Annotated in this window: 208 protein-coding genes and 3 pseudogenes (2 of these 211 cut by a window edge); 117 read left to right on the forward strand and 94 right to left on the reverse strand. The window is 62.1% G+C overall.

The window, feature by feature from the left end:
- From QCE49_RS20665 to QCE49_RS20705, 9 genes are all read left to right on the forward strand, one after another.
- On the forward strand, window positions 1-2506 hold the 3' portion of the coding sequence (locus QCE49_RS20665; protein WP_250458677.1) for a non-ribosomal peptide synthetase. Its footprint begins 2456 nt before the window's first position; the window shows 2506 of its 4962 coding nt (coding positions 2457-4962); its start codon lies off the left edge, out of view; the stop codon is at window positions 2504-2506.
- A 13-nt stretch (window positions 2507-2519) separates the two neighbouring features.
- A complete protein-coding gene (locus tag QCE49_RS20670; RefSeq protein WP_250458679.1) occupies window positions 2520-3866 on the forward strand; it encodes a lysine N(6)-hydroxylase/L-ornithine N(5)-oxygenase family protein in 1347 nt (448 codons plus the stop codon).
- 38 nt (window positions 3867-3904) lie between these two features.
- Window positions 3905-4765, forward strand: coding sequence for a N(5)-hydroxyornithine transformylase PvdF (locus QCE49_RS20675; protein ID WP_250458680.1), 861 nt, complete (start codon window positions 3905-3907; stop codon window positions 4763-4765).
- 774 nt (window positions 4766-5539) lie between these two features.
- The gene (locus QCE49_RS20680; RefSeq protein WP_250437167.1) at window positions 5540-6487 is read left to right on the forward strand and encodes a GNAT family N-acetyltransferase; all 948 of its coding nucleotides are present in this window, start codon (window positions 5540-5542) and stop codon (window positions 6485-6487) included.
- A 91-nt stretch (window positions 6488-6578) separates the two neighbouring features.
- Window positions 6579-7718 (forward strand): iron-containing alcohol dehydrogenase, encoded by a 1140-nt coding sequence (locus tag QCE49_RS20685; RefSeq protein ID WP_250457170.1) that lies wholly within the window; start codon window positions 6579-6581, stop codon window positions 7716-7718.
- A 112-nt stretch (window positions 7719-7830) separates the two neighbouring features.
- The gene (locus QCE49_RS20690) at window positions 7831-8037 is read left to right on the forward strand and encodes a hypothetical protein (protein ID WP_250457171.1); all 207 of its coding nucleotides are present in this window, start codon (window positions 7831-7833) and stop codon (window positions 8035-8037) included.
- A 132-nt stretch (window positions 8038-8169) separates the two neighbouring features.
- A complete protein-coding gene (locus QCE49_RS20695; RefSeq protein ID WP_250440861.1) occupies window positions 8170-9081 on the forward strand; it encodes an urea transporter in 912 nt (303 codons plus the stop codon).
- Entirely contained in the window at window positions 9059-9835 is a 777-nt protein-coding gene (locus QCE49_RS20700) for a class II aldolase/adducin family protein (RefSeq protein WP_250457172.1), read from the forward strand. Before QCE49_RS20695 ends, QCE49_RS20700 begins: the two co-directional genes overlap by 23 nt.
- 27 nt (window positions 9836-9862) lie before the next feature.
- Window positions 9863-10048 carry a 4-oxalocrotonate tautomerase gene (locus QCE49_RS20705; RefSeq protein ID WP_008347661.1) on the forward strand — a complete coding sequence of 62 codons (186 nt, stop codon included), beginning with the start codon at window positions 9863-9865 and terminating at the stop codon, window positions 10046-10048.
- A gap of 42 nt (window positions 10049-10090) precedes the next feature.
- On the opposite strand, the gene QCE49_RS20710 is transcribed toward QCE49_RS20705, so the two are convergent.
- The 5 genes from QCE49_RS20710 to QCE49_RS20730 all read right to left on the reverse strand — a co-directional run bounded on the left by QCE49_RS20710 (window position 10091) and on the right by QCE49_RS20730 (window position 18211).
- Window positions 10091-12268, reverse strand: coding sequence for a malate synthase G (locus tag QCE49_RS20710; protein ID WP_250457173.1), 2178 nt, complete (start codon window positions 12266-12268; stop codon window positions 10091-10093).
- Window positions 12269-12518: 250 nt separating this feature from the next.
- On the reverse strand, window positions 12519-14750 hold the full coding sequence (locus tag QCE49_RS20715; RefSeq protein WP_250457174.1) for a xanthine dehydrogenase family protein molybdopterin-binding subunit: 2232 nt from the start codon (window positions 14748-14750) through the stop codon (window positions 12519-12521).
- 10 nt (window positions 14751-14760) lie between these two features.
- Complete coding sequence (locus tag QCE49_RS20720) at window positions 14761-15768, reverse strand: xanthine dehydrogenase family protein subunit M (protein ID WP_284508340.1); 1008 nt, start codon at window positions 15766-15768, stop codon at window positions 14761-14763.
- Between the two features lie 10 nt (window positions 15769-15778).
- The gene (locus QCE49_RS20725) at window positions 15779-16237 is read right to left on the reverse strand and encodes a (2Fe-2S)-binding protein (RefSeq protein WP_008347667.1); all 459 of its coding nucleotides are present in this window, start codon (window positions 16235-16237) and stop codon (window positions 15779-15781) included.
- Window positions 16238-16894: 657 nt separating this feature from the next.
- Window positions 16895-18211, reverse strand: coding sequence for an MFS transporter (locus QCE49_RS20730; protein WP_008347670.1), 1317 nt, complete (start codon window positions 18209-18211; stop codon window positions 16895-16897).
- 180 nt (window positions 18212-18391) lie between these two features.
- On the opposite strand from QCE49_RS20730, the gene QCE49_RS20735 reads away from it, so the two are divergent.
- From QCE49_RS20735 to QCE49_RS20745, 3 genes are all read left to right on the forward strand, one after another.
- A complete protein-coding gene (locus QCE49_RS20735) occupies window positions 18392-19288 on the forward strand; it encodes a LysR substrate-binding domain-containing protein (protein ID WP_250457175.1) in 897 nt (298 codons plus the stop codon).
- Between the two features lie 95 nt (window positions 19289-19383).
- Window positions 19384-20577, forward strand: coding sequence for a M20 aminoacylase family protein (locus QCE49_RS20740; protein WP_250457176.1), 1194 nt, complete (start codon window positions 19384-19386; stop codon window positions 20575-20577).
- Window positions 20578-20586: 9 nt separating this feature from the next.
- Window positions 20587-21654, forward strand: a complete 1068-nt coding sequence (locus tag QCE49_RS20745) for a M14 family metallopeptidase (RefSeq protein WP_008347675.1) — start codon at window positions 20587-20589, stop codon at window positions 21652-21654.
- On the opposite strand, the gene QCE49_RS20750 is transcribed toward QCE49_RS20745, so the two are convergent.
- Window positions 21651-22523, reverse strand: a complete 873-nt coding sequence (locus tag QCE49_RS20750; protein WP_250457177.1) for an endonuclease/exonuclease/phosphatase family protein — start codon at window positions 22521-22523, stop codon at window positions 21651-21653. The two genes, QCE49_RS20745 and QCE49_RS20750, sit on opposite strands and share 4 nt — an antisense overlap.
- 173 nt (window positions 22524-22696) lie before the next feature.
- Between QCE49_RS20750 and QCE49_RS20755 the strand changes: the two genes are divergently transcribed.
- Window positions 22697-23182 (forward strand): DUF4019 domain-containing protein, encoded by a 486-nt coding sequence (locus QCE49_RS20755; protein WP_175980585.1) that lies wholly within the window; start codon window positions 22697-22699, stop codon window positions 23180-23182.
- A 7-nt stretch (window positions 23183-23189) separates the two neighbouring features.
- On the opposite strand, the gene QCE49_RS20760 is transcribed toward QCE49_RS20755, so the two are convergent.
- On the reverse strand, window positions 23190-23495 hold the full coding sequence (locus QCE49_RS20760) for a high-potential iron-sulfur protein (protein WP_250457178.1): 306 nt from the start codon (window positions 23493-23495) through the stop codon (window positions 23190-23192).
- A 384-nt stretch (window positions 23496-23879) separates the two neighbouring features.
- Between QCE49_RS20760 and QCE49_RS20765 the strand changes: the two genes are divergently transcribed.
- On the forward strand, window positions 23880-24023 hold the full coding sequence (locus QCE49_RS20765; protein ID WP_250457179.1) for a type II toxin-antitoxin system ParD family antitoxin: 144 nt from the start codon (window positions 23880-23882) through the stop codon (window positions 24021-24023).
- Entirely contained in the window at window positions 24020-24319 is a 300-nt protein-coding gene (locus QCE49_RS20770) for a type II toxin-antitoxin system RelE/ParE family toxin (RefSeq protein WP_250457180.1), read from the forward strand. The genes QCE49_RS20765 and QCE49_RS20770 overlap by 4 nt, the downstream gene beginning before the upstream one ends.
- Window positions 24320-24401: 82 nt before the next feature.
- Here QCE49_RS20770 and QCE49_RS20775 read toward each other — a convergent pair whose 3' ends face one another.
- Window positions 24402-24539 (reverse strand): hypothetical protein, encoded by a 138-nt coding sequence (locus QCE49_RS20775; protein WP_008347687.1) that lies wholly within the window; start codon window positions 24537-24539, stop codon window positions 24402-24404.
- 21 nt (window positions 24540-24560) lie between these two features.
- The gene (locus tag QCE49_RS20780) at window positions 24561-25958 is read right to left on the reverse strand and encodes an OFA family MFS transporter (RefSeq protein ID WP_250457181.1); all 1398 of its coding nucleotides are present in this window, start codon (window positions 25956-25958) and stop codon (window positions 24561-24563) included.
- 552 nt (window positions 25959-26510) lie between these two features.
- On the opposite strand from QCE49_RS20780, the gene adh reads away from it, so the two are divergent.
- The gene (adh, locus tag QCE49_RS20785; RefSeq protein ID WP_250457182.1) at window positions 26511-28031 is read left to right on the forward strand and encodes an aldehyde dehydrogenase; all 1521 of its coding nucleotides are present in this window, start codon (window positions 26511-26513) and stop codon (window positions 28029-28031) included.
- A gap of 56 nt (window positions 28032-28087) precedes the next feature.
- On the forward strand, window positions 28088-28477 hold the full coding sequence (locus QCE49_RS20790; protein WP_033536247.1) for a DUF779 domain-containing protein: 390 nt from the start codon (window positions 28088-28090) through the stop codon (window positions 28475-28477).
- A gap of 3 nt (window positions 28478-28480) precedes the next feature.
- Here QCE49_RS20790 and QCE49_RS20795 read toward each other — a convergent pair whose 3' ends face one another.
- The 5 genes from QCE49_RS20795 to QCE49_RS20815 all read right to left on the reverse strand — a co-directional run bounded on the left by QCE49_RS20795 (window position 28481) and on the right by QCE49_RS20815 (window position 33152).
- Window positions 28481-29260: an enoyl-CoA hydratase gene (locus tag QCE49_RS20795; RefSeq protein WP_008347695.1), complete on the reverse strand. Its 780-nt coding sequence runs from the start codon at window positions 29258-29260 to the stop codon at window positions 28481-28483.
- 14 nt (window positions 29261-29274) lie between these two features.
- Window positions 29275-30918 (reverse strand): acyl-CoA synthetase, encoded by a 1644-nt coding sequence (locus QCE49_RS20800; protein WP_250482008.1) that lies wholly within the window; start codon window positions 30916-30918, stop codon window positions 29275-29277.
- A gap of 120 nt (window positions 30919-31038) precedes the next feature.
- Window positions 31039-31674, reverse strand: coding sequence for a glutathione S-transferase family protein (locus QCE49_RS20805; protein ID WP_175980593.1), 636 nt, complete (start codon window positions 31672-31674; stop codon window positions 31039-31041).
- A gap of 15 nt (window positions 31675-31689) precedes the next feature.
- The gene (locus tag QCE49_RS20810; RefSeq protein WP_008347701.1) at window positions 31690-32316 is read right to left on the reverse strand and encodes a glutathione S-transferase family protein; all 627 of its coding nucleotides are present in this window, start codon (window positions 32314-32316) and stop codon (window positions 31690-31692) included.
- Window positions 32317-32375: 59 nt separating this feature from the next.
- Entirely contained in the window at window positions 32376-33152 is a 777-nt protein-coding gene (locus tag QCE49_RS20815; protein ID WP_250457183.1) for an NAD(P)H-dependent oxidoreductase, read from the reverse strand.
- 92 nt (window positions 33153-33244) lie between these two features.
- On the opposite strand from QCE49_RS20815, the gene QCE49_RS20820 reads away from it, so the two are divergent.
- From QCE49_RS20820 to QCE49_RS20845, 6 genes are all read left to right on the forward strand, one after another.
- The gene (locus QCE49_RS20820; RefSeq protein WP_250457184.1) at window positions 33245-34141 is read left to right on the forward strand and encodes a LysR family transcriptional regulator; all 897 of its coding nucleotides are present in this window, start codon (window positions 33245-33247) and stop codon (window positions 34139-34141) included.
- A gap of 196 nt (window positions 34142-34337) precedes the next feature.
- Window positions 34338-35576: an ABC transporter substrate-binding protein gene (locus QCE49_RS20825; RefSeq protein WP_409017358.1), complete on the forward strand. Its 1239-nt coding sequence runs from the start codon at window positions 34338-34340 to the stop codon at window positions 35574-35576.
- A 113-nt stretch (window positions 35577-35689) separates the two neighbouring features.
- On the forward strand, window positions 35690-36565 hold the full coding sequence (locus tag QCE49_RS20830) for a branched-chain amino acid ABC transporter permease (RefSeq protein ID WP_008347709.1): 876 nt from the start codon (window positions 35690-35692) through the stop codon (window positions 36563-36565).
- A 2-nt stretch (window positions 36566-36567) separates the two neighbouring features.
- On the forward strand, window positions 36568-37494 hold the full coding sequence (locus QCE49_RS20835; RefSeq protein WP_250437188.1) for a branched-chain amino acid ABC transporter permease: 927 nt from the start codon (window positions 36568-36570) through the stop codon (window positions 37492-37494).
- Window positions 37491-39005, forward strand: a complete 1515-nt coding sequence (locus QCE49_RS20840) for an ATP-binding cassette domain-containing protein (RefSeq protein WP_250457186.1) — start codon at window positions 37491-37493, stop codon at window positions 39003-39005. Before QCE49_RS20835 ends, QCE49_RS20840 begins: the two co-directional genes overlap by 4 nt.
- Window positions 39006-39212: 207 nt before the next feature.
- Window positions 39213-40349, forward strand: a complete 1137-nt coding sequence (locus QCE49_RS20845) for a porin (protein ID WP_250457187.1) — start codon at window positions 39213-39215, stop codon at window positions 40347-40349.
- 7 nt (window positions 40350-40356) lie between these two features.
- On the opposite strand, the gene QCE49_RS20850 is transcribed toward QCE49_RS20845, so the two are convergent.
- Window positions 40357-41385 carry an aldose epimerase family protein gene (locus tag QCE49_RS20850; protein ID WP_250457188.1) on the reverse strand — a complete coding sequence of 343 codons (1029 nt, stop codon included), beginning with the start codon at window positions 41383-41385 and terminating at the stop codon, window positions 40357-40359.
- A gap of 13 nt (window positions 41386-41398) precedes the next feature.
- Window positions 41399-42073, reverse strand: coding sequence for an HAD family hydrolase (locus QCE49_RS20855; RefSeq protein ID WP_008347718.1), 675 nt, complete (start codon window positions 42071-42073; stop codon window positions 41399-41401).
- A 176-nt stretch (window positions 42074-42249) separates the two neighbouring features.
- Between QCE49_RS20855 and QCE49_RS20860 the strand changes: the two genes are divergently transcribed.
- On the forward strand, window positions 42250-43368 hold the full coding sequence (locus QCE49_RS20860; RefSeq protein ID WP_008347720.1) for a 3-deoxy-7-phosphoheptulonate synthase: 1119 nt from the start codon (window positions 42250-42252) through the stop codon (window positions 43366-43368).
- A gap of 105 nt (window positions 43369-43473) precedes the next feature.
- Here the strand turns inward: QCE49_RS20860 and QCE49_RS20865 are convergent, their stop codons facing one another.
- Window positions 43474-48345 (reverse strand): response regulator, encoded by a 4872-nt coding sequence (locus QCE49_RS20865; protein ID WP_250457189.1) that lies wholly within the window; start codon window positions 48343-48345, stop codon window positions 43474-43476.
- Between the two features lie 294 nt (window positions 48346-48639).
- On the opposite strand from QCE49_RS20865, the gene QCE49_RS20870 reads away from it, so the two are divergent.
- Complete coding sequence (locus tag QCE49_RS20870; protein WP_008347724.1) at window positions 48640-48894, forward strand: DUF6723 family protein; 255 nt, start codon at window positions 48640-48642, stop codon at window positions 48892-48894.
- Window positions 48895-49172: 278 nt separating this feature from the next.
- A complete protein-coding gene (locus QCE49_RS20875) occupies window positions 49173-50594 on the forward strand; it encodes an MFS transporter (protein ID WP_008347726.1) in 1422 nt (473 codons plus the stop codon).
- 111 nt (window positions 50595-50705) lie between these two features.
- Here the strand turns inward: QCE49_RS20875 and QCE49_RS20880 are convergent, their stop codons facing one another.
- The 5 genes from QCE49_RS20880 to QCE49_RS20900 form a co-directional block, all read right to left on the reverse strand.
- On the reverse strand, window positions 50706-51659 hold the full coding sequence (locus tag QCE49_RS20880; protein ID WP_250457190.1) for an ABC transporter permease: 954 nt from the start codon (window positions 51657-51659) through the stop codon (window positions 50706-50708).
- Window positions 51660-51667: 8 nt separating this feature from the next.
- On the reverse strand, window positions 51668-52648 hold the full coding sequence (locus tag QCE49_RS20885) for an ABC transporter permease (RefSeq protein WP_008347730.1): 981 nt from the start codon (window positions 52646-52648) through the stop codon (window positions 51668-51670).
- A complete protein-coding gene (locus QCE49_RS20890; protein ID WP_250457191.1) occupies window positions 52638-54200 on the reverse strand; it encodes a sugar ABC transporter ATP-binding protein in 1563 nt (520 codons plus the stop codon). Before QCE49_RS20890 ends, QCE49_RS20885 begins: the two co-directional genes overlap by 11 nt.
- A gap of 71 nt (window positions 54201-54271) precedes the next feature.
- Entirely contained in the window at window positions 54272-55288 is a 1017-nt protein-coding gene (locus tag QCE49_RS20895; protein ID WP_008347733.1) for an ABC transporter substrate-binding protein, read from the reverse strand.
- 138 nt (window positions 55289-55426) lie between these two features.
- Window positions 55427-56515: a LacI family DNA-binding transcriptional regulator gene (locus QCE49_RS20900; RefSeq protein WP_008347735.1), complete on the reverse strand. Its 1089-nt coding sequence runs from the start codon at window positions 56513-56515 to the stop codon at window positions 55427-55429.
- A 211-nt stretch (window positions 56516-56726) separates the two neighbouring features.
- On the opposite strand from QCE49_RS20900, the gene QCE49_RS20905 reads away from it, so the two are divergent.
- Both QCE49_RS20905 and QCE49_RS20910 read left to right on the forward strand, forming a co-directional pair.
- Window positions 56727-57527, forward strand: coding sequence for a phytanoyl-CoA dioxygenase family protein (locus QCE49_RS20905; RefSeq protein WP_008347737.1), 801 nt, complete (start codon window positions 56727-56729; stop codon window positions 57525-57527).
- Window positions 57524-58456, forward strand: coding sequence for an aldose 1-epimerase (locus QCE49_RS20910; protein WP_250457192.1), 933 nt, complete (start codon window positions 57524-57526; stop codon window positions 58454-58456). Before QCE49_RS20905 ends, QCE49_RS20910 begins: the two co-directional genes overlap by 4 nt.
- A 10-nt stretch (window positions 58457-58466) precedes the next feature.
- Here the strand turns inward: QCE49_RS20910 and QCE49_RS20915 are convergent, their stop codons facing one another.
- From QCE49_RS20915 to QCE49_RS20925, 3 genes are all read right to left on the reverse strand, one after another.
- On the reverse strand, window positions 58467-58766 hold the full coding sequence (locus QCE49_RS20915; RefSeq protein WP_250457193.1) for a hypothetical protein: 300 nt from the start codon (window positions 58764-58766) through the stop codon (window positions 58467-58469).
- A 308-nt stretch (window positions 58767-59074) separates the two neighbouring features.
- Window positions 59075-59389 (reverse strand): hypothetical protein, encoded by a 315-nt coding sequence (locus QCE49_RS20920; protein WP_250457194.1) that lies wholly within the window; start codon window positions 59387-59389, stop codon window positions 59075-59077.
- Between the two features lie 107 nt (window positions 59390-59496).
- The gene (locus QCE49_RS20925; RefSeq protein ID WP_008347744.1) at window positions 59497-59718 is read right to left on the reverse strand and encodes a hypothetical protein; all 222 of its coding nucleotides are present in this window, start codon (window positions 59716-59718) and stop codon (window positions 59497-59499) included.
- Between the two features lie 113 nt (window positions 59719-59831).
- Between QCE49_RS20925 and QCE49_RS20930 the strand changes: the two genes are divergently transcribed.
- Window positions 59832-61043: a putative DNA modification/repair radical SAM protein gene (locus tag QCE49_RS20930; protein ID WP_250457195.1), complete on the forward strand. Its 1212-nt coding sequence runs from the start codon at window positions 59832-59834 to the stop codon at window positions 61041-61043.
- Window positions 61043-62464, forward strand: coding sequence for a UdgX family uracil-DNA binding protein (locus QCE49_RS20935; RefSeq protein WP_250457196.1), 1422 nt, complete (start codon window positions 61043-61045; stop codon window positions 62462-62464). Before QCE49_RS20930 ends, QCE49_RS20935 begins: the two co-directional genes overlap by 1 nt.
- Before the next feature lie 5 nt (window positions 62465-62469).
- Here the strand turns inward: QCE49_RS20935 and QCE49_RS20940 are convergent, their stop codons facing one another.
- Entirely contained in the window at window positions 62470-63258 is a 789-nt protein-coding gene (locus tag QCE49_RS20940) for an SDR family NAD(P)-dependent oxidoreductase (protein ID WP_008347750.1), read from the reverse strand.
- Window positions 63259-63516: 258 nt separating this feature from the next.
- Between QCE49_RS20940 and QCE49_RS20945 the strand changes: the two genes are divergently transcribed.
- The 3 genes from QCE49_RS20945 (at window position 63517) to QCE49_RS20955 (ending at window position 67822) form a co-directional block, all read left to right on the forward strand.
- Window positions 63517-64296 carry a DUF4410 domain-containing protein gene (locus QCE49_RS20945; protein WP_250436391.1) on the forward strand — a complete coding sequence of 260 codons (780 nt, stop codon included), beginning with the start codon at window positions 63517-63519 and terminating at the stop codon, window positions 64294-64296.
- A 78-nt stretch (window positions 64297-64374) separates the two neighbouring features.
- The gene (cls, locus tag QCE49_RS20950; RefSeq protein ID WP_175980618.1) at window positions 64375-65646 is read left to right on the forward strand and encodes a cardiolipin synthase; all 1272 of its coding nucleotides are present in this window, start codon (window positions 64375-64377) and stop codon (window positions 65644-65646) included.
- Between the two features lie 106 nt (window positions 65647-65752).
- Window positions 65753-67822 carry a bifunctional diguanylate cyclase/phosphodiesterase gene (locus tag QCE49_RS20955; RefSeq protein ID WP_008347756.1) on the forward strand — a complete coding sequence of 690 codons (2070 nt, stop codon included), beginning with the start codon at window positions 65753-65755 and terminating at the stop codon, window positions 67820-67822.
- Between the two features lie 83 nt (window positions 67823-67905).
- Here the strand turns inward: QCE49_RS20955 and QCE49_RS20960 are convergent, their stop codons facing one another.
- Window positions 67906-69396 (reverse strand): DHA2 family efflux MFS transporter permease subunit, encoded by a 1491-nt coding sequence (locus QCE49_RS20960; RefSeq protein ID WP_250482009.1) that lies wholly within the window; start codon window positions 69394-69396, stop codon window positions 67906-67908.
- Window positions 69397-69592: 196 nt separating this feature from the next.
- Here QCE49_RS20960 and QCE49_RS20965 point away from each other — a divergent pair, with 196 nt between their 5' ends.
- Together QCE49_RS20965 and QCE49_RS20970 are read left to right on the forward strand one after the other, a co-directional pair.
- On the forward strand, window positions 69593-70036 hold the full coding sequence (locus QCE49_RS20965; RefSeq protein ID WP_175980620.1) for a MarR family winged helix-turn-helix transcriptional regulator: 444 nt from the start codon (window positions 69593-69595) through the stop codon (window positions 70034-70036).
- Between the two features lie 87 nt (window positions 70037-70123).
- The gene (locus QCE49_RS20970; protein WP_008347763.1) at window positions 70124-70411 is read left to right on the forward strand and encodes a DUF4148 domain-containing protein; all 288 of its coding nucleotides are present in this window, start codon (window positions 70124-70126) and stop codon (window positions 70409-70411) included.
- 45 nt (window positions 70412-70456) lie between these two features.
- Here QCE49_RS20970 and QCE49_RS20975 read toward each other — a convergent pair whose 3' ends face one another.
- The gene (locus QCE49_RS20975; protein WP_008347765.1) at window positions 70457-70639 is read right to left on the reverse strand and encodes a hypothetical protein; all 183 of its coding nucleotides are present in this window, start codon (window positions 70637-70639) and stop codon (window positions 70457-70459) included.
- Between QCE49_RS20975 and QCE49_RS20980 the strand changes: the two genes are divergently transcribed.
- On the forward strand, window positions 70638-72545 hold the full coding sequence (locus QCE49_RS20980) for a M60 family metallopeptidase (RefSeq protein ID WP_250457198.1): 1908 nt from the start codon (window positions 70638-70640) through the stop codon (window positions 72543-72545). The genes QCE49_RS20975 and QCE49_RS20980 overlap by 2 nt on opposite strands.
- 77 nt (window positions 72546-72622) lie before the next feature.
- Here the strand turns inward: QCE49_RS20980 and QCE49_RS20985 are convergent, their stop codons facing one another.
- Window positions 72623-73492 carry an EAL domain-containing protein gene (locus QCE49_RS20985; RefSeq protein WP_250457199.1) on the reverse strand — a complete coding sequence of 290 codons (870 nt, stop codon included), beginning with the start codon at window positions 73490-73492 and terminating at the stop codon, window positions 72623-72625.
- A gap of 454 nt (window positions 73493-73946) precedes the next feature.
- Entirely contained in the window at window positions 73947-75068 is a 1122-nt protein-coding gene (locus QCE49_RS20990) for an ABC transporter ATP-binding protein (protein WP_250457200.1), read from the reverse strand.
- Window positions 75069-75258: 190 nt separating this feature from the next.
- Between QCE49_RS20990 and QCE49_RS20995 the strand changes: the two genes are divergently transcribed.
- The 6 genes from QCE49_RS20995 to QCE49_RS21020 are packed head-to-tail and all read left to right on the forward strand — an operon-like array spanning window position 75259 to window position 81334.
- Window positions 75259-76629: a sugar ABC transporter substrate-binding protein gene (locus tag QCE49_RS20995; RefSeq protein WP_008347772.1), complete on the forward strand. Its 1371-nt coding sequence runs from the start codon at window positions 75259-75261 to the stop codon at window positions 76627-76629.
- Between the two features lie 28 nt (window positions 76630-76657).
- Entirely contained in the window at window positions 76658-77587 is a 930-nt protein-coding gene (locus tag QCE49_RS21000) for a carbohydrate ABC transporter permease (protein WP_235366216.1), read from the forward strand.
- 11 nt (window positions 77588-77598) lie between these two features.
- Window positions 77599-78450 (forward strand): carbohydrate ABC transporter permease, encoded by an 852-nt coding sequence (locus QCE49_RS21005; protein WP_008347776.1) that lies wholly within the window; start codon window positions 77599-77601, stop codon window positions 78448-78450.
- 34 nt (window positions 78451-78484) lie between these two features.
- Complete coding sequence (locus tag QCE49_RS21010) at window positions 78485-79465, forward strand: sugar-binding transcriptional regulator (protein ID WP_250457201.1); 981 nt, start codon at window positions 78485-78487, stop codon at window positions 79463-79465.
- Window positions 79466-79475: 10 nt separating this feature from the next.
- Window positions 79476-80222 carry an SDR family oxidoreductase gene (locus QCE49_RS21015; RefSeq protein ID WP_008347780.1) on the forward strand — a complete coding sequence of 249 codons (747 nt, stop codon included), beginning with the start codon at window positions 79476-79478 and terminating at the stop codon, window positions 80220-80222.
- Between the two features lie 41 nt (window positions 80223-80263).
- Window positions 80264-81334 carry an alcohol dehydrogenase catalytic domain-containing protein gene (locus QCE49_RS21020; protein WP_175980628.1) on the forward strand — a complete coding sequence of 357 codons (1071 nt, stop codon included), beginning with the start codon at window positions 80264-80266 and terminating at the stop codon, window positions 81332-81334.
- Between the two features lie 120 nt (window positions 81335-81454).
- On the opposite strand, the gene QCE49_RS21025 is transcribed toward QCE49_RS21020, so the two are convergent.
- Window positions 81455-82579 carry a VIT1/CCC1 transporter family protein gene (locus tag QCE49_RS21025; RefSeq protein ID WP_008347784.1) on the reverse strand — a complete coding sequence of 375 codons (1125 nt, stop codon included), beginning with the start codon at window positions 82577-82579 and terminating at the stop codon, window positions 81455-81457.
- Between the two features lie 766 nt (window positions 82580-83345).
- Between QCE49_RS21025 and QCE49_RS21030 the strand changes: the two genes are divergently transcribed.
- The 3 genes from QCE49_RS21030 to QCE49_RS21040 are packed head-to-tail and all read left to right on the forward strand — an operon-like array spanning window position 83346 to window position 87307.
- Window positions 83346-83801 (forward strand): (2Fe-2S)-binding protein, encoded by a 456-nt coding sequence (locus QCE49_RS21030; protein WP_250440885.1) that lies wholly within the window; start codon window positions 83346-83348, stop codon window positions 83799-83801.
- 1 nt (window position 83802) lies between these two features.
- Window positions 83803-86037: a xanthine dehydrogenase family protein molybdopterin-binding subunit gene (locus QCE49_RS21035; RefSeq protein ID WP_250457202.1), complete on the forward strand. Its 2235-nt coding sequence runs from the start codon at window positions 83803-83805 to the stop codon at window positions 86035-86037.
- 10 nt (window positions 86038-86047) lie between these two features.
- Window positions 86048-87307 carry a cytochrome c gene (locus QCE49_RS21040; protein WP_008347792.1) on the forward strand — a complete coding sequence of 420 codons (1260 nt, stop codon included), beginning with the start codon at window positions 86048-86050 and terminating at the stop codon, window positions 87305-87307.
- A 9-nt stretch (window positions 87308-87316) separates the two neighbouring features.
- On the opposite strand, the gene QCE49_RS21045 is transcribed toward QCE49_RS21040, so the two are convergent.
- Window positions 87317-87586: a DUF1488 family protein gene (locus QCE49_RS21045; RefSeq protein ID WP_008347794.1), complete on the reverse strand. Its 270-nt coding sequence runs from the start codon at window positions 87584-87586 to the stop codon at window positions 87317-87319.
- 459 nt (window positions 87587-88045) lie between these two features.
- On the opposite strand from QCE49_RS21045, the gene QCE49_RS21050 reads away from it, so the two are divergent.
- Both QCE49_RS21050 and QCE49_RS21055 read left to right on the forward strand, forming a co-directional pair.
- Window positions 88046-88486 carry a DUF3331 domain-containing protein gene (locus QCE49_RS21050; RefSeq protein ID WP_008347795.1) on the forward strand — a complete coding sequence of 147 codons (441 nt, stop codon included), beginning with the start codon at window positions 88046-88048 and terminating at the stop codon, window positions 88484-88486.
- Window positions 88487-88782: 296 nt separating this feature from the next.
- Window positions 88783-89184, forward strand: coding sequence for an H-NS family nucleoid-associated regulatory protein (locus QCE49_RS21055; RefSeq protein WP_008347797.1), 402 nt, complete (start codon window positions 88783-88785; stop codon window positions 89182-89184).
- A 14-nt stretch (window positions 89185-89198) separates the two neighbouring features.
- Here the strand turns inward: QCE49_RS21055 and QCE49_RS21060 are convergent, their stop codons facing one another.
- From QCE49_RS21060 to QCE49_RS21085, 6 genes and pseudogenes are all read right to left on the reverse strand, one after another.
- On the reverse strand, window positions 89199-90671 hold the full coding sequence (locus QCE49_RS21060; protein ID WP_250457203.1) for an amidase: 1473 nt from the start codon (window positions 90669-90671) through the stop codon (window positions 89199-89201).
- Window positions 90672-90697: 26 nt separating this feature from the next.
- The gene (locus QCE49_RS21065) at window positions 90698-91633 is read right to left on the reverse strand and encodes an LLM class oxidoreductase (RefSeq protein ID WP_250457204.1); all 936 of its coding nucleotides are present in this window, start codon (window positions 91631-91633) and stop codon (window positions 90698-90700) included.
- A gap of 127 nt (window positions 91634-91760) precedes the next feature.
- On the reverse strand, window positions 91761-93242 hold the full coding sequence (gene mctP / locus QCE49_RS21070; protein WP_250436404.1) for a monocarboxylate uptake permease MctP: 1482 nt from the start codon (window positions 93240-93242) through the stop codon (window positions 91761-91763).
- Window positions 93239-93439, reverse strand: coding sequence for a DUF3311 domain-containing protein (locus QCE49_RS21075; protein ID WP_309806401.1), 201 nt, complete (start codon window positions 93437-93439; stop codon window positions 93239-93241). Before QCE49_RS21075 ends, mctP begins: the two co-directional genes overlap by 4 nt.
- 270 nt (window positions 93440-93709) lie before the next feature.
- Window positions 93710-94438, reverse strand: a pseudogene (gene mnmD, locus QCE49_RS21080) (tRNA (5-methylaminomethyl-2-thiouridine)(34)-methyltransferase MnmD); the annotation flags it as partial.
- Between the two features lie 3 nt (window positions 94439-94441).
- A complete protein-coding gene (locus QCE49_RS21085; RefSeq protein WP_250457206.1) occupies window positions 94442-95149 on the reverse strand; it encodes a YceH family protein in 708 nt (235 codons plus the stop codon).
- Window positions 95150-95579: 430 nt separating this feature from the next.
- Here QCE49_RS21085 and QCE49_RS21090 point away from each other — a divergent pair, with 430 nt between their 5' ends.
- Window positions 95580-97052, forward strand: a complete 1473-nt coding sequence (locus QCE49_RS21090; protein WP_008347805.1) for a circularly permuted type 2 ATP-grasp protein — start codon at window positions 95580-95582, stop codon at window positions 97050-97052.
- A gap of 60 nt (window positions 97053-97112) precedes the next feature.
- A complete protein-coding gene (locus tag QCE49_RS21095; protein ID WP_250436408.1) occupies window positions 97113-98108 on the forward strand; it encodes an alpha-E domain-containing protein in 996 nt (331 codons plus the stop codon).
- 10 nt (window positions 98109-98118) lie between these two features.
- Here QCE49_RS21095 and QCE49_RS21100 read toward each other — a convergent pair whose 3' ends face one another.
- Window positions 98119-99189, reverse strand: coding sequence for a putative zinc-binding metallopeptidase (locus QCE49_RS21100; protein WP_175980648.1), 1071 nt, complete (start codon window positions 99187-99189; stop codon window positions 98119-98121).
- Window positions 99190-99354: 165 nt separating this feature from the next.
- Here QCE49_RS21100 and QCE49_RS21105 point away from each other — a divergent pair, with 165 nt between their 5' ends.
- The 4 genes from QCE49_RS21105 to QCE49_RS21120 all read left to right on the forward strand — a co-directional run bounded on the left by QCE49_RS21105 (window position 99355) and on the right by QCE49_RS21120 (window position 107437).
- Window positions 99355-102789, forward strand: coding sequence for a transglutaminase family protein (locus QCE49_RS21105; protein ID WP_250457207.1), 3435 nt, complete (start codon window positions 99355-99357; stop codon window positions 102787-102789).
- Window positions 102790-102826: 37 nt separating this feature from the next.
- Window positions 102827-105451: a circularly permuted type 2 ATP-grasp protein gene (locus QCE49_RS21110; RefSeq protein ID WP_175980652.1), complete on the forward strand. Its 2625-nt coding sequence runs from the start codon at window positions 102827-102829 to the stop codon at window positions 105449-105451.
- Window positions 105448-106344, forward strand: coding sequence for a transglutaminase family protein (locus tag QCE49_RS21115; protein ID WP_008347810.1), 897 nt, complete (start codon window positions 105448-105450; stop codon window positions 106342-106344). The genes QCE49_RS21110 and QCE49_RS21115 overlap by 4 nt, the downstream gene beginning before the upstream one ends.
- A 115-nt stretch (window positions 106345-106459) precedes the next feature.
- Window positions 106460-107437, forward strand: coding sequence for an aldo/keto reductase (locus QCE49_RS21120; protein ID WP_250457208.1), 978 nt, complete (start codon window positions 106460-106462; stop codon window positions 107435-107437).
- Between the two features lie 6 nt (window positions 107438-107443).
- Here the strand turns inward: QCE49_RS21120 and QCE49_RS21125 are convergent, their stop codons facing one another.
- The 3 genes from QCE49_RS21125 to QCE49_RS21135 form a co-directional block, all read right to left on the reverse strand.
- On the reverse strand, window positions 107444-109000 hold the full coding sequence (locus QCE49_RS21125; RefSeq protein ID WP_250457209.1) for a phospholipase D family protein: 1557 nt from the start codon (window positions 108998-109000) through the stop codon (window positions 107444-107446).
- A 27-nt stretch (window positions 109001-109027) separates the two neighbouring features.
- Window positions 109028-110368 (reverse strand): TAXI family TRAP transporter solute-binding subunit, encoded by a 1341-nt coding sequence (locus QCE49_RS21130; RefSeq protein WP_409017370.1) that lies wholly within the window; start codon window positions 110366-110368, stop codon window positions 109028-109030.
- A 171-nt stretch (window positions 110369-110539) separates the two neighbouring features.
- A complete protein-coding gene (locus QCE49_RS21135; RefSeq protein WP_309806408.1) occupies window positions 110540-111520 on the reverse strand; it encodes a hypothetical protein in 981 nt (326 codons plus the stop codon).
- 334 nt (window positions 111521-111854) lie between these two features.
- On the opposite strand from QCE49_RS21135, the gene QCE49_RS21140 reads away from it, so the two are divergent.
- Window positions 111855-112808, forward strand: coding sequence for a D-2-hydroxyacid dehydrogenase family protein (locus QCE49_RS21140; protein WP_175980662.1), 954 nt, complete (start codon window positions 111855-111857; stop codon window positions 112806-112808).
- 1 nt (window position 112809) lies between these two features.
- On the opposite strand, the gene QCE49_RS21145 is transcribed toward QCE49_RS21140, so the two are convergent.
- Both QCE49_RS21145 and QCE49_RS21150 read right to left on the reverse strand, forming a co-directional pair.
- Window positions 112810-113364 carry a TetR family transcriptional regulator gene (locus QCE49_RS21145; RefSeq protein WP_250457215.1) on the reverse strand — a complete coding sequence of 185 codons (555 nt, stop codon included), beginning with the start codon at window positions 113362-113364 and terminating at the stop codon, window positions 112810-112812.
- Window positions 113365-113427: 63 nt separating this feature from the next.
- On the reverse strand, window positions 113428-113853 hold the full coding sequence (locus tag QCE49_RS21150; RefSeq protein WP_008347819.1) for a hypothetical protein: 426 nt from the start codon (window positions 113851-113853) through the stop codon (window positions 113428-113430).
- A gap of 145 nt (window positions 113854-113998) precedes the next feature.
- Between QCE49_RS21150 and QCE49_RS21155 the strand changes: the two genes are divergently transcribed.
- Window positions 113999-115108, forward strand: a complete 1110-nt coding sequence (locus tag QCE49_RS21155) for a peptidyl-alpha-hydroxyglycine alpha-amidating lyase family protein (protein ID WP_284508347.1) — start codon at window positions 113999-114001, stop codon at window positions 115106-115108.
- A gap of 5 nt (window positions 115109-115113) precedes the next feature.
- On the opposite strand, the gene QCE49_RS21160 is transcribed toward QCE49_RS21155, so the two are convergent.
- Window positions 115114-117084 (reverse strand): MFS transporter, encoded by a 1971-nt coding sequence (locus QCE49_RS21160; protein ID WP_008347821.1) that lies wholly within the window; start codon window positions 117082-117084, stop codon window positions 115114-115116.
- A gap of 193 nt (window positions 117085-117277) precedes the next feature.
- Window positions 117278-118201 (reverse strand): DNA-3-methyladenine glycosylase, encoded by a 924-nt coding sequence (locus tag QCE49_RS21165; protein ID WP_250457218.1) that lies wholly within the window; start codon window positions 118199-118201, stop codon window positions 117278-117280.
- A 160-nt stretch (window positions 118202-118361) separates the two neighbouring features.
- Between QCE49_RS21165 and QCE49_RS21170 the strand changes: the two genes are divergently transcribed.
- Window positions 118362-118529, forward strand: coding sequence for a hypothetical protein (locus QCE49_RS21170; RefSeq protein ID WP_250457220.1), 168 nt, complete (start codon window positions 118362-118364; stop codon window positions 118527-118529).
- Between the two features lie 12 nt (window positions 118530-118541).
- Here QCE49_RS21170 and QCE49_RS21175 read toward each other — a convergent pair whose 3' ends face one another.
- Window positions 118542-118904, reverse strand: coding sequence for a hypothetical protein (locus QCE49_RS21175; protein ID WP_250457222.1), 363 nt, complete (start codon window positions 118902-118904; stop codon window positions 118542-118544).
- A gap of 78 nt (window positions 118905-118982) precedes the next feature.
- Window positions 118983-119738: a GntR family transcriptional regulator gene (locus QCE49_RS21180; protein WP_250457224.1), complete on the reverse strand. Its 756-nt coding sequence runs from the start codon at window positions 119736-119738 to the stop codon at window positions 118983-118985.
- 165 nt (window positions 119739-119903) lie between these two features.
- Between QCE49_RS21180 and QCE49_RS21185 the strand changes: the two genes are divergently transcribed.
- The 7 genes from QCE49_RS21185 (at window position 119904) to QCE49_RS21215 (ending at window position 129878) form a co-directional block, all read left to right on the forward strand.
- Window positions 119904-121124, forward strand: coding sequence for an alanine--glyoxylate aminotransferase family protein (locus QCE49_RS21185; RefSeq protein ID WP_008347825.1), 1221 nt, complete (start codon window positions 119904-119906; stop codon window positions 121122-121124).
- The gene (locus tag QCE49_RS21190) at window positions 121121-121885 is read left to right on the forward strand and encodes a 2-keto-4-pentenoate hydratase (protein ID WP_250457225.1); all 765 of its coding nucleotides are present in this window, start codon (window positions 121121-121123) and stop codon (window positions 121883-121885) included. Before QCE49_RS21185 ends, QCE49_RS21190 begins: the two co-directional genes overlap by 4 nt.
- A 54-nt stretch (window positions 121886-121939) precedes the next feature.
- Window positions 121940-124978, forward strand: a complete 3039-nt coding sequence (locus QCE49_RS21195; RefSeq protein ID WP_250457226.1) for an FAD-binding and (Fe-S)-binding domain-containing protein — start codon at window positions 121940-121942, stop codon at window positions 124976-124978.
- Window positions 124979-125231: 253 nt separating this feature from the next.
- Complete coding sequence (locus QCE49_RS21200) at window positions 125232-126521, forward strand: MFS transporter (protein ID WP_008347831.1); 1290 nt, start codon at window positions 125232-125234, stop codon at window positions 126519-126521.
- A 65-nt stretch (window positions 126522-126586) separates the two neighbouring features.
- On the forward strand, window positions 126587-127396 hold the full coding sequence (locus QCE49_RS21205; RefSeq protein WP_284504127.1) for an enoyl-CoA hydratase/isomerase family protein: 810 nt from the start codon (window positions 126587-126589) through the stop codon (window positions 127394-127396).
- Between the two features lies 1 nt (window position 127397).
- A complete protein-coding gene (locus QCE49_RS21210; RefSeq protein ID WP_250457227.1) occupies window positions 127398-128636 on the forward strand; it encodes a CaiB/BaiF CoA-transferase family protein in 1239 nt (412 codons plus the stop codon).
- A 93-nt stretch (window positions 128637-128729) separates the two neighbouring features.
- Window positions 128730-129878, forward strand: a complete 1149-nt coding sequence (locus tag QCE49_RS21215; RefSeq protein WP_250457228.1) for a DSD1 family PLP-dependent enzyme — start codon at window positions 128730-128732, stop codon at window positions 129876-129878.
- Here the strand turns inward: QCE49_RS21215 and QCE49_RS21220 are convergent.
- The 6 genes from QCE49_RS21220 to QCE49_RS21245 all read right to left on the reverse strand — a co-directional run bounded on the left by QCE49_RS21220 (window position 129875) and on the right by QCE49_RS21245 (window position 136992).
- On the reverse strand, window positions 129875-130924 hold the full coding sequence (locus tag QCE49_RS21220) for an aromatic acid exporter family protein (RefSeq protein ID WP_250436432.1): 1050 nt from the start codon (window positions 130922-130924) through the stop codon (window positions 129875-129877). The genes QCE49_RS21215 and QCE49_RS21220 overlap by 4 nt on opposite strands.
- A gap of 245 nt (window positions 130925-131169) precedes the next feature.
- On the reverse strand, window positions 131170-132366 hold the full coding sequence (locus QCE49_RS21225) for a c-type cytochrome (RefSeq protein ID WP_250457229.1): 1197 nt from the start codon (window positions 132364-132366) through the stop codon (window positions 131170-131172).
- Between the two features lie 74 nt (window positions 132367-132440).
- Entirely contained in the window at window positions 132441-134180 is a 1740-nt protein-coding gene (locus tag QCE49_RS21230) for a methanol/ethanol family PQQ-dependent dehydrogenase (RefSeq protein ID WP_250457230.1), read from the reverse strand.
- 240 nt (window positions 134181-134420) lie between these two features.
- Entirely contained in the window at window positions 134421-134702 is a 282-nt protein-coding gene (pqqD, locus tag QCE49_RS21235; protein WP_008347844.1) for a pyrroloquinoline quinone biosynthesis peptide chaperone PqqD, read from the reverse strand.
- 66 nt (window positions 134703-134768) lie between these two features.
- Window positions 134769-134843: a pyrroloquinoline quinone precursor peptide PqqA gene (gene pqqA / locus QCE49_RS21240; protein WP_008347847.1), complete on the reverse strand. Its 75-nt coding sequence runs from the start codon at window positions 134841-134843 to the stop codon at window positions 134769-134771.
- Between the two features lie 205 nt (window positions 134844-135048).
- Window positions 135049-136992 carry a sigma-54-dependent Fis family transcriptional regulator gene (locus tag QCE49_RS21245; protein ID WP_250457231.1) on the reverse strand — a complete coding sequence of 648 codons (1944 nt, stop codon included), beginning with the start codon at window positions 136990-136992 and terminating at the stop codon, window positions 135049-135051.
- A gap of 352 nt (window positions 136993-137344) precedes the next feature.
- Here QCE49_RS21245 and QCE49_RS21250 point away from each other — a divergent pair, with 352 nt between their 5' ends.
- Window positions 137345-137539, forward strand: a complete 195-nt coding sequence (locus tag QCE49_RS21250) for a hypothetical protein (protein WP_008347853.1) — start codon at window positions 137345-137347, stop codon at window positions 137537-137539.
- Between the two features lie 148 nt (window positions 137540-137687).
- Here the strand turns inward: QCE49_RS21250 and QCE49_RS21255 are convergent, their stop codons facing one another.
- The 3 genes from QCE49_RS21255 to QCE49_RS21265 form a co-directional block, all read right to left on the reverse strand.
- On the reverse strand, window positions 137688-138332 hold the full coding sequence (locus tag QCE49_RS21255) for a LysE family translocator (RefSeq protein WP_250436438.1): 645 nt from the start codon (window positions 138330-138332) through the stop codon (window positions 137688-137690).
- A 96-nt stretch (window positions 138333-138428) separates the two neighbouring features.
- Window positions 138429-139952: a diguanylate cyclase gene (locus QCE49_RS21260; RefSeq protein WP_250482012.1), complete on the reverse strand. Its 1524-nt coding sequence runs from the start codon at window positions 139950-139952 to the stop codon at window positions 138429-138431.
- Window positions 139953-140207: 255 nt separating this feature from the next.
- On the reverse strand, window positions 140208-141044 hold the full coding sequence (locus QCE49_RS21265; RefSeq protein ID WP_008347857.1) for a FadR/GntR family transcriptional regulator: 837 nt from the start codon (window positions 141042-141044) through the stop codon (window positions 140208-140210).
- A 213-nt stretch (window positions 141045-141257) separates the two neighbouring features.
- Between QCE49_RS21265 and QCE49_RS21270 the strand changes: the two genes are divergently transcribed.
- The 7 genes from QCE49_RS21270 to QCE49_RS21300 all read left to right on the forward strand — a co-directional run bounded on the left by QCE49_RS21270 (window position 141258) and on the right by QCE49_RS21300 (window position 148666).
- Window positions 141258-142466 (forward strand): ABC transporter substrate-binding protein, encoded by a 1209-nt coding sequence (locus QCE49_RS21270; RefSeq protein ID WP_175980697.1) that lies wholly within the window; start codon window positions 141258-141260, stop codon window positions 142464-142466.
- A gap of 84 nt (window positions 142467-142550) precedes the next feature.
- Window positions 142551-143411 carry a branched-chain amino acid ABC transporter permease gene (locus QCE49_RS21275; protein ID WP_250457235.1) on the forward strand — a complete coding sequence of 287 codons (861 nt, stop codon included), beginning with the start codon at window positions 142551-142553 and terminating at the stop codon, window positions 143409-143411.
- A 23-nt stretch (window positions 143412-143434) separates the two neighbouring features.
- A complete protein-coding gene (locus tag QCE49_RS21280; protein WP_250457309.1) occupies window positions 143435-144430 on the forward strand; it encodes a branched-chain amino acid ABC transporter permease in 996 nt (331 codons plus the stop codon).
- Window positions 144427-145194 carry an ABC transporter ATP-binding protein gene (locus QCE49_RS21285; protein WP_008347861.1) on the forward strand — a complete coding sequence of 256 codons (768 nt, stop codon included), beginning with the start codon at window positions 144427-144429 and terminating at the stop codon, window positions 145192-145194. The genes QCE49_RS21280 and QCE49_RS21285 overlap by 4 nt, the downstream gene beginning before the upstream one ends.
- Window positions 145191-145892, forward strand: a complete 702-nt coding sequence (locus tag QCE49_RS21290; RefSeq protein WP_175980699.1) for an ABC transporter ATP-binding protein — start codon at window positions 145191-145193, stop codon at window positions 145890-145892. Before QCE49_RS21285 ends, QCE49_RS21290 begins: the two co-directional genes overlap by 4 nt.
- Window positions 145893-145928: 36 nt before the next feature.
- Entirely contained in the window at window positions 145929-147188 is a 1260-nt protein-coding gene (locus QCE49_RS21295; protein ID WP_250457236.1) for a Zn-dependent hydrolase, read from the forward strand.
- The gene (locus QCE49_RS21300) at window positions 147185-148666 is read left to right on the forward strand and encodes a M81 family metallopeptidase (protein WP_250457238.1); all 1482 of its coding nucleotides are present in this window, start codon (window positions 147185-147187) and stop codon (window positions 148664-148666) included. The genes QCE49_RS21295 and QCE49_RS21300 overlap by 4 nt, the downstream gene beginning before the upstream one ends.
- A gap of 24 nt (window positions 148667-148690) precedes the next feature.
- Here the strand turns inward: QCE49_RS21300 and QCE49_RS21305 are convergent, their stop codons facing one another.
- Together QCE49_RS21305 and QCE49_RS21310 are read right to left on the reverse strand one after the other, a co-directional pair.
- Window positions 148691-149512 (reverse strand): hypothetical protein, encoded by an 822-nt coding sequence (locus tag QCE49_RS21305; RefSeq protein ID WP_250457240.1) that lies wholly within the window; start codon window positions 149510-149512, stop codon window positions 148691-148693.
- 94 nt (window positions 149513-149606) lie between these two features.
- Window positions 149607-151073 carry a mannitol dehydrogenase family protein gene (locus QCE49_RS21310; RefSeq protein ID WP_250457242.1) on the reverse strand — a complete coding sequence of 489 codons (1467 nt, stop codon included), beginning with the start codon at window positions 151071-151073 and terminating at the stop codon, window positions 149607-149609.
- Between the two features lie 121 nt (window positions 151074-151194).
- Here QCE49_RS21310 and manD point away from each other — a divergent pair, with 121 nt between their 5' ends.
- The 12 genes and pseudogenes from manD to QCE49_RS21370 all read left to right on the forward strand — a co-directional run bounded on the left by manD (window position 151195) and on the right by QCE49_RS21370 (window position 164002).
- Entirely contained in the window at window positions 151195-152403 is a 1209-nt protein-coding gene (manD, locus tag QCE49_RS21315; RefSeq protein ID WP_250440914.1) for a D-mannonate dehydratase ManD, read from the forward strand.
- A gap of 47 nt (window positions 152404-152450) precedes the next feature.
- The gene (locus QCE49_RS21320; RefSeq protein ID WP_250457246.1) at window positions 152451-153821 is read left to right on the forward strand and encodes an MFS transporter; all 1371 of its coding nucleotides are present in this window, start codon (window positions 152451-152453) and stop codon (window positions 153819-153821) included.
- A 55-nt stretch (window positions 153822-153876) separates the two neighbouring features.
- Window positions 153877-154914: an L-idonate 5-dehydrogenase gene (locus QCE49_RS21325; RefSeq protein ID WP_008347875.1), complete on the forward strand. Its 1038-nt coding sequence runs from the start codon at window positions 153877-153879 to the stop codon at window positions 154912-154914.
- 91 nt (window positions 154915-155005) lie between these two features.
- Window positions 155006-156303, forward strand: a pseudogene (locus QCE49_RS21330) (MFS transporter).
- 65 nt (window positions 156304-156368) lie between these two features.
- Window positions 156369-157175, forward strand: a complete 807-nt coding sequence (locus QCE49_RS21335; protein ID WP_008347879.1) for a GntR family transcriptional regulator — start codon at window positions 156369-156371, stop codon at window positions 157173-157175.
- Window positions 157176-157307: 132 nt separating this feature from the next.
- Window positions 157308-158462: an efflux RND transporter periplasmic adaptor subunit gene (locus QCE49_RS21340; RefSeq protein ID WP_239294906.1), complete on the forward strand. Its 1155-nt coding sequence runs from the start codon at window positions 157308-157310 to the stop codon at window positions 158460-158462.
- Between the two features lies 1 nt (window position 158463).
- Complete coding sequence (locus QCE49_RS21345) at window positions 158464-159156, forward strand: ABC transporter ATP-binding protein (RefSeq protein WP_008347883.1); 693 nt, start codon at window positions 158464-158466, stop codon at window positions 159154-159156.
- Window positions 159157-159162: 6 nt separating this feature from the next.
- The gene (locus QCE49_RS21350) at window positions 159163-160317 is read left to right on the forward strand and encodes an ABC transporter permease (protein WP_250457249.1); all 1155 of its coding nucleotides are present in this window, start codon (window positions 159163-159165) and stop codon (window positions 160315-160317) included.
- 9 nt (window positions 160318-160326) lie between these two features.
- Window positions 160327-161493, forward strand: a complete 1167-nt coding sequence (locus QCE49_RS21355) for an ABC transporter permease (RefSeq protein ID WP_250457251.1) — start codon at window positions 160327-160329, stop codon at window positions 161491-161493.
- Window positions 161494-161596: 103 nt separating this feature from the next.
- A complete protein-coding gene (locus tag QCE49_RS21360) occupies window positions 161597-161989 on the forward strand; it encodes a tautomerase family protein (RefSeq protein ID WP_008347888.1) in 393 nt (130 codons plus the stop codon).
- A 29-nt stretch (window positions 161990-162018) separates the two neighbouring features.
- Window positions 162019-162390, forward strand: coding sequence for a GFA family protein (locus QCE49_RS21365; RefSeq protein ID WP_008347889.1), 372 nt, complete (start codon window positions 162019-162021; stop codon window positions 162388-162390).
- 142 nt (window positions 162391-162532) lie between these two features.
- Complete coding sequence (locus tag QCE49_RS21370; protein WP_250457253.1) at window positions 162533-164002, forward strand: alkaline phosphatase family protein; 1470 nt, start codon at window positions 162533-162535, stop codon at window positions 164000-164002.
- Between the two features lie 16 nt (window positions 164003-164018).
- Here QCE49_RS21370 and QCE49_RS21375 read toward each other — a convergent pair whose 3' ends face one another.
- Entirely contained in the window at window positions 164019-164537 is a 519-nt protein-coding gene (locus tag QCE49_RS21375; RefSeq protein WP_175980725.1) for a GNAT family N-acetyltransferase, read from the reverse strand.
- Between the two features lie 245 nt (window positions 164538-164782).
- On the opposite strand from QCE49_RS21375, the gene QCE49_RS21380 reads away from it, so the two are divergent.
- From QCE49_RS21380 to QCE49_RS21400, 5 genes are all read left to right on the forward strand, one after another.
- Window positions 164783-165868, forward strand: coding sequence for a linear amide C-N hydrolase (locus QCE49_RS21380; protein ID WP_008347896.1), 1086 nt, complete (start codon window positions 164783-164785; stop codon window positions 165866-165868).
- 107 nt (window positions 165869-165975) lie between these two features.
- Window positions 165976-166662, forward strand: a complete 687-nt coding sequence (locus QCE49_RS21385) for a DUF3348 domain-containing protein (protein ID WP_250457255.1) — start codon at window positions 165976-165978, stop codon at window positions 166660-166662.
- A gap of 10 nt (window positions 166663-166672) precedes the next feature.
- Window positions 166673-168919 (forward strand): DUF802 domain-containing protein, encoded by a 2247-nt coding sequence (locus QCE49_RS21390; RefSeq protein WP_250436470.1) that lies wholly within the window; start codon window positions 166673-166675, stop codon window positions 168917-168919.
- Window positions 168916-169563, forward strand: coding sequence for an OmpA family protein (locus tag QCE49_RS21395; protein ID WP_008347904.1), 648 nt, complete (start codon window positions 168916-168918; stop codon window positions 169561-169563). Before QCE49_RS21390 ends, QCE49_RS21395 begins: the two co-directional genes overlap by 4 nt.
- On the forward strand, window positions 169556-170137 hold the full coding sequence (locus QCE49_RS21400; RefSeq protein WP_250436471.1) for a DUF2894 domain-containing protein: 582 nt from the start codon (window positions 169556-169558) through the stop codon (window positions 170135-170137). Before QCE49_RS21395 ends, QCE49_RS21400 begins: the two co-directional genes overlap by 8 nt.
- 42 nt (window positions 170138-170179) lie before the next feature.
- On the opposite strand, the gene QCE49_RS21405 is transcribed toward QCE49_RS21400, so the two are convergent.
- From QCE49_RS21405 to QCE49_RS21440, 8 genes are all read right to left on the reverse strand, one after another.
- On the reverse strand, window positions 170180-171163 hold the full coding sequence (locus QCE49_RS21405) for a transketolase family protein (RefSeq protein WP_250436472.1): 984 nt from the start codon (window positions 171161-171163) through the stop codon (window positions 170180-170182).
- Window positions 171160-172002 carry a transketolase gene (locus QCE49_RS21410; protein WP_008347910.1) on the reverse strand — a complete coding sequence of 281 codons (843 nt, stop codon included), beginning with the start codon at window positions 172000-172002 and terminating at the stop codon, window positions 171160-171162. Before QCE49_RS21410 ends, QCE49_RS21405 begins: the two co-directional genes overlap by 4 nt.
- A 24-nt stretch (window positions 172003-172026) precedes the next feature.
- Window positions 172027-173355, reverse strand: coding sequence for an MFS transporter (locus QCE49_RS21415; protein ID WP_175980735.1), 1329 nt, complete (start codon window positions 173353-173355; stop codon window positions 172027-172029).
- Window positions 173356-173410: 55 nt separating this feature from the next.
- Entirely contained in the window at window positions 173411-174160 is a 750-nt protein-coding gene (locus QCE49_RS21420) for an SDR family NAD(P)-dependent oxidoreductase (protein ID WP_008347913.1), read from the reverse strand.
- Window positions 174161-174253: 93 nt separating this feature from the next.
- Window positions 174254-175147 carry a LysR substrate-binding domain-containing protein gene (locus QCE49_RS21425; RefSeq protein ID WP_008347915.1) on the reverse strand — a complete coding sequence of 298 codons (894 nt, stop codon included), beginning with the start codon at window positions 175145-175147 and terminating at the stop codon, window positions 174254-174256.
- A 6-nt stretch (window positions 175148-175153) separates the two neighbouring features.
- Entirely contained in the window at window positions 175154-175741 is a 588-nt protein-coding gene (locus QCE49_RS21430) for a peroxidase-related enzyme (RefSeq protein ID WP_008347918.1), read from the reverse strand.
- A gap of 48 nt (window positions 175742-175789) precedes the next feature.
- A complete protein-coding gene (locus tag QCE49_RS21435; protein ID WP_250457257.1) occupies window positions 175790-178399 on the reverse strand; it encodes a PAS domain-containing protein in 2610 nt (869 codons plus the stop codon).
- A gap of 230 nt (window positions 178400-178629) precedes the next feature.
- The gene (locus QCE49_RS21440) at window positions 178630-178965 is read right to left on the reverse strand and encodes a hypothetical protein (RefSeq protein WP_250440926.1); all 336 of its coding nucleotides are present in this window, start codon (window positions 178963-178965) and stop codon (window positions 178630-178632) included.
- 28 nt (window positions 178966-178993) lie between these two features.
- On the opposite strand from QCE49_RS21440, the gene QCE49_RS21445 reads away from it, so the two are divergent.
- Window positions 178994-180100, forward strand: a complete 1107-nt coding sequence (locus QCE49_RS21445) for an aldose epimerase family protein (RefSeq protein WP_250457260.1) — start codon at window positions 178994-178996, stop codon at window positions 180098-180100.
- Window positions 180101-180305: 205 nt separating this feature from the next.
- On the opposite strand, the gene QCE49_RS21450 is transcribed toward QCE49_RS21445, so the two are convergent.
- The gene (locus QCE49_RS21450; protein ID WP_008347927.1) at window positions 180306-180602 is read right to left on the reverse strand and encodes a hypothetical protein; all 297 of its coding nucleotides are present in this window, start codon (window positions 180600-180602) and stop codon (window positions 180306-180308) included.
- 272 nt (window positions 180603-180874) lie between these two features.
- Between QCE49_RS21450 and QCE49_RS21455 the strand changes: the two genes are divergently transcribed.
- Window positions 180875-181927: a helix-turn-helix transcriptional regulator gene (locus QCE49_RS21455; RefSeq protein ID WP_250457261.1), complete on the forward strand. Its 1053-nt coding sequence runs from the start codon at window positions 180875-180877 to the stop codon at window positions 181925-181927.
- Here the strand turns inward: QCE49_RS21455 and QCE49_RS21460 are convergent.
- Window positions 181878-183167: an MFS transporter gene (locus QCE49_RS21460; protein WP_250457262.1), complete on the reverse strand. Its 1290-nt coding sequence runs from the start codon at window positions 183165-183167 to the stop codon at window positions 181878-181880. The two genes, QCE49_RS21455 and QCE49_RS21460, sit on opposite strands and share 50 nt — an antisense overlap.
- 145 nt (window positions 183168-183312) lie before the next feature.
- On the opposite strand from QCE49_RS21460, the gene QCE49_RS21465 reads away from it, so the two are divergent.
- The 6 genes from QCE49_RS21465 to QCE49_RS21490 all read left to right on the forward strand — a co-directional run bounded on the left by QCE49_RS21465 (window position 183313) and on the right by QCE49_RS21490 (window position 187183).
- Complete coding sequence (locus QCE49_RS21465; protein ID WP_250436480.1) at window positions 183313-184194, forward strand: RNA polymerase sigma-70 factor; 882 nt, start codon at window positions 183313-183315, stop codon at window positions 184192-184194.
- Window positions 184195-184311: 117 nt separating this feature from the next.
- Window positions 184312-184791 (forward strand): carboxymuconolactone decarboxylase family protein, encoded by a 480-nt coding sequence (locus tag QCE49_RS21470; RefSeq protein WP_175980753.1) that lies wholly within the window; start codon window positions 184312-184314, stop codon window positions 184789-184791.
- A gap of 38 nt (window positions 184792-184829) precedes the next feature.
- Complete coding sequence (locus QCE49_RS21475) at window positions 184830-185237, forward strand: cupin domain-containing protein (protein WP_008347938.1); 408 nt, start codon at window positions 184830-184832, stop codon at window positions 185235-185237.
- Window positions 185238-185313: 76 nt separating this feature from the next.
- On the forward strand, window positions 185314-186327 hold the full coding sequence (locus QCE49_RS21480; RefSeq protein ID WP_250457263.1) for a LysR family transcriptional regulator: 1014 nt from the start codon (window positions 185314-185316) through the stop codon (window positions 186325-186327).
- Window positions 186328-186436: 109 nt separating this feature from the next.
- A complete protein-coding gene (locus tag QCE49_RS21485) occupies window positions 186437-186610 on the forward strand; it encodes an NAD-dependent epimerase/dehydratase family protein (protein WP_250436482.1) in 174 nt (57 codons plus the stop codon).
- A 39-nt stretch (window positions 186611-186649) separates the two neighbouring features.
- Window positions 186650-187183: an Ohr family peroxiredoxin gene (locus QCE49_RS21490; protein ID WP_250457311.1), complete on the forward strand. Its 534-nt coding sequence runs from the start codon at window positions 186650-186652 to the stop codon at window positions 187181-187183.
- Here the strand turns inward: QCE49_RS21490 and QCE49_RS21495 are convergent.
- From QCE49_RS21495 to QCE49_RS21510, 4 genes are all read right to left on the reverse strand, one after another.
- Entirely contained in the window at window positions 187165-188529 is a 1365-nt protein-coding gene (locus tag QCE49_RS21495; RefSeq protein ID WP_250457265.1) for an aromatic acid/H+ symport family MFS transporter, read from the reverse strand. The genes QCE49_RS21490 and QCE49_RS21495 overlap by 19 nt on opposite strands.
- A gap of 71 nt (window positions 188530-188600) precedes the next feature.
- Complete coding sequence (locus QCE49_RS21500) at window positions 188601-188936, reverse strand: NIPSNAP family protein (RefSeq protein WP_250457266.1); 336 nt, start codon at window positions 188934-188936, stop codon at window positions 188601-188603.
- Window positions 188933-190678, reverse strand: a complete 1746-nt coding sequence (locus QCE49_RS21505) for an FAD-dependent oxidoreductase (protein ID WP_250457267.1) — start codon at window positions 190676-190678, stop codon at window positions 188933-188935. The genes QCE49_RS21500 and QCE49_RS21505 overlap by 4 nt, the downstream gene beginning before the upstream one ends.
- Window positions 190679-190738: 60 nt before the next feature.
- The gene (locus tag QCE49_RS21510; protein ID WP_250436487.1) at window positions 190739-191578 is read right to left on the reverse strand and encodes an SDR family NAD(P)-dependent oxidoreductase; all 840 of its coding nucleotides are present in this window, start codon (window positions 191576-191578) and stop codon (window positions 190739-190741) included.
- A 136-nt stretch (window positions 191579-191714) separates the two neighbouring features.
- Between QCE49_RS21510 and QCE49_RS21515 the strand changes: the two genes are divergently transcribed.
- Together QCE49_RS21515 and treA are read left to right on the forward strand one after the other, a co-directional pair.
- Window positions 191715-192608: a helix-turn-helix domain-containing protein gene (locus tag QCE49_RS21515; RefSeq protein WP_250457268.1), complete on the forward strand. Its 894-nt coding sequence runs from the start codon at window positions 191715-191717 to the stop codon at window positions 192606-192608.
- A 133-nt stretch (window positions 192609-192741) separates the two neighbouring features.
- A complete protein-coding gene (gene treA / locus QCE49_RS21520) occupies window positions 192742-194391 on the forward strand; it encodes an alpha,alpha-trehalase TreA (RefSeq protein ID WP_250457269.1) in 1650 nt (549 codons plus the stop codon).
- A gap of 60 nt (window positions 194392-194451) precedes the next feature.
- Here treA and QCE49_RS21525 read toward each other — a convergent pair whose 3' ends face one another.
- Window positions 194452-194688, reverse strand: a complete 237-nt coding sequence (locus tag QCE49_RS21525) for a 4-oxalocrotonate tautomerase family protein (RefSeq protein ID WP_008347957.1) — start codon at window positions 194686-194688, stop codon at window positions 194452-194454.
- 69 nt (window positions 194689-194757) lie between these two features.
- Window positions 194758-195468, reverse strand: coding sequence for an SDR family NAD(P)-dependent oxidoreductase (locus QCE49_RS21530; protein WP_175980772.1), 711 nt, complete (start codon window positions 195466-195468; stop codon window positions 194758-194760).
- 186 nt (window positions 195469-195654) lie between these two features.
- Between QCE49_RS21530 and QCE49_RS21535 the strand changes: the two genes are divergently transcribed.
- Window positions 195655-196377, forward strand: a complete 723-nt coding sequence (locus QCE49_RS21535) for a haloacid dehalogenase type II (protein WP_250457270.1) — start codon at window positions 195655-195657, stop codon at window positions 196375-196377.
- Between the two features lie 33 nt (window positions 196378-196410).
- Here QCE49_RS21535 and QCE49_RS21540 read toward each other — a convergent pair whose 3' ends face one another.
- On the reverse strand, window positions 196411-196704 hold the full coding sequence (locus QCE49_RS21540) for a DUF1330 domain-containing protein (RefSeq protein ID WP_008347963.1): 294 nt from the start codon (window positions 196702-196704) through the stop codon (window positions 196411-196413).
- Window positions 196705-196932: 228 nt separating this feature from the next.
- Here QCE49_RS21540 and QCE49_RS21545 point away from each other — a divergent pair, with 228 nt between their 5' ends.
- Window positions 196933-197232: a DUF4148 domain-containing protein gene (locus QCE49_RS21545; protein ID WP_250457273.1), complete on the forward strand. Its 300-nt coding sequence runs from the start codon at window positions 196933-196935 to the stop codon at window positions 197230-197232.
- A 48-nt stretch (window positions 197233-197280) separates the two neighbouring features.
- On the opposite strand, the gene QCE49_RS21550 is transcribed toward QCE49_RS21545, so the two are convergent.
- From QCE49_RS21550 to QCE49_RS21560, 3 genes are all read right to left on the reverse strand, one after another.
- Window positions 197281-198162 (reverse strand): oxaloacetate decarboxylase, encoded by an 882-nt coding sequence (locus QCE49_RS21550; protein WP_250457275.1) that lies wholly within the window; start codon window positions 198160-198162, stop codon window positions 197281-197283.
- A 97-nt stretch (window positions 198163-198259) separates the two neighbouring features.
- Window positions 198260-199129 (reverse strand): amidohydrolase, encoded by an 870-nt coding sequence (locus QCE49_RS21555; RefSeq protein WP_250457277.1) that lies wholly within the window; start codon window positions 199127-199129, stop codon window positions 198260-198262.
- A 7-nt stretch (window positions 199130-199136) separates the two neighbouring features.
- Window positions 199137-200420: an MFS transporter gene (locus tag QCE49_RS21560; RefSeq protein WP_250457278.1), complete on the reverse strand. Its 1284-nt coding sequence runs from the start codon at window positions 200418-200420 to the stop codon at window positions 199137-199139.
- Window positions 200421-200546: 126 nt separating this feature from the next.
- Between QCE49_RS21560 and QCE49_RS21565 the strand changes: the two genes are divergently transcribed.
- The 4 genes from QCE49_RS21565 (at window position 200547) to QCE49_RS21580 (ending at window position 204690) form a co-directional block, all read left to right on the forward strand.
- Window positions 200547-201428 (forward strand): LysR family transcriptional regulator, encoded by an 882-nt coding sequence (locus tag QCE49_RS21565; protein WP_008347970.1) that lies wholly within the window; start codon window positions 200547-200549, stop codon window positions 201426-201428.
- A gap of 29 nt (window positions 201429-201457) precedes the next feature.
- Complete coding sequence (locus QCE49_RS21570; RefSeq protein WP_250457279.1) at window positions 201458-202630, forward strand: alpha/beta hydrolase; 1173 nt, start codon at window positions 201458-201460, stop codon at window positions 202628-202630.
- Between the two features lie 144 nt (window positions 202631-202774).
- Window positions 202775-203971, forward strand: a complete 1197-nt coding sequence (locus QCE49_RS21575) for an acyltransferase (RefSeq protein ID WP_250457280.1) — start codon at window positions 202775-202777, stop codon at window positions 203969-203971.
- A 14-nt stretch (window positions 203972-203985) separates the two neighbouring features.
- Window positions 203986-204690: a class I SAM-dependent methyltransferase gene (locus tag QCE49_RS21580; RefSeq protein WP_008347973.1), complete on the forward strand. Its 705-nt coding sequence runs from the start codon at window positions 203986-203988 to the stop codon at window positions 204688-204690.
- Here the strand turns inward: QCE49_RS21580 and QCE49_RS21585 are convergent.
- Together QCE49_RS21585 and QCE49_RS21590 are read right to left on the reverse strand one after the other, a co-directional pair.
- Window positions 204675-205982: an MATE family efflux transporter gene (locus QCE49_RS21585; protein ID WP_239294912.1), complete on the reverse strand. Its 1308-nt coding sequence runs from the start codon at window positions 205980-205982 to the stop codon at window positions 204675-204677. The genes QCE49_RS21580 and QCE49_RS21585 overlap by 16 nt on opposite strands.
- A 357-nt stretch (window positions 205983-206339) precedes the next feature.
- Complete coding sequence (locus QCE49_RS21590; protein ID WP_008347976.1) at window positions 206340-207713, reverse strand: sigma-54 dependent transcriptional regulator; 1374 nt, start codon at window positions 207711-207713, stop codon at window positions 206340-206342.
- A 407-nt stretch (window positions 207714-208120) separates the two neighbouring features.
- On the opposite strand from QCE49_RS21590, the gene QCE49_RS21595 reads away from it, so the two are divergent.
- On the forward strand, window positions 208121-209032 hold the full coding sequence (locus QCE49_RS21595) for a response regulator (RefSeq protein WP_284508342.1): 912 nt from the start codon (window positions 208121-208123) through the stop codon (window positions 209030-209032).
- Window positions 209033-209053: 21 nt separating this feature from the next.
- On the opposite strand, the gene QCE49_RS21600 is transcribed toward QCE49_RS21595, so the two are convergent.
- Entirely contained in the window at window positions 209054-213001 is a 3948-nt protein-coding gene (locus QCE49_RS21600) for a response regulator (RefSeq protein ID WP_250457284.1), read from the reverse strand.
- A 474-nt stretch (window positions 213002-213475) separates the two neighbouring features.
- Between QCE49_RS21600 and QCE49_RS21605 the strand changes: the two genes are divergently transcribed.
- Both QCE49_RS21605 and QCE49_RS21610 read left to right on the forward strand, forming a co-directional pair.
- On the forward strand, window positions 213476-213649 hold the full coding sequence (locus QCE49_RS21605) for a DUF3563 family protein (RefSeq protein ID WP_235366224.1): 174 nt from the start codon (window positions 213476-213478) through the stop codon (window positions 213647-213649).
- 25 nt (window positions 213650-213674) lie between these two features.
- The gene (locus QCE49_RS21610) at window positions 213675-214499 is read left to right on the forward strand and encodes an alpha/beta fold hydrolase (protein ID WP_081851823.1); all 825 of its coding nucleotides are present in this window, start codon (window positions 213675-213677) and stop codon (window positions 214497-214499) included.
- Here QCE49_RS21610 and QCE49_RS21615 read toward each other — a convergent pair whose 3' ends face one another.
- Entirely contained in the window at window positions 214500-215147 is a 648-nt protein-coding gene (locus tag QCE49_RS21615) for a VC0807 family protein (protein WP_008347981.1), read from the reverse strand.
- 148 nt (window positions 215148-215295) lie between these two features.
- Window positions 215296-215607 (reverse strand): hypothetical protein, encoded by a 312-nt coding sequence (locus QCE49_RS21620; protein WP_008347982.1) that lies wholly within the window; start codon window positions 215605-215607, stop codon window positions 215296-215298.
- Between the two features lie 222 nt (window positions 215608-215829).
- Here QCE49_RS21620 and QCE49_RS21625 point away from each other — a divergent pair, with 222 nt between their 5' ends.
- The gene (locus QCE49_RS21625) at window positions 215830-216051 is read left to right on the forward strand and encodes a YdcH family protein (RefSeq protein ID WP_008347983.1); all 222 of its coding nucleotides are present in this window, start codon (window positions 215830-215832) and stop codon (window positions 216049-216051) included.
- A 52-nt stretch (window positions 216052-216103) separates the two neighbouring features.
- Complete coding sequence (gene ppk2, locus QCE49_RS21630) at window positions 216104-217195, forward strand: polyphosphate kinase 2 (protein WP_250457285.1); 1092 nt, start codon at window positions 216104-216106, stop codon at window positions 217193-217195.
- On the opposite strand, the gene QCE49_RS21635 is transcribed toward ppk2, so the two are convergent.
- On the reverse strand, window positions 217192-218082 hold the full coding sequence (locus tag QCE49_RS21635; RefSeq protein ID WP_008347985.1) for a LysR substrate-binding domain-containing protein: 891 nt from the start codon (window positions 218080-218082) through the stop codon (window positions 217192-217194). The two genes, ppk2 and QCE49_RS21635, sit on opposite strands and share 4 nt — an antisense overlap.
- Window positions 218083-218164: 82 nt before the next feature.
- Here QCE49_RS21635 and QCE49_RS21640 point away from each other — a divergent pair, with 82 nt between their 5' ends.
- The gene (locus QCE49_RS21640) at window positions 218165-218932 is read left to right on the forward strand and encodes a sulfite exporter TauE/SafE family protein (protein WP_008347988.1); all 768 of its coding nucleotides are present in this window, start codon (window positions 218165-218167) and stop codon (window positions 218930-218932) included.
- A gap of 223 nt (window positions 218933-219155) precedes the next feature.
- On the opposite strand, the gene QCE49_RS21645 is transcribed toward QCE49_RS21640, so the two are convergent.
- On the reverse strand, window positions 219156-219506 hold the full coding sequence (locus QCE49_RS21645) for a hypothetical protein (protein WP_235366225.1): 351 nt from the start codon (window positions 219504-219506) through the stop codon (window positions 219156-219158).
- 30 nt (window positions 219507-219536) lie between these two features.
- On the opposite strand from QCE49_RS21645, the gene QCE49_RS21650 reads away from it, so the two are divergent.
- Window positions 219537-219806, forward strand: coding sequence for a hypothetical protein (locus QCE49_RS21650; protein ID WP_235366226.1), 270 nt, complete (start codon window positions 219537-219539; stop codon window positions 219804-219806).
- Window positions 219807-219875: 69 nt separating this feature from the next.
- On the opposite strand, the gene QCE49_RS21655 is transcribed toward QCE49_RS21650, so the two are convergent.
- The gene (locus QCE49_RS21655; RefSeq protein WP_008347993.1) at window positions 219876-220079 is read right to left on the reverse strand and encodes a cold-shock protein; all 204 of its coding nucleotides are present in this window, start codon (window positions 220077-220079) and stop codon (window positions 219876-219878) included.
- A gap of 242 nt (window positions 220080-220321) precedes the next feature.
- Between QCE49_RS21655 and QCE49_RS21660 the strand changes: the two genes are divergently transcribed.
- Complete coding sequence (locus QCE49_RS21660; protein ID WP_250457289.1) at window positions 220322-221110, forward strand: aldolase; 789 nt, start codon at window positions 220322-220324, stop codon at window positions 221108-221110.
- 109 nt (window positions 221111-221219) lie between these two features.
- Here QCE49_RS21660 and QCE49_RS21670 read toward each other — a convergent pair.
- Window positions 221220-221804: pseudogene (locus tag QCE49_RS21670) on the reverse strand (DUF1349 domain-containing protein).
- A gap of 171 nt (window positions 221805-221975) precedes the next feature.
- On the opposite strand from QCE49_RS21670, the gene QCE49_RS21675 reads away from it, so the two are divergent.
- The gene (locus QCE49_RS21675; protein WP_008347998.1) at window positions 221976-223388 is read left to right on the forward strand and encodes an HdeD family acid-resistance protein; all 1413 of its coding nucleotides are present in this window, start codon (window positions 221976-221978) and stop codon (window positions 223386-223388) included.
- Between the two features lie 17 nt (window positions 223389-223405).
- Here QCE49_RS21675 and QCE49_RS21680 read toward each other — a convergent pair whose 3' ends face one another.
- Window positions 223406-223663: a hypothetical protein gene (locus QCE49_RS21680; protein WP_033536198.1), complete on the reverse strand. Its 258-nt coding sequence runs from the start codon at window positions 223661-223663 to the stop codon at window positions 223406-223408.
- Window positions 223664-223701: 38 nt separating this feature from the next.
- On the reverse strand, window positions 223702-223923 hold the full coding sequence (locus tag QCE49_RS21685) for a hypothetical protein (protein ID WP_250482016.1): 222 nt from the start codon (window positions 223921-223923) through the stop codon (window positions 223702-223704).
- A gap of 87 nt (window positions 223924-224010) precedes the next feature.
- Between QCE49_RS21685 and QCE49_RS21690 the strand changes: the two genes are divergently transcribed.
- Complete coding sequence (locus QCE49_RS21690; protein WP_250482017.1) at window positions 224011-224517, forward strand: hypothetical protein; 507 nt, start codon at window positions 224011-224013, stop codon at window positions 224515-224517.
- A gap of 13 nt (window positions 224518-224530) precedes the next feature.
- Here QCE49_RS21690 and QCE49_RS21695 read toward each other — a convergent pair whose 3' ends face one another.
- Window positions 224531-225613: a glycosyltransferase family 2 protein gene (locus QCE49_RS21695; protein ID WP_250482018.1), complete on the reverse strand. Its 1083-nt coding sequence runs from the start codon at window positions 225611-225613 to the stop codon at window positions 224531-224533.
- 318 nt (window positions 225614-225931) lie between these two features.
- Here QCE49_RS21695 and QCE49_RS21700 point away from each other — a divergent pair, with 318 nt between their 5' ends.
- A complete protein-coding gene (locus QCE49_RS21700) occupies window positions 225932-226219 on the forward strand; it encodes a hypothetical protein (RefSeq protein WP_250457295.1) in 288 nt (95 codons plus the stop codon).
- Between the two features lie 65 nt (window positions 226220-226284).
- On the opposite strand, the gene QCE49_RS21705 is transcribed toward QCE49_RS21700, so the two are convergent.
- On the reverse strand, window positions 226285-227337 hold the full coding sequence (locus QCE49_RS21705; protein ID WP_008348007.1) for a LacI family DNA-binding transcriptional regulator: 1053 nt from the start codon (window positions 227335-227337) through the stop codon (window positions 226285-226287).
- A gap of 146 nt (window positions 227338-227483) precedes the next feature.
- Here QCE49_RS21705 and QCE49_RS21710 point away from each other — a divergent pair, with 146 nt between their 5' ends.
- Together QCE49_RS21710 and QCE49_RS21715 are read left to right on the forward strand one after the other, a co-directional pair.
- Complete coding sequence (locus QCE49_RS21710; protein WP_175980807.1) at window positions 227484-228563, forward strand: fatty acid desaturase family protein; 1080 nt, start codon at window positions 227484-227486, stop codon at window positions 228561-228563.
- 17 nt (window positions 228564-228580) lie between these two features.
- On the forward strand, window positions 228581-228889 hold the full coding sequence (locus QCE49_RS21715) for a non-heme iron oxygenase ferredoxin subunit (RefSeq protein ID WP_250457312.1): 309 nt from the start codon (window positions 228581-228583) through the stop codon (window positions 228887-228889).
- 83 nt (window positions 228890-228972) lie between these two features.
- Here QCE49_RS21715 and QCE49_RS21720 read toward each other — a convergent pair whose 3' ends face one another.
- On the reverse strand, window positions 228973-230686 hold the 3' portion of the coding sequence (locus QCE49_RS21720; RefSeq protein WP_175980809.1) for a methyl-accepting chemotaxis protein. It continues 242 nt past the right edge of the window; the window shows 1714 of its 1956 coding nt (coding positions 243-1956); the start codon falls outside the window, past its right edge; its stop codon occupies window positions 228973-228975.

Raw genomic sequence — 230686 nt, forward strand, 5'->3', positions numbered from 1 at the left:
CAATCCCGGCGACGATCCCGCGAAGCTCGCGGATTGCGCCTATCTTCCGATCGGCACGCTTGTCGGCGCGCGCACCGCGCATGTGCTCGATGAGCGCTTGAATCCGCTGCCCGTCGGCGTGATCGGCGAACTGTATCTCGGCGGCGAAGGCGTGGGCGTCGCGCGCGGCTATCTCGATCGTCCTGCATTGACTGCCGAGCGCTTCGTGCCCGATCCGTATGGCGAGCCGGGCGCGCGTCTGTATCGCACCGGCGATCTCGTGCGGCGTCGCGCCGATGGCGTGTTCGATTTCGTCGGCCGCGTCGATCATCAGGTGAAGCTGCGCGGCTTGCGTATCGAACTCGGCGAGATCGAAGCGCAACTCGCCGCACACGACGATGTGCGCGAAGCGTGCGCGGTCGTGCGTGGCAAGGGCGCGCACGCCGCGCTCGTTGCCTATGTCGAATTGAAAGCCGATGCACGCGAACGCGCCGCGCTGGGCCGCGCCGCCGATGCCGCCGAACTCGATGCGCATCTGCGCCGCACGCTGCCCGATTACATGGTGCCGGCGCATATTGTCGTGCTCGATGCGTTGCCGCGCAACGCAAACAGCAAGGTCGATCGTGCGGTGCTTCCCGAACCGCCGAAGAAGGAGCGCATCCACGAAGCGCCCGCTGCGGGCACGGAAGCCGCGCTCGCCAAGATCTGGCGCGACGTGCTCGATGTCGAACGCGTGGGCCGCGGCGATCACTTCTTCGAACTGGGCGGGCATTCGCTCGCGGCCGTGCGTGTGGTGACGCGCATCGCCGAAATGCTCGGGCGCGATGTGCCCGTGCGCGCATTGTTCGAAACGCCGGTGTTGTCGCAGTACGCAAAACGCGTGTTGCAGGCGGGGCTGTGCGAGGGCGCATCCGATGCAGGCCAAAGCGTATTCGAGGCCGACGAACACGGCGTGTGGCCGCTTTCCGCGGCGCAACTCGGCCTCTGGTTCTTATGGCGCGCGCAGCCGAAAAGCGCCGCATACAACATTCCGGTCGCGTTGCGGCTGCACGGATCGCTCGATTCCGATGCGTTGCGCGAAGCGCTTGCGCAAGCTGCCGCGCGTCATCCGGCGTTGCGCACACGACTGGTCGAACGCGATGGCGCGTTGCCGGGTCAGCGCATCGTGCCGATGTGGCGCTTCGAGTTGCCTGTGATCGATGTTGCCGGCAGCATCGACGAAGCGAAGCGCATCACCGATGAAGACGCGCTCACGCCGTTCGATCTCGCCAGTGCGAAGCAACTCTGGCGCGCGCGTCTCGTGCGTCTCGCCGACGACGATCATGTGCTCTCGCTCGTCGTGCATCACATCGTCTCCGATGGCACTTCGATCGATCTCTGGCTCGACGATATCCGCGCAACGTATGTCGCTTTGCGCAAGGGCGCATCGGTTGCAAAGCGCGCATCGAATGCGCTGGTGTTGCCTTCATCGGCGACGGGCGCGCGGCTCGCGTACTGGCGCGATGCGCTGAAGGATCTGACGGCGATTGCATTGCCCGCGCCGTCAGCGGGCCGTATCGAGAATCCGCAATGGCTCGCGAGCCGCATCGGATTCGATCTCGATGATGCGCTCATCGAACGCGCCCGCGCGCTCGCCGTGGAATGCCATGCCACGCTGCCGATGCTGCTGCACGCCGCACTCAACGCGGCGTTGCATCGCGTGACCGGCGTGCGCGATCAGCCGGTCGGCGTGCTCGCATCGACACGCGAATCGACGGGCGACAGCGCGCGCGATGCACTCGGACTCTTCATCAACGCAGTCGTCGTGCGCACCCGCATGACGCATGACGATACGCCCGCGACTTTGCTCGCGACCGTGCGCGATGCGGCGCTCGCCGCCTACGCACACGCCGACGTGCCGTTCGCCGATGTCGTGTCCGCGTTGAACGCGCAGCGTTCCGGCGCGGGCAATCCGCTATTCCAGGTGATGTTCAACTATCTGCGCCCCGCTGCGATGGCGACGCGCGACTGGGCCGGCCTCGCGATCGAAGGTTTCGACGATGTGCGTCATCGCGTCGTGTTCGACCTCGAACTGGACGTGACGGAGTATCCGGATGGCCGCGTGAGTTGCGCGTTCTCTTATGCGAACGAGCGCGTGGATGGGGCGTTCGTCGAAACGCTCGTTACTCGTTTTCTCGCGACTGTAGAGCTGTTTGCGCACGCGCCGCATGATGTATTCGACTCATGCGACGCCGCGTTCGAAAAGGCTGAAGCACTCGCGGCATCGATGGCATCGGATGAAGAGACCGATGAAGCGCGAGCGCTCGCGAGCCTATGGAGCGAGCTCTTCGACGGCCAGACGCCCGCGCTGCACGACGATCTCTTCGCGGCGGGCGCGACGTCGTTTGCGGTCGTGCGCTTCGTCGATGCGGCGCGCAAAGCGGGCTTCGACATCGTTATTCATGACGTTTTCGCCACGCCGCATTTCGCCGGCCTCGGCGCGACGCTCGCACGCCGCGTCTCGCTTGCATCGATCAATGACATCTGAGAGACACAGGGAAATGAAAAAAGAAACCGTATTCGATCTGATCGGCGTGGGCTTTGGGCCGTCGAATCTGTCGCTTGCCGTGCGTCTTGCCGAAGAGCGCGGCGCGTCGAACATGACGCATTGCTATATCGAACGGCAAGCGGAATTCGGCTGGCATCGCGACATGCTGCTCGACGATTGCCGTATGCAGATTTCCTTCCTGAAGGATCTCGTCACGCAGCGCGATCCGACGAGCCGCTTCACGTTCATCAACTATCTGTTCGAGCGCGGACGTCTGAACGAATTCGTGAACCTGAAGAACTTCTATCCGACGCGCGTCGAGTTTCACGATTATCTGAGCTGGGTCGCGCAAGCCTTCGATGATCGCGTGCATTACGGGCAGAGCGTGACGGCGATCGAACCCGTGCTCGAAGCGAATGGCGATGTGAGCGCGCTGCGCGTCGTATCGCAGGAAGCGGATGGGCGCGAGTGGCGTCGCGTGACGAAGGCATTGTCGGTCGGCGTCGGCGGCGCGGCGCGCGTGCCTGAGCCGTTCGCATCGCTCGGGCCGCATAACGTGATTCATTCGTCGGCGTATCTGAGTTCGATCGAGCGCGTCGCGGGCGATGGTCGCAACGGCAAGAAGCGCATCGCGATCATCGGTGCGGGGCAGAGCGCGGCCGAAGTTTTCGCCGATGTCACGCGGCGTTTTCCGCATGTCGATGCGACGCTCGTGATTCGCGCGAGCGCGCTCAAGCCCGCCGACGATACGCCCTTCGTCAACGAGATCTTCAGTCCGGAGTTCACCGATATCGTCTTTGCGCAATCGGAAGATGGGCGGCGCTCGCTGATCGAGCGTTTCCGCGATACGAATTACGCGGTCGTCGATCGTCCGTTGATCGAGCAGATCTACGAAATGCTCTATTTGCAGAAGGTTTCCGATGAAGCGCGACATCGTTTGCTGGCGAATACGCTCATCGAAAATGCGGCGCGTTGCGCGAATGGCGAGATCGAGTTGACGATGCGCGACGTGCTGACAGGTCACGCGCGCGCCGAGCGCTTCGATGCGCTCGTGCTCGCGACGGGTTATCGGCGCGACACGCATCTCGCGCTGCTCGACGGCCTTGCGCCGCATCTGGGCGACGCGCTCGCGCAGCGCAATGTCGGCCGCGATTATCGGCTTGTCACGCCTTCGAACTTCAGGCCGCGCATCTATTTGCAAGGCTGCTGCGAAGACAGCCACGGTCTTTCCGACACCTTGCTTTCGGTGTTGGCCGTGCGCTCGGACGAGATCGCGGCATCGCTTGCCGATGCCGGACAGGACCACGCCGTGAAGCAAGCGGCGGAGACGAGCGGCAGCCGCATGGCCGTCGCGCTTTGACGACTATTACTGGCGATGTTTGAAACGAGCGGCAATCAATGACGAAGCTAAAACTGGTCTACATCATGTCCTTGCGCAACGCGGCGGCGGATCGCGCGGGACAGCATATCGAATACAAGGGCGGCACGCGGTATATGAAGTCGCCGCTGGAGTATCTCGTCGAGCAACTCAATGGATCGCCGTTGGGCGATCTCTATTCGCTCGAAGGCGTGATCTACGACGATGACGAAGGCTCGCCGCGGGATCGCGAAAAACTGGCTGGATATGGTTTTCGTTATGCGCCGGGAGGGCAGTGGATTCATCCGCCGGGGCTCGCGGTGCGGGGCGTGCCGGTGACGAGTCTTCTTCATGCGATTCCTTCTTCTTATCGGCGGTTGGCTTTGGATGCGGTGAGCGAGCGGGCGGCGCAGAAGAGCGCGTTCGAGAAGCGTTTGCTGGAGAAGCTGCGTGCGCTCGATGCGGACTTCGTCGTGCTCGACGGGCTGCTCGTGATTCTCGATGAACTCGTTCGGCCCGGTGCGGAATTTTGCCGGCGTATTGCGAATATTCATCCTGGGATTACGCGGCTTGGTTCGCCGTTTGAACGGCGGGGGGCTTATGCGACGCTCGATGCCTTGCATGGGGCGCGTGGCGAACGCGTAGTCGATTGGAACGCGATGCGCGTTGAACCGGCGCCGGTGATCGACCGGACAGGCGCTTCGTTTCATTACGTCGATAACGGGATCGATTCTGGTGAAGTCATCTTTGATGTGCTTGGCACTAGCATCGATCCTTTAGATTCCATTCTCGAACTGCGCTGGAATAATTTTCAGCGGAGTCTGTTTCCTGCTTTGGACGGCGGGCTGCTTGCCATGGCCGGGGTGTTGGCGCCGGATCCCGATTACGTGTCGGTTTGTTAGCGTTGCCCCTTTGCGGGGCGGCACCTGCTTTCTTTGCTGTAGTCGCCGGATCCCGTATTCGCGTCGGTCTATTAGCGTTGCCCCTGTGCGGGGCGGCACTCACTTTCTTTGCTGCTGCAAAGAAAGTAAGCAAAGAAAGCAGCTTTTCAAGCCCGCGGTCACACGCAATTTGGGTAGTTCTCTCGTCCTCGATGGCACTCGCCTAAAGAGTGCCCTCAAAGGACCAATCGGGCTTGGCTCGCGCACGGTCCGCCGCCCGAAAACGCTGAGGACACTGGTTCAGCACGAAAGAGCTTCGGCACAGCGCTACGCGCTGCCGCCAGGTATGCAAGGGAAACCAACGGGCGGCGAAGGCGGCGAGATCGAGGCGTTAGTAGGGAAGCACACGCGGTCCCGATTGACCGGTCGGCCGCGAAGCGGGCTGGAGCTATTTGGTGCTGAACCAGTTTGTTGTGTGGTGCGATGAGACGGACCGTGCGCGAGCCAAGCCCGGTTGGGCCTATGAGGGCACTCGTTAGGCAGCCCACGAACGACGAGAGGACTACCCAAAATGCGTGTGACCGCGGGCGTATCAGTAGCTGCTTTCTTTGCTTACTTTGTTTGCAGCAGCAAAGAAAGTGAGTGCCGCCCCGCACAGGGGCAGTGCTAATAGACCGACACGATTACAGGATTCCACGAAAGCACAAGCGAAGCCAGAAGCGAAACCAGAAGCGAAGCCAGAAGCGAAACCAGAAGCGAAAGCCGAATACTTGAAGCAAATCCGGAGACTCACCGATGAACATACGTTTCGATCCCGAAGTAGCGGCGACTGTCGAACAATCGCCTGACCGCACGCTGACAGCGTGTCACACCGACGCGTTACTGACGGCCCTATGCGAAATCTACTGCAACGACCCTGAGCGCCGCACGGCAACGATCGCACTTCCACACGTTTCCAACGAAGCCCACCGCACAAGAACCTTCATCGCGCAAGCGCGAAACGAGAACCTGATCGACATCGCACAGCAGCACGAAGATCACCTTCTCCTGACGACATCACGCAAAACGTTCTGGCAAATCGCGCGCCCATGGCTCAAGGCGCCCGCATCGAGCGACACGCTGCTGCGCTATACGCAAACCAACGGCGTCACACATCCGCAAAGACCAACGAACGCCGAAGGCACGATCTACGAACGTCACTTCCCGCAGATCGACATGACCTTCAGCCTGCGCACAGCTGACCCCGACGCCGATTCCGAAGTCTTCAGCGAATGGATGAATCTCGATCGCGTCGCATACTTCTGGGATCAGCGCGGCACGCGCGCCGAACACGCCGCTTATCTCGCGGAACGCCGCGAAGATCCGCACATGCATCCGATGATCGGCTATTTCGACGACAAGCCCTTCGGCTACTTCGAGTTCTATTGGGCGAAAGAAGATCGCCTGGGCCCGTTCTATGATGCAGGCGACTTCGATCGCGGACTGCATCTGCTTATCGGCGATGCGCAGTTCCAGAGCGCAGGCAAGCTCAAGGCATGGTGGAGCGGCGTGCTGCACTACATGTTCATCGACGATCCGCGCACCGAACGCCTCGTTGGCGAACCGCGCGTCGATCATGTGCGGCATATCGCTTACATGCATCGCATGGGCTTTTATACGCTGAAGGAATTCGACTTTCCGCACAAGCGCGCCGCGCTCACCGTGATGGAACGCGAAAAGTTCTTCGACGATTTTCGCTTTTGACCGGCGTCGAGGGAAAGTTGTACCGGTAACAGCGCGCTCTTATACTGACGTCACCGCGCTGCCTCCGACCATAACCTTCCCTCAGACACCCATGCCCCTCATCAACTACATCACGCAGATTCAATTCGATTTCGGCGCGGTGCGCCTGCTTGCGGGCGAGTGCGAACGCATCGGCATTCATCGTCCGCTGATCGTGACCGATGCCGGCATCCGCGCGGCCGGCCTGCTCGACAAGGTGCTCGACGCGCTCGGTTCATCGTCGGCCGTGCCCGTGTTCGATTCGACGCCGCCCAATCCGAACGAAGCCGCCGTGCGCGAAGCCGTCGCGATGTACAAGGAGAATCAATGCGACGGCGTGATCGCGGCGGGCGGCGGTTCATCGATCGATCTCGCGAAGGGCGTGGCCGTGTGCGCGACGCACGACGGTCCGCTACAAGGCTTCGCGGTCATCGAAGGCGGCCTCGCGCGCATCACGGCGAAGACAGCGCCCGTCATCGCCATTCCGACGACCGCGGGCACCGGCAGCGAAGTGGGCCGCGGCGCGATCCTGATTCTCGACGATGGCCGCAAGGTCGGCGTGATCTCGCCGCACGTCGTGCCGAAGGTCGCGATCTGCGATCCGGAACTGACGCTCGGCCTGCCGCCGATGCTTACCGCCGCGACCGGCATGGATGCCATCGCGCATTGCCTCGAAACGTTCATGGCGCCCGCGTTCAACGCACCCGCCGATGGCATCGCGCTCGACGGATTGTGGCGCGCGTGGCGGCACATCGAGCGCGCGACGCGGCACGGCTCCGATCGCACCGCGCGCTGGAACATGATGAGCGCATCGATGCAGGGCGCGCTCGCGTTCCAGAAGGGCCTCGGTTGCGTGCATAGCCTGAGCCACTCGCTCGGCGGCATCAATCCGAAGCTGCATCACGGCACGCTCAACGCAATCTTTTTGCCGGCGGTGATCGCGTTCAACAGCAGCGCGCCGACGATGCGCGAAGAAGGCAAGCTCGACCGCATCGCGCAGGCAATGGGCCTGAAGTCCGGCGATGAGGTCGGCGGTGCGCTGCGCTCGATGACCGCGACGCTCGGCCTGCCACGCGGCCTCGCTGAACTCGGCGTGACGCGCGAGATGTTTCCGCGCATCATCGCGGGCGCGCTCAAGGATCACAGTCATAAGACGAATCCGCGCGAGGCGTCCACCGCGGATTACGAGGCGATGCTCGAAACGTCGATGTGAAAAGGGCCGGAGCGCAACCGCATTAACCGCGTGTGATTTGCGGCATTGCAACAGCGAGATAGGGGAAAACCCTTAAGTCTGTTACAATGTCGCAAAGTTTGAGGAACAAATCATGCGCCGCCGCTACGAAGTGCTCGAAAGAATCGCTTTCGCCTTGCTTACGCTTTCCGCTGTCATGGACGCCAGCTACATCACCTGGGAAAAACATCCGAATTTCCGCGAAAACGTCACGGAGATCGTGAAGATCAGCGCCGATCTGTCTTTGGCGAACCCGGGTGTCGGCGATTCGACGCCGCTTGTCCCGATGGCGTTCAACTAAGTTTCGGTTTTACCCGGCGCGACACTCGTCGCGCCTTCTGCGTCAAGCCACATACAGGTTATTTGGCCCGCCGCCGCACGGCGCGCGCCGGCTGCTTTATGCTGGCGGCTTTCCATGCCGTCGCCGTCCAGCATGTCCACCGCTCTCCAATCGAACGCCGCCTTCGGCGATCAACTCCGCAGCTTCGCTCGCGCGATGGGACAGATCGTCCTTCAGCGCAACGCCGCGACCGGCGCGCTGCTGTTCCTCGCGGTGCTGAGCGCGAGTCCGCGCCTCGCGTGCGGGCTTCTGATCGGCACGCTGACGGGCAATGTCATCAGCGTGATCGTCGAAAACGACGACGCACCCGCGTTCCGCGACGATCTCTACGGTTTCAACGGCGCGCTCGCGGCGCTCGCCGCATTCACGTTTCTCGACGATGCATCGCGCGCCGCGGCCGTCGCGATCGTCGCGGCGATGTTCGCCACTTTCCTCGCCAACGTGCTTTCGCGCGTGCTCTCGCGCTACCGGTTGCCGATCTTCTCCAGCCCCGCCATCATCGTGACGTGGTGCTGGCTGCCGCTTTTGAGCGAGCGCGGCGACACGGGCGCGATTCCCCAAGTCGCCGCCGGTTTCATTCCAATGCTTCAGGCCGCGTTCGCGGGTCTCGCGCCGATCACCTTCGCGACCGGCGCGCTCGCCGGCGCGCTGATCGCGGCGGGATTGTTCGCGTCGCGGCCCGCGCAGGCGGGCTGGGCGCTCGCGGGCAGTGCGCTCGGCGCCATGTTGCACGCACTCGGCGGTGCAAGCGATGCCGTCGTGCTCTCGGGCGCGTGCGGCTTCAATGCGGCGCTTGCGGCGCTCGCGGCCGCGAAGCTCGGCACGCGTTATGCGCTCGTCGCGATCGTCGCGGCGGTGCTGATCGAGCGCGTGATCGATTGCATCGGCATCGCTGCGTTGACCGCGCCGTTCGTGCTTGCGTCCTGGGCGGTGATTCTGCTCGAGCGGCGTCTGTCCGGATCATCCAAACAAGGAGACTCGCATGTCGTTCACCCACACGCCTGAGCGCAGGATCGCGGAAAGCGGGCCGCGATCGGCAGCCGAACAGGCCACGCGCGTCGATCTCGCGGCAGCGTATCGGCTGGTCGCGCTCAACGGCTGGGACGATATCGTCTACACGCACATTTCCGCGAGCGTGCCGGGCGAGCCGGGGCGCTTTCTCATCAATCCGTTCGGGCTTTCGTTCGATGAAGTCACGGCGAGCAATCTCGTGAAGATCGATATCGACGGCAACGTGATCGGCGAGAGCGCGCATCCGGTGAACGCGACGGGCTTCGCGCTGCACGGCGCCGTCCATGCCGCGCGGGAGGACGCCGTGTGCGTGATGCATCTTCACGTGCGCGAGGCGATCGCGGTATCGACGCAACCGCACGGCCTGCTGCCCGCATCGCAACACGCGATGCGCTTTCATGGGCATCTCGCGTATCACGATTACGAAGGGCTCGCGTTCTCGCCGGCGGAAGGCGAGCGGCTCGTAAAAAGTCTCGGCGCGCATCGTGCGATGTTGCTGCGCAATCATGGACCGCTCACGCTCGGGCGCACGATCGCCGAGGCTTATGTGCTGATGGATATGCTCGTCAAGGCATGCGATATTCAGCTTCGCGCGCTTGCGGGCGTGGGCAAGATGATCGTGCCGACGCCGGAAGTCGTCACGCGCACCGCGGCGCAACTGCATGACGAAGACGCCGTCGAAGGCGCGCTCGAATGGCCGGCGCTATTGCGCAAGCTCGATCGCATCGACGCGTCGTATCGCGACTAACACCGCTTTCAAAAGGAGATCAACGCAATGCCGACATTCAACATTCAACTGTTCGAAGGCCGCACGGTGGAAGAGAAGCGCAAGTTCGTCGAAGCGATCACGCGCACGACGTGCGAAACGCTCGGCTGCGAGCCGGGCTCGGTGGACATCATTCTGACGGACGTGAAACGCGAGAACTGGGCGACCGCGGGCAAACTCTGGTCGGAGCAGTGAAAGACAGCGCGCGCACGCCGATTCGTGCGCGCGCTTTGAGCGTTACATCGATTCCTTCGCGGCGAGACGGAACTTGTGCAGCAGCGGTTCCGTATAGCCGCTCGGTTGCGTGCGTCCTTCGAAGACGAGCGCGCACGCGGCCTTGAATGCGAACGAACTGTCGAACGCGGGCGACATCGGGCGATAGTACGGATCGGCTTCATTCTGCTTGTCGACGACGGCGGCCATGCGTTCGAGCGTCGCGCGAACCTGCTCTTCCGTGACGATGCCGTGACGCAGCCAGTTCGCGATATGCTGGCTCGAAATGCGCAGCGTCGCGCGGTCTTCCATCAGGCCGACATCGTGAATGTCCGGCACCTTCGAGCAACCGACGCCCTGATCGACCCAGCGCACCACATAACCCAGTATGCCCTGTGCGTTGTTTTCGATTTCGTTCCTGATGTCGTCTTCCGACCATGACGGCTTGTCGACGACAGGAATCGTCAGCAAGCCATCGAGCAACTCGTTCTTCTGACTTTCGTAGTCGATGCTTTCGAGTTCCTGCTGAACCTGTTGCACGTCGACCATGTGATAGTGCAGCGCGTGCAGCGTGGCCGCGGTGGGCGAGGGCACCCATGCGGTGTTGGCGCCTGCCTTCGGATGCGCGATCTTCTGTTCGAGCATCGCGTGCATCAGATCGGGCATCGCCCACATGCCCTTGCCGATCTGCGCGCGACCGCGCAAGCCGGTGTTCAGGCCGACGAGCACATTGCTGCGTTCGTACGCGGCAATCCACTTAGAGGACTTCATGTCGCCCTTGCGCATCATCGGGCCGGCTTCCATCGACGAATGCATTTCGTCGCCGGTGCGGTCGAGGAAGCCCGTATTGATGAATGCGACGCGCGCGCCCGCCGCCGCGATACACGCCTTGAGGTTCACGCTCGTGCGTCGCTCCTCGTCCATGATGCCCATCTTGATCGTGTGACGCGGCAGGCCGAGCAGGTCTTCGACGCGCGTGAAGAGCTCGTCCGCGAACGCCACTTCGGCGGGGCCGTGCATCTTCGGCTTCACGATATAGATCGACCCCGTGCGCGAGTTCATCTTGTTCTTGAGATCGTGCATCGAGCCGAGCACGGTCATCACCGCATCGAGGATGCCTTCGGGAATCTCGTTGCCATCTCGGTCGAGCACCGCGGGATTCGTCATCAGATGGCCGACGTTGCGCACGAACAGCAGCGAACGTCCGTGCAGCTTGACGGTTCCGCCGTTCGGCGCGGCGTACTCGCGGTCCGGGTTCATCGCGCGCGTGAAGGTCTTGCCGTTCTTCGTGACCTGCTCGGCGAGATTGCCTTGCATCAGGCCGAGCCAGTTGCGATAGAGCTGCGTCTTGTCGGCGGCATCGACGGCCGCGACCGAATCTTCGCAATCGATGATCGTGCTCACGGCCGCTTCCATCAGCACGTCCTTCACGTGCGCCGCATCGGTCTTGCCGATGAAGTTGTCCGCGTCGATCTGAATCTCGAAGTGCAGGTCGTTGTGCTTGAGCAGAATCGCGGACGGCTCTTTCGCGTCGCCCTGAAAGCCCGCGAACTGCTCGGCGTTCGCAAGGCCGGTCTTGCCGCCGTCCTTCAGCGTGACGACGAGCTTGCCTTGCTCGACGCTGTATTTGGTCGCGTCGGCGTGCGAGCCGTGATCGAGCGGGGCGTTGTCGTCGAGGAACGCGCGCGCATAGGCGATCACTTTCGCGCCGCGCTTCGGATTGAACTGCGCCGTGCGCTCGGCGCCGTCGTTTTCGTCGATGGCATCGGTGCCGTAGAGCGCATCGTAGAGGCTGCCCCAACGCGCGTTGGCCGCGTTGAGCGCATAGCGCAGATTCGAGAGCGGCACGACGAGTTGCGGGCCGGCCTGCTCGGCGATTTCGCGATCGACATTGGCGGTGCTGGCCTTCACATGCGCGGGCGCGGGCACGATATAGCCGATCTCTTCGAGAAACTTGCGATAGGCGCGTAGATCGCGCACGGGGCCGGGGTTGCTGCGATGCCAGTTGTCGAGCTCGGTCTGGAGGCGGTCGCGTTCGGCGAGCAGTGCGCGGTTCTTCGGCGCGAGATCGTGAACGATGGCATCGAATCCCTTCCAGAAGGACGCGCTATCGACGCCCGTGCCGGGGATGGCTTCTTCGTCGACGAACTTCGCGAGATTCGCGTCGACCTGCAGGCCGTGTTGTTTGATCATGTCGTTCATGGGCACTCCGGCTGAGATGGCTGCTACACAGGGGTTTGGGGAATGGGCTGGTGCCTATGGTAGCGCGTCTTGGGGGAGGGGCGAAGCGTGGGGGAGGTGCAATGCGCGTGCCTGGACGGGCCGCCCGTTTAGCGTCCCGTGAGGGCGGGGTAGCCGTCGACGGATAGCGTTCTCAGTGCATCGGCCCGGCCTCCGCGCAAACAAACCGCGCGAAAAACCGGGCCGCTCGAACAGCGCGACGAGACCGACGCTACGCCTTCAACAAATCCTCGATCATCACCGGCAGCTTTCGCACACGCACGCCCGTCGCGTGATACACGGCACCCGTAATCGCCGCCGCGATGCCCGCCAGCCCGATCTCCGCGATGCCGCGCGCGCCCAGTTCGTTGAAGACCGTATCGGGATAATCGAGAAACGTGACGTCCATCTTCGGCGTATCCGCATTGGTCGCGACGACGTAATCCGCGAGGCTGCTGTTCACCGGCGCGCCGCTTCGCTCGTCGTATACCGTGTGCTCGAAAAGCGCCATGCCGACGCCCATCACGACCGCGCCTTCGATCTGATTACGCCCCGCGCGCGGATTCAGGATCTTGCCCGCATCGATCACGGTCACGACGCGGCTCACGCGCAGGCGCGCGGTCGCCGGCTCCCACGTCACCTCGGCGAAATGCGCGCCATACGAATGGATCGACCAGTCCTTCTTGAGCGGATCGTCGAAGCCGCCTTTCGCGCTGCCGCTGCCCGATGCCGCATGCAGTTTCGCCGCGTCGAGAATGCGCGCGAACGGCACGCCGCTTTCCGGCGCTTCGTTCTTGCGATGCACATGTCCGTTGCTCATCGCAAGCTCGTCGGCCTTCGCGCCCGCGAATGGCGATCCCTCGATCTTCGCGGCGCGCGCCAGCAGCGTCTTGATCGCCTCGCGCACCGCATCCGATACCGCCGGAATCACCGATGCCGTCGCCGCCGATCCGCCCGAAACAGGACCGAGCGGCAGCGCCGTATCGCCGAGGCCGACTTCGATCTTGTCGAGCGCGATGCCCGTATGTTCCGCGACGATCTGCGCGAGGATCGTGTACGTGCCCGTGCCGATATCCTGCGTGCCGCACGCGACGCGCGCGGTGCCGTCCGCACGAAGATCGACCGTCGCGTCCGCCGAGAAGCGCAGCCCCGGCCAACTGCACGCGCCCACGCCCCAGCCGAGCGTGAGGCCGTCGCGCTTCATCGAGCCTACGTCCGGCGTGCGCTTCGACCAGCCGAATTGCTCCGCACCGGTCTTCAGGCATTCGACGAAATGCCGCGACGAAAACGGCAAGCCGCTGCTTTCATCCACTTCGGGCTCGTTGCGCAGGCGCAGTTCGACCGGATCCATCTTCAACGCAATGGCCAGCTCGTCCATCGCCGATTCGAGCGCGAAGAGGCCGGGCACCGCGCCGGGTCCGCGCATCGACGTCGGCGAGCCGACATTGCGTTTCACCGTGCCGCCCGTCACGCGCAGATTGGGCGTGCTGTACATCGAAGGCGTCGCTTCGCCGCAATCTTCCGTGTAATCGTCGGCGATGGCCGCGTGATTCACGAAGTCATGCCGTAGCGACACGAGCTTGCCGTCCTGCGTCGCGGCGAGCCGCACGCGCTGCTGCGTGGTCGGCCTGTGCCCGACGTTCTGGAACATCATCTTGCGCGAGAGCACGAGCTTGACCGGGCGCTCCAGTTGGCGCGTCGCGGCCGCGGCGAGCAGCGAATGCGGCCACATCCACAGCTTGCCGCCGAAGCCCGAGCCGAGATAGCGCGAAATCACGCGCACTTTCTCTTTCGGCAGGCCCATCATCTGCATTAGCGTGCCCTGATGATTCGCGACCGCCTGGCTCGTTTCGTAGAACGTGTAGCTCTCGCCGTTCCAGTGCGCGATGGTCGCGTGCAGCTCGATCGGATTATGCGTTTCGACGGGCGTCACGTACGTTTCATCGATCTTCACGGGCGCATCGTCGAACGCCTTGTCGGGATCGCCGCGTTCGCTGTGTGTATCGAGCTTGTCGCCGGCATCGAGCTTTGCGCTTACATCGTGCGGCGTCTTGTCGTAACTGACCTTGACCGCGGCAGCCGCGGCGCTTGCCGCTTCGAACGTCTCCGCAACGACGAGCGCGACATACTGCCCGTAATAGCGAATGATGTCGTCTTCGAAAGGCGGACGGTTTTCATCGACGTAGCCGGTATCGATCGAGTTGCCGGCGATGCGATAGAAGCGGCCGATATTGCCGCGATGAAGAATCAGCTTCACGCCGGGCATCGCTTGCGCGGCGGCGAATTCGAGCGACGTGATCCTGCCGCTCGCGATGGTGCTGCCGACCGGCACGGCATGGAGCATGCCGGGCAGATCGACGTCGGTCGTATAGGTCGCGCGGCCGCAAACCTTCAGCGGTCCGTCGATGCGCGACTGAGGCCGTCCGATGAATGCGGACGGTTTGATATCGGGCGCCGTGGACATGTCGCGATCCTCAGGAAGTTTGCGTGGTAACGAGCTTGAGCGTATGAACGATGCAGCGCTTGGACAACTCGACCTTGAAGCCGTTCTCGCTTTGCGGCTTCGCATCGGCGAGCGCAGCATCGGCAGCGCGTTTGAACGTGGCTTCATCGGGCGTCGCGTTCATCAGCTCCTTCTCCGCTTCGCGCGAGCGCCACGGCTTCGTGCCGACGCCGCCGAGCGCGACGCGCGCATGCTCGATGCGCCCGTCCTTCACGCCGATCACGACACCCGCCGACGCCAGCGCGAACTCGTACGATGCGCGATCGCGCAGCTTCAGATAAGCCGAGCGCGCGCCGTCGACCGGCGGCGGCAACGTGACATGCGTGACGAGATCGCCGGCATCGAGCACGTTCTCGCGATCGGGCGTCGTGCCCGGCAACAGGAAGAACTCGTCGATGGGGATCGCGCGCTTGCCGCCCGTGCCTTCGACGTGGATCGTCGCTTCGAGCACCTGCAACGCGACGCACATGTCCGACGGATTGCTCGCGATGCACGATTCGCTCGTGCCCATGATCGCCATCATGCGATTGAAGCCCTGAATCGCGGAGCAGCCGCTGCCGGGCTCGCGCTTGTTGCACGGCGAGGTCGTATCGCGGAAGTACACGCAACGCGTGCGCTGCAGGATGTTGCCGCCCGTCGTCGCCATGTTGCGCAACTGCACCGACGCGCCCGCGAGCACCGCTTGCGACAGCACCGCATAACGATCGCGGATCAGCGGATGATGCGCGAGATCGGAGTTGCGCGAAGTCGCGCCGATACGCACGCCGCCGTCCTTCGTTTCCTCGATCTTGTCGAGCGGCAAACGGCTGATATCGACGACGCGCATCGGCCGCTCGACGTTGAGCTTCATGAGATCGAGCAGCGTCGTGCCGCCCGCGAGAAAGCGCACTTCGGCGCCTTGCTGCGCGGTATGCGCGAGCGCGCCCGCATTGATCGCGTCGCGCATGTCGCGCGCGCGAGAGAGCTGGAACATATCCATGTCGCTCTCCTTATTTCGACGACGGCTTGTTCGCGCGCACCGACTGGATCGCGCTGACGATGTTCTGATACGCGCCGCAGCGGCACAGGTTGCCGCTCATCGCTTCGCGCACGTCGTCGTCGCTCGGGCCGATCGGTTCATCGAGCAGCGCGACCGCCGACATCAACTGGCCGGCCGTGCAGTAGCCGCACTGATAGCCGTCGCATTCGACGAACGCGGCCTGCAACGGATGCAGTGCCTCGATTTCGCCGATGCCTTCGATGGTCGTGACGGTGTCGCCCTCGCACGCGGCGGCGAAGCACAGACACGAGTTCACGCGGCGTCCGTTCACATGAACGGTGCATGCGCCGCATTGGCCGTGATCGCAGCCTTTCTTCGTGCCGGTCAAATGAAGATGCTCGCGCAATGCATCTAAAAGCGTGGTGCGGGGGTCGAGGGAAAGCGTTTCGCTGCGGCCGTTGACGGTCATGGTGAAGCTGACGGTCGAGTCGCCTGCGGGTGCGGCTTGAAGCGTCTTGTTCGGTGTATCGGCGTGCGTGGTTTTCGATTGGGGGATGGGACGTTGTGGCATCGGGCAATCTCCTGGAATTGCGCAGCAAGCTGCTGCACGAATGCGGCGATGAAGCGGCGGAACATGAGAGAGGCGAAGATGCGGCGAAGCGTGTCGCGCGCCGGTGGCGCGGAGGAACGGCGGCGAAAAGGGTCTGCGCGGCGGCGCAGGACTTTCGTGCGCCGGCAATGCGGCGAAAGACGACACTCAGCCAGTATAGGCATCCGCCGCGAAACTTTCTCGATCGAAAGCCCGCGCGGGCCGCGAGATTCTGAAGGGGCACGAAGCATGCCCGCAGCCGATGAAAGCCTTCAGTGCGAAATCAGGCCGCGCGCGAAAACGGAAAGGATGGACACGCCGACCGTCGTGAAGAGAACGAGCACGACGAGGATCACGATCATGCGGAGAATCATCTGCATCGCGTCGCTCCAAAAAAAATGGCCGCTTGCGCGGCCGGAAGGAGGGTGGGTCGGTCAGACTTCAGATTAAGCGCGCTTCCTTAAATCAGACTTAAGCGTGCGGGACTTCCATGCGGGCCGTCCATTCTCCTTCCTTTGGGAACGGGATGCAGCGAACTTACCGCAGCGCCTCGCTGTATCGGTCGCGCAGCGGGAAGATCGTCACGAGCGCGACCGCGCTGCCGAAGATCACGTAGTAGCAGATCGACAGCGGATCGCCCGTGGTCATCGTGAGCCATTGCACGATCGCGGGCGCGAAGCCGCCGAAGATCATCACCGCGACGTTGTAGCTCACCGAGATGCCGGTCGAACGCACGCTCGAAGGAAGCAACTCGGAGATGAACGCGGGATAGCAGCCCTGAAAGATGCCGAGATAAGTCATCAAAAGCGCCTGACACACGATCAGCATCGGCAGGCTCGGATGCGCGGTGAGCACGGCGAAGATCGGATATGCGGTGACGAGCGACAGCGTGAGCGCGGTCGCCATCAGCTTCTTGCGGCCGATACGGTCCGAGAGCCGGCCGAATATCGGACAGCATACGAGATAGACGAGCGCGCCGATCGTCGAGCTGATGAGGCCGTCGGTGAGCGCCATGTGCAGCACGCGCGTAGCGTGCGTCGGCAGATACAGCAGGAAGATGTACGTGCCGATGGTGCCGAACACCGTCAGGCCGAAGCCAGCGAGCACGGACATCCAGTGTTTCGTGGCGGTATCGCGGATCGGGCGTGTGCTCAGTTCGTTCTTTTGCGCCTTCTCGACGAAGACCGGCGATTCATCGAGCTTCGAGCGCAGATACAGGCCGACGGGCACGATCAGAAGACCGATCACGAACGGAATGCGCCAGCCCCAGCTATTCAGATGTTCGGGACTCAGCGTGCGCGTGAGCACGGCGCCGAAAAACGAGCCGGCGAGACTCGCGGCGGCCTGCGCGACCATCTGGAAGCTGCCGAAATAACCGCGCTTGTTGGCGGGCGCGTATTCGACGAGAAACGCCGTCGCGCAGCCGACTTCGCCGCCTGCGGAGAAGCCCTGAATCAGGCGGCCGAGCAGCATCAGCAAGGGCGCGGCGATGCCGATTGCCGCATATGTCGGCGCGAACGCGATGATCGCGATGCCGACCGCCATCAGCGAAATCGTGAGCGTGAGCGCTGATTTGCGTCCGACGCGATCCGCGACCGCGCCCAAGACGATGCCGCCGAGCGGACGCGTCAGAAAGCCGACGCCGAAAGTCGCCCAAGTCGCGAGTAGCGAAATAGTGGGATTCGTTGCGGGAAAGTACAGCTTGGCGATGATGACGGCGAAGAAGCCGTAAACCATGAAGTCGAACCATTCGAGCGCGTTGCCGATGGTCGATACGACGATCGCTCGTCGGCCGGAAAGATTCGATGCGGCGTTTTGTTCGGCCGCGTGCGCTGCAGGTAGTACGGTGCTCATCGAATGTACTCCATGAGGTTTTCTCGTTGACGACATCCGCTTCTCGGATGACTCGCTTCGAACGGAGCGAGCCGCTGCAACACGCAAACATTACGCCGAGTTGAAATAAGAAAATATAGAATTTCTGAACTGACACACAAGCAAACCTGATCGAACGATCCGGGATAACCCTCACGCACGATGAGCAATATCCGCTTTTTGCGCACGTTTATCGCTGTCGCGCGTTACGGTTCTTTCGCCGCCGCCGCGGAAAAAGTCGCGCTCACGCAGGCCGCCGTCAGCATGCAGATGCAGTCGCTCGAAGACGATCTGAAGCGGCCGCTGTTCGATCGCGTCGGGCGCACGAACCGGCTGACGAGCATCGGCAAGCAGGTGTTGCCGCAAGCGGAGCGCATCGTCGCCCTGTACGACAGCATGCGTCTCACCGGTCTCGATGATGAAATCGCCGGATCGGTTTCCATCGGCGCGGTCGATTCGGCGATGGGCGCGCTCGCATCCGTCGTCACCGAATTGAAAGGTCGGTATCCACGGCTCGATGTGCGGCTCTTCACCGGCAAGGCGCTCGCGCTCGCGCCGCAAGTCGAGGCGGGCGAGATCGATGCGGCGGTGATCGTCGAGATGGCGGGCAAGACGCCGGCGAGCCTCAACTGGACGCCGCTCTATTCGGAACCGCTCGTCGCGATCGGTTCGCCGGGCGCCGTGGCCGCGAATGCCGCCGAGATGCTGGCGAGCCGTCCGTTTCTGCGCTTCGATCGCGCGCAGCGCACCGGCGCGCTGATCGATCGCGCGTTGAAGCACAATCGCCTCGCGGTGAACGAGTTCCTCGAACTCAATTCCCTCGAAGTGATCGTCGAGCTCGTGCGGCAGGATGCGGGCGTCTCGGTCGTGCCGTTGCTCGAATACGGCTCCTGGGCGAGCGATCCCGCATTGCGCGTGATATCGCTTGCGAAGAACACGCCGCGCCGTGTCGTCGGCATGCTGGAGCGCAAGATCCACGATCGTCACGCGGTGATGAGCATCGTGCAGGAACGCATACGGATGCGTTCGCACGGCGCGATCGAGCCGAGTGAAAGCTAAAGCTTTCCTTAAGTCACGGACAAGGAATATCAGCTTTCCCTGTGAATTGCGGCCATCGACAATGCTTCGGTCACTCAACAACGCAAGAGGAAAGCATGTCGATCATTCCCGAGATCGCGCAGTCGCGCGACGAGATTCAGGCCATTCGCCGCGATATCCACGCGCATCCCGAACTCTGCTATGAAGAAGCGCGCACGGCGGAGCTCGTCGCTCGGAAGCTCGAAAGGTGGGATATCGAAGTGACGTGCGGACTCGGCAAGACGGGCGTCGTCGGCGTGTTGAGGAAAGGCGCGAGCAAACGTGCGATCGGCCTGCGCGCCGACATGGACGCGTTGCCCATTCCCGAGCTGAACACGTTCGCGCACGCATCGCGCCACGAGAACAAGATGCATGCGTGCGGTCACGACGGACACACCGCGATGCTGCTCGGCGCGGCGCAATATCTCGCGAAGCATCGCGACTTCGACGGCACCGTCGTCTTCATCTTTCAGCCTGCCGAAGAAGGCGGCGGCGGCGCGAAAGCGATGATCGAAGATGGCTTGTTCGAGCGCTTTCCGGTCGATGCCGTGTTCGCGCTGCACAACTGGCCGGGCATGCCGGCGGGCGGATTCGGTGCGCGCGTCGGCGCGACGCAGGCATCGAGCAACGAGTTCGAGATTCGTATCGAAGGCGTGGGCGCGCATGCGGCGATTCCGCACGATGGCGTCGATCCCGTGTTCACCGCGCTGCAGATCGGCACGGGCCTGCAGAGCATCGTGACGCGCAACAAGCGGCCGATCGACGCCGCCGTGCTCTCGATCACGCGCATGCAGGCAGGCCACGCGGTCAACGCGATCCCGACGACCGCGACGCTCGCGGGGACCGTTCGCACGTTTTCCGTCGACGTGCTCGATCTCATCGAGACGCGCATGAAGGAGATCGTCGCGGCGACGGCGGCCGCGTATCGCTGCAAGGCCGAAGTCAGTTTCGTACGCAACTATCCGCCGACGGTGAACACGCAAGCGGAAACGGACTTCGCACTCGGCGTGATGCGCGATGTCGCCGGCGCGGACAAAGTGAACACGAACGTCGATCCGACGATGGGCGCGGAGGACTTCTCGTACATGCTGATGGAGCGTCCCGGTTGCTATGCGTATATCGGCAATGGACTGGGCGCGCATCGCGATCACGGTCACGGAATCGGACCCTGCATGCTGCATAACAGCAGCTACGATTTCAACGACGATGTACTCACGCTAGGCTCGACGTATTGGGTGCGGCTCGTCGAGAAGTTTCTCGCACGCGTCTGAGGAGGCGACATGTTTTCATCGACGTATCGCGAAGCGCGCCAGAGATTTCTCGATACCGCCGCCGCGCGAAAACTCGCTGTCGATACGCGCGTGCTCGAAGGCTTCGATGGTCTGGAAGGCGAGACGCTCGCAACCGATGTCGTTCGCATCGGTCCCAAAGATGCAAAGCGCCTGCTCGTGCTCACGTCCGGCACGCACGGCGTCGAAGGCTTTTGCGGCTCGGGCGCGCAGATCGCGTTGATGCGCGACGAAGTATTGCCGGCGTTGATGGACAAGCTCGACGTCGCAATGCTGCTCGTTCATGCGATCAATCCGTATGGCTTTTCCTATCTGAGCCGCACGACGGAGGGCAATGTCGATCTGAATCGCAACAGCGTGAATTTCGATGCGCCGTTGCCGCAGAATCCCGGCTACGCGGAACTGCACGACTTGCTGATTCCCACGAGCTGGCCGCCCGACGAAGCGAATATCGCGGCGATTCGCGCGTATATCGGCAGGCATGGACAATGGGCTTATCAGCAAGCGGTCACAACCGGTCAGTACACGCATGCGCAAGGCATGTTCTATGGCGGCGCGGAAACGGCGTGGAGCACGCGCACCATGCGCAATCTGCTCGCGGAATACGGCGAGACGTGCACGGCGATCGGCTGGATCGATTTTCATACGGGACTCGGGCCGAGCGGCTTCGGCGCGAAGATATGCGTCGGCGATGTCGCGCGTGCGCGGCGCTGGTGGGGCGCGGACGTGACGAGTCCGTCGGATGGCACGTCGATCGCGGCCGATGTAGCCGGTCCGTTGCTCGATACGTTGCGGCAGACGTGCGCCCATGCGGCGATCGCATCGATCGCGATCGAGTACGGAACGGTGCCGCTCACCGACATGCTCGACATGCTGCGCGCGGACGTCTGGGTGCGTCATCATCCCGATGCGCCCGACGCATTGAAAGCCGGCATTCGCCGCCAGATTCGCGCGGCCTTCTACATCGACGACGATATCTGGCGCGGCATGATCGCGGGTCAGGCGCGCGCTGCCGTGTTGCAGGCGCTATACGGGTTGTCGCGCGAAGAGGGCGCTTAATGCAGTTCGAGCCACATCGGCTGATGATCCGATGAACGGCTCGACTGATCCGCTTCGCATCCGGCGATGCGCGCCTTCAGGTCTTCGCTCACGAAGATGAAGTCGCATGCGAACGGGCCATCGGGCCACTGGTCGCGATCGTACAGGCCGACGGTGGCCGCGCGCGGCTCGTTCGGATGCGCGCAAGTCCATGCATCGACGAACGCGGGCGCATCGGCAATCGGTTCGAGCATCGCGCGATACGCCGATCCATCGAACGCGCTGTTGAAGTCGCCGCAGACGATGGCGGACACGGGCCGCGCGGTATCGGCGAACGGGCTCGCCTGACTCTCGGCCTTCGCGGGCTGACGCTCGTGCGCGCACGCTTCGGCGTGAAGCTCGCGCAGACGCGCGACTTGTGCGAGACGTTGCTTCTCCGAATAGAACTCGAGATGCGTGCTGACGATGCGCAACGGTCCGACGTCGGTCTCGATGACGGCTTCGAGCGCGACGCGAAGCATCGACGGCTTCGCGGGATCGGCAGGCCACGGCAGCGAATGGCGCAACACCTGGCGCACCGGCAGACGGCTCACGATCGCGTTGCCGAACTGACGGCGCGCGATGCCCGCACCGACTGGCGGAAGATCGGAGCCGATTCCGTCGATGACCGTCGCGCCGGGAATCAGCGCTTCGAGCTCGGCGAACTGGTCGGCACCGGGGCCGCCTTTGAGTCCGCCGGCCTGCTCGCTTTCGTGAAAGCCGCGCGTCACTTCCTGCAGACAGAGGACGTCGAAGTCGTGCAGGGCTTTCGCCTCGGCGACGATGCGCGTGAGATCGACGCGGCCATCCACGCCGCGTCCCCATTGGATGTTCCAGTCGACGAGTCGCATGGTGAACCTCGACGGTAGCGTCGGATGTTGACGTTCGCTATTCCGGCAGCAAGGCGTGTGCTTGCCCGGCAACGGACGCCGGAACTGCCAAATTCTGAAAATAAGTATTTCTTACCGTAGGCAGCGTGGGCGGCGATACAATCGGCGCCAAAGAACCTCACGTCGTCCGAATCATGAAAGCAAGCATCCGTTTTTCGCTGGCTGCGTTCCTGCTGATATCGAGCAGCATTGCGTGCCACGCTCAGGAAACTCAATCTTCGACGACTCGTTCGCTCACGAAGGAGCAGCAGGCCGCGCTCGACAAACAGGATCAGGACATCGCGCAGGTTGCGTCGCAGATCATCGCGTTGATCGATCAAAACCGGGCGGGCGACGTGTGGGACCAAGCCTCGCCCATCGCAAAGCAGATCATTTCCCGCGACGACTTCATGAAGAAGGTCGCGCGCGACCGTTCGCCGCTCGGCGCGCCGGGACTGCGCATGCCGATGGGCGTCAAGCACTACCGTTATGACGGCACGGGCAACATGCCCGCGGGCGCGTACATCAACATTCTCTTCGACACTCAGTTCGGCCAGGCGAGTCAGTCGTCGCGAGAAATGGTGACCTTCATTCTCGACTCGGACAAGGTCTGGCGTTTCGTCGGCTATTCGGTGCGCTGAAGCCGCGTCACATGTTCGTCCACGACGCGCACCATCCTTTGCCGGCTACCAGCTTGTCGCCGAAGAGCGTGCAACCGCCCCAGGCATCGCTCGCTTTGCCCTGATACAGCGAGCAGTTCGCGCAGGTTTGATCGGCCGCGAAGTTCGGGTACTTCGCTTTGTCCACTTTCGCGGCGTTCTCCTTATAGCCGACGGCGACCGCCGCCGGATCGGATTCGCTTAAGTGCGGCGCATCGGCGCGTGCTCGCGAGAGCCATAGCGCCGTGCCCGCGCCGATGCTGACAACCATGAAGTTGCGGCGGGACGTGTTCATTGTCGTGGACCGGTTGTTCGTATGTGGGATGTCGTCGCGCGCTCTCGGGCGCTAGTCGAACGATACGCCCACGTTGGCGAATCGAACGAGCGGTCGGTTTCCTCGGTCATCGCGCCGCCAACGTCGTTCATTGCATCGCGCTAAACCTTTGCGGGCGCGTGCCGTAAATCAGGCCAGAACGTAGTTGCAATCGTGTGGATCACCCCTGCGGCGCCCCGGCCGCGGATCAATTCGAAGGAGAACAACCGTGAGTGAACTCGACTGGATGATGGCCGGCGTTTATATGGCAGCGCTTGTGTGCGGCACGCTTTTCATGAGCGTCCTCGCGCGCCGCAGCTTGAACAAGGTGGAGGATCGCGGGCACTGAGCATTCCGGAAGCATCGGTGCACGACGTCCCCGTCGCTGGCGAACAGGAAGCGAAGCTCGATGCGTTGCGCTCGGCGCTCGAAGCCGGCGAGCACTCCGGCCCCGCTAAGCCGCTGGATTTCGATGCCTTCATCGCTCGCAAGCGCAAGTCCGCTCGGTGAGGCAGTGCGTATTCACGCCTGCCGCCGTCCAGGATCTGGACGGCATCTGGGACTACACGTTCGAGAAGTGGGGGCCGGCTCAGGCGGAGCGCTATCTGCGCATGATTCAGGACACAGTCACCGGACTCGGTAAGGGCAGACAACGCAGCCTGTCCGCAGAACACGTCCGGCCCGGTTATCGCAAGGCGCTCGTCGGAATGCACGTGCTTTTCTTCAAGGAGGCCGCGGACACGATCCAGATCGTGCGCGTTCTCCATCAGATGGATTTGCCCGCTCGTCTCGACGAAGCCGAATAGCATTGACGTCAAGAAACAAAACGCGCGCCGTGAGCCGATTCAAACATCGGCCATCCGGCGCGCGTGGACTTCACCTACAGAATTACTGGAACAGCTTGACGGCCTGCGAGAGCGTATTGGTCACGCCCCATGCGAGCGGAATCAGCACGTAGGCCCAGAACACCAGGAGCAACCCCTTGTTCGACGGATGCACTTGCTGAGTTTCGATGCGGTCATTCATCGCGGATCTCCTCGTTGATTCCTAGATTGCGGTCTGCGCCGACGTGTTCATGTGATGCTTCTCATGCACGCGCGAGACGAGCAGATTGCAGACGAAGCCGATCACCAGCAGCGCCGCCATGATATGCAGCGTCATCGTGTACGCCTCTGCGCCCACGACGCCGTGCGAAACCTGGAACGCGCGCACGTAGTTGACGAGCACCGGACCCGCGACGCCCGCCGCCGCCCACGCGGTGAGAAGCCGGCCGTGAATGCCGCCGACGAAAGCCGTGCCGAACATGTCGGCGAGATACGCGGGAATCGTCGCGAAGCCGCCGCCGTACATCGAAAGGATGATGCCGTACGCCAACACGAAAAGCGCGATATTGCCGGAGCCCGCGAATTGCGGCACAAGGAAATACAGCACCGCGCCGAGCGTGAAGAACACGAAGTACGTATTCTTGCGGCCGATCCAGTCCGACGCCGACGCCCACGCGAATCGCCCGCCCATGTTGAAGAGCGACAGCAGCCCGACGAAGCCCGCCGCCGCGCCCGCCGTGATCGACGCCTTGAAGCTTTCCTGAATCATCACCGACGCCTGGCCGAGCACGCCGATGCCGGCCGTCACGTTCAGGAACAGCACGAGCCACAACAGATAGAACTGCGGCGTCTTCAGCGCCTGATCGATATGCACGTGGTTCTTCGTGATCATCTTGTTGGACGTCGCGGGCGGCGTCCAGCCAGCCGGCTTCCAGTCCGCCGGCGGGATGCGGATCGCGAGCGCGCCGATCGTCATCGAGGTGAAATAGAGCACGCCGAGCACGAGGAACGTCTCGGCAACGCCCGAGCTCGTCGCGCTCTTGAAGTGGTTCATCAGCGCGACGGAGCCGGGCGCCGCGATCATCGCGCCGCCGCCGAAGCCCATGATCGCCATGCCGGTCGCCATGCCGCGACGGTCCGGAAACCAGCGTATCAGCGTCGAAACCGGCGACACATAGCCGAGCCCGAGCCCGATGCCGCCGATCACGCCATAGCCGAGATACAGCAGCCAGATCTGATGCAGATAGACGCCGAGCGCCGAGACGAGAAAGCCGCCGCCGAAGCAGCAGGCCGCGGTGAACATCGTGCGGCGCGGGCCGACTTTTTCCAGCCACTTGCCCGCGAATGCCGCCGACAAGCCCAGAAACACGATCGCGAGCGAGAAAATCCAGCCGAGCGTGGTCAGCGACCAGTCATCCGGCGCGGACTTCGTGATACCGATAACCTTCGTGAGCGGCGCATTGAACACCGAGAACGCATATGCCTGCCCGATGCACAGATGAACAGCCAGCGCGGCGGGCGGCACCATCCAGCGCGAGAATCCGGGCCGGGCGATGGTCGCCTCCTTGGAAAAGAAATTTGTCGGGCCGTGGGCGGCCCCTTGATTGATTGTGCTGTTCATTGTGGTCTCCGTGGCGCGTCATGCATGCACGTGCGCGCACATCGTTTACTTTGACGTGCCGTCCGGGGTCGCCGGACAGCAGCCCGCCGTGGTCATGCGCTCGGCGATACGGTCCGCATCGCGCGCTCGCAAGGCCATTTCGCGCCGCTCACATGCGATGGAACCACATATAGATGCGACGCTTTGCCACGGTTGGGCATGACCATAGACAACTGCGATGCCCTTTGCAATATGAACACTCGTGCCATAAGCGTTTGCCCGCAGCGTGTCTGTGGTTTGCGCCACGCTCCGCGCGCATTGCGGAGGCGATGACGTCCGCCGATGCCGCTGTACCGCATCGCTACAGAGCGGGGCAGGTGTTCTGAATGTGAACAGGTCCCATCGCCCTCGTACAAACCCTGACGATGTGCCGCGAAACCGCATGACGATGCGGCTCGCGCGGGCGTCGCATCGTGCCGCGCGCGATGGCATGGAACTCGCAAACAGAAGCGACCGGCGCCGGACATCGGCAGTGCCGGCCCGTTCACGTCGACATGCGAGGAGCACATAGAAATGAATCACGCGGAGATGCAGTTCCTGAGCACCGAATATCCGTACAAGAAGCAGTACGGCAACTTCATCGGTGGCAAGTGGGTGCCGCCGACGGGCGGTGAGTATTTCGACAATATTTCGCCGATCACCGGCGAGCCGTTCACGTCGATTCCGCGTTCGCGCGAAGCCGACATCGAAGCCGCGCTCGACGCAGCGCACGCAGCGAAGACGTCGTGGGGCAGAACCTCCGTCACCGATCGCGCGAATCTGCTGCTGAAGCTCGCCGATCGCATGGAGCAGAACCTGTCGCGTCTCGCGCTGGCCGAATCGATCGATAACGGCAAGCCGCTGCGCGAGACGATGGCCGCCGACATTCCGCTCGCGATCGATCACTTCCGCTATTTCGCGAGCGCCGCGCGTTCGCAGGAAGGCGGCATTTCGGAGATCGATCACGATACGGTCGCGTATCACTTCCACGAGCCGCTTGGCGTCGTCGGGCAAATCATTCCGTGGAATTTCCCGATCCTGATGGCCGTATGGAAGCTCGCGCCCGCGCTCGCGGCCGGCAACTGCGTCGTGCTGAAGCCGGCCGAGCAGACGCCCGCGTCGATTCTCGTGCTGCTCGAAATCATCGAAGACCTCTTGCCGCCGGGCGTGCTCAATGTCGTCAACGGCTTCGGTCTGGAAGCGGGCAAGCCCCTCGCATCGAACAAGCGCATCGCGAAGATCGCTTTCACCGGCGAGACCACGACGGGCCGACTCATCATGCAGTACGCGAGCCAGAACCTCATTCCGGTGACGCTGGAACTGGGCGGCAAGAGCCCGAACATCTTCTTCGAAGACGTGCTCAACGCCGACGACAGCTTCTTCGACAAGGCGCTCGAAGGCTTCACGATGTTCGCGCTGAATCAGGGCGAAGTGTGTACGTGCCCGTCGCGCGCGCTCGTGCAGGAATCGATTTACGAGCGCTTCATGGAACGTGCGCTCAAGCGCGTCGCGGCGATCGCGCAGGGCCATCCGCTCGATACGAAGACGATGATCGGCGCGCAGGCTTCGCAGGAGCAACTGGAGAAGATCCTGTCGTACATCGATCTCGGCAAGCAGGAAGGCGCGCAGTGCCTCTCCGGCGGCGAGCGCAACACCTTCGACGGCGAACTGAAGAACGGCTATTACGTCAAGCCGACGGTCTTCAAAGGCCACAACAAGATGCGTATCTTCCAGGAGGAAATCTTCGGGCCGGTGCTTTCGGTGACGACGTTCAAGACCGAGGAAGAAGCGCTCGAGATCGCGAACGACACGCTGTACGGTCTCGGCGCGGGCGTGTGGACGCGCGACGGCACGCGGGCGTATCGCTTCGGCCGCGCGATTCAGGCGGGACGCGTGTGGACCAACTGTTATCACGCGTATCCGGCGCACGCGGCGTTCGGCGGTTACAAGCAATCGGGCATCGGCCGTGAGAATCACAAGATGATGCTCGACCACTATCAGCAGACGAAGAACATGCTCGTCAGCTATAGCGACAAGCCGCTCGGCTTCTTCTAAAGCGTGTGAGGCCGCCGCTGCTTCCCGCGGCGGCCGATCAAACCGACGGGGACATCATGAGCGAACAGGAAGTGCAGCGCGTGACCGCGACGCCCGCCGCCATCGACTTGATCGAAAGGCTCAAGGCCGAGCATGGCGAGGTGCTGTTTCATCAATCCGGCGGATGCTGCGACGGCAGCGCGCCGATGTGCTTTCCAGTCAGCGAATTCATGGTCGGCGGCTCGGACGTGAAGCTCGGCGCGATCGGCGGCGTGCCGTTCTACATGACCGAATCGCAGTACGAGTACTGGCAGCATACGCAGCTCATCATCGATGCCGTGCCGGGCAATGGCGGCATGTTTTCGCTGGAACGCCCGAGCGGTTTGCGCTTTCTTACGCGCTCGCGTCTGTATAGCGACGAAGAGAACGCGTGGCTCGACAGGCATCCGGTCGAGCACGTGAGCTGAGCGTCATTTCCAGCGCGGCGCGCGCTTTTCGATGAAGGCTTGCGTGCCTTCGAGCGTGGCGTCGTGCATCATGTTGCAGGCCATCGTTTCCGATGCGAGCGCGTATGCCGCTTCGATGCCGGTTTCGAGTTGCCGATAGAACAAGCCCTTGCCCGCCGCGACCGCTTCGCGCGGCTTGGCGGCGATGGTCGCAGCGAGCGTGCGCACGGTATCGTCGAGTTCGCCAGGCGATGCGACGCGATTCACGAGGCCGCGTTCGCGCGCGGTGGCCGCATCGATGAACTCGCCGGTGACGAGCATTTCGAACGCGGCCTTGCGCGATACGTTGCGAGACAGCGCCACGCTCGGCGTCGCGCAAAAGAGCCCGAGATTCACGCCCGATACCGCGAAACGCGCTTCGCTCGATGCGACCGCGAGATCGCACATCGCGACGAGCTGACAACCCGCCGCCGTCGCGATGCCTTGCACGCGCGCGATAACGGGCTGCGGCATGCGCTGGATCGTCAGCATGATGCGCGAGCAGTGCGCGAAAAGCTCGCGATAGTAATCGAGCGCGGGCTCCGCACGCATCTCTTTGAGATCGTGCCCGGCGCAAAACGCGCGGCCTTCTCCTGCGAGCACGACCACGCGCGCATCTGATTCGGCGATGTCCTTCAATGCGCGTTCGAGCGCTTCGAGCATCGATTCAGATAAGGCATTGAACGCATCGGGCCGATTCAGCGTGAGCCTGACGGCACCCTTGATGTCATACGCATCGCGTTCGATCAGAACGAGTTCGCTCATTGTCGTGGTCTCCATCAGACGTCGATCGCGGTGACGGACCCCGCGCGCTTGCGCAACTCGAACTTCTGGATCTTTCCCGTCGATGTCTTCGGCAGTTCGCAGAACTCGATCGCGCGCGGCACCTTGAAGCCGGCGAGATGCTTCTTGCAATGCGCGATCAACTCTTCCGCGCTCGCGTGCGCGCCGCTTTTCAATTCGACGAAAGCGCAGGGCGTCTCGCCCCAGCGCGTATCGGGCTTCGCGACGACCGCGACGGCAAGCACCGCCGGATGCCGGTACAGCACGTCCTCCACTTCGATGCTCGATATGTTCTCGCCGCCCGAGATGATGATGTCCTTGCTGCGATCCTTGATGCGTACATAGCCGTCCGGATACGCGACGGCGAGATCGCCGGTATGGAACCAGCCGCCGCGAAACGCTTCTTCGGTCGCGGCCGCGTTCTTCAGATAACCCTTCATCGCGATGTTGCCGCGGAACATGATCTCGCCGATGGTCTCGCCATCGGAAGGCACGAGTTCCATCGATATCGGATCGCGCACCGTGACCGCATCCTGCAAGTGATAGCGCACGCCTTGCCGCGCATTCATTCGCGCGCGCTCGCCGATATGGAGCGCGCTCCATGCGGCCTGCTGCGGGCAGACCGTGGCCGGGCCATAAACTTCCGTGAGCCCGTACACATGCGTCAGTTCGAAGCCCATGCGCTCCATGCCTTCGATCATCGCGGCGGGCGGCGCGGCGCCCGCGACCATCGCATGGACTTTCTGATCGAAGCCGGTCTTCATGTCGTCGGGCGCGTTGACGAGCAGGTTCTGCACGATCGGCGCGCCGCAATAATGCGTGACGCGCTCGCTGCGAATCAGATCGAAGATGGTCTTCGCATCGACGCGGCGCAGGCACACGTTCACGCCCGCGCGCGCGGCGACGGTCCACGGAAAGCACCAGCCGTTGCAATGGAACATGGGCAGCGTCCACAAGTACACGGCATGCTTCGGCATGTCCCATTCGAGGATATTGCTCACCGCATTCGTATACGCGCCGCGATGGTGATACACGACGCCCTTCGGATTGCCTGTCGTGCCCGACGTGTAATTCAGACAGATTGCGTTCCACTCGTCGGATGGCGGCGACCATTCGTATGCGGGATCGCCGCTCGTGAGCAGCGCTTCGTATTCGATTTCGCCGATGCGCTCGCCCGCGCCCGCGTACTGCGGATCGTCGACATCGATGACCAGCACGTCCTGCGGCACGTCTTTCAGCGCGCGGCGCATCACGTCCGAGAACTCGCGATCGACGAGCACCGCCTTCGCTTCGCCGTGCGTGAGCATGAACGCGAGCGTGGCGGCGTCGAGCCGCGTGTTGAGCGTGTTGAGCACGGCGCCCGTCATCGGCACGCCGAAGTGCGCTTCGACCATTTCGGGCGTGTTCGGCAGCATCGCGGCGACGGTATCGCCGAGGCCGATGCCGCGTGCCGCCAGCGCCGATGCGAGCCGCCGCGTGCGCGCGTAGGTGTCGGCCCAGTTGCGCCGGACATCGCCGTGCACGATAGCGGGAAGCGTCGGATATACGGACGCCGCGCGCTCGATGAACATGAGTGGCGTCAGCGCCGCGTAGTTGGCGGCAGTTTTGGGAAGGCCATCGTCGTACATGCTGGCGGTCATGATTGTCTCCTCGGGCGCGAATCTATCGGATGGCGTCAGTGTCGCTCACGTTTCTTAGAAGATCGTTATCACGCGCGCAACTTACGTTAGCCTGACGCTCCGACTCATGGTTTGCCCTGATCAGCCGAGATCGTCGAGCTTGACTTCGAAGCCCCGCTTCACGCCCGGGCGCGCGAAAAGCGCCTCGTACCAGCGCTTGACGTTAGGGTAATCATCGAGCGAAACCTGATGACGTTCATGCCGCCACGCCCAGCCGAGAATCGCGAAATCGGCGACGGACATATCGCCCGCGACGCATTCCACTTGCGCGAGGCGCTTGTCGAGCACGCCGTACAGGCGGCGCGTTTCGTCGGAATAGCGCTTCAAACCATAACGCCGGTCGCTTTCCGCTTCGACCATGCGGAAGTGATGCACCTGTCCTGGCATCGGGCCGAAGCCGCCCATCTGCCACATCAGCCATTCGAGCACGGGCACGCGATCGCGCAAACTCGCGGGCAGAAACTTGCCCGTCTTCTCGCCGAGATAGAGCAGGATCGCGCCGGACTCGAACACGCTGATCGGCTGGCCGTCGGGTCCGTCCGGATCGACGATCGCCGGAATGCGATTGTTCGGGCTGATGCGCAGAAACTCAGGCGTATGCTGCTCGCCCTTCGTGATGTTCACCGTTTTCACAGTGTACGGCAGTTGCATTTCCTCCAGCGCGACGCTGATCTTGCGTCCGTTGGGCGTGTTCCATGTATGCAGTTCGATGGTCATGGCAATCCGTCCCGTTCAGGTCAACGCAGGCGAGACGTGACGCGCGAAGCCCGGACGCTGCGTGATGCCCACATACCAGCGTTCGAGTTCGGGAAGCGCGGGGCGAACCAGCTCCGCGATGCCGAACCAGCGGCGCGCATACGCGGCAACGACGAGATCGGCGAGCGTGAACGTGTTGCCTTCGAGATAGTCGCGGCCCTTCAGATGCGCATCGATAACGCGCCAGAGCTTTTCCACCTCGCTCGCGGCGGCAGCGAGTTGCTGCGCATCGCGATCCGCGGCACTCGTGCGGATATAGCCCCAGAAAACCGGACGTTCGGCGGGTTGCAGGGTCGAAAGCGTCCAGTCGAGCCAGCGGTCCGCGCTCGCGCGCACTTTCGGCTCGGCGGGATAGAGCGTGCTGGCACCGCCGTATTGCATCGCGAGATAGCGAATGACCGAGTTCGACTCCCACAGCACGAAGTCGCCGTCGACGAGCGTGGGCACGCGGCCCATCGGGTTCATCGCGAGATAGTCGGGCTCGTTGTTGCGCCCGAATTGCAGGCCCGCGTCGATGCGCTCGTACGCGAGCCCCAGTTCATCGCAGCACCACAGCACTTTCTGCACATTGACCGAGTTGGCCCGGCCCCAGATCGTCAGCATTCGATGTCTTCCTCCGTACTTGTCGAAGGATCCATCTTAGCTGTGTTTCGCGTTTTGCCTCAGTCGATGTGCGCCGCGAAACCGGTCTTTCCGGCTGCGAGTTCGTCGCGCAGCGTGAGCTGAGGAATCGCGTAGTCGCCGTGATTCTGCTTGCGGAATGCAATGGGCGCATCGTCCCAGAGACCGTCGAGACGCCGGCCGAGCGCATCGTATGTGGCTTGCAGGCGCGCTTCATCCATGCGATGCGTTTCATAGAGAACGAACGGCGGCAGCACATCGAAGCCTGGATAAAAAAGCATGCCGTGCTGGATGTGAAAGAGAATATCGTCGATGGGTCCGTTGATGCCGCGCGGACTGTAATGCGATTCCCAACCGCCCGTCGTGACGACGATCATCGCGCGCTTGCCCGCCATCAGACCTTCGCCGTAGCGGTCGCCCCAATGCGTGTCCGAATGCTCGCCGACGCCGTAGCCGAAGCCGTACGCATAGACGCGCTCGACCCAGCCCTTCATGATCGCGGGCATCGAGAACCACCACATCGGAAATTGCAGGATCAGCGCGTCGGCCCAGCGCAGCTTGTCCTGCTCCAGCTCGATGTCGCGGCTTTGCAGGCCGTTTTCGAACGCGTGCTTCGAATCGAGGCTCGCGTGAAACGGCGTATCGGCCTTGCGGTCGCGCACGTCGTTCGCATCGAGCGGCGCCTTCCAGTTCATTGCATACAGGTCGGAGACTTGCACGCTATGGCCGTTCGCGCGCAAACGCTCTACGGTGAAATCATTGATGGCGCCGTTCAGCGAGCGGCGTTCCGGATGGGCATACACGATCAGCACATTCATGAGGCTTTCTCCACTTCGTTTCTGGAATGGAGACCAGCTTAAGAGCCTCTCGGGTATATTGGAAATGAATATCTGAAATTGCAGGAATTGCCATGACTAATACCTTGAGAAGGCTCGATCTGAACTTGCTTCTCACGCTCGACGTTTTGCTTGCCGAACAGAACGTCACGCGTGCAGCCGAGCGCCTTCATTTTTCGCAACCTTCCGTGAGCGTGCATCTGTCGAAGCTGCGCGACATCTTCGGCGATCCTCTGCTGTTGCCCGGCCCGCGTGGCATGCGCCCGACAGCGCGAGCGGAAAGTCTGCGGGAGCCGTTGCGCGAAGCGCTGGCATCGCTCGAACGCGCGGTGTCGCCGGAAGCCGCGTTCGATCCCGCCATCGCCGACAACACATGGCGCATCGCCGCCACTGACTACAGCGAATCGACCGTGCTGCTGCCTGCGTTGAGCGGCTTGCGCGCCGCCGCGCCGCACACGCGGATCGCCGTGCTGGAGATGTTGCCGCCGCGTCTTGCGAAGCAGGCGGAGAACGGCGAGATCGATCTCGCGTTTCACATCACATCGCCCGAGATGGCCAATTTTCATCAGCAAGCGCTCTTCACGGAAAGCTATGTGCTCGTGGGACGCAAGGATCATCCGCGATTGAAGCGGCGTCCGACGTTCGCGCAGTTCTGCGCACTGGAGCATGTGATCGTGTCGCCCGATGGCGGCGGATTCTTCGGCCCGACGGATGACACGCTCGCAACGTTCGGCATGAAGCGGCACGTCGCGCTGTCGGTGCCGCACTTCCTCTTCGTGCGCTCCGTGCTCGCGACGACCGATCTGGTTTCGATGCAACCGGCGAGGCTCGCGAAGCGCTGGCCGGAGTTGCGCATCGTCGCGCCGCCCGTCGACGTGCCCGGCTACGAGATGTCGATGTACTGGCATGAACGCGTGCATCGCGATCCTGCGCATCGATGGCTGCGTGAGTTCATCGCGCAAGCTGTTTGAAAGAATGACGCTGCATTGATGATCTTTTCGCATGATCGTCTTTATCGTTATTACTGATTCAGTGCTCGAAAGGCGAGTGCTACTGTTTGTCGGCAAATCCTTAATTGCTGCATGTGTCATGTGTCTGGCTGGCGTCGCTCCACGATCGAATACACAGAGGAGACTGATGATGTCAAAGCGCAAGACGTGGCGGGGAATGAGTACCGTCATTGCAACGGGTACGGCGATGGCGGCCTTGAGTCTCACGGTCACGGCGCACGCGGCAGGGGAGCCGATCAGGATCGGCGTCATCAGCGAAGAGTCCGCGGTGGCGGGCGCTTCGATCAGCAAGGCCGCGCAACTCGCAGCGGAGGAGATCAACGCGAAGGGCGGTGTCGATGGCCGGCAAATCCAGATCATCGCGTATGACGATCACTCGTCGGCATCGGACGGCGTGCGTGCCTTTCAGCGCGCCGCGAGTCAGGACAAGGTAGTCGCGATCATCGGCAGCTACATCAGCGAAGTCGCGCTCGCGATGGAGCCATGGTCCGCGCGCCTGAAGATGCCTTTCATCACGCCGGGCGCGGCGAGCAACGAAATCTCGAAGCGCGTGCATGACGACTACGATCACTACAAGTACACCTTCCACGGCTGGATGACGTCTGCGTTCATCGCGCAATCGATCTGCGATTTCTCGCATGACGTGCTTGTCGTCGAGTTCAAGATGAAGACGACCGTCGTGATGAGCGAGGACGCCGCGTGGACCAAGCCGCTCGACGAGCGCTACCTCGAGTGCCTGCCGAAAGCGGGCCTCAAGGTGCTGGATCACATCCGCTTCAATCCGGACACGTCGGACTTCACGCCGATCTTCAACCAGATCGAAGCGAAGCATCCGGACACGATCACGACGGGCATCAGCCATGTCGGCGTGCAGCCGACCGTCCAGTGGCACGATCAGCAAGTGCCGATTCCGATGTCGGGGCAAAGCTCGCAAGCGACGACCACGAGCTTCTGGAAGGACACCAACGGCGCGACCGAAGGTGTGATCACCGCATCGGCGGCGGCGCCGGGCGTCGCGTTGACGCCGAAGACCGTGCCCTTCGTCGAGTCGTATCAGAAGCACTTTGCCGGCGTATCGCCCGCGTATGACGGCTTCACGAGCTATGACCTCGTGTACATCATCGCGGATGCGATTCATCGCAATCAAGGCTCGACCGATCCCGACAAGATGGTCGATGCGCTCGAAAAGACCGACTATGTCGGCACCATCGGACGCTGGCAGTTCTACGGCAAGAACGATCAGTTCACGCACGCGTTGAAGTACGGCGAAGGCTATATCACCGGCATCAACCTGCAATGGCAGAACGGCAAGCAAGTGGCGATATGGCCGAAGTCGGTGGCGAACGCAAAGGTCAAGTTTCCGGCCTTCGTGAAGGTGCAGGCAGCCGCGAACTAAGCGCGTTTGCGTCGTCGCGACGCGCGTGCGCTGCCGATAGCGCGCGCCTTGCGGCGCATGTTGCGGGGACCGGTTCCACGTTGGCATCGACATGGAAGACATAAAGGGCCGCTATGTTGCCACTGCAAATACTCATCGATGGCTTCGCGATCAGCTCGCTCTACGCGCTCGGCGCGATCGGCTTCACGCTGATATTCGGCGTATCCGGCGTGCTCAATCTCGCGCATGGCGGCGTGATGCTGGTATCCGCGCTGCTCGGCTGGGCGCTCGCGGGCGAAGCCGGATTGGGCACCTATCTCGGCACGCCGCTCGGCGTGGTCTGCGGGATGATTGCCGCATACGTCACCTATTTCATGGTGGTGCGGCCCATTCAACGCTCGACTGCGATCCCGCGTGAAGAGAAAGAGATCTTCGTGCTCACGGGCACGCTGCTCTGGGGCATCATGATCCAGCAGGGCATGGCGTATCTCTTCTCCGATAACCCCATCACGATGCGTCCGCTGATTCCCGGCGTCGCGAGCGTCGCGGGCGTGCGCGTGCCCTATAACGAGATTATGATCGCGGTCGTGTGCTGGGTCGTGATCGGATTGCTGTGGCTCTTCGTGAATCGCACGAAGGCGGGCAAGGCGCTGCTCGCGGCGTCGATGAATCCGCGCGGTCTCACGCTGCTCGGCTTCGAGTTGTCGAATATCTATCTGCTCGCGTGGACCATCTACGGTGTGCTCGCGGGCATCGCGGGCGTGCTGCTCGCATCGTTCCTTGGCGTGAGCACGAACAACACCGGACAGCTCACGGCGAGCGCGTTTTCCATCGTCGTGCTCGGCGGCCTGGGCAGCGTGTCGGGCTCGTTGATGGCCGCGTATGTCGTGGGTTATCTGGAGACCGTCACGGCGTACCTCATCTCGCCGACGCTGCGGCCATTGCCCGCGCTGCTGCTGCTCGTGCTCGTCGTATATGTGCGGCCGCAAGGCTTTCTCGGACGGCGCTAATCATGAAAGACATCGTTCGTTCGCGCTTGATCTGGTCCGCGGTCCTGCTCGCGATCGTCGCCGCGACGCTGCCGTGGTGGCTCACCGGGTATATCCTCGGCGTGCTGACGGTCGCGTATTACTTCGGCGTCTTCGCGATGTCGTGGGACTTGCTCTTCGGCTTCGCGGGCGAAGTCAATTTCGGACCGACGTTCCTGATCGGGCTCGGAGCGTATTCCGCCGCGATACTGAACGCGCACGCCGCCGCGCCGATACCGGTATGCGTGATGGCCGGCGGCCTCGTCGCGCTCGTCGGCGGCCTGCTGCTCGCCGTGCCCGCATTGCGATTGCGCGGACCGTACTTCGGTCTCGTCACGCTCGTCGCGGTGTTGCTGCTGCAGAACGCGATCGTGATCTTCGCGGGCGTCACCGGCGGCGAGATCGGCATGATGGTGCCCGACGTGATGTCCGTCGATGCGAGCCACAACTACTGGATCGCGCTCGCGTTCCTCATCGTCTGCGCGATCATTCTGTTCGGCCTGTCGCGCTCGGCCATCGGTCTCATTCTGCAGGCGAGCGGGCAGGATACCGTCGGCGCGCAGGCGCTCGGCTTCAACGTCGTGAAGCACAAGCTCGCGGCGTTCTGCATCAGCGCGGTGTTCTCAGGCGTCGCGGGCGCGATGCTCGTGTTCTATCAGGGCACGGCGTCGGTGAGCACGGTGGTCGATATCGGCATCGGCGTGCAGATCATCATCGCGGCTGTGCTCGGCGGCCGGCGCACGATACTCGGCGCGGTGCTCGGCTCGATCTTTCTCATCGTCGCGGGCGAATTCCTGCGTCCGCTCGGGCAGATCAATACGTTCGTGGTCGCGGCTGTCGCGCTCGCGGTCATCCTGTTCTTTCCCGATGGATTGCTCGGCAACATCCTGCGTGTGAGGGAGCGCGAATGAGCGATACACCTTTGCTTTCGGTGCGCGGCCTCACGAAGCGCTTCGGCGGTCTCGTCGCGGTGAAGGACATCGGCTTCGATATCGAGCCCGGCGAGATACTCGGCCTCATCGGTCCGAACGGTTCCGGCAAGTCGACAGTGATGAAGCTCATCATGGGCATCGAGCGGTCCAACGCGGGATCGATCAAGGTCGATGGCGTCGAGATGGCCGGATGGCTGCCGCATCGAATCGCGCGCGCGGGCGTGGGCATCGTGTTCCAGCATTCGCGGCCGCTGCATCGGCAGACAGTGCTCGAACACATCAAGCTCGCGCTATTGCCGGATTCGCTCGTGAAGCTCGCCGCCGATCCGCATGTGAATCGCCGCGCACGCGAGATCGCGGAGCGCGTCGGACTCGGCAAGGTGATGCATCGTCATCCGGCGACGCTGCCCTTCGCCGATCTGCGTCGCATGGAGATGGCGAAGGCGATCGCACGCGATCCGCGTGTCGTGCTCGTCGACGAGCCTTTCGCGGGTCTCACCGCTGCCGAATCGGAAGCGTTCTCCGAACTGATTCGCGGCTTTCGCGCGGAAGGGCGCGCGGTGCTGCTCGTCGATCACAACGTGAAGAGTCTCGCGGCGCTCGCGGATCGCGTGCTTGCGATGTATCTCGGCGAGTACGTCGCGGAAGGCACCGCCGAAGAAGTGATGCAGAACGAGACCGTGCGGCGCGTCTATCTCGGCGGCAAGATCGAGGCACGCGAGCGTGGCGCGGAAGTCGTGAGCAACAAGCCGTCGATTCTTCAGGTCGAGAGCGTCGGCGTGTTGTACGGCAAGGCGCGCGCGCTCGATAGCGTGGACATGCATGTGCGCGAAGGCGAATTCGTGTCGGTCGTCGGATTGAACGGCGCGGGCAAGACGACGCTCTTCAATGCGATTTCCGGACTCGTGGCGTATCACGGAACCATTCGCTACGGCTCGCGCGATTTGAAAGGCATGAGCGGCGCGGCGATCGCGCGTGGCGGCATCGTGCAGTGCCCGGAGACGCGCGAGCTGTTCGGCGACATGACCGTGCGCGAGAATCTCGATCTCGGCGGCTATCATCTTTCCGACAAGATGCGCGCCGATCAGCTCAAGTGGCTCTTCGAACTCTTTCCGATACTCGAATCGCGTCAGGCGCAGACCGCGCGCACGTTATCGGGCGGCGAGCAGCAGATGCTCGCGATCGCACGCGCGCTGATGATGCAGCCGAAGCTCCTCATCCTCGATGAGCCGACGCTCGGCCTCGCGCCGGTGATTCTCGAGCAACTGTCGAAGGCGATGGAACGGCTGCAGAAGACCACGCCGATCACCGTGCTGCTGGGCGAGCAGAACGTGACGTTCGCGTTGCCCCATGCGGACCGCGTGTATGTGCTCGAACATGCGCGCATCGTGTGGGAGGGCAGTCCGTCGCGCTTTGAGAAGGAGATGGGACGAGGCTTTCTCGAAGCGGTGCGGTCGGAGGCAGCGCAAATTGCGCAGGCGAAAGTTTGAAGCGTAGCGCGCGCAACTAAACACGCGCGCCTTGTTGCCTAAAACGCCACACGTATTGCACCGAATGGGCATCGCGTCATTTGATGTGTTAAAAAACCGCGAGCTTTCGATGCGTCGCGCCAAGCTGCTTTAGCCAAGACAGTTATCTGAAAGGCGAGGCGTCGAAGCCATGAAAAACGGCTAACGAATACGCGCTCCCAATACATCATGAAGACATTCACATCGCGTGCCATCGCGGGCATCGGCGCGTCGGTCGTCGCGCTCGCGTGTCAATCCGCATTCGCGCAAAGCTCGGTCACGCTGTACGGCGTCGCCGATGTCAGCGTGCGTTACCTCACGAACGCCAACGCCAACAACGACGGCAAGCTGTTCATGACGAACGGCGCCATTACCAATAGCCGCATCGGCTTCAAAGGCGTCGAAGATCTCGGCGGCGGCCTGAAAGCGATCTTCCAGCTGGAAAGCGGCGTGGAACTGGAAAACGGCCAATACGCCGACAGCGCTCGCGCATTCAATCGCGCGGCTTTCGTCGGCCTGTCGAATCCATATGGCACGCTGACGCTCGGCCGTCAGAAGACGCCGCTCTTCGACATGCTCGGTGACGTCTACGATCCGCTCACGGTCGGCAATTACTTCGAGAACGCATGGTTGCCGGTTGCGTTGGGCGCGGGTCTCTATGCGGATAACGCCGTCAAGTACAACGGCACGTTCGCGGGCCTCACGATCGGCGCGATGTACTCGTTCGGCACGAACTATACGTCGACGGGCGCGGGCGGCTTCTCGGGCCAGGTTCCGGGTCATATGGGCGCGGGCAACATGTACGGCTTCACGGCGTCGTATGCGATGGGCCCGCTGTCCATCGGCGGCGGCTATCAGCAGAACAGCGACAACGCCGCGAACAAGCAGAAGATCTGGAACGCGAACGCGGTCTATGCGATCGGCGCGGCGAAGCTCTATGTCGGCTATCTGCATTCGACCGATGACACCGGCTTCGTCGACAGCATCCTGCAACAGCGTGGCCTCGTATCGGGCACGGATATTTTGAAAGGCTCGGGCCGTCGCGACGATGGCCCGTTCGCGGGCGTCACCTATCAGGTCACGCCGGCGCTGTTGCTCACGGGCGCGTTCTACTACGACCACATGAAGAACGCGGCCATCGGCGGCGGCGCGACGGGCAGCGGCAATCGCTATACGGGTGTCGCCCTGGCGGAGTACGCGCTGTCGAAGCGCACGGAAGTCTACGGCACCGTGGACTTCAACAAGGTGACGGGCGCGGCGGATGTCGAACTGCCGGGCCGCTCGAATCAGACCGGCGTGTCGATCGGCTTGCGCAACATCTTCTGATGACGCTTCAGCGCACGCGCAATGTATAGCGCGTGCGCTGACGATACACGTCGCCGGGCCGCAAGACAGCGCGCTCGCTGTCTTGCATGTTGATCTCGTTGGGAAAGCCGCCCGCTTCCAGGCACAGTCCCGCCTGCTTGCGATAACGCGAACCGCCGCGCGCGGGCACATCTTCCAGATAATTCCCCGAGTAGAACTGCAAGCCGCGCGCATCGGTCGACACGCTCAGTTCGCGTCCGCTCGATGGATCGAACAGCACAGCGACCGTGCGCGGTTCGTTCGCTTGGTCGCTCAACACGTAGCAATGATCGAAGCCGCCCGCGATCGCGAGTTGCGGATGAACCGCATCGAGACGCGTACCGATCGATGCAGGCGCGCGCAAATCAAACGCGCTGTCCCCGACGCTTTCGCGCGCGATTGGAATCGAGGTCGCATCGATTGCGAAGTACGTATCCGATGCAATCGATATCTCGTGGTCGCGAATGCTCGCGCCGTCGTTCAAATTGAAGTACGCGTGATTGGTCAGGTTGATGGGCGTCGGCACATCGGTGCGAGCTTCGTAATCGATCGATAACGTGCCGTCGTCATCGAGCGCATAGCGCACGGTCACATCCACATTGCCGGGAAAGCCAGAAGCGCCCGCAGGCGATTGCAGCGTCATGACGAGCGCGCCGTTCGCCGCCTGCACACGCCACATCTGCCGATGAAAACCCGCCGAGCCGCCATGCAGAAGATTCGCGCCTTCGTTGCGCTCCGCCTGATGCGCGATGCCATCGAGCACGAAGCGCGCATCGCGGATGCGATTCGCCCAGCGCCCGATGATCGCGCCCATGAACGCGCTGCCGTTGCGGTAATCGTCGGGCATGTCGTGACCGAGCAGGACATTGGCGAGATGTCCATCGCGATCGGGCGCGAGCCATGAAACGAGCGTCGCGCCGAGGTCGCTGATATCGACAGACATGCCCGATGCATTGCGCAACGTGTAGAGATTCGCGTCGCCCCAGGGGCGAACGTCGATGGAAGAAGAGGTCGTCATGCGCGAGATCATCTCATGGCCGCGCCGCGACTTCATCGAGATGCAGCAGTAAGTCCGCTGGATCTTCATACACGCGCAACGCGCCGGAGCGCTCGAGTTCATCGCTGCCATAACCGCCCGATAGCAAGCCGACGCCGAGCGAGCGGCAACGGCGCGCGGCCAGCATGTCCCAGATGCTGTCGCCGACGACGACCGTATGCTCGATCGGCACGTTCAGACGCTCGGCGGCGGCGAGGAACAGATCCGGATCGGGCTTTGCGTACTTCACCATGTCGCGCGTAACGACCACTTGCTTCGACGGATCGACGCCCAATGCTTCGAGATTGACCTGCGCGGTTTCCATGCGCCCGCTCGTCGCGATGGCCCAGCGCGTGCCGGCGTTCGTCAACGCTTGCAGCAATTCGCGCGCGCCGGGCAGCGGACACACCTGCGCGCGCAGCCGCTTGTACGCCTCCGCATGCAACTGACGCAGCCGCTCGACGCGATCCGCGCTGATCTCGCCGTGCGTCTCGCGCAGTAACTGATTGGTGAAGAGTCCGCCGCTCATGCCGATCTTGCGGTGAATGCGCCACACCGACAACTCGATGCCCTCGGCGTCGAGCGCTTCTTTCCACGCGAGCACATGTTGATAGACGCTGTCGACGAGTGTGCCGTCGAGGTCGAATAGAAATGATGTTTCGATGCGCATGGTCTGCTCCCTTTGATCGAGTTCGGGCGTGTCGTATCGCTTCATCATACGCACGATCGGGCGAACAGGCTGTTCCAGGTGCGATAATGGATGTTTGCGCCGCGAGCCGGTTATATCGCGGAATCGCCGCATGAAGTCCCTGAATTTTGCATCACTTACGCATCACGGAGCCTATCTTGACCCGCATCGACAATCCCTCCCGCGATCAGGAGGCAGGCGTGGCCGACTCCACGCAAGACACGACCCGCATCGACGATACGCGCATCGGCGCGGTGCGTCCGCTGATCTCGCCCGCGTTGCTGCTCGATGAACTGCCGGTCACGCCCGGCGTGCAGACGCTCGTCGAGGAAAGCCGCGCGGCCATTGCGAATATTCTGCATGGCCGCGATGACAGGCTCGTCGTCGTCATCGGTCCGTGTTCCATCCACGATCACGATCAGGCGATGGAATACGCAGAGCGTCTGAAGAAAGTGGCGTACGAACTGCGTAACGATCTCTTCATCGTGATGCGCGTGTACTTCGAAAAGCCGCGCACGACGGTAGGCTGGAAGGGCTATATCAACGATCCGCGTCTCGATGGCAGCTTCCGCATCAACGAAGGACTGCGCCGCGCGCGCGAACTGCTTCTCGACATCAGCGGCCTCGGTCTGCCTACCGCCACCGAGTTCCTCGATCTGCTCAGCCCGCAATACATCGCCGATCTCATCGCGTGGGGCGCGATCGGCGCGCGCACGACGGAGAGCCAGAGTCATCGTCAGCTTGCGTCGGGGCTTTCTTGTCCAATCGGCTTCAAGAACGGCACCGATGGCGGCGTGCAGGTTGCCGCCGACGCAATCGTCGCGGCGCGCGCGAGCCACGCGTTCATGGGCATGACGAAGATGGGCATGGCGGCGATCTTCGAGACGCGCGGAAACGACGACTGCCACGTCATTCTGCGCGGCGGCAAGAAGGGGCCGAACTACGACGCCGAAAGCGTCGCGGCGGCGTGCGGCGCGCTCTCCAAGCTCGGCCAGCGCGAACAGGTGATGATCGATTGCTCGCACGCCAACTCGAACAAGTCGCATCTGCGTCAGGTCGATGTCGCGCAGGACATCGCGCGGCAACTGGAGGCGGGCGAACGGCGCATTACCGGCGTGATGATCGAGAGTCATCTGGAAGAGGGCCGTCAGGATCAGAAGCCGGGCGTGCCGCTCAAGCACGGCGTATCGATCACCGATGCATGCCTTGGCTGGACGCAAAGCGAACCTGTGCTCGAACTGCTCGCTCAAGCAGTGAGAAAACGCCGCGCGGGGTGATGACAAAAAACGTGGGCGCGGCAAGGGAAGCGTTTCCGTTCGCCGCGTTCACGGCGACGACGGGCGATGCATCGGAGTTCGATGATCGCGTGATGTGACAAGCCCCTACCGCGCCACCGCCGCATTCAGCGCATTGAGCAACGCCAGCGGATCGAATGGCTTCTTCAACTGAATCGACTTCGGCAATGCGCGACGCTCGTCCTCGCTGAGCGCGAGGTCGTAGCCCGTCACGAACACGACGCCCAGTCCCGGCGTTTTGCGGCACGCCGCGATAGCCAGTTCCACGCCGGACTGCCCGGCAAGATCCACATCCGTCAGCAGCAATTCGAAGCGATGCTCGCGCATGAGCGCCAGCGCTTCATCGACGCTGCCCGCTTCCGTCAGATCCAGCCCGAAGGTGCGCAGCAATTCGGCGGTGCTATCGCGCACGAGTTCGTTGTCTTCGACGAACAGCACGCGCATTCGCGAGAGCGCATCGTTTTGCGCGACGCTCGGCACGCTGACATCGGCGCTGGCAGGCGCGCCCGCCGATGCCCTCATGCGTTGTCCCAGAACCTGCCGCACTTTGCGCGCCAAAGCCTCATGCGTATAAGGCTTGCTCAGCAGATCGATGCCTTCGTCGAGCCGCCCCGCATGCACGATCGCGTTGTCCGTATAGCCCGACGTGAACAGCACCGCGATACCCGGCACGCGTTCACGCGCCTTGCGCGCCATTTCGTTGCTGCGCAGCGGGCCGGGCATCACGACATCGGTGAAGAGCAGATCGACGGGCACGCCGCTTTCGACGATCGCCAGCGCGCTCTGCGCGTCCTTTGCCCGCAATACGCGATAGCCCAGATCCGCGAGCATCTCGACGACGGTCGCGCGCACTTCCTCATCGTCCTCGACGACGAGAATGGTCTCGCTGCCGCCCTTGGCCGGACCGGCATCGATGGTCGTTTCGATATCCTCTTCCTCGCGCGCGCGCGGCAGATAGATACGCACCGTCGTACCGTGCCCTTGCTCGCTGTACACCTTCACGTGGCCGCCGGACTGCTTGACGAAGCCGTACACCATCGAAAGGCCGAGGCCCGTGCCTTGTCCTTCGCGCTTGGTCGTGAAGAACGGTTCGAACGCGCGTTCCTGCACTTCGGGCGACATGCCCGAACCGGTGTCGGTCACGGCGACCATCACGTACTGGCCGGGCGCGACGTCGGCGTTGCGCATCGCGTAGGTTTCGTCGAGCGATGCATTGCCGGCTTCGATCGTGAGCTTGCCGTGACCGTTCATCGCGTCGCGTGCGTTGATCGCGAGATTGAGCAGCGCGTTCTCGACCTGGAATGGATCGACGAGCGTATTCCACAATCCGCCCGACACGATGGTTTCGATCTCGATGCCATCGCCGAGCGCACGGCGGAACATGTCGTCGAGGCCGCGCACGAAGCGGCCCAGATTCACGACCTTCGGCGCGAGCGGCTGGCGTCGGCCGAACGCGAGCAATTGCGACGCGAGATTCGCGCCGCGCGCGACGCCCGCGAGCGCGCTTCGCACGCGCTGCTCGGGCTTGTCCTGTCCGGCGACGTCTTTCGCGAGCAATTGCAGATTGCCGCCGATCACCTGCAGCAGATTGTTGAAGTCGTGCGCGACGCCGCCCGTCAGCTTGCCGATGGCTTCCATCTTTTGCGCCATGCGCAGCGCTTCTTCGGCGTGGCGCAGCGCGTCGGCGGTTTCGCGGTCGGATGTGACGTCGCGGCCCACGCCATGAATGCGCCGCGTGGCCGGATCGAGCGATACGGTCCACGCGATCCAGCGCCAGCCGCCGTCCGAACGGTTCATCCGGCATTCGTAGCGCACCGGCAAGCCGTTCGCGCGCAGCTTGCCGAGTTCCTCGGCGGCGGCGGGCGCGTCGTCGGGATGAAGGAGGTCCATCACCGTGTGCGAATGCAGGCGCTGCGAGTCGAAGCCGAGCACCGTCGTCCATGAAGGACTCACGCGCAGCAGCGCGCCCTCGAAGCTCGCGACGAAGAACAGATCTTCGCTCAACTCCCACAAACGATCGCGATCCGCGACGGCATCCGCGACGCGGCGCTCCAGCGTTTCGTTCAGATCGCGCAGCGCGTCCTGCGCCTTCGTGCGCTGGGCGATCTCGTCCTGCGCGGCCTGAAAGAGCCGTGCATTGTCGATGGCGATCGCCGCTTGCGACGCGATGCCCGTCAGGATGCGCTCCGAGCGCTCCGTGAAGACGCCCGGCTCGGGATGCCCGAAGAACAGCCCGCCGAGCACTTCGCCCGTGCGCGAGAGGACCGGCGCGGCGAGATAGCTGCACACGGCGAGATGGCCCTTCGGCATGCCGTGATGCGGCGCGTTGTGTCCATAGCGCGGATCTTTCGTGATGTCGTCCGAGCGCACGATGCCTTCGCCCGCGAACGTCGGACCGAATACGGCCGTGTTGCGCGGCATCGGAAATTTGGCGAACGTATCCTTCGGCACGCCCGACAGGGTGTAGAGCGTGTAGCTGCCGCCCTTGTCGTCGAGCACGTTGTAGAAGAACGAGCCGAAGGCGGCGCCGGTCAGCTCCGTCGCGGCATCGACGACGACCTGCACCGCGCGGCTCAGATCGAGTTCGCCCGCGACCGCCGTGCCGACGCGATTGAGAATCTCCAGCGTGCGCGATTCGTCGCGCAGCTTCTGTTCGGTCGCGCGACGCAGCCGCGCGAGCCGCAGATTGCTCGCCACGCGCGCGAGCAGTTCGCGTGCGGAAAAGGGCTTGGTCAGATAGTCGTCCGCGCCCGCTTCGAGGCCGTCGACGCGCGCTTCCTCGCCCGCGCGCGCCGAGAGCAGCACGACAGGCGTTTCGCGCAGCGCTTCGTCTTCGCGCAGCGCGCGCACGAGCGCGAAGCCGTCGAGGCGCGGCATCATCACGTCGGAGACGATGACTTCCGGTCGCACGTCGCGCGCGATCGCGAGCGCGGCTTCGCCGTCGGCGGCGACGTTCACGTCGTGGCCCGCCGCGATCAGCATGCGGCGCATGTAGTCGCGCAGATCGGCGTTGTCGTCGACGATCAGCACGCGGCCCGGCAACGCATTGGCGAGCGCCGGGTCGTCGGCCGCGTCCGCGCCGAGCGGCGCGTCTTCCTCGCTTTCGACGACCGGCGGCTCTCCGTCCGGCATCCAGCGCATGGCGGCATCGACATACGAGCGCGCGCGGATGCTCGCTTCGGCATGGGGCGCGGCTTGCGCATCGAACGCCGATTCGCGCGACGAGGGCAGCGTGACGGTGAAGCACGCGCCTTCGCCGAGCGTGCTTTGCACGCGGATCATGCCGCCGTGCAGCTTGACGAGCTCGTGCACCATCGCAAGGCCGATGCCGCTGCCTTCCACCGAGCGGCCCGCCGCGCCCGTCACGCGATGGAAGCGCTCGAACACGCGCGTGAGCTCGTCTTCGGGAATGCCGATGCCGGTATCGCGCACGCTCATTTCGATGCTGCGATCGGCGTTCGCGTGCAGCGAGATGCGGATGGCGCCATCGAACGTGAACTTGAACGCGTTCGACAGCAGGTTCATCACGATCTTTTCCCACATGTCGCGGTCGATGTCCGCGATCACCGGCGCCTGCGCGATATCGATCTCGAGGCGCAGGCCGGCCGTTTCGATCGCCGAGCGAAACAGCGACGCGAGCTCGGCGGTGAATACGGCGATATCGGTCGGCTGACGATGCATCTCGATGCGCCCGGCCTCGATGCGCGAGAAATCCAGCAGCGCGTTGACGAGCTTCAGGAGCCGCAGGCCATTGCGATGCATGATCTCGACGAGCCGCAAATCCTCGCGGCCTACGCGTCCGGGACTGGCCAGCAGTTCTTCGAGCGGGCCGAGCATCAGCGTGAGCGGTGTCCTGAACTCGTGGCTGATGTTGGAGAAGAACGTGGTTTTCGCGCGGTCGATTTCGGAGAGCGCTTCGGCGCGGCGGCGCTCTTCCTCGTACGCGTGCGCATAGCCGATCGCCGCGCCGATCTGGCCCGCGACCAGATTCATGAACGCGCGATAGGCGTCGTCGAAAAGCCGGTAGGGGTTCAACGCCGCGATCAGCATGCCCGCGCGGCCCGTCTCGCCCGAAGGCGCGATGGGCACGAGCACCGTGCTCGAAGGCGCGACGTTCCACGCGCCGGTCGGCAACGGCGCATCGACGAGGCGTTCGAGGTTCGTCACCACGCGCGCCTGGCCGTCGCGCAGCACGCTTTGAAACGGCCACAGCTCCGCGTGCGACGCATGCAGCGTTGCGGGCGCGGCCGCATGGCCCGGCGCGATGCCGCACGCTCCGGCGAGCGTCGCCATGTCGCCGCCCGGCTCGGCGATGTAGAGCAGCGCGAAGGGCATGTCGCGCGATGCGCCTTCGAGCGCGTTCATCGACAGTTCGCATGCCTCGCGCCACGAGCGCGCATCCGCCGCCGATGCGGCCAGCTCGCGCAGCACGTTAAGTTGACGTTCGCCGAGGACGCGCTGCGTGTCGTCGCTGTTCGCGCAGATGATGCCGCCCGCGCCGCCGCGGTCATCGGGAATCGGGCTATAGGAGAACGTGTAATACGTTTCCTCGGGAAAGCCGTTGCGCTCCATGATGAGGAGCTTCTGTTCGACGAATGTCCCTTCGATGCCCGCGAGCGCCGTGTCGAGCAGCGGGCCGATATCGTTCCAGATTTCGCGCCAAACGACCGAGGTCGGCTGGCCGAGCGCATGCGGATGCTTGCCGCCGATGATCGACTTGTACGCGTCGTTGTAGAAGAAAAGCAGGTCCGACCCCCAGCCGACCCAGATCGGCTGGCGCGACGTCAGCATGATGCGGATGGCCGTCTTGAGACTTTGCGGCCAGTTTTCGGGCGAGCCGAGCGCGGTCTGCGTCCAGTCGAAACCGCGGATGAGCGCGCCCATTTCGCCGCCGCCCAGGAGGAAGCTCGGGTCGAGCCCGTTCATCCTCGTATCCGCGATCAGGTTTTCGGCTTTCATCGACGCTTGATCTCCTCGCCCGGCCTCTCGATGGGGCGATGCAGGTTTGTCGGGGACGCTGCCCGTCGTAGGGTTCGAATCGTTCATGTGCGCTTCCGGACGCGGGTGCGAACGATACCGGATTCTCGCACGGAAAACCCATTTTCTTGCAATGGCCGCACGCGCGTCAGCCCCGTCCTGCAAGGCGTTCGGGACAGTGCGGCACGGGATTTGCTGGACGTGTCGCTCAAATCGATAACGTGCGCGTGACCGTCAGGCGCCAGCATCACATCAAGCGAAACCATGTCCAGACCGATGCCTAAAGCCCCCTCGACATCAGGCGCAGGCGCGCACGAAGACTTCGATATCTACGCGTCGTATGTGGTGAATGCGACGGGCCTGCACATCGGCACGTTGAAGGTCGTGAGAAAGCGCGACAAGCGCGTGCTCTATCCGTTCGATGGCTGCGAGACCATCGGCCCGTTCGAATCGAGCGAGGACGCGCGGCGGGCGGCCGAAGCGCTCGGCCACCGCATCGTCGCCGCGGATCTCGCCAATCCCGAGCCATGATCCGCGCTCGCGCATTGTCCTATGACATGCGCTTTCGACGCAGGCGGAACGTCTCATCCCCGTGAGCGCGTCGAGGCTGCGAGCCGCGCGGTAAGAAGCCCCGGCGATTCCATAGATGATCGGCAAGAATGGCCCGCGCGCTCGGGAAAACCCCAGCGCCGTCATCGTCCTAGGACATGCCAGGCAAGCGGCATGCGTCTGTATCTTGATCTCAAGGCGGTGCATGGCGCGCGAACTCGAGCGCAGCACCGGGTCCATGACGCATCCGGAAGACGACTATGAGTGACGTGCAACCATCCACGAGGCAGGGTCAACACGCGGCGCCCGATGAGACGCCCTCGCGCGCGCCGATTCGACGCGCCATGGCCGCCTCGGCAATAGGCAATGCGACCGAGTGGTTCGACTACGGCATCTACAGCTACGGCCTGACCTACATTTCGGCCGCGCTCTTTCCCGGCAGTACCGCGCAAGCCACGCTCTTCGCCCTCGCCACGTTCGCGATTTCGTTTCTCGTGCGTCCGCTCGGCGGCCTCTTCTGGGGACCGCTCGGCGATCGTCTCGGCCGCAAGCATGTGCTCGCGCTGACCATCATCATCATGTCGATGGCGACGCTGCTCGTCGGCTTGCTGCCTTCATATGGAAGCATCGGCATATGGGCGCCCGTGGCGCTCGTCGCGTTGCGCATGATCCAGGGCTTCTCGACGGGCGGCGAGTATGGTGGCGCGGCCACGTTCATGGCCGAATACGCGCCCGATCACAAGCGCGGCTTTTGCGGCAGCTTTCTCGAATTCGGCACGCTCGCGGGCTTTTCGCTCGGCGCGTTCCTGATGCTCGGCTGCTCGGTGCTGCTCGGCAACGACGCGATGCACGCGTGGGGATGGCGCCTGCCGTTTCTCGTCGCGGCGCCGCTCGGTCTCATCGGACTGTATCTGCGCTCGAAGATGGAGGACACGCCGGTGTTTCGCGAATGCGCCGAAGCGGCGGAGCGAGAGCATCAGACGGGTGTGTCGTTGGGCGAACTGTTCGCGAGCTACTGGAAGCCGCTCTTGCAGCTCGGCGGGCTCGTCGTGGCGCTCAACGTCGTGAACTACGTGCTGCTCGCCTATATGCCGACGTTCATGAAGAAGGAGCTCGGCATGAGCGACAACCTCTCGCTGCTGCTGCCGCTCATCGGCATGCTGTCGATGATGGTGCTGCTGCCGTTCGCGGGCGCGCTGTCGGATCGTATCGGACGCAAGAAGGTGTGGTGGCTTTCGCTCGTCGGCATCTTCGTCGCGGCCGTGCCGATGTTCTCGCTGATGACCCATGGCATTGCCGGCGCGCTGATCGGGCTTGCGGTGCTGGGGCTGCTGTATGTGCCGCAACTCGCGAGCATCTCCGCGATGTTTCCCGCGATGTTCCCGACGCAGGCGCGTTATGCGGGGATGGCGATCGCCTATAACGTGTCGACGTCGATCTTCGGCGGCACCGCGCCGATGGTCACCGATTGGCTGATCGGACGCACAGGCAGCACGCTGGTGCCGGCGTATTACATGATGGGGGCTTGTGCGGTTGGCGCGGTTGCGTTGGTGTTCGTTACCGAGACGGTCGGGTGTTCGCTGCGCGGGCGGGGGATTCCTGGGGCCGGGACTGGTGCTGGTGCCGGGACGCAGCGGGACGATATGGCGCATGACGTGTTGCCCGAGCATCGGCATGCTTGATGTTTTTTTCGCCGGATCCCGTTTTTGCGTTGGACTATTAGCACAGGGGCAACGCTAATAAACCGAAAGCAAAACGGGATCCGGCGAAATCCACCGTAGAGAAAGCAAACCTCAGTGCGCCACTTTCACCCTATTGTTCCCACTCAAAACCCGCGCCTGCAGCAAGATCACGAGCAGTAGAAACGCACCGCGAATCACCGACTGCCAGTAGGCGGAAAGCGAAATGAACCCGAGCCCGTTCTCGAAGTTGAGCAGATTGAACACGAGCCCGAGCAACGCGACGCCCGCGACGGTCATCGCGATGGACCCATCGCCGCCGGTCAGCCGCGTGCCACCGAGGACGACCGCGGAAATCGCGAACAACTCCCATCCGACGCCTTCATTCGGCTGTCCCGCGCCGAACTGCGCGGCCAGAATCGCACCGGCGATGCCCGCAAGCAAGCCGCTCAGCGCATACACCATGACCAGCGTGCGGTCCACGTTCAGGCCCATCAGCCGCGACGCTTCCTCACTTCCGCCGATGGCGAGCGCATGCCGCCCGAAGCGCGAACTGCGCAGCGCGATCCATCCGGCAAACGCGGTCAGCGCCGACACGATGCCCGGTATCGGCAAGCCGAACAGATCGCCCTGACCGAATGCGGCGAAGTTCGAATCCGATGAAATGCCGACCGCGTCGTTATGCCCGAGCAGCAACGCAAGCCCATGCGCGCCGAGACTCGTCGCGAGCGTGACGATGAACGGCAGGATCCGCATATGCGTGATGACGAGCCCGTTGAGCACGCCCACCGCGAGTCCCGCGAGCGAGCCGGCAAGCACCGCGGCCAGCCCGCCATGCGGGCTCGCCAGCGCCGACACCACGCTCGCGAGCGCGGCCACCGCGCCGACGGACAGATCGATGCCGCCCGTGATGATGACGAACGCCATGCCGATCGAGATCAGCAGGAACATCGAGTTGTATCGCCAGAACGACGTGATGTTGTACGCGTCCGCGAAATGTTCGTAACGCATGACGCCGAGCACGAGCAGCGCCGCGAGCGCGATGAGAATCGGCAAGTTCCTTTTCATGTCGACGTTCAACCTCGCTTGCGTTGCACGTACACCGCGACGATGATGATCGCGGCCTTCAGCACCAGCGCGGCGGCATCCGGAATGCCGTGCGCGAGCAGCGTATAACGCAGCAACTGGATGATGAGCGCGCCGATCAGCGTGCCCGTGATATACGCCTTGCCGCCCGTCAACGCGGTGCCGCCGACCGCGACCGCCGCGATCGCATCGAGCTCCACGCCGAGACCGACGACATTCGCATCCGACGACGAATTCACCGAGATCGAAATCAGCCCGGCTAGCCCGGCGAGCGCCGCGCATACGGTGTACGCGATCATCTTCACGCGCGCGGTCGGAATGCCCGAGAGATACGCGGCGTCCTCATTGCCGCCCGTCACGAGCAGGAACTTGCCGAACAGCGTCTTGCGCACGATCCACGTAAAGAGTGCGACGAGCACGAGCATCAGGAGAATCTGGAACGGCACGCCCGCGATCTTGCCGAGCGCGATCCATTGAAACGCGGGATTCGTGAACGCCTGAAGGCTCCCATCGGTGACGACTTGCGCGATGCCGCGGCCCGCGATGAAGAGCACGAGCGTCGCGACGATCGGCTGCACGTTCAGTCGCGTCACGAGAAAGCCGTTGAAGACGCCGCATAACGCGGCGGCGACGATCGGCAGCGTGAACGCAAGCACGATGCCGAGCGGCCCGTCGATGTTCATGAAGAGCATCGGCGCGAGCGCACCGGCTATCGCCATCGACGCGCCCACGGACAGGTCGATGCCGCCCGTCGCGACGACGAGCGTCATGCCGATGCCGACGATCACGATCGTCACCACTTGCGTGAGATTCACGTTGAACGTCTGCAGCGAAACGAAGTGCTGCGTGAAGATCAGATTGAAGACGATCATCGCGAGCAGCACGGCGACTTCGCGCTGAATCGCCACGCCACGCTTCTTCTTTGCCGATGCCTGCACGATCGGCGCGGCCCGTTGCGTATCATCGATCATGTTTCGCTTCCTCTACCGCCTCGGCGAGCGTCGACTCCGCGCCCCCGCCATACGCGATCGCATCCATGATCGACGCCTCGTTCATCTGCGCGCCGTCTAGTTGCGCGACCGTTTCGCCGTCGCGGATCACGACTGCGCGATCCGCCACTGCCGTGAGTTCTTCCAGTTCCGATGCGGACAGCAGCACCGCCATGCCGGCATCGCGCAATTCGCGCACGATCTTCGCGACGTCGGCTTTCGCGCCCACGTCGATGCCGCGCGTGGGCTCGTCGAGCAGCAAGAGGCGAGGGTGCGTCGCGAGCCAGCGCGCGAGCAGCACCTTCTGCTGATTGCCGCCGGAAAGTTCGCGTATCGGCTGATCGGGCGAGCGTAGCTTGATGCCGAGCGATTCGATGAAGCCATCGACGATCTCGCGCTGCTTCGCGACATCGACGACGCCGCGTTTCGTCAGCGCAGGCAGGCAGACGAGCGTGAGGTTGTCGCGCACGGAAAGCTCCGGCACGATGCCTTCGGCCTTGCGATCTTCCGTCAGATACGCGACGCCGCGCGCGATCGCATCTTTCGGCGATTTGAACGATGCTGGCTCGCCGTTTATATCGAGCGTTCCTTTCGCCGGGCGATCCGCGCCGAAGAGCAGGCGCATCGTTTCCGTGCGGCCCGAGCCGAGCAGGCCCGCGAGGCCGACCGCTTCGCCCGCGTGAACATCGAGCGATACGTCCGTGACCTTCGCGCCCGCCGCGAGCCCTTGCGCCGCGAGCGCGACCGGACCGCGCTTCGCGAGATTCGCTTCCTTCACCGCGCTGTCTTCATGCACGACGGCGGCGAGCGTGCGGCCGAGCATCGTCGTGACGAGCTTCAGCTTGTCCATTTCCTGCATCGTGTTTTCGGCGACGGTCTGGCCGTCGCGCATCACGGTGACGCGATCGCACAGCGCATAGAGTTCATCGAGCCGATGCGAGACGAAGATGACCGCGCGCCCGTCGTCGCGCAAGCGGCGCACGACGGTGAAGAGCAGCTCGACTTCGCGCTCGTCGAGCGAGGACGTCGATTCATCCATGATGACCATCTTCGCATCCGACGACACCGCGCGCGCGAGCGCGACCATCTGCTGAATCGCGGTGGAATAGTCGCGCACGGGCTTCTTTACATCGATACGCAATCCGAATGATTCGAGCAATTCGCTCGCACGCCGTTGCACGGTGTTCCAGTCGATGAGACCGAAACGGCGCGGCTCGCGCCCGAGAAAGATGTTTTCCGCGACGGAGCGGAAAGGCACGAGATTGATCTCCTGATAGATCGTGCTGATGCCCGCTTCGCGCGCTTCCTTCGGCGTGCGGAAATCGACTTCGCGGCCATCGAAGCGAATCGTGCCCGCGCTCTTGCGATACGCACCCGTGAGAATCTTGATGAGCGTGGACTTGCCCGCGCCGTTCTGGCCGATGAGCGCGTGCACTTCGCCTGCTGCGACGGTCAGGCGCGCGCGCTTCAACGCAGCGACGCCGCCGAACGCGATATCGATGTCCTGCATGTCGAGAAGGGGAGTCTGAGCCATGCGTGATATCCGTCGAAATGAAAAAGCGAGCGCCTCCGATCAGACGCCCGCAAGTCACACACACACTTCGCTCAGTACCCGTACTGCATGCTTGCGTCGACGTTGCTCTTGTCGTAGAAGCGATCCGAGACCTTCACCCACGGCGGCACCGTTTCGCCCTTCGCGTACTTCTGCGCGACGTCGCATGCGAGCGGTCCGAAGAACGGGCTGGATTGCACGCTCGCGCCGAGCTCGCCCGCCTTGATCGCTTCGAGGCCGCCCTTGGTGCCGTCGATCGTCACGAGAACGATATCCTTGCCCGGCTGCTTGCCCGCCGCCTTGATCGCCGCGATCGCGCCGAGCGCCATTTCGTCGTTGTGCGCGTAGACCGCGGTCACGTCGGGATGCGCCTGCAAGAGCGTCTCCATCACCTGACGGCCCTTGTCGCGCGCGAAGTCGCCGCTTTGCGACGCAACGATCTTCATGCCGGGATTCTTCGCGATGACATCGTCGAAGCCTTTCTTGCGATCGTTCGCGGCGGACGCGCCCGTCGAGCCTTCCAGCTCGATGATGGTCGCCTTGCCGTTGGTCGCCTTCACGAGCCAGTCGGCGGCGCGCTGACCCTGATCGATGAAGTCCGAGCCGATGAACGTGATGTAGTCCTTGCCCGCCTTCGCCATCGACTGATCGATGTTGCGGTCGACCAGAATCACGGGAATGCCCGCTTTCTTCGCCTGCATCACGACCGGCACGAGCGGCTTTTCCTCGCGCGGCGGGAAGACGAGCAGATCGACGTGCTGCGCGATCATGCTCTGGATGTCCGAGACCTGCTTCGCCGCGGAACTGTTGGCGTCGGTCATGACCATCTGCCAGCCGCATTTCGCCGCGATGTCCTTGAAGCTCTTCGTCTCCGCGAGACGCCACGGATTATTGCTCTCGGTCTGCGCAAAGCCGACCTTCAACGGCTTCTTGTTCGGGATCTTCGGCAGGCCGTCGTCGGCGGCGTGGGCGGCGGTGAAGCCGGCCGCGAGCGTGAGTGCGGTCAGGGCGGTCAGTGCGGCAGCGAGCGGGCGCAGGCCCAGGCGCGATTTCTTATCTAATGACAGCATGTCTTCCTCCATTGAATGGTTAGGCTTTTTCTAATGACGCCGATGCTTGGTGTTGCCCGGTCTGCCTGCTGCGAGAGTCAAACTGCGTACCGCGTTCCGTGCGAATGCGGCGATTGCTTCAGCGCATTTCATTAACGATCAATCGCTAATATTATTAATGGCCAACTGTTTCGCCTCGGTGTTTTCCGCGACGGAGCCGCGCTCGATCAGCGGTCCGTCCAGCTTCACGGTGCGACGCCGAACGGGTGCGCCCGCGGCCCGGTTCTCTTCTTCCTGCAGCAGCGTCTCGACTGCCCAGCGCCCTAGCTCATAGTTCGGCAGCACGACGGTCGAAAGCGGCGGATGCGTATGCCGCGCGATTTCCTGATCGTCGTAGCCGAGCACGGATACATCGTCGGGCACGCGCAGTCCGAGCTGCTTCAACGCCTCGATCGCGCCGAGCGCCATCAGGTCGTTCGCGCAAAAGATCGCGGTCGGCGGATTCGGCTCGCGCATTAGCGAGAGCGTCTGTTCGAAGCCGGTGTCGGGACTCCAGTCCCCTTCGCGCACCAGTTCCGGCGCGAACGGCAGATCGGCTGTGGCGAGCGCGGTCCGATAGCCCTTCAGACGATCGCGCGCCGCGTCCTGCCACGGCTCGCCGTTGATATAGCCAATGCGCTTGTGCCCCGCGGCCAGCAGATGATCCGTCGCGGTGTGCCCGCCCGCCACTTCCGCCGGCACCACCGAAGACACGCTCGCATCGCTCGTGTAGCAGTTGAGCAGCACGGTCGGCACCTTGGCGAGCACGGCCGGCAGCGTGACGCGGCGGGTATAGACCGTCGCGTAGATCACGCCGAGCACGTTCGGATTGCCGAGCGTCGCGTCGAGCACGCGCGCCTCGATCTCCGCATTGCCGTGCGTCGAATAGACGGCGAGCATGCGCCCGTTGGCGAAGGCCGCGTCCCGCGCGCCGTCGATGCTCACGACCGGATGCGGGCTCGTCGAAATCTCGTCGGCGAGATAGACGATCAGATTGCGCTCGCGCTGGCTATCGAGCGCGGCGACCGGTTCGCGCTGCGTCATGCGATAGCCGAGATCTTGCGCGGCGCGCAGCACCTTGTCGCGCGTGGTGTCGGAGAACTTCGCGCCGCTTGCGTTGTTCAGCACGAGCGAGACCGTCGATTGCGAGACTCCGGTGAGCTTCGCGATGTCGGTCATCGTCGGGCGGCGTTGCGTAGATTTTTTCATTGTGCGTGCCGCGCCGGGCGGCTGAACTCTGCGCGAAACCTGTCTCGCGGGCCGGAGAAACTTGCCACTAATATTAGTGATGAACGACGCGGAAAGCACGTTTTTATTGGTCATTTCTGCTCAGGGTTTTCACTGGTTATTACTAATAATATTGACGAGCGGATTACACGCATGCGATTCTGTTTTCGCACTCGCAACGAGGAGAAAGTGCATGGGCAAGTACGACGAGAGCGCGCGAGACGCGCTCGCCGAAGCGTTCGAACGAGACGGCTTCGTGCTGCTGCGCGATCATTTCCCGCGCGCGACGATCGACGCATGGCGCGATGCGTTCGCGCCGCTTCTGCAACCGCACGTCGATGCAGCGCGCGAGGCGTCGGCGAGCGGCAATCGCGGACCGGGCCGCTATTACGTCACGCTGCCGTTCGAAGGCGAGTTCGCGGACCCGTCGGTCTTTTGCGATGAAGACATCGTCGGGATCGTCGAACGCGTGGCCGGGCGCGATCCGGTGATGTGCCAGCTCGCCACCGACACCCCGGTGCTCGGCTCCGAGTTCCAGGACTGGCATCGCGATACGCCGCCGCTCTTCGACGATGCGCCGGAAACGCCTTCGTTTCAGCTCGCGGTGAATTTCCCGCTCGTCGATGTCGATGACCGCAACGGTCCGCTCGAAACGACGCGTGGCACGCATCGCATGTCGCGCGATGAGGCGCTGGCCGGTCTCGAAGCAGGGCGCTTCCCCGCCGAGCGCGTGCCGATGAAAGTCGGCGACGTGATGATTCGCGATGTGCGCGGCCTGCATCGCGGTACGCCGAATCTCATCGGCGAGCCGCGTCCGATGGTCGTGATCGGCTACAGCCGCGCGTGGTATTTCCGGCCCGAGGTGCATATCGACGTGCCGCGCGACGTCTTCGCCGCGTTGCCTCCGCGCGCGCGGCGGCTGCTGCGCTTCAATCCTCAGGTGGAAACGACGGCGCGCACCTTCGACGAAAGCTATCGGCAGTTTGCATATTGAGCGCCGCGCCGTCCGATCCCCTCGTCGAACTGCGTCATGGCGCGCGGCGCGTGCTGCTTGCGCCGCACGTGGGCGGATCGATCGCGGCCTTCGACGAAACGCGCGACGGACGTACGATCGACTGGTTGCGTCCCGCGACGCCCGCCGCGCTGGCCGCACGCGATCCGCTCGGCATGGCGAGCTTTCCGCTCCTGCCGTACTGCAATCGCATCCGCGATGCGCGCTTCGTGTTCGACGGTGCGCTCATCGATCTTTCCGGCGACGGCAACGCCTTTGCGCACGCGCTGCACGGCAACGCGTGGCGCTTGCCGTGGCGTGTCGGCGATGTGTCGGACGCCCGCGCGCGTCTGCATTTTTTGCACGAACCCTCGCGCGATGCCGCGCGTCACTGGCCGTTCGCATACGAGGCGACGCAGGACATCGCGCTCGATGACCACACGCTAAGCGTGACGCTCTCCGCGCGCAACCTGTCCGAGCGGCCGATGCCGTTCGGCATGGGACATCACCCGTACTATCCGCGCACGCGCAATACGCGCGTTCACGCACGCGTCGCGTCGATGTGGCACAGCACGCCCGATCTGCTGCCCACGCATGCGGGCGCGCATCCGTGCGTCGATGCGATGGCGTCGCAAGAAGGCATGTCCGCCGATGCCTTCGATCTCGACAACAACTTCGCCGGTTGGTCGCGCACGGCGACGATCGCGTGGCCCGACGAACGCCGCGCGGTCACGCTCAGCGCGCAAGCGCCGTTCGATGCCCTCGTGGTGTATGCACCGAAGTCGCATCCCGATTTGCTCTGCGTTGAACCGGTGAGCAACGTGGCGGACTGGGTCAATCTCGATGTCGACCGCGCCGCGAAGGGCGGCGCGGTGCTGGAACCGGGCGAGTCGGTCAGCGCGACATTCGCCTGGACGACTCACACGGAATAAGGCGTCGCGCCTACTGACCGAAGAAAACGTTGCAGTTCGCCGGGCTGCAGTCGCTATCGCGATGTCCGCTCGCGGAGGCGGGCTTCATGCCGCCGTACGCGGAGTCGCCGCCGGAGGCTTGTTGCGGCGTCGCGGCGGTTTGCGTCTGAGATTCATCGGGCATGGCCTGCGACATGTACATCGGGCGCATCGTCTGGACGAGTTGCTGCGCATCGGCGGGCATGCCTTGCGCGTGCGCGACACCGATTCCTGACACGACCGTGCATGCTGCCATCATCGCGAGAAATTTCGGGTTGATCTTTGCCTTCATGTTCCAGCTCCTTGAAACGAATGCACAAGCAGCCGGGAACGCGAGTCTCGGACTCCTTGCCGCTTTGCCGATGGACGGATGAATGGATCGAGCGCGGGCTCGCTTCGTCCGACGCGACAAATGACGACGCACCGGGCGCGACGAATGGCGCTCGGGGATTACCTTACGGCGATGGGAAGGCGCGAGAAATCCCTATCTGGCAGGGATACCTTGGTGGGGATAGGCGTGCGGGTTTAAAGAAGAAGCACGAAAAACGCGCCCGGACTTGCGAAAGTCCGGGCGCGCCGAAATGCGGAAACTCAATACGTTTATTCCGACTTGCCGGAGGTGCCGCTCGACATGTTCGATCCCGAGCTGCCCTTCTTGTGCATCTTGCTGCTGCCCTTGGACGAATCCATCGTGTTCGAGCCCGATGCGCCCGACGTCGAGCCGGTTACACCGTTGCTGTTCGGCGTGCCCATTCCGGTGCCGCCCTGACCGGCCCCGTTGCCGCCCGCGGTGCCGCCACCCGCGCCTGCGCCACCCGCGCCGCCGGCACCGCCGCCCGCGCCTTGCGCGAATGCCGCGCCCGACAAGCCCAGAATCATGGCCGACACAATCAAACTTCTCTTGGCGTTCTTCATGGTTTCCTCCCGTTGATCAACGATCTCGATGCGCGCCGCCTTGCGCAAAGCTGCGGCGTCGCAGATTACATTGCGCAATCACCGTGCCGCGGGAAGAAATCGAATTGTCATGCAGTCGCCTCGTCACACCACTCGATGGCCCACGCCCGCGCGCAATGGACGGCATCCGACTCGCTCGCGAACGCATCCAGCTCGCCGGATTCGAATACTTCCGCATGCGCGGTGCGCTCGTCCGCCGGACGCGTGATGCGTGCGTGCGCGTAGTAGCTGCCGTCTTCGTCGTGATGGGCGGTGCAGTCGATGTGAAACGTCTTGTAGTCGAATCGCATGAAAGGCTCCGAAAGAGATTGCGAGGGCAGGCGCGAAGCGTGCGATGCCGTGATTACCTTTGACTCCGCGCCTCTCGTGAGGTACTGTATAAACATACAGTACCATAATCAAGATGGATCTCTCCGAAAAGCTCGAAATTCTCGCCGACGCCGCCAAATACGACGCGTCGTGTGCGAGCGGCGGCGCGCCCAAACGCGAGTCGCGCGGCATCGATGGCCTCGGCGCGAGCACCGGCTCCGGCATCTGCCACAGCTTCACGCCCGACGGGCGCTGCGTCTCGCTGCTCAAGATTTTGCTGACGAACTTTTGTCTGTACGACTGCCGGTACTGCATCAATCGCCGGTCCAGTAACGTGCCGCGTGCGCGCTTCACGCCGGAAGAAGTTGTTACGCTCACGCTGGATTTCTACCGTCGCAATTACATCGACGGGTTGTTTCTCAGTTCCGGAGTGATTCGTTCGTCGAACTACACGATGGAGCAGCTCGTCCTCGTCGCGAAATTGCTGCGTGAGAAGCACGGATTTCGCGGCTACATCCATCTGAAGACGATTCCCGATGCCGATCCCGAACTCATCGCGCAAGCGGGACGCTATGCCGACCGTCTGAGCGTGAACATCGAATTGCCGACGGAAATCAGCCTCGAGCGGCTCGCGCCGGAAAAGAGCGGCCGCACGATCAAGCTGGCGATGGGCAACATCCGCGTCTCGCGCGAGGAATCGGAAGCGGAGCCGCGCGCGCCGAAGTTCGCGCCGGCGGGGCAGAGCACGCAGATGATCGTCGGCGCCGATGAAACCGACGACCGCACGATCCTCGGCACCGCCGAAACGCTGTACGGCTCTTATCAGCTAAAGCGCGTGTATTACTCGGCGTTCAGCCCGATTCCTGACAGCCCCTCGGGCGTGCCGTCGAAAGCGCCGCCGCTCTTGCGCGAGCATCGGCTGTATCAGGCGGATTTTCTGATGCGCGGCTACGGTTTCGCCGCCGCCGAACTGCTCGGCGATGCCGGCAATCTTCCGCTCGATGTCGATCCGAAACTCGCGTGGGCGCTTGCTCATCGCGAGCGCTTTCCCGTCGATCTGAACGCCGCGCCCGCGCGCATGATCGCGCGCGTGCCGGGCATCGGCATGCGCAACGCGAAGCGCATCGTGGAGTTGCGGCGCGAGCGGCGCGTGCGCTATCACGATCTCGTGCGGCTGCGCTGCGGCATGGACAAGGTGAAGCCGTTCGTCGTCACGGCGGATTACCGGCCGCCGCTCGACGAAGCGCCTTCGGACAGTCTGCGGCGCGCGCTCGCGACCGGCCCGGTGCAGCTCTCGCTGATCTGATGCACGTCATCGCCATCGACGACGAATTCGACGGCTGGCGCGTCGCCGCGCTCGATGCGCTCGCGCAAAAGCTCCCGCCCGAATCGATCGACTGGCGTACGGCTCAGGCGGAGCCGGCGTTGTTCAACGAGTCGGCGCGATCGGCGAAAGCGGCGAAGGCAGCGGATGCGCCGCCTATCCGCGTGTCGCGCGAACTCGCATCGCTGCTGAAAGACGCCGCGCATTTTCGCGACGCGCGCCGCTGGAGCATTTTATATCGCGTGCTGTGGCGCTGGGCGCAGGGCGACCGCTCGGTGGCATCGCCCGCCGATGAAGACGGCGCGCGCCTCTACAAGATGGCGAAGGCGGTGCGCCGCGCGCAGCACGACATGATCGCGTATGTGCGCTTCCGGCAGCGCGACGCGTCGCTCGGCGCGCCGGAATTCGTCGCGTGGTACGAGCCGGATCACGACGTGCTCGCGTGGGGCGCGGAGCATTTCGCCGCGCGCATGGGACGCTCGACGTGGCTCATCGCAACGCCCGACGGCGCCGCGATGTTCGACGGCGAGCGCCTGCAACTGGAGCGCGGCCGCGCGCTGGCGTCGGATCATGCGGCGGTCTTGCCGGATGCCGCCGAAGCGCTCTGGATGACCTACTACCGCAGCATCTTCAATCCGGCGCGACTGAACGAATCCGCGCTCGAACAGCATATGCCGGTACGTTTCTGGAAAGGGCTGCCGGAAGGCGCACTGATCCCGAAGCTCGTCAGCGATGCGCGCGGCGGCGCGCGACGCGTCGCGCAGGCGCAAAACGTCGGCGCGCTCGGCGGCAAGGCGGTTCAGGTCGATGCGCTCGCAGCGCAGCCGGAGCGGGACGCGCCCACATCGCTCGATACTTGCCGCCGCTGCGATCTGTGGCGCAACGCGACGCAGGCAGTGCACGGCGCCGGTCCGTCCGATGCGCGCATCATGCTGCTCGGCGAACAGCCCGGCGATCAGGAGGATCTGAAGGGCGAGCCGTTCGTCGGACCGGCCGGGCAGCTGCTTCAGGACGCGATGCAGCGTGCCGGCGTCGTGCGCGAGCACGTCTATCTGACCAATGCGGTGAAGCACTTCAAATGGGAGCCGCGCGGCAAGCGCCGTCTGCACAAGACGCCCGCGCAGCAGGAGGTCGAAGCCTGTTCGTACTGGCTCGAACAGGAACTGCACGACGTCGGCGCGAAGGTGATCGTCACGCTCGGCGCGACCGCGTTGGCCGCGCTTTTCGGACGGCGCGCGACGCTTTCGGCGCATGTCGGGCGCGTCGTGCCGTATCGGGACAAGCTGGTCGTCGCGACGTATCACCCGTCCTACGCGCTGCGCCAGAACGACGAAGCCGCGCGCGAAAAAACCGTCGCGGCTATCGTTGCGGCGCTGGAGCTGGCGTCGTCGTTGAAGGCCTAGCGCGCTCAGAACGCCGCGCGCACGACGCCGCCATCCGCGCGCAACGCCGCGCCGTTCGTCGCCGATGAAAGCTCCGAGCACACGTACGCCACCATGCTGCCGATTTCCTCGGGCGTGATGAAGCGCTTGAGAATCGACGTGGGCCGCGCTTCTTCGAAGAACTGCTTCTCGAATTCGCCGAAGCTCTTGCCGCCCGACAGTTTCTCGACGAACTCGGTGACGCCTTCGGAACTCGTCGGCCCCGGCAGCACCGAATTGACGGTCACGCCGGTGCCCGCGCAGGTTTCCGCGAGGCCGCGCGCGAGCGAAATCTGCGCCGATTTGGTCACGCCGTAATGAATCATCTCGACGGGAATCTGAATGCCGCTCTCGCTGCTGATGAACACGACGCGGCCCCAGTTCTTCTCCTTCATCTTCGGCAGATACGCGCGCGACAGGCGCACGCCCGACATCACGTTGGTGTTGAAAAAGCGCAGCCATTCGTCGTCGGGAATCTCTTCGAACGGCTTCGGATCGAAGATGCCCATGTTGTTCACGAGAATATCGACGTGCGGAAAGCGCTTCACGAGCGCGTCGACCTGCGCTGCGTCGGAGACGTCGCCGGCGAAGCCTTCGCCCTGCGCGTTGGGCACGAGTTCGCGCAGTTTCGCCAGCGCCGCATCGACAGACGCCTGCGAACGGCCGTTGATGATCACGCGCGCGCCTTCACGCGCGAGCGCCACGGCAATGGCATGTCCGATGCCCTTCGTCGATCCGGATACCAGCGCGAGCTTGTTGCCGATCTTGAGATCCATATCTGCTCCTTCGATTGGGTTGGCGGAATGCGCCGGCGATTTCGCCACGACGCGTTCCGGGATGTTAGCCATAAGCGCAGTACGTTGCTGAAGCCGCGTCCGGCAAGCGTTCGCCGCCCGTGAAACCCCGCGACATAAATGCTCGATGGCTTCCGCCGCGGTCATCGTCCATAGTTGCGTCCAGCGTGAAACGAAGCAGATGCAGCAGCGAGAACCGAGCCGTGTCACGCATCCACGAATCCACACAGGAGGTGCAACATGTCCAGCTCGATCAACTTGTTCAAGAAAGTGCGCGGCGCGGCGCTCGCCGGTTTCGTCGTCGGCACGGCGCTGCTTGCGGGATGCGCGAGCAATCCGGCGCAGGCATCGAATCAGTACGGGCAGTACGTGCAGACCGTCGCGGCTGCGCCCGCCGTGCGCCCCGACACGATCTACGTCTACGCATTCGCCAGCGACGCGAACGACGTCAAGCTCGACAATCACGGCCTGATTTCGAAGCTCGGCTCGGCGATGTCCGGCGATTCGCAAGCGCGGAAGCAGACGCAAGACGCCATCGCGGCGCGCGAGGAAGTCGCGAACGAAATCGTCGCCAAACTGCAATCGATGGGTCTGCCCGCGATCCGCGCCGACGTGCCGCCGCCGCAAGATCGGAGCGTGCTCGTCGTCGAAGGAAGCATCAATACGATCGATGCGGGCAATCGCCGCCGCCGCATGGTGATCGGCCTCGGCGCGGGCGAAAGCAAGGTCGGCGCGACGGTGCAACTCGTCCTCAAGCCCGCGAACGGCGTGCCGCAACTGCTCGAACAATTCGACGCGAAAGCCGACAGCGGCCACGCGCCGGGCGTCGCGGAAATGGCGGGCGTCGGCGCGGCGGCGGGGCACGTCGCGACATCGCTCGCGGTGTCGGGCGGGCTGCACGCGGTGTCGGAGACGAAGCACGCGGATGTGTCGTCCGATGAAAAGCGCCTCGGCGACACCATCGCCAAGCAGATCGCCAAGCTCGGCCAGGAGCAGGGCTGGATGCCGGCGAAGAGCTAAGGGAAGCGGCGGCCGTTGCGCGGTCCGGAACGTGCTTGCACTAGAATCCGGACGAATGTTCGCTTCGCGAGGCCGCGCATGCCGACGATTGCCCTGATTGTCCTGACCGTTGTCGTGACGCTCGTCGTCGTGCTGGTGATCGCGAATCTGACGAGCGGCGAAAAGAAGATCGAGCACAGGATCGAACGGCTGTACGCGAGCGACGACCCGCAGTTTCTCCGTTCGATGGGCTTGCTGCTCGGTCCGCCCGTGGTCGGCGGCAACCGCTTCGAGGTGCTCGTGAACGGCGACGAGATTTTCCCGTCGATGCTCGAAGGCATTCGCGCGGCGCGAGAGACGATCACCTTCGAAACCTTCATCTACTGGTCGGGCGCGATCGGCGAGCAAATCGCGCAGGCGCTCTCCGACAAGGCTCGCGCGGGCGTATCGGTGCATGTGCTGCTCGACTGGGTCGGCACGTCGAAGATGGACAAGCGCTATCTGCGCATGCTGCGCGACGCGGGCGCGGAAGTGATCCAGTATCACAAGCCGCACTGGACCGGGCTCGGCCGCATGAACGACCGCACGCACCGCAAGCTGCTCGTAATCGACGGGCGCATCGGCTTCACGGGCGGCGTCGGCATTGCCGAGGAATGGACCGGACACGCGCAGGACGAGAAGCACTGGCGCGACACGCATTTTCGCGTCGAAGGCCCGGCCGTCGGGCAGATGCAGGCCGTGTTCATGGACAACTGGATCAAGACGACGGGCAACGTGCTGCACGGCCCGCGCTATTTTCCTGACATCGACGATGCGGGCGGCGGCTTCGCGCACATGTTCAGCAGCTCGCCGTCCGGCGGCAGCGACGACATGCAGCTGATGTACCTCATGGCGATCACCGCGGCGACGCGTTCCATCCACTTGTCGAGCGCGTACTTCGTGCCGGACAAGCTGACGATCAACGCGATCGTCGAGGCGGCGCGGCGCGGCGTGCGGGTTCGCATCATCACGCCGGGCAAGCGCATCGACACGCATACGGTGCGCGAGGCATCGCGCGCGTGCTGGGGCGACCTGCTCGCGGCGGGCGTCGAAATGTTCGAATATCAGCCGACGATGTTCCACTGCAAGCTGATCGTCGTCGATGAGTATCTGGTGTCGGTCGGCTCGACGAATTTCGACAGCCGCTCCTTCAAGCTGAACGACGAAGCCAATCTGAACATCTACGACCGCGACTTCGCGCGCCAGCAAACGGCGATTTTCGATGACGACGTCGCCCGCGCGAAACGCATCACGTTCGAAGACTGGCGCCGCCGTTCGCTCACCGAGAAGCTGCTGGAGCGCGTGGCCGCGCTGCTCGATCCGCAGCTTTGACTTTCGCGCATTCCGTGTTGCGAATATTTCTCATCTTGGCCTAAAGATCGCCTGACGAAAGCCGATAAGACGCTCACGCAAACGGGTCTCTCGGTCTACGGCAATCATGCACGGCACCTATAACTTTTGGCTGGTCGCGGCATCGCTCGTAGTCGCCACGCTCGCTTCCTTTACTGCGCTCGATATCTCGGGCCGCATCGCATCGCTTGCGCAGTCGCGCACGCGGCACGTCTGGCTCGCGGGCGGTGCGGCGTCGATGGGCATCGGCATCTGGTCGATGCATTTCATCGGCGTACTCGCGTTCGAATTGCCTATCCCGCTCGGCTATGACCTGAAGATCACCGCCGGGTCGCTCGGCATCGCGGTGCTCGTGTCGTTCTTCGCGCTGCTCGTCATTACGAGCAGGCGTCTGACGATGAAGCGCCTCGTCGCGAGCAGTCTCTTGATGGGCGCGGGCATCGCGGCGATGCACTACACGGGCGATGCCGCGATGCGGATGCAGCCCGCGATCACGTACGATCCGCTGCTGTTCGCGGCGTCGATCGTGATTGCGGTGGTCGCATCGGGGGCGGCGTTGTGGATCGCCCATACGCTCTCGGATGCGAACCAGACGAACGTGCTCGCCAAGCGACTCGGGTCGGCGCTGGTGATGGGCCTCGCGATCACCGGCATGCACTACACGGGCAACGCGGCGGCGGAGTTTCTGCCGGGCTCGATCTGCGGCGCGGCCAACGACATCGACTCGCGCTGGCTCGCGACGACTGTCGTGCTATTCACGCTGACCATTCTGATTATCACGCTCGTGCTGTCGCGCTTCGATGCGCGCACGGCGCTGCTTGCAGGTTCGGTGTCGCGGCTGAACGGGCAGATCGTACGCATGGCGACCTTCGATACGCTGACGGACCTGCCGAACCGCCGCACGATGAACGAGCGCATCGATCGCGCGATTCGAAACGCGCGGCACAGCGACAGCCGTTTCGCGATTCTCTTCATGGACCTGGATGGCTTCAAGACGATCAACGACTCGTTGGGCCATACGGTCGGCGACGAAGTGCTGAAGGCATTCGCGCGACGTCTGCAGGAATGCGTGCGCGGCGGCGACACGGTGGCGCGTCTGGGCGGCGACGAGTTCGTCGTGATGCTCGAACACCTGCACGCGCCGACGGATGCCGAGAAAATGGCCGAACGCATCCTCGATACGATGAAAAAGGGACTCGTCGTCGGGAGTCATCCGTTGCAGGTGATGCCGAGCATCGGCATTGCGCTCTTTTCGCAGGATGGCGACAGCGTCGAATCGCTGCTCAAGCACGCGGACGTCGCGATGTACGAAGCGAAGCGCGGCGGGCGCAGCACGTATCGCTTCTTCGAGGCGAGCATGAACGAGGCGGCGGTGCGGACGCTGCAGATTCAGCAGGCGTTGCACGAGGCGCTGAATGGCGGCCATTTCTATCTTCTGTTTCAGCCGAAGTTCCGAGGCAAAAGCGGCGAGCTGGCGGGCGCGGAAGCGTTGATCCGGCTGGATCATCCGGAGATCGGCACGTTGACGCCGCTCGAGTTCATCCCGATCGCGGAGCGTTCCGGACAGATCGTGCAGATCGGATACTGGGTCGTGCGCGAAACGTGCCGGCACATGTCGCGTTGGCGCGCGGAAGGGCGTCCGCCGGTGAAGGTGGCGATCAACCTGTCGCCGCGGCAGATGCACGAGGCGGATCTTGTCGCGAACATCATGACGATCGTGCGCGAGGAAGGCGTCGAGAGCGAGCAGATCATGTTCGAGATCACCGAGTCGGTGGCGATGCAGGACGCGCCGCGCACCATCGAGATGATTCGCGCGTTTCAGGAGAATGGTTTCGAGATCGCAATCGACGATTTCGGCACCGGATATTCGAGCCTCGCGTATTTGCAGCGGTTTCGCGCGAAGCAGTTGAAGATCGATCGGTTCTTTACGAACGGGCTGGATGAGAACGGGCAGGAGGGGCGCGCGATCGTATCGGCGATTATTGCGCTCGCGCATTCGCTCGATATGGATGTCGTGGCGGAAGGCGTCGAGACCGGGTCGCAGCTCGATCGCTTGCAGGACATGATGTGCGATGAGATGCAGGGGTTCTTGCTGGCGATGCCTTTGTCGGCGGATGCGTTTGGGGGGATGCTGGAGAAGGCTGCTGTCGGTGTTTGATTTTTGGTCGTGGAATCCTGTGAAATCAGGATTTCACGAAACGAGCCCAAAGGAAAGCCACACAAAAGACGCAAACACGAACCTCAATCCATCGCCGCATGCGCCACCGACTCCTCCGCCGCGGCCTTCTTCGCCGGCCGGATCAGCAGCAGCAACGGCACCACCAACAACGTCGCGACAAACATCAGCTTGAAGTCGTTGAGATAAGCAATCATCGAAGCCTGCTGCGTGATCGTTTGATTGAGCATCGCCATGTCCGTCATCGAGCCGCCGGACAGCATCGGCTGCATCGCCGGATTGAACGGCGTCACCTGCGCGGCGAGGTCCGCGTGGGCGACCTGCGTGTTGCGCGTCATCAGCGTCTGCACGATCGAAATACCGATACTGCTGCCGATATTGCGCATCAGGCTGTAAGTCGCGGTGCCATCCGCGCGCAACTCGGGCGTGAGCGTCGAAAACGTCAGCGCCGACAGCGGCACGAACACGAGTCCCAGCCCGAAGCCCTGAATCACGCCCGGCCAAACGATATCCGATGCCGACAGCACGATCGTGTAATGCATCATCTGCCAGAGCGCGAACGCCGAAATCAGAAATCCCGACAGCAGCAGGACACGCGCATCGATGTGCTTCAGCAGGCGTCCGGCGACGAGCATCGCGATCATCGTGCCCGCGCCGCTCGGCGCCGTGACGAGGCCTGTCGTCGCGACCGGATAGTTCATCAGGTTCTGCAACATCGGCGGCAACAGCGCGCGCGTCGCGTACATCACCGCGCCGATCACGAAGATGAAGCACGTTCCGGTCGCGAAGTTGCGGTCCTTCAGCAACTGATATTTGAAGAACGAGCGCGACCCGGCCGTCGCCGTATGCGCGATGAAGAACACGAAACTCAGCGCCGCGAGAATCGCCTCGATGCGGATTTCCACCGATCCGAACCAGTCGAGTTGTTCGCCGCGATCGAGCATCGCCTGGAACGCGCCGATCGCAAGGCCGAGCGTCGCGAAGCCGAACGCGTCGAACTTCACCGCGCGGCGCGCGATCTGCGCGGGCAGAAACGTCACTACGCCGAAGAGCGCGAACGCACCGATCGGCACGTTGATGAAAAAGACCCAGCGCCAGTTGTAGCTGTCCGTGAGCCAGCCACCGAGCGTCGGACCGAGAATCGGACCGACCATCACTCCCATGCCCCAGACGGCCATCGCCTGGCCCTGTTTCTCGCGCGGATTGATGTCGAGCAGGATCGATTGCGACAGCGGCACGAGCGACGCCCCGAACACGCCCTGCAACAGCCGCGACGCGACGATCTGCGTGAGCGTCTCCGACAGCCCGCAAAACGCCGACGCGACGGTGAAACCCGCAATCGAAATACACAGCAGCTTCTTCACGCTCAACTGGTCCGAGAGCCAGCCAGTGAGCGGCGTAGCGATCGCGGCGGCGACGATATACGAGGTCAGCACCCAGGTGATTTCGTCCTGCGACGCCGACAGCGTGCCCTGCATATGCGGCAGCGCGACGTTCGCGATGGTGCTGTCGAGCGTCTGGATCAGCGTGGCGAGCATGATCGAGACAGTCAGCATGCCGCGGTTCAATGGCGCTGCGGCGCGTTCCGTGGGGACTTCGAGGGACATGGACGTGGCCGCAAGGCGGCGGCTTTTGTAAGTACGATGATGATAAGCAGGCTTATTATAGAACGGCCGCGATCTCGCGCAATGCGGTCAATTACCGGGTGTACACGAGATGCGCGCATCGAAAGGCGTTACATATAATCGCGCGATGGAAACCCAACTCGACAAACGCTTCGGCTTTCTGGTCGCGGACGTGGACCGCCTGTGCGGCAACCGCTTCGACGTGCTGGCGAAGTCATCGCTCAATCTGACGCGCGCGCAATGCCGCGTGCTCGCGTATCTCTCGCATTACGGCGAGGTCAATCAGGCGCGGCTCGCCGGGCTGTTGGAAGTCGCGCCGATTTCCGCCGGCCGTCTGCTCGATCGCATGGAAGAGGGCGGCTGGATCGAGCGCCGCCCGAATCCCGACGATCGTCGCGAGCGTCAGGTTCGCATGACCGCGAAGGCGGAGAAGGCGCTCGACCGCGCGCGGCGCGTCGGCGACGAGATCGCAGCAGAAGCGCTCGCGGGCTTCAGCCGGCAGGAAAGCGAGCAATTGATCGCGCTTCTGCAACGCGTGCGCGGCAATCTGAGCCGTATCGTCGATCGGTGATTCATCCGCGCTTGGATCGCCGATTGCTTCAGCGTTGTCCGCAAGCGTCGTTGTCCAGCGCCGCCATCCATCCGGAGAAGATCGATCATGAACAAACGCACCGCACCGTTGGCCGTCCTCGCGCTGTCCGTCGCCGCTTTCGTCTCGATGCCCATCGCGCAGGCGCAAGACACGGCCGCATCCACGCCGAAGCAGATCAAGAAAGCCCAGCGAAAGGAAGCGCGCGCGAAGAAGAACGCCGAGCTGAAGCAACTCGAGCAGAACGGCTACAACCCCGCTGGCGAGCAGACCAACTATCCGCAGAATCTGCAAAACGCGCAGTCGAAGATCAATGCGCAGAAGGCGGGCAAGCCGGCGCCGGCATCGACGCCGTAATCGGACGCTTGTTCCGGGACGACGCGGAAAACGCCATCCGCTTCATTAAGGCAGTCGATACGACGAGATCGCGTTGATCGCAAAGCGCGCGACGCATGATGCGGCAATCGCGTGATGTCCGGGCTCGACGCCGACGGCGGGATACGGCAGTATCTCGGCATCAGGCGCAAGTTCCAGATATGCGACGAAGAGCCGGAATACGGCCGATGTATCGGGGAGGCCACGCATGCGATGGCGGTCATGGCTGTTGATCTTCGCCCTGTGCGACGCACACGCGGCATCGCGCTACTACGCGCCCGTGACGTTTTATCCGCACGACGCGGTGCGGGTATCGCGTTTCGCATCGAAGACCGGGGCGATGCAGGTGCCTTACGGCGCAGCCGCGAAAGTCGAGGAAGGCGACTTCTATATCGTTTCGAATGCAACTTTCAAGGCGCTGACCGCGCAAGTGCAACGCGATGGCACGATCGCGCTCGTGCAGTCCGAGTGGACGCCCGAACGCGCCGCGAGCCAGATCTGGACCATCGACAAGGAAGGCAGCGGCTTTCGTCTTTACTCGAAGCTATATGGACGTTACGTGACGCTCGGCGCGCGTGTCGAGCTCGAAGCGCCATCGGGCGATGCGCGGCAGAACTGGAGCATCGAAGCCGATGCGAACGTCGTGACCATCGCGGCCACCGGCACGAAGACGGGACTCGTCGTCGGGCATCATGCGTTGCGCGACGGTGCGTCCGTCGAAGTCAATGCGCAGGCCGGACAGTGGCGTCTGTACAAGACCGGAAGCGATGGCGGCGATCATGCGTATCGCACGCTCGATGCTTCGGCGCGCTCGACTTACGACAACATCGGCAGGCGCTATCACTTGAGCGCGTATGCACCCGATGCGATCGAGGCCGAACGGCTCGGCGGTTTTCGCTGGACTGACTATCATCCGTCGGGGCTGTATGTGTCGAAGGGCGAAACCGTCGTGATCGATGTGAACGGTCTCGCCGACGATGGTCCCGATGGCCTCATCGTCATGGTCGGCAACAAGAACGGCTTCTATCGGCGGCAAGCCGCGGGCGATCCGCAAACGATCCTCGCGACCGAAGGACGCAACGCGTTCGTCGCATCGCGCGATGGCTTGCTCTACTTCGAATACATCGACAGCGGATACAACGAGAGGCCACGTACGTCGATCGATGTCATCGTGCGCGAAGGCGGCAAGCCGGTGCCGTTCTATGTCGAAGGTGCGACGACGCCCGCCGAATGGCGCGCGATGCTGCAGCGTCATGCGGATGCGCCGCTCGTCGAGATGGTCGGCAAGCGCACGATGTTCACCGTCGCGCGCGCCATGTACGACAAGTCGGGCGCAGCGGATCCGGCCGCATTGCTCGATTATGTCGAGCGCATCATGGGCTATCACGACGAACTGTCCGGACTCGATGGCACGGAAGCACTCGATGCGCCGTCGCCGTTGCGCGTGCATTTCGTGCAGGACGCGATTTCGACCCACGCCGAGTTGCAGAACACGTATCTCTACGCGACGTACTACATGATCGGCCTGCCGCTCAATAGCGCGGCCGAGACCTTGCTCAAGCCCGCGAAAGCCGACGAATGGGGCGTATGGCACGAGATGGGACACATGTATCAGCAATGGGACTGGACATGGCCGGGCGTGACGGAGACGACGGTGAACGTCTATTCGCTGCATGCGCTGGAACGCCTCGGCACGCCGATGCCTTCGCCGCTGCTGCAAGTCGTCGACGCGCGCGGCAAGAAGAATCGCATCGATCTCGCGGCGCAGTATTTCGCGCAGCCGTCACGCAATTTTCTCGACGATGCGTCGTTTCCGATGCCATCGGAAGCGCTCTGGATCAGGCTCGTCATGTACGAGCAGTTGCGCCGCGCACTCGGCAACGGCTTCTATGCGCGGCTGCACAAGCTGTATCGGCGGCATCCGCTGACGGAGGATGAAGGCGGCGACCAGAACGAAGTGCAACGCTTCGTGCTGCGTGCGTGCATGGCGGCCAATCTCGATCTGACGGATTTCTTCGAGCGATGGGGACTGCCGGTCGATGCTGGCACGCGTGCGGCGATTGCCGGGCTGAAGCTGAGCGCGCCGAAGACCGATTTGACGCGCACGCGGATTTAAGGCAAAAAAACGCCGACGCATGCACGCGTCGGCGAAGTCCTGGCTTTTACGAGGGCTGCCAGAAACGCTTCAGTTCCTCATGCTGCATCCGCGAGCCGAATGGTCTGCTGTTCTTTGCGCCGCGTCCCCGGCCGGCCGATGAGCGCGCCCGGCACATTACCGATGCCGAACGCGGGTCGCGCGAGAAAGAAACCCTGCGCGAGCACGTGCGGCCACTGCGCAATCCATTGCGCCTGCGCGGCCGTTTCCACACCTTCGACGACGATCGCCACCTTCAGCCGCGTAAGAAGCGTCAGCACCGACGAAAAGACCAGACACGCGTTCGGGCAGCGCGGCGCTCCGGCGAGCAGTTCCTTCGCGATCTTGACGGTGCCGAAGTCGATCGGTCCGAGCGCGGCGAGGCATGAATAGCCGGTGCCGAAATCGTCCATCGCGACGCTCACGCCCTTGTTCTTGAGACGCCGCACGACCTTGCGCATCGCCGGCATGCGCGCGAGATCTTCGCTTTCCAGCAGTTCGAGTTCGATGCAATCGGGCGTGATGTCGTGCGCGCGGCAAATCGATTCCATCCGCTCGGCGAAGCCCGGCAACGCCGCGACCGATGGCGGGACATTCACGGCGACCGAATAGTGTGCGCCGCCACTTTCGCGCCACTCGCCAATCTCGGACGCGACCGCGTCCAGCACGAACCATGTCAGTTCGCGCATGATGTCGGCGTCCTTGAACGCCTCGCTGAATGCGCCTGGCAGCAATACGCCGTATTCCGGATGACGCCAGCGAATGAGCGCTTCCATTTGCGCGAGTTCGCCGCCGTGGACTCGGTAGATTCCCTGATAGGCGATGCAGAATTCTCCGGCCTTGAGGCCTTCGAGTATGCGATGCCTGAATGCATGATCTGACTCCGGCGCGGCTTTCGCGACAGGCGAGCCGTGTGTCGTTCTTTTCATGCTCTAGCCATCCCTCCCAGTTGGTCGTGGAAGCGGTTGCACGAGTCGTGCCAGAAACTATGATCGCGCGTCGTCCAATCCAAGTAAATTCGGTGAGCCCCTTGGAGACAACGTTTGCCTCCTTAAGGGGAGCGTTTGCGCTTGCGTGTGGACGCATCGTTCAGCCATCCCGAGTCACGTAACGCAACCGTAACGCGTGATGGTCTGTGTGGGCTGGCGCACATAACGCAAGCACATATTGCGCTGCATCGGCATGGCGTTTTGCAGTTTTGTATATAGCGATTCCGGAACATTTGTAATCCCGACTAGTGTCGGCGCCGGAAAATGATCGCTGCGAACGGCGGGCGCGCACCAAAATTGGGACACGCGGCGCTTCCGCACAGGCGACCGCCGGTCGATGAGCATGGGTATGCCGCTGTCTTCGCTTACGACAGTCTTTCCGCGACTTCGACCGTCAGGCGGTCGCGGTTTCGGCGACAGGGCGCATGCGTTCCAGCGCGCTGCCATCCTCGCGGAACAGATGCACATGGCGAATGCTGAAGCCCGCGTTCAGGCGCTGTCCTTCGACGGCCGTCGATTCGCCCGAGCCTTTCACCTGAATCACGAGTTCGTTCGGCAAACGGACATGCAGCAGCGTCTCGCCGCCGAGATGCTCGATCACCATGACTTCGCCTGCAAGGCCGCTGTCGATATCGCCGCCGCCCGATTCGACGAAATGCTCGGGCCGGATGCCAAGCGTAAGCGTCTCGCCCGCGTGCACGGACGAAGCCGCGAACGGCAGCGTCAACGACTCGCCGCCCGGCAATTCGATGGTGACGCCCATAGCATCCACGCGCATCACGCGCACATCCATGAAGTTCATTTTCGGCGAGCCGATGAAACCCGCGACGAAGCGATTGTGCGGCGTGCGATACAGCTCCAGCGGCGAGCCGATCTGTTCGACGCGTCCATGATTCAGCACGACGATGCGATCGGCCATCGTCATCGCTTCGGTCTGATCGTGGGTGACGTAGATCATCGTCGCATTGAGCTGCTTGTGCAGCTTGATGAGTTCGAGGCGCATCTGCACGCGCAATGCGGCGTCGAGATTGGAGAGCGGCTCGTCGAAGAGAAAGACTTTCGGCTCGCGTACGATGGACCGGCCGATCGCCACGCGCTGACGCTGCCCGCCCGACAGCGCGCGCGGACGCCGTTCGAGCAACTGGCCGATCTGCAAGATCTCGGCCGCGCGATGCACGCGTTCCTTGATCTGCGCTTCGGGCAACTTGAGCATGCGCAAACCGAACGCGATGTTCTCGTACACCGACATGTGCGGATAAAGCGCATACGACTGAAACACCATCGCGACGCCGCGTTGCGAAGGCTCGAGTTCGGTGACGTCCTCGCCGCCAATCAGTACTTGCCCTGAGTCGCAGCGTTCGAGTCCGGCGATGGTGCGAAGCAAGGTCGACTTTCCGCATCCCGAAGGACCGACGAAAACCATGAACTCGCGATCGGTCACTTCTATGTCGACGCCCTTCAGCACGTCGACGCCAGCGAATGCCTTGCGGATCTGCTGCAAATGAACTGCGCTCATGCGTTGTCTCCCGTTTGCTGCTGCGGCAGCGCAGCATCCGATGCGTCGTCGAATTTGTTCTTGACAAGCTGTTCGCGCCAAAATATACAATTGTAAAACCGAAATTACAAGTGAAACGACGCGCACCGGGGATCACGAACGAACGCACCAGAGAAGCCGTATCCGCTCGAAAAATACCAAGGAGACAGGCATGAAGAAGCGCTTCATTCCGGCCATGCAAGCCGGTCCGATCAAACACGCCGCGGCAGTCGCGCTCCTCACGGCGAGCGCGGCGTTCGCAACATCGAACGCGCAGGCCTGGACTCTGAAGGAAGCGGCGCAGCCGTATTCGGGCACCACGATCAAGGCCATCTTTCTCGATCGTCCCGGCTACAAGGCCGCGCAGCAACTCATTCCGCAGTTCGAAAAGGAAACGGGCATCAAGGTGCGCTGGGAAGTGATTCCCTATGAGAATACGCGCGAAAAGGAAGTGCTCAACTTCGTCGGCGGCGGCGACCAGGACATCGTGCTCGTGGACGTCGTGTGGATCGGCGAATTCGCGAGCAACAAGTGGCTCGTGCCGATCAAGAAGTTCACCGACGATCCGAAGCTCGCGGATCCGAATCTCAACCTGAAGGGCTTCTTTCCGATCCTGCTCGATTCGTTCGGCTCCTGGGACAAGGTCACCTACGGCCTGCCGTTCGATAACTACTCGGGCCTGATGTTCTACAACAAGTGCATGTTGAAGGACGCGGGCTTCGACGAGCCGCCGAAGACCTGGGACGACTTGCTCAACACCTACGCGCCGAAGCTCACGAAGGGCGACAAGTTCGCGTTCGCGCTGCAATCGCGGCGAGGCGAAACGCAGTCGGCCGATAGCTTCATGCGCGTGCTGTGGCCGAACGGCGGGTCGCTTCTCGATGCGAAGTTCAAGTCGAATCTGATGTCGCCGCAATCGCAGGCGGGCCTCGAATATCGGCAGAAGCTGATGAAGTACATGCCGCCGGGCATCGTCGACTTCGATCACGCCGAAGCGGTCAACGCGCTTGCGCAAGGACAGGTCGCGATGATTACCGAATGGTCCGCGTTCTATCCGACGCTCACCGATCCGAGCAAGTCGAAGATCGGCAACTGTCTCGCGATCACGACCGAACCGAAGGGACCGGCCGGACTTAAGCCCGCGCTCGGCGGCTTCTCGCTTGCAGTGAACGCGAAGTCGAATGCGAAGAAGCAGGCCGCGTCGTGGCTCTTCATTCAATGGATCACGTCCGAAGCCATGGCGAAGCCTTATCTCGAAGCGGGCGGCGTGCCGGCGCGCATGGCGATCTATGAGGACAAGGCCGTGCAGGACAAGTATCCGTTCGTGAAGCCGATGGTCGAATCGTGGCAGGGCGGCGTGCCGGATTATCGTCCGCGCTTCCCGGAGTGGCCGGCGATTTCAGAAGTTATCGGCGAATGGGGCAGCAAGATGATGCTCGGCCAGGTGACGGTGAAGGAGGGCGCGCAGACCATCGGTCAGAAGACCGAGGACATCCTGAAGAAAGCGGGCTATTACGACGGCAAGAAGCCTTTGCTGAAGTAATTCTGTTCACGGGACCGGAGGCGATCGAATGGCATCACCTGTAATGCATGCGCGCGGACCGCGCAAGCCCGCGCGCTACTTCGGCGTCCTGCCGCGTTCGCCCGCCTTCTGGTTCCTGATACCCGCGATCGCGGCGCTCGCGATCATCGGCATCTATCCGCTGCTGCTTGCGCTCTATAACTCGTTTCATCAATACAAGCTCGCGGACCTGGCCTCGGGCACGCCGTTCGTCGGCGTCGATAACTACATCGCGACGCTGACCGATCCGACCTTCTGGGAAGCGCTCGGACGCACGGCATTGTTCCTGTGCGTGACCTTGCCGATCGAAGTCGCGCTCGGGCTCTTTGCAGCGCTGCTGTTGCATCGCACGGAGCTGCCGTGGATGCGGGCGGCGGCGCGCGTGAGTCTCGTCATTCCGATGGCGACGACGTATGCGGTGGTCGGGCTCATCGGCCGCCTGATATTCAATCGGCAGTTCGGCGTGGCGAACTATCTGACGGGTCTCATCGGCATTCCGCCGCAGGACTGGCTTGCGGACCCGACGCTCGCGTTCGTCTCCGTGATGATCATGGATATCTGGCAATGGACGCCCTTCTGCGCGCTGATCCTGCTTGCCGGGCTTTCGATGGTGCCGAAGGAAGCCGAAGAAGCAGCGCGCCTCGAAACGCCGAAGTGGAGCATGATTTTGTGGCACCTGCAGCGTCCGTATCTTCTTCCGGGTCTCACTGCGATTCTTATTCTTCGTTCCGCCGATATGCTGAAGATGTTCGACGCCGTCTTCACGATGACGCGCGGCGGGCCCGGCGCCGCGACGGAATTCATCAGCGTCTATATCCAGCGCGTCGGCTTTCGTCTCTTCGATCAGGGCATGGCTTCCGCACAGGCGATCATCCTGCTCATTCTGACGATCGTGCTGTCGCGTCTCTATATTCGCTTCGTGTATCGGGAGGCCGCGTGAGTTCGATAGGCATGCAAGGCACGCAACGCGCAAAGCGCGCACGCGCGGCAAGAAAACGCGCTACTGTATGGCACTTTCTGGGCCTCGTCGTAGTGTTCATGTCGTCGGTGTTTCCGTTCTACTGGATGGTCACGACGAGCCTCAAGAGTCAGGCCGATGCGCTCGCATACCCGCCGAAATGGCTGTTCTCGCCGACGTTTCATCACTACTCGGCGGCACTGTTCGAACATGACGTCGCGAGTAGTCTGCTGAACTCGCTCATCATCGCGAGCAGCACGACCGTCCTCGCTATCCTGCTTGGCACGCCAGCCGCTTATGCGCTCGCGCGCTACGAATTTCGCGGCAAGGAAGACCTCTGGTTCTGGTTCATCTCGAACCGCATGGTGAGCCCCGTCGTGCTCGCGGTGCCGTTCTTTCTGATCGCGACGAAGCTCGATCTCGTCGATACGCATATCGTGCTGATCCTGCTGTATCTGACGTTCTCGCTGCCCATCGTCGTATGGATCTGCACGGACCAGTTCCGCAACATTCCCGTCGAGCTCGACGAAGCCGCGCGTCTCGATGGCGCATCGCCGTGGCGCGTGTTCTGGCGCATCAATCTGCCGCTCGCGATGCCGGGCATCGTCGTATCGGCGATCTTCGCGTTCATCTTCTCGTGGAACGATCTGCTCTATGCGCTCGTGCTCACGCGCAGCGACGCGATTACCTCGCCGGTTGCGGCGACGAGCTACATGAGCGGTTATGAATTGCCCTGGGGCGAGATCATGGCGACGGGCACGCTGATCGTGCTGCCCATGGTCGTGTTCGCGCTGGCCGTGTCCGGGCGATTGGTGCAAGGGCTCACGATGGGCGCGGTGAAATAAAATCGCGCGGCCTTTCATTGAACAACAGGACAACATGAGCAAGAGCGCACCGCCCATCGCCATCGCGGAAGCGGACGATTCCATCGATTCGGAAGGAGAACTGCAGGCGCGCGTCGCGTGGCATTACTACGTCGGCAATCTGACGCAGCAGGAAATCGCGCAGCGGATCGGAAGCAATCGCGTGCGCGTGAACCGGCTGCTTGCGGCGAGCCGCGAGTCCGGCCTCGTGCAGATCACGATCAATAGCAAGATCGTGCCATGCGTCGCGCTGGAAGAAGCGCTCGCGAAACGCTTCGGCCTCGAATGCGCGGTGGTCGTGCCGAGCGGCGCGAACAACGAGGCGAACAATGCGGCGCTCGGCATCGGCGCGGCGTCGTACTTCGCGAGGCAGATAGTTGCAGGGCAAACTATCGGCCTCGGCTGGGGCCGCACGATCCGCGCCGTGTTGCGCGCGCTGCCGCAGCGCACGTACGGCGCGGTGTCGGCGGTGTCGCTGCAGGGCGGGCTGTCGCATTGCCCGAGTATCAATACGTTCGATATCGTGTCGGACTTCGCGAACATCTGCCGCGCCGACAGTTATCTGTTCGCCGCGCCGATCTACGTGAGCAGCCAGAAAGCGCGCGACGTGATCCTGCAGGAAGAAACCGTGCGCGAGACCTATGAACTCGCGCGCAGTGCCGATCTCGCCTTGCTGACGTGCGGCGATCTGACGGAATCGCTCGTCGTGACATACGGCATCGACAATCCGGAGCAATTGCGCACGTTGCAGAAGGCGGGCGCGGTCGGCGACATGCTCGGCCACTTCATGGATGAAGACGGGGAGCTGATCGATCATCCGTTGAATCGACGCACCGTTGCGATCACGCTGGACGACCTGCGCAAGATCAAACGCGTGATTCTCGTGAGCGGCGGCAAGAAGAAATTTCATGTCACGCGCGCGGCATTGCGCGGGCGTTATCCATCCGTGCTCGTGACCGACGAGGACACCGCAAGACGCCTGTGCGACGAGCCCTGAAGACGACACCATGACGACCATCGACAGAAATCGCGAATTCGCGGGCAAGACCGTGCTCGTCACGGGGGCGGGCAAGGGCATCGGTCATGCAACGGTTCATCTGCTGATCGAGCGTGGCGCGCGTGTCATTGCATTGAGCCGCAGCGCAGCCGATCTCGATCTGCTGAAGAAGGAGACGGGTTGCGAGATCATTGCCGCCGATCTCGCCGATGCCGACGCCGCACGCGAAGCGGCGCGCGCCGTTCAGCCCGTCGATCTCCTCGTGAACAACGCGGGCATCGCGGTGTTGGAGCCGTTTCTCGATACGACCGTCGAAGCCTTCGATCTGACGATGAACGTCAACGTGCGCGCAGCGATGATCGTCGCGCAAGAGTGCGCGAAGAACATGATCGCGCGTGGCGCGGGCGGTTCGATCGTGAACGTATCGAGCCTGTCGGCGAATGTGGGCTTCGCGCTGCACGCGTCGTATTGCGCATCGAAAGGCGGACTCGACGCGATGACGCGCGTCATGGCGAACGAGCTCGGCCCGCACGGCATACGCGTGAACGCGGTGCTCCCGACCGTCACGATGACCCCGATGGGTGAAAGAGCGTGGAGCGATCCCGCCAAATCCGAACCGATGCTTGCGCGCATTCCGATGAACCGCTTCGTGGAGCCGGTGGAAGTCGCGCGCACGATTGCCTATCTGCTTTCCGACGATTCGAGCATGGTCAGCGGCGTGAGCCTGTTGGTCGATGGCGGATTTCAGGCGCGCTGAGATTAGCTTCGCGATTCAATCAACGACACCGGAGACTTGTAATGGCCGATTCACAGATGACCGCGATCGTATGCCGCGCGCCGAAAGACTATCGCGTCGAACGCGTGCAACGCCCGAGCGCGGCGAGAAACGAACTCGTGATCCGCATTGCGGCATGCGGCATTTGCGCGAGCGATTGCAAATGCTGGTCGGGCGCGAAGATGTTCTGGGGCGGCCCGAATCCGTGGGTCAAGGCGCCGGTCATTCCGGGACACGAGTTCTTCGGTTATGTCGAAGAACTGGGCGAGGGCGCGGAAGAACATTTTGGCGTGAAGAAGGGCGATCGCGTGATTGCCGAGCAAATCGTGCCTTGTGCGAAATGCCGCTATTGCAAGTCGGGCGAGTACTGGATGTGCGAAGTGCATAACATCTTCGGCTTCCAGCGCGAAGTCGCCGATGGCGGCATGGCCGAATACATGCGCTTTCCGCCGACGGCGATCGTGCATAAGATTCCGGACGGCATTTCACTGGAAGATGCGGCGATCATCGAGCCGCTTGCGTGCGCGATCCATACGGTAAATCGCGGCGATATCCAGTTGAGCGATGTCGTTGTGATCGCGGGCGCGGGGCCACTCGGTCTGATGATGACGCAAGTCGCGCATCTGAAGACGCCGAAGAAGCTCGTCGTGATCGATCTCGTCGAAGAGCGGCTCGCGTTGGCGCGCGAGTACGGCGCGGACATCACGATCAACCCGAAGACCGACGATGCGCTCGAAACGATTCGCTCGATCACCGATCGCTATGGCTGCGACGTATATATCGAAACGACCGGCGTTCCTGCGGGCGTTACGCAAGGACTGGAGCTGATTCGCAAGCTCGGCCGCTTCGTCGAGTTCTCCGTGTTCGGCGCGGATACAACCGTCGACTGGTCGATCATCGGGGATCGCAAGGAGCTCGACGTGCGCGGCGCGCATCTCGGACCGTATTGCTATCCGATCGCGATCGATCTGCTCGCGCGCGGACTCGTCACGTCGAAGGGCATCGTCACGCATGGCTTCACGCTCGACGAGTGGGACGAAGCCATCAGGATCGCGAATTCGCTCGATTCGATCAAGGTGCTGCTCAAGCCGTAACGACTGCCGGCGTGCGCGTCGCGATTCCGATGCATGCGTTCGCGCCGGAGACGTTCGGGTCGTTCAGGATCTGATGATGTGAAAACCATGCGCCATGCGTTGCATTGCATGGCGCATCGTTCACGAAAGCGACACGCCCAGCAACTTGCCGATTCCATATGTGCAAGCGGCCGCGATCATTCCGATCAACGCTTGTCGCACGGCGGAAAACAGCGCGCCGCGTCCATTGAACAGCGACGTGAACACGCCGATGCCCGCAAGCCCGAGTCCGCTCAAAACGATGCATTGCACGATGCCTTCCGTACCGCTTGCCCAAAGAAAGGCGATGGCCGGAATGATCGCGCCCACGGCGAACAACGTGAACGATGCGAGCGCGGCCGTCCAGGGATTGCCGCCCAACTCGCGCGGATCGAGGCCGAGTTCTTCGCGCGTCAGCGTGTCGAGCGCCTTGTCCTTGTCGCGCATGATTTGCGCGGCGACGCGTTTCGCTTCGGCTGCATCGATGCCCTTTGCCTGATAGATGAGCGCGAGCTCATGCCGCTCCGCGTCGGGCATATGATCGAGCTCGTCCTTCTCCCGCGCGATTTGCGTGCGCGCGAGTTCGCGCGCATTCGTGACAGAGAGCCATTCGCCGAGCGCCATCGATGCCGCGCCCGCGATGAGTCCCGCGAACGCCGTGAGCAGGACCGTTTTGCTATCGCTGCCTGCACCCGCGACGCCCATGATGAGGCAAAAGTTCGACACGAGGCCATCGTTCGCGCCGAGCACTGCGGCACGTAAATCGTTGCCCGATGCGACGCCGCGATGCCACGACTCGGCCGCTGCGATCGCACCGCCTTTACTCAGCCCTTTGCTGCGACTCGCGACTTCCTGCACGATATCCGCGTGATGCCGCTCTTCCGCCGACATCTGCGCGGCATCGGGTTGGCCGGCATATTTATCGCGATCGGCCATTTCGTTTGCGGCGACCGAGCGCAACACGAAGTCCGGTCCGAACGCGCGTGCGAGCGTACGCATGATCCGCGTTTTTGCGCTGATGCGATGCGTTCGAACGGACACGCCATTCGCGCGCAATTTCGCGGCCCATATGTCCGCATGACGGCGCTCCGCTTCGGCCAGCTCGGCATAGACGCGCCGCTTGTCGTCCTGCTTTTCCGCTCGTGCGAGCGTGTCGTAGAGCGCGGCGCTGTCGAGTTCGTCCGCGAGATTGGAGGTAAAGCGCTTGAGTTCTGTCTGGGACGCCATGACGTCACCTTTATCGTTCGTCTCGTTGATTCAAGAGTAAAGACGAACGACATGTCGCGTTGCTAATAGCCCTACGATGCGCGCTGAGTGAGAATTGAATCGCGTCTCATCGTCGTCATTGTTTAGATGGGGCTTGATTGAATCTCGAATGGAGCGACGTGCGAATCTTTCTCGCGACTGCGCGAAGCGGTACGTTCGGCGCGGCAGCGAGGAGCGTGTTTCGCCTAAAGCGAAGATCGTTTTCGGCAGCAACAATCGCGATGCGCAGGCAACGATGTGCGCATCGGGTGCCGGCTATGCGGTATTGCCGTGTCCGTCAGGCGATGCCGATGCGCGCCTCAAGCGCCTCGATGTTGGTGTAGCGCCAGCCGGAAGAGACGTATGGTTGGTTATCACCGCGATCTCAGGCGAGTCGCGCGCTTGCGAGCTTTATTGAACGAAACGATGCCGACGCTAGGCGAAGGTATCAATCGGTATCAATCGATTAGCGATGCAACTAACTGTCCTTTGCGCTTATCCACTTCGAATCCGAGCCCAGGCCAGCAAAAGAATCAAATAAGCGAGCAGTCGGAGTTTTAGGCAATCAAAGAACTACTTCAAGGCCGCGCACCAAATCGATGCGTATTAGCGAAGCTATCCGCAGGCGCTACACGATCCAAGCTCGATTTTTAAAGCGGCGCTACAATCCCGATGCCTAAAACCGACTGGCGCCCCACACAGTCGGCTATGCGATATCCGCTGAAACCACTCAAAAGCCGGAGCGCTCATGACCACGCTTTCCATTAACGGCCAGAACCATTCGGTCGATGCGCCACCCGACATGCCGCTTCTCTGGGTATTGCGCGACATCGTAGGACTCACAGGAACCAAATTCGGCTGCGGCATTGCGCAATGCGGTGCGTGTACCGTTCATCTCGATGGCGTCGCGGTTCGTTCATGCGTTTTACCGATTGCCGCCGTTGGCGATCGCAAGGTGACGACGATCGAAGGCATCGGCGAAACACCCGCCGGCAAGAAAGTGCAAGCGGCCTGGCGTTCGCTCGATGTCGTGCAATGCGGGTACTGTCAGTCTGGACAAGTCATGTCCGCCGCGGCATTGCTCGCGACAGTCCCCGATCCCAACGACTCCGATATCGATGCCGCGATGGCGGGCAACATCTGCCGCTGCGGCACTTATCACCGCATTCGCGCCGCCATCAAGCAGGCCGCAAAGGAGGCGTGACATGTCGCAAGGATTGATCGAGGCGGGGCGTCATGCGGCTCGCGCGGGATTGTCGCGCCGCACGTTTCTGAAGTTCGGCGTGACCGCCGGCGTCGCTGCAAGCGGCGGATTGCTGATCGGCTTCAGCTTGCCGGCCGCGAGCCAGGATCAGGGCAAAGGCAAGTCGGTTATCGGAGGCGATGGCGTCGAGTCCGCGCAAGAAGGCGTATTCGCACCGAATGCGTTCGTGCAGATCGACAAGAGCGGCAAGGTCGTGCTCATCATGCCGAAGGTCGAAATGGGACAAGGCGTCTATACCGCGTTGCCCATGTTGATAGCCGAGGAGCTCGAAGTGCCGCTCGATAGCGTCACGATCGATCATGCGCCGCCGAACGAAAAACTTTTCACGGACCCGCTGTTGGGCGGTCAATTGACAGGCGGTTCGACGTCCGTGCGCTATGCGTGGGAGCCGTTACGCAAAGCGGGCGCGGCCGCACGCATGATGCTCGTCGCGGCGGCGGCGCAGGAATGGAAATGCGATCCATCGTCTTGCCAGGCGCAAGGCGGCAAGGTTATGCATGCATCGGGAGAACGTAGCGCGAGTTATGGCGAGCTCGCCGAAGCGGCCGCGAAATTGCCCGTTCCGCAAGACATCAAATTAAAGGATCCGAATAACTTCAAGATCGTCGGCACGCCGGCGAAAAGGCTCGATTCGCCAGAGAAGGTCGATGGCACTGCAATGTTCGGTCTCGATGTGCGCTTACCCGACATGGTGTATGCAGCGATCGTGAATTGCCCCGTGTTCGGCGGAACGCTCGCATCCGTCGACGACAGCAATGCGAAGAAGATTCCCGGCGTGCGTCAGATCGTAAAGTTCGACAATGGCGTCGCGGTGATCGGCGATCATACGTGGGCCGCCAAACGCGGCGCGGCTGCCTTGCAGATTCAATGGAACGAAGGCGCGAGCGCCAACGTATCGACGAAGCAGATCGTCGACGACATGGCCAATGCATCGCAGCGCACGGGCGCGGTGGCGCGTAAGGAAGGCAATGTCGACAATGCGTTTGCCAATGCGAAGACGCGCGTCGATGCGGTGTACGTTCAGCCGTTTCTCGCCCATGCGACGATGGAGCCGATCAACTGCACGGTGCACGTGCGCCCGGATGGTTGCGATATCTGGCTTGGCACGCAAGTGCCCACGCGTATCCGCGATGCCGGAATGAAAGCGACTGGCTTGCCTGCGGAAAAGATTCATGTGCATAACCATTTGCTCGGCGGCGGCTTCGGCAGGCGGCTCGAATTCGACATGGCCACGCAGGCGCTCAAGATCGGCAAGGCGCTCGGCGTTCCGGTCAAAGTAACGTGGTCGCGCGAGGAAGACATTCAGCACGACATGTATCGGCCGTGCTATTACGACAAGTTATCTGCGGGACTCGATGCCAACGGCAAGCCGGTTGCATGGACGCATCGCATCGTCGGGTCGTCTGTGCTCGCGCGGTTTGCGCCGCCGGCAGTAAAGGATGGGGTCGATCCCGATGCCGTCGAAGTGGCATCCGATCTTCCGTACGACTTGCCCAATCAGCTCGTCGACTATGTGCGGCTCGAACCGCATGACGTGCCCACCGCATTCTGGCGCGGCGTGGGACCGACGCGTGGCACGTTCGTCGTGGAAAGCTTTATCGACGAATTGGCCGTGCAGGCGAAAGTCGACCCCGTCAAGTATCGGCGAGATCTGCTTGGCAAGTCGCCGCGCGCACGCAACGTGCTCGATGTCGCGACGCAGGCGGCGGGCTGGGGACAGCAATCCGTGCCGCAGGGACAAGGGCGCGGCGTTTCGGTGATGCACGCATTCGGCAGTTTCTTCGCCATCGTCGCGGATGTCGCTGTCGACAAAGACGGCGAGGTGAAGGCGAATCGCATCGTGTGCGCCGTCGATTGCGGCATGGTCGTCAATCCCAATACGGTCGAAGCGCAAGTGCAAGGCGGCATCATATTCGGCATTACCGCCGCGCTCTATAGCGAAATCACGATCAAGGACGGACGCGTCGAACAAAGCAATTTCACCGACTATCGAATGCTGCGCATTCACGAAACGCCGCCGGTGGAGGTGCATATCGTCAAAAGCACGGAAGCTCCTGGCGGCATCGGCGAACCAGGCACAGCGGCGCTTGCGCCGGCTATCACGAATGCGATCCATGCCGCAACGGGCAAGCGATTGAGGCGCTTGCCCGTAGGCGATCAATTGCGTAGCGCGTGAGGAGCCCGTCATGAAAAACGCATTCAAGCCTCTCTTTGCGATGCTGTTTGCATTGGCGTCCTCGGCTCATGCAGCCGACGACGCACTCGTCACGCGTGGCGCCTATCTCGCGCGAGCAGGCGATTGCGTCGCTTGTCACTCGACTCAAAAAGGCAAGCCGCTCGCAGGCGGTTTGCCGATGATGACGCCGTTGGGCGCGATCTATACGACCAATATCACGCCCGATCCGGACACGGGAATCGGCCGCTACACGGAAGAGGACTTCGCGCGCGCCTTGCGCGAAGGCGTTGCGAAGGATGGGCATAACCTTTATCCGGCGATGCCTTACCCTTCTTATGCAAAGATAAACGACGAGGACATGCATGCGCTTTACGCGTATTTCATGCATGGCGTCACACCCGTCAAGCAGGCCAATCGTGAGCCGGACATGAAATGGCCGCTCAATATGCGCTGGCCGCTTAAGCTATGGAACGCGGTCTTTCTGGAAAAGGGCGTTTATCAGAACAAATCCGGAAAGGATGTCGCGTGGAATCGTGGCGCTTATCTCATTCAGGGACTCGGACATTGCGGCTCATGCCACACGCCGCGGGGCATCGCATTTCAGGAAAAAGGACTCGACGAAAGCAATAGCGCCTATTTGACGGGCGGCTTGCTCGATAACTGGTTCGCTTCCAACCTGACGGGCGAGCACAATACCGGCCTCGGGCGCTGGTCGGAGCAGGACATTGCCAGCTTTCTCAAGACGGGCGCGAACGCGCACGCGTCTGCATTCGGCTCGATGACGAGCGTCGTCAACAACAGCACGCAGATGTTGAGTGACGACGATCTTGCCGCGATGGCGCGCTATTTGAAGTCGTTGCCCGCGTCGGGGGGCAATGGCGGACCGCGCTATTCATATGATCCCAAAGCGACGAAAGTGTCCTTGTCGCGTCCGGCCGCATCGGATTCGGGAGCGCGGGTCTATACCGCCTATTGCTTGCATTGTCATGGTGCGGACGGCCGTGGCTTCGCACCCATGCTTGCGCCGCTCGCGGGCAATCCAAACGTTCTGGAAAAGGATGCATCGTCGCTGATCAACGTGACGCTGAACGGCACCGGCGATCTGGTTATCGGCGGCGTGCCCGCGCCTTACCCGATGCCGCGCTATGCACCCGTGCTGAACGATCAGCAGATCGCGGACGTACTCACTTTCATCCGGGGCGCGTGGAACAACGGCACGCCGGCTGTGCAGGCATCGGACGTGACGAAGATGCGCAAGGCGACGCAGTGACTGTATGGGTCAGGAAGAAAAATCGATGACATCCAGGTGAATCGAACTGGATGGATGCGCGAGGAATTTGCGATGCACACGTGCACTGATGCGCTCATAACCATCGCTCAGGGCTTTTAGCAAGCGCTCGTCGCTTGCTCCTGTCGGTGCCCAAAAGCACTGTTCCAACGCCTTGCGCGTGATGTTGCATTGAATGGCCTGCTCGCGAGAGAACGCGACGAAGCTGACGGAGGCGCGGTCCGCCGAAATAGTGGCATGGATCAGGAGCTTGCTCGTCATGGTTCGACAGGAGAGATACGTTTCGCTGAATTTTATTGTGTCAGAATTTGGTGAACTCGCGAATCCTCGAATGAGCGCGAAACGTGCGCAAACGGCCAGAAGCAGGCGTTTTTCGCTTCAAGGCGGTTCCAATGCGGGGACAAACTTCATATGAATGAATCGAACGTTCGTATTCGGCGTTCACCGACGTTAAAGATTTGCGGAGTAGTCTGAGGTGCAACCTGCGGGATTCAACGCCGCGCGAGGTCCCATACCGGCAACACTGGCGCGGTTGTCCATGAATGTCCATGAAAAATGAAAAGAAAAGCATGCTCAGGTGTACTACTCTAGGAACGATCATCCGAAGCGGCGCGGCACACCGCATCAGCAAGCGGGTCGTGCGGCGCATTCCCGGAACTTCACCGGCAACGTCTACGCGGCTTCTGTTGCGGCGGGCGTTGTCGCCAGCAGGAGCGGAACATGAAGCATCCATCGTTGATGGATCCCTGGAGCCGTACCCTGGCAATGCTCGACAGCCTTCCGAACCGCCCTTCGGAAGCGAACGAGAAGCTCTCACTGATGACACGACCGCTCGTACGGAATGTCCAAGGCAAGACCGCATGCATCGGATCCACCGACGGGCATTGCGTCAATATTCGCGTGCTGGAGCGCTTGAGCGAATCGACGCTCTCGCTATCCTGGCACGATCCCACGTCGTTCAATTACTCGGAGCAGGTTTGGGCCCTTTGCACTGCCCGCAAGCGCGGAACGTGCGCCTTGAGCGGTCAGGCGATCAGGCGCGGACAGCCTGTTTATAGGCCGAGGCGTGTCGGCAGTTCGGTCCCGCTCAATAGCGGCGCAATGATTCTGGCGCTTGCGCTCACTCCGGCTGAACAGGAAGCGAGCCTCGTTTCCGAGTGATCGGCTTTCGTCCGCGAGACGCGTGCGCGAAGCACGCGTCTGTGGCCATGCGCGAACTGCCTTGATGATCCAAAGGGATGCGTTATCGCGTATCGTCTGATGAGCGGACGATGACCAAGCTCGTTCAAGTTCAGGTGTATCTGCGAGCGCGCTAACGACATCTGCGTTTTTCTTGCAAGAGCGCTTGGCTTGGGCGTTATCCATATAAGATCTGCAAAGGATGGCAATCGTGCGTCGCGCGGACGCATTACATTGCTCATTCCATTCGCCGCTTGCAGAAATCTATGGGAGGAGTTATGGCCACATTGGCACAGTTGGAAAGCCAGATTCAGAAATTGCAGCGTCGCGCGGATGTATTGCGGGAAAGAAAGTCGATCGAGGTCATCGCCAAAATTCGGGCAATGATGGACGAGTTCGGCTTGACCATTGCCGATCTCGCCAAGGCCGGTTCAGGCACGCGAAAAACACGCGGCCGTCCTGCGGGTTCTGGTCAATCGGCCATTTCCAGAAAAGGAGCGACCAAGTCCAAGTTGCCGCCGAAATATCGCGACCCGGAATCGGGCGCCACCTGGAGCGGACATGCTCGTCCGCCCGCTTGGATCAAGGATGCGCCTGACCGCAGCGTGTATCTGATCAATGGTGCTGCCAGCAAGAACGGCGCGCGCAAAAGAAAGAGTGCACGGAACGCCGCTGCCTAAAGGTAAGGGAAGGCTTAGGCGAGCAAGGGACTGCGCACGCGGGAAAAACCGCTTGCCCGATCATAAGCAAGCCCGATCTGCAATACGCCAAGATCGCCTTGCGTCGGTCCAATGATTTGCAATCCGGCCGGCAAGCCGCCGGCACCCAATCCGGCTGGCGCGCTTAGCGCGGGCAGCGATGCCATCGTCGCCGGAACGACGGTCTCCATCCAGCGATGATAGGTATCCATCTCGCGGCCGTCGATAACATGCGGCCAGTCCAAGTCCGCATCAAACGGAAAGACCTGCGCCGAAGGCAACACGAGATAGTCAAAACGATCGAATAGCGCATTGATTGCCTGATACCAGGCCGTCCGATCGCGAATTGCACGGGACGCATCTTCTCCCGAAAACTTCAGACCTCGTTCAATCTCCCATACCGCTTCCGGTTTGAGCAACTTTCTCTTGGCGGCGTCGCGATAAAGCGGCGCATTGGTGCCGGAGAAGGTAAGGCTGCGCAAATCGATCCAGGCTTTCCATAGACAGTCGAGATCAAAGTCGATATCGGCAGCCTCCACGATGCAGCCCGCCGTTTCGAAGTGACGCAGCGCCGATAAATACGTCTCCATCAAACCCGCTTCCATCGGCAGATGTCCGTTCAGGTCGCCGAGCCAGCCAATACGCGTGCCGCGCACATCGCGCTCGAGCGCGTTCGCGAAGTCGGCGGGCTTGTCGTTTCTGCGTGAAAGAGGCGCGCGGACGTCGAAGCCGGCCTGTACCGACAACAATAGCCCCAGATCGGGAATGGTTCGCGCGATCGGCCCGGCGACGCTGAATTGCTGGAAGAAGACGTCGTCGCTTGGCGCATACGGCACGCATCCTGGCGTCGTGCGAAAGCCGAAGACGTTATTGAATGCAGCGGGCGTGCGCAGTGAGCCCATCATGTCGGTGCCGTCCGCGAAGGGCAGCATGTGCAACGCGACGGAAACCGCCGCGCCGCCGCTGCTTCCGCCCCCCGAACGCGATTGGTCGAAGGCGTTGCGCGTGGTCCCGTACACCGGGTTATAGGTATGTCCGCCCAAGCCGAATTCCGGCGAATTAGTGCGGCCAATGAATATCGCGCCCGCGTTGCGCATGCGCTCGAAGATGACGGCATCCATCTTCGAAAGTTCGCCTGCATAGAGAGGAGAGCCTTTCGTCGTGACCATTCCCGCGACGGGAAGGATATCTTTGGGCGCTTGTGGAAAGCCATGCAGAGGTCCAAGGCTCTCTCCGCGGGATAGCTGTGCATCGCGCTCGGCGGCGAGAGAGCGTAGTGCATCGCGATCTTGCATCGCAACGATCGCATTCACGACAGGATTGAAGCGATCGATTTGCGCTAGATAGGCGTTCATCACTTCGACGCACGAGACGTCGCGCGCATGAATTGCTCGAGTCAGCGCGATAGCTTCGAGCGAAACAATATCCTTATCGGGCGTTGAGACGGACTTTGCGTCGAGTGCGGTCATGGCTATGTCGTGAATGGCAGACGGATTCAGCAATGAAACTCGGGAAGAACATGTGCGGCGACTTCTTCGATGATATCGCGCGCGGCTCGTCGTTCCGATGTGATGTTGAGCGTCACATGATGCGTTCCGTTCTCGCGCATCTCGCGCAAGAGCGCAACGAGCGCGCGACGTCCCGTGCGATAGCCGAGCGATATGTCGACAGCGGGTTCGTTCGCATCTTCGCTGAGATCGAGCCGCATTGCGACGCCGAATGCACGAAAAGCGCCGGACGTCGCGCGATCGACCGCAGCACGCCACATGCTATATCGCCCGCGCTGAGCTTGCGGCTCGCGATGATAAGTCATCCAGCCAAGCGAATGACGCGCAATCCAGTCGACGCTCTGACCGCCCGAACCGACGGCGAGCATTGGAATGGAAGTGTTATGGCGAGGCAAAAGATAGAAGTCGGGCGCGCCTCCAGGTGCATGATCGGGGATCACGCGAGAGGGCACGGTGACGGCAGCGGCGAGCGTTTCCCAATGTTGCCTGTACAGATCGCGCCGTGTATCCGGATCGCGGCCGAACGCGGCGTATTCCGGTGGACGATCGCCTGAACCGACGCCCAGTATGAAGCGTTGCCGAGACAGGGCGTCGACGGAGATTGCGCCTTTGGCGACATGAAGGGGATGTCTGAGCGTCAACACGATTGCGCCGCTGATGAGCGCAATGCGTTCCGTGTTCGATGCCAGCGCGCCGAGCAGCACCCAAGGGTCGAGATGTCCGACCGGATCGGGATACTCGATACTATTGAGCGGCACGTCGCGGACCCAGAGCGCACGAAAGCCGAGCCGGTCGGCCAGTCGCGCCAGCGATAGCTGTTCGCTGTAGTCGACGACGCTCTCGTTATCGCGCGTGATCGGCAGCGTGATGCCGATAGAGAGCTTGTCTTGCGCGAAAACCGAGTTCGCGATCGAAGACGACATTGGAGTGTTTTCGCTAGCGTTCATGACACGCGTTGCGTCGAGAAAGGGTCCGACGCTGATGGTATCACTGCCTTGATAAACGATGCCCGGCGCGATAAAGCACCAGGCATCGTTGAAACGCGAGTCTTTAAGCAGCGGGCACTACGCTGCGCCGAGTGACGATCGATACGACATACGTGACGATGACATTCACGACGAGTGCAATCAGGCCGATATAGACCGGCCACGAAGCATCACCGAGATGGACGACATAAACCGGCTTGAGGCCTTGCGAGATCGCGAGACCGGTGCCCAGCACGATACCGAACAGCCAACCCAGAAATAGGCCGGGCGTGGTCAATCGGCGCGTATAGAGCGTGAACACGATGGCCGGGAATATCTGCAGAATCCATACGCCGCCGAGCAACTGCAGGTCGATCGCATACTGTGTCGGCAGGAACACGATGAATAGCAACGCGCCGAATTTCACGACGAGCGATACGAGCTTCGCCGTCGATGCTTCAGCCGTGGATGACATGTCAGGCGATACGAGTGGACGCCACAAGTTACGGGTGAACAGATTCGCTGCGCCGATCGACATGATCGCCGCCGGCACGAGTGCGCTGATCGCGATAGCCGCAGCCGCGAAGCCCACGAACCACGAGGGAAACAGCGTGCCGAACAACGCCGGCACGACATCCGATGCCGACTTCACATGCACGCCCGCCGCGATCGCCATATAGCCCAGCAGCGCGATCAAGCCCAGAAGCAGCGTATAGGCTGGCAGGAAGATGGCGTTCTTGCGCACCGTCATCGCGGATGAAGACGAGAGCACCGCCGTCATCGTATGTGGATACATGAATGCGGCGAGCGCGGAGCCGAGCGCGAGCGATGCATAAGCCGTGAATTGTCCCGGCTTGAGAATGATGCCCGTCGGGCCACCTTTCGCCTTGAAGTATTGATCGGCCGAATCGAATACATGCGCGTAACCGCCCAGCTTCAAAGGAATCAGCCATACCGCCGCGATCACGACGATATAGATCATGATGTCCTTCACGAAGGCGATCATCGCGGGGGCGCGCAGGCCGCTCGTATAGGTATAAAGCGCAAGAATCACGAATGCGATGATGAGCGGCAGTTCGCCCGTCACGCCGAGGCCCTTGATGACAACTTGCATGCCGACGAGCTGAAGCGCGATATAGGGCATCGTTGCGACGATGCCCGTGATCGCCACCGCAGCAGGAAACCATTTGCCGCCGTATTCGCCCTGCACGTAATCTGCGCCCGTGATGTGATTTTTCGCATGGGCGATCTTCCACAGCTTGGGCATCACCGCAAACACGAACGGATAGACGATGATCGTATAGGGCAGTGCAAAGAAGCCATACGCGCCGACCGAATACACAAGTGCCGGGACGGCAATCACGGTATAGGCCGTATAGAAATCGCCGCCGACGAGAAACCATGAAATCAATACGCCGAACTGGCGGCCGCCGAGGCCCCATTCGTGAAGCTGTGTGAGATCGCCTCGCTTCCAGCGCGCGGCGAAGAAGCCGACGACGGTCACGAGCACGAAGAACGCGATGAAGATGGTCATCGCGACCGGATCGACTGGCGTGAGATCGTTCATTTCAGGCCCCTGTGCACGATGTAAAGCAGGAGCGAAGTGAGCGGCACCCACAAGAACTGATACCAATAGAAAAACGGAAAGCCCGCGAAGGAAGGCCGTGTGTCGTTATAGAACGGCAGCCAAAGCAGTGCGACGTAGGGTATCAAAAGCGCAACCCCAAGCCATGGGCCACGGGGCGCATCGTTATCGGATTCCAAAGCTATTCTCCTCGTGAATCGGCGCTGATAAGAACTTGCCGGCGCGCGGCCTCCGCGAATGTTCTGCCGATGCGAGTGAGCGCCGCGCCGCGAACGGCTGCGCATTATCCAACTAATTCACTTTTATTGCCGGATGCCTAAGAGACGGAAAGGGCTTGTGCCAATCGATGCTTACGCAAGGCTTTCCGCGTCCGCCGAATTCGACGAATCGCCGATAGCTTTGGTCATTTCATGCCTTCAAAAACGCGCGATACATGCTTACGAAGTTATGACGCGCGGAGAACTCGCTCGCATGCCGGCGAGCATCGCGCGCTTGCCGCCGAAGCCTGCAAGCTTGCGATATTCGAATCCGCTTTCGATGAGTGCGCGTTTGACAATGCCCGCGCTGGTGAACGTGGCGAAGGTTGCGTCGTCTTTTGCCATGCGCGCCAGCGAAGCGAATACGGCGGGCGTCCACATGTCCGGATTCTTGGCTGGCGCAAAGCCGTCGAGATAGATGGCGTCCGCTGCAACGCCATGATCGGCCAGGCGTGGCAAGAAGTCGGCGGCGTCGCCATAGCCAAGCGTCAACCTGACCGCGCCGGCAACGAACGTTCGCCGATGCACGCCGCCTTCGAGCAGAGGCCATGCGCGAATGAGCGCGTCGGCCAGTGGCGCGATAGCGGCATCGTCGATGATCGCCGCGTGCGCCGCGCGTAGATCGTCTGCGCGGAATGGATGCTTTTCTATCGACACGTATTCGAGCGTCGGCGGCCGATGTGCATCGTCGAGCCACGCGGCCCACGTCGCAAGGAAATTGATGCCCATGCCGAAGCCGGTCTCGAGCACCGTGAAGCCATGCTTGCCGCGCCAGCGCGCGGGCAAGTCATTGCCATCGAGAAAGACATGGCGCGCCTGAGCCAGCGCGCCCGCCGCGCTGTGATAGATGTCGTCGTGACGCGGCGAATACGGGGTTCCGTCACGGAACACGAGCGATGCCGGAATCAGCGGCGCTTCCATCGTTCAGGCATCGGGCGACGATTGATCGAGCGTGATGCCCAGTTCGCTTGCCATTTGCTGAACCATTGCGCGCAATTGCGTGACTTCATGAGCAAGGCGCTTTTGCTCGGACTTCAACGCTTCGAATTCGGAAAGGGAATAAGATTCGCCGCCTTGAGTTTCGCGCGAAGGCATATCGCTCAAGCTTACTTCGCCGCAAAGCAGATGCATCCAGCGGCTTTCGCGCTCGCCCGGTGTGCGCGGCAGCTTCACAACACGCGGCGGATCATTCGCGGCGAGTTCATCCAGAAAGCTCTCGACCGATGATATATCCGCGAACGAATGCAGCCGCGCACTGTTCGCGCGCAACTCCGCCGCGGTTTGCGGGCCCCGCAGGAATAGCGTGGCAAGTAGCGCGACTGACTGACTCGGCACGCCGAGCACGCGGTTCACGTTATGTTCGAAGCGCGGCACACGGCTGCTGCTGCCTTCGATGACGAGACTCAGGCGTTTAAGGCCATCGATCGTCGTCAGCACTTCGTCCTCGCTTACGCTCATCACCGGGGCGCGCGCGGTCTTCTGATTGCATCCCGCGGTTAGGGAATTCAACGAAAGAGGATAGGTGTCAGGCACGGTATGCTGTTTCTCGACGAGCACGCCGAGCACGCGGGCTTCAAGCGGCGTGAGTTCGCGCAGTGCGGGACGGGGTGTGGCTTCAGAGGGCGTGTTCATAAGCCTGATTGACGTGCAGTAAGACGCCTATCATACCGGCGCCGCAGGAAGCTTCTGTCATTCACGCACCTCGATGCAGCATGAAGTTCATCCAGCGCACGTGCATTGTCCGGCAGCGATGCGCTGTTTTGGTGCAAAAGATCGCGACGGCGTATTCGTAGCGTGCTTTATATAAGGAGGCGAACCGCTTTAATCATTGGCATCGAAGTTGCTTTTTCTGCATCGGCACTGGGCTGCCCGCGCAATCGATGCTTCACACAGCAATGGTGTGACGGATAAGTGAGCATCGCGCTTCGAGGTCGCCTATCGACGTAGCATGCGGTCGGGTACGTCGCGTCTTTCGGGCTCTTCAAGCGTTTGCGAGTGCAACCAGGAATACGAGCAAAGGGGAATCTACGCCCCGGCATGCACTTCATTTGGAAGACCGGCTATGACGCAAGCATTCTTCAACGAGATGTTCGAGCGCAGCGATCTCGAGGCGCGCGGGTTGCCGGCGGTGGCATTTCGCGGCGTGGGTGATCCACGCACGCATTACCGCGATTTCATGGCCTGGCTTTCCGCTCAAAGCGAGCAGCAGATCGATCTCAAACGCGCCGAAGCGGATCTCAACTTCAGGCGTGTCGGCATAACCTTCGCGGTCTACGGAACGAGCGATCTGCCCGGCATCATTCCGGAGCGCACGATTCCATTCGATGTCATTCCGCGCATCTTCCCCGCCGATGAATGGCGCGCGTTGGAGCGCGGCCTGCGGCAGCGCGTGAACGCGCTCAACCGCTTCATCCACGATATCTATCATCAGCAGGACATCATTCGCGCGGGCATCATTCCCGAGGCGCAGATACTCGGCAACGCTCAATATCGTCCCGAGATGCGTGGCGTCGATGTTGCGCGCGATATTTACGCGCACATCGCGGGCATCGATATCGTGCGAGCCGGGCAGGGTGAGTTTTATGTGCTCGAAGATAACTTGCGCGTGCCATCGGGCGTTTCGTACATGCTCGAGAACCGCAAGATGATGATGCGGCTATTTCCCGATCTATTCGCGCGCAATCGCGTGGCGCCGGTGGCGCACTATCCGGACTTGCTGCTCGATACCTTGCGCGCGGCCGCGCCCGCGGCAGTCGAAAATCCGACCATCGTCGTGATGACACCGGGGATGTATAACTCGGCTTATTTCGAGCACGCGTTTCTGGCGCAGCAGATGGGTGTCGAACTCGTCGAAGGGCAGGATCTCTTTGTCGAGAACGATTATCTGTATATGCGTACGACACAAGGGCCGCAGCGCGTCGACGTGATCTATCGCCGCATCGACGATGACTTTCTCGACCCGCTCGTGTTCCGGCCGGATTCCGCGCTCGGCGTGCCGGGTCTGATCGGTGCATACCGCGCGGGTAACGTCTCGTTATGCAACGCGGTGGGGACGGGCATCGCGGACGATAAATCGATCTATCCGTATGTGCCGGACATGGTGCGCTTTTATCTCGGCGAAGAGCCGATTCTCAACAATGTGCCGACGTGGATGTGCCGCAAGCCGGATGATCTGAAGTATGTGCTCGACCATCTTCCCGAACTCGTCGTAAAGGAGACGCATGGCGCGGGCGGTTACGGCATGCTGGTCGGCCCGGCTTCGACCGCGGCGCAGATTGCCGAGTTTCGTGCTGTGCTCGAAGCGCATCCGGAGAAGTACATCGCGCAGCCGACGCTCGCACTTTCCACCTGTCCGACATATGTGGAGACAGGAATCGCGCCGCGTCACATCGATCTGCGTCCGTTCGTGCTATCGGGCACTGAAGTGCGAATGGTGCCGGGAGGCCTGACGCGGGTTGCATTGCGGGAAGGTTCGCTCGTCGTGAATTCATCGCAAGGCGGTGGCACAAAAGATACGTGGGTACTCGAGCGCTGAGGTCAGTCATAAATAAAGCGCTGCGTCACCAAAGACAACGACAAACAACCGGGATCACCCATGCTGAGCCGTACCGCGGATCATCTCTTCTGGATGGCGCGCTATACCGAACGCGCCGAAAACACCGCCCGGATGCTCGATGCGAACTATCAGCTCTCGCTTTTGCCGCAGTCCGATGAGTATGCGGAACTGGGATGGCGCGCGATGTTGTCGATATCGGAATTGAGCGGAATTTATTCAGCCGCGCATCACGGCATGAAAAGCCGCGACGTGATCGACTTCATGGCGCGCGATCTGTCGAATCCTTCGTCCATCGTCAGTTGTTTGCGTGCTGCACGCGAAAATGCGCGGGCCGTGCGCAGTTCGACCAACAGCGAGTTATGGGAATCGCTCAACACGACGTGGCTCGACTGTCAGCGCATGCTTGCCGACGGCATTCTCGAGCGCGAACCCTATACGTTCTTCGAATGGGTGAAGTTCCGCTCGCATCTTTCGCGCGGCGTGCAGCTCGGCACGCTCGTAAAGGACGATGCGTTCTATTTCATGCGTCTCGGCACTTTCATCGAACGGGCGGACAATACAGCGCGCATTCTCGACGTCAAGTTTGAAATGATGGAACAGCGCGCGGATACTTCCGCACAGCCGTTCGATTATCACCATTGGGTGGCGGTGCTCGGTTCGGTATCGGGTTTTGAGGTGTATCGCCGCGTTTATCGCGATGTCATTACGCCCGAACGCGTGGCGGGGCTGCTGATTCTTTATGGCGACTGGCCGCGTTCCCTTGCAGCGAGCATCGCAGAAGTGGAGCAGTTGATCGGCCACGTGACGAAAGGGCGGGATACGGAAGCGGCGAGGCTCGCCGCGCAATTGAGTTCGGAACTGAAGAACGGGCGCATCGTCGACATCCTGAAAGGCGGATTGCACGCCTATCTCGTGGATTTCCTCGCGCGCGTGAACGATCTCGCAGGCCGTGTGAGCCGCGACTTTCTGTTGCCGATCGCGCCGGAACCGCCGATGCAATCGCAAACGCAGTCGCAGTCGCAAAGCAAAGGCTGAGCGCGTGCGTTCAGCGCTTGGCCGCCGCCGCGACGACACGATGCACGAAGCGGAGCTTGTCGATGACAGGCGGCGCGAGCGTGAACGGATAGCCGTCGGGCATGCCGAGGCTGCGATTCAGGCTATTCAGGACATAAGTGAGTGGAAACCAGCGTTTCATGAGGTTATCAAACGTGGTTTCGTCGACGGGCGTCTGATCGGTAAGCGTCGGCTCGTGCGGACTATCGGGCACGAGCACGAGGCCGCACGATACGGCGGTATCGAGCGTGTCGACGATATGCAGATAATGCGCCCAGGTCTCCGCCCAGTCTTCCCACGGATGCATCGTGGCGTAGGCACTGATGAAGTTGTCTTCCCATTGAGCGGGCGGACCTTCCTGGTAATGGCGGTCGAGTGCGGCGGCGTAGTCGGCTTGTTCGTCGCCGAATGCAGTGCGAAACGGTGCGATGCGAGCGGTGTCCGCGATCAGGCGATCAAAGAAGTAATGCCCGGATTCATGACGGAAATGACCGAGCAAGGTGCGATACGGCTCGTGAAGCGCAGAGCGCGTTTTCTCGCGATGAGCATCGTCAGCTTCAGCGATGTTGAGCGTGATGATGCCGTTGTTATGGCCCGTCATTACGCCATGGCCTTGCGCATCGGCTTCGAGAAACTGGAATTCGAGGCCGCGCTCGGGATCTTCCTGACGCGACTTCACGGGCAGGCCCAACTCGGAAAACGTGTACAGCAGGCGGCGCTTCGCGGCTTCGATGCGATACCAGTAGACGCGGTTTTCCGGATTCGAGAGGTTGGGAATGGTGCTCGTCAATTGGCACGAGCAGCACAGCGGGTCGGTCGGATCGACGTCGGGCGCAGGAACGACCCAGTTGCAGACATTTTCGACCACGTAGTTATGGCACGGCCGATAGAGGAGATCTTTGGCGAGCGGATGCAGGCTGCGCCAGCGACCGTCCCCGTTTTCTTCGAAGGCGCTGATCTGACTGATCTCGGGCACATAGCCGAGCCGCGCGCCGCAGTTTTCGCAATGCGTGTTCTCGAAGAACACGAGCTGGTTGCAGCGATTGCAGTGAAAGGTCTTCATCGTGTGGTCGGCGGAAGTGTTATTGCGCGAGGTTCGGTGTGCGCGCTATCGGCGAAGCAGTCGCAAACATCGTGCCGTAGTCAGACCGTTTTTTCCATGACAAGCAGAAAAACGCGTTGCAGCGCGGCTTGCGTGCGCGGCGTCAATTGAGCAAAGGAGTCCGGTGTGTCCATTCGTGTCGCGTTGAACCATGTCACGCACTATCGCTATGACCGGCTCGTCGGTCTTTCGCCGCAAGTCGTGCGCTTGCGGCCTGCGCCCCATTGCCGGACGCCGATCGTGTCGTATTCGATGCGTGTTGAGCCAGAGGATCATTTCATCAACTGGCAGCAGGACGCGTTCGCGAACTATCAGGCGCGACTGGTTTTCCCCGAGAAAACGCGCGAATTCAAGGTAACGGTCGATCTCGTTGCGGAAATGGCCGTCTATAACCCGTTCGACTTTTTTCTCGAACCGGCCGCCGAAAAGTTTCCATTCAGCTATGCGCCAGAATTGCTGCATGATCTCGCGCCTTACATGGTCAAGCGTGAGCCGACTCCGCGCTTTGCCGCATTTGTCGAAAGTATCGATCGCTCCCCGCGCGCGACGATCGATTTTCTCGTCGAATTGAATCAAAGGCTATCCCACGAGATTCGCTATCTGATCCGCATGGAGCCGGGCGTGCAGACGCCCGAGGAAACGCTTGAAAGCGCGGCGGGTTCGTGCCGGGATTCGGGCTGGCTGCTTGTGGAAACGCTGCGTCATCTCGGGCTGGCGGCGCGCTTCGTATCGGGCTATCTGTTGCAGCTCGCACCGGATACCAAATCGCTCGATGGCCCGAGCGGCACCGAAGTGGACTTCACCGACCTGCATGCGTGGTGCGAAGTGTTCCTGCCTGGAGCGGGCTGGATAGGCTTCGATCCTACTTCCGGCCTGCTCGCCGGCGAAGGACATATTCCGGTCGCGTGCACGCCGGAGCCGGACAGTGCGGCACCGGTCTCTGGCGCGATTGACAAATGCGAAGTCGAATTCGTTCATGCGATGTCGATCGAGCGCGTGCTCGAAACGCCGCGCGTGACGAAGCCTTATAGCGAGGAAGACTGGAACGCGGTGCTGCGTATGGGCGAGCAGGTGGATGCGCGATTGAATGCATCCGATGTGCGTCTCACCATGGGTGGCGAGCCGACTTATGTTTCGGTTCGCGATCGCGATGAACCGGAATGGAACACCGATGCGCTGGGCCCGACGAAGCGCGCCTACGCCGTTTCGCTGATGGACAAGCTGCGCGCGCAGTACGGCGCAAGCGGCTTCCTGCACATCGGACAGGGCAAGTGGTATCCGGGCGAGCAATTGCCGCGCTGGGCGCTGTCGCTTTTCTGGCGCGCGGATGGCGAACCGTGCTGGCACGATCCGTCGCTTTTTGCGGACGAGCGGCAGCCCGCGTCTTACACATCGGATGACGCCGCGCGCTTCATTCGTCATCTCTCTGGCAAGTTGTCTTTGGATTCAAAATACATTCAACCCGCCTACGAGGATACGTGGTACTACCTGTGGCGCGAACGCCGCTTGCCGGTGAACGTCGATCCTTTCGACTCGCGTCTGGACGACGAACTCGAGCGCGCCCGGCTGCGGCGCGTGTTCGATGCAGGACTTCCGTCGATTACGGGCTACGCGCTGCCGATTTCGCGCGAAGACGCCCCCACGATGCAGCCGGGCCGCTGGACCAGCGGTCCGTGGTTCTTCCGCGACGAGCGCATGTACCTGATTCCGGGCGATTCGCCGATGGGCTACCGCTTGCCGCTCGACTCGCTGCCGTGGGTTTCGGAAGGCGATTATCCGTGGCAACACGCGCACGATCCGTTCGCGCCGTCGACGCCATTGCGCACCGCGACTGAATTACGCATGCAATATGCGGATTTGGATAATGAATCGCGTATGCAAAATGCCGATGCGGTCGGAATGCGGAATGCGATGGCAACGGGTCCGTCGCGGGAGCGCGTCCCGCAACGCGGCGAGTCGGCTGGCTGGATCGCGCGGACCGCTGTGTGCGTGGAAGCGCGTGACCCCGCGCGCGCGGCCGGTCCGAAAGCGGAAGCCGACGCCCTCGAAAAGCTCGGCAACGGCAACAAGCTGATGCATGTCTTCATGCCGCCGCTCACCGAACTCGACGACTATCTCGATCTGCTTGCGGCCATCGAAGCCACGGCTTCCGATCTGAAGATTCCGGTCATTGTCGAAGGCTATCCGCCGCCGCGCGATGCGCGTCTCAAGATGCTCCAGGTGACGCCGGATCCGGGCGTGATCGAGGTGAACATTCATCCGGCTGCGAACTGGAACGATCTTGTCGAACACACGGAGTTCTTGTACAACGCGGCGCACGAGTCGTATTTAAGCCCCGAGAAATTCATGCTCGATGGCCGGCACACCGGCACCGGCGGCGGCAATCACTTCGTGCTTGGCGGTGCGACACCCGCCGACAGTCCATTCCTTCGTCGCCCCGATCTGCTTGCGAGCCTGATCGCGTACTGGCATAACCATCCATCGCTGTCGATGCTGTTTTCAGGGCTTTTTATCGGTCCGACGAGTCAGGCGCCGCGCGTCGACGAAGCACGCAACGATCAGGTCTATGAACTCGAGATCGCGTTCGCCGAACTGCAAAGACAACTCGATATGCTCGGCGGACGCGGCAATGCCACTGTGCCGCCGTGGCTTATCGACCGCATTTTGCGCAACATCCTGATCGACGTAACGGGCAACACGCACCGCGCGGAGTTTTGCATCGACAAGCTGTATTCGCCCGACGGACCCACTGGCCGGCTCGGCCTGCTCGAACTGCGCGGCTTCGAAATGCCGCCGCACGCGCGCATGAGTCTCGTGCAACAACTGTTGTTGCGCGCGCTCGTTGCACGATTTTGGAACGCGCCCTATACCGCGCGACTCACGCGCTGGGGCACCGAACTGCATGACCGGTTCATGCTCGGCACTTTCGTGCAAATGGATTTCGACGACGTGCTCAGCGAGTTGCGCGAAGCGGGCTTCGCATTCGAGCGAAGCTGGTTCGCGCCGCATTTCGAGTTCCGCTTCCCACTCGTCGGCGCATACGATACGAACGGCATCGCGCTCACGATCCGCAATGCACTCGAACCGTGGCACGTCATGGGCGAAGAGGGCGCGATCGGCGGCACGGTGCGTTTCGTCGATTCATCCGTCGAACGTCTCGAAGTGCGCGTGCTCGGCCTGAATGGCAATCGGCATGTCGTAACTGTCAATGGCGAGACGCTGCCGCTGCAACCTACAGGGCGCGTAAGCGAATACGTGGCCGGCGTGCGCTTTCGCGCGTGGTCGCAAGCCGCATCCCTGCATCCGACCATCGACGTACATGCGCCGCTTACCTTCGATATCGTCGATACATGGACCGGACGCGCGATCGGCGGATGTCAGTACCACGTCGCGCATCCGGGCGGACGCAACTATCAAACCTTCCCGGTCAACGCCTATGAAGCCGAAAGCCGCAGGCGCGCACGCTTCTTCGCGACAGGACACACGCCCGGTGCGATGCGTGTCGAAGCCCGCGAACGCAGCCTCGAATTCCCGTTCACGCTCGACCTGCGCTATCGTTGAAGTGCAATCATCATTCGAATAAAGAACAGAGACGACATTGGCCTATCAATCGACCTTGCCTTTCGACATCGCCTCGGCCCGCATCGATGCGCTCGCGCTGCTGCGCACGCTGCCCGCGCGCGAAGGGCATTGGGACGAATTGCGCGACGCGGCAGGCCAGTTGCGTGAGCCCTGGCGTCAGTTTTTCGAATTGCTCGGCGAGCAGGGCATCGAGCGGCTCGACGATGGCGTCGCCGCCGTCGCGCAGCAGGTGCGCGACAACGACATCACGTACAACGTGTATGCCGATAACGGCAAGCCGCGTGCGTGGTCGCTCGATCTCCTGCCGCTCATCATCGATGAAGAAGAGTGGGCGCTGATCGAGCGCGGCGTTGCGCAACGCGCGCGCTTGATGGAAGCGATCGTCGCGGATGTCTATGGTCCGCAGACATTGCTGCATCGCGGCCTGCTGCCGGGCGCGCTCGTCTTCGGGCATCCCGGCTACTTGCGCGCGGTGAAGGGTTTCATGCCGCCGTGCGGCCGCTTTCTGCAGATCGTCGCTGTCGATCTCGCGCGCGCGCCATCCGGCTCGTGGACGGTCATCGCGCATCGCACCGAAGTGCCTTCCGGTTTGGGTTATGCGCTCGAAAACAGATTGATCGTCTCGAGCCTCTTCGCCGATCCCTTTCGCGCGATGCATGTGAGCCGTCTCGCGGCGACCTATTCGCAACTCATCGCGACGATCGCGCAAGCGGCTCGCGCGACGATGCACGATGACGACGACGGCCGCAGCGATGCATCGAACGATGCGCCGCATATCGCGTTGCTGAGTCCCGGCCCATTCAGCGAGACTTACTTCGAGCATGTGTTTCTCGCGCGATATCTGGGCGTGACGCTCGTCGAAGGCAAGGACCTCACGGTGCGGCACGACAAGCTCTATCTGAAGACGCTTGCCGGCCTGTCGCGCGTGCACGCAGTGATACGGCGTCTTGACGATGCATTCTGCGATCCCGTCGAATTGCGCGCGGACTCCACCATCGGCGTGCCCGGCTTGCTGCAGGTCATGCGTGCGGGCAATGTGATGGTGTCGAACGTGCCGGGCGCGGGCTTCACGGAATCCCCCGCGCTCAACGCGTTTTTGCCGGGCATTGCGCAAGCCTTGCTGGATGAAACCCTGGAATTGCCGACGGTGCCGACATGGTGGTGCGGCGAAGAAGCCGCGCGGTCCGAAGTATTCGAGCGCCTCGATCACGCGCTCATCGCGCCGACATGGCCTGGCGCGCAGGCCGATCACGCACCGGGCATCGATGCGGGCGTGCAGGCGCTTTCGGCATGGCGCGAACGCATCGAACGCGCGCCGGATGTCTTCACGGTGCAGGAGAATCTGCCGTTCTCCACGGCGCCGCGCTTTCATGATGGCGCGCTCGGCTCGCGTCCATGTGTGCTGCGCGCCTATGCGATCGCCAACATCGACGGAAGCTGGAGCGTGATGCCAGGCGGCTTCACGCGGCTCGCGGCCGACAAGCGCGCGACCGTGTCCATGCAGTTCGGCGGCAGCAGCGTCGATACATGGGTGATGTCGAGCCAGCCCGGCAGCGCCGTGTCGTTGCAACCGACGCCGATGAAGCCGGGCGAGCTGCGCAAGCATCGGATCGTGTCGAGCCGAGCCGCGGAGAATCTTTTCTGGGCGGGTCGTTATGGCGAGCGCGCGGAAAACAACGTGCGCTTGTGCCGCCTTCTGCTCGGCATGCTCGATGGCAACGATGCTGAAGAACTCTTTCCGACGCTCACTGAACTCGCATCGCAATGCGGACTCATCCCATCGGGCGAAACGCTCGCGCGCAGCACGCCGCAAGCGTTCGAACGTGTGCTCGTCGCGGGCTTGCCGGAATCGAGCAAAGCGACGAGCATCGGCGACAATCTCGCGGATCAGGCGCGCGCATGTGGCGAAATTCGCGACCGGCTTTCGACGGACCACTGGCGCACGATCCTCGCATCGCGCAACGACTTTCGTGATGCGCTCGCGCGTCTCTCGCCGAGCGATAAGGCAGATGAAGGCACGGTTCGCATCGGCCGCGATTACGATCGCGTGATGCTTGCAGGTGCGCTCGAACATCTTGCGACGCAATTGTCCGCAATCAGCGGCGCGCAAGGCGATCGCATGACGCGTGATGAAGCATGGCGGCTGCTCTTCATCGGAAGACATATCGAACGCGTATCGACGATGGCTACGATCCTGCATGTCGTCGCCGAGCGGGGCACGCTCGCGTCGCCCGCGGGCTTCGATCTTCTCTTGCAACTCTTCGACAGCACGCTCACGTATCGCTCGCTTTATCCGGGAAGACTCGAAGTGCCGGCGTTGATCGATCTCATCGTCGTCGATCAAACCAATCCGCGCGGACTCTATGGGGTGTACTCGCGCTTGCGTACGAAGCTCGATGAGATCGCTGCCGCAGCCGGTGGCGCACGCCGCGCACAAGCGACACGTTTCGCTGATCTTCTCGTTCACGCCGATGCGTTGCCCGATCTCACCGCGCTTTGCGAAACGCGGGCCGATGGCCGTCACGATGCGCTGATCGCGGTATGCGACCGGCTCGTTGCGTCGGTCAGCGCGGCATCGAACGAAGTCAGCGCGCGCTACTTCAGTCACGCGAATACGCTTGCCGCACAGGTGTCGTCATGAGCCTTGGCCTGAACGATACCGTGCTCGCGGTCACGCATCGGACCACCTATCGATACTCGACGCCCGTCGAAATCGCGCAGCACCTGGCGACGATCCGTCCGCTGCATTGCCCCTGGCAGCAGGTTATCTCGCATACCGAGCGCATCGATCCGGTACCGTCTTATGTGCATAGCCGCGTCGATGCATTCGGCAATGACGTGTTGTACTTCTCGCTCGATGCGCCGCACGAACGGCTTTCGATGACGAGCGAAACCACGGTCCGGCTTACGCCGCGCTGGGATGCGCTCGATGCCGAAGCGACGCCGCCTTGGGAAGATGTCGCGGATCGCTTGCGCTACAGCGCGAGTGGTTCGTTCTATCCGGAAAGCGAATTCTGTTATGCGTCGCCCAATATCTCGCTCGATCATGCATTGCGCGCGTATGCGCAAGCGAGCTTCGATAAGGGCACGCCGCTCGTCGCGGGCGCCATCGATCTGATGCATCGCATTCATGCGGACTTCGACTACAAACCGTCTGCGACTGCGTTCGATACGCCCGCATCGCGTGCGTTCGAATTGCGTCATGGCGTGTGTCAGGACTTCTCGCAAGTGATGATCGGCTGCCTGCGTGCGCTTGGATTGCCTGCTCGTTATGTGAGCGGCTATCTGCGCAACGATCCGCCGCCGGGGCACCCGAGGTTGATCGGCGCCGATGCTTCGCATGCGTGGGTGTCGGTGCATTGTCCGCAAAGCGGATGGATCGACCTCGATCCGACCAATGATGTGCTCGCGGACCTCGACCATGTGACGCTCGCGACGGGGCGCGATTACAGCGATGTGTCGTTGCTGCGCGGGATGATTCTCGGCGGAGGCGCGCACCATGTGGATGTGGCGGTGAATGTGCTGGCGTTATAAGGTGCATGTCCATGCAAAGAAAGCACGCGATCCCATACTGCGTTAATGTTTAGGGCTTTCGTCGCCATGCGCAGGCTTTAGCGCATGCCTTTCGCTTTGCAAGGAGATTCGCACGATGGAATACGTGAAACTGGGCTCGACCGGTCTCGAGGTGTCGCGGCTCTGTCTTGGTTGCATGACCTACGGCGCGCCCGATCGTGGCACGCATCCCTGGACGCTCGATGAGGAAAAGAGCCGTCCGCTCATCAAGGAAGCATTGGACGCGGGCATCAATTTCTTCGACACGGCCAATACTTACTCGGACGGCACGTCGGAGGAAATCGTCGGACGTGCGCTGCGCGATTTCACGAAGCGCGACGACATCGTCATCGCGACGAAGGTATTCAACCGCATGCGCCCCGGTGCGAATGGCGCGGGGCTCTCGCGCAAGGCGATCTTCAACGAAATCGATAACAGCCTGAAGCGGCTCGGGACCGATTACGTCGATCTCTATCAGATTCATCGATGGGATTACACGACGCCGATTGAGGAAACGCTCGAAGCACTACATGATGTCGTGAAGGCGGGCAAGGCGCGTTATATCGGCGCATCGTCGATGTATGCGTGGCAGTTCAGCAAAGCGCTCTATACCTCTCGCGCGAACGGATGGACCGAGTTCAAAACGATGCAGAATCATTTGAATCTGCTGTATCGCGAGGAAGAGCGCGAGATGATGCCGCTTTGCAGGGATCAGGGCATCGGCGTGTTGCCCTGGAGTCCGCTTGCGCGCGGCCGTCTCACGCGCGAATGGGACGCGACGAGCGCGCGTCAGGAATCGGATACCTTCGGCAGCACGCTGTATCGCACCGACGATGCCGATCGCGCGGTCGTCGAAGCCGTGGCTGCAGTCGCGAAGGCGCGCGGGGTGCCGCGTGCGCAAGTGGCGCTCGCGTGGGTTGCGCAGAAGGCGCCAGTGAGCGCGCCGATCATCGGTGCATCGAAACCGGGACATGTGAGCGATGCGGTCGCGGCCTTATCGCTGAATCTCACGGCGGACGAGATCGCGCAACTCGAAGCACCGTATGTGCCGCATGCCGTGTCCGGTTTCAAATGACGCGAATCATAACTGCGATTCGATCGGCAAGATCCCGAGCATCCAGATCCCTGCGCGTTTGAGCGCAGACACGTCCGGCTCGCTATCGAGTTCGGTCGTGTTGCCGTTTGCGTCGGTGTCGATCCAAACCATGCGTTTGCCGCCGTTGCCGTCATCGTGCAATTCGACGCGCCACGCAATGTGATCGATGTTCGTGCCGATGCCGTCAGCCACATACTCGGCCGCATCCGCGCTTTCGCAATAGACGCCGATTTCCGTGTTCAACTCAACGGAACGCGGATCGAGATTCATCGAGCCGATGAAGATGCGCTTGCGATCAAACACATATGTCTTCGCATGGAGCGACGCCTTCGACGATCCGAATGTCGTTTTCTTCGCGGTCTTGTCGGCGTCGCTCGATGCAACGGGCTTCAGCTCATATAGCCTCACGCCGGCTTCGAGCATATCCTTTCGATAGCGCTGATAGCCCGCATGCACCGCGGCGACATCGGTGGCGGCGAGAGAATTCGTGAGCACGGTGACACGCACGCCACGCGATGTCATCGATTGCAGCCATCGCACGCCTTCCTTGCGCGGGACGAAGTATGGCGACACGATCAGCATTTCCCGCGCGGGTTCGAAATCCAACGCCTTGAATTGCGACATCAGATGGCCTTCGCTGTCGCCGGGCGCGCGCGTGATCTTTGCGGGATCGTCATACAGAAGCGTGGCCTTGCCCCACGAAAAAGCCGTGTCGTGCGCCTCGATAACTTTGGTGTAACGCTCGCGAACTTGCGCGACATAGGGCGAACTCTGTTCCGACAACAAATACGTGTCGAGCTTCTGGCGATAACCGGCGAGCGCGCCGGGGTCGGCGTGACGTCGCATCAGGTTATCGATCGGATAGGCTGCATCCGAGTTCCAGTACAGGTCGAATGCGCTCGATACGTCGCGCACGACGGGGCCATGCACGAGCACATCGAGATCGCCGAACGCGACCGTGCTCGACGCGCCGAAGTATTCGTCGCCGATATTCCGTCCGCCGAGAATCGCGGCCTGGTTATCGGCGATGAGCGCCTTGTTATGCATCCGCCGATTCACGCGAAAGAACTCGATCGCGGAGCCTAGCTTCTTGAACGTGCGATTCGATACGGGATTGAAAAGCCGCACCTGCACGTTCGGATGCGAAGCGAGCGCGAGCAGGAACTGATCGTCCGCATTGGTGCCGAGGTCGTCGAGCAGGAGGCGCACGCGCACGCCGCGATCGGCGGCGCGCATGATCGATGCGGCCATTTCGCGGCCAGTCAGATCGTCGTGCCAGATGTAGTACTGGAGGTCGAGCGTGCGCTCCGCGGCTTCACTCAGAATCACGCGCGCGATGAGCGCGTCCATGCCGTTCGCTAGCAAATGAAACGCATTGTCGCCGGGATGCGCCGCTTCGCTCGCTGCGAAGGTCGTGCCGAGGCGCGTGTTCGCGGTGTCGGCCAGTGCATGCGTTTGCACGCGTCCTGTCTGCGGCGGAAGGCTCGCGCATGCGCTCATCAACAGTGTCAAAGCAAAGGCGATCCAAGTGCGAAGTTTCATTGCGTGACCTCAATTACGGAGTCCGTACTATGCCATGTTCTTTTCCTTCCGCGAATTTTCGTTCAAACGCGCGCGCACGAAGCTGACATGCTCGCGCAGCACATAGAGTGCATCGGCGTAGGCGAGCGGCAGCTTGAGCGTATCGAGCGATTCCTCGATGTAATCGAGTTCGATGACGAGCGCCCGCCGTTCGTCTTCGCTGGTGACGCGCATCGCGCCGCGTTCCACCGCGATCAGCGCCCCGTAATAGCGATAGATGCGCGAGCGCACGCGCCAGCGATACAGCGCGGGCACGAGCCGCAGCGCAGGAAAGATGAGCACGGCGACCGGGAGCAACAGCACAAGGGCGCGGTCCGCGATATTCGCGAGCCAGAACGGCAGCGTGCGATAGAGGAAGCTCTTGCCCGAGCGGTAATAGCGGCTCGCGTCTTCGTTGATCGGATACTCATGCGCGACGGGACTCGGAAATTGCCCCGCGCGTTGCAGCAGACCGGCAGAGCCGTGCACTTCCTGCGCGGCTTCGATGAGCAAGTCCGATAGCGCCGGATGCAGGCTTGGCCGCGCGACGAGTTCGACCGTGGGGCTGATCAGATGCACGGTCTCCGGCGGGATGCGGCGGCCGAGATCGAGCACACCGGGCGGCAATTCGATATCGTCGAGATAGGGAAAAAGACGCGTATAGGCGCCCGATTCCTTGAAGTCCATCACCGAGATGCCGGGCACGCGCAAGAGGCGCAACATCAGGCCGCGCGTTGCGGAATCGCCGGAGAGAAACACTGCGTCGGCCTCGTTGCTGACGAGTTGCGTCGCGGCTTGCAGGCCGTCGCTCGGAAGAAGCTGCGTGTCGCCGCCAGGATAGATGCCGTTCGCTTCCAGCAGCTTGAGCGACAGCGTGCGCGTGCCGCTGCCTTCGCGGCCTATCGCGATGCGCTTGCCTTCCAGTTGCGAGAGGAGGGTGAGACCCTTGCCTCGATAGAACACGACAAGCGGCACATACGACACGCTGCCGAGCGACATCAGTTGCGATGCCTGTTCCTTCGTCGCGATCCCGCCTTGCACGAGCGCGAGGTCGACGTGCTGCTTCGGATCGAGCAAGCGTTCGAGATTTTGCACGGAGCCATCCGAAGGCAGCACCTTCAGCGTGATGCCGTTACGCGCGAGCAGTTTCGCGTATTCCTGCGAGATGACGTAGAACGAGCTGTCGGGTTGACCCGCGCTCATCGTGATGGTTTTGGGCGGCGCCGGATCGACGAGCCAGTAGACGAGCGCGACGACGATCGCAATGACCAGCAAGACAGGACCGGCCGTCCATGTGATGTCATGCAGGACGCCTTTCGCATGATCGCGAGGCAGATGCGGGCGTTTCATGCGATGCCTCGTCATGAGCGTGCGTTCGTGACTGCTTGCGTGACTGGAAAGACATCGAGCATGTCGTGCCTATGTCGGAAGCGGCGTTGCTTCGCAGTGTAACGCGCGGCGCGGTCAAAACGACAAGGCCGGCTCGCATGCGGCCGGCCTTCGCTTTCAATCGATCCTCGATCAAGCCCAGTGTGCGGGAATCCAGAACCTGCCGACCCAGTGGCCCGGAATCAGGACCGCGCGATGCGGGACCACGTAGACGGTCTTCGCGGGCGGCGCGACATACACCGTCCTGACTGGAGCCGGCGCGGGCGCGACGTACACGGTCTTGGCCGGTGGCGGAGCGACGACCACCGTCTTGGCGGGCGGCGGCGGAGGCGGCGTGACGACGACCGTCGACGAAGCCGGGGGCGGTGCGACCACCACGGTCGTCGCAGGCGGCGGGGGCGGCGGCACGATCACGGGCGCAGCGACGACGGTCGTTCCGGTGACGACCGGCGCCGTCGCGACCACCGTCGTGCTCGACGTCACCGTGCCGCCGCCGACTACCGTCGTGCTATGCGACCCGTTCGAGACCGTCGCGGTGCCCGACGTCGTGACCACGCCCGGCGCGACGCTCGTCGCGCTGCCTGAATGCGTGACGGTGCCGCCGTTGGCCGTGTTGACCGTGCCCGAGCGATTGCAGGTGTAGCCCGCGCAATTCGTCGATGCTGAGTGCGTCGACGTGTTGCCGTTCGGTCCCGTCACCGATCCCGATGACGAGTATTGGCCGGGCGCAGTACGCGTCACGGTATCGCTGCCGGTGGCGCTCTTGCCGTTCGGGCCGGTCGCGCTGCCGGTGTGCGAGCAACTGCCGCCCGCGCAGCTCGTGTCGCCCGCATGTTGCACCGAGCGGCCGTTCGGGCCGTATGCGGTGCCGGAGTTGGAGAACTGGCCCGGCGCGGTACGCGTAACGGTTCCGGAGTTGGTGCCGACGCGGCCCCATGGATTCTCGACGCCGCCCGCATGCGAGCAACTGCCGCCGCCGCACGAGCCGACGTGCGCGCCCTGATATTCGCCGCGACCGGTGTAGGCCGTGCCGCCACGCGCCCAGCCCGCGAAGGCGGAGCTGCTGCACAGCGTAAGCGCGGCGGCCGCCGCGACGACGAGCAACTTGCGCACGCGGCGCTTGCTTGAGGGCGCGTCGGAGGCGAACGCAACGTGGGCGTTTGAAGCGAAAGTCGATCTGTTTTTCACGGGATGTCCTTCTCGGTTCCTTAGGCCACGTTGCGTTTCGAGTGGCGACGGAAGTGACTATAGAGAAACGGTCTTGCGAAGTCCCGCGGTAACTTATTTCACGCCATGTCATGGCTGATGGCATCGTGCTATGCCTTATGGCACGGGCTTTTGCAGCATTTCCAATAACTTTGCGAAGTGCGCGCGCAACACGATTTCGCGCATTGCGTCACACTTGCTGCTGCCGTCCGGCTTAATCGTCATAACAATCGAAATCATCATGGCCACATCTACTCCGATCAAAGTCGCCGTTCTCGACGATTATCAGAACATCGCGCTCTCGATGGCCGACTGGTCGCCGCTCGAGGCTCGCGCTGAAATTACGGTGTTCAACGATCACATCGCGGAGCGCGGCGCGTTGCTCGAACGTCTGCGCCCCTTCGATGTTGTCTGCGCGATGCGCGAACGCACGCCGTTCTCGCGCGACATCATCGAGAGCCTGCCTAACCTTAAGCTGATTGCATCGACGGGCGCGGCGAATGCATCGATCGATCTCGATGCCGCATCCGAACGCGGCGTCGAAGTGCGGCATACGGGCTATACGTCCACACCGACGATCGAATTCACGTGGGCGCTCATTCTCTCGATGATGCGCAACATCCCCGCCGAGAATCGCTCGCTCAAGGAGGGCGGCTGGCAGATTGCGCTCGGCACCGAACTCGCGGGCAAGACACTCGGCTTGCTCGGTCTCGGTCGCGTAGGGTCGGCCGTCGGCGTGATCGGCCGCGCCTTTCGCATGAACGTGGTCGCGTGGAGCCAGAACCTCACACGTGAGCGCGCGGAAGAAAAGGGCGTGCAACTAGTGGACAAGGACACGCTCTTCAAGACCTCCGACGTGCTCTCGATTCATGTTCGCCTCAGCGAGCGCACGCATCATCTCGTCGGTGCGCGGGAATTTGCGCAGATGAAGCCGACGAGCCGCATCGTCAACACGTCGCGCGGACCGATCGTCGATAGCGCCGCGCTCGTCGATGCGTTGAAGTCGGGCAAGCTCGCGGGCGCGGCAATCGACGTCTACGATGAAGAGCCGCTCGCTGCGAACGACGTGCTGCGTTCACTGCCGAACGTGCTCGCGACGCCGCATATCGGCTATGTGGCGGAAGAGTTGTATCGCACGTTTTATGGCGATACGGTGCGCAATATCGTCGAATGGCTCGATGCGCGTCAGGGTTGAATCACGACGCGTCCGATTTGTCGGATGGCAGAAGCGAGAACAACGTTTCGATCGCGGCGCTCGCGCGGCGCTTGCCATCCGCGCGGCCCATCGCGAGATCGATGACCGCAAGCCCGACGACAAGCGCATGCACCATCGACACATGTTCTTTCGTGACGGCGAGACCCATTGCTTCGAGCATGCGCGTGATGCGTACCGCGACGCCTTCCGCGAGCTCGCGAAAGAGGCTGCGAATGGTTGGCTCTTCGTCGGCGGCTTGCGCGAGCGCCATCAATACGCGCGTGTTTTCGTGGCGCATCGCGACATTGGCGATCGATGCAGCTGTGATCTTGGGCGATGCTTCGCCCGCGAAGGCATCGACGGCGGCGAGCTGGCCATCGATGGCCGTACGCGCGACAGCTTCGATCAACGCGAGGCGCGTGGGGAAATAATAAGTCAGATGACTCTGGCGCAGACCCGCGCGTGCAGCGACGCGCGGTTGCGTGAAGCCCGAATAACCTTCTTCGCGCAGAGTGGCAAGGGCGGCTTCGAGTATGGTCTGTCGACGATCCTGCACAGGGCGCGATCCACGTTTGGTTGAATTACCAAACCTTAGCGCGGGCGATGCACGGCGTCAACCTTATGAATTGTCATACGACGGTGGTTGCGGATTATGCGCGGGGTTCGTGTCGAACTTGCGGATATCGGTGATCGCAGCGCTCGCGAGCGATCGAAGATCGGCTTCGAGCGCATCGGCGAGTGCCTTGTCATAGACTTCGTCGCCATTCACGTAGAGCGTGAACGCTTCGAGATATTTCGCTTTTTTAGCCGGGTTTTCGATGGTTTCGCGTGTCCACCGATAAAGCGGATAGTGCTCGATGCCATCCCTTTCGGCCTGCGCGACGTAATCCACGAAGGCGTCGTACTGGCATTTCAATTGAGCGTCGTGTTCGATCAGCAGCGCATTGATCGCCGCGAGCTTTTCGTTTGCCGGATCTCGACGCGCCAGCATCGCATACTCGGGCGCGAGACGGATTCGAACTTGATATTGCAAGGATTCGGTCATAACGCCCTTTTCATGTTGAAAGCTATTGATAACTTCGCGTGTGAATAATGCAGTTCATGCACTACACTTCCTCTCGCATCGCGAATCGAACAAGAGGAGAGTAACAGTGAGTCTTCGACATTCGATCTATTGCCCATGTTGCGACATGGCGCCGAACGCCGCAAGCCGCCGCCGCTTTCTTGCGCTCGCGGGTCAAAGCGCCGCCGCGCTCGCGCTCTTTCCGCATCTCGCATACGCCGATAACGACGTACCGTCCATCGCCTACGATTCCGTCCCCGACCCTGTACGCCTGCCTCGCGATATGTACTTCGGCGAATGCTCGGGCGTGGCGTTGAATTCGGCCGGGCATATCTTCGTGTTATCCCGCGGCAATAGCACGGGTCCCGCTTATGGCGCCGCCGCCGCGCAACTGCTCGAATTCGATCGCAATGGACGCTTCGTGCGCGAAATCGGCCATAACCTTTATGCCTGGTCGTTCGCCCATACTGTGAAAGTAGATCGGCAAGACAATGTCTGGGTAACGGACAAGGGCTCGGACATGATCATCAAGTTCACGCCTGAAGGCCGCGTCGCGATGGTGTTCGGTCGCAAGCAGGAAGCGTCGGACGAAGAGACTGCGCCGCTCAAGCATCCGAATCCGCCGCTGCCTTCGGAGCCGGGGCGTTTCCGGCAAGTCACCGACGTCGCGTGGGACGCATCGGGAAATACCTATATCAGCGACGGATACATCAACTCGCGCGTCGCGAAGGTCGACAAGGACGGCAACTGGCTCAAGTCGTGGGGCGAGCGCGGGAAGGAGCCGGGGCAATTCCATACGCCGCATAGCATTGCTGTCGATAGAAACGGGCTTGTCTATGTCGCCGATCGAAGCAACCGGCGCATTCAGGTATTCGACCGCGAAGGCAATTTTCAGCGGCAATTCACGATCGATGTACCCGTGCCGCCCGATGCGCGTCCGGCTATCGGCAACATGCCCGACGAAGCGGCGATAGCAGCGGGAACATTTGCGCCGGGTTCACCTTGGGCCATTTGCATTTCGCCGGGGCCGAATCAAGTGCTGTATTCCGCCGATGCGTTTCCCGGCCGGATTTACAAGTTATCGCTCGACGGAAAATTGCTCGGCGTACTCGGACGATCCGGCAAGCAATTGAAGCAGTTCGGATGGATTCATGAAATGGCGTGTCCTTCAGAAGGCACTTTGTTCGTCGCGGAGTTGCTCAATTGGCGCGTGCAGAAGCTCCTACTGCATGGGTGATCGCATCACTGCTTCGAGGGCTTCGATCGCATCGACATAATGGGCTTGGGCTGCGCGTCGCATCGATCTTCGCGCCACGCGCGCAACGTATCGAGCGCGACGGAATTGCGCACATAGCGATGCCACACGAATGCGAGATCGAAGATCAGGATCGCGAGCCACCACGCATAGAGAAAGAAAGCGCCACCAAGCACGACGGGCCACAAGGGTTTGCCCGCGAGATCGCCCCATAGTCTGACGCCCACGATCAGCACCATCATCAGCGTGCCGAGCGCGACGAGAATACGCCGTCCCCAGTGCGGTTTGCGCGGCGCGAGCCAGCCGCTTATTGCGCAGACGAGGCCCGCAAGTACGAAGACCGCCTTGCCGACGACAGGATCGGCGCTATCGCGATGCAGGATATCGGCGAACGGGCTCGCGAGAAAAGCCGCCACGCCGCTCAACAGCACGAACCAGAAGATCAGCGCACCCGCGACGAACGACAGTAGCGCGACGATGCGCCAACGCAGCCATGCGGCCGTGCGATTTGTGCCTCGCGCCTTGACGAGACGCGGAAGGCGTGCGGCAACCGTCGTTCCCATCAAAAGGCAGGCGAGCGCGAACACCGAGCGCGTGAGATAGATGAATTCGGGCGCGGTGCTCGTGCCGCCCGCGCCCGAATCGGAAGTTGCGGTGACAGCTTTATAGATGAAGAACACCGCGAGCAGATGCAGCGCGAAGCTCAGAAGATAAGGAATTGCCGTGCTCACGATGCCGCGAAAATGCCTGTTTTGAGGGGTTTTCGCGGTGCTTCGGTCGAGCACGACGTTCTCGATGAAGTGGCCGAAGACATCGCCGTCGGTCCAGTAATCGGTGTGCGCTTTCCCCGGCAGCCAGTAGCGCGAAAAGCCAATGTCATGCACCGGCTCGAATTCGAATGCGAGACAACCATGACGACCGAGATAGGCGCGCGCCGTATCGAGTGCGAAGCCGACGGGATCGCCGAAGTCATAATAGTTGCGCCACCTGATGCGTGAAGGCAGCGTGATCGGGCCGCCTGGACGCTCGATCTGCGTGACGGCATCGCCCTTGCGTTCGCTCCTTAGCGCCATGCCTTCCCATAGCTTCGGCCATAAAAGGATGTGCTTGTCGATCGGCGAGCCGATGGTCATGAAGCCACGCAGACTCTGCACCCAGTCAGTACCGATGATCTGCTTGCCGTCCTTCGGGTCGATGACGGTCGGTCTCGATAGCGCCTGCAGGATGCCGAGAAAACTGATCACGGTCCCTTCGCTATGCGCGACGATATACACCTCGGGCGCACACTGACAACGCGCGGTGGCGAGCGCGACAAGCCGCTCCATCACACGATGAAAGCGAAAGACGATGGTCTCTCGATGCTGCCTGAAATCCGCGACGAGCTGCACGTCGCCGACATAATCGCGCAGCATCGGCGCGAGATCGAACTTGAAAATGCCGGCTTTCTCCGTCACCGCGAGCAGGCTTTGCATGACGGCCACCGTTTCGACGATCTCTTCGACGACGCCCGACGCGAGCGAAAAGTCCGCGGGTTCGAGCTTGCGTTCATCGACGTTGAGCATGTAGGTCGCTTGCGCGCGACTCACGATCGACAGTCCCCACGCCTTGCTCTCTTCGAGCGTGTCGTCCTGCTTCACGACTTCGCGCGGAATGTCGGCCCAATACACTTCCGCGAAACCGAGCGCCGAATAGAAGTCGCGTTGCTCCGCGGTATAGGGACCGCCCGGCGGCAGATCGAGCTGGCGCACGTCGACTTCGCCGACGCCCGCGATATCGAAGTAGCCGAGTGGCATCACGGGAAGCGGCGGGTCATAACGCGCGCCGAACTGGCTCGCGACCGAGCGCACCGTGTCACTGTGCAACTGATTGCCGATGCCGTGTATCGCGACGACGATCTTCTGCACGCGCGGCGCTGTCGGCAGTTCGGGCGCGGGCGTCGTTTGCGATGATGCGTCCATGAGCGTCTCCCGATGACGGTTCGTCAGCGCTTTTCACGTACACGGCTTTGCGGCTTCGGCAGCGGCCCGGCCGCTCGAAGCAGATTAGTTCATTTTTTAGACAATAGTGCGAAATGATCGGCGCCGTGTTTGCACTTTGCATGCATGATGCCGAATGCAGGATGCAACAGCGGTCGATTGCATGCCCGAGAGTTCAGCCGCCGTGTGCAAGTCCTGTTTCCATTGCCACGCCGTTCCACAGATGCATCGCCGCATACGCTCTCCAGGGCCGCCAGCGTTCGGTACGCGCGCGCTGCTGGGCGGGCTTCACAAGCGATGGGTCGCGGCGCGCGATCGCCTGCATCAGGACGAGATCGGCTTCGGGCCAGGCGTCGGGATCGCGCAGCGCACGCATCGCGACATAGCCGACGGTCCACGGTCCGATGCCTGGCATGGCGAGCATGTCTCGTTTCACGCGTTCGGGATCGGCGCCGGGTTCATCGAGAGGAAGCGCGCCGGTTGCGACCGCGTGCGCGAAACGCTGCACGGTCTCGATGCGCTTGGTCGGCATGCCGATCTTCTCCAGATCCGCTGCGGCGAGTTCGGCGGGCGTCGGAAAGCGCCACCCGGTGCCCTCATGCGGATGGCCTTCGATCTTTTTGCCCGCGCGCTGCACGATGCGGTTCATGATCGTCGACGCGCCTTTGACGCTCACCTGCTGCCCGACGATGGTCCGCACCACAAGTTCGAAGCCGGACCACGCACCCGGCACGCGCAGGCCGGGCGCGGCTTCGACGAGCGGGGCGAGCACCGGATCGCCGGCGAGACAGCGAGCGATTTCGTGCGGATCGGCGTGCAGATCGAACATGCGCGCGAGGGGCGCGGCGAGGTCGCCGGCGTGCTGCGCCACCGCACCCTCGACATTCACGACGAGCCGATGCCTGCGTTCATGCGGCCGGACTTCGACGGTGCCCTCGGCGCCTTGCCATTCGATCGCGCGCCGATACACGCCGTCCTCGACCGACTCGACGCCCGCCGACGCGCGACCGCCGATAAATTTCAGCATCCGCGTCCAGTCGAAAGGCCGCTTGAAGGGCAGCTCGAGCGTGGCGGTCGATGTGCTGATGGTCGAATGCATTTTGAATGCCGAATGCGCGATGGTCGAATGAATGCGAATGTTACTCCGGCGAACCGGATGCCCGTCGCGGCGCCAAGCTCATTCTTCGCTAACCCTCGGCGACGACAATGCCTCACATCGACAGCAGCTAGTCCATCTCAGCCAACCGAAGGAGCCGAACATGAACGTCATCTCGATCAGCATCGTCGCCATCGTCATCACCGCTGCGCTCGCGGCCATCGCGCCGGTCACGCACTTCACGCAGCGTGAGATCGCCGTGCTGAGCGCCCATGCCGCGAACACGCGCGCCGAAGTCCAAATCGGCTCGGGTACCGGACTGACGGCGTGATCGATGCGCCGATCAGCGGCGCGTCGCCAGTTCCATCGTGCTCGCGTTGAGCATCTGTCTGAATTCGGGATCGTGGGAAAGAATCTGGCGCGCGCTCGTGAGCAGTTGCGGGCGACGCTCCCACTGATCGGAGCGCACGACGCAGCGCGCGAGCACATCGCCGTAGATCGCATCAAGCCCTTCGCGGTCGTGCGCCGTGGTGAGTCGGGCGATGCGGACTTTCTCGTCACGCGTGAGTCCGCGTGTTAGACAGTCGACGGTCTCGCGGTCCATTCCCGCTTGGGCAGTGTCGAAGTCCGTCGAGAGATAGAAAGTAATGCTCGTGATGACGAACGTCGCGCCGAGTGCGATGCATGCCCCTCGAATCTTGGTCATCGTTTTCCCCGATGGTAGGCTCTGACGCCCTTCGCGCCATACCTTACCTTCCGCGAAATCACGCGACCGTTCTATTCGCTACCGCCCGTCCGGCGTCGGCTTGGCCGTTGAGCGCTTTCTCGATGGCGCCGGCTTCACCGTCGTCAACGTGCGCTCCGCGAGCACCGCATCGCGCTTGGAGAGCAAATGCTTGCGCAGGATCTCGCCCATGCGTCGGCTATCGCGCGTTTCGAGCGCTTCGATCATTTCTTCGTGATCGCGAATCGCGCTGTCCCACTTCGGTGTCTGGAAATTCGAACGAAAGCGCAATGCCATGAGACGCCGGTTGATCGATACGTAGGTCTGACGCAAGGCCGTATTGCGCGCCGCTTCGTTGATCTTGTCGTGGATGGCCTGGTTGCGGCTGTAGTAGCCGGAGAGATCGTTCTGCGCGCGGCACGAGAGCATCGCGTAATGCAGCGCCTTGATCTCGGCGATCTCCAGCGGCGTGATGCGCTCGCACGCGAGTTCGCCTGAGAACGCCTCCAGCCCGCTCATCAATTCGAACATCTCGCGAATCTCGAACTCGCTCATCTGCGATACCGACGCGCCCCGGTTCGGCGAAATCTCGATCAGCCCTTCGGCCGCGAGCACCTTCAACGCCTCGCGCAGCGGCGTGCGCGAAATGCCGAGCGTCTCACACAGCTTGCGCTCGTTGAGCTTGACGCCGGGAGCAAGCAAGCCTTCGACGATGAAGCCGCGCAAGTGATCGACGACGGTGTCGTGCAGACGCAGGCGCTCTAGCTTCGGGAGCGAGGACGAAACGTGCACCTCGGGTAAATCGGGATTTTGCATTCAATACCTCGCAATCTATTTGCGGCAATTTTAACGCAGTGTCAGCGGAAAAAACCGCCAGCGGGTTATCCCTAGGCCGTTCGGCCTATGTATTCCTTTACCTGCGGTGCTCGCTGCGTTATTGTATTTTGCATGCAAAATTACATTTACAAGGACGCGGACCCCATGTTGAAGCTCGATTTCCATCCTGCTGGCCGTCACTTCCTGCAGATCCCGGGGCCGAGCCCTGTGCCCGATCGCATCCTGCGCGCGATGAGCTATCCGACGATCGATCACCGTGGGCCGGAGTTCGGCGCGCTGGGTCTCAAGGTGCTCGATGGCATCAAGAAGATCTTCAAGACGAGCCAACCGGTGGTGATCTATCCGGCATCGGGCACGGGCGCATGGGAAGCGGCGCTTTGCAACACGCTCAGTTCCGGCGACACGGTGCTGATGTATGAGACGGGCCACTTCGCAACGCTATGGAAGAAGATGGCCGAGAGCCTCGGGCTGAAGCCGGAGTTTCTCGGTCTGCCCGGCATCGAAGGCTGGCGGCGCGGCGTACAGGCCGACATGATCGAGAAGCGTCTGCGTGACGACACGAATCACGCTATCAAGGCCGTGTGTGTCGTCCATAACGAAACGTCGACGGGCGTGACATCGGATATCGCCGCCGTGCGACGCGCGATCGACGCCGCGAAGCATCCCGCGCTGTTGATGGTGGACACGATCTCGGGTTTGGCATCGGCTGACTATCGTCACGATGAATGGGGCGTCGACGTGACCGTTTCCGGTTCGCAGAAAGGTTTGATGCTGCCGCCGGGGATCAGCTTCAATGCGGTATCGGAGAAGGCGCGCGAGGCGTCGAAGCGCGCCACGTTGCCGCGCGCATTCTGGGATTGGACCGACATCATCGAGATGAACAAGCAAGGCTACTGGCCTTACACGCCGAACACGAACCTGCTCTACGGCCTCTCGGAAGCGCTCGACATGATCCTTGGCGAAGGGCTCGACAACGTGTTCGCGCGCCATCAACGGCTCGCGGCCGCGTGCCGCGCGGCGGTGAACGCGTGGGGACTGGAGATTCAATGCGCCGATCCCGCCGTGTATTCGCCGGTGCTGACGGGCGTGATGACACCCGAAGGCGTCGATGCCGATGCGGTGCGCAAGCTCATCTACGAGCATTTCGATCTGTCGCTCGGTACGGGGCTCGGCAAGGCGAAGGGCCGCATGTTCCGCATCGGTCATCTCGGCGATTGCAACGACCTCACGCTGATGGCCGCGCTCACCGGTTGCGAGATGGGACTGAAGCTCTCGGGTATCGCGTTGAAGGACAGCGGCGTGGCGGCGGCGATGGACTATCTGACGAGCCACGTCGCGAAGCCCGCGTTGAAGGCGGCCGCATGAGCGCCGCGTTCGACGCCGATGCGCTCGCGCGGCTTCTCGTCGACGCGCGCGCGCATCGGGCGAAGCTCGACGCGCTGCCCTTGGGCGCACGTCCGTCCGACGCCGACGATGCCTACGCGGCGCAGGACGCGACGCTGCGTGCGCTGAACGCAGACATCGGCGGATGGAAGGTCGGCGCGAAGACGCACGACGGGCCGATCCAGGGTGCACCGCTTCCCGCCGATGGCATGCATAAAACCGGTGCGCGTCTCTCGATGCTCGCGTTCGGCAAGGCCGGTCTCGAACTCGAAGTGGCATTCAGGATCGGCCGGCGCTTCGAACCGAACAGCGGACCGTATAGCGATGAAGACGTGGTCGCTGCGATCGAGTCCGTGCATGCGGCCATCGAAGTGGTCGCGAGCCGTTTCGCCGCGTGGCCCGATGTCGAAAAGCCGTGGCAACTCGCCGATTTGCAGAATCACGGCGCGTTGATCGTGGGCGAGGGCGTGCCTTACGACGCGGCGTTCCCGTTCGTATCGCCCGCGATGGCGTTCACGTTCGACGGCGCGTCGCTTTTCGACGGCGTTCCGGCGAATCCTGCGGGCGACCCGCGGCGCCTGCTCGCGTGGACGGTCAATCACAGCGTGGCGCGCGGGCTCGCGGTCGAACGCGGGACCGTGCTCACGGCGGGTTCTTACACCGGCATGGCGTTTCCGGATGTGCCCGGCACGGCCATCGGCGCGATCGAAGGCTTGCCCGCCGTCGAATTGCATTTCGCATAACGCATTCATAAGGCCAGGAACCGCAAGGCACTCCGGCACTCACCGACAGCGACGATGCTCAATTCCCCCACAGACCGGCTCGTCAAGCCGATTCATCTGATGCCCGCTTCCGCGCGTGCGCGGGTCGCGTCAACGGCGACACCGCTGCAGGCGCGATTGCAGCGCGAGCTGAAAGGCGATGTGTTGTTCGATCGCGCATCGCGCGGACGCTATGCGACCGATGCGTCGATCTATCAGATCGTGCCGCTCGGCGTCGTCGTGCCGAAGGATCAGGACGACTTGCGCGTTGCGTTGCAGATTGCCCGCGACAGCCGCGCGAGCGTGCTGGCGCGCGGCGCAGGCACGAGCCAATGCGGGCAGACAGTGGGCGAAGCGCTCGTCATCGACACGACGAAGTGGCTCAACAACATCATTCACTTCGACAAGGACGCGCGCACGGTCACGGTCGAACCGGGCGTCGTGCTCGATCACCTGAATGCGTGGCTCAGGCCGCATGGCCTCTGGTTTCCGGTGGACGTGTCGACGAGCGCGCAATGCACGATCGGCGGCATGGCGGGCAACAACTCGTGCGGCTCGCGATCGATGGAATACGGGATCATGGTGCATAACGTCGACGCGATCGACGCGATCCTCGCCGACGGTCACGAAGCGCGCTTCGGCAAGCTGTCGTCGATGACGACCGATGCACGCATGCGCGATCTCGTCGATGGCGTGCGGGGCATCGCCATGCGCGAGCAACAGCAGATGCGCGAACGCATCCCGAAGGTGCTGCGACGCGTCGCGGGTTACAACCTCGATCTCTTCGATTGTCAGAGCCCGCTTGCATTCACCAACGACGGCGAGCCGAATCTTGCAAACCTTCTGGTCGGCTCCGAAGGCACGCTCGCGTTCAGCCGTCAACTGACATTGACGCTCGCGCCGTTGCCCGCGCACAAAACGCTCGGCGTCGTGAACTTCCCGAGCTTCTACGATGCGATGGACATGACGCAGCACATCGTGAAGCTGGGGCCGGTGGCGGTCGAGTTGGTCGATCGCACGATGATCAACCTCGCGATGTCGAATCCGGCGTTTCGTCCCGTCATCGCAAAGGCTCTGGTCGGCGAGCCGGAAGCGATTCTGCTCGTCGAGTTCGCGGGCGCGGATCGCGATACGCAAGTAGCAAAGCTTGCGCAGCTCGTCGAGTTGATGAGCGATCTCGGCTTGCCGGGATCGGTCGTGCAAATGCCCGATGCGGGGCCGCAGAAGGCCCTGTGGGAAGTGCGCAAGGCCGGTCTCAACATCATGATGAGCATGAAGGGCGATGGCAAGCCGGTGTCCTTCATCGAAGACTGCGCGGTGCCGCTCGAACATCTCGCCGAATACACCAGCCGATTGACCGATGTATTCAGGAAGCACGGAACCGAAGGAACGTGGTACGCGCATGCGAGCGTCGGCACGCTGCATGTGAGGCCGATCCTCGACATGCGCCGCGACGGGGCCATCAAGATGCGCGCGATCGCCGAAAAAGCCGCGGCGATGGTGCGCGAATACAAGGGCGCGTTCTCGGGTGAGCACGGCGATGGTCTGTGCCGCGGCGAATGGGTGGCGTGGCAATACGGCCCGCGCATCAACGAGGCATTTCGCGAGATCAAGCGGCTCTTCGATCCGGAGAACCGGCTGAGCCCTGATCGCATCGTGGCGCCGCCGAAGATGGATGATGCGCGCAACTTCCGCTTTCCGCCTTCTTATCGCGAGCGTGGATTGACCCCTCGTCTCGACTGGTCGGCATGGAACGTCACCCGCGATCCATTGACGGGCGAGCACGGCGTGCCGGGATCGGGCGGCGATCTGTCGGGCGGGCTCGCGAAAGCGGTCGAGATGTGCAACAACAACGGCCATTGCCGCAAGTTCGATGCAGGCACGATGTGCCCGAGCTATCGCATCACGAAGGACGAGCAGCATCTCACGCGCGGCCGTGCGAACACGTTGCGGCTCGCATTGTCGGGACAATTGGGCGATGACGGCCTCGCGAGTCAGGATGTGAAGGACGTCCTCGATCTATGCGTCTCGTGCAAGGGTTGCAAGCGCGATTGCCCGACCGGTGTCGACATGGCGCGCATCAAGATCGAGGCACGCGCCGCATGGACGCAGCGTCATGGCGTTCGATTGCGTGAGCGCCTGATTGCGTTCCTGCCGCGCTATGCGCCGTATGCGAGCCGCATGCCTGCGCTGTCGCATGTTTTCGAATCGAACATGCCGGGCGTGGCGCGCTGGCTGAAGTCGAAACTCGGCCTCGCGCGGCAACGTGCGTTTCCACGTTTCGAAAAGCCGTTTCTCGCGAATGCCACGGACAAACCGGTTGCGTCTGCAACTAACGAAGTCCTGCTCTTCGTCGACACGTTCAACAACTACATCGAACCCGAGAACGCGCGCGCAGCCAAGCGCGTGCTCGAAGCGGCAGGCTATGCGGTTCATCTGAACGTGAAGGCGGGCGAGCGGCCGCTCTGTTGCGGGCGCACGTTTCTTTCCGCCGGTCTCGTCGATGAAGCGAAGGTCGAAGCACGCCGCACGCTCGACGCACTCATGCCTTATGTCGAGCGCGGCGTGATGATCGTCGGCCTGGAGCCTTCATGTCTGCTCTCGCTGCGTGACGAGTTTCTCGGGTACGGCTATGGCGATGCCGCGCGCAAGCTGTCGCAAGCGTCGTTTCTGTTCGAGGAATTTCTCGTGCGCGAAGAAGCGGAAGGGCGATTGCAACTGAAGCTCAAACCGCTCGGTCGATCCAAGGCTCTGTTGCACGGACATTGTCACCAGAAGGCATTCGATGCCGTGCGTCCCATCGAGAAAGTGCTCGGCTGGATTCCGGGGCTCGATGTGAGAACGATCGAATCATCATGCTGCGGCATGGCGGGCAGCTTCGGATATGAAGCGGAACATTACGACGCATCGCAGGCGATGGCGGAGTTGTCGCTGCTGCCGGCTGTTCGCGCCGCACACGATGCGCTGATCGTGGCGGACGGCACGAGTTGCCGTCACCAGATCGCGGATGGTGCACAACGTGAGGCGCTTCATGTCGCGCGAGTTCTCGCCATGGCGCTCGATGCGATGGATTGAAAAGAGCAGGACAAGCGTTTCATTCACCGAAGCAAAAAAAGCGGACATCGACGAGCCGCGATCAGGAGACGAACCATGACATCACCGCGCAAACCACGCATTCGCAAACTGCGCCGCAGAACGCAATAGGCAGGCTCATACCGAGCTGCAGTCCTCATCCGACGTATTCACGTGAAGTTCCGCATGCCGTGACATCGGGCGCCTTTCGACATTCGAAGGTGGCTCGCGCACGCACGCGGCCAACAAGGAGACGATGATGTTCCGTCGAGCCACGACGCGCGTTCTACTATTGCTATGCGCGATGTATTTCATCACCTATATCGACCGGGTCAATGTCAGCACGGCGGCGGCCCAGTTCGGCGCGGAGCTTGGCCTCTCGCACACGCAAGTCGGTTTCGTGTTTTCCGCCTTTGCGTATCCGTATCTCGTGTTTCAGATCATCGGCGGATGGGTCGGCGACCGGTTCGGACCGCGGCGAACGCTCACGCTATGCGCAATCATCTGGGCGGGCGCCACCGTCCTCTCCGGTCTCGCGGGCGGCTTCGTGTCGCTGATCGTGGCTCGCGTGCTGCTCGGCCTCGGTGAGGGCGCGACCTTTCCGACCGCGACGCGCGCAATGTCGAACTGGATGCCCGCCGATCAGCGTGGTTTTGCACAAGGCATTACGCATGCAGCATCACGCATCGGCAATGCAGTGGCGCCGCCGCTCATCGTCTGGCTGATGGTCGCGACGAGCTGGCGCGGCGCGTTCATCATCACCGGCGTCATCAGTTTCCTTTGGGCGCTCGCATGGGTCTTCTATTTCCGCGATAACCCACGCGATCATCCGCGCATCACGGAAACAGAATGCGCGACGCTCGCGACGTATTCGGGTGTGAAGCAACGCACGCCTGTGCCGTGGCGCACGCTGCTCGGCCGCATGGCGCCCGTCACGGCCGTGTATTTCTGCTATGGCTGGGTCCTGTGGCTCTTTCTCGGCTGGATTCCGCAATACTTTCTGCACAGCTATCACATGCAGCTCGGCAAATCGGCGCTGTTCGCCTCGGGCGTGTTCTTCGCTGGCGTACTCGGCGACTGGCTCGGCGGCTCGCTCACCGATCGCATCCTGAGAAAGAGCGGCAATGTGCGGCTTGCGCGCAACGTGATGGTCGGCGTGTGCATGCTGCTGACGCTGCTCTCGCTCGCGCCGATCATGCTGATCTCCAATATCTCCATCACGCTCGCGGCGGTGTGCCTCTCGGCCGGCTTCTTCTTCAACGAAATGACGATCGGCCCGATGTGGTCCGTGCCCATGGATATCGCGCCCAAGCATTCGGGCACCGCGGCCGGCATCATGAATTCCGGTTCGGCGCTTGCGGCGATCATCAGCCCGGTCGTGGGCGGCTGGCTGATCGACCGCACAGGCAACTGGAACCTGCCGTTCACCGTGTCGATGATCCTGATGGCGGCCGGCATCGTCCTTTCGTTCATGATGCGCCCGGACCGTGCTCTGGAAGTCGAAGAGGAAAAGAGCGACGCGGCAGACACCCGCAAGTTCGTCTGACTCTGCGCACGCGGCGGTTCGGTGCATTTTGCATGCATTGAACCGCATCGAATAAAGCATTCAGCATGCAGCATTCAATTCTTGGAGGCGACGTGGCGGAACCATCCATCCTGATCGAGCGTGACGGCGATATCGCGACAGTCGTGATCGACCGGCCCGAGAAGCTCAACGCAATGACCAAGCACTTGTGGCGCTTGCTCGGAGAGACCATCGAGACGCTTTCCGGCGACGACACGCTGCGCTGCATCGTGCTGCGCGGCGCGGGCGAGAAAGCGTTCTCGCCGGGCAACGACATCGCGGAGTTCCGCACGGATCGCTCGAACGTCGAACAGGCGCGTACGTACGGCGCGATCATGCATCGCACTTTGCATGCATTACGCGAGTGCCGGCATCCTATCGTCGCGATGATTCATGGCATCTGCGTCGGCGGCGGTCTCGAGATCGCGGCGATGTCCGATCTGCGCATTTGCGGCGAATCGAGCCGCTTCGGCGTCCCCATCAAGAATCTCGGCCTCGTGATGGCGCATGCGGAAATGGAAGGGCTCGTGCGTCTTGCGGGGCCTGCCGTCGCGCTCGAGATTCTTCTCGAAGGACGCATCTTCGATGCAAAGGAAGCGCTTGCAAAAGGACTCGTCACGCGTGTCGTCGCGGATGGGGAAGTGACGGCGCACGCGTATGAAACCGCGCGGCGCATCGCGGACGGCGCACCGCTCGTCGCGCGCTGGCACAAGCAGTTCGTGCGCCGCGTGATGGAGCCTCAGCCGCTTACCGACGAAGAGCGCGATGAAGGCTTCGCATGCTTCGGCACTGAGGATTTTCGCATCGGCTATCAGGCCTTCCTCGACAAGATCAAACCGCAATTCAAGGGACGTTGACATGGCAGACACGAAATCGACAGTAGCGCCCGGCGCGGGACCGCTTGCGGGGATGCGCGTGATCGAACTCGCGCACATCATGTCGGGGCCCATCTGCGGGATGATGCTCGCGGACATGGGTGCCGATGTCATCAAAGTGGAGAAGATCCCCGGCGGCGACGATTGCCGTCGTTTCGCACCCATTCTTGCGAGCGGCGAATCCGCGTCGTTCATGATCGTGAACCGCAACAAGCGCGGCATCGCCCTCAATCTCAAGACCGAGGGCGGCAAGGAAGTGCTGAGGAAGATGCTCGCGAGCGCGGACGTCGTGACGGAGAACTATCGGCGCGGCACGATGGAAAAGCTCGGCATGGGCTACGAAACGCTGAAGGCCGTGAATCCGGGACTCATCTACTGCGCGATATCGGGCTATGGGCGCAGCGGGCCGATGGCCGACAAGGGCGGCTTCGATCTCATCGCGCAAGGGCTGAGCGGTTTGATGAGCATGACGGGCGAGCCGGGGCAGGCGCCGATCAAGGCGGGCTCGCCCGTCACCGACATCAACGCGGGCATCCTCGCGGCGCTCGGCATCAGTGCGGCTTATGCGCGCAAGCAGGCGACCGGTCTCGGGCAGATGGTCGATACGTCGCTCTTCGAAGCCGGCCTGCAGCAGATGTACTGGGCCTTCGCCAACTACTTCGCCGATGGCACCGTCCTGCCTAAAGCCGGCTCGGCCAACCCCACGAGCGCGCCGTATCAGGCGTTTCGCACGCGGGACGGCTGGGTGAACATCGGCGCGGCGAATCAGAGCAACTACGAGCGTCTCGTCGGCGTGTTGAATATTCCGGGACTCGCTGAGGACGAGCGCTTCCAGACCAACGCGGGACGTCTGAAGCATCGCGAGGCGCTCGTCGATATCCTGACGGCGCGTCTCATCGAACGCACGACCGACGAGTGGCTCGTTTCCTTCGATGCCATCGGATTGCCGAGCGGCGCGGTGTTGGGCGTGCCGGAAGCGTCGTCGCACGAGCAGGCCATGGCGCGCGGGATGATCATCGAAACGGAGCATCCGCTTGCCGGCCCGATGCGCGGCATCGGCTTGCCGATTCACTTCTCCGAAGGCTGCACGAAGGCTTCGCGTCCCGCGCCGCTGCTCGGTCAGCACACCGGCGAAGTGCTCGACGAATACGGTTTCGACGAGGCGCGCATTCAGGCGCTCAAGGACGAAGGCGCGATTCTGGAAACGGAGGTTCCCGCGTGAAAGCGACGGGCGAGCAAATGGTTTTATGCATTCATCACGCAGTATGCAGCGCTATGATCGATGTCTGATCCAACTTCATCGACACCCTCTGCCATGACGCTCGCACCTCCTCCCGCCGCTCGCGCGGGCGATTCGCTCGCTTCGGTCGCCACGCCTTCCCTGATGATCGATCTCGATGCCTTCGACGCCAATCTCGCGGCGATGTCGGCGTTCGCCGCGCGTCATGGCGTCGCGTTGCGTCCGCATGCGAAGGCGCACAAGTGCAGCGAGATCGCGAAGCGTCAGGTCGGCGCGGGTGCGGTCGGCGTGTGTTGTCAGAAGCTGTCGGAGGCGTATCCGTTCGCGGCGGCGGGCATCGCGAGCATTCATGTCAGCAATGAGTTCGTCGGCGCGGACAAACTCGCGATGGCCGTCGAACTCGCATCGCATGTGCATCTTTCGGTATGCGTGGATGCGTTGCCGCAAGTTCAGGCCCTCGGCGACGCAGCGGCACGCGCGGGCGTCACGATCGACGTGCTGCCAGAAGTCGATGCAGGTCAGCATCGCTGCGGCGTGACGAGCGAAGATGCGCTGCTCGCGCTCGTCGACGGCATCGCAGCGCAGAGCGCGCTGCGCTTCGCAGGACTGCAGGCGTATCACGGCGGCATCCAGCACGTCGCGGATTGGATTGCACGCAAGGCCGAAGCAAGCCGCGCCGCCGATATCGCCGCGCGCTACGTCCGCGCGCTCGATGTTCGCGGCGTGCGTTGCGGCATCGTGACGGGCGGCGGCACAGGCACTGTCGAGTTCGATGCTGCGAGTGGCGTCTTCACCGAATTGCAGCCGGGCTCGTATCTGTTCATGGACGGCGACTATGGCGGCATCGGTTGGGGCGGCGAATTGCGCTGGCGTCACAGTCTCTTCGTGCTGTCGACGGTCATGAGCGCCACGCGCCCCGGCATGGCCGTATGCGATGTCGGCCTGAAAGGGCTCGCGGTCGATTCGGGCTTGCCGCGCAGCGTGAACTGGCTCGGTGCGGGCGCCAAGCCCACGTTCAGTTATATCTCCGCGAACGATGAGCACGGCATGCTGCAAGCCCAGCACGATGCTGAAGGCGATTTCGCTGATCTCGTCGGCAAGCGTGTGCTGTTGCCGCCGGGTCATTGCGATCCGACCGTGAATCTCTACGATGAATACGTCTGCTATCGAGGCGAACGCGTGACCGACATATGGCCGATCGACGCGCGCGGTCTTTCGCGCTAAGCCCGTGACTCCTTCGGCGGATAGATCGTGGCGATCAGCGCATCGACGTCGGCAACGATCAGTCCGATCACGAACTGCGCCACTTCCTGCGCGCCGTGCGTCGCTTCCTGTTGCTCGAGCATGGCCTTGAGTTCGTTCACGGCGGAACGTGCGCGCGCGAGCTTCTCATCGTCCTGACGATTCGCTGCAAGCACGCTCGCGAGCGTCTCGAACAAAGCCTGCAATTCGCGACCGGCCGCGCCGAGCCGAGCCGCGCAAGTATCGCGATCGAGGCGCGATACAGCTTTCGCGAGAAAGAGCGCATCGCTATGGAGACGCCGCAGAAACGGTGCGGCCTTGTCGATGGCATCCGAGCGGCGGTTCTGCACGAGCACGATGATGTGTTCGCGTTCGGCTTCCTTCAACGCATCGTCGAAGGCTTTTTGCGCCTCGGTGCTTTGCGTTTCGAGGCGCGTCGCGCGAGCATCATCCCGCTCGCCCGAAAGATGGAGCGCGATCAACTGTCCGAGGCTCTTCAACGTGTCGGCGACGCTGCGATGCGCGGCCGTAAGCGCACGATTGGGCCAGAGCGCCGACACGACGAACGACGAAGCCGCGCCGATCAGAATCTCGAGCACGCGATGCATCGGCCGCTCGAAAGGCGATCCCGGTCCCGCCGGAATCAGCACGACGATCACGAGCGTCACGCACGCAAGCCTGAACGCAGGCCGCTTCGCGCTCAACGCGGCAAGCGGCACGAGCGCGACCGAAAACACCGCGAGCGGCGGCGCGCCGCGGTTCATCGCGACAATGCCGAGCACGCCCGCGATGGCGCCGATGAATGCGCCGATGATCTGATCGCGAGCAATATCGACCGCCTGCGAGAGGCTCGGTTGCGTCACGATGACGAGCGTCGTGATAAGTGCCCAGTAACCTTCGGGCAGTGCGGCCAGTCTTGCGGCGGCATAGCTGATCGCGCAACTCATCAGTGTGCGAAGAAGGCGTCTTGCTTCGGGTGCGCCGAAGAAGGCGCGCACCTGAACTCGAGTACGAGTGATCGAAGTCATGCGGTCTCGGTCGTTGACGAAATGGGACAAGCGAAGGAGACGCGAAGCATGCGCGCCCGTGCTGCATTATGCCAATGTGCACGGTGCGAAAAAATGAAGCTGTTCAGGAAGGGAAAGACAAGGCGGCACATATGCCCGATGTTTCCGGGGCACATGTGCCGCCTTCGTGTCGCGACGTAAGCATCGGCACGGCTTCCACCAGCGTCGCTATATGAGCCTGAGTGGCCGGTGCTGGCATGGCGACCTTATCGGGCCGGCCCGGCGTTGAGCGGGAGTTTCGACGCGCGGGCACTGTCGGCTGTCATCTTTGCACCGCCGGGCTTGTAGCCGTTCGACATCAGCAGGAAGGCCATGATGTCGGCATAGTCCTGGTCCTTCATCTTGCCTGGACGGTCCGCGGGCATGTTGGTGGCCATGTAGGTGAAGATGCCGCCCACGGTGAGATGCGAATTCGACGGCGGTGCGAACGACGGACCTTGCAACGCGGGCGCTGTGATGCCTTGCAACTGTGCCCCATGGCACTTCGCGCACGAGCTCGAATAAAGCGCCTTGCCGTGCGTCGTTTGCGCTTGTTCGAACGTCGGCGGCTCGACGGTTCCCTCATTCGCGACCTTGATGAAGCGGCCGGCGCGCGCGCCATTCATGTCGGCGAGCATGATGCCCGAGTGCTTCGACGGTGCTGCAGAAGACGATGCAGTTTGCACGGGCAACGTCCACTGTTTCGTGAGCGCCTGAAGGCGGCCTTCGTCGATCATCGATTTGAGCGCATCGTCGATGCGCGGACGCAACGCAGCGCTCCTGTCGCCGAATGCGAATGCCAGATGCCAGTCCGCGTAGGGCGAATTCGCGGCTGCGACGGTGAAGCTCTGTTGCGGATGCGCAATGCGATAAGCCACGACAGCGGGATACCACACGATCGCACGATAAGCGCGTCCGTTCGCGACTGCATCGACGGTCGATGCCGACGTGTTCTCCAGATCGAGCGTCACGTCGCGCTGCTGCACGGCGATCAGTTGTGCGGGGCTTGCATAGGTCGCGGCGACCGTGCGCTTTGCGGCATCGTTCAGGACCACGTCAGGCGCTTCGATGCTGACATAGCCCGCACGCAGATAGCCGCGCGAGAATTGCATCTTGCCACCCGATGCATCGGCGACGGTGGAACGGGGAAAGCCAGCGATCACATCGCAATCGCGCGCGAGCGTCTTGTCGAGTTCGTGAAGCGACACGCCGTCGTCGTCGCCTTCGCCGATACCGTGCGATACGAACGTTGCTGCGATGTTGGCGCGGGCGAAGACCGCTTGCGCGACGCTGCGGTCCAGCGCGGCCGAAGGACTGCCGGGAAACGTGCAGATCTTCACGGCCGCGTCGGAAGCCGATGGTGCGAGCGCGATGCATGCGGCCAGCATGCCTGCTGCGCGAATGGAGTTGAGCGAATGATTCATGTCGAAGCGTCCGGTGATGTCGGTGAGCACCGCAAGCGCGCGGCGATGCGCGCTCGCGGTTCGATCAGCATGGGTCAGGCGCGATTGAGCGCGAACACATAGAGCGTGCCGCCGCGCGGCACCTTGTCCGCGGCCTTCGCCATCGGTCCGCCCCAGATCGGATTGGCGCCACCGTATCCCGCGAGAATGGCAACGTATTCCTTGCCGTCGATCTCGTACACCGAAGGCTGGGCGATGATGCCGCTCGCGAGTTTGGGGCTTTGCCACAAGACCTTGCCGGTCTTTTCATCGAACGCGTAGAGATGGCCGTCGAGCGAGCCGCTGAATGCGAGGCCGCCCGCCGTCGTCGCGACGCCGCCGTTCCAAGGCAGCTTGGTCCAGTGGCTCCAGATCTTCTTGCCGGTGTCGACATCGATCGCCTGCAGTTCGCCGTAGCCCTTGCTGTTCGGTTCCGGCTTGATCTCGAAGCCTTCGCCGAGATAGGGCAGGCCTTCCATGTAGTTCACCGATTTGCCGGACAGGGACATGCACGCATGCAGCGCCGGCACGAAGGCTATATGTTTCTGCGGATCGTATGAAACGGACCACCAGTTCTTGCCTCCGAGGAAGCTCGGACACGTTTCGATGGTCGTGCCGGTCTTCGGATACTTGGCGGGATCCTGAATCGGCTTGCCATCGTCCGTATAGCCCGTGACCGATGTCGCGGTGACGAAGGGCCGCGCATAGATTAGCTTGCCGTTGCTGCGATCGATCGCATGGAAAAAGCCATTGCGGTCTGCGTGAATGATCGCGTCGTAGTCCTTGCCCTGATACTTGATGTTCGCGAGTACCGGCGTATTGACGCCGTCATAGTCCCACGTGTCATTCGTCGTGTATTGATAGTGCCACTTGAGGTCGCCCGTCTTCGGATCGAGCGCGAGCAACGAGTCGGAATAGAGGTTGTCGCCAGGACGAAGATCGGCGAGCCACGGTCCCGGATTTCCGACGCCCCAATAAAGCGTCTTGCTCGCCGCATCATAGGTGCCGGTGAGCCACGCGGGGGCGCCGCCATGCTCCTGCATGCCATCGGGCCATGTGTTGCCGCCGGGCTCCTTCGCGCCGGGCACCGTATAGCGTTTCCACAGCACCTTGCCGTCGTTGGGATCGAGTGCTGCGATGAAGCCGCGCGCGCCATACTCGCCGCCCGAGCTGCCGACGACGAGCGCGCCATCGAGTGCGAGCGGTGCGAGCGAGAACGCATATCCGACGCCCGGATCGAACATCGCCTTCTTCCACACGAGCGAGCCCGTTTGCGCATCGAGCGCGGCCACTTCGCCGTTCAACATCGCGACATAAACGTTCTTGCCGTATAACGCGACTCCGCGATTGACCACATCGCAACATGCGGTCTTGAACGATTTCGCATCGAGATTCGGCTCGTATTTCCAGAGTTGTTTGCCCGTTGCGGCATCGAATGCATAGACGTTGTCCTTGGGCGTCGTCACGAAGAGAAAGCGACCGTTGACGATGGGCGTGGCCTCGAAGCCTTGCTGCAAGTCCTTTGGAAACTTGTAGCTCCACACCTGCTTCAGGTTCTTCACGTTGCTCGTATCGATCTGCTTGAGCGGCGAATGCCCATGACCGTTATACGTGCGGTAATACGTGAGCCAGCCGGGGTCGTCTTGCGCGTTCGCGAGGCGTTCATAGCTGACGTCCGGGTACTGCGCCGGTGTGCCTTCCGCCGCGATGGCAAGATGCTGCGCCACGCCGAACGCAGCGACGGCACCTGCTGCAAGGGCCGCGACGCGCAGGGCCGGACTGAAGCGAATGTTCATCGTTGTCTCCTGGATATTGTCGATGCAACGTCTTATTGAAGCTCGATAGCGATGCGAAACAGTTGCGACGTCATCAAGGCAAGTCATGTGCCATCGACGACCGATACGCGCAATCGCCTTGCTGTACGCGGTTGTCGCGTCCAAAGCGCTCGATGCGGGCGCATTGAGGCGCTATTGAAGAGGTGTTGCATCGTGGAGCAGTGGGACGTTTGACGTGTTGCCCGATGTGACAACGCGAGCTCAGGCGAGCCAACCTAGTCGACGTGCTGCATCGACGAAGCGATAGACATCCGCGGCGAGACCTGCGATGCCGAAGCGCGTCTCCAGTTCGCCGATGATCTCGTCGAGCGCGCGCGTGCCATCGCAGCGTGCGAGTATCTCGCCCGCGCTGCGGTTCAGTTCGACGCTGCCGTGCCGATGAACGATCTCGCACGTTTGCATGTCCGCATGCCAATGCAGCTTGAATGACGCACGCAGGCGCGGGCGCGTGCATGCGTCCGCATGCGCGGTCGTAGAGTTCATGTGGGACGGAAAGGGAAGGGTGCAGGCCCGGGGCAGATTCGCCCCAGGCTTGCCGTCATCGAAGGATCAACGTGTAGCGATGTACATCGTGATCTCGAAGCCGAAGCGCAGGTCGGTGAAGGCGGGTGTCGTCCATTGCATGTTCATCTCCTTGATGATGTTCGAGTTGGATCGCGAGCCGTTTCGCGACCGGACCTCGAAATGCAAGGTCCATGCCTTCGATCATCGACAGTGCACATGCACGCTCTTGCCTTTCAATTCGATTTCGATGACGCGCAATGGATGTGACGATGTTGTTCCGCTTCGCAACAAGGGTGTACCGAAGTGAAACACTGCACTGAACAACTCATTGCTCCATCGATGAACATGCGGGCATCTTTCGATAGATGGTGTTGCGCGATATGCCCAAGGCGCGCGCGGCGGCGGAGACATTGCCACGATGTTGCGCGAGCGCCGCCGCGATCACGGATGCCGTGACTTCCTGCAGGCGTCCCGAAGCGAGCGCCGATGGAGCGCATGCTTCGGACACGCGATGCACGTTGGCGCGAGGTTCATCGAAGAAGTCTTCCGGTAGATGTTGCCGGCGAATGCAGCCGTCGTCGTCGACCATCGCTGCAGCAGTGCGTAGCAGGTTGCACAGTTGCCTGAAGTTGCCGGGCCACGCATAGCGCTCGAAGAGCGCCATTACGTCATCGTCGATGGACAGGCGCATGCCGCTCCCATCATCGGCGCTTACGGCGTGGAGCATCTTCGTGATCACGGCTGCGAGATCGGTGCGTTCGCGCAATGGCGGTAGTTTGACGACGAGCCCGTTCAGACGGTAGTACAAGTCCTCACGGAAGCGACTCTGCTCGATCATCTCGCGCAGGTTACGGTGCGTCGCGCAGATGATGGCGACATCGACAGGAATCGACTTGCTGGAGCCGAGCGGATCGACGACGCGCTCTTGCAGCACGCGCAAGAGGCGCACTTGCAGCGGGTACGGCATGTCGCCGATTTCATCGAGAAAGAGCGTGCCGCCATTGGCCTGTAGCAGCTTGCCCGCCGCGCCCTTGCGCCGTGCGCCCGTGAACGCGCCTTCCTCATAACCGAAGAGTTCCGATTCGATCAGGTTCTCCGGGATCGATGCGCAGTTCACCGCGACGAACGGCCCCGCGCGACGCGGCGAATCGCTGTGAATGGCTTGTGCGAGCAGTTCCTTGCCGGTGCCGGTCTCGCCGGTGATGAGTATCGGTATGTCCTTGCCGATGACCTTGCGTACCTTGCCGATGACCGCGGCCACTTTCGGGTCGCCCGTGTCGAGCGATGCGAGCTTCGACGATGAATCGATCGCAGCCGATGCGCGCGGCGCGGATCTCATCGGCACGGACGTGGACGCAGTTTCGACGAAAGGCGCGCGGTTGAGGCGCACGCGGGCGCATACGACTGCGCCATTGTTGAGATCGAGCGACATGTGCGGCGCGCGGCTCGCTTGCGAACGATCGATCAGTTGCGCGCTGGTCAGTCCGAAGAGCGACGACAGCGTATGCGCGCGCAGCGCCGAGAGCGGCAAGCCGAACTGAAACTGCGCGCTGCGATTGGCGGAGAGAAAACGTCCATCGCAGGTGAAGGCCATGATCCCTTCCATCAGCGTGCCGAGAAACTCGGGGCGGCTGTGAAATGCGATCTGCAACATCCCCTGAAAAGTGCTGGAAAACAGGTGGTTTTCGATCATCTGCACGGACATGCGCGCGAGGGCCATCGTGTGTCGATGGTAGCTGCGATGATCGCCGGTGACGTCGAGCACGCCGATCAGATCGCCGTACGGATCGAGAATCGGCACGCTGGAGCAGGTCAGAAAGCGATTGGCCGCAAGATAGTGTTGATCGCCGTGCACGACCGTCGGCGAGCGTTCTGCGATGGCCGTGCCGATGGCGTTGGTCCCTTGCCGTTCCTCGGCCCAGTTCGCCCCCGCCCTGAGCGCGACCTTTTCTGCGCGTGCGAGGAAGTCGTCATCGCCTGTGGAGTGGAGGATGAGCCCTTGTGCGTCGGTCAGTACGATCATGCTTTGCGTGTTGACGATCTGTTCACGCAGCGTTTCCATCACCGGCGTCGCGTGCGCGCATAGCACGCGGTTCTGCTCGAGCTTGAGGAGCAACTCGCCTTCGGTAAGCACGTCGTAGTCGGGTCGTGTCGCGGCGTTCAGACCGAATGTCTCGGAGCGTTCGTGCGCCTTGCGTATCGCGGGAATCAGCCAGGCGCTCTGTCGTTCATCGTGGGTAGCCGCGATCTCGTGGATGTCGTCTTGCATCGTCTCCTCCGTTGTGCAAGTGCCGGTCATGTCGCCGGATATTTGAGCGGGGAGAAAAGCAAGTCCTGCGCCAATGAGCGCCGTCGACGGCTGTTGTTGGCTAATCGAAAGGATGCGGGATGTCATCGTGACGCCGACAGCTCCGCGGACGTTGTGTTGGGCTGCGTATGACTCGACGCGCTGACGGAGCACGTGTGTCTGCACTCTGCGAGCGCGCCGCGCAAGGCGCTGCGGGCATTCGAGCGTTGCGCCCGCGCGTTGGCATATCCAATGCAAAAGACCAGGCGAGCGCCGACACACGCTCGATTCGACTCAAACGAACGCTTGCTCACGCACCGTAAGGAGAAACACCATGACGAACCTGAAGCTCGACGATCTGCAACATAGTCAGGAGCTTTCCGCTTCCGAGATGAAGCGCATCATCGGCGGAGACAAAAAGGAGCCAGCCGGCAGACCCATCCATATCGACGCTCAGAGCGGCGTGCTGACGTTCAAGGACGGCTCGAAGTGGACGATGGATCTTGACGGCAAGTTGCATCCGCTGTGATTCGCGCACATCGATGCTGCTTGCAGGGAGGCCGGACGAGCCTCGCGGCGCGGCCGGCCTTTTGTCTTTTGTCTTTTGTCTTTTGCCTTTTGCCTTTTGCATTCACAGTTTCCGAAGGCTTTTTGAGTTACGCGTTTTGCATGCGAAATCAAAGGCCGGTTCGACCCGCCGTCAGCACGAGGCGCAGGCCGAGCATCGCGATGACGCTCGCTGCGAAACGGTCGATCCACTTCCTCGCCCGCAGATACATCTCGCGCGGACGCTTGCTTGAGAAGCCAAGCGCGACGATGGTGTACCAGCCCGTCTCGATCACGAAGACCATAGGCGGCAATACGAAGTAGCACCACAGCGGAGGATGCTGCGGCAAGAGCGCCGCGAAAATGCTGCCGTACCAGATGGCTGTCTTGGGATTGCTCAGTTGCGTCGAGAGGCCAAGCCAAAAGGACTTTCGAGCGCGCCCGGTGAGCCGGGACGCGCCGTCCGTTGCCGGCATCTCCATCGGCTGCGCGGCGCCCCGCCAAATCTTCGACGCCACATAAATCAGATACAGGCCACCGGCGACCTTCAGCGCGAGATAGAGCCACTCGACGGCAACGAGCAGCGTGTACAGTCCCGCGAGGGCGACGCCGCCGAAGAAGATGCCGCCCACGCCCATGCCGAGCGCGGTCGCGAGGCCATCGGCGCGTGATATGCCGATGGCATTGCGCGCCACGATTACGAAGCTCGGGCCCGGAATCATCGCGCCCAGCAACAGTGAAAAGAGAATCGCGAGCACGGCGGTCGAAGCGGTCATCGGAATAACTCCTTCGGATGTGCAGTTTGAATGCGGCATGCAAAACGCCGGATTGCATTCACGACGCATGATACGTCCGACTTCACGTGCATCGCGTCAGGCGCCGCTGCCGGCGACGCTGTCTTCGTGGATGGCGCGATTGCGCCCGCTGCGTTTGGCGAGATAGAGCGCGGCGTCGGCATTGTTCAGCAACTTGAGCGCGTCGTCGTTATGGCGTGGCGAGGCCGTGGCAATGCCGATGCTGATCGTCAGCACGCTCCTTGGCGCCGCGCTGTGAGGAATGGCGAGTTGTTCCACGTTCTCGCGCAGACGCTCGGCAAATGTGAGCGCGCCGCTCGCCGCGGCGCCCGGTAAAACCACGACGAATTCTTCGCCGCCATAGCGCGCGACGATGTCGCCGGGGCGCTTCGCGGCATTTTGTATGCAGTCGGCCACGGCGATGAGCGCGTCGTCGCCCATCGCGTGACCGTAGGTGTCGTTATAGAGCTTGAAGTGGTCCACGTCGATGAATAGCGCGGACAGGGGCTGATCGACGCGGCGCGCTCGCCGCCATTCTTCGTCGAGCTGCCGGTCCAGCGCGCGGCGGTTGCATAGTCCGGTGAGCGCATCGGTACCCGCGAGCCGTTGCAGCTTCTCTTGCGCAATTGCTCGCGAGCGCAGTGAAATTGCGAGCAGCCATGAGATGACGATGAAGCCGCCTCCGAACGCCATCGTCAATCCGCCGATGACGAGGCTGCGTTCGCGCCACGCCGCGAGGACGTCATCCTCGGCGGGCGCGACCGCCGCGATCAATCGGGTGCCGGGTACGTGCTGGAATGTATAGAGCCGCCTGACGCCATCGAGCGGAGACCGTGAGATGTATGAGCCTGAAGCCGCGTCGCGCATCGCGGAGAAGGTCGGCGATTTCGCGACGTAGCCGTCGCTATCGCCTGGCAGCGCAGGCTTGCGCGCGATCATCACGCCATCCTGCTGTACGATGAACACCGCGCCCGAAGTGCCGAGCTTCACGCGCGACAGCAGGTCCTTGAAGTAGGAGACATTCAAGGCGATCACGGCGACGCCCGCAAACGAGCCATCCGATGCGTCGATGCGCCGGCTCAATGCGAGCGAAGCCGCGCCCTTGCGCAATCGCGACGCATAGGGTCCGGAAATGTAGAGACCGGCGTCGGGGTGCTCGGCGTGGACCTTGAAGTAGTCGCGATCGTTGAAGAGCAAGTCCGCATGATCGGAAGGATCGCGTTCCATGACGATGCGTCCCTCGCGATTCATCACGAATGCGCCGCCGACGGAGTTCATGCCGGTGGCGCCATCGAATAGAACAAGCTTGCGCAGATCAGGCGGAAGCCCCATTACGGCAGGGTTTCTAACGCCATTGACGATGGTTTGCAGCGACAGGTCGCTCGATTCGATATTGCGCGCGATATCAGCGCTCAAGGTGGCGACGAGATTAGCCGCAGCCTGATGCGCGTTTTGCAGCGCTTGCGCGCGTCCCTGCCACAGCGCGGCAAACGACAACACGGCCATACAAATGGCGATGGCGGTGCCGATAAGACCAGCGAGCGCCGGAAAGTGCGAAAACACTTCGGCGAAGCGGATTGCGGCGGTGCTGTTGCGTCGCATCAACCGGCGACTGACCATGCGTCCGGTCTTACGAACGGCTTTTAATCTGGCGGGCATTCAGGTTCTCCGCGCGGCGCGATTTCCGCACATCCGGGCAAGACATGATGTGCGGCGCGACTGCGCTATGCGTCGAAAAACTCCGTATCTTATGGATTGGTTTGCATCTTATGCGCTATGTGGTGAACAGCGCCGCGCGTATTTGCACCCCGATTGTAGTCGCTCAGGCTCAATCCTTTCTGCACGGCCATGCTCGAATCACCCGCCGCGCCCGCCCATGCGCTTGCGAATCTCCGAGTCGAGAATGAGCCGCCCGCGCAGCTTGCCCTTCATGCGCTTCACATAGCGCGGCGCCTCGGTCATGTGAATCACCATCAGTTCTCGAACCTTGTCCGCGTCCCGCGCGCGCGCCGCTTCGGTGATCGCCTTGTGAATCTTCACGTTCGCGCGGCCGAAGCGTTCATGTTCGGCTTGCGGCGTGTCGTTCCTGAACTCGATGAGTTGCCGGATCATTTCGTTGATCAACTCGCAGGTGAAGCGCAAAAACGGATTGGGATTCGCAGCGGCCAGAATATCGTGGAAGTTCACGTCTTCCTGTCGTTGCCGGACGATGTCGCGATTCGCGTGCGCCGAGGCCGGCTCGTCGCAACAAGCGATGTTCGCTTCCAGCGCGTTGAAGTCATCGTCGGTGAGATGCGGCACTGCGCCTGCCGCGAGCTCCGGTTCGAGCAACTGACGCACCGTATAGATATCGTCGATGGTCACGTCCTTGAAGAACAGATAGTTCTGCAAGAGTTGCAAGGTGCGATCGAGCGGCACCTCGACGATCGTGCCGCCACCCGAAGGTCCCGTCGTCACTTTGATCAGCCCTTGCACTTCCAGCGATTTGAGCGCCTCGCGCGTCGTGCTCTTGCTGACGGAAAAGAGCTGCTGCAATTCCACTTCACGCGGCAGCTTGTCGCCGGGCTTCAGGTTCTTTTCCGTGATCAGCCGCTTGATCTCTTCGGCGACGAGATCCGCGCGCTTGGGCTGTTTGATCGGCTGCTGCGCGATTTCGATTGCCGCCCCGGTGCGTTTTGCACGCTCCATCACCATGTCGATGCTCCCTGTCTTTGTCTGCTTTATACGCGCGCGTGTCGCGAATTCGCAGACTGGAATATTGCCTTATTGACACCCGAATTTATTGTTCCTAGCATCAGGTTCATTCTATTTATCATGATAAATAGAATGAACCGAGCCGAGGCTTGAACCTACCACGAAAAAAAAGCGGGGCGGCTGCGCGGGTCATCTTCTCAAGGAGCGTCAATTTTGAATCGCCGAAACATGTTGAAGCTGGCCGCGCTGTCGGCCATTCCAGGATCGTTCGAAGCGCTCGTCGCAAGAAGCGCCTTTGCGCAGGGCTCGCCGATCCAGTTCGCATGCCCTGTGCCGATGTCCGGTCCGTTCGCGGCCAATGGCAAGTACGCCGATCTCGGCATGAAGCTGGCTATCGAACAATACGGCAAGGTGCTGGGTCAACCGCTCGCCTATGCGACGCTCGACACCGAGGGAAAACCCGCAACGGCCGTGCGCCGCGTGCAGGAAATCGCGCAGCAGAAGAACGCACGTTATTTCGCGGGCGGCATTCTTTCGTCGGAAGCACTCGCGATGGGCAAGGAAGCGGAGAAGGCCGGCGGCATCTTCATCACGACTGCGGGCGCCGACGAACTCACCGGCAAGGATTGCAACAGCGCGACGTTTCGCTGGTCGGTGCCCACTTTCGGCGCGATCGAGCAAACGGTGCGGCCGCTCATTCAGTCGATGCCCAATGCAAAGCGCTGGTACACGATCACGCCGCAATACGTGTTCGGAGACGGGCTTTTATCGGCGGCGAAGAACATCTTCAAAGAGAAGGGTATCGAGCATGTGGGCAACAGCTATCACTCGCTCAATGAAAAAGAGTTCAGCGGTTATTTGACGAATGCTGTCGCGGCGAAGCCCGATGTTCTTCTTATCCTCAACTTCGGCTCGCAATCATCGGACACGTTGCGTCAGGCCGTGAGCTTTGGCATGAAGAACAACTGCACGATCCTGATGGCATGGGCGTCGGGGCTGGAGCAGTTCGAAGCACTCGGACCGGAAATCTGCGAGGGCGTCTACTTCGGCGCGCAATACTGGCATGCGGTCGATACGCCGCTCAATCAGGACCTCGTCAAGCGCGTGAATGCGGCTTATAAGTCGAACCCTAACTATAGCCTCGCGGGTTCGTACATCTGCACGAAGATTTTGCTCGACGGCATCGTAAAAGCGGGCACCGCCGACCCGAAAAAAGTCGTCGCTGCGCTGCAAGGCATGAAGTACTCGGGCCTGACCGGGCCGGAGGAAATTCGCGCGGGCGATCATCAGGTGTTGAAGAACTACTATCTTCTCAAAGGCAAGCCCAAGAGCAAGATGAAGGATAAAGACGATTACGCCGACATCGTGAGTTCGGGCCAGTCGTTCCTGCCGCTCGACAAGACGCAATGCAAGCTTGCGTGATCGCCTGATCTTGTGACGCGCGTTGTTTTCATGCGAATGCGGGCGAGTTCTGCATTCGCGTTGCCACTCTTCTGATGCAAGGCCATGAACGTTTATCTGTTGCAGGTCGTGAACGGCATCGGCGTGGGCATGCTGTATTTTCTGCTCGCGGTCGGGTTGTCGATCGTGTTCGGGTTGCTGCGCTTCGTGAACTTCGCGCACGGCGCTTTCTATCTGCTGGGCGCGTACTTCTGTTATCAGGCGATGCAGTGGTCGATGAACTTCTGGAGTGCGCTCGTTGTCGTGCCCATCGTCGTCGGCGTGATCGCATGGATCGTCGAGAAAGTCGTGCTGCGCCACGTCTATGCACAGCAACACGAGTTTCATATTCTCGCGACAGTCGGCCTTGCGCTCGTGATTCAGGAGTGCGCGATCATCGCGTGGGGACCGCTCGGCGATAACGTCCCGGTGCCGGACGTTCTCAACGGCGTTGTGATGTGGGGCAGCTTCATCTACCCGAAGTATCGCCTCTTCGTCATCGCGTTCACGGCGGTGCTGGCGGGCATTCTATGGTGGGTGCTCGAAGGCACGCGGCTCGGCAGCGCTGTGCGAGCGGGCAGCGAATCGAGCGAGATGGTATCGCTGCTCGGCATCAACGTGACGCGCATCTTCAGTCTTGTATTCGCGCTCGGTGCGGGAACAGCGGCACTCGCGGGCGTGCTTGCCGCGCCGATACGCGGCGTCGATCCGTTCATGGGGATCGAAGCACTCGGCGTCGCATTTGTCGTCGTGGTCGTGGGCGGCATGGGCAATTTTCTGGGTGCGCTCGTCGGCGGACTGCTCGTCGGCATCGTGCAGAGCGTGATGAGTACGCTGTGGCCGGAAGGCGCGCGTCTCATGATCTATGTGGCGATGGCCGCGGTGCTGCTGCTGCGTCCGAACGGATTACTCGGGAGGACCGCGTGAATTCCAAACTGGATTCGAAGACAATGGACATGAGCGCGCCACCGCGATCTCTCAGGCAGTCGCTTCATCGCTATCGCTTTCTGTTGCTCGCGGCCATCGTCGTCTGCGTTCTTCCGCTGACGATCCGCTCCGGATCGCTCGCAACCGAAGTGCTCGTCTATGCGCTCGCCGCGCTCGGCTGTAATCTGCTGCTCGGGCATACGGGCCTGCTGTCGTTCGGACAAGGCATATTCTTCGGTCTAGGAAGCTATGCCGCGGGTCTGATCCTCACGAAGTCAGGGCTTCAGATTCCTGCGGCATTGCTCGGCGCCATCATCGCGGGTGCGCTCGCCGCGGCTCTCGTCGGATGGTTCTCCATTCGTCAGCGCGGCGCGTACTTCGTGATGCTCACGCTCGCATTCGGGCAGATGTTCTATTTCCTTGCCTATACGACACCCGATCTCACCGGCGGCGACAACGGCTTGCTCGATATTCCGCGGCCCGCGTTGTCATTCTTCGGGCAGCCACTCGTTTCGCTCGTGTCGCCGTGGCAGTACTACGCGTTCGTCGCCGTATTGTTCTTGATCGCATTCTGGTTCATGTTGCGCGTGTCGCATTCGGTCTTCGGCCGCACGCTGCTCGCAATCCGCGATAACGAGGCGCGCGCCGCTGCCGTAGGTTATGACGTAAAGCGTTTCAAGCTGGCCGCGTTCATCGTATCGGGTGCGGTCACTGGCCTGGCCGGGGCATTGCACGCGATGATGACGGGCATCGCGCCGTTGTCGAACATCGACTACCACACGAGCGAGATGATTCTCGTGATGACCGTTATCGGCGGTACGGGCAATCTCTTTTCTTCCGTACTGGGCGCAGCGTTCTATGTGCTATTCGCCGACTGGCTTTCAACGCTATGGCCGCGCTGGCTGCTGTTGCTCGGGCTCGTGCTGATCGCGGTAAGTCTCTTCATGCAGCGCGGTTTGTGGGGTCTGGGTGAACGCATCTGGCGCGCGATGAAGCGCGATCGAGGAGAGCCGGCATGAGCGCGTCGATACTGGAAGCAAAGGGCGTCGTGAAGCGCTATGGCAAGTTCGCCGCGCTAACCGATGTGAATCTGCGCATCGCAAGGAACACGGTGCATTCCGTGATCGGACCGAACGGTGCGGGCAAGACCACACTGTTTCATGTGTTGACCGGGACCGTGCCGATCACCGCGGGCAATATCGTGTTCGATGGTCACGACGTGACACAGGAACCCGATCATCGTCGTGTGAAGCGTGGCATCGCACGATCGTTTCAGGTGACGAGCCTCTTCACGAATCTGTCGGTGCGTGAGAATCTGCGGCTCGCCGCGCAAGGCGTGGACTCGAAGCGCGCACTCAACGCATGGACGCCGCCGCGCGGCGCGCTGGAACATCGCGATACGGTCGATGGCATTCTCGAACGTCTCGCGCTGCAACGCCTGGCGTCGACGCAGGCGAGCGCGTTATCGCATGGCCAGCAGCGGCGTCTCGAAGTGGGCATGGCGCTCGCCGCCCGGCCCAAGGCGATCTTTCTCGACGAGCCGACCTCGGGTATGGGCATCGACGATCTCGACGACATGAAGCATCTGATCCGCAGTCTGCGCGATGACTACACGGTCGTGCTGATCGAGCACAACATGGATATCGTGATGGACATCTCCGACATCATCACGGTGATGCAGCAAGGCCGCGTGCTTGTCGAAGGCAAGCCCGCCGATATCCGCGGGGACGAACGTGTGCGCAGCGCCTATCTCGGCAACATGATCACCGGAGGACGCGCATGATGCTCGATGTCGATAACATTCACGGCTATTACGGCAAGAGCCATATTCTTCAAGGCGTCTCGCTCACGATGGGCGAAGGCGAAACCGTCACGCTGCTCGGCCGTAACGGCGCGGGAAAATCGACCACGCTGAAAAGCATCGCCGGCGTCGTGGCGCCGCAGCGCGGCAGCGTGAAGTTCAAGGGCGTCGAGCTCGCGAAGATGCCGCCGCACAAGATCGCTGCGCGCGGCGTGTGCTTCGTGCCGGAACATCGCGGTATCTTCAAGCTCTTGTCCGTCGAAGAGAATCTGCGGCTCGGCGCGCGCAAAGATTCTCCATGGCAACTCGCGGATATCTATCGCATCTTTCCGCGTCTCAAGGAGCGCCGGACGAACGGCGGTGGCCAACTCTCGGGCGGCGAGCAGCAGATGCTCGCGATCGGCCGCGCATTGATGAATCATCCGCGCTTGCTGATGCTCGATGAACCGGTGGAAGGACTCGCGCCTGTGATCGTCGAGGAAATCGTCGCGCAACTGAAGCTGATTCGCCAAGCGGGCGTGACGATTCTGCTCGTCGAACAGAATCTGGAAGTCTGCACGCAACTCGCCGACCGCCATTACATCATCGAGCAAGGGCGCATCGTGTACGAAGGAACGAACGATGCGTTCATCGCCGATGAATCGATCAAGGATCGCTATCTTGGCGTGGGCGTCGTCTGAACCTCATATCTGCATCACTCAGCTCAGGAACCTCGAATGCAAGCTCATGATATGCCGGCGCAGGCCGCTCTGCGCATCGACGGTGCGCGTCTCTGGAACAGTCTGATGGATCTCGCGCGCATCGGCGCGACGGAGAAGGGCGGCGTGTGCCGTCTCGCATTGACGCAACTCGACAAGCAAGGCCGCGATCTTTTTATCGCGTGGGCAAAGGAAATCGGCTGCACCGTGCGCGTGGATGCGATCGGCAACATCTTCGCGCGCCGTGCGGGCACGCGTGACGATCTTCCGCCTGTGATGACGGGCAGCCATATCGATACGCAACCGACGGGCGGCAAGTTCGATGGCAACTATGGCGTGCTGGCGGGCCTCGAAGTGTTGCGCACGCTGAATGACAATAACGTGCGTACGGTTGCGCCGCTCGAAGTTGCCGTCTGGACTAACGAGGAAGGCTCGCGCTTCGTGCCGGTGATGATGGGTTCCGGTGTATTCGCGGGCGCGTTCACGCTGGATCATGCACTCGCGCAGAAGGATCGCGACGGCGTGTCCGTGCGGGACGCGCTGGCATCGATAGGTTATGCGGGAGATCGCGTCGAGGCGCATGACGTGGGTGCGTATTTCGAAGCGCACATCGAGCAGGGTCCGGTGCTGGAGGCGAAGGACAAGGTGATCGGCGTCGTGCAAGGCGCGCTCGGTCAACGCTGGTACGACGTGACGATCGAAGGCATGGAAGCGCACGCGGGTCCGACGCCGATGGAACTGCGCCGCGACGCCTTGCTCGTCGCGGCAGATCTCATTCGCGCCGTCAATCGCATCGCAATCGATCATGCGCCGCATGGACGCGGAACGGTCGGCTGGGTCGACGTGCATCCGAACTCGCGCAATGTCATTCCGGGGCGCGTCAAGCTGACCGTTGATCTGCGCGCGCCAGACGACGCGACGCTTCTCGCAATGGACCGTGCAATGCGCGACGCATGCGAGCAAGCGGATCTGACGGTCAAGGTAGACGAAGTTGTCTACTTCGCGCCGCAACCGTTCGACGCATCGCTGGTTGCGTCGGTGCGCGAGAGCGCCGATGCGCTCGGCTTCACGTCGATGGATGTTGTGAGCGGCGCGGGTCATGACGCCGTCTATCTCGCACGCGTGGCGCCGGCAGCGATGATCTTCGTGCCGTGCAAGGACGGCATCAGCCACAACGAGATCGAGGATGCGCGCGCCGATCATCTCGAAGCAGGCTGCAATGTGCTTCTGCAAGCGATGCTGCGCGCAGCCAACGCGTCCGAAGGAGACGCAGCATGAAGATACTCATCGCCCGCATGAACCACGAGACCAACACGTTCTCGCCCGTTGCGACGCCGCTCGAAGCATTCGGGCGCGACGGTCCGTGTCATGGCGCCGAAGCGTATAACGAGAATGCCGGCATGCGTACGGCGATGTCCGCATTCATCGATGCTGCGAAGCGCGAAGATGCGGACATCGTGACGCCGATATCCGCTTCGGCAAATCCGAGCGGTCGCGTCGCCGCCGCCGCTTATGACGCGATCTGCCAGTCGATCGTCGATGCAACAGAAGGCTGCGATGCCGTGATGCTCGACCTCCACGGCGCGATGGTCGCGGAGAGTTCGCCCGATGGCGAAGGCGATTTGCTGGAACGCGTGCGACGCGCGCTGCCACATGCGCCTATTGCCGTATCGCTCGATCTGCATGCGAACGTCACGCAGAAGATGATCGACAACGCGGACGTGATCACGAGCTTCAAGACCTATCCTCACGTCGATATGTACGAGAGCGGTGAGCATGCGGCGCGACTGCTGCTCGATCTGATTCATGACAAGGCGAAGCCCGTGATCGCTTGGGCGCAGCCGCCGCTGCTCACGCATACGCTGAGGAGTTCGACAGCGGACGGTGCAATGAAACGTGCAGTCGATGCCGCGCGCGCAGCCGAAGCTGAAGATGGCGTGCTGGCCGTGTCGGTGCTATCCGGTTTCTCGCTGGCGGATATCGCCGCGCCTTGCATCAGCGTGGTCGTGGTGGCGGATGGCGAGCGCGCGAAGGCGCAGAGCGTGGCGGACCGCATCGCGCGGCAAATCTGGAACGAGCGTGACGCGTTCGTTTATCGCAGCGTGCCGCTCGCGCAATCGATCAGCGAGGGCGCTGCGCTCGCACGCGAAACGGACAAGCCCGTGCTGCTGCTCGACCACGGCGACAACTGCATGTCGGGCGGAACGTGCGACACGACCGACGCATTCGAAGAAGCGTTGAAGCAAGGACTCGATGGCATCGTCGTCGGACCTTTATGCGATCCCGAAGCTGTCGCGCAACTCTTCGCAGCCGGCGAGGGCGCAACGGTCACGATCGGCGTCGGCAACAAGCTAGCGAGCGTGGCGTCGCGAGCAAAGCCGCCGCTCGAGGTTACCGGCATAGTGCGGGCGTTGACCGATGGCGAATACATCATCAGCGGACCGACGTATACGGGACAGCGTGCGTTCATGGGCCGCGCGGCCGTGATCGAGACCGCCGCGGCGCGCATCCTTGTAACGGAACGCACGCACGAGCCGTGGGACCTGGGCGTGTTCGAGAGTGTCGGCATCGATCCACGCGGCGCGCGCTTTCTGATTCTCAAGTCGCGCATGTATTGCCGCCCCGTCTTCGTGCCGATATCGGGTGGCCTCGTCGAATGCGATAGCCGCGGTGTCACGAGTTCGGACTATGGACTCTTCGCATTCGAGAACCTGAAGCGGCCCGTCTATCCGCTGGATTCGAACGTCGAATATTGATCGAACAGAAGAGCGGCGCGCCTTTCACTTCACGAGGCGCAGCCGCTTCGTAATGATCGTGCCTTCCTTGCGATCGATGAGCCACGCTGCATCGACATGGCCCATCAATATCGATGTTCTGCGCGTGATATCCGTGGGTTCTTCATCGGTGGGCGCGTTATGCTCGATGTCGTCCGTCAGGTAGGGTGGCGCGAGCGTGCAGATGAGCACGATCGCGAAGTCATCGCTGCCATGCGCGCGGTCGAAGTTCGGAAGCACGATGCTGCCTCTGACCGTGGTTCTCGCGCTGCCTTCCTGCTTCAGTTCAATGCTGTCGAAGGTCTGAACGAAACCCTTTTCCTTGGCTTCAGGCGCAACAACGAGCTTGCGGCCGCTTTGCCCCTTTACCGTTTCCTTCAGCAGGATGGCATCCGGATCGTGAGAGGCCGCCAGGGAGACGTTCACCGTCAGCACTTTCTTCTTCGACAGATAGCGCACGCCGTATGAAACCGGAATGACGAACGTGAACGTGCGATCTGTCTGCGCGCCGGGTTGGCTCGCGGCATGCTGCGCCTTGGTCAAGGGCCGCGAAAGAAACGCCCCTACGCGGCCGGTGATCGATGCAGGCTGTCCCGGTGCTGAATGACCTGCCAGCGCATCGCGGACGTGTTCCGGATCGTCGCCGGTAAAGTTCGGTGCAAGCGCGTCGACCGACATGATGCCTTGCGCCTTGGCGCCGCTCGCGATGTCGGCAGCGCTCGCTGCACGGCCAGGCTGCGGCGCGGCCGCCAGAGCGGATACCGATACCCACGACAGCGCGCATGCGATGCACAGAGCAGAGCTACATCCACGTTTCAATAAATACACCTGCCACTCCTGGCGCGTCAGGGCCGCTCATGATGGAAGTGGCTATCTTAAAACGAAGCGGACTGTTCGGCATTTTGCATGCGTGATAATGAATTCAATCCAACCGCACATATTCGTCGATCGCCGTGAGCGCGCCGTTCGCGAGCCTTGTCGCGGCGCGCAGAAGCGCTTCCCGGAGAACCGGATTGCGTGCCAGCGATGCGGGGAAAACATCGCTTGCGCCGACGAGCGCATCGACGAGGCCTGCCGGCGTGGTCGCATCCTCCGCCGCTTTCGTGAGACGTTCGGCCAGCGGATCGCTGATCGCGTAACGGGTGCCGTCGTCCGCTCGTCCGCGGAGAAACGTGAACCATGCCGCCACCGCAAGCGCGAGCCGTTCGAACGGCTGACCCGCGTCGAGCCTTGCCTGAATGGTCGACAAAATTCGCGGCGGCATCTTCTGGCTACCGTCCATCGCAATCTGGCTGCAACGGTGTTTCAGCGCGGGATTCGCGTAGCGGTCGAGGAGCGCGTCGCGGTATGCGGCGAGATCGAACGATGCCGGTACCGCGAGCGTCGGCGCTATCTCGCGCGTCATCATCGCGTGGATCAGTGACTTCAGCGGCGGGTGGCCGACGGCGTCGCTGATCGTGTCGAAACCGGCGAGCATGGACAGATACGCGAGCGTCGAGTGTGTCGCGTTGAGCATGCGCAGTTTCGCGATCTCGAAGGGCGCGACGTCGTCGACAAGTTGCGCGCCTGCCGTTTCCCACGCAGGACGCCCGGCGGGGAAGCGATCTTCGATGACCCATTGCCTGAACGGCTCGCACGGCACGGGCACTTCATCGCCCACGCCCAGCGCCGCTTGGGCGGCTTCGCGATCCGCGTCGGTCGTGGCGGGGACGATGCGATCGACCATCGTCGACGGAAACGCGACGCGCGTCTCGATCCACGTCGCGAGCGCCGGGTCCAGCCTGCGTGCGAACGAACACACCGCCTGACGCAATGCATCGCCGTTGTGCGAGAGGTTGTCGCAGGAAAGCACGGTGAAGGGCGTGGCGTCCGCGTCGCGTCGCGCTCGCAACGCGGCGCAGAGTATGCCCGGCACGGTGGACGGCTCGTCCGGATGCGCGAGATCGTGCGCGACGCCCGCGTGCGCAAAGTCGGCATCGCCGGTTCGCGGATCGCGACAGTAGCCTTTTTCCGTAACCGTCAGCGAGACGATGCGGACCCGTTCGTCGGCGAAAAGCTCGACGAGACGTGCGCGATCGAAGGGCATCGCCAGCACTTCGCGCAATGCACGCACGACCGTCACGCGCACGCCGTCCGGCCCGCGTTCCACGACGCTGTAGAGGCCGTCCTGTGCCATCAACGCATCGCGCTTGGTGACGTCGCCCTGCAGCGTGACGCCGCAAATGCCCCAATCGCCCGGCTCGGCGAGCATCGCCTCTTCGGTATAGAGCGCTTCATGCGCGCGATGAAAGTTGCCGATGCCCAGATGCACGATGCCGATAGCTGGCTCGTGCCACTCGCGCGACAGGCAATGGCCTTCGAGTGCATTGAGCGATGTACGGGAGAGCATTGATGTCTCAGGCATTTTCGATGGCATTTTGAATTAGGAATGGGGAAAACCCGTTATTGACGTCGTAACATACTGGTATGGTAGTATCCGGCACATCGAATGCCCATTCAAGGAAATACCTATGAAGATCATCCGCGCCGACGTGATCGTGACTTGCCCCGGCCGCAACTTCGTCACGCTGAAGGTGGAAACGGACGAGGGCATCTACGGTATCGGCGATGCGACGCTCAATGGCCGCGAACTCGCTGTCGCGTCGTATCTGAAGGATCACGTATGTCCGCTGTTGATCGGGCGCGAAGCGGGCCGCATCGAAGACACCTGGCAGTTTCTCTACAAGGGCGCGTACTGGCGACGCGGCCCCGTCACGATGACCGCAATCGCCGCCGTCGACATGGCGCTCTGGGACATCCTCGGCAAGGCCGCGAACATGCCGCTCTACAAGCTGCTCGGCGGTGCGTCGCGCGACGGCGTGATGGTCTACGGACACGCAACCGGCCGCGACATCCCCGAAGCGCTCGACCGCTACGCGGAGCATATCGAAGAGGGCTACAGGGCGATTCGCATCCAGTGCGGCGTGCCGAACATGCGTTCGGTTTATGGCGTCGCGAAGGGCGACGGCATGTATGAGCCGGCGACGAAGGGTGCGGTCGAGGAGCAGAGCTGGTCCTCCGAAAAGTACCTGGATTTCGTGCCGAAACTCTTTGAAGCCGTGCGCGACAAGTTCGGTTTCGACACGCATCTGCTGCACGATGTGCATCACCGGCTTACGCCGATCGAAGCGGCGCGGCTCGGCAAATCGGTCGAGCCGTATCGCCTGTTCTGGATGGAGGATCCGACGCCCGCCGAGAATCAGGCCGGCTTCCGTCTGATCCGCGAGCACACCGTGACCCCGATTGCGGTGGGCGAGGTGTTCAACAGCATCTGGGACTGCAAGCAGCTGATCGAAGAGCAACTGATCGACTACATCCGCGCGACGCTCACGCATGCGGGCGGCATCACGCATCTGAAGCGCATCGCCGATTTCGCATCGCTGTATCAGGTCCGCACGGGCTGCCACGGTCCTTCGGATCTGTCGCCGGTCTGCATGGGCGCAGCGCTGCACTTCGACTTGTGGGTGCCCAACTTCGGCGTGCAGGAGTACATGGGCTTTCCGAAGGAAGCGCTCGATGTGTTCCCGCATGCATGGTCGTTCGATCGCGGGATGATGCACCCGGGCGAAGCGCCGGGGCACGGTGTAGACATCGACGAAAAGCTCGCCGCAAGGTATCCGTACGATCCGGCGTACTTGCCGGTGGCGCGCCTCGAAGACGGCACGCTCTGGAACTGGTAATCGCGTTTGGTTTAAGGCATTCAAAACACAAGATACCGGAGACAGACATGGCACACAGGGAAACCAGCGCGATGCTGCGCCGGGTGGCAGCGGCATCGACCATCGGCACGGCGGCGGAGTATTACGACTTCTTCGTGTACGGCACGGCAGCGGTGCTCGTGTTCGGCGCAAAATTCTTTCCGAGCCACGATCCGCTGATCGGCACGCTGGCCGCGTTCGCCACGTATGCGGTCGGGTTCGTCGCGCGGCCTGTGGGCGGTATCGTGTTCGGGCATTTCGGCGACAAGATCGGCCGCAAGAAAGCGCTGATTGGCACCATTCTGATCGTGGGTCTGGGCACGTTCGCCATCGGCTTGTTGCCGGATTACTCGCAGATCGGCATCTGGGCGCCGGCGGCGCTTGTGCTGATCCGCGTGCTGCAAGGCTTCGGCGTCGGCGGCGAGCAGGCCGGCGCGGTCTTGCTCACCGCCGAATATGCGCCGCCGCGCGAACGCGGCTTCTTCGCGAGCCTCGTGCAGCTCGGCGCGCCCGCGGGCTTTCTGATCCCATCGGGCATCTTCGCCGTTCTGACCGCGATGCTCACGCACGAACAACTGATGGACTGGGGCTGGCGTCTGCCATTTCTCGGCAGCATCGTGCTTGTCGTCGTCGGGCTTTATATTCGACTGCGCACCGACGAATCGCCGGTGTTCGCGGCGATCCGCGAGACCAAGGCGGTCGAATCGCGGCCCGTCGTGGAAGTGGTGAAGCAGCACGGCGCGACGATCGTGAAGGGTGTCGGCGCGAAGCTGATCGAGGCTTGCACGTTCGCGATGTACACGATGATCGTGCTCGCCTACGGCCGCGCGCACGGCATCGCCGACTCGCTGCTTCTGCAGACGATCATCGTCGCGGTCGTGCTCGAACTGATTGCGATCCCGCTCGCGGGCGCACTGTCGGACCGCATCGGTCGGCGCGCGACATTCATCGCGGGCGCAGTGCTGCATGTGCTGCTCGTCATGCCGCTCTTTCACGCTATCGATAGCGGCAGCCGCCTCGCGATCCAGACCGTGATGATTCTCGCGATCACCGTCGGCCACAGCCTTTGTTATGCGCCGCAAGCATCGCTCTTTCCCGAGCTCTTTCCGGCACGCGTGCGATGCAGCGGCATTGCGCTCATCTGGCAGATCGGTTCGCTGATCGGCAGCGGCGTGCTAGGTCTCGTCGCGGTGAAGCTGATTCAGGCGACGGGCGGAAGCTCGATCGGTCTCATCGTGTACGTTGCCGCGCTCGGCATCGTCTCGACGATCTCGCTTCTGCTTCTGCCCGAGACCGCGCCGGCGCGCGTCGGCCGTGATCTGCACGACTGGGGCGCGCCGCAACACGATGCCGCGATCGCCGGATCGAACGCAGAACCGGCGCTCGCCGCCCGCCGTTGATTGCATGCGAAACGCTTTATACAAAGTGCAAACTGCAGATTCCAGGACATAGATCATGCTCGCAGCCGTTCTACACGAACCGAAGAAGCTCGTCATCGACGAGATCGACACGCCCGAACCAGAACCCGGACAGGTGCAGATTCGCGTGCGCGCGGGCGGCATCTGCGGGTCGGATCTTTCGTATTACTTCAAGGGCAAAAGCGGCGACTTCGCCGTGCGCGAGCCGTTCGTGCTCGGTCACGAAGTCGCGGGCGAGATTGCCGCGCTGGGCGAGGGCGTGACGGGCCTTGCAGTCGGCCAGCGGGTCGCGGTGAATCCGGGCCTGAATTGCGGAACGTGCCGCTTTTGCGTGAAAGGCATGCCGAACCATTGCCTGAAGATGCGCTTCATGGGCAGCGCGTCGACGTTCCCGCATATGCAGGGCATGTTCCGGCAATACATCACGGCAGCCGCGCGGCAATGCGTCCCGGTGCCGGATACCCTCGATTTCGCGCAGGCGTCGATGGCCGAGCCGCTTGCTGTCGCGCTGCACGCGTTGAAGCTCGCCGGCCCGCTCGTCGGCGCGAAGATGCTGCTCGTGGGTTGCGGGCCGATCGGCTGCATCGTGCTGGCCGCCGCGCGGCGCGCGGGCGCGCATCGCATCGTCGCGCTCGATCTTGCTGACAAGGCGCTCGCGATGGCGGCGTCGCTCGGCGCCGACGAGACCGTGCTCGCGAACGATCAGGCGCGCATCGATGCCTGGTCGCGCGAACGCGGCACCTTCGACGTCGTGATCGAGGCATCGGGCAGCCCCGCCGGTCTCGACACCGCGTTGCGCTCGGTGCGTGCGGGCGGCACGGTGATCCAGCTCGGAAATCTGCCGGCCGGTCAGTCGCCGGTCGCGGCGAACCTCGTGATGGCGAAAGAGCTGCGTTATCAGGGCTCGTTCCGCTTCACCGATGAATACGCGATCGCCGCGGATGAAATCGCCTCGCAGCGCATCGACCTTCGTCTGCTGATGACGCACGCATTTCCGCTCGCCGAAGCGAATCGTGCATTCGAAGTCGCGCTGGATCGCTCTCAATCGATGAAGGTGCATCTCCAGTTCGACTGACGGGCGCCACTTGGCATCGGCATTCAAAATTCATCATTCATGAAACCGCCGGACCGGAAGGCCACAAGAAGCGGTGCATCGGAGACTCGACATGATCAAAAGTCAGCGGTGGTTCGTCGTCGGCCTGCTGTTCCTCGCGGGCGTCGTCAACTATCTCGACCGCGCGGCGCTTTCCATCGCCGCTCCGCTCATCCAGAAAGACCTGCATTTCACGCATGCACAGATGGGCATCGTGTTCAGCAGCTTTTTCATCGGGTATGCATTATTCAATTTTGTCGGCGGCGTGCTGTCGGACAGGATCGGCGCGAAGAAAGTCTTCGGCGGCGCAATGGGCATCTGGTCGCTGTTTTGCGGTGCGACTGCGCTGGCGAGCAGTCTCGTGTCGCTGATCGTACTGCGCGTGCTCTTCGGCATGGGAGAGGGACCGTTCAGCTCGTCGAACAGCAAGATGGTGAACAACTGGTTTCCGCGTCGTGAAGTGGCGAGCGCGATCGGGGTCATCAGTTCGGGGACGCCGCTGGGCGGCGCGCTCGCCGGCCCGGTCGTCGGTTACATGGCGATCCAGTTCGGCTGGCGCTGGGCGTTCGTCATCATCATGATGATCGGCTTCGCGTGGCTCGTGCTTGGGCGCTTTCGACGACCGAGCATCCGCAACAGAACAAGCGCGTCACGCAGGCCGAACTCGATCTGATCGTCGCGGGCCAGCAGGACGCCGCGTCGATGGAGCACGGCATGCACGGCAAGCAGGCGAACCTCGGCTTTTATCTGCGTCAGCCGATCATCCTCGCCACGGCATTCGCGTTTTTTGCATACAACTACGTGCTGTTCTTCTTTCTCTCGTGGTTCCCGACGTATCTGACCGAAGCGCATCACATGTCCCTGCGCGACATGAGCTTTGCGACGGTGATTCCGTGGCTGCTCGGCAGCATCGGGCTCGCGGCGGGCGGCTTCATCACCGATGCGATTTTGCGTATCACAGGCAAGCCGCTCATGTCGCGCCGCATCGTGCTGACCGTGTGCCTCGGCATGGCGGCGCTGTGCGTCGCGTTCGCGGGGCGCGTGGAGAGCACGCAGGGCGCGGTGGCGTTGATGTCCGTGACGATCTTCTTCCTCTATGTAACCGGGTCCGTGTACTGGGCCGTGATTCAGGACACGGTGCGGCGCGAAAACGTCGGCGGCGTGGGCGGTTTCGTGCATCTGCTCGCGAATCTCGCGGGCGTGATCGGACCGGCGGTGACGGGCTTCATCGTCGAGGCGACGCACGGCGCGTATGGCAGCGCCTTCGTTCTGGCCGGCGCGATCGCGGTGCTCGGCGCGCTGTGTTCGCTCGTATGGATTCGCGAGCCGAAAGCGCGCGCGAAGCGTGAAAGCGCGGCGAGTGCTGCGTGATAGTATCGGGAAGCGAGGCGCGCGAACGTGGCTCGCTTTCTCCTCATTAGCGTTCAGGTTCAATCATGCAAGACGGTATCGTGTCGAATGGCTCGGCTGCAGTGCGGCGTGCGCGCGTACGCAGGCCGCTCGCATCGCAGAAGTTCGAATTGCCCGATCTGACTTCGGCGATATCGCACGACTCGCATGAGCCCATCGGCAAGCAGATTTTTCGGGCGCTGCGTCAGGCTATCTTCGCGGGACAACTCGTGCCCGGCACGCCGCTTTCCGAAAAGGAAGTCGCGGAGATGTTCCAGGTTTCGCGGCAGCCGGTGCGCGAGACCTTCATCAAGCTCGTCGAGGCGGGCGTGCTGCAAGTGTTGCCTCAGCGCGGCACCTTCGTGAAAAAGATCTCGCCGCGTCAGGTGCGCGAAGGGCGTTTCATTCGCGAGGCGATCGAAACGGCGGTCGCGCGCAAGGCCGCGGTCGCCATCACCGATTCGCAACTCGACGATCTCGCCGCGAATCTTCGCGAGCAGAAGAGCGCATCGAAAGTGAACGACACCACTGCCTTTCTCGCACTCGATGAACAGTTCCACATGCAGATCGCGCAATCGATCGACTGCGTCGCTGCATGGGACACGATCCAGGACATCAAGGCGCAGATGGATCGCGTGCGTTATCTGAGCTTGCCGGATGTATCGCCGCTCGATCTGCTCATCAAGCAGCATGCGCGCATCGTGAGCGCGTTGAAGGCGCATGATCCCGATGGCGCCGAGGAAGCGATGCGCGCGCATCTGCGCGAGATTCTGGTGTCGTTGCATCCGATCGCGGAACGCAATCCCGATTGGTTCGAGCCCGACGAGCCGGAGCGGGTGGCCTTGGGAAGCTGATTGAAAGGACAGCGCTATACTGACCATCCTTTCACCGCATGCCGATCCGCGGGCCCATTCCGCGGCGCACGTCCAAAATTGGCTGAACACAACTTAGAAAAACTCAAGATCGACCGGGGTCCGTCTGCCGCGATGCCGCGGCGCCGGCGCAACTGGCTTCGTTACGCCATCATCGTTGCGATTCTGCTCGCGCTCATCGGCGTGGCGTTTCGTCTCACCGGCCCGCAGGCCGTCGAAACCGCCACGGTCACGTCGGTGTATCCGTCGCAGAGCTATACGCTTCTGAACGCCACGGGCTATGTCGTGCCGCAACGCAAGGCCGCAGTCGCATCGAAAGGACAAGGGCGCGTCGAATGGCTCGGCGTGCTCGAAGGCACGCCGGTGAAGGAAGGGCAGATCATCGCGCGGCTGGAGAGCAATGACGTGGCTGCGTCGCTCGCGCAGGCCCAGGCGCAGGTCAAGGTCGCGCGGGCGAATCTCGAGTTGCAGCGCGCCGAACTGAAGAACGCGGAAGTCGATCTCAAGCGCTACAAGATCCTCGCACCGCAAGGCGCGATTCCGGCGACACAGTACGATGCCGCGCTCGCCCGCTTCGACAAGGCCAAGGCGTCGATCAACAGCGACGAAGCCGCGATCGTCTCCGCGCAAGCCAACGCGCAGGCAGCGCAAGTAGCCGTCGATCAAACCGTGATTCGCGCGCCCTTCGACGGCGTCGTGATCGAGAAGCACGCGAATGTCGGCGACAACATCACGCCGTTCTCATCGGCGTCGGACAGCAAGGGCGCGGTTGTCACCATCGCCGACATGAAGACGCTCGAAGTCGAAGCCGATGTCGCCGAGTCGAACATCGCGCGCATCGCTGTCGATCAGCCGTGCGAGATTCAACTCGATGCGCTGCCCGACGCGCGCTTCGCGGGCCGCGTGTCGCGCATCGTGCCGACGGTCGATCGATCCAAAGCCACCGTGCTCGTGAAAGTGCGTTTCGTCGAACGCGATTCGCGCGTGCTGCCCGATATGTCCGCGAAAGTCGCGTTCCTGTCGAAGCCGGTGCCGCCCGAGGAGAAGAAGGCGGTTGTCGCCGTGCAGCCATCGGCGGTCGTCACGCGCGATGGCAGGAAAGTGGTCTACGTGGTCGATCACGACGCCGCGCGCGAAGTGCCGGTGACGACGGGCGAGCGCATCGGCGATCTGCTAGCCGTGCAGGGCGTGAAGCCCGGCGACGTGCTCGTGCTCGCGCCCGGCGACAAGATCAAGGACGGCGCCAAAGTCACGCTGGCGAAGAAATAACGTGAGCACGACGCCTCTCGTTCAGATCAGCCACGTCGCGAAGTCGTATCGGCGCGGCGTGCAGACCGTGCCGGTGCTCACCGACATCACGTTGTCCATCGCGGAAGGCAATTTCGTCGCGTTGATGGGGCCGTCGGGTTCGGGCAAGAGCACGCTGCTCAACCTGATCGCGGGCATCGACCGGCCCGATAGCGGCGAGTTGCTCGTCGGCGGACTCGATATCACGCGCCTGCCCGAAGCCGCGCTTGCCGACTGGCGCGCGGCGAACGTCGGCTTCATCTTCCAGTTCTATAACCTGATGCCGGTGCTGTCCGCGTTCGAGAACGTCGAGTTGCCGCTGATGCTCACGCGCCTCACGCGCCACGAGCGCAAGGAACGCGTCGCGATGGTGCTCGACATGGTCAACATGGCCGATCGCATGAGTCACTATCCGTCGGAGCTGTCGGGCGGGCAGCAGCAGCGCGTCGCGATCGCGCGTGCGCTGATCACGGACCCGAAGCTGATCGTCGCCGACGAACCGACCGGCGATCTCGACCGCAGCTCCGCCGCCGATGTCCTCGCGATGCTGCAACGTCTCAACGACAAGCTCGGCAAGACCATCATCATGGTGACGCATGACGCGCACGCGGCCGGCGCGGCGAAGGCGCTCGTGCATCTGGAGAAAGGCGAGCTGATCGATGGAACCGTGGGCTAAGCCATCATGTTCGTGTTCAAGCTGATCCTGCGCAACGCGCTGCGGCACAAGCTGCGCACCACGCTGACGGTGCTCGGGCTGACCATCGCGGTGCTCGCATATGGTCTTTTGCATACCGTCGTCGATGCGTGGTATGCAGGCGCCGCGGCTGCATCGAACGCGCGGCTCGTCACGCGCAATGCAATCTCGCTCGTGTTTCCGTTGCCGCTCGCCTATGAGAACCGCATACGCGGCGTCGAGGGCGTGACGCTCGTTGCGCGCTCGAACTGGTTCGGCGGCGTGTATCGCGATCCGAAGAACTTCTTCGCGCAGTTCGCCGTGTCCGACAACTATCTCGATCTCTATCCCGAGTTCATCGTGCCCGAGCAGCAACGCGCCGATTATCGACGCGATCGCAAAGGCGCGCTCATCGGCCGGCAGCTCGCGGATCAATACGGCTTCAAGGTCGGCGACGTCATTCCGCTCAAGGGCACGATCTATCCGGGAACATGGGACTTCGTCGTGCGCGGCATCATGGAAGGGCGCGACGAATCGACCATTACGCGGCAACTGATTTTTCACTACGACTATCTGAACGAGACGATCCGCAAGACGACCAAGCGCAATGTCGATCAGGTCGGCGTGTACGTGGTCGGCATCAAGGATCCGGACGAAGCGGCTGTCGTGTCGCGCAAGATCGACAATGTCTTCAAGAACTCGCTCGCCGAAACGCTGACGGAAACGGAGCAGGCGTTTCAGCTCGGCTTCGTCGCAATGTCGAATCAGATCATCGCGGCGATACGCGTCGTGTCATATGTAGTGATCCTGATCATCATGGCGGTGATGGCGAACGCGATGGCAATGAGCGCGCGCGAGCGCATCACCGAATACGCGACATTGAAGGCGCTCGGCTTCGGCTCCGCATTTCTATCGGTGCTCGTGTTCGGCGAATCGATGGCAATCTGCGCGATCGGCGGTGGCATCGGCATCCTGGCGACGCCGCCGATGGCCGAAGTCTTCAAGCACGCCACAGGCGGCGTGTTCCCGGTCTTCATGGTGTCGCACGAGACGATGCTTCTGCAGGCCGCATGCGCGTTCGCCGTCGCGATGGCAGCGGCGATCGTGCCGGCGGTGCAGGCGAGCCGCGTGCGCATCGTCGAAGGCCTGCGGGCGATCGGCTGAGGACGCGCGATGGCCATTCCCGTTTCCTACGTCGCACGCAATCTCTGGGCGCGCCGTCTCACGACCATGCTGACGGCAGGCGGTCTCGCGCTCGTGGTGTTCGTGTTCGCGACCGTGCTGATGCTCGACGCGGGACTGAAGAAAACGCTCGTATCGACGGGCGAAGCGGACAACGTCGTCGTGATCCGAAAGGGCGCGGAGACGGAGATACAGAGCGCGATCGACCGCAATCAGGCGAACGTGATGGAGATGCATCCGTCGGTCGCGATGAACGGCGACGGCGAGCCGCTCGCATCGAAGGAAACCGTCGTGCTGATCTCGCTCACCAAGCTCGGCACCAACACGCCCGCCAACGTCGTGATTCGCGGCGTCTCGCCGATGGGCGTGCAATTGCGTCCGCAAGTGAAGCTCACGGCGGGGCGCATGTTCAGGCGCGGCTCGTCGGAGATCATCGTGGGCAGCAGCATCGCGAAGGGGTTCGGCGGCACGCGCATCGGCGACTCCCTGCGTTTCGCGCAGCGCGACTGGACCGTGGTCGGCCATTTCGATGCGGGCGGCAGCGGCTTCGATTCGGAAATATGGGGCGACGTCGATCAGTTGATGCAATCGTTCCGGCGCACGAGTTATTCGTCGATGGTCGTGCGGCTCGCCCGCAGCGATGCATTCGAGCGCTTTCGCGGCGATATCGACGTGGACCCGCGCCTCGCCGACGAAGCGAAGCGCGAACAGGTGTTCTACGGCGATCAGTCGAAGGCGCTGTCGACGTTCATCAATATCCTCGGCTTCACGCTGTCGATCATCTTTTCGATCGCGGCGATGATCGGGGCGATGATCACGATGTACGCGTCGGTGGCCAATCGTGTCGCGGAGATCGGAACGTTGCGCGCGCTCGGCTTCAAGCGCTTCGACGTGCTCGGGGCGTTCCTGCTCGAAGCGTTGTTGCTCGGGCTCGTCGGCGGCGTGGCCGGACTTTCGTGCGCCGCGCTGATGCAGTTCGCTTCGTTTTCCACGACCAATTTTCAGACCTTCGCGGACTTGTCGTTCCGCTTCATCCTGACGCCTTCGGTGATCGGAAAGACACTCGGGTTCTCGCTCGCGATGGGACTCGTCGGCGGATTCCTGCCGGCGATGCGGGCGTCGCGGATGAATATCGTGGACGCGCTGCGCGCGCGATGATCCCGTTTCGTCGAACGGTCGCTCCGAAAGTATTCAATATTCAACATGCATTGTGCGGCGTAGAGTCGAGATCACCCGAACTCGATCTCGAAGGAGTTTCATCATGCCGCTCGTCAGAATCTCGCTCATGAAAGGCAAGCCGCGCGAGCATATCCGCGCGATCTCGAACGGCGTGCACGAAGCGCTCGTCGAAGCGTTCAAGGTCCCCGCCGACGACCGCTTTCAATTGATCGATGAACACGAGCGCGACCACTTCATTTACGATCCCGGTTATCTCGGTGTCGAACGCAGCGACGACGTCGTGTTCATCCACATCACCGCGAGCGACTGGCGCGACACGGCGACGAAGAAAGCGTTCTACAAGACACTGGTGGCGAAGCTCGCGGCATCGCCCGGACTGCGGCCCGACGACGTGATGATCGCGCTCGCGCCGAATCGCCGCGAAGACTGGTCGTTCGGACGCGGACTCGCGCAGTACGTGGAGGACGCGGCCTGACCGAAAACCGCAAAGGAGCCGTATCCACGATGAACCCGACGACCCTGAAAGGCGCGTGTCACTGCGGCGCGATCACCTTCGAAGTCGAAACTTCGCCGGAACCCGCCGCGCGCTGCAATTGCAGTTTCTGCCGAAGGCGCGGCGCGGTCATGTCGCCGCCCTTTGTCAAAGAGAAGTTGCGCATCTTGTCGGGCGAGGACGAACTCACGCTTTATCAATTCAACACGCAGGTCGCGAAGCATTACTTTTGCAAGCGCTGTGGAATTTACACGTTCCATCAAACGCGTTCGAATCCTGCTGAATGGCGCGTGAACCTCGGCTGTGTCGATGGCGTGGATGCGTATTCGCTCGATGCACCCGTCAAGGACGGCGCGAGCAGTTCGGTAGTGGGGCGCGCATAGCAGCGTCGCCATGTGGGTGAAGGGTGCCGGGAACGCGGCGTGCTACAACCCGGCACCCACAAGCCGTTCGCGTTCGATGTTCAAGGCGCAACCGCGTTTCCGAGAACGGCGTTCGATAACAACACTCACATGGAGCGCCGTCATGGCACACAAGCCTTCCAACGAACCCGACGCGGTACGCCGGCGTCTGCTTGCCGCGTTCGCCAGCACGGCGATGCTGTCGGCCTGCGGTGGCGGCGGCAGCGACGATGACTCGGGCACCGTCACGCCCACGAGTCCCATCGGCACGATTCCGTCCGATCGCGCGAATCTGCCGCGTCCGGCGTTGCCCGCGCCGGAGACTTCGGGCATCGATCACATCGTGCTCGTGACGATGGAAAACCGCTCCTTCGATCACATGCTCGGCTGGGTGCCGGGCGCGGAGGGCGTGCAGGCTGGCAAGCAGTTCACCGATGCGTTCGGCACGGTGCAATCGACATTCGCGCTGTCGGCCAACGCTGCGTTTGGTTATCAAGGCTGCCAGTTTGCCGATCCCGATCACGCCTACGACGCAGGCCGCACGCATCTCGCGAACGGCGCGATGAACGGCTTCCTGCTCACGCCGGATACGAACAAGACGCGCGGCGATCTGCTGCCGATCGGTTACTTCACCGGCAGCGATCTCGAGTTCTATCGACAGGCGGCGACGCAATACACCGTCTGCGATTACTACATGAGCGGCATTCTCGCCGACACGTTTCCGAACCGCGTCTATCTGCATAGCGGCGAAACGGATCGCTTGAGCGATACGCTCGATACGTCGTCTCTATCGACGATCTGGGACCGGCTCGATGCGAAGAACGTGTCGTCGAAGTATTACTTTCATGACGTGCCGTTCACGGCGCTTTACGGCACGCGTTACGTCGGCCGCTCGAAGCTCTTTTCCGATTTCCTGTCCGATGCGGCGGGCGGCAATCTGCCGTCGTTCTGCATGGTCGATCCGAGCTTTGCCGGCGAGGCGAACGGCACGTCCAACGACGATCATCCTCATGCCGATGTCCGCAACGGCCAGGTCCTGCTCGCGCAAATCTACGAAGCGCTGCGCACGAGCCCGAACTGGAGCAAGACGCTCATGATCGTCGTCTACGACGAGTGGGGCGGATTCTTCGAGCATGTCGCGCCGCCGGTCAAGTCGCTGTCGGAGGCGGAACAGAAGCTCGGCAACGACGGCCGCTTGGGTTTTCGTGTGCCATGCGTATTGCTCGGACCGCGCGTGCGCGCGAACAACGTGGCGCGCTATCCGTTCGATCCGAGTTCGATCCATCAACTGCTTGCCTGGCGCTTCGGGCTCGATCCGCTGGGCGTGCGCGCGAGCGATCCGACCACGTTCAACATGGCTTACGCGCTCGATCTGAGCGATGCGCCACGCACCGATGCGCCCGCGATTACGGTGGCGCAAGGGCCGTTCGGACTCGAATGCTCGAACACGGCGTCGACAGGATCGGGTCTCGAGACCATCGACAAGTCGCGGACGGCGGAAGCAGCGGAGGGCGCATCGCAGACGCCGACGCCCGGCGGGCGCTTCGCCGACTTGCGCGCCAAGGCAACTGCGCTGGGATTCCCTTCTTCGTGATTTCCTGATCGACGCGCTATGCACCGCGCGCGAAGTCGAGCGTCATGAGGACCGAATCGTGATACGTGCCGTCGATCTTCAGCGCACGCGGCTCGCGCGCGTATTCGACGAATCCCGCCGCGCGATACAGCCTCATTGCAGCGAGATTGTCCGGCGCGACTTCGAGCTTGATTTCGTCGACGATGCCCCGCGCGTACGCAAGCACGGCATCGACGAGCGCAGCGGCAAGTCCCGTGCCGCGCGCACTCTCGCGCACGTACATGCCCCAGAGAACGCCTTTGTGCCGGAGCTTTGCGCCCGTCGGCACGAGCAGCCCGGCTACCCCGGCTAACATGCCATCGCGGCCGTCGCCACCGAACACCGCGTGATCCGCGATGCGCGCGCCGAACCAGTCGGGCGTCTGCATGCGCTCGTCGTCATACGAAGCGCCGAACGACGTTGGATAACGCTGCAGGCCTTCGAGACGAATATCGCGGAACGCTTGTGCGTCGGCGGGCGTCAGGCGTCTGATCGGCGGGATGATGGCATTCTGCATAACGCATGCAATGAACAAATGGGGGGACATCCATGATAGCCGGGCGCCTCACATCTCCTCTTCGCAGACGGACGAATCGGAAATAAATCCTTAGCCCATGCCCCGATCGAATGTCTTCAGGTAATTGTCACCATCGGGTAATCATAAAGACGACGCCCTTGTTGCCACCGGTGCGCTTTACAAAGCAGGGCGAATCCAATATTTCTGAAGGCGGCTTCACGAACCAACGAAAAGGGAACACGGCCATGACCCGTCTGATTCGAACGTTCGCTTTCCTCTTCGCGCTGGCATTGCTCTCCACGTCGCTCGCGCTTGCCTGCACGCGCACGCTCTATGTCGGCGACAAGGGCCTCGTCATCACCGGCCGTTCGATGGACTGGTCCGAGGACATGCGTTCCAATCTCTGGGTGATGCCCGCGGGCATCGAACGCGATGGCAACGCGGGGCCGCGCTCGATCAAATGGAAATCGAAGTACGGCAGCGTGGTGGTGTCGGGTTATGAAATTGGCACGGTGGACGGCATGAACGAGCGCGGGCTCGTCGCCAATGCGCTCTATCTCGCGGAGACCGATTACGGCAAGCCCGACCCGAAGCGCGATCCGATGTCTATCAGTCTGTGGGCGCAATATGCGCTCGATAACTTCGCGACCGTCGGGCAAGCCGTGTATGTGATGTCGCGCGAACCGTTCCAGATCATCGCGCCGCCCCTGCCCAACGGCAAGCCGCTGACGATCCATCTTTCTCTTTCCGATGCGCGCGGCGACTCTGCGATCTTCGAGTACATCAACGGCAAGCTCATCATTCATCAAGGCAAGAAGTACAAGGTGATGACCAACTCGCCGATCTACGATGAACAGCTTGCTATCGATACTTACTGGAGAAGCGTCGGCGGCATGGGCTTCTTGCCGGGCACGAATCGCGCGGCGGACCGCTTCGTGCGCGCGTCGTTTCTGCTCGATGCGATTCCGAAGCAGGCCGATGCGAATTACATGGCGGGCGTGCCGCAGCAGTCGTACGCGTTCCAGGCCGTCGCGAGCGTGATGAGTCTCATGCGTTCGGTGAGCGTGCCGCTCGGCATCAGCACGCCGGAGCAGCCGAATCTGTCGTCGACGATATGGCGCACGGTCTCGGATCAGCAGAACCTGATCTATTACTTCGATTCAGCGACGCGGCCCGATACGTTCTGGGTGTCGCTCAAGAAGCTCAACCTGAATCCAGGCGCGCCGGTGATGAAGCTGACGATCGATTCGGGACAGGTCTTCTCCGGCGAGACGGCGGGCAGCTTCGTCGCGACGCAGCCTTTCGCGTTCATGCCCGCGAAGGCGCCATGAGCCAGCATTTGCCTCGACGTTGTCGCGGCTCCGCACGAAACGGGGCATCGATTTCGCCCGCGCAGGTAAAATAGTGTCCTTTTGCCCCCGGTGATCCTGTGCAAGGCATGAAGCGCACGGCATTCAGCGGCCCGGCGCTCGTTCGCCTGCTGGCACATTTTGCCGATCTCGACGTTCACGAACCCGCTCAATCGCTCGCGGACCGCCTGAGCCAATGGCTCGGCTGGACCGATGCGATTGCGCTGTCCACTGCGCTCGCATCCGATCCGCCCGCCGCGTCGGGCGCGCGATCCGTTGCGCGCGAGGTGGAAGAAGAGTGCGCGCGCGTGCGCAATTCGCTCGCAGGCGCATTCGCACGCGAGGAAGCGGCCGTGCGCCGCAGGAATCGTGCGCCGGTGAAGCCGTCGTCCGACGATGCGCCCATCGACTACGCGGACTTTCGTCAGCGCTATGTGTCCTTGCAGCAAGCGATGGAATCCGACATCGGTGCGCTGCGCACGCGTCTGCGATCGACACTCGCGACGAAATCGCCGGACATGGCGCGTCTCGCCGTCGTCGATGCCGTGATGGAACAGGCGTTGAGCGCGCGCGAACGCAGTCTGCTCGGCAACGTGCCCGCGCTGCTCGGCAAGTATTTCGAGCGTCTGAAGCGCGCTCAAGCCGCTGTCGAGACATCGGCGCCGAATGCATGGCTCGACGTGTTTCGCAAGGATCTGCAGAGCGTGCTGCTCGCCGAACTGGATGTTCGTTTTCAACCGATCGAAGGCTTGCTCGCGGCTCTTCGGCCCCGCTAACTGGCTCGCTATGCCCCGAAATCTTTTGAACATCGCTGTATTTTCGATTGGCCTCGCCGCGGTGCTCGGCATCGGCATTGCATACGTCACGTCGAATGCGATCGCGTTCGCCGTCACGCTCGTGATCGCCGCATGCTATCTCGCGGGCGCGGCGGAATTGCGCCGCTATCAACAGATCACCGGCTCGCTCGAACAGGCCGTCGCACAACTCTCGACCGCGCCGCGCAGCCTCGCCGTGTGGCTCGACAGCCTCGATCCGAGCCTGCGCAATGCGGTGCGTCTGCGTGTCGAAGGCGAGCGCGCGCCGTTGCCCGGTCCGGTGCTCGCGCCGTATCTCGTCGGTCTGCTCGTGTTGCTCGGCATGCTCGGTACGCTGCTCGGCATGGTCGCGACCTTGCGCGGCACCGGCACGGCGCTGCAAAGCGCATCCGATCTGACGGCGATCCGCGCATCGCTTTCCGCGCCCGTGACGGGGCTGGGCTTCGCGTTCGGCACGTCGATCGCGGGTGTCGCGACATCCGCGATGCTCGGCCTGCTGTCGGCGCTGTGCCGTCGCGAGCGTCTTCATGTCACGCAGCAACTCGACGTGAAGATCGCGACGACACTTCGCGTCTTCACGCAGGCGCATCAACGCGACGAAACGTTCAAGCTGCTGCAGCTTCAGACCGAACTGATGCCGAAGCTCGTCGATCGTCTTCAGTCGATGACGATCGCAATCGAACAGCAAAGCCTCGCCGCGAGCGAGCGTCAGATCGCGAGTCAGGATGCGTTTCATGCGAAAGCGGAGACGTCGTATCGGCGGCTCGCAACATCGGTCGAACTGTCGTTGAAGCAAAGCGTTGCCGATAGCGCGCGCGCCGCGAGCGCCGCGTTGCAGCCCGTCATGCAGGCGACGATGGATGGCATCGCGCGCGAAGTCACCGCGTTGCACGGCAATGTCGAGCAGGCGGTGGCGCGTCAACTGGAAGGCTTGTCGAGCGGCTTCGAGGCATCGTCGGCGAAGGTCGCGGACATCTGGAACGCATCGCTCGCGAAGCACGCGCAGTCGAACGCAACGCTCGTCGGCGAGATGAGCGCGTCGCTCGATCGCTTCGCGCAAGCATTCGAGCAACGTTCGACGCATCTCGTCGATGGCGTGTCCGCGCAAATGGATCGCGTGTCGGGCGCGCTGGCGTCGTCGGTTGCGAAGCACGAGCAATCGCGCGATGCGCTCGTCGCACGCATGGATGCATCGCTGGAACGCTTCGCACAGACTTTCGATACGCGTTCGTCCGGCTTGATCGACGATGTGTCCGCGCGCCTCGAAACCGCGACGGGCAACATGTCGCAAGCGTGGACCGATGCGCTCGCACAGCACGCGCGCGCGAGCGAGCAGGCAGCCGCGCAGAACCGGAACGCGTTGACGACCGCGGCGGCCAGCTTCGAGCAACATGCAGCGGCGCTCGTGCAATCGGTCGATCGTTCGCATGCGGATTTACGCGCCGAACTCGCGCAAAGCGGGGAAGAGCGCCTCGCCGCATGGAGCAGCGCGCTCGACTCGATGACCGGTTCGTTGCGCGAGCAATGGCAGCAAACGAGCGACGTCGCGGCGAATCGTCAGAAGGACATCTGCGATGCCCTCGCGCAAACCGCGCGCGACATGTCCGCGCAATCGCAGACACACGCGAGCGCGACCATCGCGGAGATCGAGCGGCTCGTGCAGGCTGCATCGGAAGCACCGAAGGCAGCCGCCGAAGTCGTCGCCGAAATGCGTCAGAAGCTGTCCGATTCGATGGTCCGCGATACCGCGATGCTCGATGAACGCAGCCGCTTGCTCGCCACCGTCGAGACATTGCTCGGCGCGGTGAACCTCGCATCGAACGAGCAACGCGCCGCGATCGATGCGCTCGTCGACACATCGGCGACGCTGCTCGAACGCGTCGGCGCGCAGTTCACCGGCACGGTCGAAGCCGAGGCCGGCAAACTCGTTTCGATGGCCGCGCAAGTGACGACGAGCGCCGTCGAAATGGCGAGCCTCTCGGATGCGTTCGGCGCGGCCGTGCAGTCTTTCGGCGAATCGAACGACAAGCTCGTCGCGCATCTCGAACGCATCGAAAGCGCGCTCGACAAATCGCTTGCGCGCAGCGATGAACAGCTCGCGTATTACGTTGCGCAGGCGAAGGAAGTGATCGATCTGAGCATGATGTCGCAGAAGCAGATCGTCGAGGACTTGCAGCATATCGCCGGGCAACGCGTGGCCGGAGCGCGCGCCGCATGAACGAGGAAATCGACGGCGGCGCGGAACACGCCGCGCCGATCTGGGCCGCGTTCGCCGATCTGATGTCGGTGCTGCTGGGCGCGTTCGTGCTGATACTCGTCGGCGTGATCGGCGTGCAGTTGCAGCTGGAGAACAAGCTCGACGAAGAGGTGAAGCATCGTCAGGAAGAGACGCAGCGCCGCAAGACGCTGGAACAGGCGCTCGCGGGACCGCTCGCATCGGGACGCGTGACGCTCGTGAACGGTCGCATCGGCATCAGCGGCAGCGTGCTTTTCGCGCTCAATTCCGATCAATTGCAGCCGCAGGGCCGCGATGTGCTGAAGAGTCTCGCAGCGCCGCTTTCGACGTATCTGCGTGCGCATGAAGAGATTCTCATGGTGAGCGGTTTCGCCGACGATCAGCAAGTCCACGAAGGCAACCGCCGATTCGCGGACAACTGGGAGCTTTCAGCGAAACGCGCACTGACGGTCATGCGCGCGTTGATCGATGCGGGCGTGCCTTCGTCGTCGGTGTTCGCGGCGGCGTTCGGCTCGGAACAGCCGGTGAGTTCCAATGCCGATGAAAGCGGGCGCGCGAAGAATCGTCGCGTGGAGATTTCAGCTGTGCCGCGTTCGTCGGATGGCGCGGTGAAGGCGCATGAGTAACGTGGCCTCTGCACGCGCGATACTCGAAGCATGGCGCGCGAATGGCGACGATCGCGCGAATCCCGTGCGCTTCCATCTGATCGATGCGCTGGACAAGCGCGCGGCCGCGTATGAAGGCGAGGCGCGTCGCCTGCTCGATGAACGTGTCGCGCAATTGCTCGATGCGTATCGAAGCGATATGGAACGTGCTGCATCTTCGGATGCACCGATAAGCGATGCCGATGTGCGCGGTCCGCTGGCAACGCTGATCGCTGACATCGCCAAAGCATCTTCGATGCATGGAACATCTCATGCGGAGTTGCTCGATTACTTTCGCGCGGTATGGTCGAAAGTCAGTGCGGAAAAGCAGTTGCGCGATTCGCTCGCACAGGTGCCCCGAAACGCAGGACCGCTCAATTCGAGCAGTCTCGTGCATCGTTCGTTGTCGCTGATGCGCGAAGTATCGCCGGGTTATCTCCAGCAATTTCTTGCCTACGTCGATGCGCTTTCGTGGATGGAAGAGTTGAACGGGCCGACTGTGACCGTCGCGAAAGAAGCGTCGGGTGCGAAGAAGGGCGGACGCAAGAAGAAGTGATGAAGCGCCGCGCGATTCATCGATCGCGCGGCGTGCAGTCTGTTACGCGAGCCAGCCTTTGATCGTGCTCGACATCACGTTCGTCGAAATGCCGTAGCGATCGTGCAGCGTAGGCAACGCGCCTGCATCGAGGAACGCATCGGGCAATGCGATCTGACGATAAGCCGGCGCGACCCCCGCCGTCAGCAGTGCGGTTGCCACCGCTTCGCCGAGCCCGCCGATCACCGTATGGTTTTCCGCCACCACGACGAGACGTCCCGAGCGCTTCGCTTCGCGGACGATCGTCTCCGTGTCGAGCGGCTTGATCGTCGGCACATGCAGCACGGCGACATCGACGTTATCGGCTTGCAATGCCTTCGCGGTTTCGAGCGCGCGCATCGTCAGAATGCCCGACGAAATGATGAGCACGTCCCGGCCATCGCGCAGCAGCTTCGCCTTGCCGAGTTCAAAGCGATAGTCGTATTCGTCGAGCACGGCGGGCACGTTGCCGCGCAAGAGACGCGCATACACCGGACCTTTGTGCGCGGCGATCGCGGGCACCATCTGTTCGATATCGAGCGCATCGCACGGATCGATCACGGTCATGTTCGGCATCGCGCGCATCAGTGCGAGGTCCTCCGCGGCTTGATGGCTCGGGCCGTAACCCGTCGTGAGTCCCGGCAGCGCGGCGACGATCTTTACATCGAGATTGTCTTCCGCGATCGTTTGATGGATGAAGTCATACGCACGGCGCGTCGCGAATACCGCGTACGTCGTGACGAACGGCTGCGCGCCTTCGTGTGCGAAGCCCGCAGCCGCGCCCATCAGCAATTGCTCGGCCATACCCATCTGGTAGTAACGCTCGGGGAATGTCTTCGCGAAGATATGCAGGTCCGTGTACTTGCCGAGATCGGCCGTCATGCCGATGATATTCGTCTTCGTGCGCGCTTCTTCCACGAGCGCATGGCCGAAGGGCGCCGAACGCGTGACCTGTCCTTCGCTTGCGATCGACGCGATCATCGCGGATGTCTTCAAACGAGTGCTCATGCTTGTCTCCCTGCTTCGAGTGCTTGCAGCGCCAGTTGCCATTCATGGGCATCGACGCGGATGAAGTGGTTTTTCTCGCGTTGTTCGAGAAAGGGCACGCCACGGCCCATCTGCGTATCGCATACGATGATGCGCGGCTTCGCGTCCTCAAGATTGCGCGCGTTGTCGAAAGCGTTCTTCACCGCATCGATGTCGTTGCCGTTCACGCGCTGCACGTACCAGCCGAATGCTTCGAGCTTGTCGACGAGCGGCTCGAACGACATGATCTGCGTCGACGGGCCATCCGCCTGCTGATTGTTCACATCGACCATTGCGATGAGATTGTCGAGCTTCCAGTGCGCCGCCGACATCAAACCTTCCCAGATCGAGCCTTCATCGAGCTCGCCATCGGAGAAGAGCGTGTACACGAAAGACTTCGAGCCCTTGCGCTTCAGACCGAGGCAGCGGCCCACAGCGATCGTGAGACCTTGCCCGAGCGACCCGCCGGACATTTCCATGCCGGGCGTGTAGCTTGCCATGCCGGACATCGGCAGACGGCTATCGTCGCTGCCATACGTTTCGAGTTCCTCTTGCGGCAGGATGCCTGCTTCGAAGAGCGCGGCATACAGCGCAATTGCATAGTGACCGTTCGACAGAAGGAAGCGGTCGCGGCCTTCCCATTCGGGATCGTCGGGGCGGTAGTTCATCGCGCCGAAGTAGGCGACGGCCAGCACATCGGCGATATCGAGCGCCTGGCCGATGTAACCTTGACCTTGCACTTCGCCCATCAGAAGGGCATTGCGGCGGATACGATAGGCGCGCTCGGCGAGCGTCACCTCTTCGATAACGGGAGCATTCATGCGTTGTCTCCTTGATTAATAAAATTAGCGATTGACCGTTTTCGCGGGCACGAAGAACACGAGCGCCGCGCCGATCACGATGGCTATGGAAATGAAGATCAGGCCCGCGGTCGATTTGCCGGTGAAGTCGTTGAGCCATCCGACGATGGCAGGCGAGAAGAAGCCCGCGAGATTGGCGAAGCAGTTGACCGCGGCAATGCCCGCCGCCGCCGACATGCCGCCCAGCACAGCCGTAGGCAAGGACCAGAATTGCGACGATGACGCGAGGATGCCTGCTGCCGCGATGCTCACGCAGACGATCGATGCGCCCACGCTGCCGAGCATCGGCAAGGTGGCGAAGCCGGCTGCGGACACAAGCATCGGAATCGCGAGATGCAGGCGGCGTTCGCGACGCTTGTCGGCACTTGCACCGATCAGCGGCAGCGCGACGATGGCGCAGAGATACGGAATCGCGGTGAGAATGCCGACCCACAGCGGGTCCGCTACGCCGGTGCGGCGCACGATGGTCGGCAGCCAGAACGTGAGTCCGTATTGACCCATCACGACGCAGAAGTAGATCGCGGCCATCAGCCAAAGACGACGATCGCCGATGAACGCGCGGATCGATACGTGCTTCACCGTCTGCGCGTTGTCCTTCTCGACATTGCGCCGAAGCAATGCTTTCTCTTCGTCGCTGAGCCACTTCGCGCCGGCGATGCCGTTGTCGAGGTAGAACAGGATCGCGACACCCAGAAAGAGCGAAGGCAGCGCTTCGAGCATGAAGAGCCACTTCCATCCGGCGAGCCCCTGCACGCCCTGGAACGCATGCATGATGTAGCCCGAGAGCGGTCCGCCGACGATGCCCGCGAGCGGAATCGCCATGAAGAACAGCGAGAGCGCCTTGGCGCGGCGCGCGGCGGGAAACCAGTACGTCAAATAGAGAATGACGCCCGGCGCGAAACCCGCTTCTGCGACGCCCAGCAAAAATCGCAGGACATAGAAGACTGTCGGTGACTTCACGAACACGAAGCTCGCGGATATCACGGCCCACGTCAGCATGATGCGTGCGAGCCAGTTGCGCGCGCCCACTTTATGAAGGATGACGTTACTGGGCACTTCGAACAGGAAGTAGCCGAGAAAGAAGATGCCCGCGCCGATGCCGTAGATGGTTTCGGAGAAGCGCAAATCGTTGAGCATCTGCAGCTTGGCGAAGCCGACGTTCACGCGATCCAGATACGCGCCGAGATAGCACAGCATCAGAAAGGGAATCAGGCGGCGTCCGACCTTGGCATAGGTCTTTGCTTCGAAGCTGGCGGCATCGTCGGACGATGTGAACTCAGCGCTTACCGCCGCCGCGGATAACTTTGATTTCATGTGTGTCTCCATCCATGTTCGGCGCCCTGGTTTCCAGGTGCGCCCGTACGTGCAATCAATGAATCAGCATGCCGCCGTTGACATCGAGTGTGACGCCAGTGAGATAGGAAGAAAGATCGCTCGCGAGATACAGGCACGCGTTGGCGATATCCGCTGCATCGCCGAGACGCGCGAGCGGAATGCTCTTGATGATGTCCGCGCGCATTTCGGGCGTGAGCTTGTCACCGGTGATGTCGGTTTGAATGAGGCCCGGCGTGATCGAATTCACACGGATGCCGTCGGCGCCGAATTCACGCGCCATTGCCTTCGCGAGGCCCAGCACGCCGGCCTTCGCCGCGCTGTAATGCGGCCCGCCGAAGATGCCGCCGCCACGTTGCGCCGACACCGACGACATGCATACGATGCTGCCGCTCTTCTGCTTTTTCATCTGCGGAATCACGGCTTGCGACATATACAGCGTGCCGCGCAGATTCACGTCGATGACGGCATCGAAGTTATCGGCGCCTATCTCCAGCGTCTTGATCGGCTGCGTGATGCCCGCGTTGTTGATGAGCGCGTCGATGCGTCCGTACTTATCGATGGTGGCATTGGCGGCCGCGATGCACGCGTTCTTATCGGTGACGTCGCAAGCGAGACCGAGATGGCCATCGCCCAGATCGTTCGCGGCGCTTTGCGCGTCTGCTTCCTTCAGATCCAGCACGACGATGCGCGCGCCTTGCGCCGCAAGCGCCTTCGCCGTTGCCTTGCCGATACCGCGCGCCGAAGCCGCGCCCGTGACGATCACTACCTGGTTCTCGAGCAACATCGTTGTCTCCGTTGGTTGTCTGGTGTAGGCGCAGTTTCTCCGCCTTCGACCTGACGATCAACGCAGTTTGGCTCAACTATTGCTGAGAAATTTTCAGGTATCGCCGCGACGCTCGATTTGCTGATCCATCCACGCCAGAAACTTTGCGACGCGCGGCAATCCGGCGTTTTGACTCGGGTAAACGAGATGATGCGCGCCGACTTCGACCGCGTATTCCTTGCCGAATACAGGCACGAGCGAACCGCGTTCCAGATGCCCGGACGCGAGCATCGTGCTTTCGAGCGCGATGCCGTGACCGAGCGCGGCCGCTTCGAGCGACATGTACGAGCGGTCGAATGAAAAGTCGAATGCCTTGCGCTTCACCGCGACGCCGAACTTGCCGAACCACTGCTGCCATTGAACGAGCGGCGATTCGGAGAGAATCAGACGACGGTCGAGCAGATCATCGGGCGTAGCGACTGGAAAGCGTTCGAGATAGGCGCGCGAAGCGAGCGGCGCAATGGTTTCATGCCGCAGCGTCTTCACTTCGACATCGGTCCAATGAGCATAGCCATGACGCACGGCGATATCGTAGTAACCCGATGTGAACGACACGTCTTCATACGAGCACGCGAGGTTCATTTGAATATCGCCATTGGCTTCCTGAAACGCGGCGAGACGCGGCAATAGCCACATCAGGCCGAAGCTCGGACTCGAATGAATGCGCAGTATCTCGACGGATGTTTCGCTCGATGCGCGTTCCGTCGCGCGATTCAATTCGGCGAGCGCGCCGGTGACGTCGGCAAGATATTGCGTGCCGGTCGGCGTGAGGACGAGACCGCGGCCGAACCGCGTGAACAACGGCCGCCCGACGATGCTCTCCAGATTCGCCAGTTGATGACTGACGGCCGAAGGCGTGAGGCCGAGTTCGTCGGCTGCGCGGTTGACGCTCTTCGTGCGCGCGACGCTCTCGAACGCGATGATGGATTTGAGCGGAGGAAGGCGCATGGAAGCTTACTTCGGCTCCTTCGGCACGCGCCCCATCAAAAAGAACTCGTCGTTGGGCCGCATTGAAATGACATTCGCCATGCGATTCGATAACCCGAAAAATGCGGTGATCGCGGCGATATCCCAGATATCTTCATCGCTGAAATCATGCGCGTGCAATGCCGCGAAGTCGGCATCATCCACCGTGCCCGATGCGCGGCATACCTTAAGCGCAAAATCGAGCATCGCCTTCTGACGCGGCGTGATATCCGCCTTGCGATGATTCACCGCCACCTGATCCGCCACGAGCGCGTTCTTTTCATAGATGCGCAGAATCGCTCCGTGCGCGACGACGCAATAAAGGCAATCGTTCACCGCGCTCGTCGCGACGACGATCATCTCGCGCTCGCCCTTGCTCAGGCCGCCTTCCTTGAGCATCAGCGCATCGTGATAAGCGAAGAACGCGCGGAATTCATCGGGCCGGTACGCAAGCGTGAGAAACACGTTCGGCACGAACCCCGCCTTGTCCTGCACTTCGAGAATGCGTGCGCGGATATCGTCGGGCCATTCTTTCGGATCGGGAACGGGATAGCGGCTGATGGGCTTTGGCGTCATGACGTCCTCGAAGGCTTGATCGAACGCCCATTGTAGAGCGAGAGTTCGTCAACGCGTGACTGTGAGCGACGACAATAGCTTCAAGAGGCTCTCGACATTCACGGGCTTCACGAAGTGATAGTCGAAGCCTGCCGATTGCGCGCGCAATCGGTCTTCGGCCTGGCCATAACCCGTGATCGCGATCAGCAAAGGCGTCGTGTCTCCCTTGCGACGCAAACGACGCGCGAGTTCGTAGCCGTCGATATCTGGCAGGCCGATGTCGAGCAGCGCCACATCGGGCTGCAAGAGCGGCGCGGCTTCCAGCGCTTCCGCCGATGAATACGCGACGCGCGCGACATGTTCCTCCGACTCGCACAGCATCGCGAGCGAATCGGCGGCATCGCGGTTATCGTCCACGACGAGAATGCGCAGCGCCGTGCGCGTCTCGCGCATGCTCGTCTCCGAAAGTGCGAGCGCGGAATGCCTTTCGTGATGATGCAAACGCGGCAGCCGCACGGTCACCGTCGTGCCGAGGCCCGGTCCCGGGCTTTGCACGGTGATCGTGCCTTTATGCATTTCCACGAGCTTCTTCACGAGAGAAAGCCCGATGCCGAGGCCGCCGTTCGAGCGGTCGAGCGTGCGCTCGCCTTGCGAGAAGAGTTCGAATACTTTCGGCAGAAGGTCGGCGGAAATGCCCGTGCCCGTATCGGCGATGACGATAGACACCGAATCGTCGGCAGCCTGCACACTCACGCTGATACGGCCTTGCTCCGGTGTGTACTTGCTCGCATTGTTCAGCACGTTGACAAGGATCTGCGAGAGACGCGTGGGATCGCCGCAGACCCATGTCGTCGCATCGGAAACATCGACTTGAATGTTTTGCGAACGCGACTCGACCATGCCCGCAATGGCTTCGACTGCGTGATATACCGCCGTGCCGACGAGAATCGGTTCGAGTTGCAAGGCGATGCGTCCCTGCGTAATGCGCGAAACCTCCAGCAAGTCGTCGACGATGCGCGTCATGTGCTCCACTTGCCGGCGCATGAGATCGATAAGATCGCGCGGATGCGTGTCGCCATCCTGATCCTTTTGCAGGAGCGCGATGGCCGTTCGCAGCGGCGCAAGCGGATTGCGCAGTTCATGCGCGAGCATCGCGAGGAACTCATCCTTGCGTCGTCCCGCTTCGCGCAACATCAGCTCCATATGCTTGCGTTCGGTGATGTCTATCACGCTGCCGATGATGCGCAGCGGCTCGCCGTCCTTGCTGCGCTGGAGCAGGGCGCTGCCTTGCATCCACTGTTCTCCGTGCATGTTGCGCACGCGAAACTCGAAATGTCCCTCGGCGTCTTCACCGGCCGCGATGCTGCGCACATAGCGATCGAGCATGGCGCTGTCATCGGGATGCACGCGTGCGAGCGCTGCCTCATAGCTGAGCGTTTCGGTGGTCTGACGCTCGCCGCCGGTTTCGAGCGACAACGTCCACGTCGCGAGTTCCAGCGACGCGATATGAATGTTCGCGGCCTGCATCGCCACCGTGAGGCGCAAGCTGCGCGCCTCGATTGCGGCTTGCGCTTCGAAGCGCGGCGTGACGTCGGTCGTCGTGCCGAACCATTCCTGCAAGCTACCCTTGTCGTCGTAGAGTGGCGCGGCGTGCGCCTGCACCATGCGATAAACGCCGTCGCGACGGTACATGCGAAAGGTGAGCGTGCAAGCGACGCCGTCGCGCAATGCATCGAGCCATGCCTGATGCGTGCGCTCGCGATCGTCGGGATGGATGTAATCGAGCCAGCCCCAGCCGGACAACACGTCCGGCGATGTGCCAGTGAACTGTTCCCATTCGCCGCCAGAAGGACGGATTTCGCCGTTTGCATCGGCGGACCAGACGAGCGCGCCCGTCGTTTCGACGAGTGCCCGATAGCGTCGTTCGGAAAGGCTCAGGCGATCTTCATCGGCGCGTTGCGTGCTGATATCGAAGCTCACGCCATAGACGCGCGTGAGCACGCCATGACGGTCGAACTCGGGATGCCCGCGCATGCGCAGCCATCGGCGTTGTCCTTGTTCGCTTTCCAGAACGAAGTCGAATTCGAATGGTCCGCCATCGCGCAATGCTTCGGTCAACTTGCGCTGAAACGGCTCGCGATGTTCGGGCGCGACGCGGTCCCACACTTCCGAAAGAAGAACCGCTTCGGTTCCGGGCGGAAAAGAATAGAGCGCGGCGAGCTGTGCGGTCATGCGTACGACGCGCGTCTTCATGTCCCATTCCCACGCGCCCATGCGTGCGCCCGCGAAAGCGGCCTGCAAGCGCCGCTCGCTGGCTTCATACATTGCCCATGCGTGACGACACTCATGAATGTCGATGGCCACACCGACCGTCTCGCCGATCTGCCCTTCCTCATCGCGCCGCGCCTGAAGATGGAGCGTATGCCAGCGGAACGCGGCATCGTTGCGTAACAGGCGCACATCGACGTTGCGAAGCAGCGTGCCGTCGCGCATCTGACGCAGTGCTTCGAGAACCGGCGGGATGTCGTCGGGGTGAACAAAAGCTTTCCAATGCTGCCCGACCAGTTCGGCAAACGGAATGCCGAGATACCGGCAAGCCCACGGATTGGCGTACTGGATTACCCCGTCTCGTGCCGCGCGCCACACAAACGACGGCAGGAAATGAGCAGGATCGTGCATGGCGTCCTTGCTTCCTTACTCCGGCGAAAAGCGTCGCCGCGCACGCCATCCAAGGCTTTGATAGCTTAGGGATACCATACAACAAAAGCGATGGGCTTCATCGCGATACGGCGATGCAGCCATCACCGCTCCGAAAGGTTATATGTAATTTATGCGTATCAAAGAATGTTTCGTCTTATGAATCAGCGCGTCGCCTTATTGATTCATTGGACGATAGCAAGCACGCAAGATCAGCCGGCCTCACCTACGTCTTTCGGATTCGGCAGCTTTTCTTCCTTGCTTTGATCGGTGCGCTTCGGCGGCTCGGGCTCATTTCTCATCGTGCGCTTTTGCTCGTCGGACAAGCGGCGGTCGGCCATGTTCGGATCTTCTGGCGTTTGGGTGGGCGGCGTCGGTCGATCGGTTTGCTGATTCATGAGCGGCTCCTTGTCGTGTTCGTCGGATGACATGAAGAGGTCGCATCCGACGTGCCCGCCGTACCGGGTACAGCCGATGCTCAATTCACACTCCGATGTATCGATCGAACGTTCTTCTCTCATTGCTCTTATGCAGTTCGCGAAAAACACGCTCATTCGTTTTGCCGCTATCGCATGCATGATTTTGTTATCGCCGCGCGGCTTCGCTGCTTCGATTGCCTCCGCGCCCTATGGCGCGACCCAACAAGGCCAGGCGGTCACGCAATTCACGTTGTCCAATGCGCGCGGCGTGTCGATGAACTGCATCACGTATGGCGGCATCGTCACGCGTCTCGATGTGCCGGACCGGCGCGGGCGTCGCGCGGATATCGTGCTCGGCTTTGGCTCGCTCAACGACTATGAGAAGTACAACGGCAAGATCCATTTCGGCGGTCTGATCGGGCGTTATGCGAATCGCATCGCCGATGGAAAGTTCGAACTTGATGGCCGCGACTACAAGCTGCCCGTCAACGAGCCACCGAATACACTGCATGGCGGTCCGCATGGATTCGACGAGAAAGTCTGGACCGTGGTGAAGACGTTTCAGGGCGCGCAAGGCGCGGGCGTGCAGCTTCGCTATGTGAGTCCCGATGGCGAGAACGGCTTTCCCGGCACGCTTACTGTCGACGTAACCTACACGCTCACCGACGATAACGAAGTGCGTATCGACTATCGTGCGAAGACGGACAAGCCGACCGTCCTGAACCTCACGAACCATAGCTACTTCAACCTCGCGGGCGAGGGCAGCGGCAATGTCGAAGGGCAGCTCATCATGATCGCGGGATCGAGCTATACGCCGACGCGCGCCGATTCGATTCCGACCGGCGAGATGGCGAGCGTCGAGAACACACCGCTGGATCTGCGAGCGCTGACGCCGATCGGCGCGCGTTTGCGTTCGTCGAATCAGCAGATGCGTTATGCGCGCGGCTACGACCACAACTGGAAGCTCAACAAGAACGGACAGCGCAATGGAGAACCCGGCTTTGCCGCGCGCGCCTACGATCCGTCGAGCGGCCGCGTGCTCGATGTCTATACGACGCAGCCCGGCTTGCAGTTCTACACGGGCAACGGTCTCGATGGCAGCGCGATCGGCACGTCGGGCGTGGCGTATCGACAAACGGATGGCTTCGCGCTAGAAACCCAGCATTTCCCGGACTCGCCGAACCGCCCCACGTTCCCATCGACCGAACTCAAGCCCGGCGACGAGTATCACGAAGTCACCGTCTGGAAGATCGGTGTGCGTTAGCGCATGAGTCGGGTGCGAATCGTACCCCGGGACGCGAAGCCACACGTAGAGGCACTTTTCGACGCGGTGGTCGGAATCGGCCTCCGCGTCGAGTGCTCTCTCTCAGGCTGGCCCTCGGAATTCGTTCGGCGCAAACGGAATTTTGCGTTTTGCATTCGAAATGCCTTGTCGTGTTTTGCATTTCGCATGCGTTGCTGGCGGAGCGCTAGGCGGCCGCCTTGTCGGAGTCTGCTGCCCGGTTCTGTTCGAGAAGATCGAGGAGCCGCAGCACGCGGGCGCGTTGCGTCGAGACGAGATCGCTTTCGTCGCCGACCGCGGCGAGCCGCCTTTTCCAGTAGGCATGATCGAACTGGTCGACCGCCTTTGAATTTCCCGATAGCGCGAGCGAACGGATCATGTGCTCGAGATGATCGAGCTGGGTGTCCGCGAGACGCGCGGGCTTGAGCATCGCTCGCGTGGCCTGCGCGGCGCGCCCGACTTGCACAATTTTCGACTTTTCCATGTGTGACGCCCCGAAACGTCTTTTCTCTCTTTATGTGCGGCTGAATTTTTTATCTTGACTAGCCGTAAACCCTAGGATGGGGAGTCAGCAATGTGACGGCGGGATGAAGGCAAGGAATCGCCGACCTGGCCGCCCACGACGCCGCACACGCTGCTCCTCGTCCAGCACGATATACCGGCATTCAAAATACGCTTTACCATGCGTCTCATTTGCTGGCGCGTATCGTGCGCGCCACAGCGCGAAGGACGACCCGCCAACATCGACTGCCGCATATGCCCGCAGATTCCGATCCGCCGAAGATTTCCACGCACTTTTCGACGCGCGCCTGTCCGCGTGAGCGTCAATTGCTCGCATGGCGCGATCGGGTCGGGCATGTGGTCGATGTCGTGCCGGACAAGGATCAGATTGCACGCGGCTTCTCGGGCAGCATCGATCTGCATGCGGCGGGCGGCCTCGTGTTCACGGAAGCGCGCACCGACGCGCTCGTGCTCGAGCGATCTATCGCGCGCGTCTCCACTGACACGCGTCGCGATTTCGCATTTCAAGTCTATGTGGAAGGCGAGACCGGTCACGTCAGCGGGCTGAGCGTCAAGCGCAGCGCGCCTGGCTCTGTGCGCGGCATCATCGCACTCGATCTGAATCAGCGCTTTCGCGTCGAACGTCCGGCGTGCCGCGTGCTGACGATGTTCGTACCGCGTGCAATCGTCGCCGCGCATATCGGCGACTGCGACGCGTTGCACGGTCGCGTGCTGCCCGACCAAGCGCCGCTCGTGCATTTCGTGTTCGAACATTTCGAGGCCACCGCGCGAGAATTGCCCGTGCTCGACCGGCCCGACGCCGCTGACGCGCTCGATGCCGGCGCGCGGCTCCTGCTCGGGGCATTCGCCGACAAGCCGAATGCCGCGAGCGATTCACGCGCCGCACTGCAAACGGCCGTGAAGAGCCAGGTGAAGCGTTACATCGAAACGCGCCTGCATGAGGCCGATCTCACGCCGACCGCGATCGTCGAGGCACTCGGGCTCAAGCGCGCGACAGTCTATCGGTGGTTCGAGCAGGAGGGCGGGCTCGCCGCATATATTCGACTTCGCCGCTTGCGCGAAGCGGCCGACGAACTCGCGCTGTTTCCCAATCTGCAGATTGCGGATATCGCATTCGGTCTCGGCTTCAAGAGCGCATCGGATTTCACGCGCGCGTTTCGCCGCGCGTTCGACGTCAGTCCGCTCGAGATGCGCCTGCGCGCGCTCGAACTGTTGCGCGCGACGAGTGGCGATCCCGTCATGCGGATGCGCGCCGCGCACTCGCGCGGCCTTCCGGAAAGCGGCTGAGCGCAAGAAGCGTCAGGCAGTTCGCGGCGAGCAGATACCACGCGGGCGTCATTACGTTGCCCGTCGCGCCGACGAGCCATGCGACCGTCAACGGCGAGAATCCCCCGAAGATGACGACGCCGAAGGTATAGATCACGGCGAGGCTCGCCGCGCGCCGATGCTTCGGGAAGGCTTCGAGCATGAGCACCGAAGCGGCGCCCGCGTTGTTCAGCGCGACTGCGACATAGAGCAGGATGATGACGAGCGCGAGCGCATCCGGTGCGCCTCGCGTGAGCGCATAAAACGCGGGATAAGCCGTCGCGAGCGCGGCGAAGAGCGAGGCATATTGCAGCGTCTTGCGGCTCATCAGCCGATCGGCCGCAAGCGCGACGAGCGGCGTGACGATCAGAATAACGAGGCCGGAGAGCGACGCGATCAGAAAGCTGATGACAGGCGGCCGCTGCAGCGTATGCGTCAGATAGCTCGGCATGTACAGCACGGCGATGTAGATGCTCGACGATGGCGCGGCCATCATCAGAATGCCGCATGCGAGCGGGCGCGCGTGCTCGCGCAGTACAGTTGCGAGCGGCGTGCGCGCGGGTCGGGGCTTCGACGTGGATGCGTCGCCCGGCATGCGGCGCAGAAACCATCCGAGCGGCGCGATCAGTCCGCCGATGAAGAAGGGCACGCGCCATCCCCATTGCAAGAGTTGCTCCGGCGACAGAAGCGCCGATGTGCACGCGCCGACGAGCGCCGCCACGCACGCGGCCGCGCCCTGACTCGCACCACGCCAGCTGACGATGAAGCAGCGCCGTTCATAAGGCACGGCTTCCATCAGCAGCGCCGATGCCGGTCCGATCTCGCCGCCCGCCGCGAGTCCTTGCAAAAGCCGCGCGACCACGATCAGCACCGTCGCGCTCGCGCCGATCGCCGCGTGCGTCGGCAAGCATGCGATCAGCCACGTACCCAGCGCCATCACGGCGATCGACAGCCGCATGCCGGCTTCGCGTCCGCATCGATCCGCGTATCGTCCGATGAGCACTGCGCCGAGCGGACGCATCGCGAAGCCGGCGCCGAATGTCGCGAGCGATAGCAGCAGAGACGAGGCGGGATCATGCGCGGGAAAGAACAGCCGCCCGATGATCGCCGCGGAGAAGCCGTACACAGTGAAGTCGTATGCGACGAAGCCATTGCTGATCACCGTCGCTACGATGATGCGGGTCAGATTCGCGGGCGCTTGTGGACGTTCGATTTCAGTCATGAATGAGATTGGCGCGTTCGATTCCGGCCATCGATATTAACGGCCGTATTATTCATATCTTTAAAGGAATATCGCGCACGCGTAATATACGATCTCCTTTCAAGCCGATGACTTCACAGACGTTCAGTAACGAGGAATCGCCTTCATGGATGACGCCACGCGCGAATTCGACCGCTTGCGCCCTCGTCTGCAGGGCATTGCGTATCGCATGCTCGGTTCGGTCGCCGAAGCCGAGGATATCGTGCAGGACGTATGGCTGCGCTGGCATGCGGCGGCTCGCGAAGCGATCGAGAATGCCGAGGCGTGGCTCGTCGCAGTGACGACGCGCCATTCGATCGACCGGTTGCGCGCCGCGAAGTTGCAGCGCGAACACTACACCGGCATCTGGCTGCCGGAGCCGCAGATCACCGAGCCGCCGGCAACGCCGGAGGAAGTCACGGAGCGCGCGGACGACGTATCCGTCGCGTTCCTCATGCTGCTCGAACGCCTCACGCCCGAAGCGCGCGCGGCGTTTCTGTTGCGCGAGGTCTTCGACGCCGACTATGCGGAGGTCGCGAACATCATCGGCAAGACGGAGGCCGCATGCCGCCAGCTCGTGAGCCGAGCCAAGGCACAACTACGCGAAGAGCGTCCGCGACGTTCGGTGTCGCGAGAGATTCAAAGGCGCTTGCTGCATGCATTCGCGCACGCGATGGAGCTCGGCGATTTCGCAGCGATTCACGCGATGCTCGCGGAGGACGCCATGCTGATCGGCGATGGCGGCGGGCGCGTGCAGAGTTTCCCCAAACCGCTTTTGGGCGGCAAACGCATCGCGCAGCTTTTTTATGCGGCCTTTCTGCGGTATGGAAACGGCGTGTGTCTCGAACTCGTCATGCTGAATGAGCAATGGGCGCTGCTGCGTTTCATCGACGGCAAGCTCGAATCCGCGCAGACTTTCGATATCGAAGATGAACGCATCGTACGCATACAGGTGCAGCGCAATCCGGATAAGCTCGAACGCATTGCGGCTCGCCATGGCAATGCATGAACGCTCGCGATTCGATTGATGCATGCGAGGCAACAGCGTGGGCACGTTCGCATGTCTACCGCGACAAGCCGCGCAAACCTAGGATGACATCCATCTTCAACCAGACATGGAGTCATCATGACGCAGCGAATCAACTACATTCAACAATCTCCCGAGCTTTTCCGGAAGTTCTATGAGTTCAGTCAGGCGGTGCGTGAATGCTCGATCGAGCAGACGACCCGCGATCTCGTGACGCTTCGCGCATCGCAAATGAATGGCTGTGCGTTTTGCGTCGATATGCATGTGAAGGAAGCGAAGATTCATGGCGAGCGCGAACTGCGCACGCATCACGTTGCGATCTGGCGTGAATCGCCGCTGTTTTCGCCGCGCGAACGTGCCGCGCTCGCGTGGACCGAAGTGCTGACGCGCATTCCCGAGCATGGCGTGTCCGACGATCTCTTTGCACGCGTGCGTGAGCAGTTTTCGGAGAAGGAGTTGTCGGATCTGACGTATATCATCATCGAGATCAATGGGTGGAACCGTGCGAATGTCGCGTTTCAGACGGTTCCGGGTTCGTCGGATAAAGCTTTCGGCCTAGACAAGGCAAACCTGTCGTAGTGCGTTCGCGCCGTCGTTCGATCATGGGAGAACGGATCATGCACAGCATCAAACGCGTGGGACTTGCACTCGTCTTCGGATGCGCGGCGCTCGCGGCGAGCACGGCGCACGCGGCGCCGGAGGCCATCGTCAAGGAACTCATGACGAAGCCGCTTCCGGAATATCCCGGCAAGGAGGCGCTGATGATCAGCGTGGAGTATCCTCCGGGCGCGGTCGATCCCGTGCATCGTCACGACGCTCATGCCTACGTATATGTCCTGGAAGGTACGATCGTCATGCAGGTTCGCGGCGGCAAGGCCGTGACGCTCAAAGCCGGCGATACCTTTTATGAAGGCCCTGACGACATTCACACTGTGGGACGCAACGCGAGCAACACGAAGCGCGCGAAATTCATCGTGCTGCTTCTCAAAGACAAGGACAAGCCCGTTCTGACGCCCGTTAAATAAAAAATTCGGCATGGCGCGTCACAAACCGTGTGGCGCAAACGTCTTGTTGGACAGAGCCACTACGTTTCGTGCCGCCATGCCATCAGACCTTGTGTGTCATTCCGACGATTCTCTCGCGTATAGCTTCGTAGCGAGTTATGCGGGCGTCGTTTCTTTTCTTGCCGTCGCCAACGAAGGCAGCTTCGCGAAAGCGAGCGACCGCCTGGGCATCGGCCGTTCCGCCGTCAGCCGCAACGTACAGAAGCTGGAAGCACAGCTCGATGCGCGTCTCTTCCTGCGCACGACGCGCAGCACGTCGCTCACACGCGAAGGCGAGCTCTTCTTTAAGAATTGTCAGCCAGGCGTGGAGCGCATCGTGCAGGCGCTGGAGGACATGCGCGAGTTGCGCAACGGGCCGCCACGCGGTCACTTGCGCATCGCGTCGGCGCCGGGCTTCGGCCGCAAGGTCGTCGCGCCGCTTCTAGCCGGCTTTAATGCACGCTATCCGGACATCGCACTCGAACTGCTGCTGAACGATCGTCCGTGCGATTTCACGGCAGATAGGGTGGATGTCGCGTTTCGCGATGGTCACATGGAAGATAGCGAAGTCGTTGCAAAGCAATTGATTCCGATGCAGATGATCGTCTGCGCATCGCCGGCGTATGCGCGCGAGCACGGCCTGCCGCGTCATGTCGACGATCTCGACGACCATCGCTGCATCAATTTCCGCGCGCCGGCGGGGCGCATCGCTGAATGGGAATTCAAGGTCGACGGCCTCGCGCGAAAGCGCTCGCCCGCGGCCCGGCAAACCTTCAACGATATCGACCTGATGCTGCAAGCAGTGCTCGACGGGCAGGGCATCGCACAACTGCCTGCGTATCTCGTCTGCGATTCGCTCAAGGCCGGGCGCCTCGTCACGTGTCTCGCGCAATACGCGCCCGACGATGGCGGCCACTATCTTTGCTATCTCAGCCGCAAGCATTTGCCCGCGCGCGTGCGTGTATTCGTCGATTACATGACCGAGCAGACGCGCGCGCTTGATCTGCATTGCCTGACGACGTTCATCACGAACCCACGTGCGGGCGTGCAGCAGCTCGTCTCAACCGATTGATGCATCGAAGGCAACACTGCGCATCCGTGCGAGGCGCTACCGGATGCACGCCTGCACGCCTACGATGCGTCATCATCGCGCATTCGCGCATCGTTTCGAGGAGGAAATCATGAACACCGTAGTCATCGGCGGAAGCGGACTCATCGGCAGCAAGGTCGTGGAGCGTCTGCGCGCGCGCGGGCACGAAGTAATCGCGGCATCGCCGGCATCAGGCGTCGACACGATGACAGGAAAGGGCCTGCAAGAAGGGTTGCAGGACGCGCGCGAGGTCGCGGCGCCTTGAGCGATCGTGCAACGTTCGCGCGAAGAATGGATGACCGCCATGGAGCATATCGATCCGCCGCCCGTCAGCCTGCTCGACAGGTATCAAGGACGCGACGTGCAACCCCTGTATTCGACGACCGTCGCGGTGACGGGTGGCGATGCGGGACATGGCCGCGCGACGGGCGAGGCACGATCCGACGACGGCAATCTCGCTCTTGACCTGCGTATGCCCGAGGCGCTCGGCGGTCCCGGCGGCGGCACGAACCCCGAGCAACTGTTCGCCGCGGCCTACGCTGCATGTTTTCATGGCGCGATGGTCCTGCTTGCGGCGCGCGCCGGCATCGTTGTCGAGGCTGCAAGCGTGTACGTCACGGTCGAATTCAGCCGCGATCCGATGGACGGGCTCTTCGTGTTGACCGCCCACACACGCGTGCAGATGCCCGGCATCGAACGCAGCGTAGCTGAGGAACTCGTGCGCAGCACGGAACGCTTTTGCCCTTATACGAAGATGGCGCGTCAAGGCATCGTCAACATAGTTGCGCTTGCAAATACCGACGATGCCTCGAAAGCACATCAAGTCATCAAACGTTGAGTGGCTTCACTCGCTCTATCGCGCCGGCTCAACGCGCCCAACGCGAACGCGGCGATGATTGCGGGAATCGCGAGCAGCGTGAAGACCGCGCCAAATTGCAGCCCCATGCTCATGAGCACGCCGCCGGTCATTGCGCCCGCGACCGCGCCCATGCGGCCGATGCCAAGCATCCATGCGACGCCGGTCGCGCGGCTTCGCGTCGGATAGAACGACGCGGCGAGCGCCGACATCGATGTAACCGCGCTCGTCACCGCTGTTCCGGTCAGGAAGATCAGCAGAGCAAGCCAGAACTGATCCGCGATGCCGCGTCCGATTGTCAGCACCATCGCCGCTGCGAGCACATAAGCGCACGCGTTCACGCGTCGCGGATTGGCCTTGCCCATCACCCAGCCAAGGCACAGGTTGCCGAGAATGCCGCCGAGCGGAAAGAGCGATGTCGTGAGCGCAGCGCGCTCGGCGGAGAAGCCTGCATCCTTGAAGAGCGTAGGAAGCCAGTTCGTCAGCAGATAGAAGATCATCAGCCCCATGAAATAGGCGAGCCATAACATGGACGTGCCAAAGCGATAGGGACGCGAGACGATGATGCCGAGCGAAGATTTGTCGGCGCCGGCCGTGCGCGTATCGGCAGAAGTGAACGTGACGCGCGCGCCTTCCGCGAGACGCGGATCGTTCGAGATGCGGCGCAGGACGCGCGCGATCTTTCGCGTAGGGCGTTGTCTCACGACCATGAACTGTGCGGACTCGGGCAACAGAACGAGCAACAGCACGGTGAGCACGATAGGACCGAGTCCGCCGGCGACGAGCACGCTTTGCCAGCCGAAATGCGGTATGAGCCATGCGGCGCAGAGCCCGCCAAGCGATAGTCCTACGGAGAAGCCGCAGAACATCGCATTGACGGCGATAGCACGAACGCGCGCCGGTGCGTATTCGGACATCAGCGTGACCGCGTTGGGCATTGCCGCGCCGAGACCCAGGCCGGTGAGAAAGCGCCACGCGGTTAGTGTTTCGACTGAGCTTGCTTGTGCCGATGCGAGGCTCCATACGCCAAAGAAGAACACGGAAATGGCAAGCACCGCCTTGCGTCCGATACGGTCGGCGGCCGGCCCGGCCACGAGCGCGCCGATGCCGAGACCGACGAGCGCCGCACTCATCACCGGGCCTAACGCGGCGCGCGTGATGCCCCAGTCGCCGATCAACGACGGCGCGATAAAACCGATTGCCGCGGTATCGAAGCCGTCGGCCGCGACGACGAGAAAGCACAGGATCAGAATGACCCATTGATAGGGCGAGAAGCGCTCGCCGTCGATAAAGCTCTGGACCTCGATGGTCCCGACGTTCTTTTCCATGCCGTTATGTCTCCATTCGTTCATGTGCAAGCGGAAGAATGCGGCCTTCGTCGTGCCGCTATGCCGCGCGCTTATCGAACCGCTGGCGAAAGACTCTTGAACTCGACGCGCCTGATGATGCGGCTTTCCTGGGCGACGATGAGATGCGCCGACGCATGCAGATAAGCGGGCCATTCGGGGTCGTTGTCGCGCGCGGTGCGCCGCTGGTCGTAATCCGCGATGCTCTCGTAGCCCCACAGATGCACGACCTGATTCAACGCGCCGATATCGCTCATATAGAAACCTACGGGCGCGCCGAGATATCTGGTCTGAATAGGCATCGCTAGACGCTCGAATACGTCGATGAATTCCGACATGCCGCGCGGCTTGATCGTATAGATGCGGTGATCGATGAAAGGCTTGCTCATGCTGCGCTCCTCAATTCGCTGGACTTCGCGTGCGCGTCGACGCTGCCCGCGAGATGCAATCCGGTGAGATAACCGAACGTCATGATTGGACCGAGCGTGATGCCCGCGCCGGGGTAGTTGCCGCCCATGACGCTCGCGCGGTCGTTGCCGACGGCATAGAGCCCTGGTATCGGCTCGCTGCCCTTGAGTACCTGGCCATGCGGATTCGTCGCGATTCCGTCGAAGGTGCCGAGATCGCCCATAACGACCTTGAGCGCGTAGTACGGACCGTCGCCAATCGGTGCGATGCAAGGATTCGGCTTGTGAGCGGCATCGCCGAGATAGCGGTTGAAAGATGTCGTGCCACGGCCGAAAGCAGTGTCCTTGCCCTGCGTGGCATCGTGGTTATAGTCGCGGACCGTCGCTTCGAGCGCTGTGGCGTCGATGCCTGTCTGCCGTGCCAGTTCCGCGAGCGTGCGGCCTTTGACGAGATAACCGTTCTTCAGATGAGGACCGACCGGTAGCGGCGCGGGCTTTGCAAAGCCGAGGCCGTATTTGCGAATCGTCGCGTGATCGCAGATGAGCCACATGGCTGTTTCGCTTTCATCGCGACAGGCTTCGATCATCGCTGCGCCGACATCGTGGTAGGAATTCGATTCGTTGGTGAAGCGCACGCCGCTGCGTGTCACGCCGATCACGCCCGGCTTGTAGCGATCGAGCAGATGCGGGAACACGCCGTATTTGCCGCCTTTTAGCGGCACGCGCGAGACCGGCATCCACGCAGCGGGCTGCGGATAGCGAATATCGACACGTCCGCCCACGCGCTCGGCCATGCGCGCGCCATCGCCGGTATTGCCTGCCGGCACAGGCGATACATGTTCGCCGCCGCGCCGCACATGCGGATAGGCCTTTGCGATGCGCGCGACATCGTGAGAGAAGCCGCCACACGCCAGCACGACACCGCGTCGCGCAACGATGCGCGTTTCATGTCCGTTCGCAATCACGATCGCCCCGGTCACGCGGCCCTTCACCGTAATCAGTTCTTTCGCGCCCGTTCGCGTGTGAATCGGAATGCCGAGATCGAGGGCGGATTTCGCGAGGCGCGCGGCGAGTGCGTTGCCGCTCGTGATCTGCACGCCGCGCTTGTATTGTGCGAGTTCCCGGATATGGCTCGCGAGTCGCTTCGCGACATACCACGCGGATTCGATCGATTTCGTCGCGTTAAAGAAATGCTTGAGATCCGCGCTCGACGAATTGAACATCATGCCGATGAAAGTTATCGTCTTGAGCGGCGGGCGCAGGCGCACGATGTCCGAGCCAAGCGCGCGTGCGTCGAACGGTTTTGCAACGACGGAACGTCCCACGTCGACACCGCCCGGCGCATCGGGATGATAGTCGGGGTAGAGCGTCGGCAGAAATTCGACCGAGGTCTCGCGCTCGAAGAATTCGATCATGCGTGGGCCGCTTTCAAGGAACGCTTCGACGGCTGCTTCGTCATACATCGCGCCCGTTTCGCTGCGCATGTATCGAACTGCGGCTTCGCGCGTATCCTGCACGCCCGCTTCTTTCGCGTGGCGATTTCCCGGTATCCACAAGACGCCGCCCGAGAACGCGGTCGTGCCGCCGAAGTATTCCTCCTTCTCGACGACGATCACGTCGAGCCCTTGCTTCTTCGCTGTAATGGCCGTGGAAAGGCCGCCGGCGCCCGAGCCGATCACGAGCACATCGCAAGCGAGATCGGACGACCGCGTTACGGTAGTCATGATGAAGTCCTTTGATTGAAGCCGGGCGCTTCGCACGCCCGTGAGATGAGAAGCAGCGTGTCAGGCGTTGCGCGGCGCTTCGAAGCCGGGACGTGGAACGAGATCCATCAACATGCATTCGAAGCCGCCGTCGACGGCAAGCTCCGCGCCGTTCACATAGGCCGCGCGCTGGCTTGCGAGGAATGCAACCACCTCGGCGATATCGCGCGGTTCGCCGATGCGCCGGCTTGCGATCATTGCGCTGCGGCGCGCTTCGACATCGCCTTGCTCATAGAACGCCATCGAAAGCGGCGTGCGGATCATGCCGGGGCAGACCGTATTGCTGCGCACGCCGCGCCCGCCCCATTCGGCGGCGATCTGACGGGATAACATTGCGATGCCCGCCTTGCTCGGGCTATATGCGCCGCTCCACGTCTGCGGATGATGCGCCGCCACCGATGCGATATGCACGATGCTTCCGGCGCCGCGCGCGAGCATGTCGCGCCCGAATGCCTGCGCACATAACATGTAGCCGGTGAGATTGACGGCGAGCATCGCATTCCATGCATCGAGGCCGATATCTTCGATGCCGCCCGCGCGCAACAGGCCTGCGTTATTGACGAGCACATCGACCTGACCGAACTTGCGTGCAACCTGATCGCGTGCGCGGTTCACGCTCGTTGCATCGCCGATATCGCAAGTTATGGCGATAGCATCGACGCCAGTTGCGCGCAATGCTTGCGCCGCATCGTTGCAGCCCGCTTCATCGCGATCGAGTAGCGCGAGCCTTGCGCCCGCATCGGCGAATGTCGATGCAATGGCGCGCCCGATTCCGCCGGCCGAACCCGTCACTACGCATACGCTCGATTCGAGGCCGAGCCAATGCTGCGCGGTGTGATCCCGCGCGGCCTGATTAGTCATCCTTGTCTCCTGAGTTCGTTCGATGCAAAGGCGCCGATAGCCTTGCCTGTGAAAAAAGTATATTCACGGCCATGCACGAAAGATTGGACAAAGGACGCAGACGACAGGACAATTTGTGCATCAGGAGACGCAGGATATGAGGAAAATCCCTAACTACAACTTGTACGGGGAATCGGCGCGTCCGCCGTGGTATGACGCGTTCAACTTCGAATGGATCGTCGAGCGCAGCGCGCCCAACGACTGGCATATCGACGCGCATCGCCACGACGCGCTCTTGCAATTTCTGTACATTCGCGGCGGCGGCGGGCAAGTGCTGATCGAGAACAGCATGATCGATCTCGTGCCGCCGTGCGTCATCATGCTGCCCGCGCAAACGGTTCATGGATTCAACTTCGCGCCGAACGTGGATGGTCTCGTCGTGACCGTCGCGCAAAGATCGATCGAGGCGCTGGCATCGATCGCGGCGCCGGGACTCGTTCCGGTGTTGCAACGCGCAGGCGTCTCGCGCATGAGTGCCCACTCCGTGAAGGAAAGCGCATTCGTGCCGATCGTCGAATTGCTCGAGAAGGAATTCCGCGCGACGAATCGCGGTCACATGGCGGCGGGCATGTCGTTATTGATTGCACTCTTTGTGCATGTCGTGCGCCTATGCGAAAGCGCATCTGCGCCGAGTGTCGCATCGACCGAAAGGCGGGCGCAGCAGATCAAGCGCTTCAGGGAACTGGTGGCCGCGCATTTTCGCGAGCATCGACCTGTCGAGTTCTATGCGCAGAAGCTCGGCATGACGGTCACACAACTCGGGCGGATATGCCGCGAAGAGATCTCGAGTTCGCCGCTCGCAATGATCAACGAGCATCTTGTGCGCGAGGCGCAGCGCGATCTCGTTTATTCCAGCATGTCGGTCAAGCAGATCGCACATGGACTGGGCTTTGCCGATATCGCTTATTTCAGCCGCTATTTTCGCAAGCAGACCGGCGTCACGCCGACCCAATTCCAGGCGGAAGCGCACAAGGCGCTGGCCATTCAATAGCCCGTTCGCTTCCTTCTTCGAGGGTTGCCAGCTTCGTACAAGCGTGCGATGCTTCGCCGTGCTGTAAATCGATAACAACAAGCAAGGCCCGAGCGAGACCAGTCCGGTTCAATCACCCTTCGAAGGAGTGAACATGATCGTACTGTCATCGGATCGAGCGGCGCACGATGCGTCGCGGCGCTTCCGCATAAAGGCACGCGGAATGCTGTGCGCCTGGCTCGTCATGAGCTCGGCTGCCAATGTCGCCTATGCCGACGCACAAACGGCGTATACGCTTCTGCCGCCACCCAGCGAGTTATACGGTGACCTTTTCGTCGCCGTGCAGACGCAGGGCGTCTATCCCGATCAGAAGACTTTCGTCGATGCCATACCCAAGATAGACCCTGCGCAGATCGTGCAGGCTTATCATCAGCAGATGTCGGTGCCGGGCTTCTCGCTCGCGACGTTCGTCGCACAATACTTCACGCCGCCAACGGATCAGGTGATTACGCCGCCGCCGAATCAGAGCCTGCGCGAACATATCGACTGGCTTTGGCCCGAACTCACGCGTCTGACGACGACCGCGAACGTACCCGCCAACAGTTCCCTGATTCCGATGCCAAAGCAGTACGTGGTGCCTGGCGGACGCTTTCGGGAAGGTTACTACTGGGATACCTATTTCACGATGCTCGGTCTGCAGGAGGCAGGCCGCGAAGATCTCGTCGACGATATGCTCGATAACTTCGCGTATCTGATCGACACGATCGGCCATATTCCGAATGGCAATCGCACATACTATGTGAGCCGTTCGCAGCCGCCGTTCTTCTCCTATATGGTCGAACTTGCCGCGCACAAGGAAGGTGGACGTGTTTATCAGAAGTATTTGCCGCAATTGCGCCGCGAACATGATTACTGGATGCAAGGAGCGGATACGCTGCAGCCAGGCGGCGCGGTACGCAACGTCGTGATGATGCCGGACAAGACCGTGCTCAATCGGTATTGGGACGAACGCGATACGCCGCGCGACGAGTCCTACTCGGAAGACGTGGCGACCGCCAAGCTGGTCACGAACCGTCCGGCGAACGAGGTGTATCGCGACTTGCGTGCGGCGGCTGAAAGCGGCTGGGACTTCAGCTCGCGCTGGTTCGGCGACAATATGACGCTTGCGACGATCCGCACGACATCGATCATCCCCGTCGATTTGAATAGCCTGATGTTCCACCTCGAAACGACGATCGCAATCGGTTGCGGCGAGGCGCGTGATTTCCGTTGTGTCGGCGAATTCGTGGGGCGTGCGGCCAAACGCGCGATCGGCATCAACAGATATCTCTGGAACAAGAACGGGTATTACGGCGATTACGACTGGAAACTCGGTCAGCCGCGCAACAACCCATCGGCTGCTATGCTCTATCCGCTCTTCGCCAACGTGGCGTGGCCGGAGCGCGCGCACAAGACCGCGGAAACCGTCGAAGCGATCTTGCTCAAGCCGGGCGGACTCACGACGACCACGTACAACACGACGCAGCAATGGGACGCGCCGAATGGCTGGGCGCCATTGCACTGGATCGCCGTGCAAGGATTGAAGCGCTATGGGCGCAGCGATCTCGCGCAACAGATCGGCACGCGCTTTCTTGCCGACGTGAATAACGTCTATAACACTCAACATAAGCTCGTTGAGAAGTACATCGTGGAAGGTAGTGGAACGGGCGGCGGAGGAGGTGGGGAATATCCGTTACAGGATGGTTTCGGATGGACGAATGGCGTGACGCTGAAACTGCTCGATCTCTATTCGCCGGGGCAATGAGCCGATGAAACGGCGGGCATCGTCAAAGGTCATGTAGCGATGCCCGCGTTTCGGTTCATGTCAATCCTTCTTCGCCTGCTTTTGCCGCCGATATTCCGGTACTGTCATGCCGCCCACGCCCCAGTTCTCCATTTCAACTTCCTGGATGACGACGAACGTGGTATCGAGCGGCTTGTTCAATACTTCGAGAAGGAGTTGGCTCGCGCCCTCGATGAGTTGCTTCTTTTCCTCGGCAGTCACCGCGTTCGTGCCGGGCTTGTTGCCTTCGCGTGTCACCTGAATCGTTACGATCGGCATGACGATCTCCTTGAGTGGGAAACGACGAAGCGCCTGCGAGAGGCGCATCCTCAACGGGTAAAGAATCGATCAATGTCCCGCGCTTTGACCGCCGTCGACGTGCAGGATCTCGCCCGTCACGAACGGCGCCGCATCAAGATACAGCACCGCGTTCGCGATGTCGCTCATTTCGCCCATGTGTCCCATCGGATGCAGTGCGCCGAGCGCGTCGTGCGTTTCGGGCGCATGCATCGGCGACTTGATGATGCCGGGCGACACTGCATTCGCGCGAATGCCTGACTTCGCATACTCGATAGCAAGCGACTTTGTCGCGGAATTCAGACCGCCCTTGGTCAGCGACGCCAATACCGAAGGCACGCCGCTTACCGCATGATCCACGAGCGACGTCGTGATGCTGACGATGTGGCCGCTCTTGTTCTTTTCCATTTGCTCGATAGCCAGTTGCGTGATGTGAAAGAAGCCATTCACATTCACGTTCAGAACCGCGGCATAGTCTTCCTGCGTATATTGCGTGAAAGGCTTTGCGACGAATATGCCGGCGTTGTTGACGAGCGTATCGATGCGGCCGAACTTTGCGATTGCCGCTTCGACCACGCGCTGCGCGGTGGCGCGATCGCCGATATCACCGGCGACAGCGACGACGTTCGGATCGTCCGGTTGCTGAATTGAACGGGCGGTCGCGACGACGCGATAACCTTGCGCACGGAATGCCTTGACGATTTCAGCGCCGATGCCTTGCGATGCACCGGTAACGATAGCGACTTTGCTTGCGTTGCTCATGATGAACCTCGATGAATGTTGGTTTGGGCCTGTTGCGGATCGGACCGACGGCTCCGATGGCTCGTAATCTAGGCCTTTCGAGATTCCTTGCGTACACCCGTGATGGACAATCAGTCTTGCGTGCGAGGAACAAATGGGCCGCAGCGAAATCGATCAGACGAATGAATCACCGATAGGAGAAACGACGTGACGCTGCAAAACGTAAAGGCCTTCGTGTTCGACGTATTCGGCACGGTAGTGGACTGGCGCGGCGGAGTTGCACGCGAGGCTGCGCCATTTCTTCAACGCCACGGCGCAATCGACGCAACGCCCGAAGCGTTCGCCGATGCATGGCGAAGCCGCTACGTGCCTGCGATGCGCAAGGTGATCAACGGGGAGCGGCCATTCGTGCGGCTCGATGTGCTGCATCGCGAGAATCTGCTCGACGTGCTGCCGGAGTTCGGCATCGATCCGAATGCCGTGGCTGCCGAAGCGCTCGAAGAGTTGAATCTTGCATGGCATCGGCTCGATCCGTGGCCGGATTCGATAACGGGTTTGAAACGGCTCAAGGCGCGCCATATCATCGCGCCGCTTTCGAACGGCAATATTCGATTAATGGTCGATATGGCGAAGCGCGCCGGTCTGCCTTGGGATGCGATTCTCGGCGCGGAGATTGCGCAAATCTATAAGCCCGATCCGCAGGCGTATCTACGCACGGCCGAAGTGTTGATGCTGACGCCGGAAGAAGTATGTCTCGTCGCCGCGCATAACGACGATCTCGCGGCGGCACGAAGGTGTGGGTTGCGCACGGCGTTCATCGCACGGCCCTATGAACGCGGTCCCGCTCAGACAGTGGATTTAAAAGCCGAAAGCGATTGGGATGTCGTTGCCAAGGATATGAACGAATTGGCCGATGCCGTGGGTGCGTGAGCGCTGCGAGCATCGGCCAATGACGAGCTGGATTTAAGCGACGCCTTCGACGATGCGGAAGTCGCGCACGACGGAATCGCCCAGCACTTCCAGTGCGCGCTTATACGTTGCACTGTTATAGGCGGCGACGGCTGCTTCGAGTGAATCGTATTCGATGACGACGGTGCGCTCGAGCACGCCTTCGCCTTGCACCATCGACGCAACGCCGCGCACGAGCGGACGGCCGCCGCCTTCTGCAATAGCCTGCGTTGCGATCTTCGAGTATTCCGCAACCTGATCGGGCTTCATGATTTTTGTGTACACACTGACCCAATATCCCTTTGCCATCTTTATCTCCAGTGTTTGAAGGGCGCCTTGCGCCATGAGGCGAACGCACTGTGCATTTGCATTCAGTCCGGCGGACAGCATAGCAAATTCTCGATTAAGCGCGTTTCGGTGAAAGGTGCTTTCTTGCGCTAGGGGTTAACCCGAGAGCACCTGCGTCATAAACTGCTTTCACTGCTTCGAAAGGCACTGTGTTCGAAGCCGGGCACCTCATAACACTGGAGTTTCATCATGAAGTCGATCATCCGCGCAGCACTCGTCGCAACCGCTCTCGTCATTCCCGTCGCTTCGTTCGCGCAAAGCCAGATCACGCGCGCTCAAGTGCGCGCGGAATTGGCGGCATTGGAGAGCGTCGGCTACCACGTCGGCGACGGCGATCAGGCGCACTATCCCGAAGCCATTCAAGCGGCCGAAGCGAAGCTCGCCGCACGCGATGGTGCGACGGCCTATGGCGGCGCGGCCAACGGTGCATCGCAATCGGGTAGCGCACGTGTGTCGCAGTCCGAGTGGAACGCAATGTACTCGCGCTAAATGCGTGAATGACTGAAGCGGTCTATATGACCGCCTCAGGCGATGCATTCAGTCCGCAGCGTATTTGCGGTCGAGTGCATCGAAGAGCGGCTTGTTCACGAGCCGTTGACGCTCGGCGAAAGGCGCAACGACAGCGGGATTTTCGTCGAGACGTCCCTGCGATTTCAAGGCGCCGAGCGCGGTCTGCATGCCGCGCACGGCGCTTTGCAATGCCGCATTTGCATAGAGCACGAGGCTGAAGCCGAGGCGTTCGAGATCCGCGCGGTCGGTAACAGGCGTCTTTCCGCCGATCACGATGTTGATCAGTTGCGGCGCGTCGAGCAGCTTCGGCAGTGACGCGATTTGCTCCGGCGTTTCGATCGCTTCGACGAAGAGAATGTCGGCGCCCGCTTCGACGAATGCGCGTGCTCGTACGATCGCTGCATCGAAGCCCTCCACCGCGCACGCATCGGTGCGCGCGATGATCAGAAAGTTATCGTCTTCGCGGGCATCCGCCGCTGCGCGTATCTTCCCTACCATTTCATTCGTCGATATCACGGCTTTGCCCGCGAAGTGCCCGCATTTCTTCGGCATAACCTGATCTTCGAGCTGAATGGCGTCCGCGCCCGCGCGCTCCAGCGTGCGTACCGTGTGACGCACGTTGAGCGCATTGCCGAAGCCCGTGTCCGCGTCGACGATAAGCGGCAGGTCCACTGCATCGCGGATGCGCGACGTATGCTCCGCGATTTCCGCGAGTCCCATGAAGCCGAGATCCGGCAGGCCGAGCGACATGTTGGTTACACCTGCACCGGTGATGTAGATCGCCTCGAAGCCGAGATCGGCGGCGACTTGCGCGCTCATTGCGTTGAATGCGCCGGGCAGCAGCAGGGCGCTGCGAGCGTTGACCCGTTCGCGAAAGGCCGCGCGGCGGCGCGAGGATGAAGTGGTCATGGCTAAGGTTCCGGAAAGATAGTTCGTGTTCAGCGTCGATGCATGCGCCAGCGTCTGCAATGCTAACGCGCGATGCGCTTCGGCGCTCGCACGAACGTCATTCGAAGCGGAACAGCGCACGCGCCGAATCGCGCAACACGATGGTACGCAGCGATGCGTCGGGAATCCAGCGGTCGAGCGCATCGCGCGATGCGCCGTAGTCCATCAGGCTTTGATGTTGCGTGTGCGGCCAGTCGCTGCCCCACACGAGCCGCGCTGCGCCGAATGAATCGAGCAAGGCGGACGTGAGCGTCTGACCGAGCGACGTGCCGGTTTCGCCTTCCACGCTGCGGTAAGCCGCCGATAGCTTGACCCACACGCGGCCGCATTGCGCCGTCGTCAGCAGATAGCGAAAGCCCGGATCGTCGGCGCCAAATGCCGGATCGGGACGGCCGAAATGATCGATCACGATTGTGCAGGCTTGTTCGAGCAATGGCGCGATAAGCATCGGCAAGTCCACGGCATCGCGATGAATCTCGACGTGCCAGCCGAGCGCGTTGACGCGCTCGAATAACGCTCGCCAACGCGCTTCACGCAGATCGGGCAACGCAAGCCCGATCAGATTGAGCCGCATGCCGACGACGCCGAGTGCCGCGAGGCGATACAACTCCGCGTCGCTGATCGAAGGATCGATAACGGCCACACCGCGAAAGCGTTGCGGATAGCGCTGCAGCATATCGAGAAAAAACGAATTGTCGGTGCCGAGAAAACTCGGTTGCACGAGCACCGCATGAGAGACGCCGTTGGTGCGCAGGTGTTCCGCATAGGCATCGAGCGTTGCGTCGTAGTCGGGTGCGTGTCGACGATGCGGTGCCAGCGGCAGGCCGCGCACGAAGACATGCGCGTGACTGTCGATCGCTTCGATGGCGGCAGGCTTCGATTCGAGCCATTGCTCATCGCCGAGCGTGGAATGAAGTGAACGCGTCATGGAAAGTTCAGACATGCTTGGGCGAACGCTCGTTCGATGCAGCTTGACCAGGCACAGCAGCAATGCGACGGCCTTTCGTTTCAGGCAAGAGCAACGCGGCCACGACGACGAGTCCATAGGCCGCGCCCGCGTCGATGCCGATTGCCTGTCCGATCGGCATCGAATTGCCCATGTGGCCGACGAGCACCGGAAACGCCGCCGACACGACGCGTCCGAAGTTGTAGCAGAAGCCGACGCCCGTACCGCGCACGCCTTGCGGATAGAGCTCGTTGAAGAGCGCGCCGAGCGTTGCGGGAATGCCCGCGGAGAACAGACCGAGCGGGAAGCTCAATACGAGCATGGCAATATCGCCGATGGGCAGGAACACATAGACGTTGACCGTGACCGCGCAACAGACAGCGAAGAGAATCACGTTCTTCCTGCGACCGATCTTGTCTTGCAGCCATGCACTGACAAAGCATCCGATGATGAATGCCGTAATCACGACAGCCAGATAGCCGCCCGTGCCGAGCACCGACAAATGCCGCTCGGTTTTCAGGTAGGTGGGCAGCCATGTGGTAATGGCGTGATAGCCGCCGTGCGCGCCGAGGCCGATCAATCCGCCGACGATCGTCGTGCGCAGCACAGAAGGATGAAAGATTCCAGCGAGAATGGCGAGAGCGCTCTGACGTTGTGCATGTTCCTTTTCGGCAGGTTTCGATTCACGCGGCGGCTCTTCGATATTGCGGCGCATATAAATGACGAGCACAGCCGGAATGAGGCCGACGGCGAACAGCACGCGCCAGGCCCAGTCGGGTGATACCCATGAAAACACGATTGCATAGAGCAGAACCGCACCGGCCCAGCCAAAGCCCCATGCGCTTTGCACGATGCCCATAGCTTTGCCGCGATGTTTCGCGCGAATCGTCTCGCTCAACAATACTGCGCCCGCCGTCCATTCGCCGCCGAAGCCGAGTCCCTGAAGCGACTTGAGCACGAGCAACTGTTCGAAATTCTGCGCAAAGGCGCTGAGAAACGTGAAAAGCGAAAACCAGAGAACCGTGACTTGCAAGGCCTTGACGCGTCCGATTCGATCGGAAAGCACGCCCGCGAAGAGTCCGCCCAATGCGCCCGCGACGAGCGTCGCGCCGCCGATCAGACCGGCTTGTCCTTTTCCGATGCCCCATGTCGCGATGAGTGTCGGAATGACGAGACTGAATAACTGCGTATCGACGCCGTCGAGCGCCCAGCCTGCAAAGCATCCCCAAAGCGTGCGTCTTTCCGCCGTGGAAATTTCACGGTACCAATTCATCTCGCGTCTCCTGTGCTGGCCTCTGGCCGGCTCTTGTTCAATATGCCACTGAATTCTAAAAACGAATCGCGGCCGCGCATACTATGGATACGTTCATCTTTCATAGCATTTTGATATGCTCGCAAGATGGAGACGCGCAACCTCAAATACTTTCTCGCGGTAGTCGATGCAGGCAGCGTCACGCGCGCGGCCGAGGTACTCGATATTGCGCAACCCGCGTTGAGTCAGGCGCTTTCGCGCATGGAGCGCGATCTTGGCGTGAAGCTTTTCGAGCGCACGCGACGTGGCGCGCAATTGACTCCGGCGGGCGACGCAATCGTCGAAGACATTCGATTGAGCGTGGCGCGCATTGACGCGGCATCGCATCGTGCGCGTGAAATCGGTGCGCAGCGCGGCGGCCGCCTGACGATAGGCTTTGCATCGGCGGCACTTTTCAGCCTGTTGCCTCGCGCGATTGCGGCGCTGCGCGAAGAGGTGCCGAACGTCGAACTCATGCTGAGAGAAATGAGCAATGCGGAGCAGGCAAGCGCGTTGGAGAAAGGAACGATCGATATCGGCTTGCTGCATACGCCTGTTGCCGTGGGCGGGCGCATGCGCGAAAAGTTGATCGTGAGAGAGCGCTTGCTCGCGGTACTGCCGATGTCTTTTGTTATTGGCGACGATGGAAAAGTCGGTTTGAAGGAGTTATCCGATGCAGGCCTCGTATGGTTTCCGAGCGATCAATTGCCGGTAGTTCGCGCGGGCATCCTCAGTGCTTTTCGTAAAGCGGGTTGCGAAGCCAACGTCGTGCAGGACGCGAATCGTTCTCTGACGGTATTGGCTTGCGTCGCGGCCGGATGCGGCGCATCGCTCCTGCCGCAATCCGTGACTGCGTTGCAGTTCGCCGGCGTGCGCTTCTGCGACGTGCGCGACGGCGATAACCTGCCACCATTCGAACTCAGCGCAATATGGCCGATGCGTTCCCGCCCGACGCTCGCGGATCGCTTCGCGGCCTTGCTCGAAGCATGAGCGCATGATCGCATCGCAAGGAGACACGCATGAATGAAACATCGAACGATCTGCCGCTACCGGACGGCATTCGCGCGCGCATGATCGACAATGGCAATGGCCTTTCGATGCATGTGCTCGAAGCCGGATTCGATATCCCCGGTCGGCCTTGCATCGTGCTCCTTCACGGCTTTCCCGAACTCGCTTATAGCTGGCGCAAGATCATGAAACCGCTTGCCGATGCGGGTTTTCATGTCGTCGCGCCGGATCAGCGCGGTTATGGGCGCACTATCGGCGGTATTGCTTCATTCGATACCGATCTCGAAGAGTTCACATTTCCGAATCTGGTCCGCGATGTACTGGGTCTCGTGTCGGCGCTGGGTTATCGCAGAGTCGCATCGGTTATCGGTCACGATTTCGGCTCGCCCGTTGCCGCGTGGTGTGCATTGATTCGTCCCGATGTATTCGCATCGGTCGTGATGATGAGCGCGCCTTTTGCGGGGCCGCCCGCATTCGCCTTCAATACCGCGAACGACGATGCAAGGCTCGCGCGCGTCGAGACGGCGCAATCGATCATGGCCGAAGCGGTCGCCGGGCTCGCGTCGCTCGATCCGCCGCGCAAGCACTATCAATGGTATTACTCGGGCGCGCAGGCGAATGACGACATGTGGCACCCGCCGCAAGGACTCGCCGCGTTCTTGCGCGCGTATTACCACATGAAGAGCGCGGACTGGCCGGACAATGATCCGCATCCGCTCGCATCCGTTTCTGCCGATCAACTGGCTTTGCTGCCCACGTACTACGTAATGAACGCGGATGCGACGATGCCGCAAACCGTCGCCGAACATTCGCCCGACGCCGATCAAATCGCCGGATGTGCCTGGCTGTCCGACCGCGATTTGAACGTCTATGCGAGCGAATACGCGCGCACGGGATTTCAGGGTGGACTGAACTGGTATCGGTGCGGCACCGATCCGAGTCTTGCTGCTGCACTGCGGATGTGGTCGGGGCGCACTATCGACGTGCCGTCATGCTTTATCGCAGGCGCGAGCGACTGGGGCTATTACCAGCGGCCGGGCGATTTCGAAGCGATGCGCGTGCTGGCCTGCACCGATTTTCGCGCGACGCATCTGATCGAAGGCGCAGGGCATTGGGTGCAGCAGGAGCAGCCGAGCACGGTCGTCAGCCGCATACTGCGGTTTCTCCGTCAGAATGCGCCATAGAAATGTATCCATACGTGTATGAAGTTTCTTGTTGTAAGAGTCTCATCTGAATGAGTTGTCTGGCGGAACTTCATTGAAATCGCGGCTGTCCACGAGCCTCGCGGCCTTTTTTGTAGGTCGGCATGAACCGCGAGGAGAGTATCGATGGATAAAGGACGTGTTGCCGCGCTCGACGCTGGCCGGGCGCTCGCGATCGTCGGGGTAGTCGCAGTACACCTGTCGTTTCAGTTTCCCAATCTGCCGGGCACCGTCACGCTCATTGCGCGCATGGGCCAATACGGCGTGCAGTTGTTCTTCGTGATCAGCGCGATCACGATCTTCATGACGCTCGAAGTGGATCACGCGCGCTGCGCGGATGCGCGTCATGTCACGTTGCGCTTCTATATCAAGCGTTTCTTTCGCATAGCGCCGATGTACTACGCGGCGATCGCGGTCTATGGACTCATCAGCTATGGCGCGACGCGCTCGGGCATCGAACGCGCATGGATTCTCGGCGCACATGGGCCGATGGACGTGCTGCTCAACCTGGTCTTTCTGCATGCGCTTTCGCCGACAGCGATCAATAACGTCGTGCCAGGCGGATGGTCGATCGGCGTGGAGATGCTGTTCTACCTGATTGCGCCACTTCTATTTTTTCTCGCGATGAATCGCGCGCGCCTCTTGCTGGCTACGGTGTTGTTGCTCGGCCTCTCGTATGCCGTGATGTCGATGGCCGATTGCAACGGCACGCTCGATTGCAATGTCGCCAATAACACGTTCAGCTATTTCTGGCCGCCCGTGCAGGGTCCGTGCTTCATCGTCGGCATGTGGGCGTGGTATGCATTTCGCTCGCATCTTCTCGGCGTGTCCGACGTGACGGCGCGCGTGTCTTTACTGTATTTTTCACTGGCGCTGGCTTTTGCGCTCATGACCGCAGCGCTCGGCGTGTGGCTCGACAAGGCGCATGCGCTCGCGCCCGTATTCGCGGCATGCAGCGCCGTGGCCTTTCTGCTCTTCGTGTGTTCACGTCATGCCCGCAAGCATCGCGATAACAAGCATGCCGTGCCGCCCATCACACTCGTTCGACGCGCCGCCGCCGCGCTCGGCCGCGAAAGTTATGGTATCTATCTCTGGCACTTCATCTGCGTCTACGTGACGTTTCATTTCTTCGATCGCTCATTCGGACAGAAGAATGGAGAGACGTCGCTCGCGTTGTTCGGCGCGACGCTGATCGCGGTGCTCGTCGTCTCTTATGCATTGTCGCGTGTGTCGGACCGGCTGATTCAAGGGCGTGCTACACGCTTGTCGAGACGCCTGCTCGCATCGGTCGATCGACGCTTTCATCTGACGCGCGACGCCTGATTGCGAGGATAAGCATGAGCGCAGAACGCCTGACGGAAAGCCGGCATGGCTCGGCTTTCCCGCTGTCAAAGTACACGCGCGCGTTCATTCGATTCGCTCGCAAGCGGGGTGGCGTAGTGCTGGATATCGGCGCAGGTTATGGAACCGCGTCCCTGCCTACGTTAAGCAAACGCACGCGCGTGATCGCGAACGACATTTCCCGGGCGCAACTGGAGCAAATCCGGCAGGCTGCACCAGCCGCGTACGTCAGTAATCTCGTCTTGCTGGAAGGCGCGTTCCCGCACTACGAACTCGAAGCCTCTTCTCTCGACGTGATTCTCGCGTCTCACGTACTCCATTTCCTCGCGCCCGATGATTTCCGTACGGGCGTCGCCCGGCTATTCGATTGGCTCAAACCCAACGGCAAGGCATTCGTGCTGTGCTTCACGCCGTATCATCGTTTCATGGCGAAGATGATTTCCGACTACGAGCGGGCGATCGTATCGGGCAATGCATGGCCAGGATTGACGGAGGATTCGGATCGCTATGCACTCGCGCCAAAGCTATTGCCCGCGACAGTCAACCTCATGGACCCGACGATACTCGCCCGCGAATTCATGCTCGCGGGTTTTCGCATCGAGTGCGTGGAATTCACGCCGTGTCCTCGCGGCGTGAATCCGGAATACTTCCCTCTCGATGGCCGCGAGTGGGTCGGACTCGTTGCCTACAAAAGCGCCTGATTCGTCGTCGCTGGCGCGGGCAATTCGAACCGCCTTCCGCGCGTGCGATACAGCACGATGCTCAGAGCCAGCGTCGCAAGCTCGGTGATGGCGACGGTCATCCAGATGCCGCGCGGCCCGAACCATTCGGTCAGAAGCCAGAGCATCGACAAGAGCAGCAGCCAGCTTCGCAACAGGGCGACGATCATCGACGCGAGCGGCGCTTCGATGGCCGTCAGATAGCCGCTGATCGCTACGTTGATCGCGGCAGGCAGGAACGCGAGCGCGCACCACGGCAATGCGTCGCCCAGAAGCGCTTGTGCTGCAGGACTGTCGGGCACGAAGAGCGCCCCGAGCGGTTGCGCGAGCGCGAGGATCGCGAAAGCGGCGGCGAGTGCGAAGCCTGCCGTAACGATGACGCCGATCGAAAACGCGCGCGACACGGCATGCGCGTTGCCCGCGCCGCGCTGAAAGCTCACGATAGGCTGCATGCTCTGTACGAGCGCGACCATCGTGACCGACGCGATCATCGTCATGTATTCCACGACTGCGAACGCAACGAGGCCGGTGTCGCCGAGCCAGCGCAATACAGCGTGATTGAACGCGAAGAGCGTGACGCTTGGCGCGATCTCGCCGAGAAACTCCGATGCCCCGTTATAAGCCATGCGCCATGCGTGATCGAGCCGCGTGAAAGCATGGGCAACAGGCCGAACGTGCCGGGCCTTGACGAAGTGGTAGGCGAGCATCGGCATGCAGGCGAGCGCCTGGCTGATGCCCGATGCGAGCGCCGCGCCACGCATGCCCCATTGCATGTGGCTCACCATCCACCATGTCAAGGCGACATCGGCGATGCCGCCCGCGATCAGGCAGACGAGACCGAACTTCGCCGCGCCTTCGATTCGCAAGAACAGTTCGAGCGCATAACATGCGGTCGGAAACAGAACGAAAGGCGCATAGGCGTGCAGGAAGTCTTTCGCGAGCAGCGCAAGCTCGCCGCGCGCGCCCGTCCATTGCACGAAGGTATCGGCATAAAAATGGATCGCCATCGCGAATGTCACGCCGCATAGACCGAGCAGCCAGAGCGCCTGTGTGAATGCTTCGGCGGCATCGCGTTCGCGCTGCTCGCCGAGCAATCTCGAGACGAGCGTCGATCCGCCGACGCCGATCATCACGCTGAATGCGTAAGGCAGATAGAGCAACGGAACGAGCACATTCAACGCGGCAAGCGCATCTGGGCCGACATGGCGTCCGATGAAGATGCCGCTGATGACCGAGTGCATGCAGTACACCCATGCAGCTAGCACGGTGGGCACTGCATAGTTCGAAAATTGACGAATGAGAGAAGCGTTGTTATTGAAAGCCATGACTGACAACCAGACGTTACTCGCTAGGCACGCCCATAAGAATTCGCGACGCATCATGCGTGCGAATGAATGTTATGGCATGGCGCATTAGCGCAGAATGAGCGCGCCGAAGATACGCAGGCGGGCCGCAAATGATTGAAACGAGACTGCGTAGCGCGGGAGCGCTACGAGAGGAACTGCGACGTGCGTGAGGTACGAATGCGGTGTGAATGCCGCTTCACGCTTTCATGACGCCGTGATTGGAGCGGCGAAGGCGAATGAAGGTTCCTTATTGCCCCTTTAAGCGAATCATGATTCGCGCACCGGTCAGCCGCCTGATGCCTCCAGCGGCCTGTCGGCCTTGGCGCGCAAGCCATAGGCAGTCAACATGCGATACAGCGTGACGCGCGAGATGCCCAGTTCGTCCGCCGCTTCGCCGAGACGTCCGCGATGACGCAACAACGCCACGTCGATAGCCTGTCGCTCGGCTGCTTCGCGCGCTTGTGCGAGCGTCATCGGCGCGGCTTCCGCATATTCGCCCAGTTCGAGATCGCTGGCGAGAATCTGCCTTCCTTCCGACATGACGATTGCGCGACGCACGCGATTGATCAACTCGCGCACATTGCCGGGCCAGCCATAGTTATGCAGCGCTGCAATCGCGCACGGCGCGAAGCCGCGAAGCCGCCGGCTCGCGTCTTTTCTGAAGCGATCGAGCATGTGATTCGCAAGCAGTTCGATATCCTTGCCGCGCACGCGCAGCGGCGGCTCGTCGATCTGCAATACGCACAGGCGATGGTACAAGTCCGCGCGGAAGCGTCCTTCGAGCATGGCCGTCTGCATGTCGACGTGCGTCGCCGAAATGATGCGTACATCGACGTCCGTCGAACCTTGTCCGCCGAGACGCTCGATCTTGCGCTCTTGAAGAAAGCGCAGCAGACTCGCCTGACTTTCGAGCGGCAGATCGCCGATTTCATCGAGAAAGAGCGTGCCGCCGTCGGCCGCTTCAACGCGACCAATCTTGCGTTGATTGGCGCCGGTAAATGCGCCGCGCTCATAACCGAAGAGTTCCGACTGCAACAGATGCGCGGGAATCGCGCCGCAGTTGATCGCGACGAAAGGCCGCTCGCGCCGCACGGATCGCTCGTGAATCGCAACAGCGGTGAGTTCCTTGCCCGTGCCCGATTCGCCGGAGATGAAGACGGGCGCATCGGTCATCGCGACTTTTCGAATCGAGCGATAAAGCGCCTGCATCGCATCGCAGGAACCGACCATGCTGCCTTCCTTGCATTCGTCCTTGCGCGGATCGTTGCTCGCGGCATCGTGCAGCGAAACCATGCCGTATGCGTGTCCCACTGCATCGACGATTCGATCGGCGGTGGACGGCACGGTCACATAATCGAAACAAAAATCGCGAATGAGGCGGCAGATATCGGGGTTATCGACATGCTCGGCGTCGACCGTCGCGACCCAGCCGATCTGATAACTTGCGAGCATCGCGGTGAGCGCGGCCGCGTCCTGTGCAAAACCGCGACTGGTGAGATCGACGATACCCGCCGCTGCGCGTTTGCCGTGTTTGGCGGACTTGGGCGGCTTGGCCGGGTCGATGCGCTCGACGGTCCAGCCACGAGCGCACAAACGCTCGGAGACATCGTCCGATAATGCGCGGCCCACGAAGTAGAGCGTTCTGGCTTCCCCGTACATGGCTTTTTCCCGGCTTTTATAGATATTGCGGCAAGTATGCGCCCTGAGGTCGCAATGTAAAAAGCCTCGCAAACGATAAGCCGTTTTTGAATGTTTACATTGATCGGCGGATTCGATTAAAAACGTCATAGCATTTTTTGCGGGACGCCCGTGCGAAAACCTGCGGAACGAACGTGCTTTATCCGGCCGTGCCCTAAATGACACGGACGGGCGCGCACGGAGCGCTCGGAACAAGTTACTTATTCACTTATGAATATGTCCATGCACGAAAGTATTTGCGGAACAGAAATCTGCGAGCACTGAAATATCAGATAATTAATACCTCCACGCATATCAATTTGAGGCGCACGCATTGCGGGCGTAGAGTTCATAAAGGTGCATCTCGTCTGATGAATGACCGTTCGAATATGGATAAAGCAGAGAACTCCACCTCAACGTACCAGCCGCGTTTGCTTCTCGTCGACGACGACCCGGCGATGATTCGCATCATTGGGGACATGCTCGCGGAGTTCCCCAACCAGCGCTTTGCCATCACTGGCGAAGCGGCACTCGCGCTGGCGCGCGAGTCGACGCCGGATCTGATCCTTCTCGACGCCAATCTGCCCAACATGACGGGCTTCGATGTCTGCGAAATCCTCAAGCGCGATGCGAAGCTCGCGCGCGTGCCGGTGATATTCGTCACCAGTCACGACGCGCCCGCGCTCGAAGTCGACGCCTTCAACATCGGCGCGGCGGATTACGTCATCAAACCGCTGGTCGCGCCGCGCCTGCAGGCACGTGTGCGGGCACAGCTTCGTCTGCGGCATCGCGTGATGGAGGCGCAGGCGCGTCGGCACGAGCAGGGTAAAGCGGCGGCGTCGAAACCTACGGGCGTGCGCGTGCTCGGCATCCTCGGGGACGACACGATCGAGGCGCATCGGCATGCGCTCGAAGGCATCGGCGCACTCGATCTCGCGAAGGATTGCAATGCCGCGCTAGGTCTTGCGCAAAGCAAGGAGCCGGATGCGATCGTGCTGGATGCGCGTTGTTGCGATAACCCTTGCGCGGCGGTGCGCGCATTGTTGTCGGAACTGGCCCACGTACCGATCGTCGTGCTGGCCGATGCGCGCGATGTCGAAACGGAGCAATGCACGCTCGATGCGGGCGCGGCGGATGTCATTGCAAAGCCGGCCAGGTCCGCCGTGTTGCAGGCGCGCGTGCAGGGCGCGCTGGCTTCTGCGCGCAAGGCGCGGGAAGAATTGCGCGCGATGCTGGACTCGGCATGCGGCGCGAACGTCCATCCGTTTCCGGTGTATGTTCGCGATGCAAATGGCCGCTAACGTCTAGCGTTCTCGTTCGGCTCAAACCTGTTCGAGCATATCGCGCGCGATCTCCGATGCGCGCGCGAATTCGAGTGCGCGCACGCACGCGAGAAACTGCTCGAAGTGCTCGCGATACGCGCTCGGCGCATAAGGCGACAAGTTCTCGGATAGCGCGATCGCCTGCAGATTCGATGCATCGAGCAATTCGACGATAGCAGTGAGGCGTGCGCGCCAGTCGTAGTCTTGCAGCGGTGAAACGTTGGAAGTGTTCCGTGCAGGCGATCGGGGCCGACCGAATTCATCGACGAGTTGCGCCACGCTCGATGCAAGCAACTGCTGCATGCGCGGCAACGCCACGCGCGCAGCTTCCAGAAGATGCGCGTCCTTCTCGAGCGTGCTCGCGAGCCGCGCGAGCGCAGCAGCGCCGATCGTGCCCGCGCTGCCTTTGATCGCATGCAGCATCGCCGCGGCGCCGCGCACGTCGTGCGCCGCGAGCGCCGAGGCGAGCATCGCGAGTTGCTTGCCAGTCTGCGCGTCGAGGCCGTCGATCGCCTTGCGGATCAGATCGACGTTGCCGCCGAAACGCGCGACGATCGAATCGCGCGGCTCCATGATGGATTCGATATCGGCATTCGCGTGATGTGCATCCGGCGCTTGCAGCGTGCGTTCGGTGTGCGCGCGCAGCACCGCGACCAGCCGCTCCACATCGATTGGCTTGCCTACATGTTCGTTCATGCCGGCCGCTATGCACGCATCGCGATCCGCGCCCGATGCATTGGCCGTCATCGCGATGACGGGCAGCGCGGCGAAGCGACCGTCCGCGCGAATGAGGCGTGTCGCTTCGAGTCCATCGAGATCGGGCATCTGCACGTCCATGAGCACCGCGTCGAAGCAGGCGTTTGCTGCGATGACCCGATCGACGCCTTCACGGCCGCTTTGCGCAAGCGTGACGGATGCGCCTTCAGCGAGCAGCACGCCTTCGGCAACCTGGCGGTTGAGCGCATTGTCTTCGACGACGAGCAACGCGAGTCCCGCAAGGCGGCGAGCTTTCATTGTCGGCAGCGGCGTGACGGGCCGCGTCGTTTCCGTGTCGCGAGGCAGCGCGGCACGGATTGCCGCCGCGAGTTGCTTCGGCGTCACGGGCTTCGTCAGGAAGCCGGCGAAAGGCGCGTCGCCGCCTTCCTGCGACTCCTTCAACACCTCGCGGCCGAATGCCGTGACGAGCAGCACGAGAGGCGGCGCAGCGCGGCCTTTCATCGCGTGAATCTGCCTGGCGGCGTTGAGCCCGTCGAGTTCCGGCATGCGCCAGTCGAGGAGGGCGATGTCGTAGGGCGCATCGTTCAGCGCAGCTTCGCCGATGCGTTCGACCGCTTCGCGTCCGCTCGTCACGATGTCAGCGCGCCAGCCGAGCGAGCGCACCGTGCGCGCCATGATCTCGCCTGCGATCGCGTTGTCATCGGCGATGAGAATGCGCGCGCCATGTTCGAGGTTCGCGCTTTCGTCATGCGTCAACGCGCTCGCCGTTTCGACGCCAAGCGTGATGTCGAACCAGAAGCGGCTGCCTTCGCCCACACGGCTTTCGACTTCGAGCTGCCCGCCCATCATCGCGACAAGCCGCTTGCTGATGACGAGCCCAAGGCCCGAGCCGCCGTAACGGCGCGAAGTCGATGCCTCCGCCTGCGTGAAGCCCTCGAAGATGCGTTCGAGCTGTGCCTCGCTGATGCCGATGCCGCTATCGCTGACCGTGATACGCAAGCGCACCGCATCGCCGGATGCATCGGGCGAATCGTCGAGCCGATGCACGCTCACGACGATCTGCCCCGCCGACGTGAACTTGAGCGCATTGCCCGCGAGATTGATCAGCACTTGCTGAAGGCGGAAGCTATCGCCGACGAGCACAGTCGGCACGGACGGATCGAGATCGAACAGCACTTCGACATCCTTCGCGCCCTGGTTGCCCGAGAGCACGATGCCGAGCTCTTCCATCAGTTTTTCCGGCTCGAACGGATGGCTGTCGAGCTGCAGCTTGCCCGCTTCGATCTTCGAATAATCGAGAATATCGTTGAGCAAATTCAGCAACGATCTGGCCGCGGTTTCCGCCTTGCTCACATAGTCCTGCTGGCGCGCATTGAGCGCCGTCAGCTGCACGAGATGCAACATGCCGAGCACCGCGTTCATCGGAGTGCGGATTTCGTGGCTCATGTTCGCGAGGAACGAAGACTTCGCCGCGCTCGCGGCATCCGCCTGCTCCTTCGCATTGCGCAGATGGAACTCCAGTTCGTACTGGTCGGTGACGTCGTAGTTCACGCCGGTCATCACGACGGGCGTGCCATTCGCGTTGCGCTGCGTGCGCAGCCCGCTCTGGATGCGCCGCGTCGTCCCGTCTGGCAGGACGATCCGGAACGGCTGCAAGGTCTCGATCTCTCCTGCAGCGGCCGCGCGCAGGTTCGCCATGATCGCGTCGTGATCCTCGGGATGTATGCGCAGGCGCCAGTGCTCGAAGTGCAGCCCGTTATCGAGCATCTCCGGCGGATAGTGATAAATCTCGAACATGCGCGCGTTCCAGTGCAGCTTGTCCGTCACCAGATCCCACGACCAGATGCCCAGTTCGGCAATGTCGGCAGCGAGAAGCAACTGGTCGCGCGCGTGCGCCAGTTCGCTGCGTTCCTTCCGCTGCCTGGAGATATCCGTAATTACGGATACAAAATGCAAAGCGCCATCGAGACGCATCGCGCCCGTCGATACATGCGCAGGAAACGACGTGCCGTCCTTGCGCTGTCCGGCGAGTTCGCAGTCGGCCGTCGCGACGCCGCTTTCCCCCTTGAATTGCATTATGTATTCGTTATACAAATCCAGATGGGGCGGCGGCACCAGCATCCGGATGTTTTGCCCGATGACTTCGCTCGCCTTATAGCCGAATACCTTTTCGCCGGCCGAATTGAAGGAGCGGACCGCGCCGCGCTCGTCCACGGTGATGATCGGGCTGATCGCGGTGTCGAGGACGGTTTGAGTCGTCGCGAGGCTGCGGGCGAGCGCCTGCTCGATGTGGGTGCGCGCCGTGACCTGACGCACGAGCCGTGCGCCGAACATCGCGATGACGAGCGCGAGCACGGTCGTGACGGAGGCGTGCCAGAGCGTATCGCGCCACCACGGGCCGAGGATTTCATCTTCCGAAAGTGCTGCGGCGACGAAGAGCGGATAGTCCTGCAATTCCCGCAGGCTGTTCAGACGCGTGACGTGATCCTGCGACGATTTAGTCGTGAACACGCCCGAGCGGCCGTCCAGATGCGAGCGATAAAGCGCGGTGTCGCTCACGTTCTTGCCGACGAAACGATCCTCGAAAGGGCGGCGCACGATCATCGTGCCCGAGTTCAGCACGAGAACCGCCGCGCCCGACTGGCCGAGATCGAGGCTGTCGTAGAAGCGCGAAAAGAAATCGATGTCGATGGTCGCGAGCGCGACGCCCGCGAAGCTGCCGTCGGGCGCGTCGATGCGGCGTGATACTGGCACGATCCACTTTCCCGTCGAACGGCTCTTGACCGGCGGCCCGATGTGCGAGCCCTGATCGGTATGCGTGCGGTGATATTCGAAGTACTCGCGGTCCGAGTTATTGAATCGCGAGTCGAGCTTCGCCTGCGAATTGACGATCCACGCGCCGTCCTTGTCGAAGATGAAGAGCCCGTTCAATTGCGGCAACTGCTGCACGCGTGACACGAGCGAGCGGTGCAGGCGCGCGAGGTCGGCCGGCGACGTGCCGTCCTCCTCGACGCGCTCCACCATGCCGATGAGCGTCGTATCGGCTTCCTTGAACGCGTCGTTCGCGTGCTGCGCCATCGCGCGCGCGAGGTTGGACGTCGCCGTCGTCATCTCGTCGATCTGCGCGCGGCGTGCGGCGACGCTGCGCCAGAGATCGGTGCCGATGAGGAGCACGCAGACGACGCCGATGAACACCGTCATCCTGAAAGTGAGCGAGTGGCGACTGTGCAAGCCGTTTGTCTCCGAATGAGCGATTGCGGGACGCTAAGATCGAACGCTGCCGTATCTTATCGCGCCATCCGAAGCGGGCCGGTCGACGGGCAGGCGCGCCGGGCGAAGCGACTTTCGCGGCAATCAGCCGTATTAACGGCGCGGCGGCGCGAAAGCTTGATCCCATGCGAAGGGAATATTCTCGCGGCCTTTTCCGTATCTCACGCAAGGAGTCGCTTCCGACGAGGTCCGGCGACGTGTTCGACGTCCGCCGTCTTTCCGAAGACGAAGCGTTGGCTCGCGCCCGACACTCGCGTCGGCCTGCGCGCGGCTGATTTCGCCCCGAGCCTTGACTGGCAAGGCCTCGGCGAAACTGGCACGGTCGCTGCATTGCATCGACACCCGCCGCCTCAGCGACTCTCCGATTCATCCGTCTTGCACGTTCGCTCAGCCGGCATTTCATGGAAGGTCTCGTCGGTGCAAGTGGAGCGAATCATGTTGGGATACCTAATCAATGTCGGAAAGGACTTCATGCTGCCGCATCTGATCTGCTGGACCGGGATGCTGCTGGAACGTGCGGAGCATAGCCGCCGCGACGCCTATCTCGGATCGTGCGCGGATATCGGCGAGCTCGAACGCCGTATGCGCGCGTGCGACGGCGACGCCTGATCACTCACGAAAGCGAGAACGAACGATGATGGATTCGAACGACGAACACACCGCCGCAGCGGTCATCGCGCTGCACTGCTCGGGCGCGGGCGCGAATCAATGGCGCCAGCTCGGCGAAACGCTCGACGCACTCAACGCGGATCACGCGCGCTACACGTTGATGGCGCCGGAGCACTATGGTTGCGACAGCGTCGGACCGTGGAGCGGCGAGCGCGCCTTCACGCTCGCGGACGAAGCAGCCCGCACGATCGACATCATCGATCGTCAGCGCGGCAAGGTGCATCTCGTCGGACATTCGTATGGCGGCGGCGTCGCGTTGCGCGCCGCGCTGGAACGGCCGCACGGCGTCGCGAGCATCACGCTTTACGAGCCGTCGGCGTTTCATCTGCTGAAGAGCATGGGCGCGCGCGGTGCGACTGAATTCGCCGAGATTCTCGCGATCGCGGCGCGCACGGCGGAGGGCGTCGTCGCCGGCGATCTGCGCGGCGCGGCGCGTTCTTTCGTCGATTATTGGGGCGGACATGGCGCATGGTCGGCGTTGCGGCCGTCCGTACAGGCGATGCTCACGCGCTGGGTGCCGAAAGCGCCGCTCGATTTTCGCGCGCTGATTCACGAGCCGACGCCGGCGAGCGCGTATGCGAAGCTGCGCATTCCCACGCTCGTCATGCGCGGCGAGCACGCGCCCGCGCCGACGCGCCTGATCGCGGAAACCTTGCCCGATCTGATGCCGGCGGCGAAGCTGATCGTCGTGCCGGATGCGGGACACATGGGGCCGCTCACGCATGCCTGTGCGGTGAACGCGGCGATCGCGGATCACATCGCGATGGCGACGTGCGCGCCGCTGGCCTAGCTAGCCGAGCAGACCGTCGCGCGACGACGCGCTTTCTCCCTGACGCTCGATGAGCCGCGCGCGGAACCAAAACGTCCACGCGAGCAATCCGCCGTAGATCACGTAGCTCACGACCGGCGAGACAACCAGATAACGCTCGACCGGCCACGTCCACGCGAACCAGAAGCGCAGCACGGTTTCGAGCGAGAGCCCGACGCCCCACACGAGCGTCATCAGCCGCAACGACATGCGCAGCGAAGCGCTCTCGCTCCAGTACGCCTCGAAACGTTTCGCACCGTCTTCCTGCTCGCGAGTGACGGTCGCGCGGGCGAGATAGAAGACGAGCGGGCGCTCGAAAAACAGCGAGATCAGAAAAACGATGCCCGTTGCGCCCGCCGCGAGCGATTCGCGCACGAGCAGGATGCGCGGGCTGCCGCCCATCGCGAGCATGACAATCGATAGCGCGATGCCGAACAGCACGAGCGCGGAAAGCGCATCCACGCGGCGCGAGCGCGCGAATTCGGCGACGCTCCACATGAGCGGCGGCGCGGCCGATGCATACAGCGCGCCGACATCGCCCCAGTAAGGCAGCGCGAGCCGGTACGCAAGCCACGGAAGCAGCAGGTTAGCGACGAGTTCGAGCACGAGACCGGGTTTGATCTTTTTCATGGACTCAGGAATGTGCGCTTTGAATGGCAATGCCTGAGCCAAGTATAAGAGATCGACAATGCGCGGCCGTGCGAACGCGCGCGCCGGTTCGCTGGGAAGGGCTCGGGCCGCTCCCGATCCAACGAGCGGCCCGACGCGCACATGGCGCCTACTTTCTCGGGGGCGCGCCCGCGGCGGCGGGCGTTCCGGGCACGGCGCCGTTTGCCGTATTGCCCGCGTTGGGGTTGTAGTTCGAGTTCGCGTTGTAGTTCGGCGTCGTCGTATTCGCGTTCGGCGTGTTCGGCGTCGCCGGCTTCAGGGGCTTCGGCTGCAGTGTCTGGTTGATGACGCCCATCTGGCCCATCTTCTTCGCGGCTTGGCTGTCCGCGCTGGCCGCCGTGGCGAAGCACAAGCCAGCAGCGCCGGCGATCAACGCAATGTGCAGGGCGCGTCCCTGCGCGCAATTGCGGCTTTTCTTCATGTCGGCCTCCTTGGCTCACGCCGGCCGCGCGGATGCCCGGCCGGCGACATCATTCTGTGCAAGGACGATACCCGGGCGAAAGAGGGTTTTGCCTAGGTGCTTGCAAATGCAATCCGCGGCGGTCTGACACAGCATCGCTTGATATTTGTCTAAGAAAAGGCCCTCTCCGGTCGGTAATATGTACTTCGAATTGCTAATTGTTTATCAACCGGAGGATCAAGCATGTTTCCCGAATATCGCGATCTCATCTCGCGCCTGAAGACCGAAGACGGCCACTTCTCGCGGCTCTTCGAGCGCCACAACGAACTCGATCATCAGATCCACAACATGGAGACCGGTGTCACGCCTGCGGATGGCTTCGCCATCGAATCGCTGAAAAAAGAAAAGCTGCTGCTGAAGGACAAGCTCTACACGGTCTTGCGAAAGGCGCACGAAGCCGCCTGAAGACAAAACGACGTGAGAGCCAGAGACTCCGAGCAACAACATCGAGGAAGGAATGAAGTTGATATCGCCAGGTAACACTGCCGAATCGAGCGACGGCGGCGTCGCGGCGCGAACGAAGCCGCCGTCCATCGAACAGGAAGAAACGGGCCGCGCGGTCGAAGCGGCGCATGACCTGCTGACGAGCAGCCTGGACGACATACTGAAGCGCTTCGACGCGCGAGACGGCGCACAAGCTGAATCGCTGGTCGATACCGTCCGAACCTTGATCGGCGGTATGTCGCCGGATGAAGTATCGGCGTTGCGCGCCCATCTTTTCGATGGCGACGCGATGCTGCGGGCCGCCAACGGCACGCCTGATCCCGACGACGAACTGTCGCCGTCGTGGCGCAATGGCGGCTATCCGTATCGGAACCTGATGTCGCGGCGCGCGTATGAGAAGCAGAAGTATCGCCTTCAGGTGGAGCTGCTGAAGTTGCAGGCGTGGGTGCGCGACACGGGTCAGCGCGTCGTCATCCTCTTCGAAGGGCGCGACGCGGCGGGCAAGGGTGGCACCATCAAGCGCTTCATGGAGCATCTGAATCCGCGCGGCGCGCGCGTCGTCGCACTGGAAAAGCCGTCCGAGCGCGAGCGCGGTCAATGGTATTTCCAGCGCTATGTCGAACACTTGCCGACGGCGGGCGAAATCGTGCTCTTCGACCGCTCGTGGTACAACCGCGCGGGCGTCGAGCGCGTGATGGGCTTCTGCTCGCCGCGCGAATACGAAGACTTCATGCAGCAGGTGCCCGCGTTCGAACGGCACCTTTCGCAGAGCGGCACGCACGTCATCAAGCTGTGGTTCTCCGTGAGCCGCGCCGAGCAGCGCCGACGCTTCAAGGAGCGCGAGATTCATCCGCTGAAGCAATGGAAGCTGAGTCCGGTCGATCTCGCGTCGCTTGACAAGTGGGACGCGTACACCGACGCCAAGGAATCCATGTTCGCGCATACCGATAGCGCGGACACGCCCTGGACCGTCGTACGCTCCGATTGCAAGAAGCGCGCGCGCCTCAACGCGATGCGCTATGTGCTGCACAAGCTGCCCTACGCGAATCGCGATCTCAAAGCGATCGGCGCGGTCGATCCGTTTATCGTCGGGCGTCCGTTCTAGCTTGCGGTTGCGCCGTCCATCAACGTTTCGGCGAGCAAACGCGCGTGCGGCGTGAGCGCGCGGAAGTCGCGGGCACACAGATGCAGACGGCGTGTCGCCCACGGCTCCGATAGCGGCACGACCGCAAGCGTCGGCCGCTCCAGCATCCGCGCCGATGCCTCGGACAGAATCGCGAGTCCGATGCCCGATTCGACGAGCATCCCGACGTTGTCGATACTGCGCATGCGGATTCGGTAGGCAATCTGGCGGCCAAGTCGCGAGGCGCGCTCCGCAAGATGCAATTCGAGCGCGGCATCCGACAGCCCGACGAATGCCTCGCCGACGATTTCCGCGAACGCCACCTCGCTTTCTCCCGCAATCCGATGCGCGCGATTCGCCACGACCACGAGTCGGTCCTTCGCGAGCAGATGCGTCTCCAATTGTCCAAGATCGGTCGTGTCCGAGACGACGCCGAGATCCGCGCGCCTCTCCGCGAGCGCCTGCACGATCTCCACACTCGGGCGTTCGTCGAGATCGATCGAAAGATCGGGATAGGCGACGAGAAAACGCGAGAGTCTCGGCGGCAGGAAGGCGGCCAGCGCCGCCGTGTTGGACATCAGCCGGATGCGGCCTTTGAGGCCGGTTGCGAACGAGCGCAGCTCGCCGCGCATCTGCTCGACCTGGCCGAGAATCGCGCGCGCGTGGCGCACGAAGGCATCGCCGGCGGCGGTCGCCTGCACGCCGCGGCGGTTGCGCTCGAGCAGCGGCGCGCCAAGCGCGGCCTCCATGCCCGCGATGCGCTCGCTCGCCGAGGCCAGCGCGAGGTGCATCGCCTGAGCGCCCGCCGTGATGCTGCCGCGCTCGACCACGGTCAGGAAAAGCCGCATGTCGGTCAGATCGAAACGCATCGCGCTTCCTTCGGATTGGCCGAAGCCTCGCATTGGAAATGCCAGATTGTAAGGGGACGGCCGCGTCGCTAGCATCTGTCGCATGGAACCCTTCATTGTCGTTATCGGCGCCGGTTTTCTTGCGGGCGCGATGAATGCGCTGGCCGGCGGCGGCTCGTTCGTGAGCCTCCCCGCGATGATCGCCGCCGGCTTGCCACCGGTTCAGGCGAACGCTTCGAGCACCGTCGCGCTGTTTCCGGGCGGTGTCGTGAGCGCGTGGGCCTATCGCGACGGGCTCGGTCCGGTCGGCTCGGTGTCGATCCGCAAGATGCTCGTGACGACGCTCGCCGGCGGGCTCGTCGGCGCAGTCTTGTTGCTGTCCACGTCGTCGCGGACGTTTTCGTTCGTGCTGCCGTGGCTGCTTCTGTGCGCGAGCTTCACGCTTGCGTTCGGCCGCAAGCTGGGCGAGATGTTGCGGCGGCGCTGGCATATCGGCGCGGCGGCGGTGCTGTCGATCCAGTTCGCGCTCGGCGTGTATGGCGGGTATTTCGGCGGCGCGGTCGGCATCATGATGATGGCCGTCTGGGGCCTGCTCGATTCGCGCGACCTGAAGAGCCTTAATGCGCCGCGCACGTTGCTCGTGAGCGCGGCCAACTCGGTGGCCGTGCTGACGTTCGCGGCGGCGCAGGCAGTGCGCTGGCCGGAGACGATCGCGATGCTGCTCGCGGCGATCGCCGGCGGGTATGGCGGCGCGCAGATCGGCCGGCGCGCGCCGCCGCAGTGGGTTCGCGCGGGCACCTTGATCGTCAGCGCCGGTATCACGATTGCATTTTTCGTAAAGACCTACGGGCCGATGCTCTCGCATCGATGATCGAGTGCGTCGACGTTCAGGGAGACCGACATGATTCCCGCCTTGCTTGAGACTATCGGGGCGTTATCGCTGCTCGCAAGCATCGCGGCGAAGATCGTGCTGCTGCACGGATCGCGCGAGGAAGACGAGCCCGAAACGCCGAAATCCGCATCGATCAGGCGCGCGCGAATCGGATGTTTTCGCTCGAGAATCCGCGACGAAACACATCGCGCCCGTATGCCGCTTAGTGCGCGTTGCGTTCGATTGGCGGCAGGCCGAGCGGCTTTCTCGCGGACTCGTAGGCACGGATGAAGCGCGGATCGTCGTCGAGTTCGCGCGCCATCCACTTGGACAGATCCGCGCCGCAAGCCGGGTCGGCGATGTCGCGGAAGCACGGCGAATTCGCCGGCATCATGCTGGCGGCCCAGTAGAAGCCGAAGAGCGCCTGCTTTTCCGCTGGGTCCATGGCGATGGCCTGGGGATCGGCGCCCGAAAGCCAGCGATCGAGCCTGGCAGACAAGGACGCTTCGGTTTCGCGGCTATCGTAGGAAAACACGTAACCGCCGCCCGCCTGCGCGGTGCGAAAGTCGTTCATCACAACCTCCGAGACGAAACGCGCGGCATTTTGATTCGCCGCGAACGATTGCGCGCGCGCATCGCAAGTCAGGAACCAAACGAGGACGAGCAATGCTTTTGTTTTGTGCCGAACCAGCGGACGGCATTTTTTCCGATTGCTTGCCGAGTTCACGTGAATCAGAGGAAAGAATTTCGCATTACCGTCAATGAGAACGGCGCTGCAAATACAGTATTTATTCTACTGATTTATTCAAAGGACATGCGCGCCGAGGTCAGTTTGCGCTGGCGCGAAAATCCCGACCATCCGGTAGATAAATAATCTCCGCGTGCACCAATGCAAAAACGGCCCATACGGGCCGTTTCGTGCCGGAGGCGCCAGCGTTGAAACTTACAGCGGCTGGATCGTCGAAGCTTGCTTGCCCTTCGGGCCTTGCTTGACTTCGAAGCTCACCTTTTGATTCTCCTGGAGAGACTTGAAACCCTTGGACTGGATTTCGGAGAAATGTGCAAACAAGTCTTCACCGCCGTCGTCCGGCGTGATGAAGCCAAAACCCTTTGCATCGTTGAACCACTTCACAGTACCTGTTGCCATTTTTCCAAACCCTATTGAGACGAATTACGTTGAAGATGCGCTTCGAATTTCGAGCGGCATAGAGTTTTACCATGCCACAAGTCGGAGTTCAAATAAGCGTTTCTGCTAAGAGACATGACATACACGCGTCATACTCCGCGCTCAGGCGCCGGTCGCGCTGATTTTTTTTGTCGGACATAATGCGCGCGTCCGTTCGATTATCCTCGCCTTCACGGTCACGCAAACGACAAAGGCAAGCTCATATGGCACATACGCTTTCCAGCGGCGCACCGCGCGCCGCGTCCGCTTCCGCACGGCTCGACGCGCCCGGGATCGCCGAAGCGCGCCGGCAGCTTGCAGCCTGCTTCCGGCTGGCGGCGCTGAACGGGTTCGAAGAGGGCGTCTGCAATCATTTTTCCGCGATGGTTCCAGGGCACGACGATCTGTTCTTCGTGAACCCCTACGGCTATGCGTTCGGCGAGATCACGGCGTCGCGTCTGCTGATCTGCGATTTCGACGGCAATGTAATCGACGGCGAAGGCGAGCCCGAAGCGACCGCATTCTACATTCACGCACGCGTGCACAAGCTGATGCCGCGCGTGAAGGCGGCTTTTCATACGCATATGCCGAACGCGACCGCACTGTGCCTGCTCGACGGCCCGCCGCTTCTGTGGCTCGGGCAGACGTCGCTGAAGTTCTACGGCCGCACGGCGGTCGACGAGGACTACAACGGTCTCGCACTCGACAACGCGGAAGGCGATCGCATCGCGCGCACGATGGGCGACGCCGATATCCTGTTCCTCAAGAATCACGGCGTGATGGTTGCAGGCGCAACTATCGCGGAGGCTTGGGACGATCTCTACTATCTGGAGCGCGCGGCCGAAGTGCAATTGCGCGCGATGAGCGCGAACCGGCCGCTCAAGCCGGTGCCGCACGGGATCGCGCAGCGCACGTACGAACAGATGCGCGCGGGCGATGCCGAAAGCGCGCGGGCGCATCTCGCGAGTGGCATGCGCCAGTTGCGCGCGCGAGGCATCGATTTCGAGGCGTGATGACTCCTTCGCGTCGAAGCGCCTGAACCAGCCGCGTTTGCCCATGTCGGTCTGCTGCAGGAATCGCGGCCTGGCCCTGCAAATGAGTGTTTTTGCGAGCCGGTGTGCCTTACATCGAGATGTCGTGCAGGTCTTTCACGATGGGCGGCCCGATCGTGAAGTCTGAGAAATGGACCGTGAGACCGCCGCGCTCGGGCGTGCAACACATCGGGCCGACGAGCCATCGTGCGTTCGCGCCGCTCGATGAGAAAGGCGCGAGACGCATGAGCGTTCAGTTGCGTTCATCGGCGCTGCATTGCACTTTCAGCACGCCTTGCGCGATCGTCACGCGAAGCCGGAAGCGGTTTGCGCCGGCACGCGAGCCGAGCGACCAGTCCGAGAGGTCGTTCGTGAGTACGGTGCTGAACGTGAGCGCGCCGTCGTTGTATTCGGCGCCGGCCTTGATCCAGCGCTCGGGGCTTTCGCGGATCATCAGGCCCGCCTGATCGTATAGCGCGGAGAAATCGCCAGCGACGGCGACTTCCGCCGTAAAGTCGCCTTCCACGCTCGCCGCGAAAACATGGCCGTTGTCGCGCACGAAGCCGTAATGCGTCTTGCGCCAGAAGTCGGTGTTCGTGTCGGTGGTGACGATGAGCGTGTCGTTGTCGACGCGCCATTGCGCGGGCTCGTTGATCCATCGGCATTGCTCGAACATGGCGTCTGGCGTCGCGTGAAGATGGCAGCGCAAGTATTTCACGGCGCGCAAGCCGTCATGCTGCCGCGCGTGACGCAGTGCAGGGCAACGAACGGTCGTAGGAAAACGGTTTTCTGTGTCGAGTGCATTAACATACGAACACTTACCGTCACGCTTTGAATCGAGAGAACGATGGTCAAGCTGATGATGATTCTGCTGGGCGTCGACTATTTGCGCAATCGTTGGCGCAGCCTGACGGTCACGGGCTGGTTGCTTCTGGCCGTCGGCATCGGCGTCTTCATCGATGCCCTCGACGGCGCGCTCGGCTTTCCGGTCGCGTTCGTCGGCTGGCTGCTGCTGATCGAGGGCGCGCTGACATTGTCCGTCGCGTGGGCGGGCGTCGGCGGACAGCGCAGACTGCGCTATGCGAAGGGCATTGCATTCGTTCTTACTGCCGCGTTGATCTTCGAAGGCGATCATCACGGTCACTTCATTCTTTCGATCCTGATTGGTCTCGCGTTTATCTTCGACGGCCTGTTGCAGGCGACATCGGCGCTTGTCGTGCGTTACCGGCGCTATCGTGTCGCACTCGGCTTCGCCATCTTCGAGATCGTCCTCGGCATCTTCATGATTCAACCGTATCCGACGCATTACAAAGGCACGGTGCCGTATTGCATCGGTGCGTTCTTTATCTTCGCGGGCTGGAATCTGATCATGATCGGCATGCGCGTGCGCAAGCTGACGAGCAATCCGGCCGTATGGGGCGATGCAAGCGCGGAAGCGGCGAGCGTTGCGGACAAGGCGCCCGATAACGAAGCGCGCGTCTTGCAAGCCAGCGAATGGGACGGCCCACCCGCCGATAACGAACCGGCGCTCACCGTGCATGTGTGGACGCCGGTCGGATCGTCGAAGGCCGAAACGCAATGGCACCCGATCGTCGATCGTTATATCGCCGCGGTGGATCGCAATGGCGTGATCTCGACGGGACACGCGGCGCTCGAATCGCCGGAAGGCATCTATGTGAGTCTCTATCCCGCGGTTGAAATCGACCGCTCGCCCGATGACTTCGCGCGCCTGCTGCGTGCCACGCGCGAGAACGATGTGCCCGGCGTGTTCCAGCCGAGTTATGCGATCGAATCGAAGGCATGGTGTCCATCGACCGTGCGCGTGCGTATCCGCAATTACGACCCGGCGCGGCTCGATAGTTTCTGGCGCAACTATCGCGCGGATACGACTTATAACCTCACGCACCGCAACTGTTCGAGCAGCGTGTCGCGCGCACTCGACGCCGCGCTCGAAGGGGCGGCAGGGCGCCTTTACGGTTCGCGCGCGGGTTGGGGCGCGCTCGTCAGGATGATCGTGACGCCGGAACTGTGGGTCGCGGCGCAGATACGCAAGCGCGCGGTGACGATGGCCTGGACGCCCGGCCTCACGCTCGACTATGCGCGCGCGCTCAGCATGGTTGCCGATCCGCGTCCCTATGGCTGGCTAAAGGTCGCGCGCATGGCGCTTACGAAGATGCGCAAGTCGCGGCGTGCATGGCGCGAGGAAGGTGCGCTTGCGCAGAACGGCGGATCGAATGCCGATCCGCCCGCACGCGTTTGATGCGCTGCGCCGCTACGCTATAGATCGAGGTCTTCGGCTTCCTTGCGTGCGCGGCGTTCCTCGTTCGCGCGCCGTGCGCGCAAGCGCTGACGCGATAGCTGAGCGATCACTTCGCCCGTCGACGCGCCCGGCGGAATCTCATTGCGAATGACCTTCGGCACCATCGGCAATCCCATGCGTTGTCGACGCAGCGCGCGGGCGATGGCGGTGCGGCATTCCTGACCGTGACAGTCCCATTCGTCACGGATTCGCTCGCAGTAGGGACATTTTTCCATCCCTCAAGTCTACCGCGAAACAGTGGCGGCTTCGTGCGTCACACATCCCATACGCCGCTCGCCACGGCTCGCGTGGCGTAGTCCTCGAACGAGCAGGCTTCGCGATGCAACGCGGCGCGCACGCCATCGGCGGGCTTGTCGTTGCGGCCATCCAGCACGGTCGTTAAGAGATAGAGAATCAGGTCGGTCTCGGGCTTCGGCACGCCAGCCGCGAGCAGAGCGTCGCGAAATGCATGGGGCGGCACGGGCACGAGCCGCATGTCACGTCTCGTCGCTTTCGCGATGCATGCGAGCGCTTCGGCGAAAGTGATCGCGCGAGGTCCGGTGAGTTCGTAAAGCCGCTTTTCGTGGCCTGGCTGCGTGAGTGCGGCGACGGCTGCATCGGCGATATCTTCCGCATCGACGAAAGGCTCTTTGATATCGGCGACGGGCAGCGCGAGCGTGCCCTCACGGATCGGATCCAGCAGAAAGCTCTCGCTGAAGTTCTGCATGAACCAGCTGCAACGCAGGATGGTCCAGCTCGCCCCGGAGCGTTGCAGCGCTTCTTCCGCCGCCTGCGCTTCTTCTTCGCCACGTCCCGACAACAGCACGATGCGTTCGGCGCCGCTCGACAACGACGCGTCGAAGAATACATCGAGATCGCGGAGAGCCGCGCGTGCGGCGCATTGCTGGCGTCGGCGATCCGGCGCGTGATGCCGCGTGCGGACAGCAAGCGCGTCAATGCGCTCGCGTTCCTGATCTGGCAGCCAGGCGAAGAAACAATGCGCCCTGCCGTCGCGCACAAGCGCGGTGAGGGCGCATTGCTCGTCGATGCCTATAAGCGAATGAGCTTGCGCGCCATCGAAGAGGCGTGAAAGGGGGGCCGCGTCATCCGCTCAACTGATTGGACGTGCTCGGCCGCCGCGCACGCTGATGATGGTCGAGGCTGCGGCGCAACACCTTTTTCACGAGGCCCTTGAGGAAGTGGATCGAGCGGTCCGCGCGTACGTTCAGATCGAACGGCTTCAGCTCGACAACCTGACGCTTGCCGCCTTCGGTGAGTTTCTCGCGCATCTTCCGATGATCGACGGCCATGGCCGTGAGCGTCTCGGACGCCTGCTTGAACGAAGCGCGATCGACGCGCGCGCAAACGTGGCACGCACGCTGAAAGAGCTTGTCGAAGACGGTGAGCCAGAAATCGTCCATGTCACTGCCGTCGCAACGTGCGAGCGCTTCCTGCCCTGTGAGGCGCAGATTGTGCATGTCGCGCAGCTTGGCTGTCTGCGTGATGCTGCCGAAGCGCCGCCGATAGCCGATCAGCGGCGCGGGAATCCGATAGATGCTTTTTGCGCGCAGATAAGTCGAGGGCACGAGGGCCATGTCTTCGTAGTTTCGTCCTTCGGGAAAGGGCGCTGCGTCGAACAGGTCGGTGCGATAGACGCGCGCCCACGCAAAGGTATGGAATCGATCGGCAAACTGCTGCAGCGCCGCGCGATCCATCGGATGACCGCCGCTCGTCGCATGGTCGACGAGTTCGATGTTATCGAGCTCGCGGTCGTCGTCATCGATGATCTTGACGTTGTACTCCACCACATCCCACTTGCGCTCGGCGAGCACCGGGATCATCGCTTCGGTGAAGCCCTTCAGATAGATATCGTCGCCGTCCAGGAAGCCGACATAAGGCGTTCGCACCGCCGCGAGGCCGGTATTGCGCGCGGCGCTCAGGCCGCGATTTTCCTGGTGTATCAATTCGATGTGCACGCCGCGATCGCGCTCCACGACCGAGCGCGCTGCCGCATAGGTCTCATCGCGAGAACCGTCATCGACCACGATGACCTTCATCGCGTCGATATGAGGTTGGGACAGCAGGGATTCGAGCGCTTCCTCGATGTATCCCTCGATGTTATAAGCCGCCACGACGATGCTGAGCAGCGGACTGGTGTCTCGCAAGGAGTCACTCTCAAACGGCATGGATGACGCTCTCCGTCGATTGATTGGGCTCTGTCTCTCCGCACGCACCATGCGAAGAGCCGTTGTCGATGTCCCGCCGTGCCGCCGCGCGCAAACGCGCATCACCTTGTGATTGATTGCGGCACGACCGGACATGCAGCTGGTCTGATGGATGAGGCTGGCTCGATCACCGTACAAGACGGGAAGCTCTGGCAGCGCATTATTGTTGGAGCATGTCACGTCATATGGCGGGCCCCGGACACCCCGGCCTGACGTGCATGTCGATGGAACAATCGTTAATAGAGCCGTTTTTGCCGGGCGGGTTCCCCGAGCAACTGCATGCTAGTCCTTCAAAGCAACGAAGCGATGACACTCGCCTCTTTCAGCGTGCAGGCAAATGCAGTCCACCGGGACATACTAGTGGAAAAACGGCCGCGTGAAGCTGGGATTTCATCGCCGCCGCTTCATATCGGCGACGCAGGATGGCTCGCAAACGTTATCGTCCTGAGTCGATGGTCGCAGTTCGGTGCGCTCGGCCACATGCCCGAGCATCTTCAGCATTCAGTCGTGACAAACGGTTTCTGCGTGCAAGCGACTGTAGCAATGCACTGCATATTTTTCTCATGACTTTGGCGTCATGAGGTCGAAGAAGAAAAAAATACGCATTCGGTTGAAGCGGCACGCTATCAAGCTCAGACGTTCTCCGGCGTATAAAGCTGCGCCGGCAGCGGATACTGGCTGGCCTGCGCTGCTTCGCCCGGCAGCGCTTGCAACGCGCGCAGCATTGCCTGAATGGCCGTCTCGGCGATGCGCTGAAGCGGCGTGTCGATCACGAGATCGATGACGCCTTCGACGAGCGCCTCGTACCGGTCGGGCATCAGGTCGCTGCACACGGTGACGATGCGTCGTCCCGCGGCCTCTTCGCGCAGCGCGCGTATCACGCCGCCCACGCCGCCGCCGGGGATATAGAGGCCGGCGAGATCGGCATGACGCGCGAGCATCGCGAGCGTCGCCTCGTAAGCGAGTTGCTTGTCTTCGAGATTGATCTGCGTATCGAGCACGCGCAATCCGGGCGCATGTTCGCGCAAGTACGAGCGAAAGCTGATCTCGCAGCTTTCCTGACCGAGATAACGCGGCGTGCCGACGAACACGCCAACAGTGCCTTCGTCGCGGCGCGTGAGGCGGCTCACGGCCCACGCGGCCGTGCGTCCGCTCTTGCGCGGATCGACGCCGATATAACCCGCGCGTAAGGGCGCACTCAGATCCGATAGCAACGTGACCGTCGGCTTGCCCTGCCCGTGAAGCGTTTCGATTGCGGCGGTCACATGCGGATGGTCCACTGCGACCACGCCGAGCGCATCCACCTGCTCGCCGAGCGTAAGCAGCGTGCGTGCGATGGAAGCCGGATCGAGTTCATCCATGTACTCGATGACGGCGTTGCAATGCTCCGGTTCGTGGCGCGCGGCGGCATCCGTCAGAATGCGCGCGAACGTCTGATAGAAGGGATCCGCACGTTTCTGCAGACAGAAGCCGAGGGCATAGCGTTCATGGCGCTCGCCGCGTTGCGCGCGCAGACGTTCGCGCATCAAGCCTGCGCCGTGATAGCCGATGCGCTCGGCTGCCTCGATCACGCGCAATGCAGTGCCTTCGCGCACGCTGAGACGTCCGTTGAAGACGCGATCCACTGTTGCCGGACTGACGCCGGCAGCCTCGGCCACGGATTGAAGCGTGGGACGCTTGCTCATCTTTGATGTAATTGATGGGTTTTCAATTCGCGCGATGATGCCTAAAGATAGCAAATGCGCGTGAAGATTGCGCGGGCGATGCATCCGCTTTTATCATCGAATCAGCAATGACGAATGATGCAAATCCAATCATCGCTTGAGGTGACATGATGGATTCCGAGCAGGCGCAAGGTGCGGGCGCGCGGGACGGCTATCGCGATTACCGGCTCATCGGCGGCGCAGGCGAGCGTGCGAAAGCGTCGGGCCTGGTCAATGCGGACTGGTACAAGTGCGCGGTGCCGCGGCCGGTCATGAAGAGCCTGATGCAGCGTGGCGATGCACGCGCCATCCGCGACACCTTGCTCTGGTATGCGTCGATCATCGCGAGCGGCGTGCTGGCGTGGTTCGCATGGCAAGCGCATTCGCTCTGGGCGATTCCCGCATTTCTTCTTTACGGCACGCTCTATTGCAGCCCCGCCGATTCGCGCTGGCACGAAAGCGGTCACGGCACCGCATTCAAGACGTCGTGGATGAACAAGGCGCTCTATCAGTTCGCGTCGTTTCAGGTGTTTCGCCGGCCGACGATCTGGCGCTGGAGTCACGCGCGTCATCACACGGATACGCTGGTCGTCGGAAGGGATCGCGAGATTGCCGTGCCGCTGCCGACGGACTGGCTGAGTCTCGCATTGAACGTCTTTGCGCTGAAGCACGCAGCGGGCGAAGTGCCGAAGATCGTTTCATCCGCGTTCGGCAATATCGGAGACGAAGAAAAGACCTACGTGCCGGAATCGGAATGGCCGAAAGTCATTCTTGAAGCGCGCGTGACGCTCGCGATCTATGCGGCGGTGATTGGCGCATGCTTCGTGTCTCATTCGATCCTTCCCCTGCTTTATATCGGCTTGCCGAGTCTGTACGGCGCGTGGCTCTATCTCTTCTTCGGCCTCACGCAGCATGCGGGGATGCCTGAGAACGTGCTCGATCATCGCAAGAACTGCCGCACGGTGATGATGAATCCCGTGTTCCGCTTTCTGTATCTGAACATGAACTATCACGTCGAACATCACATGTTCCCGATGGTGCCTTATTACGCGCTGCCGCGCCTGCACGAAGCGGTGAAGCATGACATGCCGCCGCCTTACACGAGCACGATCGCGGCATATGCAGAGATCATTCCGGCGCTCGTGCGGCAAACGCGCGATCCGTCGTATCACGTCGAAAGACCGATGCCCGCCGCGACGCAGGCATGACCAAGGAGGACGTTCCGATGACGCAATGGATCGATGCAGCTGCGATGGAAGATATCGAAGACGAAGACGTGATGCGTTTCGATCACGATGGCCGCACCTTCGCGATCTATCGTGTGAACGATGCCGTCTATGCCAGCGATGGCCTATGCACGCACGAGCACGTTCATCTGAGTGACGGATTCGTGATGGACCACGTCATCGAATGTCCGAAGCACAACGGACGCTTCGACATTCGCGACGGCCGTCCGCTGTGCGCGCCTGTTTGCGAAAAGCTGCGGACGTATCCCGCGAAAGTCGAGGATGGCCGCATCTTCATCGAGGTCTGATGCCCCGTCGACGATCGACGTCGGTATGTGGCGCGCACGACGACGCGCCACGTCCGCTTGAACCGCTATGAATGCGCGAAGGCTTAAACGCGGAACATGCTGACGACGCGCGCAAGCCGCTCGGCCTGATCGCGCAGTTCGGCGGTGGAATGCTCCGCTTCACCGACGAGCGCGGCGTTCTGTTGCGTCGCTTCGCCGATCAGCATGACCGCGCTGTTCACCTGCTCGATGCCGCTTGCCTGCTCGCGTGACGCAACGCCGATTTCATCGACGATGGCATTCACGCGCGAGACTTGCTCGACGATGCCGCCCATCGTGCTGCTCGCTTCCTCGGCGATCTTGTAGCCGTGCGAGACCTTCGCGGCCGATTCGGCGATCAGCACTTCGATCTCTTTGACTGCGCCCGCGCTGCGTTGTGCGAGCGCGCGCACTTCCGATGCGACCACCGCGAAGCCCTTGCCGTGCTCGCCCGCGCGCGCGGCTTCGACGGCAGCGTTCAACGCGAGAATGTTGGTCTGGAACGCGATGCCTTCGATCGTCGCGGTGATGTCGGCGATGCGTCGCGCCGATGCGTCGATCTCGCCCATCGTCGCGACCACGCGCCCGACTGCATGACCGCCTGCGCGCGCGGCATCGGATGCGGACGCGACGAGCGTCCCCGCCTGCGCCGTATTCGCAGCGTTCTGCTGCACGGTGCTCGTGATTTCTTCCATGCTCGCAGCGGTTTCTTCGACGCTCGCGGCCTGGGTTGCGATGCGCGTGGCGATATCGCTGCTGCCCGATGCAATGCGCGCCGTCCCTTCGTTCATGTCCGCCGATGCGCTGCGCACCTGCGCGACGATGCCCGCGAGTCCGCGCGCGATGCCGTCGATCGCACGCATCAGCCGGCCGATATCGTCCTCGCGCGCGCTGTCGATACGCACGGTCAAGTCGCCCGCGGCGATGCGTTCCGACGCGCGCGTCACGTCGTCGATGGGACGGCCCACGAGTCGCGTGACCGCATAGAGCAGCACGCCGACGAGCAGCGCCACGATGACGAGCCCGAGAACCAGGAAGCGATTGCGGCTCGCGTGAACGTCGGCGAGCACTTCGTCGCGATATGCAATGCCGCCGATCATCCATTGCCATTGCGGCACCGTCATATAGATGATTTCCTTGTTGCCGCCATGCACGCGCGAATCCGCGCCCGCGATATCGGGGCCGTCGAACGAGAGCTCGCCTTCGTGCGTGTCGAGCATCTGCTTGAAGGGCGCAACGCGCTCATCGGCCAGTTCGCCTTTCGAACCGGGATGCACGAGCAGCTTGCCGCGGTTCGGGCCAGTCGATGCATCGACGACGAAGTGATAGCCGCTCGCGCCGATCGCGAGCTTCGCGATGGTGTCCTGCAACGCTGCGAATTCGGATGTCACGTCGACGCCAACGAAAAGTGCGCCGATGATGCGTCCCGATGCATCGGTGACGGGCTTGTACGCGGTGATGTACTGCTTGCCGAAAAGCGCCGCGATGCCGATATAGGGCTTGCCTGCAAGGATCGGCGCATACGCGGGGCCCTTGCGGTCGAGCAGCGTGCCAATCGCGCGCGTGCCGTCCTGCTTCTTGAGCGACGTCGTCACGCGCACGAAATCGTCCCCGGTGCGGGCGAAGATCGTCGCGATGGCGCCGCTTTCCTCGAGGAAAGCGTCGGGAATCGTGAAGTCGTTGTTCAGCGCCTTGTCGCCCGCGAGGAAAGTCGGCGTGGCTTTACCGTCGATGTCCACGGTGCGGGTTTCATCGAGCGCGAACGTCGAAGGCAGACGA

It is taken from the genome of Caballeronia sp. LZ008 (genome assembly GCF_031451435.1).
Taxonomy (GTDB): domain Bacteria; phylum Pseudomonadota; class Gammaproteobacteria; order Burkholderiales; family Burkholderiaceae; genus Caballeronia; species Caballeronia zhejiangensis.

Bases quoted from the DNA above. Each gene is read 5' to 3' on its own strand.
- QCE49_RS20895 (WP_008347733.1), bottom strand. From the start codon at position 55,288: ATGCTGTCATTAGATAAGAAATCGCGCCTGGGCCTGCGCCCGCTCGCT.
- QCE49_RS21045 (WP_008347794.1), bottom strand. From the start codon at position 87,586: ATGACGAGCAAGCTCCTGATCCATGCCACTATTTCGGCGGACCGCGCC.
- QCE49_RS20970 (WP_008347763.1), top strand. From the start codon at position 70,124: ATGAACAAACGCACCGCACCGTTGGCCGTCCTCGCGCTGTCCGTCGCC.
- QCE49_RS21190 (WP_250457225.1), top strand. From the start codon at position 121,121: ATGAGCGCCGCGTTCGACGCCGATGCGCTCGCGCGGCTTCTCGTCGAC.
- QCE49_RS20810 (WP_008347701.1), bottom strand. From the start codon at position 32,316: ATGCTGACGATCTGGGGCCGGGCCAACTCGGTCAATGTGCAGAAAGTG.
- QCE49_RS21415 (WP_175980735.1), bottom strand. From the start codon at position 173,355: ATGAAATCAAAGTTATCCGCGGCGGCGGTAAGCGCTGAGTTCACATCG.
- QCE49_RS20920 (WP_250457194.1), bottom strand. From the start codon at position 59,389: ATGAAGAACGCCAAGAGAAGTTTGATTGTGTCGGCCATGATTCTGGGC.
- QCE49_RS21220 (WP_250436432.1), bottom strand. From the start codon at position 130,924: ATGACTTCGATCACTCGTACTCGAGTTCAGGTGCGCGCCTTCTTCGGC.
- QCE49_RS21010 (WP_250457201.1), top strand. From the start codon at position 78,485: ATGAGCAAGAGCGCACCGCCCATCGCCATCGCGGAAGCGGACGATTCC.
- QCE49_RS20845 (WP_250457187.1), top strand. From the start codon at position 39,213: ATGAAGACATTCACATCGCGTGCCATCGCGGGCATCGGCGCGTCGGTC.
- QCE49_RS20885 (WP_008347730.1), bottom strand. From the start codon at position 52,648: ATGATCGATGATACGCAACGGGCCGCGCCGATCGTGCAGGCATCGGCA.
- QCE49_RS20800 (WP_250482008.1), bottom strand. From the start codon at position 30,918: ATGACCGCCAGCATGTACGACGATGGCCTTCCCAAAACTGCCGCCAAC.
- QCE49_RS21090 (WP_008347805.1), top strand. From the start codon at position 95,580: ATGACGCAAGCATTCTTCAACGAGATGTTCGAGCGCAGCGATCTCGAG.
- QCE49_RS21205 (WP_284504127.1), top strand. From the start codon at position 126,587: ATGCAGCATTCAATTCTTGGAGGCGACGTGGCGGAACCATCCATCCTG.
- QCE49_RS20955 (WP_008347756.1), top strand. From the start codon at position 65,753: ATGCACGGCACCTATAACTTTTGGCTGGTCGCGGCATCGCTCGTAGTC.
- QCE49_RS20740 (WP_250457176.1), top strand. From the start codon at position 19,384: ATGTCGATCATTCCCGAGATCGCGCAGTCGCGCGACGAGATTCAGGCC.
- QCE49_RS21140 (WP_175980662.1), top strand. From the start codon at position 111,855: ATGGCCACATCTACTCCGATCAAAGTCGCCGTTCTCGACGATTATCAG.
- QCE49_RS21640 (WP_008347988.1), top strand. From the start codon at position 218,165: ATGGAACCCTTCATTGTCGTTATCGGCGCCGGTTTTCTTGCGGGCGCG.
- QCE49_RS21450 (WP_008347927.1), bottom strand. From the start codon at position 180,602: ATGGAAAAGTCGAAAATTGTGCAAGTCGGGCGCGCCGCGCAGGCCACG.
- QCE49_RS20735 (WP_250457175.1), top strand. From the start codon at position 18,392: ATGAGCAATATCCGCTTTTTGCGCACGTTTATCGCTGTCGCGCGTTAC.
- QCE49_RS21150 (WP_008347819.1), bottom strand. From the start codon at position 113,853: ATGACCGAATCCTTGCAATATCAAGTTCGAATCCGTCTCGCGCCCGAG.
- QCE49_RS21155 (WP_284508347.1), top strand. From the start codon at position 113,999: ATGGCGCCGAACGCCGCAAGCCGCCGCCGCTTTCTTGCGCTCGCGGGT.
- QCE49_RS21580 (WP_008347973.1), top strand. From the start codon at position 203,986: ATGAGCGCAGAACGCCTGACGGAAAGCCGGCATGGCTCGGCTTTCCCG.
- QCE49_RS20715 (WP_250457174.1), bottom strand. From the start codon at position 14,750: ATGTCCACGGCGCCCGATATCAAACCGTCCGCATTCATCGGACGGCCT.
- QCE49_RS20985 (WP_250457199.1), bottom strand. From the start codon at position 73,492: ATGAAAAGAACGACACACGGCTCGCCTGTCGCGAAAGCCGCGCCGGAG.
- QCE49_RS21420 (WP_008347913.1), bottom strand. From the start codon at position 174,160: ATGTTGCTCGAGAACCAGGTAGTGATCGTCACGGGCGCGGCTTCGGCG.
- QCE49_RS21165 (WP_250457218.1), bottom strand. From the start codon at position 118,201: ATGCATTCGACCATCAGCACATCGACCGCCACGCTCGAGCTGCCCTTC.
- QCE49_RS21475 (WP_008347938.1), top strand. From the start codon at position 184,830: ATGCACAGCATCAAACGCGTGGGACTTGCACTCGTCTTCGGATGCGCG.
- QCE49_RS21245 (WP_250457231.1), bottom strand. From the start codon at position 136,992: ATGCAAGACGACATCCACGAGATCGCGGCTACCCACGATGAACGACAG.
- QCE49_RS21400 (WP_250436471.1), top strand. From the start codon at position 169,556: ATGAGTAACGTGGCCTCTGCACGCGCGATACTCGAAGCATGGCGCGCG.
- QCE49_RS20720 (WP_284508340.1), bottom strand. From the start codon at position 15,768: ATGGATATGTTCCAGCTCTCTCGCGCGCGCGACATGCGCGACGCGATC.
- QCE49_RS21710 (WP_175980807.1), top strand. From the start codon at position 227,484: ATGATGGATTCCGAGCAGGCGCAAGGTGCGGGCGCGCGGGACGGCTAT.
- QCE49_RS21290 (WP_175980699.1), top strand. From the start codon at position 145,191: ATGATGCTCGATGTCGATAACATTCACGGCTATTACGGCAAGAGCCAT.
- QCE49_RS21355 (WP_250457251.1), top strand. From the start codon at position 160,327: ATGGCCATTCCCGTTTCCTACGTCGCACGCAATCTCTGGGCGCGCCGT.
- QCE49_RS20830 (WP_008347709.1), top strand. From the start codon at position 35,690: ATGTTGCCACTGCAAATACTCATCGATGGCTTCGCGATCAGCTCGCTC.
- QCE49_RS21255 (WP_250436438.1), bottom strand. From the start codon at position 138,332: ATGACCGCTTCGACCGCCGTGCTCGCGATTCTCTTTTCACTGTTGCTG.
- QCE49_RS21620 (WP_008347982.1), bottom strand. From the start codon at position 215,607: ATGAAGAAAAGCCGCAATTGCGCGCAGGGACGCGCCCTGCACATTGCG.
- QCE49_RS20990 (WP_250457200.1), bottom strand. From the start codon at position 75,068: ATGAGCGCAGTTCATTTGCAGCAGATCCGCAAGGCATTCGCTGGCGTC.
- QCE49_RS20960 (WP_250482009.1), bottom strand. From the start codon at position 69,396: ATGCTGACTGTCTCGATCATGCTCGCCACGCTGATCCAGACGCTCGAC.
- QCE49_RS21460 (WP_250457262.1), bottom strand. From the start codon at position 183,167: ATGACTGAAATCGAACGTCCACAAGCGCCCGCGAATCTGACCCGCATC.
- QCE49_RS21550 (WP_250457275.1), bottom strand. From the start codon at position 198,162: ATGACCACTTCATCCTCGCGCCGCCGCGCGGCCTTTCGCGAACGGGTC.
- QCE49_RS20760 (WP_250457178.1), bottom strand. From the start codon at position 23,495: ATGAACACGTCCCGCCGCAACTTCATGGTTGTCAGCATCGGCGCGGGC.
- QCE49_RS21660 (WP_250457289.1), top strand. From the start codon at position 220,322: ATGGCACATACGCTTTCCAGCGGCGCACCGCGCGCCGCGTCCGCTTCC.
- QCE49_RS21035 (WP_250457202.1), top strand. From the start codon at position 83,803: ATGTCGCAAGGATTGATCGAGGCGGGGCGTCATGCGGCTCGCGCGGGA.
- QCE49_RS21510 (WP_250436487.1), bottom strand. From the start codon at position 191,578: ATGACTAATCAGGCCGCGCGGGATCACACCGCGCAGCATTGGCTCGGC.
- QCE49_RS20875 (WP_008347726.1), top strand. From the start codon at position 49,173: ATGAGTGACGTGCAACCATCCACGAGGCAGGGTCAACACGCGGCGCCC.
- QCE49_RS21685 (WP_250482016.1), bottom strand. From the start codon at position 223,923: ATGCGGCTCGTGCCCGTGCCGCCCCATGCATTTCGCGACGCTCTGCTC.
- QCE49_RS21160 (WP_008347821.1), bottom strand. From the start codon at position 117,084: ATGGACGCATCATCGCAAACGACGCCCGCGCCCGAACTGCCGACAGCG.
- QCE49_RS21000 (WP_235366216.1), top strand. From the start codon at position 76,658: ATGGCATCACCTGTAATGCATGCGCGCGGACCGCGCAAGCCCGCGCGC.
- QCE49_RS20825 (WP_409017358.1), top strand. From the start codon at position 34,338: ATGAGTACCGTCATTGCAACGGGTACGGCGATGGCGGCCTTGAGTCTC.
- QCE49_RS21570 (WP_250457279.1), top strand. From the start codon at position 201,458: ATGAATGAAACATCGAACGATCTGCCGCTACCGGACGGCATTCGCGCG.
- QCE49_RS20710 (WP_250457173.1), bottom strand. From the start codon at position 12,268: ATGAACGACATGATCAAACAACACGGCCTGCAGGTCGACGCGAATCTC.
- QCE49_RS21005 (WP_008347776.1), top strand. From the start codon at position 77,599: ATGCAAGGCACGCAACGCGCAAAGCGCGCACGCGCGGCAAGAAAACGC.
- QCE49_RS21430 (WP_008347918.1), bottom strand. From the start codon at position 175,741: ATGACGCCAAAGCCCATCAGCCGCTATCCCGTTCCCGATCCGAAAGAA.
- QCE49_RS21295 (WP_250457236.1), top strand. From the start codon at position 145,929: ATGCAAGCTCATGATATGCCGGCGCAGGCCGCTCTGCGCATCGACGGT.
- QCE49_RS21120 (WP_250457208.1), top strand. From the start codon at position 106,460: ATGGAATACGTGAAACTGGGCTCGACCGGTCTCGAGGTGTCGCGGCTC.
- QCE49_RS21525 (WP_008347957.1), bottom strand. From the start codon at position 194,688: ATGCCGATCGTAACGATTCAGGTGACACGCGAAGGCAACAAGCCCGGC.
- QCE49_RS21590 (WP_008347976.1), bottom strand. From the start codon at position 207,713: ATGTACGGGGAAGCCAGAACGCTCTACTTCGTGGGCCGCGCATTATCG.
- QCE49_RS21170 (WP_250457220.1), top strand. From the start codon at position 118,362: ATGAACGTCATCTCGATCAGCATCGTCGCCATCGTCATCACCGCTGCG.
- QCE49_RS21610 (WP_081851823.1), top strand. From the start codon at position 213,675: ATGATGGATTCGAACGACGAACACACCGCCGCAGCGGTCATCGCGCTG.
- QCE49_RS21215 (WP_250457228.1), top strand. From the start codon at position 128,730: ATGACGCTCGCACCTCCTCCCGCCGCTCGCGCGGGCGATTCGCTCGCT.
- QCE49_RS21625 (WP_008347983.1), top strand. From the start codon at position 215,830: ATGTTTCCCGAATATCGCGATCTCATCTCGCGCCTGAAGACCGAAGAC.
- QCE49_RS21225 (WP_250457229.1), bottom strand. From the start codon at position 132,366: ATGAATCATTCGCTCAACTCCATTCGCGCAGCAGGCATGCTGGCCGCA.
- QCE49_RS21175 (WP_250457222.1), bottom strand. From the start codon at position 118,904: ATGACCAAGATTCGAGGGGCATGCATCGCACTCGGCGCGACGTTCGTC.
- QCE49_RS20695 (WP_250440861.1), top strand. From the start codon at position 8,170: ATGTCCACCGCTCTCCAATCGAACGCCGCCTTCGGCGATCAACTCCGC.
- QCE49_RS20865 (WP_250457189.1), bottom strand. From the start codon at position 48,345: ATGAAAGCCGAAAACCTGATCGCGGATACGAGGATGAACGGGCTCGAC.
- QCE49_RS21490 (WP_250457311.1), top strand. From the start codon at position 186,650: ATGGAGCATATCGATCCGCCGCCCGTCAGCCTGCTCGACAGGTATCAA.
- QCE49_RS20795 (WP_008347695.1), bottom strand. From the start codon at position 29,260: ATGAGCGAACTCGTTCTGATCGAACGCGATGCGTATGACATCAAGGGT.
- QCE49_RS20680 (WP_250437167.1), top strand. From the start codon at position 5,540: ATGAACATACGTTTCGATCCCGAAGTAGCGGCGACTGTCGAACAATCG.
- QCE49_RS20880 (WP_250457190.1), bottom strand. From the start codon at position 51,659: ATGAAAAGGAACTTGCCGATTCTCATCGCGCTCGCGGCGCTGCTCGTG.
- QCE49_RS21360 (WP_008347888.1), top strand. From the start codon at position 161,597: ATGCCGCTCGTCAGAATCTCGCTCATGAAAGGCAAGCCGCGCGAGCAT.
- QCE49_RS21410 (WP_008347910.1), bottom strand. From the start codon at position 172,002: ATGAATGCTCCCGTTATCGAAGAGGTGACGCTCGCCGAGCGCGCCTAT.
- QCE49_RS21325 (WP_008347875.1), top strand. From the start codon at position 153,877: ATGCTCGCAGCCGTTCTACACGAACCGAAGAAGCTCGTCATCGACGAG.
- QCE49_RS21695 (WP_250482018.1), bottom strand. From the start codon at position 225,613: ATGCCGTTTGAGAGTGACTCCTTGCGAGACACCAGTCCGCTGCTCAGC.
- QCE49_RS21505 (WP_250457267.1), bottom strand. From the start codon at position 190,678: ATGACTACCGTAACGCGGTCGTCCGATCTCGCTTGCGATGTGCTCGTG.
- QCE49_RS20685 (WP_250457170.1), top strand. From the start codon at position 6,579: ATGCCCCTCATCAACTACATCACGCAGATTCAATTCGATTTCGGCGCG.
- QCE49_RS21280 (WP_250457309.1), top strand. From the start codon at position 143,435: ATGGACATGAGCGCGCCACCGCGATCTCTCAGGCAGTCGCTTCATCGC.
- QCE49_RS21250 (WP_008347853.1), top strand. From the start codon at position 137,345: ATGACGAACCTGAAGCTCGACGATCTGCAACATAGTCAGGAGCTTTCC.
- QCE49_RS20820 (WP_250457184.1), top strand. From the start codon at position 33,245: ATGACTAATACCTTGAGAAGGCTCGATCTGAACTTGCTTCTCACGCTC.
- QCE49_RS21030 (WP_250440885.1), top strand. From the start codon at position 83,346: ATGACCACGCTTTCCATTAACGGCCAGAACCATTCGGTCGATGCGCCA.
- QCE49_RS20925 (WP_008347744.1), bottom strand. From the start codon at position 59,718: ATGCGATTCGACTACAAGACGTTTCACATCGACTGCACCGCCCATCAC.
- QCE49_RS21130 (WP_409017370.1), bottom strand. From the start codon at position 110,368: ATGAAACGCCCGCATCTGCCTCGCGATCATGCGAAAGGCGTCCTGCAT.
- QCE49_RS21275 (WP_250457235.1), top strand. From the start codon at position 142,551: ATGAACGTTTATCTGTTGCAGGTCGTGAACGGCATCGGCGTGGGCATG.
- QCE49_RS20700 (WP_250457172.1), top strand. From the start codon at position 9,059: ATGTCGTTCACCCACACGCCTGAGCGCAGGATCGCGGAAAGCGGGCCG.
- QCE49_RS21015 (WP_008347780.1), top strand. From the start codon at position 79,476: ATGACGACCATCGACAGAAATCGCGAATTCGCGGGCAAGACCGTGCTC.
- QCE49_RS20930 (WP_250457195.1), top strand. From the start codon at position 59,832: ATGGATCTCTCCGAAAAGCTCGAAATTCTCGCCGACGCCGCCAAATAC.
- QCE49_RS20725 (WP_008347667.1), bottom strand. From the start codon at position 16,237: ATGACCGTCAACGGCCGCAGCGAAACGCTTTCCCTCGACCCCCGCACC.
- QCE49_RS21125 (WP_250457209.1), bottom strand. From the start codon at position 109,000: ATGAAACTTCGCACTTGGATCGCCTTTGCTTTGACACTGTTGATGAGC.
- QCE49_RS20790 (WP_033536247.1), top strand. From the start codon at position 28,088: ATGAGCGAACAGGAAGTGCAGCGCGTGACCGCGACGCCCGCCGCCATC.
- QCE49_RS21655 (WP_008347993.1), bottom strand. From the start codon at position 220,079: ATGGCAACAGGTACTGTGAAGTGGTTCAACGATGCAAAGGGTTTTGGC.
- QCE49_RS20940 (WP_008347750.1), bottom strand. From the start codon at position 63,258: ATGGATCTCAAGATCGGCAACAAGCTCGCGCTGGTATCCGGATCGACG.
- QCE49_RS21395 (WP_008347904.1), top strand. From the start codon at position 168,916: ATGAACGAGGAAATCGACGGCGGCGCGGAACACGCCGCGCCGATCTGG.
- QCE49_RS20965 (WP_175980620.1), top strand. From the start codon at position 69,593: ATGGAAACCCAACTCGACAAACGCTTCGGCTTTCTGGTCGCGGACGTG.
- QCE49_RS20905 (WP_008347737.1), top strand. From the start codon at position 56,727: ATGGGCAAGTACGACGAGAGCGCGCGAGACGCGCTCGCCGAAGCGTTC.
- QCE49_RS20755 (WP_175980585.1), top strand. From the start codon at position 22,697: ATGAAAGCAAGCATCCGTTTTTCGCTGGCTGCGTTCCTGCTGATATCG.
- ppk2 (WP_250457285.1), top strand. From the start codon at position 216,104: ATGAAGTTGATATCGCCAGGTAACACTGCCGAATCGAGCGACGGCGGC.
- QCE49_RS21485 (WP_250436482.1), top strand. From the start codon at position 186,437: ATGAACACCGTAGTCATCGGCGGAAGCGGACTCATCGGCAGCAAGGTC.
- QCE49_RS20670 (WP_250458679.1), top strand. From the start codon at position 2,520: ATGAAAAAAGAAACCGTATTCGATCTGATCGGCGTGGGCTTTGGGCCG.
- QCE49_RS20730 (WP_008347670.1), bottom strand. From the start codon at position 18,211: ATGAGCACCGTACTACCTGCAGCGCACGCGGCCGAACAAAACGCCGCA.
- QCE49_RS21265 (WP_008347857.1), bottom strand. From the start codon at position 141,044: ATGGTGATGGAGCGTGCAAAACGCACCGGGGCGGCAATCGAAATCGCG.
- QCE49_RS21385 (WP_250457255.1), top strand. From the start codon at position 165,976: ATGAAGCGCACGGCATTCAGCGGCCCGGCGCTCGTTCGCCTGCTGGCA.
- QCE49_RS21115 (WP_008347810.1), top strand. From the start codon at position 105,448: ATGAGCCTTGGCCTGAACGATACCGTGCTCGCGGTCACGCATCGGACC.
- QCE49_RS20780 (WP_250457181.1), bottom strand. From the start codon at position 25,958: ATGAACAGCACAATCAATCAAGGGGCCGCCCACGGCCCGACAAATTTC.
- mctP (WP_250436404.1), bottom strand. From the start codon at position 93,242: ATGAACGATCTCACGCCAGTCGATCCGGTCGCGATGACCATCTTCATC.
- QCE49_RS21020 (WP_175980628.1), top strand. From the start codon at position 80,264: ATGGCCGATTCACAGATGACCGCGATCGTATGCCGCGCGCCGAAAGAC.
- QCE49_RS21565 (WP_008347970.1), top strand. From the start codon at position 200,547: ATGGAGACGCGCAACCTCAAATACTTTCTCGCGGTAGTCGATGCAGGC.
- QCE49_RS21540 (WP_008347963.1), bottom strand. From the start codon at position 196,704: ATGGCAAAGGGATATTGGGTCAGTGTGTACACAAAAATCATGAAGCCC.
- QCE49_RS21635 (WP_008347985.1), bottom strand. From the start codon at position 218,082: ATGCGTTTCGATCTGACCGACATGCGGCTTTTCCTGACCGTGGTCGAG.
- QCE49_RS21560 (WP_250457278.1), bottom strand. From the start codon at position 200,420: ATGAATTGGTACCGTGAAATTTCCACGGCGGAAAGACGCACGCTTTGG.
- QCE49_RS21040 (WP_008347792.1), top strand. From the start codon at position 86,048: ATGAAAAACGCATTCAAGCCTCTCTTTGCGATGCTGTTTGCATTGGCG.
- QCE49_RS21705 (WP_008348007.1), bottom strand. From the start codon at position 227,337: ATGAGCAAGCGTCCCACGCTTCAATCCGTGGCCGAGGCTGCCGGCGTC.
- treA (WP_250457269.1), top strand. From the start codon at position 192,742: ATGATCGTACTGTCATCGGATCGAGCGGCGCACGATGCGTCGCGGCGC.
- QCE49_RS21615 (WP_008347981.1), bottom strand. From the start codon at position 215,147: ATGAAAAAGATCAAACCCGGTCTCGTGCTCGAACTCGTCGCTAACCTG.
- QCE49_RS21260 (WP_250482012.1), bottom strand. From the start codon at position 139,952: ATGCGACGCAACAGCACCGCCGCAATCCGCTTCGCCGAAGTGTTTTCG.
- QCE49_RS20855 (WP_008347718.1), bottom strand. From the start codon at position 42,073: ATGCGCATCGAAACATCATTTCTATTCGACCTCGACGGCACACTCGTC.
- QCE49_RS21515 (WP_250457268.1), top strand. From the start codon at position 191,715: ATGAGGAAAATCCCTAACTACAACTTGTACGGGGAATCGGCGCGTCCG.
- QCE49_RS21350 (WP_250457249.1), top strand. From the start codon at position 159,163: ATGTTCGTGTTCAAGCTGATCCTGCGCAACGCGCTGCGGCACAAGCTG.
- QCE49_RS21405 (WP_250436472.1), bottom strand. From the start codon at position 171,163: ATGAGCACTCGTTTGAAGACATCCGCGATGATCGCGTCGATCGCAAGC.
- QCE49_RS21025 (WP_008347784.1), bottom strand. From the start codon at position 82,579: ATGGCGTCCCAGACAGAACTCAAGCGCTTTACCTCCAATCTCGCGGAC.
- QCE49_RS20945 (WP_250436391.1), top strand. From the start codon at position 63,517: ATGTCCAGCTCGATCAACTTGTTCAAGAAAGTGCGCGGCGCGGCGCTC.
- QCE49_RS21095 (WP_250436408.1), top strand. From the start codon at position 97,113: ATGCTGAGCCGTACCGCGGATCATCTCTTCTGGATGGCGCGCTATACC.
- QCE49_RS21645 (WP_235366225.1), bottom strand. From the start codon at position 219,506: ATGAACGACTTTCGCACCGCGCAGGCGGGCGGCGGTTACGTGTTTTCC.
- QCE49_RS21445 (WP_250457260.1), top strand. From the start codon at position 178,994: ATGATTTTGTTATCGCCGCGCGGCTTCGCTGCTTCGATTGCCTCCGCG.
- QCE49_RS21200 (WP_008347831.1), top strand. From the start codon at position 125,232: ATGATGTTCCGTCGAGCCACGACGCGCGTTCTACTATTGCTATGCGCG.
- QCE49_RS21300 (WP_250457238.1), top strand. From the start codon at position 147,185: ATGAAGATACTCATCGCCCGCATGAACCACGAGACCAACACGTTCTCG.
- QCE49_RS21530 (WP_175980772.1), bottom strand. From the start codon at position 195,468: ATGAGCAACGCAAGCAAAGTCGCTATCGTTACCGGTGCATCGCAAGGC.
- QCE49_RS21335 (WP_008347879.1), top strand. From the start codon at position 156,369: ATGCAAGACGGTATCGTGTCGAATGGCTCGGCTGCAGTGCGGCGTGCG.
- QCE49_RS21210 (WP_250457227.1), top strand. From the start codon at position 127,398: ATGGCAGACACGAAATCGACAGTAGCGCCCGGCGCGGGACCGCTTGCG.
- QCE49_RS20745 (WP_008347675.1), top strand. From the start codon at position 20,587: ATGTTTTCATCGACGTATCGCGAAGCGCGCCAGAGATTTCTCGATACC.
- QCE49_RS21675 (WP_008347998.1), top strand. From the start codon at position 221,976: ATGGTCAAGCTGATGATGATTCTGCTGGGCGTCGACTATTTGCGCAAT.
- QCE49_RS21470 (WP_175980753.1), top strand. From the start codon at position 184,312: ATGACGCAGCGAATCAACTACATTCAACAATCTCCCGAGCTTTTCCGG.
- QCE49_RS21715 (WP_250457312.1), top strand. From the start codon at position 228,581: ATGACGCAATGGATCGATGCAGCTGCGATGGAAGATATCGAAGACGAA.
- QCE49_RS21605 (WP_235366224.1), top strand. From the start codon at position 213,476: ATGTTGGGATACCTAATCAATGTCGGAAAGGACTTCATGCTGCCGCAT.
- manD (WP_250440914.1), top strand. From the start codon at position 151,195: ATGAAGATCATCCGCGCCGACGTGATCGTGACTTGCCCCGGCCGCAAC.
- QCE49_RS21055 (WP_008347797.1), top strand. From the start codon at position 88,783: ATGGCCACATTGGCACAGTTGGAAAGCCAGATTCAGAAATTGCAGCGT.
- QCE49_RS21230 (WP_250457230.1), bottom strand. From the start codon at position 134,180: ATGAACATTCGCTTCAGTCCGGCCCTGCGCGTCGCGGCCCTTGCAGCA.
- QCE49_RS21575 (WP_250457280.1), top strand. From the start codon at position 202,775: ATGGATAAAGGACGTGTTGCCGCGCTCGACGCTGGCCGGGCGCTCGCG.
- QCE49_RS20750 (WP_250457177.1), bottom strand. From the start codon at position 22,523: ATGCGACTCGTCGACTGGAACATCCAATGGGGACGCGGCGTGGATGGC.
- QCE49_RS21465 (WP_250436480.1), top strand. From the start codon at position 183,313: ATGGATGACGCCACGCGCGAATTCGACCGCTTGCGCCCTCGTCTGCAG.
- QCE49_RS21065 (WP_250457204.1), bottom strand. From the start codon at position 91,633: ATGTCGTCTTCGATCGCGAACTCGGTTTTCGCGCAAGACAAGCTCTCT.
- QCE49_RS21050 (WP_008347795.1), top strand. From the start codon at position 88,046: ATGAAGCATCCATCGTTGATGGATCCCTGGAGCCGTACCCTGGCAATG.
- QCE49_RS21425 (WP_008347915.1), bottom strand. From the start codon at position 175,147: ATGCGCCTTCCTCCGCTCAAATCCATCATCGCGTTCGAGAGCGTCGCG.
- QCE49_RS21320 (WP_250457246.1), top strand. From the start codon at position 152,451: ATGGCACACAGGGAAACCAGCGCGATGCTGCGCCGGGTGGCAGCGGCA.
- QCE49_RS20690 (WP_250457171.1), top strand. From the start codon at position 7,831: ATGCGCCGCCGCTACGAAGTGCTCGAAAGAATCGCTTTCGCCTTGCTT.
- QCE49_RS21185 (WP_008347825.1), top strand. From the start codon at position 119,904: ATGTTGAAGCTCGATTTCCATCCTGCTGGCCGTCACTTCCTGCAGATC.
- QCE49_RS20675 (WP_250458680.1), top strand. From the start codon at position 3,905: ATGACGAAGCTAAAACTGGTCTACATCATGTCCTTGCGCAACGCGGCG.
- QCE49_RS21390 (WP_250436470.1), top strand. From the start codon at position 166,673: ATGCCCCGAAATCTTTTGAACATCGCTGTATTTTCGATTGGCCTCGCC.
- QCE49_RS20705 (WP_008347661.1), top strand. From the start codon at position 9,863: ATGCCGACATTCAACATTCAACTGTTCGAAGGCCGCACGGTGGAAGAG.
- QCE49_RS20850 (WP_250457188.1), bottom strand. From the start codon at position 41,385: ATGACGACCTCTTCTTCCATCGACGTTCGCCCCTGGGGCGACGCGAAT.
- QCE49_RS21180 (WP_250457224.1), bottom strand. From the start codon at position 119,738: ATGCAAAATCCCGATTTACCCGAGGTGCACGTTTCGTCCTCGCTCCCG.
- adh (WP_250457182.1), top strand. From the start codon at position 26,511: ATGAATCACGCGGAGATGCAGTTCCTGAGCACCGAATATCCGTACAAG.
- QCE49_RS21340 (WP_239294906.1), top strand. From the start codon at position 157,308: ATGCCGCGGCGCCGGCGCAACTGGCTTCGTTACGCCATCATCGTTGCG.
- QCE49_RS21495 (WP_250457265.1), bottom strand. From the start codon at position 188,529: ATGGAAAAGAACGTCGGGACCATCGAGGTCCAGAGCTTTATCGACGGC.
- QCE49_RS21370 (WP_250457253.1), top strand. From the start codon at position 162,533: ATGGCACACAAGCCTTCCAACGAACCCGACGCGGTACGCCGGCGTCTG.
- QCE49_RS20900 (WP_008347735.1), bottom strand. From the start codon at position 56,515: ATGAAAAAATCTACGCAACGCCGCCCGACGATGACCGACATCGCGAAG.
- QCE49_RS21500 (WP_250457266.1), bottom strand. From the start codon at position 188,936: ATGAGCAAGCCTTTCATCGATCACCGCATCTATACGATCAAGCCGCGC.
- QCE49_RS21365 (WP_008347889.1), top strand. From the start codon at position 162,019: ATGAACCCGACGACCCTGAAAGGCGCGTGTCACTGCGGCGCGATCACC.
- QCE49_RS20890 (WP_250457191.1), bottom strand. From the start codon at position 54,200: ATGGCTCAGACTCCCCTTCTCGACATGCAGGACATCGATATCGCGTTC.
- QCE49_RS21555 (WP_250457277.1), bottom strand. From the start codon at position 199,129: ATGACGCGTTCACTTCATTCCACGCTCGGCGATGAGCAATGGCTCGAA.
- QCE49_RS20815 (WP_250457183.1), bottom strand. From the start codon at position 33,152: ATGAATGTGCTGATCGTGTATGCCCATCCGGAACGCCGCTCGCTGAAC.
- QCE49_RS20870 (WP_008347724.1), top strand. From the start codon at position 48,640: ATGCCTAAAGCCCCCTCGACATCAGGCGCAGGCGCGCACGAAGACTTC.
- QCE49_RS21480 (WP_250457263.1), top strand. From the start codon at position 185,314: ATGCCATCAGACCTTGTGTGTCATTCCGACGATTCTCTCGCGTATAGC.
- QCE49_RS20975 (WP_008347765.1), bottom strand. From the start codon at position 70,639: ATGCGTGGCCTCCCCGATACATCGGCCGTATTCCGGCTCTTCGTCGCA.
- QCE49_RS20915 (WP_250457193.1), bottom strand. From the start codon at position 58,766: ATGAAGGCAAAGATCAACCCGAAATTTCTCGCGATGATGGCAGCATGC.
- QCE49_RS21285 (WP_008347861.1), top strand. From the start codon at position 144,427: ATGAGCGCGTCGATACTGGAAGCAAAGGGCGTCGTGAAGCGCTATGGC.
- QCE49_RS20995 (WP_008347772.1), top strand. From the start codon at position 75,259: ATGAAGAAGCGCTTCATTCCGGCCATGCAAGCCGGTCCGATCAAACAC.
- QCE49_RS20775 (WP_008347687.1), bottom strand. From the start codon at position 24,539: ATGAATGACCGCATCGAAACTCAGCAAGTGCATCCGTCGAACAAGGGG.
- QCE49_RS20840 (WP_250457186.1), top strand. From the start codon at position 37,491: ATGAGCGATACACCTTTGCTTTCGGTGCGCGGCCTCACGAAGCGCTTC.
- QCE49_RS21700 (WP_250457295.1), top strand. From the start codon at position 225,932: ATGCTAGTCCTTCAAAGCAACGAAGCGATGACACTCGCCTCTTTCAGC.
- QCE49_RS21380 (WP_008347896.1), top strand. From the start codon at position 164,783: ATGACCCGTCTGATTCGAACGTTCGCTTTCCTCTTCGCGCTGGCATTG.
- QCE49_RS21375 (WP_175980725.1), bottom strand. From the start codon at position 164,537: ATGCAGAATGCCATCATCCCGCCGATCAGACGCCTGACGCCCGCCGAC.
- QCE49_RS21310 (WP_250457242.1), bottom strand. From the start codon at position 151,073: ATGCTCTCCCGTACATCGCTCAATGCACTCGAAGGCCATTGCCTGTCG.
- QCE49_RS20805 (WP_175980593.1), bottom strand. From the start codon at position 31,674: ATGACCATCGAACTGCATACATGGAACACGCCCAACGGACGCAAGATC.
- QCE49_RS21085 (WP_250457206.1), bottom strand. From the start codon at position 95,149: ATGAACACGCCCTCTGAAGCCACACCCCGTCCCGCACTGCGCGAACTC.
- QCE49_RS21455 (WP_250457261.1), top strand. From the start codon at position 180,875: ATGCCCGCAGATTCCGATCCGCCGAAGATTTCCACGCACTTTTCGACG.
- QCE49_RS21595 (WP_284508342.1), top strand. From the start codon at position 208,121: ATGGATAAAGCAGAGAACTCCACCTCAACGTACCAGCCGCGTTTGCTT.
- QCE49_RS20835 (WP_250437188.1), top strand. From the start codon at position 36,568: ATGAAAGACATCGTTCGTTCGCGCTTGATCTGGTCCGCGGTCCTGCTC.
- QCE49_RS21060 (WP_250457203.1), bottom strand. From the start codon at position 90,671: ATGACCGCACTCGACGCAAAGTCCGTCTCAACGCCCGATAAGGATATT.
- cls (WP_175980618.1), top strand. From the start codon at position 64,375: ATGCCGACGATTGCCCTGATTGTCCTGACCGTTGTCGTGACGCTCGTC.
- QCE49_RS20935 (WP_250457196.1), top strand. From the start codon at position 61,043: ATGCACGTCATCGCCATCGACGACGAATTCGACGGCTGGCGCGTCGCC.
- QCE49_RS21680 (WP_033536198.1), bottom strand. From the start codon at position 223,663: ATGGAAAAATGTCCCTACTGCGAGCGAATCCGTGACGAATGGGACTGT.
- QCE49_RS21100 (WP_175980648.1), bottom strand. From the start codon at position 99,189: ATGAAGACCTTTCACTGCAATCGCTGCAACCAGCTCGTGTTCTTCGAG.
- QCE49_RS20980 (WP_250457198.1), top strand. From the start codon at position 70,638: ATGCGATGGCGGTCATGGCTGTTGATCTTCGCCCTGTGCGACGCACAC.
- QCE49_RS21545 (WP_250457273.1), top strand. From the start codon at position 196,933: ATGAAGTCGATCATCCGCGCAGCACTCGTCGCAACCGCTCTCGTCATT.
- QCE49_RS21195 (WP_250457226.1), top strand. From the start codon at position 121,940: ATGCTCAATTCCCCCACAGACCGGCTCGTCAAGCCGATTCATCTGATG.
- pqqD (WP_008347844.1), bottom strand. From the start codon at position 134,702: ATGAACTCTACGACCGCGCATGCGGACGCATGCACGCGCCCGCGCCTG.
- QCE49_RS21435 (WP_250457257.1), bottom strand. From the start codon at position 178,399: ATGCACGATCCTGCTCATTTCCTGCCGTCGTTTGTGTGGCGCGCGGCA.